This is a genomic window from Agrobacterium vitis, from assembly GCF_037039395.1.
GTDB lineage: Bacteria > Pseudomonadota > Alphaproteobacteria > Rhizobiales > Rhizobiaceae > Allorhizobium > Allorhizobium vitis_E.
This window is the reverse complement of record NZ_CP146241.1, coordinates 230,516-461,201: the sequence shown is the minus strand read 5'-3', so window position 1 is coordinate 461,201 and position 230,686 is coordinate 230,516. Positions and strand designations below refer to the sequence as shown.

Genomic DNA, 230,686 nt, shown 5'->3' with positions numbered 1-230,686 from the left:
GGACGAAGCTGTACGGCGGCGTTCAGGGCTTTGTCTCCTGGACAGTCTGGCTTGCTTTTTTGCAGGTCTTTCACTGCCACATTTCGCTCAGTCTGCTGCGGCCGCTAGGAGTAGTTTCCTTGGCAACGGCGGCGACGTGAGGGCGCAACCGTCGCCATTCATGATGGCTTATGTCTATGGACAAGCGGCGAATGCACTTGATTTTGATGACACGTTGCACGGCCATCCTGGATCACCCATTGTGGGGGCCCTCTTGGCTGCGGGCGCCACTCGGAATTTATCCCTTGATCGTATTCTTCGTGGTATCGCCGCCGGCTATGACGCCCACTGGATTTTGGCAGAAGGTGCCGCACCCTCGAAGGAAAGAGCGTCTGTTGTCCGATCCATCGGTGTCTTCGACACAGTGGCGGCAAGTATTGGAGTTCTCGTTGCGCTTGGCGCAAGCAACGAAGTTATCGAACGGGTGATTGGCGTCGCATTGCCCCACTCTATCCTGCCCTATGTGGCTAAGTGGTATGAGCGACCGGTCCCGGCTATGAAGAACAACATGGGTTGGGTCGCCGCAGGCGCCATATTATCCGCGAACCTTGCTTTAGCAGGCCAGACTGGCGTCACATGTCCCCTGGACGGTGACACGGCCATGTGGCGAATGGCCGGTTCAGACCAATGGTTTATCGACGATCATTTTCATGACTCGCCGGCGGTGCTGCGAACAGGTTTCAAGCCCTATCCTGGATGCTGGCACACACAAGAAATCCTGAAAGCGTTCGCAGAGCTTTTGGAAGAAATCGATGAGGGCGACGAGATTGTTGAGATCATCATCTCTGGCCCCGCTGACGTGGAGAAATTTTGTGATCCATGCATCTCCGGACCCGCAGATATCGCTTTCAGCCTTCCCGCACTCTTTGAGCGAATGGCTTCGCGGCTGGAACCCGGGCCGCTGTGGGATCATCTCGATGAAGGATCGTTCACCGGCGTTTTCCGCTACGAGAGGTCGGACACCCGGAACTTGAGTCTACTGACGCGCAAGGGAAGAGAATTGAAAAGTTCTATCCCGGTCAGCGTGGAATCGGACCTCGCTCCATGGGGACTGAACGATGAAGGGGTTATCGCAAAATTCAGCCGCTTCGCCGATCTTGAACTGCGAGACGATCTGCTTCCGGCACTCTCCTTAAAATCTCCATCGAACCTGGAAAGCATACCTGGCATCACGTATCGATCAATCATGACAGCGGCAAATCGCGTCTTGGAAGCTTAGCTGCACTATTCGCCTTTAGCGGTCCGTAGCAAGCCGCTGTTCTTCCAATCGGCAGTCCTGAGCGCAGTTTATCTCCACAGGCCACAGATCTGCTTCAGCACGCAGTGTGTTGATGAATGTGCCGCCGCCGCCGTCTTTCCGGAAAGCGCTGGTTCTCGTCAACCACCGCCCGCCCGCGCGTGCTTAGGATGTTTTGCCTGCCTAACCGTGCGCCGCTTTTCGTAGCAACTCCAGTGGATCCCTGATCTGCCGCGGCGCGTAGAACTGCACCCGTCGATTAATTCGATTCGGCAATTAATGATTTCGAATTCCAACTTCTCTTCGCGGGAAGGCTTTGTAATCTAACGGAATTCGAGGGGCTGAATTCATCAGTAAAGATAGTTGAGGCAGACACAATTGTCTCTCTGCCCAACCCCTCAACGGGGATTATCAAAATGGAGAATCACGCACAATGCTGAGAATTGGCGTAGACATCGGTGGCACGTTTACGGACTTCTGCGGGTGGCGCGAGGGTGAAACAGAAGTGATAAGCCTCAAAGTCCCTTCAACGCCGCCTGCTTTCGAAAACGGATTCCGGCAAGGCTTCGAGCGCTTATTGGATCGGCTGAAACCCGCGGAGAATGAAGCCGCCTTGGTGATGCATGGCACGACGGTCAGCACCAATGCCGTGATCGAGCGGAAAGGACCGAAGATCGCATTCTTCGTCACCAAGGGCTATCGAGACCTCCTCGAACTGCAGCGCATGGGTGTCCGCAATCCGTTGAACATCTTCGAGAGGCGCACAAAGCCGTTGATCGAACGTGCGATGGTCTTCGAGGTCGATGAGCGGTTGGTCCGCGGCGGAACTGTCCGGCACGAGGTCAATGAAACCGAGGTCGAGGACCTGGCTCGTAAGGCTGTGGAAGCGGGTGCAGTGGGTTTTGCCGTCGCTCTCCTTCATAGTTATGCCAATCCCGAACACGAACGCCGCGTCGCCGCCGCCATCCGCCGCGTGGTAGGTTCCGATGTGGAGGTAAGCGTTTCGAGCGAAATCTGGCCACGCATCGGCGAGTACGAGAGAGCGATTGTCAGCGTCTTGAATGCGTTCGTGCGGAAGCGCATGAACGAATACATCGGCGCAGTCGAGGACTACGTTGCAGGCCGTCTCCCTGGGTCACAACTCTTCGTGACCCGATCGAACGGTGGTGCAATGGCCGCGAGCGAAGCTCGCCATTATCCAGTCCACACCCTGCTGTCGGGTCCGGCCTCCGGCGTCACGGCCGTGCAGTATCTTGGAAAGGCACTTGGGGAAAGAAACATCCTGACCATGGATATGGGAGGGACCAGCACCGACATCTCTCTGCTTCGTGATGGTGAGGCGCTCACCTCCAACTCCGCTGAGGTCGGAGACTTTCCAGTCGTGATGCCAGTCACGGGCATTGAGGCAATTGGTGCTGGAGGAGGATCAATCGCCAAGATCGATGGTGGTGTCCTACGGATCGGACCCACGAGTGCAGGCTCTTATCCCGGCCCTGCGTGCTTCTCGCGTGGTGGTAACGATCCGACACTTACGGACGCCTATATTCTAGCGGGCTATCTGCCTGACGTTCTTCTGGGCGGGGAGATGAAGCTCGACAAAGACGCCGCTCGCAGAGCAATGGCTCCGATTGCCGAGGCGCTGAACACGGATACATTGAGCGCTGCCGATATGTGCGTGGCCGTAGCCAGTTCAAACATGGTAGCGGGCGTACTGCCGTATCTCGCACGGCAAGGGGTTGACCCAGAGGACTTGACACTATTGGTCTACGGAGGAGCGGGTGCAATCCAGGGCCCGCTGCTCGCCGCCGAATTGGGTATAAAGCGGGTATTGGTTCCGAGCACACCATCGGTGTTTTGCGCCTTGGGTGGTCTCGTGTCCGAGCTTAGTCATGACGTCATGGAAACCGTACATGGACAAGATGTCGATGGGTTCGTCATCGCATCCAAATTTCGAGCCCTTCGCGAAAAGGCAGAGGATTGGTTGACGCGGCAGTCGTCGTCCGACCGGCTCATTTCGACCACGTTCGAGTGCTGGGCCGAAATGCGCTATCTCGGCCAATCATTCCAAATCGATGTTCGACTGCCGGATGTTTCGATTAACCAAGCCGACCTCAGTGCAATGGAAGATGTCTTCCATCAGGAACATGAGCGCATCTATAGCCACGCCGACAGGGGAGCGACAGTGGAGTTCGTTGACCTGCGCATGCGGGTTAAGGGCGCCATGTCAATTCCTGAGCCGGTTGCACCAAAGTCTACAATCGCCGGCGACGCCGTGAAGAGTACCCGTCCGATGCGCTTCCAAGGCAGATTGTACGAGGCCGTTAACGTCTACGAGAGAGCACGCCTTGCAACCGATCAGAACGTAATCGGTCCCGCGGTGATCGAACAGGCCGAAGCCACGATCGTTGTGCCTCCTGAATTCACTGCAAGCGTCGGTCCTTTCGGCGCAATTTTCCTGACCCGGAGCTAAGCCATGGACGCCGTTAGAACAGCTATTATGAGCAACCGCTTCAACGCTATCGTTGAGGAGGCTTCTGCTGCGGTATATAGAACCGCGCACACAACATTCGTGAAACTTGTCCAAGACTATCAATGCGCGATCGCGACCGCTGAAGGGGACATGTTTGCTTATCCGGTGCAGTCTGGCGTCAACGTCTTTGTCGGCTCACCGATCCGACCGACACTCGACGCGATCGGTCGCGAGAACCTCAAGCCGGGTGATATCGTCATTACGAACGATCCCTTCGCAACGGACGGGCTCGTCACGCATCTGATGGATATCACGCTTCTCTATCCGATTTTTCACAACGAGAAACTAATTGCCGTCGGCTGGGCCTTCGTCCACGCATCCGACATCGGCGGAGCAGTGCCTGGTAGTATTTCTCCCGCTTTTACTGAGGTTTTCCAGGAGGGGCTTCGGGTACGGCCGGTGAAGCTATACGAAGGGGGCGTGCTCAACACGGTCATCCGATCGATCTATGAGGATAACAGCCGGATCCCGACCGAGCTGTGGGGTGATATTCAGGCCATGATCTCAGGTCTGAAAAGCATGGACCGAAGGATTGGCGAATTGTGCGACCGCTACGGCGTGGAGAGCGTTGAAAAGGGAATGAACGACGTTATCAGTTATGCGGAATCTAAGGCCCACGCGGTGATCGAGACGATCCCTGACGGCATCTACATGTTCTCGGATTACCTTGAGGGCATTTCAGAGGGGCAGCTTGCCTATTTCTCCGCGACAATGACGGTACGTGGCGGTGAGATTGAAGTTGATTTTTCTGGGACTGACCCTCAAATGGCTGCGGCTTATAATCTGGTTACGGGAGCAAGTACGCACCCTTACATCATTCAGTGCCTATACGCATATATTCTGACGGCTGATCCGCTCACCCCGCGGAATTCGGGGATTCTTCGTGCAATCAATGCGCATGCCCCCCGCGGTACTGTGCTTAATGCCGTATACCCGGCGTCCGGTGGTTCACGCGCCGCGTCGGCTACCCGTGCATATGACCTCATCCTTGGCTGCTTGAATCAGGCACTCCCCGACGGTCTGGCCGCAGCCGATTCGGGCAATGCCGGTGTCATCGTTGTTTCGGCTCCGGATCCGCGAACGGGTCGTGACCGGGTGAATGTCGTCAACACGATTCATGGTGGTGGTGGTGCGCGCAAGAAATGCGACGGAGTAGATGGGACAGCAGTACGCTATTCCCAGCGTAGCGTTCCCGTCGAGATTATCGAGGTCGAAACGTCTCTCGTCATGCAAGCCATCAAAATCGTTCCGAACAGCCGCAGGGCCGGCCGTTACGTGGGCGGAGCTGCCATTGAAATGGATATCGAAAATGTTGCACACCGAGCGGTCATGACGGTTCGAAACATGAACCGTTTCGTGTTTGCGCCCTGGGGCTTCAACGGCGGTGAACAGGGAAAGCTCGGGCAGACAATCGTCAATCCCGGGCGGCCTGACGAACGCTCCATTGGGAAAATTTCCGTCCTCGAACTTCGACAGAATGAAGTGGTTCGCATTATCAGCCCATGCGGGGGAGGATTCGGCGATCCGTTTGAGCGCGAAAGTGAGGCGATCGCGCTTGAGATCGAAAACGGCATGTTGTCCGAAGACCGTGCCAGAGATGTGTATGGTGTCGTCTTCGACGTCGATGGGCATATAGACGCCGGTGCCACTGCGAAGAACCGTCGCGCCAAGAGGAAGAGTGCTAGCGCCGGCTTCACTTTTTGCGCCGAGCGTCAGCGGCATGATCACGTTTGGCCGGATCCGGTGAGACGGAAACTTGCTTCGTTGGCGATGTCGTTTGAACAGCGCGTTCGCAGTCAGCTTGTTGGCAACATTCACAACGAGATGCTGTCGCAAGGGGCTACCGTCGATGAGGAAAATCTACGTCGGATCGTCCGGGAGGATGGCGAGCGTCTTTCTGGAAAAGCAGTCGCATCCTGATCATTGCGCCGCATCCCTCGCCTGCCGATCACGATCGGCAAGCGAGGTATTTTCAGATAACTCGGAATTGGCTACCTTGCTCGGTAGGCTAGTCGAGAGGACGTGGAACCGCTTGAGGGATTCAAGGTGGTCGAATGACGCCGGTAAGCCATAAGATCGAAGGTTATGCCCAAGGAGCGATGTTGCAACCCATGAATCAGTCGCTCGGATTGTGGAGCATGAAATGTTTCCTTGCTCTCGCCGAGGAACTTCATTTCGGCCGCGCGGCAAAGCGATTGAATATGACGCAGCCGACCCTGAGCCAGCAAATCCGGAAGCTTGAATCTGGTTTCGGAGTTCAATTGTTTATCCGTTCGACTCGAAGCGTGGAATTAACCCCGTCAGGGGAGACATTCTTACCGCTTGCTCGCGAGGCGCTATTGAAGCTCGACGAAGCGGTCTTGCTCTCGAGATTAGCGGCGGGCGGACTCAATCCGGGCGGCGAGAGCCTCAAGGTCGGCGCTATTGATCCGGCAGCACACCGATTGCTCCCACTTATCCTTAAGCGCTTCCGTAGCCGTTTCCCGGCCACATTTCTCGATGTGAGAATCTACGATTCCGTGGACCTGTTAAAGGCACTAGAGCGTGGAGAAGCGCATGTTGGTATTATGCGCCCGCCCACGAATGTTAACGCCATCCGATATCGCCCTCTTGCGTCTGACCGTTTCGTGGCGGTCATTCCCAGACGATCTCCACTTGCAAATCGAAGCGCACTGCGATTGTCGCATTTCGTAGGTCATGACGTTTTCACATTGAACCGCTTCGAGTTATCAAGCTTCAAGGCGGTCTACGACAAGCTCATAAGCGCAGGTATCAAAACTGATCTTGAATTGAGAGCGTCAAACACTTCGGCCGCACTAGCCTTGGCAACCGCAGGATTGGGAATAACCTTCCTGCCGGAGTGGATTGAAAGTATCGCTGGTAACGATGTCGTGTTACGTAGAGTAGAAGATCTCACCGAAGAAATTTCGATTGGGATAGCTTGGCGCGCTGATAATCCGATCCCGGGTGTGCTTCCGTTCATCGAATACGCAGAACTGACGGCGAAATCTGTGTAGCGCCGTGATTTTGCCATCCGGGGTCTATGATCCGCAAGCCATCGTCTTCAGCGGACAGATTCCGCCTGGAATCGCGGAAATGATGATCACGCGGACACGGCTGTTCGGCAAGCCGCGTTATGGTGTCGGGCGAGCGAGCCCGACCAGCAGCAACTCCTTTCAAGCTGACGTTTTTCTAGGTGATGTCCACGCTATATCCAGCGTCGGCGTACATTCTTCCCGGCGGATAATACGCCCCCTCGCTGACCGCGACTCTTGGTCTTCCCAAAAGGCGATGAATCTGAATCTCTGGTGCAAACCGGAGGTTTGCCATGGGAGCAGCGATTTCATTGCGGGAGGATTTTGACGCGGAAAGTCTTCGGCGTCTTGCCCGCCAGAGCAAGCATGCCGCTCAGGCACGTCGTCTTCTGGCGCTTGCCTTGATCTATGACGGAGGCTCGCGCACGGATGCGGCGCGGCTGGGCAACGTCACCCTTCAGATCGTGCGGGACTGGGTCTTGCGGTTCAATTCGCATGGCCCTGACGGGCTGGTCGATGGCAAGGCCCCCGGGCCCAGGTCACGGCTGAACGATGTTCAGCGGGCGGCGCTGACAAAGGCCATAGAACGGGGGCCGACGCCCTATCTCGATGGCGTCGTGCGCTGGCGTTTATGTGATCTGGCTCAGTGGCTGTGGGAAGAGTTTCGTGTCTCGGTAAGCGAACAGACGCTGAGCCGAGAGGTGCGTGCCATGGGTTACCGCAAGCTGGCTGCCCGACCGAAACATCATGCGCAGGATCCTCAAGCGATTGAGGAGTTTAAAAAAACTTCCCCGCGGCAGTGGCAGAGATCGCAAACGGGGCCGCTCAAGGCAAGGAACTAGAAATTTGGTACCAGGATGAGGCCCGCGTCGGGCAAAAGAACAAGATAACCCGCCGCTGGGCAAAGCGAGGCTCAAGGCCGTCCGCGCCGCATGACCAGCGAACCCGATCGGCCTACATCTTCGGTGCCATCTGCCCCAAGCTCGGCAAGGCGGCGGCGCTGGTCATGCCCTGGTGCGACACCCACGCCATGACGCAGCATCTGGCGGAGATATCCCGTCATGTCGCCGATGACGCGCATGCCATCCTCATCATGGATCAGGCGGGCTGGCACATGTCCAACAACCTCCTCGTGCCCGCAAATATCACAATCCTGCCACTGCCGCCGAAATCACCGGAGCTCAACCCGGTCGAAAACCTCTGGCACTTCATGCGCGAGAACTGGCTGTCGAACCGCATCTTCAAATCCTACGACGATATCGTCGCCCATTGCTGCGATGCCTGGCGCAAGCTCGAAAGCCAGCCCTGGCGCATCATGTCGATCGGACGCAGAGAATGGGCAAATGGGTTCTGATCAATGAGGACGCGTATAAGCTCTCTGTAGATGAGAGATGGTGCGGCTGGTCGGGCTCGAACCGACACTCCTCTCGGAACCGGATTTTGAATCCGGCGCGTCTACCAGTTCCACCACACCCGCACATTTCCCCGCTGATTCTAGCCGTCGCGCTCTGCGCCTATACTCCTAATTTCGTTATTTCTTCCATACGACTTCGCCGAACACTTTTGATCGATATCGATCAAAAGCGGCTCGATCGACATGGATCAAATAAAGGCCTGCCGCAGGCGAAAATTCTAATAATTGATGCAATGCGTTGTAAAAACGTCATAAAACTATCACACGCAATTCACTTGACGAAGATGCCTTTCGCTCGCTATGAGCGATATGCATCACAGACAAAGAGGAGAGGCCATTGCTCAACGCCGCAGAAGACCGCCAAGCAAAAATTGTCGAGCTATTGCGCGAGGAGCTTTTCCTCGACATCCGGTCGCTGACCGAACGCTTTCAAGTCTCGGTCGCGACGGCCCGTAGAGACCTCGGTGAGCTCGAAGAGGCCGGGCTCTTGCGCAGGACGCATGGTGGTGCAGTCAGCATCAATCAGGTGGCGCTGGATCCTAGCAATGCGGTTCGCGCCGTGTCCAATCGGACAGAGAAAGCGGCAATCGCGGCGACAGCCGCCGGCATGATCGCCGACGGCGATGCTGTGCTTCTCGATGCCGGCACGACGGCATTGGAAGTTGCGAAGCTGCTGGTGGGGCGTGCTGACCTTACGCTCATATCGAACGGCGCAGACATTATCGCCGAACTGATCCGCGGCGAGGCAAAGAGCATTTATACAGTCGGAGGCGAATACGCCGACACCAACCGCTCCTTCCGGGGTCCCCTGGCAGAACATTTCATTCGGCAGTTCAACGCTGACAAGCTGATCCTCAACGCCGCTTCGATCGACCTTGATCGCGGGTTGATCTGCACGGGATCGCCTCAAAACGCGAGCGTCGAGCAGGCCATGATCGAGGTGTCGAGGCGCGTCATCGTGGTCGCGGACCACTCGAAGTTCACGAGGTCGAGCCTCTCGGTCGTCGCGAAAATTGAGGACGTAGGCGTGATCGTCACAGACGCCGGCGCCAAGAGCATCATCGATAATGTACCCGAGAAGCTGCGGAAGAAATTCGTCATCGCGAACTAGGGTCCGATGTGTCCGCTACCCATCAACAGCATTCAAACAAGGCAGGGAGAGAGCAATGCTCAGAAGTAATCGCAGAAACTTCATGATCGGCGCGAGTGCAGCGACGGTGCTGGCATCGACGTCTGGCGTCAACCTGGCCTTCGGGCAGGAGCGACGCGAGCTTCGCATCGGGGTGAACGGCCTGCCCGGTTCACTGGAGCCGGTCAACGCGATCAGCAACACCGGGGTCCGTATCGTTGCGCAGATTTTCGATACCCTTATCGCCCGAGACTGGTTCCATAACGGGGCGCCCGGAAACAGCACAGAACTGGTGCCCGCTCTGGCCGAGAGCTGGAAACGTCTGGACGACAGATCGGTCCGCTTCAATCTCCGCGAAAACGTCAAGTTCCACAATGGCGTGGAGATGAGCGCGGACGACGTTGCCTATACATTCTCTTCGCAACGTTTGTGGGGCGACGAGGCGATCAAGACCATTCCAAACGGCCGCAACTTCTCTCCCGACTGGGACGAGCCGGTGGTGGAGGACAAATACACCGTCGTCCTGCGCACCAAGACGCCTTCCTACTTGATCGAAAAAATTGTGGCCTCCTGGGTCGGCCGCATCGTTCCCAAGGATTATTACAAGGGCCTGGGACCGGTCGCGTTCGGCAACAAGCCAGTTGGCACCGGACCCTATAAATTCGTCGAGTTCGTTGCCGGCGACCGCGTGGTTCTCGAAGCCAACGATGGGTATTGGGGTGACAAGCCGACCGCGTCCAAAATCACCTACCAGGTCGTTTCAGAGCCGGCGACACGCGTCGCCGGGTTGATCAGCGGCGAATACGATATTGTCACGACGCTGACACCGGACGACATGGCGCTAATCAACGGCTATTCAGATCTGGAAACCCGCGGCACGTTGATCGAGAACTTCCACATGTTCACGTTCAACATGAACCAGCCCGTCTTCAAGGCCAAGACGCTCCGGCGCGCAATGGCGCTGGCCGTCAACCGACCTGTCATGGTCGAGTCCCTGTGGAAGAATTTGGCCTCGATTCCCAACGGCTTCAACTTCCCGCATTACGGCGCCACCTTCGATCCCAAACGGCGGCCGATGGAATACAATGTCGAGGAGGCCAAGCGCCTCGTGAAGGAAAGCGGCTACGACGGGATGCCGATCACCTATCGCACGATGGGCAACTATTATGCCAACGCCGTCCCTGCACTGATGATGATGATCGAGATGTGGAAGGAGATCGGCGTCAATGTCGTCCCGGAAATCTACGCTCCCGGAACCACGGCGAAGGACGAGAATGTCTGGATTAGGAACTGGTCGAACGGCCTGTCCTTGACCGATGCCCTCAACACCATCGTCTCCGAGTTCGGGCCACAGGGTGGTGTGCAGAAGCGGTGGGGCTGGAAGGCGCCGGCCGAATTCAACGAGTTGGCCGTGAAGGTCTCGCAATTGCCTGACGGGCTGGAGCGGGTCGACGCCTTCAACCGCATGCGCGACATCTTCGAGGACGAGGCGCCGGCTGTCATTCTTTATCAGCCATTCGATGTCTACGGCGCACGCAAGGATGTGCGCTGGAAGCCGGTGAGCTTCGAAACCATGGAACTGCGGGCAAACAACCTCAGCTTCGGCTGAGGGCCACCAGGCAAATGGCGGCGCGTTTGAGTATGCGTCGTCCTTGGGAGGAACAGAAGTTGTCAGATCTTTTGACGGTTCGCGATCTGGTGGTTCAGGTGCCGGGGCGGGCGGCAAGAATCATCGATGGGATCAGTTTTTCGCTAGACGGTGGGCAAACGCTCGGGCTGGTTGGCGAGTCCGGTTGCGGCAAGAGCATGACCTGTTATGCGATCGCCAAGGCATTGCCGCGCGCCGTAGCTCAGACCGGTGGGACAATAGCGCTAGCCAGTGACGGGCGCTCCTCCGGCACCCGAAAAGATCCAACGATCGCGATGATCTTTCAGGATCCCACGAGCAGCCTCAACCCAGTTCACACGATCGGCTATTATCTGGAATCCAGCCTCAGCCGCCATCAGGGGCTGAGGGGCAATGATGCGCGGCTGGAAGCAATGCGGCTGCTTGAGCGTGTGGGCATCGACCAGGCAAAGAGCCGCCTGCGCTCCTATCCCCATCAGTTCTCAGGTGGGATGAACCAGCGCGTGATGATCGCGCATGCTCTTGCTGCCAAGCCCGCGTTGCTCATTGCCGATGAACCGACAACGGCGCTTGATGTCACGACGCAGGCTCAGATCCTACACCTGCTCGAGGAACTGAGATCGGAAACGGGCATGGCCTTGTTGATCGTATCGCACGATCTGGGTGTCATCGCGCGATTGGCTGATCGCGCGGCGGTAATGTACTGTGGCAAGATCGTCGAGACGGCCCCCGTGGTCGAATTGCTGGAGCGTGCAGCGCATCCATACGCCCGCGCTTTAATCGACTGCATGCCGACCATTGATCCCGACGACCTCGAGCCGCCGGTCCCTATCCCCGGATCGGTTCCGCTTCTCGAGAACCTTCCGGCCGGGTGCTACTATCATCCGCGCTGCCCGCGCGTGAGCGACAGGTGCACAGCCAGCTTTCCTGGTCCCGCAAGCGTCGGTCCCCTTCATCAGGCCTGGTGTTATCATCCGGTGAGCGCATGAGTACGCCTCTCCTCCAAGCCCGCAACCTGACCAAAGTCTTCCGGTTGAAATCCGGACTGTTCGCAAAGGCATCCAGTCAGGTGGCGGTGGAATCTGTCGATCTGGATCTCGCCAAACGAGAGCGCATCGGTGTGGTCGGCGAATCCGGTAGTGGCAAGTCGACTTTAGGTCGCCTTATCCTCGGTCTCACGCCTCCGACCGTGGGCGAGGTCCGGTTCGAAGGAGTACCCCATACGGAACGCACGTCACGAGACTGGAAGAAGTTTCGGATGCAGACCTCCCTGGTGCAGCAGAACCCGTTGTCTGCTCTGAACCCTCAAATGTCGATCGGCGAACAAGTGGCGGAGGCTGTCTGGGTACATCATGTGGCCGATCGCACGGGAGCACGCGACCGTGCCGCCGCGATGCTGGAAAGGGTTGGGCTTCCAACCGGAATGATGGGCCGTTTCCCCCATCAGATGTCTGGCGGCCAGCGCCAGCGCGTCGTCATCGCACGCGCCTTGATCCTCGACCCGAAGCTTGTTGTGTTCGACGAGGCCGTGTCGGCCCTGGATGTATCGGTTCAGGCGCAGGTGGTCTCGATCCTGAGATCGCTTTGGCTGGACCTTGCCTATGTCTTCATAACGCACGACCTGCGCATTGTCCGACACCTGGTTGATCGCATCGCCGTCATGTATCTCGGCCGTGTCGTCGAGACCGGCGACATCAAGTCCGTCTACGCGTGGCCTCGTCATCCGTACACGAGAGCATTGCTTGCGTCCGTGCCAACGATGGATCCATGCGTTCGAAACGTGGAACCACCGATCCAGGGCGAACTCGATTTCAGCACGCTCGCGAAAGGATGCTCCTTCCGGTCGCGCTGTCCGTTCGCCATCGAGAGATGTGTTTCCGAAACGCCCGCGCTTCGCCAGGCCGGCGACCAAAAGGTGGCCTGTCACCGGGCTGAGGAACTTCCACGCGAAATCGTCCTGCAGAGGGAGATCGCGCAATGATGAGCTTCATCCTCGCACGAACTGTTCGAGCCCTTGTGGTCCTCTTCCTCACCGTAACCTTCGTCTTCATCGTTCTGCGGTTGAGCGGCGATCCGGCCGAACAGATTCTCTCCGATGTCGCGACGCCGGAGGCACTGGCGGCGTTCCGCATTAACTGGGGGCTGGACAAGTCCATTTTGGAACAGTTTCTCATTTATTGGAGCCACGCGATCCGGGGTGATTTCGGGACGTCCTTTGCCGACGGCCGCGAGGTATTCGCGGTCATTGCCGAGCGCGTCCCCAAAACGTTGCTGGTCACGGTATCGGCCTTCGTGCTGAGCATGCTCATTGGTATTCCCGCGGGAATTCTCGCTGCGGTACGGCGCGAGACGGCTTCCGACAAAGCCGTCATGGCAGGCGCTGTTCTTGGCTATAGCGTTCCCAACTTTCTGCTCGGGCTTGCCTTGATCTTCATATTTGCGGTCTGGCTGCGGGTCTTGCCGAGTTCGGGAAGCTCCACCTTCAAACATGCGATCCTGCCGATCGCGACGTTTGCCCTCTTTAACGCCGCGGGCGTTGCACGATTTACCCGCTCGACGCTGATCGACGTGCTGGGGCAGCCCTATATCGCCGCGGCTCGCGCCGACGGTGTGCCGGAGTGGGACATCATCCTGCGTCACGCGCTTCCGAACGCGGCGATACCGATGGTGACCATGCTGGGCTTCATCGCCGGCGGTTTGCTCGGGGGCGCGGCGCTGATCGAGCCCGTGTTCGGCTGGCCGGGCCTGGGAAGCGGTTTCGTCCGCGCCACGAGTTCCGGCGATCTCAACGTGGTCCAGGCAATGATCATTCTCTTCACCGCCTTCATGGTCACGATCAACCTGATCGTCGATATCCTCTACGCGGTCCTCAATCCGAAGATCAGGCTTCAAAGCAATGAAAGATAACGCTGTCAAATTGCGAAGAGCTCAGCCCTCGGCGCCGAAAGTACCGGTTAGTATCTGCATATGCGCGGCATGGATCGTCGTGGTCGTGTTCATCGGCGTGACGGCACATTGGGTGGCGCCTTATAACTATCTGCAACAGGCTCCTATCTCGCGTTTTGCGCCGCCGGGTACCCTTCCAGGCCACCTGTTCGGGACAGACTATCTCGGACGAGATGTGCTCAGCAACCTGCTGGTCGCGACGCAGACGACGCTAATGATCGCGTTCATTGGATCGCTGATCTGCGCAGTCATCGGTACCAGCCTCGGCTTCCTGGCCGCACACTTTTATGGCTGGATCGATAATCTGATCATGGGTTTCGCCGACGCCATGTCGTCTGTACCCTTCATCATCATTGCGCTCGGGGTGCTGGCATTCTTTGGATCGAGCCCGCTGCTTTTCGTCTTCCTCGTGGGCATCGCGAACTGGGAACGCTATGCGCGGCTCAGTCGTGGGCTCGTGCTGAGCGCCAACCAGGAGGGATACGCGGAGGCGGCTCGCATCGTCGGCGTTCCGTCACTGCGCATCTATCTGCGTCACATTCTGCCGAACATCGCAGGTCCGCTCATCGTCCAGCTGACTGTGAACTTTCCCGAGATCATTCTCCTGGAGAGCGGATTGAGCTTCCTCGGCCTCGGAATCCAGCCGCCGGCCACCAGCCTTGGGCTCATGGTGGCTGATGGTCGGAATTACCTCGCCATAGCTTGGTGGCTCACAGCTCTTCCGGGACTGATGATCGTGCTCACCACCTTATCCATCAGCTTGCTTGGCGACTATCTGCGCGACCGTTTCGACGCCCGCCTGCGCTAGAAAGAGAAAAGATGTTTGACACCCTCCCTTCCAGCTCCGGGCACATTCTCGTTTGTGGCCATCGCGGGCATGTTGTCGACGGTCACGAGAACAGCCGTCCGGCTTTCCGCCGTGCCGCCGAACTTGGCGCATCACTTTGCGAGATCGATCTGCGAATGACGCGAGACGGTCAGCTCGTGGTGTTTCACGATGACATTCTCGACAATGCATCGACAGGCACCGGGATCATCTCTCAACTCGACTATGCCCAGATCGCACAGTTTCGGACCAAAGCCCGTAATGGCATGCCGATCGAGGGCCAACCAATCGAGTTGTTCGAAGACATTCTTGCATATTGCCGAGACCTCGGAATGGGCTTGATCATTGAGATCAAGGACAAGTTCGAGGGCACGGCCTACCTGGAGCAGGTAGTCCGACTGCTGAAGCAAGCCCAAATGTTCGAACGGGTGCTGATCAGTTCGTTCGATTACGTGGCTTTGCGTGACATAAAGCGCTTCGCTCCCGGCATTCGCACGATGGGCATCAACTATCATCGCCTGGTCGAGCCGGCCGCAGCCGCACACTCGGCATTGATGGACATCATGAACACCGATTATCCGCAGTTCGCCGCCGATATTGCCGAGAGTCTTCACGCCGCCAACGTCGCCGTCAGCCATTACGTCCCGCCGCCGGAATTCTTCGTGATCAGGCGCGGCTATGGCGTCGACTATTTCGAAGAGCTTGGCGCCCATCTGCGCGCGGGACTGATCGACATGCTGGTCTGTGACGATGTCGGTTGGAGCGTCGATTTCATTGCGCGTTGTGGCTTGAGCGTATCGCGCCTGTCTTAGAAAAGGAAAAAACATGAATCCACTCAGAGTGACATCCGCGGCGATGCGTCTCGCCGGCCACCGGGGTCATAGCGCAGGCGCACCGGAAAATACGTTCGCTGCGTTCCGGAAGGCCCATGAAATTGCAGGACAAGGTGTCACCTGCGAGACCGATCTTCGGGTCACAAGCGATGGAGAGCTCGTCCTAATCCACGATGAAATCGTGGACCGCACCACCAACGGTCACGGCCTCGTCCGCAACATGACCTACTCCGAGATTGCCGCTCTCGATGCCGGCCGGTGGTTCGGTGAGGAATTTGCCGGAGAGCGTATTCCACGTCTGAAGGAGGCGCTGCAGCTCGCTCGTGAACTGGGGATCATCTACCAGCTGGAACTCAAGACCTACGATCGCGACGACGTTTTCTTCCCGAAGCTGCGGGCGCTCATTGACGAACTGGGCTGCGCAGATCTTCTGCAGTTCTCGTCCTTCGATTTCGTTCAGCTGCGGGCGCTGAAAAAGGCGATACCGGAAGTGCCCACCGTCGGTCTGTCGCATTCCCGCCTGATCGACCCGGTAGCGATTGCGCGCGAGGCGAACCTCGATGCCATCAATCTTGAGATCTATCACTTCCCGAGCGGCGAGGCACGGCAGCTTCATGACGGTGGTATCGCCGCCTTCCTGCATGTACCGCGCCCAGAACGGCTAAAAAGCCTGAAGGAGTATGGCGTCGACATCGAAGCCGATGTGGTTCAATGGATCCGCGAAGGCCAACTGGATCAACTCATCAGTGACGATGTGGCGCAGGTCGCAAGGCTCTGGGACGAAGCCCGTGGCTGACTTGCATATTTCCGAGCCGACCGGGCGAACGGTCGAGGCAGTCATCGAGGAGATTGCGCGTAAAGCTGGTGAACTCGCTCTTACCCACTTCCGGTCTCTGGCCAGTCTGTCGGTCGAGAAGAAGGGACACCTCGACCTCGTGACCAAAGCTGACAGGCAAGTTGAGGAGTTCCTGATTGCCAGTTTGCGTCACGCGTTTCCACACGACGGCGTCTACGGCGAAGAGGGCGGCGAAATCGCGGGCGATTCCGGGCGCATCTGGGTCATCGATCCGATCGATGGAACGTTCAATTTTGTCCGTGGTGGCCAGAACTGGGCGATTTCGATTGGCCTCTACGAGCACCGCCGGCCGGCCTTTGGCGTGATTTATGCTCCTGTGCGTGATCTGATGTTAACCGGCGGGACGGCGATCGAAACACGGTTAAACGGTCAACCGATGAAGGCTCTGCCTGTGCTCGATCTCTCGCAGGCCTCCGCGGGAATTGGTCTGCATCCTTCGATCGCCAGCGAAGATCGCCTTGAGGTCGTACGCTATATTTCCGACGAGTTGCGCATCAGTTTCCGCTGCTGCGGATCATCGACCCTCTCGCTCATCGAAGTCGCGATGGGCGAGACCGACGGCTACGTGGCGCTCGGGGACTCGACCTGGGATGTGATGGCCGGACTGCCAATTCTCGCCAATCTCGGTGTCTCCCATACAATCGACTGGGATCGTACCGAGCTCCAGGCAAAGCTGCGGTTCGCCTGCGGTAGCGAAGAGTTCCTGCAAAAGGTGCGCCCTTTGCTGCAGAAAGTGTCGGTAGCCTGATGCCGAAGGAACTCCGATGACTCGCCGCGCCGAAAGAGAACCTCGTGCCGTTCGTGCGCTCTCGCCGGCGGAGTTGCGACAGCGCACGGTAGACGGCAGGGGTGTCGCGGACATTCGGCTGTTGCAGATGGAAGATGGCCCAGGAAGAGGGCAGCGGCTGCTCGTCGTTCGAAACGCAAGCGGCATTGGATTTGAGGTCGCGCTGGATCGAGGTTTCGATATTGCGAGTGCAACATGGCGCGGAATCAACATCGGGTGGAACAGTGCGAACGGCTTGCCATGGCCGCCGAATTCGATCGATGCGGAAGATGGCGTCGGCTTCTACAGGAACTTCGATGGCTTCATCGTCACTTGCGGCCTTGATCATATAGGCGGTGCGAAACGGAGCGATGCCGGCCACTTTATCCACAAACATCGCAAGGCAGTTTTCAATCCACTGCATGGGAGGATTTCCAGCCAGCGGGCCACGCTTTCGGGTTATGGGATCGACTGGAGCACAGACGTGCCCGTCATCTGGGCAGATGGCATTGTCAGGCAGAGTGCTGTGTTCGGAGAGAACCTGGTCCTGCGCCGTCGCATAGAGGTCGATGTGTTCGGCAACGCCATCCGCCTCAACGATGTTGTCGAAAACCAAGGCTTTCGGCCCACGCCGCATGCGATCCTCTATCACGTGAATTTCGGCTATCCATTCCTCGACGAGTCAACGCAGCTCGCGGGCGATCTGCACCACGACCTCGTCTCAGCGTTCAATAGCGAGGATAAGCGTCCAAGGGCCGACTTCGTGGACTATTTTCAGGACACGCCTGTCGTTTGCGATCTGCCGGAGGCGTCCATCGAATTACGCAACAGAGCCTTGCTTGGAGGAGTGCGCGCCCGGCTCTCGTTTTCCCGCGTGGCTCTGCCGCGTTTCGGCATCTGGAGAGCTTTTCAATCCGGCGTATATGCCCTCGCGCTGGAGCCAATGCGACGATTTGATCTGAATGAGAAGCCGGCAGAGGATGCTGTAACTTTAGGAGCTGGAGAGACCGCCATGTACTGGCTCAGAATAGAACTCAAATCGACCAATTAATCTTCGTTCGATACCGGTTATCACCTCTTGCGCGCACCGGAGTCGCGCGTCTACAAAAAGCGATACCGTTGCTGTAGTCCGGCGCCTAAACACATCCCATTTCCGCGATCCACGCATCTGTCGGACACCTAGTTTAACGACAGCCTCACCGTCCTATGTGCACGCCATAGCCCTCTAACTCCCGATTGATCAACGTGAGGGCTTCCACCGTTAGGGATCTATTGCTTTCTATCTCCTCACACGCCCATCCAGAGGAGATGCAAGATGAACGCGACAGCGAACATGCGAATCGGAAAGACCATCAGACGACGCCAGTTACGTGAGATGGTGCCGTTAGCTGACAGCACTATCTACGAAATGGAACAGCGGGGGGAATTTCCGCGGCGCTTCGCTTTGACTCCACGATGCGTGGTTTGGGATCTGAGTGAGGTTCAGGCATGGCTTGCCGCCCGTCGCTCAAAACCCATTTCCCGTGCGCCCGGCCCCGACGTGACACAACGTCGAGCACGCCCGGTCAAATAGCAGGATCGGGCGCCAGGATCGGCATCGACGGCGGGATAAGCGTTGGCACGTACTTCCTGCCATCGACCCAGGCGTCCAAGATGTCCGACCACTCCTGCATCATATGCCGACGCTGCACCTCATATTCGGCTTTGTTATAGACGCCGCGCGACGAGCGCCCGTCCTCATGCGCCAGGCATTTTTCGATCCAGTCGCTGTTGAAACCGAGTTCGTTCAGCAGAGTCGAACCAGTCCGCCGCAGATCGTGAACCGTAAACGGCTCCAAGGGCAAACCTTCCGCTTTCGCCCGTTCGACAACTGCGTAGGTGACCCGGTTGAAGGTGGCGCGCGACATTGGAGCATCCGCGTCGTACCGCGACGGCAGAAGGTATTTTGAATTTCCTGCGCAGGTTTTCAGGGCGATCATGATGTCGAGCATCTGGCGCGATAGGTAGACGTTGTGCGCTTTTGATCGCTTCATCCGTTCCTTCGGAATCGTCCAAACCGCATTTTCGAAGTCGACTTCGTCCCAAACGGCGTCCTGCAATTCACTCTTCCGGACCATTGTAAGGAGATAGAGCCGCATTCCCAAACGGATCGTGGGAAGCGTTGCGATGTGTTCGAGTTGCTTCAGCATTACCCGAATTTCAGAGGGCGAAAGTGAGCGGTCCTTCGGCACAAAGGTGGCGATCGATGCCGGGCCGACTTCGTCGGCCGGATTGGCAACCTTCTCGCCGTGCAAGATTGCGAAGCCGTAAATCTGCTTCAGGATGTCTCGTACATGGATAGCCGTCGCCGGGGCACCGCGTTCAACGATGCTGCCGCAATGTGCCCTCAGATCGTCTGGCGTGATCTCCGTCAGGAGACGATTGCGCCAGACAGGTAACAGCTCCCGTTCGAAGATAGAACGCCGCATGGCACGCGTACTGTCCGCCATCGGCGCCGCAGTGAGCCACTTCTCCCCGAACTCTCCAAAACTTTTCGCCTCTTTCAAGCGACGCTTGTCGCGCTGCTTCTCGATCGCAGGCGATCGTCCTTCAGCAACGGCGCGCCTCGCGTCAATGCACTTCTCTCTAGCGCGGGCAAGCGAGATACCATCGCGCCCGTACCTGCCCAGATAGACAGTCTCCCGGCGGCCGTTGAGCCTGTAGTCCAAGCGAAATGAGATCGCACCACTGGGCATGACGCGGACGTACATCCCGTCGCGGTCGGCGACTTTGTACATCTTCTCTTTTGGTTTCAATGCCTTGAGGGCGGCGTCCGTCAGCATCCCACTGCCTCCTGAAAAGTACCGTCAGCACAAATCCGGGGCTCAGCGACAGATATTCGCCATTACATTCAATGACTTAATACGAAAAAAGTACCGTCACGAGCCTCATTGTCCCTGACGGTACTTTCAAAAATGCGGCTGAGCAATATACCCGAGGCCCGTCAGACGGGCCGCCAGGCTCAAACTATACACGCCGATAGCTGCCGATTGTTATTGGAAGGATTTATTTTTGTTTTCAGTAACTTATGTCGAACGATAGCGCAATTTCGGCGGCGCTCGGATGGGCCTGAATCATTCCCGTCACATGATGTCTGAACTGATCGGGTGGGACGAGATGACCCCAACTAGACTGGCGATCCTCAAGTCAACGATCCGGGCGCAAACGACTGTCGTCCTCGAATCCTGTTGCTAAACCCCGCCTCTCGCCCGTCGAGACGAAATCGAAGCCTGTCTGTTCGTAGTGCTTTATCAACTAAAGATATTGCAATATTCAGCCACCTCCGCAGTCGAACCGATCGATGACGATCATACTTGCGCTTGTTGGATGCGCATCAAGGCTGTCTGCGTCAGTACTGGCACCAATCGTCGTGGTACCCACGAACGCTGCGAACTGCGGTGCTGGACGCTACGAACCGTAGTAAGGAAAACGGTACGTTCGGAAGTTATTGGGCGGCGCATACGAGCGATAACAGTTCTAGGTGCCTTTGAAACGGGAGTTACCCGATCTTTTAATCCTTAGGTGAAACCGGATGCGTGTCGGAACTATCTAATACTTGGCAGGAATCGCTTCCACCTAGTGGAAGATGTCACAAGGCCCTTTGTCGGTCCGCGCATATTGCGACTGGCGCACTCCTCGCTGTGCGTTGGCCCGTCTAACAGCGTCAGTCGGGCATTATGATGAATGTTCATTCGCAGCGTGATTGAAAAACTGAAGTGTAGCAACTCCAGTCTCCCTAATCCGCTCCGAATGGACACCCTTCTGAAAGCTCACATCTAGGCGACGTTCTTGTCTTGTGTCTTCGTGTCGAAATCGCCAGCATCGTGGCGTTCGTGCAACTGGCTCGACGGTTCGCCGAACACCCGATTGACCATCCGGCCGCGCTGCACTGCAGGACGAGCGCCGATCAGGTCGGTCCAGCGTTGCAGGTTCTTGTATTCCTGGACCTGAAGGAATTCCGCAGCGTCGAAGAGCCAGCCCTTTGCCAGTGCGCCGTACCACGGCCAGACGGCGATGTCAGCAATCGTGTATTCGCTGCCGGCCAGATATTCGTTGTCGGCAAGACGACGATCAATGACGTCCAGTTGACGTTTTGTCTCCATCGCGAAACGGTTGATGGGATATTCCATCTTTGTCGATGCGTAAGCGTAGAAGTGGCCGAAGCCTCCGCCTAGGTAGGGGGCACTGCCCACCTGCCAAAAGAGCCAGGACATGCATTCGGTCCTCACCAGCTGCTCGGTGGGCAGGAAGGCACCAAACTTTTCTGCAAGGTAGAACAGGATCGAACCGGACTCAAACACGCGAACTGGGGTTAACCCGCTGCGATCCATCAGCGCCGGGATCTTGGAATTTGGGTTTATGTCGACGAAGTCGCTGCCAAACTGGTCGCCTTCGGTGATGCGAGTCAGCCAGGCATCGTATTCCGCGCCCGTGTGGCCGAGTGTCAGCAGTTCCTCGAGCATAATGGTCACTTTGACGCCGTTCGGCGTCGCCAGCGAGTAGAGCTGCAGCGGATGCTTGCCTATCGGGAGGGGCTTGTCGTGAGTCGCACCGGCGTTTGGCCGGTTGATATTGGCAAACCGGCCGCCACTTGCCTGGTCCCATGTCCAGACGCTGGCGGGCTTGTATTCGGTGTTGTCAGTCATTTTTCACTCCAGTCAGTTGCGCCCCACCGGTATAATTTGGTCTCAAACCTGCAGACGAACAAGTTATGTTTTTATGACAATCAAGGAGCTTGACCGTTGATGAGTTTGGTTCGCGTGATCTGGTCTCTCGCCGCGCATATCGGAGGCGATCGCGGGCATTGGTCGGCATTTGGACCTTTTACAAGACTCGATGTTGGCGTTCATCCTATCTACCGGCAGACGTCGCCCCGAGCGGTATTTCAGTACGAAACGATAAGAATTCTGCGCAGTATAGGCGGACACTACGATCGACTGACGTGGAAGTCAGTTTGTTGCTCCCAGCACGTCGGTGATGCCTGATCGAAATCATTGGGAAGGCTCGCATTGGAGCCGTCGCCTTTATTGATGACTTGCGTGGCTGATATGATATCCTATCGTAACATCCTGTGAAGAAGCTGACACTTATTCCTGGGTTTGTCGCGTGAATAGCTGATCAACCAACAGCTGCGCATATAGCAGAAAAAGGGACGGTAGCATCCGTGCACGCATTGAGGAGTGCTCTGTCCAGTGCTAGCGCAACGATTAAGCCGTCCCCAGCTCGCTTTCGAGCAAAATAGTATATCTAATGCCAGGGGCGGACGATGAATAAAAACTAAGACGTCTTCCGAAACTGCAGACGCCCCCTAGAACAACGCCGGATTTTCTGCCCAGCCGCAGCAAGCCTCGTAGCAACGACCAATGCGACGAGATTACACATGTTAACAACTGTATCGGGAGGCGAGATAAACGTTGGCGAGCTAACGAACTAACGACACCAGGACGCTCCTGCTAAATTTAAAACAGGAGAAGCTAGTTCCATAGTGATGGCTTACGTGACCGCCGATATCCCTTACGAACCACGCTTCCTTTTGTATCAATCACTTAATAGATCTCAGAGGCTGCCTCAAAAAGAGGTGGGTGATTTCAACAGGTTATGATTCCTTCGGATTTGCGAAGATTCGATGGAGTACACGATGGCCTGGACTGAAATCACCCGTCGGCACTATGCCCGGCGCACGGCACGCTACGCAAGTGACATGACGGATCGGGAATGGGTTTTGGTTGAGCCTTTTCTGCCGATACCCCGCCGCTTGGGCCGTCCCCGCACCACTGATTTGCGCGAGGTCGTCAACGCTCTGCTTTACATCGCCACGACCGGTTGCCAGTGGCGCATGCTGCCAAAGGACTTTCCGCCCTGTTCAACCGTCCAGCGATATTTCTATGAATGGCGGGCACTGGGACTTTGGACACGTATCAACCATCATCTGGTGATGGAGGCTCGCGAGTTGGAGGGCAGAGAGGCAAGCCCGACGGCTGGCGTGATCGATAGCCAGAGCGTGAAAACCACGGAAAGTGGCGGCATACGAGGCTACGATGCGGGCAAGAAGGTCAAAGGGCGCAAGCGCCATATCATCGTCGATACGCTCGGCCTGATGGTCGGCCTCATGGTGCACAGCGCCGACATCCAGGATCGCGACGGTGCTCCCGATCTCCTGAAATCCATTCGCCACAGGTGGCCATGGTTGCTGCATGTCTTCGCCGATGGTGGTTATGCAGGCGACAAGCTGAAGCGGCGACTGAAGAAGATCGGGCGCTGGACTGTCGAGATCATCAAGTGCTCGGACAAAGCGAAAGGCTTTGACGTGCTGCCACGACGCTGGGTCGTCGAGCGGACCTTCGCCTGGCTTGGCAGATGCCGAAGACTGGCAAAAGACGTAGAAAAGTCCATCGCCTCCTCACAGGCATGGATCATGATCGCCCACATTCGCCTGATCACTCGGCGCCTTGCAAGGTATCGATATCATTGAAGGCTTTTCGAGTCCGACTCTCAGACACGGGTCGAGGGTTCGCTTCCCATCAAGCGCAAACCAATCCAATGTCAGATTTCCGTCGATTGCAAATGTCTTCGAGCGAACTCTATCAGGCTGACGATATGGCCAGCCACCGCATCCCGGGTAGATTTCTTATCTCCAAGCTCGATCGCTTCGATTATGACGAGATGTTCGGTCGAATCCGGCCTGAGGCGATCCTTTAGCCGCTCGATTTCGAACAACCGCGTCGTCGCTCGAAGTTCCCGCAGGACCTTTGCCATAACGGCATTGCCGCAATTGTCGATGATCATGTTGTGAAGGTTGTCGTCTGAGAACCAGTGCTGATCGGTATGATAGGCGGTGGCCCCAAGCAGTTCGTGAACTTCTCTCCTGACTGTTATGAGTTGGCGACGGGGGATCGCTTTTATGGACAAGACTGCGGCTTCGGGTTCGATGAGCAGGCGAAGCCTCAAGCTTTGCAAATACTCGCCGATGTCCACATGACGAACTACGTAGTTCCGGCCGTTGCTCTTGCGGACGAGACCTTCGCCTTCAAGGCGTTGAAGGGCTTCCCGCAAGGGAGTTCTCGAGATGCCAAGTATCTCGGCAAGCCGAGCCTCCACGATGACATGGCCCCCCTTCAGCCTGCGATGCCTAATCATGTCGGATATGGCCTTGTAGGCCATGGATGCGAGATTATGCGCGCTTTTGTCTGGGGCGGTCTCCACCCGCCCGCTTGAAACGTCTGTCACAGTCCTGTCAATCTCCAATCCGCTTCCGCCCGATCTCTCGTGCGACGCGCCACTTCCTTCAAGATGGCTCTTGTTGCATATGATAACCGATATCGAAAAGGGACCAACATAATTGCCTCGTGACAATGAACTTGATGAGCAGGTCGATACCAGTCTTGCGGATAATACATACCGCAGCGTGCTGGCGGACATTCTTGCCGCCAGACTTGTCGGCGGATCGGTCGTGCAACAACGCAGACTGGCTGTGCAGCACTCGGTTTCACGGTCGCCAATGCGCCATGCACTGGGGAGACTGGAAGGCGAGGGGCTCCTTGTTCGCGACGAAAAGGGAGTTCTGTCTGTTCGGGTGATCAGCCTCAAAGACTATCTCGACAGCTTGGCGATGCGCGCCCTTCTTGAGCCGCCAGCCGCTGTCCAGGCGGCTCTGCACGGTCGTCGAGATCGCGTTGAATCGCTCTTCGACATGCTCGACGCAATCGAAGCAAATGCCGATCCTGACCCTGAGATCGTATGGCAATTCGATGATGTACTGCACGGTTACATCGCTACTGAGAGCGGAAATCCATTTATGTCCGCCGCCATTGCGGAGATGCGGCGCTACACGACCATTTTCGAAAGGCAGATGGCCGTGGTTCGCGCGAAGCCCGGCGTCCGCGAGCACCGCGCAATACTCGAAGCCCTTTCCAAAGGCGACGGCGATGCAGCCCGGCTGGCGATGATCGATCATCTCGAGGTGGTCAGGCAAGGCGTTCTCTCAAATTACTGAATGATCGAAACATCGCGCTTGCATCACCAAAATTCCTTTGTATAAAAGTGGGATCCCATATGAATGCACGCCTGGGACCCAACGATAACAAAACTCCAGAGGATAAAATGCTCCATTCTCACATCAAGCGCTGCATTCTTGCGGCATCCGTTCTTTCACCAACGCCTGATGGCCTTGACCAGGGATCGCAATGCGCCCCAAAAGCACGTCTGGCGGGCCGAGATCATCCTGCTGAGTGCCGATGGCGTCGGGACTGTCGAGATTATGCGCCAGACCGGCAAATCGAAGACCTGCGTATGGCGCTGGCAAGAGCGCTTCGCCACAGAAGGCGTCGAGGGTCTCCTGCGCGACAAGACGCGGCCGTCGCGTATTGTGCGGCTCGGACCCGATGTCGCCGAGCGTGTGGTGGCCCTGACGCTGGCTGATCCGCCGGGCGAGACGACGCACTGGACGGCCGACATGATGGCGACGGCCGCCGGCATCAGCGCCAGCGCAGTCAGGCGTATCTGGAAAGCGCATGGCCTCGCACCTCATCGGTGGCGGCAGTTCAAATTGTCCAACGACCCGAAATTCGTCGACAAGCTGCGAGACGTTGTCGGCCTCTATGTTGATCCGCCAGCCCACGCCGTCGTGTTGTCGGTCGATGAGAAAAGCCAAATCCAGGCGCTCGACCGCACCCAGCCGGGCCTGCCGATGAAGAAGGGTCGGCTCGGCACCATGACCCACGACTACAAGCGGCACGGCACAACCACGCTGTTTGCCGCCCTCAACGTGCTCGACGGCACCGTCATCGGCCGCAACATGCAGCGTCATCGTCATCAGGAGTTCATCCGCTTCCTCAACGCCATTAACGCCCAGGTGCCGGACGACAAGGCCGTCCACGTCATCCTCGACAACTATGCTGCCCACAAGCATCCCAAGGTGAGAGCCTGGCTCGACCGTCACGAGCGTTTCACCTTCCACTTCACTCCGACTTCAAGCTCATGGCTCAACGCGGTGGAGGGTTTCTTCGCCAGGCTGTCGAAGCGGCGTCTGAAACGCGGCGTTTTCCATTCCGTCGTCGATCTCCAGGCCGCCATCAACCGTTTCCTCGTTGAGCACAACAAAAAGCCAAGGCCCTTCACTTGGACCGCCGATCCCGACAAAATCATCGCCGCCGTTAAACGCGGGCACCAAGCGTTAGATTCCATCCACTAGGTCTACGGCCCGACTACAATTACGCATGACAAGCCTTATTTATTTCTCATGCTAACAGGGTCATTCCTGTATGCCAAAATCACAACCTCTCGGATAACGTGCCCTCGAATGGTGGCCTCGCCAACAAGTTTTCCGAACCCGCCAAGAATCTTCGCGTATTAGGCAGTGTGGACGGATTTGATCAAGATGAAGCCTGCGGCGATTGCGACGATGGAGGAGAAATTTTGTTTGGTCTTCTCGCATCGTAGCGCGACGCGCTTGAAGCGCTTGAGTTTTCCGACTGCTTGCTCGATGCGGGCGCGACCTTTGTAGAGCGCTTTGGGAAAGAACGTCGGCTTTGATTTTGCCGTTGAACGATAAGGAATGACGGGAACCGCGCCCCGTCTTCTTGCGGCCTGCCGGTTAGCCTTGCTGTCATAGCCCTTGTCGCCCATGGCGGCGCGGGGATCTACATCGGGGCCAAGGCCAAGCAGGATTGGAAAGTGCGGAGCGTCACCTTTCTCGCCCCCGGTCAGATCAAAGGCGATGGGATGTCCGTCGAAATCGGTCTTCAGGTGGATTTTGGTCGAGAAGCCGCCTCGCGAGCGGCCAAGCGCTTGGCCATATTGCCCCCTTTTGCTCCCGCTGCCGAAACATGCGCGCGCACCACGGTGCTGTCGAACATCTGAACTAGATCGGCCGACGTGCTCAGGCTGGCAAGGTGCTCGAAGAAAATCTCAAAAACACCCGCCTTGCTCAATCGGGAAAAGCGCTTCCAGACACTGTTCCAATGTCCATAGCGCTCCGGCAGACCGCGCCAGGTGATATTGTTGACGGAGAAATAGTGCAGGGCCTCCAAAAACAGCCGGTCATCTCGACCCTTGTCGCCCCGCCGTGGAAGCGAGACGCGGAAAACCTCAAGTGCGTGCCGCCCAGTCCGCCTCTGTCATCTTCGTCAGCATCGCCGATCTCCTCTGAAACCGGCAACCCATGAATCATTCAAATACTGATTTGGGAATCTGGAGGGTTATTTGAGGTCGCATGGGACAGCGCGGCGGGTTCGGGCGGCCTCATGTAAGCCGGATTGAACTAAGACGCGGGTTGTTCGACGCTGCTATGGGGAATTGAGAAGCGGCCCTATGTCGGCGGAGCCGGAACCATGCCGTCCCGATTGCTCCGAGGGTGTCGCTGATCTTGAGAATGGACATTCGGGAGCGTTTTGCCGGAGACCTTGCAGACCTGTGGGCCAAATGTACCGGGATCTGAAGCGGTTCGATCTTGCGGGGGTCGAGCGATATCGATCGCCGGCACAGCGCTGGACGAGTGGGAATATGCTGTGATGTTTGCGGTTGTCTGACATCATGAAGTATCGCACCAGAAGGATGATGGCCGAGGCGGTGGTACAGGGGCAACGGTGACGCCAGTTCGACGCATGGGGCGCTGACAATCGGGGCATTCGAAGGAATGGGCCTGCTGAGATTTTGTCGAATGGGATCGCTCGCCTGTCGGTGATGGTTGGCCGAGGAGGCTTCTGCAGAGAGCGATACGATCGCGCCGATGACAATTGGCGAGGAAGCCAAAGTGGCGCATGCGGTGGAAGCCATCCGGAAGCACATGAAGGAGAAAGCGCCGGATGAACTCGTGGGGATGAAGCCACATAATCTTCTCACGGTCGCGACCGTCTCCACGATAATCCTTCCATCTGAAGGCGACATGGTCGTCATCGACATGGACGATGCGGCTGTTTGCGATGGCAACACGATGGGTGTAGCGGCCAAGATAGGCAAGTACCGATCGGCAATTGATCCACCTTGTTCTGTCTGGTGAGAGGCCTCCGCCCGGTACGACGCAGTGGACATGGGGATGGTGGGTCATCGCCTGGCCCCAGGTGTGAAGTACGCCGGTGACGCCGATCTCTGCGCCTAGCCACTTGGGGTTAGTTGCGATGGTCTGCAGGGTCTCGGCCGAGATCTGCATCAACAATGCATAGACGACCGCCTTGTTCTGGAAGGCGATGTCAGCGACATCACGTGGTAGCGTGAAGACCACATGGAAATAGGGGACCGGCAAGAGATCGGCGATGCGTGCGTCGACCCAATCCTTGCGAGCGGCTCCCTGACACTTTGGGCAGTGGCGATTACGACATGAGTTATAGGAGATGCGGGTTCTGCCGCACTGATCGCAAGCATCGACATGACCCCCGAGCCTGGGTGTCCGGCAGGCTTCTATTGCTCCCATGACGCGTCGTTCGCTGCGGCCAAGATGACCGGCGTTCTCTCGTCTGTAAGATCCCCCATGCCACCGAAAGATGTCGGCGACTTCGAAGGCGGGACGCAACCGGCTACCCTTCCGGCGGAGTCACCTCCAATCGCAAACGGTCAAGGGGACTGGCGGTCGACCTGATGGTGTCAGTGGACACCTGTGCATAATGCGCAGTGCTGGATAGATGGGCATGGCCAAGCAAGACCTGAATGATCCGGATATCGGTGCCATTCTCCAGAAGGTGCGTTGCAAAGGAATGCCGCAACGTATGGACGGTAACCCGCTTTGAAAGGCCAGTAGCGGCAACTGCTGATCGACAGGCGGCGTTCAAAACTGTCGGTTCGATTGGCCTGTCGGCATCGCGCCCTGGAAAAAGGAACCCGGTGGGTCGCGATAGGCGCCAATAACTGCGTAAAATGCCCAGCAGTTCGTTTGACAGCATCACGTATCGCGCCTTGGCACCTTTGCCATGACGAACATGGATCACCATCCGGGAACTATCGATATCCTCGATCTTCAGACCACAGACCTCGCCGACCCTGAGGCCAGCAGCATAAGCTGTGGTCAGCGCTACCCGCGCCTTCAGACTGGAGACGGCTTCAAGGAATTGCACCACCTCGTCTGCCGATAGAATAACGGGGAGCTTGCGTGGTTCGCGCGCATACGGGATCCGATCGGGGACATCGTCTTGGCCAAGCGTGATGCCATAGAAGAATCGAAGAGCACACACGATCTGAATTAAAGATGCCCATGATATCCCCGTTGAGACAAGGTGAACCTGGAACGTGTGAATGTCCCCAAGATCAAGTCGATCAGGTGATCGGGCGAAATAGCGGCTGAACTTCCGGACTGCACTGATGTAGGATCTTTGGGTCGCCGGGGACAAATTGCGGACTGTCATGTCCTCAATCATTCGGCGGCGAAGAGGGCTTATCTCAGCCATCGGGGCCTCCTGTCTGAAGGGTGGGTTGCAACACAACCATCCTCTCAGTCAGGGCGCTCTCGTCAAAGCCCGCCACGAATCGCCGCGATCAGCGGCTTAGTTCAATCGCAGAAATTAAACATGCGGCAATCCGTCCACACCGCCTAAGTCCGGTTGCCGGGCTGAAGATGCAAGATTACGAACGGCCGATCGACTGGCAAACCTCGTCGCCGTGTTCTGCATTATGAGCTGGCGAGTGCTCTGGTTGACAATGCTTGCGCGCACTGCGCCCGAAACACCGCCAACTGCTGCTCTCACCGAGCAGGAAATTGAAATTCTCGATCAAACGGTCAGCAACGCAGGTAACCGAGGTGTGGGTAATTGCAGGCTTCCTCGGATGCTTACCACGGATGCACGGATGCACGGATGCACGGATGCACGGATGCACGGATGTGACATCCGTATATATCCTGTCAACCAAACAATTCTCAACACCGCGATGTTGAAGAAAAAACAAACAGTCCGCGACATCGACGACATGTGTCGATTTGGAGTTGGATAAGAATTTACGACGCGCACGATATCTATGAAACGTGGGTCCGCACGTTTTAATGCTCGAGAGCTAACTGGACACCTCTAAAAACCTCCCCATTTTCCGCGTTTCATGATTCAATCCGGCCAGTGTGATTTTCTGGGAGCGGATGATGCGTGGGCAACCGGGCTTTTGGGATTTGGATGATCGTTACGAACGGCTGAGTGCCGTCGGCGATCCGCTGGAGAAGCTCAACAGCATCATTCCATGGGCGATATTTGAAAAACCTTTAGCGAAGGCGCTGAAGCGGTCCGACGGATCGAAGGGTGGACGTCCACCATTTCCGTCGGTTCTGATGTTTAAAATCCTGGTGCTGCAAGCGCTTTATAATCTCTCCGACGACCAAGCGGAGTTTGTTATCCAGGACCGGCTGTCGTTTATGCGTTTCCTTGGCCTTTCCCTTTCGCAGAAGGTGCCGGATGCCAAGACGATCTGGCTGTTCCGAGAGAGTTTGGTGCGTGCAGGTGCCATTGATAATCTGTTTGCCCGTTTCGACAAGCATCTCTCACGTTCCGGATATCTGGCCAAAGGCGGGCAGATCGTTGACGCCACGATCATCCAGGCTCCCAAGCAACATAACAGCCAGGACGAGAAAGACGCGATCAAGGCCGGCGAAATCCCTGAGGACTGGAAGGATAAACCCGCCAGGCTGGCCCAGAAGGACCGCGACGCGCGATGGACAGTGAAGTATTCCAAGGCGAAACGGCCAACGGAGACGCCGACGTCGACGACGACTGGCCAGCACGATATTGCCATTCCAATGTTTGGTTACAAAAACCATGCAGGCATCGACCGAGCCCATGGCTTTATCCGGGGATGGACGGTGACGAGTGCGAGCGCCCATGACGGAGCCCAGCTTCGAAACGTAGTGACCAAAGACAATACCGCGTCGACGGTCTGGGCCGATACGGCCTATCGCTCCAAGACCAACGAGGAATGGTTGCAGGACAATGGCCTAAAGTCCGACATCCATCAGAAGAAGCCAAAGGGCAAACCCATGCCGGAGGCGATGTCGCGCGCCAACGGCCGTCGTTCGAAGGTCCGCTCCGCCATCGAACATGTCTTTGCGCGGCAGAAGGACAAGATGAAGCTCTTCGTGCGCACCATCGGAATCAGCGTATGCGGCGTCCACGCCCCATTGATTTTTCAGTTGCAGCGGCTTGATAGTTTTGCCTGGGGGCCGGATGTGAGCTCACCGATGAGTATCTGACGAGCTCATTGTGAGGCCTTGATGCGGGTGGCATAGGCCCAAGGCATCAGGGCATCGATGTCTTTCACGAGGTGGCCGTTTGCGAGGCGGGTGAAGAGGTCGCAAAGATAGGCGTAAGGTTCAACGCCGTTCATTTTGCAAGTGCCGATAAGACTGGCAAACCGAGCCCAATTGCGGCCCCCTTCATCGTGCCCCGCAAAGAGCGCATTGCGGCGGTTCATGGCCGGGCGGCGGATCGCGTTTTCCACCAGGTTGGAGTCGATATCGACATGGCCATCGTCCAGGAACAGCCGGAATCCGTCCTGTCGCGTCAGCATATAGGCCAGGGCTTTTCCGAGGTCAGATTTGCGTGAGACGCGCGCGGCCTGGGCTGCCAGCCAGGTGAAGAACTCCTCCACCAGCGGGAGGGACAGGTCCTGTCGAACTGCCCGGCGATGTTCGGGGTCTGAGCCTCGGATACTGTCTTCGATCTTGTAGAGCGCGGCGATCCGCACCAACGCCTCGTCGACGATGGGCGATCCGCTCTTTGGCGTGGCCTTGATCAGCTTTCTGCGCCCGTGTGCCCAACAGAAAGCCAACTTCAGCGGAGCGCCGCCGATACGATCGGACGTAGCGAGATGAGAGTAACCGCCGTAGGCATCCACTTGGATTGTGCCGTTGAACCCGTCAAGGATCTCAGCGGCATATTCTCCTTTACGCCCGGGCCGATAATGGAACACCACACCTGACGGAGCAGAACCATTCCAGCCGCGGTCGTCACGCAGCACGGCCCAGAGATAGCCGGTCTTTGTCTTGCCTCGCCCAGGATCCAGCACCGGGGCGGTCGTTTCGTCGACATAGAGGCGCGTGCTTTCCCACAGCAGCCGTTTGGCCATGTGGTCGACCACCGGTGCGATTTCGCTACCCGTGCGCCCCATCCAATCGGCCAGCACCGTGCGGTCGATTGGCACGCCGTGTCGCGCCATGACCTCGGCCTGACGGTTGAGGGGCATGTGTTCGGAATGCTTGGAGACGGCAATCTCCGCCAGAAGGGCCTCCGTCGGCCAGCTCCCTTCCAGAAGATGCGCCGGCGCTCTGGCCTGGACGACGCCGGTTCGACCCTTGGGGCATGCGTATTTCGGGCGGATCGTGACGATCACCTCGTAGCGCGCCGGGATCCGGTCGAGCCGTTCCGTCCGGTCCTCGCCGATCCGGACCATGTTGCCGCAACCGCAGGGACAAACGATGCTATCGGGCTCGATCACGCGCTCGACCCGCGGCAGGTGTTCGGGCAGTGCACGGGCCTTGCGCTCCTTGCGAGAAACGGCCTTGTCCGGATCGCCAACCTCTCCAGAATTGCCAGCCTTTTCGGGATCATCTGCGCTGGCTTCGATCTTCTTCTCGACGGCGGCGATCCGCGCCTGTGTTTCGGCAATCGCCGTTTCAAGGTCTTCCAGTGCCAGTTCCATCTGCGCCGGATCGAGCTTTTCCGATTTTGGCCCGAACTTCGTGCGCCTGTAGTCGTGAACCTGCCCCTCAAGCTTCTCGATCAGTTCCTTCAGCTCAGTGATGAACGCGTCCTTTTCGGCAACGACCGCCTGCTCATGCTGGCGTGCCGCACGCTCGACCGACAGTTCGAACTGCATCGCCGCAAAGGCTTTGACTACCTCTGGCGGAAGGTCCGGAAACAGGCTGAGATCAATAGGTTGCGACATGCCGCTTTATAGCAAAGCAGCTCAAAAAATCCAAATAAAACAATAGAAAGACGGCCGAACAATCATCCTGCCGCCGACGGCGCGGTCACCCGTTGCGCCATCACCCGCCGCCAGTCAAGACCTTCGAACAAAGCCTCATATTGACCCCTGGAAAGACGCATCGTCCCATCCTGAACCTTGGGCCAGGCAAAGCTTCCATGTTCAAGAATTTTGTAAGTTAGCACCATTCCTGTGCCATCCCACACCAGGATCTTCAGACGATCCCCGCGCTTCGACCGGAAGATCACCGTCACCCCGGAATGCGGGTCCAGCTTCAACTCGGTCTGCACCATCAAAGCCAGCGCCTGATGCCCACAGCGGAAGTCAACCGGACGGGTTGCGATCAGGATCGGCAGTCGTTGGCCCGCGACGATCATGACGCTCCTCGCACAGCGTGAACCAGAGCGGCGACCCGTTCAACGGGCACATTATTAGGAACCCGCATCACAACGTCTGAGCCAATCTCCAACGTCAAAACCTGCACACTCGGCCCGTCGGAGGCCAGCTTCGGCAGCGGCAAACGATTGACAGGCTCAGGCGGCTCCGCAGCGATTGCCAGAGGAACAAATGACGGCTCGACACCATCGTGCTCCGACGGCGTCGTTGCCGCCGCAAACGGCAGCACCAGAATGCCGTCACGCACTTGACGTCGCCAATCGGAAAGCTGGTTTGCTATAACGCCGTGACGGCGCGCGACATCCACAACACGAACACCAGGCTCAAAGCTTTCCGCCACGATCCGCGCCTTCACATCATCCGGCCAACGCCGGTTACCGCGGCGCGGCTCGACAACTTCGTAGCGACCAACAAATCCATCATCTGCCATGCAAATCTCCAGATAAAACTGGAAACCTTCTCGCATACGCAGCAAGCCTCAAAATACACCCAATCCAATGGGGCGGAGACCGCGCTTACGATAAAACAGAACTGCGAATGTGATGGCGAATTTTATGTTCAAAAAGCCAACGAACAACGCCTCTCTGGTGATAATCCAATAAATCAAATTGACGACCATCAAGAGGGTGCTCGGAAATGTTGGCCCAGCAGTAATCGTGAACAGGCGCAAAAGATCTTCAAGGCTTTGGGATGGATCCCAAACATCAACCGCAGTTCTGATGGTCAAGGGACCAAAATAAGCAATCGCAACAAGGCCGGCGTAGGGATCGACTGGAAAGGCTGATGTGCAAATCAAACTCCCGATGGCAATGACCGCAATTAAAATTGAAAACTTGCCGGCAAAATTCTTTTGGACGGCTTCTTTTGTCTCTGTATGAGCAATCCAGTGCAGACCTTTTGCCACATCCTCATGATCCTGCTTATAGTAACTCGTCTGCGCCCCAAATCGATTTCCGAGTTGGTAAATCTCAAACTCGGCATAGATGAGAGCGTTGCGACGTGACAGACTAACTTGACATTCAACAATCTCTGACTTTTCGAGGCTCGACAGCCTCAACGCCCTTAAACGCTTGGAATAATATAAATCGTACAGATTTTTCCAATTGTGCATTAGGACTTGCCAGAGGATGCAGATAACTGCTTTCCAGGATATATTGCTCACACCTTTGAAAGCTGTCCGTCGGAAACCTGAATCTGCCAGGGCGGAAATGCCGAACAAAATCGTTGGAAGAATACCAAGGAAGCGCTGCAGGATGATGAAGCGCGCAAGCCTTTCATCCGCCCAGGGAAAATCCAATATCGCGATTGCCATGAGCTGATTTTGCAATCTGATCGGTCCCGAACGGAACACAGCAATGACTGCTCCGAGGAAAACGGAAACAGTATCGGGGACGATAACACCGAGTTGCATCACCAGCATCCAAATCCAGAAGATTATTCTCTCCCAGATCCCCATTTGGACGCCTTCACGCCAACGCATTTCCTGTCTTTTTATACAGGAAATATTGGCATTCAGATAAGTCGCAGCGACATTCGGCAGGTAGGGCAGCTTTGTGATGCGATCCAGAACCGTGTCGCGCTCTACCCGGTTCCAGGCAACCAACATGGCGCGTTGCGGGGGCGACATATTGTTCAGAATGGATTTCCACTCATCCATCACCTTCCGGTTTTGTCCCGTTTCCTGCACCTTAAGGTCACTGCTACCAGCTTCAGGATCTACACGGTCAACCAATCTGACCACGGTTTTTTCGGGAGGATACGTCTTGGTGACGATGTCGATTGCATCTTTCAGATTGCTCGGAAATTCATCAGCCCCCCCCTATCACAGAAGCAAGCACGCTTTTCCGGCTTGGCTCATCGCCTGCCAAACTGTAGCCACTGATGACCTCTAGTTCTTGGCCAGGATCAGCTTCTACGGTTATGTATGAATAGCTTCCGCCGCACATCCATGACTTTGTCAGTCTCTGAACCCAGGGCTTATGCAGCAGACTGGCTTGCTTTCCCAGGAGTACTTGATCAGCGAGAGCACTCTCAGAGGCATTCGTCCTGCAAAAAAACTGACTTCAATGCCGAATAGCAGTGATATGAAGCGATTTTTCAATATGAAATTATACTTACATATTTCCGAGGATGTCAGAGAAGAGAAGCGTTGCACAGCTTGTTTAGTTATCAAAAAAATATGACAATGGGCACATATAAAAACAATCGGATCGATCCAGATCTTAATGCGGTGGAGTTTGAAAATAAGGCCAGACCTCTTAAATTCAACGAGTGTCACTTCGTTTGGCCCACAAAACGCGTGCGTGGTTAAAGTCTTCATCGACTTTTGCACGTAACGCCAAACCGCCCAGCAACCGTACCTAATTCCAAATCCATTGGCTCTCTGAAGTCAAAATGGGCGGGCGAAATTGGTGACCGGACGGCGTGACAGATATGAGCTGTATCACTGTAACCGCACCAATCATCACAATCACAAACCCCACATGTTGAAAATTGGAACTGAGCCAAAATTTAGGTGGGGCTCCCCATGATATAAACTCTCCCTGGCAGACTATAAAAGTCAGATGTTATCGCAAAATTTGTCTTTCTCTGTGTGAACTCAAGAAATTAATGAGCCGCTGTTTCTGTCATGTCCGGGACTGGCTACGCGCCAACCACTACGCAAAGCGGCTCAAAGCGCTACGTTTCAAAACACCGTACGAGTCATCCGCCAACTCAACGATAAAAAGCCAGAAATCTTCATTCAAAACCTAAGCTGTGAAATGTTGGGACTAAACACATAGAGGACCCAAACAGTGTAGCCTCTAGCTCAATCTGACAATTGGATTAGACTCATTTTTCAATCCACGTTGATGCAGTTTAATTTTTCTAAATATGCCAATGGCCTAAATGATGTCGAGTGCCAGCTTCATGGTGAGACGTATTATGGAGAATCATATGGGAGATGAATGATTTAAAATTTCAAATATATAACATATATGGAAACAGTAACGTAATATTATTCGACAGAATAACGTTACAAACACTCTCTAAAGAAAGACACAGTTGACATATATTAAATTACGACAGACATTTTTCATTTAAAATTTCAACGGAAATATGGTTATCAACCATTTATTTAGCATAACACACGTAAGAGCGTCGCACGTCATCCGGACCGTTGATTAAGCAGAACGCGGACATGAGCCCCAGGCAATGATCGGATAACTGACTAGGTCATCCAACCGAAACTCCCGGTCCTGGACTTCTTCTTCATCTTCATCTTCATCTTCATCTTCTCCTCCGTCGGTGTAGTTGCCACCTCTCGCAAAGAAGTCGTAAGATACGCCATTGATCTCATCAGCCCCAGAGCGTACAAATATGTTGCTTAGCATGATGGCGAGGAAAAAAGCGTTTTTATGTGGGCCGTCATAGTAATTGACCAGGCCCCCTTGGTCAGTTCCATCTTGCAGCAGGCGGTTCAACCGCCGCGGATCTAACAGCCACGGGGGTATGGCCGTTGCCGCAGCGCCGAAGTTGCTTGAACTAGAGGGTAGAAGGCGGTTCATAGCGCATCTTTGAGCAGTCGCTTGATCAGCATACACGTAAGTCAAAGATTGATCGGTCATTATGTATTCATCGTCAGATTGACCGGGAGTACGTATCGAAGCGTTGAAGTAGCAGACTGATCCTACAGTGGTCCGGAAATCGTTACGGGCCTGCTCCAAGCGAAGTGAGAGTTCCTGAGCATTCAGAATTTGAGTCAGGTCACGAACCGCCCATCTAGGTACCGCCATAGTAAGGTACTAAATGCCTTGAGATAGCACTACGGTTCATGCTCGAATTTATAGAAGCGCTGACGCCCTAGTTAGTTGGCAATTCGTAAAGATAACGGAGCCGTATATCTTTCCTATGGTACTATAGCAATCATCTCCCTATTTTCACGCATCGCCGCCTTAATTGACAATGGCTCAGCGGACTTTAGATTCTTGTGGGACCAGGTGTCATCGATGATTTGTCAATTTTCGGTGACAGAGCCGGTAGTGTGTCGGGTTTTATTGAAAGCGTCAGCACCGCCCGTTGAAAAGGTTTAAATCAAACTTGCCACGATGTGAACAGATTCGGCCGCCCCTAGTAAAGTCAAAAATGTGCAGCGATTACTCCAATCAGCGAAAATCAAGGAGTGATTGGGACTATTCAAAGGAATGACAAACAATTTCAATAATTGCGCACAGGATTATTAATATATATATATATTAATAACGAGAGCTATGTGACTTAAGGCGGTCATTAGTATTACCATTCCTGAAGTGCGATGGCGAATTATATCGGAAAAGATCTGTCGACCTACGATCTGATCAGCGCCACTCAGACCTTCATTGAACTACATGGAGAAGCCGAGATTTTGCCTACTGGCGAAACGATGCGAACGTCTGGTGCCTTGATCTACATGTATGGGGACAGCGACCTTACACGCCGAATCTATGACGGGGCCCTCTATCTCCCTTCGAAGAAGGAGGATACCTTTCTTTCGTTCGAGCCAGAGCAGATTAAACAAAGCAGGTTCGCTTACACCCACTACGTAGCGCTCTTTCCAAGCGAATGCTTTCTCCTGATGAATCAGAATGGCCTCTATGCGAGATGCCATGAGACGGATGTTCTCTACCCCATTGTTGCTTATGGCACTCTCTAAAAAAGTTATCCATTGGATAATCTGCATGAAAAAAGTTTCTTCAAATAAGCGATTGTTACGCCTATAATTAATAAAAGGAACTGAGTGTACGATATATTTGCCTATTTTAAAATACAGTCTTTCTATAGTGTTTTGGATGTCCCAATTATAAATACAATTATAAATTAAATCTCAGTTGGATTACAAATACATGTTTCTCGCTCACAAATTAATACTAAATATCAAATTTTTTAATTAGATCATAAACCAATTCTAATATTATATTTGACGTCGGTCAATATGCCCTTCGTATTTTAATAAACGCCGATTTAGAATCGAAGAATTACATTTTGATATATCCTATCAGTCAAAACTTACTCATTAGCTTTTCGACCAAAAGAGACGGCTGTCGCGTAGAAGACTAACCGGTTCAAACTTGCTGGCGTATAATCCGCATTCAGGAATCTTTGTAGCCACACTGCACTCAATACGGGCTCAGTGGTAACGCTCATTGACGACATGTCCCTATGCGTAGAGCGCTAAAATACAAAATTCTACTGCCGAGCCCCGTTAGAAACGGGGGGATTACCGAATGATTGTTCTGCAGCACGAAAACAGAATATTACACATGCATTGCCGGAACGCAAAATATCTCGGAGCCTCTTCGACCCTCTTGGTGGGTTGGGGTCATGGTGAAAAGGACATAATGTCTGAAATGACGGTCCGCTACGATCTGAATCATAATTTTTCGTGACCACTAATTTAGATTACGAAAATATTGATCTATGCTTAGCTAAGACTCTTTAAAAAATTTTTAATTTGAATATTTCAATGATATTCCCAACCTAACGTTATAATATCAGGTTTCTGGGCCTGTACTACTATATCCCATTTATTAACCCACTTCAATATATTTGTATTATTTATGTTGAACATAAACCGAATTCCAAATTATTGATATGAAAGGAATTAGGTAACCAGAATATTTAATTAAATAGAATTACTGATACAAAATGCCCTCACGGAATAGTTTAAAAAGAAAGTTACATGCTCGTATTGAAATACCATATTACTATGACGAGTAACTTCATTGGGGTACAGTTCCAAAAGCCACGATTGGGTAATCCACGGCTGGGCCAGAGCGGCTCCACTTCACGAATTCACCCTCCACAGGTACGAACAAGTCGCTTTTGTATATTGCCGCGTAGTGCGTGAAGCCATTTCCTCTTGCGAACCCTGCCGGCAGTTGATCGGGATAAGTCTGAGAAAGGCCGACCAGTTCCTCGTTCTTTATCACCAAAGTGCCGTTGTGCTCGTTGAGATCATTCTGGAGCGTTCTCGGGCCGTAGATGAAATATAACGAACCAGATTGGATGATTGTCTCACCCCCCCATAGGAAAGTGGAACCATAAGTCTCCATCACCAGAATAGCCTGCTGCCTGAGCGTATCTTGAATTTTATTTTTCCCATAACCGCGCAGATCTACCCAAATAAACGACATTTGTTCTCGTGCTGAACCCAAGGCGAAATGGGACTTAAATAGCTTCAAAGGTGGTTCGAGTGGGAAGAGGATTTACCGATTTTTCTTAAATTATTAAATTTATTGTCCACCGTCCGATCAAATAAAGCATTTTGCTAGCCTAAATACGTAAGCACTTATACCAGTCGTCGGTAAGACTGACTCTCTTGGGGATTCCCAACGACGGACGAATCTGAATCTCTGGGGCAAACTGGAGGTTTGCGAAGGGTTCAGCGCTTTCATTGCGGTCGGACTTCGACGGGGTCAGGTTGCGGCGGCTAGCTCGTCAAACACGCGATGCCGATCAGGCGCGGCGGCTTCTTTCGCTCGCATCGATCTATGACGGCGGTTCACGCGCCGATGCCGCTCGGCTCGGCAGTGTGACAGTTCAGATCGTGCGCGACTGGGTGGTCCGCTTCAATGCTCGCGGCCCCGACGGATTGATCAACGGCAAGGCTCCGGGAAAGCCTTCTCTCCTGAACGACGAACAGCGATCGGCCTTGGCGAAAGCCATCGAGCGCGGACCGACACCCTATCTGGATGGCGTCGTTCGGTGGCGTCTGTGTGATCTTGCCCAATGGATTTGGGAAGAGTTCCGCATCTCGGTGAGTGAGGAGACCCTGGGTCGCGAAGGGCGGGCCATGGGCTATCGCAAGCTCTCGGCTCGCCCCCCCGGCCCTTCGCCTGGCTCGAGTTTGCACAAAGAATCTCGATGTTTAGCTCGCAAAGCGCACGCCCGAACTGGGTAATGCCCTGGCCACCCTTGGCGTCCTTCTTGGCCACGCGGAACACCGAATGCTTGTCGGAATAAAAGGCAATCGGCGCCCCATGATCCTTCAGATAGAGCTCCAGTGCCTCGAAATAGCTGAACGCACTCTCGGATCGCACAAACCGCAATTGCATCAGCTTGCCCGTCGCATCGTCAATGAACACCAGAAGCGAACAGGGGTCGCCCCGATCCTCGAACCAAGGATGCTCCGATCCATCGATTTGCACCAGTTCGCCATAGGCCTGGCGACGCAAGCGTGGCTGATGAAATGTCCGCCGCTGTTTGCGCGACAGCCAGATGCCAGCACTTGACATCCACTTGCGCAACGTCTCGCGCGACACACGCAATCCATCACGTTCGGCCAGCATCTCGCAAGCCAGGGTCGGACCAAAATCTGCGTAACACTCACGCACAAACGTCACCGCGTAGTCCCGAACACCGGAACTGATCCGGTTGTTCGACGGTCGCCCAATTGCCTTGTGGCGGATCGAAGCCGCACCCGTCGTCTGGATTCTGTCCAGCAGCCGATGCACCTGGCGCGTGCTCAAGCCCAGCACATGCGCCGCCGCCACCAACGTCATCCGCCCATCGACAACCTTCGACAAAACCTCGATCCGCTGAAGATCGCGTTCGCTCATCGCTATCAATCCCATCTGCAATCTCCCACACGTCAATCAGACCCGGGGAGTGTGACATTCCAACTTTGCAGAAACAGGACACTTTAACTTTGCGGCTACAATCACAAACCCCACATGTTGAAAATTGGAACTGAGCCAAAATTTAGGTGGGGCTCCCCCTGATACTAATTTCCTCTGACAGACGCTAAAAGTCAGACGTTATCGCAAATTTGTCTTTCTCCGTGTGAACTTAAGAAATTAAGGAGCCGCTGTTTTTGACTTTTGCGATCCGCTAGCGACTAGAGCTCCTGTAGCGCTTCTATAAATAGGGCAAAAGCCTCCAACAACTTTATCAAATCCTAAAATTTTTCTTTCATCTATCATTTCCCCGATCAAAATGAGTATCCTCATCATCGGCTCTGGCAACGTTGGGAACGCACTTGCCGCTGATCTAAGTTACCGACGCAAATCGGTCTCGATATGGGCTGCCCCCTCCCACCTGGGATATAGTACCCAGATTGCCGAACATGGGTTGAAAGCAATGGGGGAAATCGAGGGCACCTATCGTCCTATCGTGATGAGAGAGCTTGCATATGCAGTTTCAACAGCAAAATACATCATGGTCACCATCCCGTCACTTAACGTTGCTCGTGAAGAACTGATCGAACAACTGAAGGTCCTTGACCTTAAACAGAAGATCCTGATCTGGATCCCCGGAAATGCTGCCAGTTTGAGCCTGGAAAAGCTTGAGACTCTTGCCAGTCTAGAAACAACCACGTCGCCCTACGGATGCAGAATGGTGGATGATGCAATCTACGTGAAGGCCATCAAGAAGCAGTTGGACACCTCGATTTACCGGTCGCAGTTGGCAAGATGGTGCCGTGGATGTATTTCCGCGATGAACTCGCGCGGATGATCGCCCATTTTTTGTGATGATTGCCGCATCTGCGGCATGCATTTCGGCCTTCCGGCCAGCTGCGCGTTATGCGGTCCGTGGTTTTCCAGTCAGCCAGACATAGCGAAGCATGTTGTAGGTGATATTGGCCATGCCGATCTTCACCCTCGCTCGGCTGATTCCGATGGTGCGCACGAAGAGCTTCATCTTGTCCTTCTGCCGCGCAAAGACATGTTCGATGGCGGAGCGGACCTTCGAACGACGGCCGTTGGCGCGCGACATCGCCTCCGGCATGGGTTTGCCCTTTGGCTTCTTCTGATGGATGTCGGACTTTAGGCCATTGTCCTGCAACCATTCCTCGTTGGTCTTGGAGCGATAGGCCGTATCGGCCCAGACCGTCGACGCGGTATTGTCTTTGGTCACTACGTTTCGAAGCTGGGCTCCGTCATGGGCGCTCGCACTCGTCACCGTCCATCCCCGGATAAAGCCATGGGCTCGGTCGATGCCTGCATGGTTTTTGTAACCAAACATTGGAATGGCAATATCGTGCTGGCCAGTCGTCGTCGACGTCGGCGTCTCCGTTGGCCGTTTCGCCTTGGAATACTTCACTGTCCATCGCGCGTCGCGGTCCTTCTGGGCCAGCCTGGCGGGTTTATCCTTCCAGTCCTCAGGGATTTCGCCGGCCTTGATCGCGTCTTTCTCGTCCTGGCTGTTATGTTGCTTGGGAGCCTGGATGATCGTGGCGTCAACGATCTGCCCGCCTTTGGCCAGATATCCGGAACGTGAGAGATGCTTGTCGAAACGGGCAAACAGATTATCAATGGCACCTGCACGCACCAAACTCTCTCGGAACAGCCAGATCGTCTTGGCATCCGGCACCTTCTGCGAAAGGGAAAGGCCAAGGAAACGCATAAACGACAGCCGGTCCTGGATAACAAACTCTGCTTGGTCGTCGGAGAGATTATAAAGCGCTTGCAGCACCAGGATTTTAAACATCAGAACCGACGGAAATGGTGGACGTCCACCCTTCGATCCGTCGGACCGCTTCAGCGCCTTCGCTAAAGGTTTTTCAAATATCGCCCATGGAATGATGCTGTTGAGACTTCTCCAGCGGATCGCCGACGGCACTCAGCCGTTCGTAACGATCATCCAAATCCCAAAAGCCCGGTTGCCCACGCATCATCCGCTCCCAGAAAATCACACTGGCCGGATTGAATCATGAAACGCGGAAAATGGGGAGGTTTTTAGAGGTGTCCAGTTGGAGATCACCTTCACCACTCCCCATCCCGAACCCTCCCTGGCCAAAGAAATAGGTGATCTATTCCCTAATAATCTCGTTTGGCTTGCCAACGGATTGGAAGTGGCCCTCAACTGCACGAACTGTATCTGCCACACTCCCGCAGTGATTTTTAACGCCGCCAAGATAGACACTAAGGAGGACTTCTATTTCTACAAGGAAGGAATGACACCAATTGTCACGGAGGCCATGAAGGCTCTTGACCAAGAGCGCATAGAACTTTTGAAGAAGTTAGGTATCAAACCCCGCACTGTTCTCGATCTTCTCAATGGGTGGTACGGAAAGGATGCCGCAACAATCCATGATTTCGTATCGAAATCCGTTTCCCATAATGCCACCGAGGGAGCACCCAAGAACTTCAAACATCGTTACATCATGGAGGACGGTCGGATGTTGATCCTCTTCAGGGACCTTGGCAAGAAGTTTGGTATCAACGTCAAGAAACTCGAATGGGCTGTTGAGTCACTGAACATACTGGGGGAGATTGACCTTGAGAAAATTGGCATCACCCTGGCGAGTGCTGGCATGGAGGAAATATCGGCCGACGACATTGTTACCAAGTGGGGCAACAGCAAAGCCGAGGAATGAGGAGTCATTTGGTCTATGAAGCCGATTCAATTATGTTTCTTATTATTAGCTACTTTGTGATGTAACCTATGTTTGAGGCGTTGATCTAAATATCCATGCCAATATAATATTAAATAAATTGAATATTTTCTAAATTTTTAGATGTCCCTTTCATTATTTTAATAATATAAATTCATAGATCAATTAAAATATACGTATATATGAACGAACTATAAAGCAAAAAAAATTGTATGATCATGAAATACATTAAGACTTTGGGATATATTCTGATGTAAAAAAACAAAATTATCTGCGCTCATTGCTCTGTATTTGCCGAGCCCGTTAGGGATCGGCAAAGGCGAAAGAGCTGTGAGTGCGGATTTCGCTAAATCGGGACAGCGGTTTCAGCAAGTCGCGGACAAGCGTTTCGCTAAGTCGCGGACAACGGATGCGATCGAATCCCGGTTGCCTTGTTGCTGTTACGCGTGATTGTGTTCGGTTATTTCGTCGCCGGTCAAGAGCGTCGGCGTTTTTCGTTTGCGCATGCTGTCGCCTTCTAGAGTGATGCGGTGGGCGTTGTGAACAATGCGATCCAAAATCGCATCGGCCAAAGTGGCTTCTCCAATCATTTCGTGCCAGGCGGCCACCGGAAGCTGAGCTGTGATCAGGGTCGATTTCCTTCGATATCGCTCCTCGAAGATTTCGAGCAAATCGAGGCGCTGTCGGTCATTCAGGGTATGGGTTCCCCAGTCATCCAACACCAGCAACTGGACACCTCGATTTACCGGTCGCAGTTGGCAAGATGGTGCCGTGGATGTATTTCCGCGATGAACTCGCGCGGATGATCGCCCATTTTTTGTGATGATTGCCGCATCTGCGGCATGCATTTCGGCCTTCCGGCCAGCTGCGCGTTATGCGGTCCGTGGTTTTCCAGTCAGCCAGACATAGCGAAGCATGTTGTAGGTGATATTGGCCATGCCGATCTTCACCCTCGCTCGGCTGATTCCGATGGTGCGCACGAAGAGCTTCATCTTGTCCTTCTGCCGCGCAAAGACATGTTCGATGGCGGAGCGGACCTTCGAACGACGGCCGTTGGCGCGCGACATCGCCTCCGGCATGGGTTTGCCCTTTGGCTTCTTCTGATGGATGTCGGACTTTAGGCCATTGTCCTGCAACCATTCCTCGTTGGTCTTGGAGCGATAGGCCGTATCGGCCCAGACCGTCGACGCGGTATTGTCTTTGGTCACTACGTTTCGAAGCTGGGCTCCGTCATGGGCGCTCGCACTCGTCACCGTCCATCCCCGGATAAAGCCATGGGCTCGGTCGATGCCTGCATGGTTTTTGTAACCAAACATTGGAATGGCAATATCGTGCTGGCCAGTCGTCGTCGACGTCGGCGTCTCCGTTGGCCGTTTCGCCTTGGAATACTTCACTGTCCATCGCGCGTCGCGGTCCTTCTGGGCCAGCCTGGCGGGTTTATCCTTCCAGTCCTCAGGGATTTCGCCGGCCTTGATCGCGTCTTTCTCGTCCTGGCTGTTATGTTGCTTGGGAGCCTGGATGATCGTGGCGTCAACGATCTGCCCGCCTTTGGCCAGATATCCGGAACGTGAGAGATGCTTGTCGAAACGGGCAAACAGATTATCAATGGCACCTGCACGCACCAAACTCTCTCGGAACAGCCAGATCGTCTTGGCATCCGGCACCTTCTGCGAAAGGGAAAGGCCAAGGAAACGCATAAACGACAGCCGGTCCTGGATAACAAACTCCGCTTGGTCGTCGGAGAGATTATAAAGCGCTTGCAGCACCAGGATTTTAAACATCAGAACCGACGGAAATGGTGGACGTCCACCCTTCGATCCGTCGGACCGCTTCAGCGCCTTCGCTAAAGGTTTTTCAAATATCGCCCATGGAATGATGCTGTTGAGCTTCTCCAGCGGATCGCCGACGGCACTCAGCCGTTCGTAACGATCATCCAAATCCCAAAAGCCCGGTTGCCCACGCATCATCCGCTCCCAGAAAATCACACTGGCCGGATTGAATCATGAAACGCGGAAAATGGGGAGGTTTTTAGAGGTGTCCAACTGAACACGTGCCAGCTTGTCGATGAGGCGCGGAAAGCGTCCATCGAGCCTGGCAAGTGCGAGATCCTCGAAGAGCCGCGGCATACGAACGTAGAGGACAGAGTAGTCGAGGCGGGCCGCCTGTCTCGCAAAGGCGCAGGCAATCCAAGTTTTTCCAGTGCCCGTTTGGCCTGTCAGGATCAGGTTCTCGTTTGCCTTCAGCCATGCGCCCTGCGCCAAGGACAAGACATTGCGACGATCAAGGCCGCGGTGAGATCTAAAATCGATGTCTTCGATCGAGGCATTGGCAAATCGAAGCTTTGCTGTGGCGAGCCGATTGGTCAGCCGTCGGTCGGTTCGTAGTGCGATCTCGCGGTCGAGCATCAGGCCAAGCCGTTCGTCAAAGCTAAGATCATTTCCATGAACTTGCTCGATAAGTTCGCGATAGGCGGTTGCCATTCCGGCAGGACCAAGCGCACTCATCTGGTCCAGTGTTGGATGTGTCAGCATTAGATGTCCTTTCATTGGTAGTAGGTTTTGCCGCGGATATTGCCGTGCGGCGGTGCCGGCTTCACGGTCTCGCTTGCGGCAGGAGCCTGATCGAGACCAGATCTGAGAATGTTGGCGACAGACGAATAGGTCAGCGCATTGATGACCAACGCACGCTCACAGGCCAATTCCAGCCGATCGGTTTCGTAACGACGCGCCAGGGAGAGAATGCCCTGAGCGGATCTGTAGCCTTGCTCCGGGTGCGGCCGATCGCTAAGCAGACGCTCGATAAATATCGCAGTATTGGCCCCAACCTTCGCCGCTTCCTTGCGCAACGTGTGAGGCGTCGTGTTTGCATAGCGCTGGTGAGCTTTCGGCATATGCTCATTGACAGTGATATGGCCGGAACGCTGGGAGCTTCGGATGTGGCTGGCGACCCGCTTGTGGTCAAAGAAGATCTCGACCGCTCGATACGTCAGCCTGATATCGACCTTCCTGCCGATCAGACCGTGCGGCACGGAATAGAACGTCTTATCGACGTCGACATGGTAATCGGGATGAACCTTGGCGACCTTCCATTCCGCGTATTCAAACGGCGTTGGCGGCAGTGGCTTGAGCTGGGAGCGCTCGACCTCATCGAACAGGGCTCGCCGGGATTTTCCATACCGACGCATGGTACGGGTGTTAAGGTCCTCGATCAGAGCGCTGATGCGGATATTGAGATCGACAAGGCTGAAGAAACGGTCGTTTCGAAGTCTGGCCAGAACCCACCTCTCGACGATTAAAACCGATCCCTCCGCGGATGGTTTATCCCGAGGACGCCGCGGCCGTGCTGGCAATACGGTCGTATCGTAGTGTTCGGCGAAGGCAGCAAATGTCGCGTTCAACGTCGGTTCGAACCAGAGAGCCTTGGCAATCGCGGATTTGAGGTTGTCGCAGATCGTTGTCTTCGTCACCCCACCGAAGTAACTGAAGGCTCGCTGGTTCGCCTCGATCCAATCCGGCAGCTTCTGACTGAAGCTGGCATAGGAGAACACCAATTGCGATGCACTCAGCACGGCCGCATAAATCTGTGCTGCCCGGATCTCGCCAGAAGACGGATCGATGATCGGGATCGTATGGCCGGCATAGTCGCATTCCATCGCGACACCAGCCACATGACGACTGCGATAGGTGGGTTTGGCGCGGCTCTCATAATCAGCAAATCGGCAGCAGAACCAGGTGTAGCCGTATCCATCCGGATGGACCTCCCGGTATTCCTGCCATAGCAGGTTGAGCGTCACGCCTTTGCGTTTCAACTCGCTGGCCACTTTCGGCCAGTTCGGTTCCTCGCTGTCTCGAGGAGGTCGCCCCATCCGCCGGAATAGTCGCTGCTCCAAGAGCTCGTCATCATCCAGACCGGGTGGAAGTGGCCATGCTGCAAGCCCCGCCTCCCGCGCCCGCAGCAGATACGTTGAGACCGACGTCTTGCTCATCTTCAGCCGCTCAGAAACGGCGCGTATCGACAATTCCTGCTCGAACGTCAGCCGCAGTATCGATCAAATGTCTTTCACATCAGTATGTCTCGCTTGCTTCCGTCTAGGCATTAGATCCTCGCTTAAAACACGAGGACAAATTGCCGGATCGGCGCTCACGAGATTCGATCTAAATCCGCTGTCGCTTCTGTCCACGACTTACTGAATTTGCTGTCCCGAACTTTCTGAATTCGGTGTCCGCGACTTACTGAAATCTTTGTCCGGGATTTTGTGAAACCCGCACTGTGAGCGCAGATAATTTTGTTTTTTACATCAGAATATATCCTGCCATGCCTCACTGCCTTGGCGACACGTTCCATTGCTGCTCAGTAAGCATCCGAGGAAGGCCGCGGGATAGGGCCTCGCGCGCGTATCGGAGCCGGGCTAGTCTGATCGGATTGCGCCGGTTTTTATGAGCCGGCTGCGTCCTTAGAGTCTTCTCTGATTGGGATCGTTGAAGTCAAGCTGCTCCCGATCTAAATTTCGGATCATACCGCCCCGCGGGTCACTCGCTTCTCTTCGCGGTCGGCGCGTGGCCGCCGCATGATGGGGTCAGGAAGGCAAGGTGTCCCAATCTGTTTCACGACCTTGGGGTTTTCGCCCTCAGGTTCGAGACTCTAAACGAGATCACCTTGCCCATCGTCCCCACGGGAACGATCCGATTTGCCTTTCAAGCAGAACTTGCTGTTTGTGCCTTTTCCCTCCGGTTGTTCATCATCAGGCTGCTGCGAGGTCGGCCTGCTTTCCGAAACGGAATGCGGAACCGTCGCACCACATGCGATGCAGGATCACCGCAAGTTTTCGGGCGACTGCGACGCGTGCCCGCGCCATGCCGCGGCGCTTGGCAATGCTCATGCCCCAGGCCCTGAGGCTCGACCATTTTTTCGACCGCACCAGCAGCGAATGAGCTGCTTCATAAAGCGCGGTTCGAGCGATTTCGTCACCACATCGGCTGATCCGACCCTGGATGTCGGTCTCGCCGGATTGATAGCGCGACGGCGTCAGGCCGAGATTGGCACCGACATCGCGCGACCGACGGAACCGGTCTGGGCGATCGATGGTGGCACGGAAGGCCAACGCGGTGATCGGTCCTACGCCGGGCACACTCATCAGCCGACGGCATGTCATCTCACCTTTGGCAACGTCGAGCACCTGTTTCGTCAGTTGGGCGAACTGTTCCAGCATCGTGGCAAGCACGGCCAATAGCGGCTCGACCAGCGCCATCACCAGCGGATCGCTGTTCGCTATCTGGCGCGCCTTTCCTGCAAAGTCTGCACGACTTGGCGTCCCAAGCTTGATGCCGCCCTCCCGCAGAATGGCGCGCACCACATTCTCGATCGAGCGCATCTCGTTCATCACCGTCCGGCGTGCGACCAGAAGCGAGCGCCACAGCCGGCATTGGCGGCTCTTGACATGCACCCGCCGGAACCAACCGGTGCGCATGATCTGTGCCAAGGCGCGTGCATCATTGCGATCGGTCTTGTTGGGCATCGTCTTCATTGCCGCATTGGCCTGGCGCGTCTCGATGCAAATCGCTGCCAATCCCGCGCCCCGCAACCCGTCATGCAGCCAGGCCGTCAGCGAGCACGCTTCAAGGCCAATGCGCTACATTGGCAGACCAATATCCTCAAGTGCTGCGATCAACGCCTGCGGCTCACTCGCCGCCCGCGTCTCCTGCACGATCCGGCCGGTCTCGTCGACGATACAGATCGATGTTTCTTCCAAAGACACGTCCATTCCAGCATAGTACATCATGGCTGCTTCCTTTCGATGCTTGTGGCCGATCAACACGGACCACGTTCTAACATCCTCAAGGGGAGCAGCCACACCCGCGGCGCAGACCCCAATCACCCCATCTGTTCAAGAAAGCGGGTATCGAGCGAGCCTTCTTGTCATGAGCTTGATCATTGCTGTTTGGATGAAGGCTAGGCTTGTGGCCGAGAAACGCTCGAAATCCTTTGCCATTCGGCGGTTTATGCCGAGCCAAGCCAGCTTTCGTTCGACAATCCATCGCTTCGGTAGCACCTGGAAACCGGCCTGGTTTCGTTTGATAATCTCCATCGGTCGCGGGCTGGCCTCTTCTACCGTTGTGCCCTGATAGCCGCCGTCGCCACAGATTTTCTCGATAAAGGGAAAACGGTTGGCGAGCCTGTCGAAAACAAGTGCTGCTCCATCACGATCCTGAATTCCTGCCGAGTGGACCTCGGCTTTCAGAAGCATGCCAAGAGTGTCGACCAGAATGTGCCGCTTGCGGCCCTTGATCTGTAGAGTCGAGGACGGGCGCGGTGGCGAAGCCCCGTTTCCCGTCCCCGCTCATCAAACCGGACGTGCGGATTTCCCGCATCCGGCTTTCCGACTGGCTTCATCGTAAGGCCCACGGCGACGACCGCCCGCGCTCGCGTCGAAGGCTCAGAACGGCCAGTTCCCCGTAGACATGCTCACGGGAAAACCGGTCCGTCCCACGCCCTTGCACTTTGTGTCGTTGTCGGAGGAAGTGCCGCGTCCGATCATAGACATGCTGATCGACGGCCTCGTATGCGGACGCCAGAGCGCCGTAGGAAAAGTAGGCCGACCATCCGCGCAAGACGCGGTTCAATCGTGCCCTGACCTCATCCCATGCACCCTTGTTACCCGGCACCAACAGTTCGCCAACCTTCAGTTTGACCCTCTGCACACTCTTCTTGGACGGGCTTGCTCCCAGATACCAGCGCCCTCCGTTGGGCAGGTGGCGCGGTCCCAGGGTGTACCCAAGGAAGTCAAAGCTTTCGCGCCGGGCATCCTTCACCGAGGTCTTCGCCTCGTTGAGCGTCAGCCCCAGATTCGTCATCACCGCCTTCGTCCACGCCAGCGCCTCATCCGCGCGACCGCGGCTGAGGATGGCCCCGGCGCGCACGACGAGAGACGTCAGCGAGTTCGAAGAACTTTCGGCGCGCATGGACTTACCTCCAACGCTCACGACCACGTCTCTTAAACGCAGCCGCTTGGAGTGGTTTGAGCCCAGCTGCGCTGTCGAGATTGTTACCGCCCCACCTTCCACGTTTGGCCAAATGAACCGCCCTCGTTCCAGCCGCCGGGTAAACAGGCAGGCGCCCAATCCGTCATGCCAGATGATCTTGATCACGTCAGAACGACGACCCCTAAAGCAGAAAAGGTGACCACTCAGCGGGTCATGCTTCAAGATTTCCTGCACTTGAAGGGCCAAAGATGGAAAGCCGCGCCGCATGTCCGTATAGCCAGTCGCCAGCCAAACCTTCACGGTTGTGCCCATCGGAAACGGGTTCATAGTTAAAGTGTCTCCAAGCCGCGGATGATCCGCAACAACGCTTTCACATCGACCGTCTGATCAACGACGACGCGCCGACCGTTTGCGATCACCACCTCCATACGGCTGCTATTCGGCATCCGGCATTCTGTGGGAGCTATCTGCGCAGCATCTTCACCTGGCACGGTGCGTTCCGGAACGACCAGGGCTGGAACAAACCCTTCCGATGAACCATTGCCAAGTCTTCCTTCCCGCGCCGCCTTGCGCCAGCTATTCAACTGAAAGCGGGTGATCCCATGGCGCTGGGCTGTAACCGTCACCTGCCGGGGAGCAGAGAGGCTCTCTGCTACAATCGCAAGCTTGGCTTCGTCACTGAATCGGCGGCGCCGACCGCTGTCCACAATCTCAAGGCGGCTCACCTGTTTACGGTCTCTGATAATGTCCATGGCTACAACACCGGCTATATTGACGTCGATATAGCCAGTGCTCTTCCATATTCCTCACCCGTACAAGACGGCCTTCACCGGCTTGCAATTACCCACATCTCGGTGTCGCTGCTATTTCAGTCCCGAGGCGAACATCAGTCAACCGTCTGAGGCCGCGCCAGACGACTGTATTTCCCGGCGGTGGATCTGATGTTCTTGCAAGGTAACCACCTAAGCGAGCGAGTTTGATGAGATAGAAATTTAGCGATCCCGGCTTCGCCTGCCGGTTACCTGCGTTGCTGACCGTTTGATCGAGAATTTCAATTTCCTGTTCGGTGAGAGCAGCAGTTGGCGGTGTTTCGGGCGCAGTGCGCGCAAGCATTGTCAACCAGAGCACTCGCCAGCTCATAATGCAGAACACGGCGACGAGGTTTGCCAGTCGATCGGCCGTTCGTAATCTTGCATCTTCAGCCCGGCAACCGGACTTCAGGATCTTATGGAAGACCTCAATCTTCCAGCGCATCGCATACCATTTGATTTTTTCGACTGCCTCCTTGCAGCTATTCACCTCAAGATCGGTCAGGAGCTTCCACTCGATGCGCTTGCGGCCGGCCGAGGGCTGGGCTCCACCGCGTGAATGACGGTCAGGTCCAATGCAGGATATCGTTTCTTCTTGCCGATGGGTGGCAACACCCGGATCCGTTTGAATCGGATATCCAGGTGGACTTTAGTGACCTCGTCAGTATCAGCGCGAACTTCGATCAGATGCCGGCCAACAGTTTCAACATCGCGCATTTCAGCCGATATCGTGTGATCTCCGTTGCCAGCCAAACGGTCGACGACGGTGCGGACGACGAAGTGCGTGCCAAGCTCCCTGGTCAGGCAGTAGAGTTCGTAGATATCACTTTCGCGATCGCCGACATGAATGCACCGGTCTGGTTGACCGAGAAGCCCGACGGATTGGCGAAGATTTTCCAGCCAACGGATGCTTTCCTTGCCCTCGATCGGAACACGCGTCGGATTGATCTTGCGTTTCAGCTGGGCCGTGCCCTTGAACTTGTCGCGGCTCCAGAATTTGACGGCCGCCAACCCCAAGGGTAGCCCATCCAAGGTTACAGCAAGGCTCGAATGCATCAATATTCCGCAGACCGTGTGGTGGCGCAGCCGCTCCTGTTTGTCTCGGCCACTGTTGACGCTCTTCGTAAAGCCAACGGCATGCGGATTACGGCGCTGATAGGTGAACTCGGTTGTGTCCTGCAGCACCAGGATCGGACCTTGGGAAGCAGCGTAGCGCTGAGCGGTCGCGGCAAAATGACCGTTGAGGATATCGCCTTCCTCAACATTCGGGTTGGAGAAAATCCGATAAGCGGCTTTCGTGTTGGCCCAGTCCTGGCAGGCGAAAGGAATGGAGCCGCCCATGTGCTCTCCGAGCTGTCGTAAAAGCTCTGTGCAGCGTCGGCCAAGGCGAGCATCCTTGAAACACCCCGCGTCTATTTCCTGCTTGCTCCAATGGCTATCAATATCAGCCATCACATCGTCTCGAACCGACATAAAGCACCACCTTAAAAGAATCAGGTGCTCGACACAGAATCACAAGTGATTGAACTAAGCCGCTGATCGCGGCGATTCGTGGCGGGCTTTGACGAGAGCGCCCTGACTGAGAGGATGGTTGTGTTGCAACCCACCCTTCAGACAGGAGGCCCCGATGGCTGAGATAAGCCCTCTTCGCCGCCGAATGATTGAGGACATGACAGTCCGCAATTTGTCCCCGGCGACCCAAAGATCCTACATCAGTGCAGTCCGGAAGTTCAGCCGCTATTTCGCCCGATCACCTGATCGACTTGATCTTGGGGACATTCACACGTTCCAGGTTCACCTTGTCTCAACGGGGATATCATGGGCATCTTTAATTCAGATCGTGTGTGCTCTTCGATTCTTCTATGGCATCACGCTTGGCCAAGACGATGTCCCCGATCGGATCCCGTATGCGCGCGAACCACGCAAGCTCCCCGTTATTCTATCGGCAGACGAGGTGGTGCAATTCCTTGAGGCCGTCTCCAGTCTGAAGGCGCGGGTAGCGCTGACCACAGCTTATGCTGCTGGCCTCAGGGTCGGCGAGGTCTGTGGTCTGAAGATCGAGGATATCGATAGTTCCCGGATGGTGATCCATGTTCGTCATGGCAAAGGTGCCAAGGCGCGATACGTGATGCTGTCAAACGAACTGCTGGGCATTTTACGCAGTTATTGGCGCCTATCGCGACCCACCGGGTTCCTTTTTCCAGGGCGCGATGCCGACAGGCCAATCGAACCGACAGTTTTGAACGCCGCCTGTCGATCAGCAGTTGCCGCTACTGGCCTTTCAAAGCGGGTTACCGTCCATACGTTGCGGCATTCCTTTGCAACGCACCTTCTGGAGAATGGCACCGATATCCGGATCATTCAGGTCTTGCTTGGCCATGCCCATCTATCCAGCACTGCGCATTATGCACAGGTGTCCACTGACACCATCAGGTCGACCGCCAGTCCCCTTGACCGTTTGCGATTGGAGGTGACTCCGCCGGAAGGGTAGCCGGTTGCGTCCCGCCTTCGAAGTCGCCGACATCTTTCGGTGGCATGGGGGATCTTACAGACGAGAGAACGCCGGTCATCTTGGCCGCAGCGAACGACGCGTCATGGGAGCAATAGAAGCCTGCCGGACACCCAGGCTCGGGGGTCATGTCGATGCTTGCGATCAGTGCGGCAGAACCCGCATCTCCTATAACTCATGTCGTAATCGCCACTGCCCAAAGTGTCAGGGAGCCGCTCGCAAGGATTGGGTCGACGCACGCATCGCCGATCTCTTGCCGGTCCCCTATTTCCATGTGGTCTTCACGCTACCACGTGATGTCGCTGACATCGCCTTCCAGAACAAGGCGGTCGTCTATGCATTGTTGATGCAGATCTCGGCCGAGACCCTGCAGACCATCGCAACTAACCCCAAGTGGCTAGGCGCAGAGATCGGCGTCACCGGCGTACTTCACACCTGGGGCCAGGCGATGACCCACCATCCCCATGTCCACTGCGTCGTACCGGGCGGAGGCCTCTCACCAGACAGAACAAGGTGGATCAATTGCCGATCGGTACTTGCCTATCTTGGCCGCTACACCCATCGTGTTGCCATCGCAAACAGCCGCATCGTCCATGTCGATGACGACCATGTCGCCTTCAGATGGAAGGATTATCGTGGAGACGGTCGCGACCGTGAGAAGATTATGTGGCTTCATCCCCACGAGTTCATCCGGCGCTTTCTCCTTCATGTGCTTCCGGATGGCTTCCACCGCATGCGCCACTTTGGCTTCCTCGCCAATTGTCATCGGCGCGATCGTATCGCTCTCTGCAGAAGCCTCCTCGGCCAACCATCACCGACAGGCGAGCGATCCCATTCGACAAAATCTCAGCAGGCCCATTCCTTCGAATGCCCCGATTGTCAGCGCCCCATGCGTCGAACTGGCGTCACCGTTGCCCCTGTACCACCGCCTCGGCCATCATCCTTCTGGTGCGATACTTCATGATGTCAGACAACCGCAAACATCACAGCATATTCCCACTCGTCCAGCGCTGTGCCGGCGATCGATATCGCTCGACCCCCGCAAGATCGAACCGCTTCAGATCCCGGTACATTTGGCCCACAGGTCTGCAAGGTCTCCGGCAAAACGCTCCCGAATGTCCATTCTCAAGATCAGCGACACCCTCGGAGCAATCGGGACGGCATGGTTCCGGCTCCGCCGACATAGGGCCGCTTCTCAATTCCCCATAGCAGCGTCGAACAACCCGCGTCTTAGTTCAATCCGGCTTACATGAGGCCGCCCGAACCCGCCGCGCTGTCCCATGCGACCTCAAATAACCCTCCAGATTCTTTCGATTCAATATTTCAGCAAAAGCTTTCCGTAAATGAGTCAGCTACTTATGGGTAATTGCAAGCTTCCTCGGATGCGTACGCTGCTCACGCAGACGAGGAACGAGCAGGACGCGACCTACAAGTGGTCATCGCGCGCTACACGTATAACCCTAGGGAATACATAAAGCAAAAAAACGACTTTGACACTTATGCGGCAAGCATAATATTCAAGTTACAAAAGAAATAAGGAGCGGAACAAATGTTTAAAAAAAGACGGATTAAGTTGATAGGCTTATTCACAGCTTCCATGCTCGCAGGGTGTGGTTATACTGGCGTCGCAAATTCTGCCACTTTAAAGGTTGGCATGGCAGCCGCCGATATTGCCACACTTGATCCCACTAGAGCGACAACCACCCAGGACTTGGCAGTGGTTTCTTGGATTTTCAACGGACTTGTTCGATTTTCACCTGGGAGTGCCGACCCAACCAAAATTGAACCCGACCTTGCCGAAAGCTGGACGACCTCGCCGGACGGCTTGGTTTGGACTTTTAAACTTCGCAATGATGTCTCATTTCATGGTGCCTATGGCAAGTTGACAGCGGAGGACGTGGTGTTCTCTCTTCAACGGGCAAAAAGCCCGGACACGTCCTCTTATTCAAGCGACTATGCCGCTTTTAAGACAATTGAAGCCATTGACCCCTTGACGGTCCGCATCACTTTGAGCGAGCCTGTTGCTGGATTCCTCGGGCTCGTTGCCAATTATCACGGCGGAAACATTGTGAGTAAGAAAGCGGTGGATAAGCTTGGGGCAAATTTCAAAACGCAGCCTATTGGTACCGGTCCTTTCATGTTCGAAAAAGCTGTCACCCAACAGGCCGTATATCTAAACGCATTTCCAACATACTTCAGAGGCAAGCCGAAAATCGATGACATCCGGGTCGACCTTATCCCGTCAGACTCAAGTCGTGAGCTGGCCTTCCGATCCGGAGAGCTTGATCTGATCTATGGCAAAAGGGAGCAGCGTTGGGTCGACCAGGCGAAAGGCTGGGAGGGCTCGATTGTCGACATTTTCGCTCCCGGCGAATATCGGACTTTATTTATCAATTCGACGCGCAAACCTTTGAATAACGTCAAGGTACGCCAGGCCATTTCTAAAGCAATCAATGTGGACCAAATCGTTCAGTTCGTCGGTGAAAGTGTAGCTCCCAAAGGCTGTTCTGTGGTTCCCAGCGGCTATCTCGGCGAAGATTGCACCTGGGCTTATAAATACGATCCCGAGGGTGCGAAGGCGCTTCTTGCAGAAACCGGTTACAAGGACGGCCTGACGTTGTCGGCAGTGGTCTCGTCCAGTTCTGCGCAGCAGCCTATCATGGAAGTCATTCAAGCCCAATTGGCAGAAGTCGGGATCGATATGCAGATGCAGGTGGTCGATCACCCGACATATCACGAACAGATCAGAAAGGATTTGAGTGATCTCGTGTTCTACGGTGCGGCACGTTACCCTGTTGCAGACAGCTATCTGAGCCAGTTCTACGAATCCAGCGCCTCTATCGGCAAGCCAACAGCCGTTACGAATTTTTCCCATTGCGATGCAGCCGATGCCGACATCATGGCTGCTCGCAAGGCAACGACGGACGCCGAGCGGAACAAATTCTGGTCGTCTGCCCAGAAGAAGATTCTCGATCAGGTATGCGGTGTTCCTCTGTTCAGCCTGATGCAGGTTTGGGCTCGCAGCAAAGCTCTGGACTATGGGTATGAGCTCACCGGATCCCTGAATCTGGCACCCCCGATTACGGAAAGAACGAGCCTAAATCAATAAAACGTTTTTCGCGCCGGGAGTTTGACAGGAAAACATCTTAACAGGGTTTTCTGATCAGAAACAACGGAAAAAAATGAGAGGCCGTCTGGTTCAATCTGGACGTGACGGGCTCTCGCCTTGACCGAAGGAAAGATAAATTTTTCCGGTCGGCTTTTTCAAGGGATTAGCCTTGGCGTCCGCGCCGCAGCATGAATCTCCTCGATGAAGTCTGCAACGAGACTGCTGTTTCTTGCCCGTGTCGGACGGATGATACCATAGCCGAAATCAATGGTGGGGCGAAAAGGCCGGGTGATGATCCGGTCCGCCACAAACTCAATTGCCAAGGGGTCGGCGACCGTCACGCCCAATCCGGCCGCCACGAGTTCGGCAACGTTCGGAGCTGTGGTCGCCTCGATGACGATCCGGGGCGTGATTGAGTACTGTTCAAACGCTGCATCGACCTTGGTACGCATCGTTCCCGTCGGGGCGAAGGCAATAAACGGTTCATCCTTGAGGTCATCGGGACAAAGCTCCGCCTTTTCAGCGAGCTTATGACCGAGAGGCAGGGCTGCCACGGCAGCAGAGCAATGCATCCGCTCGACTACCATAGAGGGATGTTCCAGGCCGCTGATAACCAGCGCCAAATCAAGACGACGAAGCAAGACCGCTTCTGTCAAAAACCGGGAGCTACGTGCTTCGATGGAAACGAATACATCTGGATGCCATATTTTAAAACTCGAAATGACCCGGGTTATGAACGATCCTGACAATGCGGGCATTGCGCCTATGAGCAAATGTCCATGTTCGTCACGCCGAATGGCCTCGACCGCACGGGCGAGTTGGTGGACACCGCCGAAGATACGCTCGACTTCTTCGTATAAGCGCATGCCCCGTCCAGTCGGCACCAGACGTCCGCTTTTGCGCTCGAACAGCTTGAGGCCCGTATCAGCCTCCAGATCCTGGATCAGCTTACTCGCCGCGGGTTGTGAAATCCGCAGTATAGCGGCGGCAACACTCACAGTTCCCGATTCAATTACAGCCATTAGCGCCTCCAGTTGGCGCAAGCTTGGATTTCGCATTCGTCATAACCCTTATGAATATGGACGGGAAAAGAAGACGTTCAAAGTTTTACCTTTCATCACAAGCATGAGCAATAACCAACGGAGATCAAAGTGAGCGCGGATGTTCTAGTTATCGGTGCCGGTATCGTCGGCGCGGCGCTTGGCTATGGGCTCGCCCAGACAGGACAACGGGTTGTTGTTCTGGACGGGGAGGACAGGGACATGCGTGCGGCCCGCGCTAATTTCGGGCTGGTCTGGGTGCAAGGAAAGGGCGCGAGCGCGCCAGCCTATCATCATCTCGGACGGCAGAGTGCGGATCTCTGGCCCAACTTTTTGAAAGAATTGACCGGAAACGTCGGGATGAAAGTCGACTATTCGCGCCGGGGTGGATTGATATACTGCCTGGGGCAGAATGAATACGAGGAGCGGGACGCCCTCAACAAGCGTATGCACAATCAGACCGTTCAGGCCGATACCAGAATGATAGATCGCGCCGAGCTTGAGCGGATGATGCCCGCCGTCGTTTTCGGTCCCGAGGTGGTGGGTGCGAGCTATTGTGAGGCGGACGGGCACGTCAATCCATTGCAACTTCTTGCCGCCTTACATCGCGGAATCGTTAACCTCGGTGGAACGATCCATTATCGCCGGCGGGCTGAGACAGTTACACCAAAACAGGACGGTTTTATTGTCAAGGCCGGGTCTACAAGCTTTGCAGCGCCGCGCGTTGTCGTGGCCGCAGGCTTAGCAACGCCCTCCCTTACCGATCCGCTTGGGCTCACCATTCCCTTGAGATCCGAACGTGGCCAACTGCTGGTGACCGAACGGCTTGCGCCCCTCCTCCCCTACCCCGGAAGTGGCCTGCGACAAACAGCGGACGGCACCATCATGATCGGTGCAACCAAGGAGGAAACCGATGATCATGGCGTCAGCGTTTCTTCGGCAACAAGACTGGCTCTTCGGGCAACACGGACAATACCCGCTCTCGCATCTGCAAAGATCGTGCGTCAATGGAGCGGTTTTCGGATTATTCCACCCGATGGCTTGCCGATCTACGCTGAATCCAGCGAGCACCCAGGCCTGTTTGCGGCCGTGTGCCATTCCGGTGTGACGTTGGCCGCCGTTCATGCCGCAATCATTGCGCCCGCTATGCTTGCGGGACGACTGTCCGATGACATGTCAGCGTTTTCAAATGGAAGATTCGATGTTCAAAAGTGTGCTTGAGCGCCTGGGAAAACCCAGTGATATGTCCGTGCTGGTGAATGGCCAGGCCGTACCCGCATGGGAAGGAGAGACCGTTGCCAGCCTATTGCTGCGAGTGCCGGGCGCAGGGCGGAACTCACCGGTCAGCGGAGAACCGAGATTACCGTATTGCCAGATGGGCGTGTGCTTCGAGTGCCTGGCAATTGTTGACGGCGTGGCCTCGACGCAAGGGTGTCTGGTACCCGTTAAAGCAGGCATGAAGATCGACAGCCAACACGGACACCGGGGGATTTCCCGATGAGTTACGATGTAGCAATTGTCGGCGCGGGACCTTCAGGCATGGCTGCCGCAGTAACTCTGCGCCAACTCGGAGCATCGGTTGTCGTGATTGACGAACAGCCGTCTCCTGGCGGGCAGATTTTCAGAGGAATCGAGCGTAATCTCAGCAGTCCGGTTTTCCCGGCGCTGGGCAAGGATTATCAAAAAGGTCGAGCCCTCGTGGAAGCATTCCGTGCATCAGGTGCCGATTATTTCGCATCAACACAGGTCTGGCAGATCGAAGACGGTTGGTCGGTGTTCGTAACATCGCAAGGCAAAGCTTCACGTCTTTCAGCCCGGGCTGTGCTTCTGGCAAACGGCGCGCAGGAAAGGCCTGTTCCATTTCCAGGCTGGACCCTGCCTGGCGTGATGACGGTTGGCGCGGCACAGATTCTGCTGAAATCCGGCGGCATGTTACCCCAGGGAAAGCTATGGATCGCCGCGGCTGGACCGTTGCCACTTCTCTACGCTACTCAGGTTCTGAGCCTTCAAGGCCACATTGCTGGTTATCTTGATACGTCGAGATCGCCAAGTCTTTCTGCGTTGGTGCAGCTTCCAAAAGCTTGGCGTGATTTTGGAAGCCTGCTGAAAGGATTGCAGTGGCTTCACAAAATCAGACGCAGCGGAATATTGGTCAAAGGTTTCACGGATCTGGAGGCTGAGGGAAATCAGCGTCTCGAGCATCTTTCCTGGAAAAGACACGGACAATCTCACCGGGTGGAAGCGGATATATTGCTGGTGCACGAAGGTGTCGTTCCCCGCATTCACGAAACTTTGGCACTGGGTTGTGTACACACATGGAACGATGCTCAAGGCTACCTCGCACCAAAGCTGAACCGTTGGGGAGAGACAAGCCGGGAGGGACTTTTTGTAGCGGGTGATGCCTGCGGTATCGGTGGTTGGCTGGTGGCAACTCTGTCTGGTGAAACCGCCGCTTTAGGATTAGCCAGGCGCCTTGAGATTTCGTCCAACACGGAAGAACTGCGTCGACGAACAGGTCTCGATCAAAGGCGCAGACGCGCGCTTGCATTGCGACCCTTTCTTGATGTCGCTTACGCCCCGTCTAGACCACGTCTGGCCGATAATGTGATCGTCTGTCGCTGTGAGGAAGTCACAGCTGGGGCCGTCCGCGCGGCAGCAAGCAACAGCCCGGCCGATCCAGGAGCGATCAAGGCAGCTACGCGATGTGGCATGGGCCCCTGTCAGGGACGTCAGTGTGGATATACGGTGCAGGCACTTGTCGCCGAGGCGCACAACATCCCGATAAAAGACGTCAGCTTCTTCAATATTCGTCCGCCGTTGAAACCGGTCACGCTTGGTGAACTGGCGAGCCTCGAGAGCGGGGAGAATGCCGCATGAAAACGGACGTTCTTTTCATTGGCGCAAGATTGTACGGTCTTCGCGCTGCCTTAGAAGCAGCGATAAGGGGCCTTTTTTTCGGCAAGCTTTCTGAGCGCCATTTCTTCGGCCAGCACGCTTCGGACACCACCATTGCCGATGTCAGCATACCGGGGCGGCAATCAGCCAGTGTTAATATCTCAATACCGACAGCCTCAATTGACGCCGCTGTAACTGTTGTTGCCGAACTCAAGCACTTCAAAGTGATGAGAGTCTGGTCAAGCATGGAAGCAGTGATTTCGGATCACCTTGCCGGCATTGGCTTCTCTCATAAAGTCAAAGGGCCCAATGACGTCTCTGCCGTTTCCGGAGCCACATTCCAACTTGTTTCCTTTGTTGGACACATCCTCGCGGACCTGATGTCCGACAGTCAAACCAATCATAACCTGGACGCCTTCCTTGCAAGCCGCGTCTCAAAAGAAAGGATTGCCGCATGATCGGTTATGGGATCCGAAAACTCCTTCTTGCAATTCCGACATTGATCGCCATGCTGACAATGGTGTTCGTGCTGGTGCGTCTGGTACCGGGTGACGCTGCAGTTGCCATGCTTGGCGATCGGGCAAGTGACGCAGCTCTCCAAGACTTGCGCGCGCAGCTCGGCCTCGATCAGCCGATCGGCGTACAGTATCTACATTTTCTCTCCGATATGATCACAGGAAATTTCGGCCGTTCTATGGTCAGCGGCCGTACTGTGTTTGAAGAAGTCGCTCTGGTTCTGCCTTACACACTGGAACTGGCGGTCGCCGCCATGCTGATCGGTGCGATGTTTGGAATTCCCCTGGGAATCATTGCCGCCGTTCGCCGCAACCGGTGGCCGGACTATGTGAGCCGCTTTTTGTCACTGCTCGGCCTGTCGTTTCCCGGTTTCGTTTCGGCAATACTATTGCTGCTTGCTTTTGCCGTATGGTTGCAGTGGCTGCCCGTTATGAGCCGGGCCTCCTCTGATCCGATCAGCCATCTGCGCAATCTACTGCTGCCAGCTATCAACCTTGGGTTGATTATGACGGCATATATTGCGCGCGTCACCCGTTCATCGATGCTGGATGTCATGGGCGAGGACTACATCCGCACCGCACGCGCCAAAGGTGTCCATCCGCGAACGCTCATCCTGCGGCATGCGCTCGGCAACGCGCTCATCCCGATTGTTACGGTGGTTGGTCTGTATTTCGGCACCCTGATCGGAAACTCGGTGTTGACTGAAATCGTCTTCACACGCCCCGGCCTTGGCAAGCTGATCCTCGGTGCGCTGCAATCTCGCGACTATACGATGCTCCAGGCACTCATGGTGGTCTTTGCTACCTTCGTCATCCTGGTGAACACCATCACCGATCTCATTTACGCCTACGTTGATCCAAGAGTGAGTCTCGCCCAATGACCAAAGCCGCCCTTTCTTCCATCTCGCCGCAGCGACAACCGAATGTGGTTTTTGCGGCTTTCCGTCGCAACAGTTATTCATGGATCGGCATAGGCCTGCTCACGTCGATCATTCTCCTTGCTGTTTTGGCTCCTGCCATCGCGCCATATGATCCGCTGAAGCAGAATATTCTTCACCGCCTCAGCGCACCTTCCGCACAATTCTGGATGGGAACGGACAGCTACGGCCGGGATGTTCTCAGCCGGCTATTGTATGGGGCGAGAATTTCGCTCTCGATCGGCTTTCTGTCGGTGATGATCGCCATGGTCGTCGGTTCGATCATCGGTATATTGGCAGGCTATATTGGCGGTATCTTTGACCAGATCATCATGGGGATTGTCGATGTGATGCTCTCCTTTCCGACCCTGCTGCTGGGTCTGATGGTTGCCGCAATGTTAGGTGCCAGTTTCGAGAATCTCATCATCGCCATTGCGATTACGGAAACAGCGCCTTTTGCCAGAGTAGCCCGTGCGCCAACAATCGCGGTCAAACGCCGCGAATTCGTCGAGGCTGGCAAATCGCTCGGTTTTTCGCCAATTCGCATTATGGGCGTTCATATTCTGCCGAACATCCTTTCCGACATCGTCGTTGTAGCATCGCTTTGGATGGCATCGGCCATTCGAACCGAAGCGTCCCTGGCGTTCATCGGTCTTGGGGTGCGGCCTCCAACCGCGACATGGGGGGGTATGATACGGGAAGGTTTCGAGAATATTCTTAGCGCCTGGTGGCTCGTATTGTTTCCGTCCCTTGCGATACTCCTGACCGTACTCGCATTGAATATTCTGGGGGACGCGTTGCGCGACGCGATCGATCCGAAAACAAGGAGCGCGCAATGACGATGGCTTTTCAAAACACGCCGGAATCTTCACCAGTCACGCCCGTCGTTTCTGTACAAAACCTGACGACCTCATTTAAGGTCAACGACCAGTGGAAGTCGGTTATCCGAAATATCTCATTCGACATTGCACCGCGCGAAACGGTGGCGATTGTTGGAGAATCCGGATCGGGCAAATCTGTGACGTCGCTTTCTATCATGCGTCTTCTGGCTGCTCAATCGAGCCGAATAGAGGGTACGGTGAGATTGGGCGGCAGAGATCTGCTCTCACTACCTGAAGACGAGATGCGACGAGTACGCGGCAATGAGATTTCCATGATATTTCAGGAACCCATGACATCGCTCAATCCGATTATCCCCATCGGCAAACAAATTGGCGAAGCGTTGAGTGTCCATAAGCAGATCTCCAAGGCTGAAAGCAAGGCTGAGGTTATCAGACTACTGGAGAGGGTGCGTATACCGAATGCCACTGGCCGTTATGACGAATATCCTCATCAGTTTTCGGGTGGCATGCGGCAGCGCGTCATGATTGCCATGGCACTTGCGTCCAGGCCTAAGCTGCTGATTGCCGACGAGCCGACGACAGCGCTCGATGTCACCGTTCAAGGACAGATCCTCGATCTCATCAAGACGCTTCAGGAAGAGGAAGGCACCTCAGTTCTCTTCATTACGCATGATATGGGTGTCGTCGCGGAAGTGGCAGACCGAACCCTCGTCATGTTTCGCGGAGACGCGGTGGAAGTCGGGGAGACCGCAGACATATTCCACCGGGGACAACATCCTTACACACGCGCCCTTCTATCAGCAGTACCGCAGCTAGGGTCAATGAACAATCGAGAGTTGCCACTCCGTTTTCCTGTGATCAATCCGGTGAGCGGCGAACAGCAACCTTCTCGCGATGTCGAGGATACAGTTCGCAGAGACAGCAAGCCCATTTTAGAGGTCCAAGACCTCACGATGCGTTTCGATATTCGCCCCGGGCTGTTGGGACGCAAATCTGGAGCTGTCCACGCAGTGGAGAAGGTCTCTTTTGACCTTTTTGAAGGCGAAACTCTCTCACTGGTGGGAGAATCCGGCTGTGGCAAGTCAACCACAGGGCGCTCGATTACAAGGCTTGTTACACCCACAAAAGGCAAGATTTTCGTCGATGGCCATAACGTATTGCAAATGAACAGTAGCTCATTGAGAAAAATGCGCCGCTCGATCCAGATGATTTTTCAGGACCCATACGCCTCTCTCAATCCACGCATGAGCATAGGCTCGGCGATTGTCGAGCCGTATATTCAACATCGTTACGGAACCCATGCGCAGGCACGAGACAAGGCGGCCTCTCTCATGCAAAAGGTGGGGCTTTCTCCCGACATGATGCAACGCTTTCCGCACCAGTTCTCGGGCGGCCAGCGCCAGCGTGTCGCAATTGCCCGCGCCTTGATGCTCGACCCTAAAATCATCGTTGCCGACGAAGCCGTTTCAGCGCTTGACGTATCGATCAAAGCACAGGTCTGCAATCTCTTGCTCGATTTGCAACAGAGCCTCAATCTGGCCTTTCTGTTTATTTGCCACGACATGGCGGTTGTCGAGCGGGTGAGCCATCGTGTGGCTGTGATGTACCTCGGAGAGATTGTAGAGATCGGGCCGCGAAGGGCTGTTTTCGAAAACCCCCAACATCCCTACACGAAGAAGCTTATGTCGGCAGTGCCGATACCGGACCCTTCACGCCGCAGAATGCATCGCGGGATAGTCGCCGACGATCTAAAAAGCCCGGTCCGGCCGATGGGGTATGAGCCTCCAATTCGGGAATATCGCGAGGTTTCCAAAGGTCATCTGATCCGGGTCGAACAATTTGACTAGGGCATTTCCAGGAACAATGGATGCCGGTTTTGCGTAAATGCGTGAAAACAGAGACCACGGTGCTTCACTGTCCTTAAAGAAACGCGACATGCGACCAAAAGGACCAAGGGCTAACTGCCCGCAAATAATGACCTATCATAAAATTTCACCGGACACAGCCAAAGATGGCTAGTCTCCGGGCTTCTGAGGTATCGCAACATGGATGTAGCAATTGCCGGAGCTGGCGCAATCGCGATCGGGTACGCAGCACTCCTTCACCAAAACGGCCACCATGCGAGAATATGGTCTCCATCTGGCCGACGAACTGAAGCACTCAATCAAGACACGCCGATGCAGGTGAGCGGGGCCTTGTCTGCCAAGTTCAATCCAGGGGTCTGCCAGCGCGCAGAAGAACTTACGGAATGTGATGTCGTCGTGCTGGCCCTCCCCGCTTACGGCCACCGATTTGTTCTCGACAGTCTCGTGCCACATCTCACGTCGAGACACACCGTCATTATCAGCGCCCACCTTTCGTTCGCCGGCTTTTATCTCGCCCAAAAATTGGCGCAACGTGAAATCGAAATTCCCATCGTAGTTTGGAACACCACCGTTCTGACCGGCAAGGCTCAGTCTGGGCACGACATCAAAATTGGTGCGATACGCGGCAAGGTTGATATGGCTTTGGTTCATGCAGCGGACGCGCATAAAGCCCATGAGCTTTGCACAGATCTGTTTGGCGACCGGTTCGATGTGAAAGACGATATCGTCACCATAACGCTCAGCAATATAAACCCGGAAAGTCACCTGGGCACGGCACTTTGCAACCTCACACGCATCGAGCTCGGCGAGACCTGGGGACAAAGAGTCACGATGACCCCTGCCGTTAGCAGATTTATCGAAGCATTGGATTGTGAGCGTCTCGCCATAGCAGCTGCTTTTGGGAAAACAGTGCCCTCCATCCTCGATCATTTCAGCAAATCTTTCGGAATAACGGCCACGAGCCTGGCCGCACTATCCCAAATTCTTGTCGCCAAAGGTAACGATCCGGCTGGACCGCGAGACATCAACACGCGATATGTTCTGGAAGACGTGCCCTTTGGTCTCATACCGATTCTCGAGCTTGCAGCACTTGCGAATGTGGATGCACCTCTGCATCGAAGTGGAGTTGAAATCCTGAGTGCCTGCTATGGCCGGAATTTCGCGACAGACAATGATATATTACCTCAGTTACAGCTTTCCACGCTGGTTCAACCGATGACCCTTAAGTGAGCTTCGATACCGACGCATAAGTCTCGATAAATTCGCTTACCGTGATCGCATGCCAGAGGATTTCCAGGAAAAGTGAGTAGCTGTTTTCCGGCAATGCACCAGTCCATCATCCGCGTAACGACACCATGGCAGGTCAGGGAACTGTCTGCCCATCCACACGTCGAATGCATAATGCAGGAAGAGGTTGGCAAGTATCGGGCTAACGACACCGCCTTGTGGCGTGCCGCAGTTTCGCTCGACGGTTGCCCCATCCTCCTTCCGCATTGGTGCTGTCAGCCATCTTTCGATGTAGAGCAGCGCCCAGGCACACGTTATGTGTTTGCGTACAGCCCGTAGCAGAAGGTCGTGGTCGATATTGTCAAACAGTCCTTTGATATCGAATTCCAGGACCCAATCATATTTCCAGCACCGCTTGCGCGTAACGCCGATGGCATCCAGCGCCGACTTTTCGGGCCGATAGCCATAGGAATCTGCCAGAAAGATTGCATCTAGATCCGGCTCAATCATCTGCTTGACCACACTTTGGGCCACGCGATCTGCCACTGTTGGCACCCCGAGGATCCGCTGGCCTCCACTCTTCTTAGGAATGGAAACGGCGCGAACTGGCGGAGGAAAGTAAGTGCCTGAGCTCATCCTGTTCCAGATCTTATAGAGATTCCCCTTCAGATCGGCCTCGAACTGCTCAATCGTTACTCCATCCACACCAGCTGCGCCTCCGTTGGATCGCACCTGCAGATAAGCTTCGTACACCTTCTGCTTACTGATATTGAACGGTTTGCCTTGCGTATCCATCAACGTCCTCCTGTTGCCAGTTGTGTTGATGATACGCCCACCTGATCCGACCTCTTCGCTCCAGCTCCATTACGAGCCTTCATCGCTACTACAGATCGGTCCGTCCCAGTGCTCCGCATCGGTACTCTCGCCTCACGGTTTTCTCCGCTTGTGCTTCTCCCTTTGCATCGGAGCGACTGGTTCCTGCAGTTCCGCGACAATGCCTGCATCCGCTTCACGCCCCCTCAACGCCGGTCGCCGCTTGCCCGGTCACCAGGCATCTGACAAGCTGATCCCAAAGAGACGACACACCTCTGGTTTTGACGACAGGTTCCACGTTACGACGCTTCATCGGAAGGTTCATTTTCATTCGTCTCTCGGATGCGTACCGGCCCAGGGGTTGCCCTGGACTTACCTCCAACGCTCACGACCACGTCTCTTAAACGCAGCCGCTTGGAGTGGTTTGAGCCCAGCTGCGCTGTCGAGATTGTTACCGCCCCACCTTCCACGTTTGGCCAAATGAACCGCCCTCGTTCCAGCCGCCGGGTAAACAGGCAGGCGCCCAATCCGTCATGCCAGATGATCTTGATCACGTCAGAACGACGACCCCTAAAGCAGAAAAGGTGACCACTCAGCGGGTCATGCTTCAAGATTTCCTGCACTTGAAGGGCCAAAGATGGAAAGCCGCGCCGCATGTCCGTATAGCCAGTCGCCAGCCAAACCTTCACGGTTGTGCCCATCGGAAACGGGTTCATAGTTAAAGTGTCTCCAAGCCGCGGATGATCCGCAACAACGCTTTCACATCGACCGTCTGATCAACGACGACGCGCCGACCGTTTGCGATCACCACCTCCATACGGCTGCTATTCGGCATCCGGCATTCTGTGGGAGCTATCTGCGCAGCATCTTCACCTGGACACCTCGATTTACCGGTCGCAGTTGGCAAGATGGTGCCGTGGATGTATTTCCGCGATGAACTCGCGCGGATGATCGCCCATTTTTTGTGATGATTGCCGCATCTGCGGCATGCATTTCGGCCTTCCGGCCAGCTGCGCGTTATGCGGTCCGTGGTTTTCCAGTCAGCCAGACATAGCGAAGCATGTTGTAGGTGATATTGGCCATGCCGATCTTCACCCTCGCTCGGCTGATTCCGATGGTGCGCACGAAGAGCTTCATCTTGTCCTTCTGCCGCGCAAAGACATGTTCGATGGCGGAGCGGACCTTCGAACGACGGCCGTTGGCGCGCGACATCGCCTCCGGCATGGGTTTGCCCTTTGGCTTCTTCTGATGGATGTCGGACTTTAGGCCATTGTCCTGCAACCATTCCTCGTTGGTCTTGGAGCGATAGGCCGTATCGGCCCAGACCGTCGACGCGGTATTGTCTTTGGTCACTACGTTTCGAAGCTGGGCTCCGTCATGGGCGCTCGCACTCGTCACCGTCCATCCCCGGATAAAGCCATGGGCTCGGTCGATGCCTGCATGGTTTTTGTAACCAAACATTGGAATGGCAATATCGTGCTGGCCAGTCGTCGTCGACGTCGGCGTCTCCGTTGGCCGTTTCGCCTTGGAATACTTCACTGTCCATCGCGCGTCGCGGTCCTTCTGGGCCAGCCTGGCGGGTTTATCCTTCCAGTCCTCAGGGATTTCGCCGGCCTTGATCGCGTCTTTCTCGTCCTGGCTGTTATGTTGCTTGGGAGCCTGGATGATCGTGGCGTCAACGATCTGCCCGCCTTTGGCCAGATATCCGGAACGTGAGAGATGCTTGTCGAAACGGGCAAACAGATTATCAATGGCACCTGCACGCACCAAACTCTCTCGGAACAGCCAGATCGTCTTGGCATCCGGCACCTTCTGCGAAAGGGAAAGGCCAAGGAAACGCATAAACGACAGCCGGTCCTGGATAACAAACTCCGCTTGGTCGTCGGAGAGATTATAAAGCGCTTGCAGCACCAGGATTTTAAACATCAGAACCGACGGAAATGGTGGACGTCCACCCTTCGATCCGTCGGACCGCTTCAGCGCCTTCGCTAAAGGTTTTTCAAATATCGCCCATGGAATGATGCTGTTGAGCTTCTCCAGCGGATCGCCGACGGCACTCAGCCGTTCGTAACGATCATCCAAATCCCAAAAGCCCGGTTGCCCACGCATCATCCGCTCCCAGAAAATCACACTGGCCGGATTGAATCATGAAACGCGGAAAATGGGGAGGTTTTTAGAGGTGTCCAACTGAAAGCGGGTGATCCCATGGCGCTGGGCTGTAACCGTCACCTGCCGGGGAGCAGAGAGGCTCTCTGCTACAATCGCAAGCTTGGCTTCGTCACTGAATCGGCGGCGCCGACCGCTGTCCACAATCTCAAGGCGGCTCACCTGTTTACGGTCTCTGATAATGTCCATGGCTACAACACCGGCTATATTGACGTCGATATAGCCAGTGCTCTTCCATATTCCTCACCCGTACAAGACGGCCTTCCTCGGATGCGTACGATTGAGCGGCTGGTGCTGGGCGAACTTCTCAAACAGGATCATCGCCGCGAACAAGCGCCCAACCATCTCATCGAGCGTCACATCCTTACGGTCATCGATCGACGCGATAACGAATTCCTCGTGGGCATCAACGGCCGATGGTCGTCGCCAGCCTTGTGGCCGAGGCCTTAACTCGCCCTGTCGCGCTCTCGCGATCCAGCGGATCGCGGTCGAAATTCCAACGCCGAAACGAGCCGCAGCCTGTCGGGCCGACATGCCCGACGCCGACGCTTTCAATACTCGTATTCGCAGATCATCGCTCAAGGCCTGTCCCATCATCCACCTCTCCGTTGCGGATGTTGAATCAGCTTAGGCCGGCGACGTCACATCACAATCGATTCATTGATCACAGCATGTGCTCTAATTCTTCAAGCCTTACTTATAGCTTATCACTTTCTCGAGACCCGTGGCAGCTTCCAAGAGGTATCGATCTTTCCCACATGCAGCATCAAAGCTTAACCCTACTGGGAGAGCGCCTTTAGGAGCAACCGGGATAGTAATCGACGGAAGCGCCGCGTTACTGGCGAGGTCGGTGTTTCTGATGCACTCAGCAAAGATGTCTGGGTGCGCGGCCTCAGAAACAAGCGGTACCGCTTGGGGGACCGTCGGATAAGCTAGCAGATCAATATCGTCCAAGTCAAAAAGCGCATTAATTTTCCGCCGCAATCGTCCGACATTGGAAATTGCCTCAGCATAATTCGCGGGCGTAATTAGCCCACCACCCAAGTGCGCATGAATTATACCGCGAACGTTCTCGTCGCGAATATCCTCGAAAACCTCAGAAATTTTTTCTTCCCAACCTAGCGAGACTAATGTCCTTGGGAAGTCCAAGAAGAATTCGTAGAGCGGGACCGTAAAGGTGATCGTCCGGCTCAGTTCAAGTATCGAGGTATCGTCTACCTCCACGCATTGATGTTCGACAGACTTTAAGCTATCAATTGCTGCACGGCAAACCGACTTGACGTCGGCGTCGAGCCCGGTCCATAGTGAAGACGGCAGGCCTATTCGCAAAGGCGACTTATCAGGAGCCGTCATCGGTTCGTCCGATGAGAGATGGCTATAGACAAAAAGGGCATCTGCCGCACTTCGAGTCAGCAAACCGGGCGAATCTTTGGTTCTCGATACCGGAATGATGCCGGACGATGACCATCTCCCGCTTGTGGGCCTGAAACCGGTGATGCCGCAAAAAGATGCAGGTATCCTTACCGAACCACCAGTATCGGTACCAACTGCCAACAACACAATTCCTGCAGCCACAGCGGCGGCACCCCCACCACTGCTACCTCCAGCGCAATAGCCAGGCGCTGCCGGGTTTCCTACGGTTCCCCATTGGGCATTTACCGACGTGATACCAAAACTCAGCTCGTGCATGTTGTTCTTGCCGGAGACCACCGCTCCCAAGGCTTTCAGCTGCCTGACAATTTCAGCATCACGCGGAGCGATGCAGGCCGCCATTGCTGACGTCCCGACGGTGACCGGTTGCCCTTCAACACAGATGTTATCTTTGAAAGAGACCGGTATCCCAAAAAGTGGAGCGTCCACACAGGCCGCATCCGGCTTGGTAAAAGATTGCTCAATGCCACGTTCTTGGATGAAACAATTGAGCTGACTGTGTCGCAGCATCGCTGCTAATGTCGATTCTCTGATTTCCAACACCGAAGTTTCCCTGGCGTGTATTTGATGGCAAATCTTCTCGATATTAGACGTTGCAAACATTTAAGTAGCCTTATTTAAAGGAAGATAAATCTACCGGTTCTCAATATCGATAAGCGGAATCCATCTCATCAATAGGGTTCCCCTGTAAGAGTTGGCCGCCACAGCTGCGTATGACAGCACACGCGGCATTCAAGCCCGTTTGTACTGCGCCCTCAACCCAGCCGCCGGTAAAGGAGCATCCACATCCTGCTAGATAAAGGCCCGTGTCTTCTTCCGGTCTTTTTGCGGTAGCAAATTGGAAAAATAGCCGCTGTGAAAAGATGTCTTCCCCAGGATAATTGAGCTTAAAAGCACCTACTGCATAGGGATCCATTAGCCAATCGTGCTGCAGGACGTGACGTTCATAGTCACCTTTCGCCGGAACTAAATGGCGGGCGAAATCACCGCAAACTGTGGCCAGATCATCGACCAGACGCTGGCACCTTTCTTTTTTGTCCAGGATGGAAAGCATTTTGTTTGCATCATCTTCCCATGTGTAGCTTAACAGGACCACGCCCTTACCATCAGGTTTATCTGGCTGATAGTCTAAGCAGTAGACCCCCCTAGCAAGGCCGTCAGACAGGATAGTTGTCGGCAAGCCCTCTTTTAACCAGAACTTGTTTTCCGTAAGCATAAACAGCTTGGAAGATCCGGTAAGGTGGGTCCGTCTGACCGCTCGCAAAACCTCATTGTTAAGAAATGTTTCATCCGTCGTAAGACGATGGGCCAGTTCCATGGTCCGATTGCTTGTGGTGACGATGACGCGGTCAAAGGGCTCGACCTGCCCTCCTGAGCATGTCACAAGTATCTGGCCACCCTGTTTGGAGATACCGCTGACATGACCGTTGCGCACACGCTGCCGCAAACTCAGACCGTGAAATTCCTGTTCAGCAAACCGTTTCACTAAAAGGGAAATCCCTCCAATAATCATGCGCTGGTCGTCCTCGTACCCGTTGATCACCAGACGCAGTATCTCGGTAAAGGCGGCTTGGTACACAGGTAAAAAGCCTCCAGATCCAATCCCCAGAGATCCGAAAAGCTCAAAGTCTTCTGGCCTTTTCCAGGGAACGCGCCCTGGCGGCCGCGGTCCGGTAAAGATGGTGACCAAGGCTGAATAAAAGGAGGCGTCGCGAAACGAATCCAGCCAAGCCTGCCAAGCCTCACGAGCCTCGTCAAAGCGGCGCGACCGAAGCAACTTTGTGATTTTAGCCGGCGCAAGCAGTTGAATACCTTCGTGCACGTAACCGTCGTTTATCAAAGCTTGCCATCCTTGATCAACGCGCCTGAACAAAGGCGGCGGAGGCCCGCCAGCCTGCCATAGGTAACGCTCACCTCGGTAATGTATCTCAGAGGCTGCCTCAAAAAGAGGTGGGTGATTTCAACAGGTTATGATTCCTTCGGATTTGCGAAGATTCGATGGAGTACACGATGGCCTGGACTGAAATCACCCGTCGGCACTATGCCCGGCGCACGGCACGCTACGCAAGTGACATGACGGATCGGGAATGGGTTTTGGTTGAGCCTTTTCTGCCGATACCCCGCCGCTTGGGCCGTCCCCGCACCACTGATTTGCGCGAGGTCGTCAACGCTCTGCTTTACATCGCCACGACCGGTTGCCAGTGGCGCATGCTGCCAAAGGACTTTCCGCCCTGTTCAACCGTCCAGCGTTATTTCTATGAATGGCGTGCACTGGGACTTTGGACACGTATCAACCATCATCTGGTGATGGAGGCTCGCGAGTTGGAGGGCCGAGAGGCAAGCCCGACGGCTGGCGTGATCGATAGCCAGAGCGTGAAAACCACGGAAAGTGGCGGCATACGAGGCTACGATGCGGGCAAGAAGGTCAAAGGGCGCAAGCGCCATATCATCGTCGATACGCTCGGCCTGATGGTCGGCCTCATGGTGCACAGCGCCGACATCCAGGATCGCGACGGTGCTCCCGATCTCCTGAAATCCATTCGCCACAGGTGGCCATGGTTGCTGCATGTCTTCGCCGATGGTGGTTATGCAGGCGACAAGCTGAAGCGGCGACTGAAGAAGATCGGGCGCTGGACGGTCGAGATCATCAAGCGCTCGGACAAAGCGAAAGGCTTTGACGTGCTGCCACGACGCTGGGTCGTCGAGCGGACCTTCGCCTGGCTTGGCAGATGCCGAAGACTGGCAAAAGACGTAGAAAAGTCCATCGCCTCCTCACAGGCATGGATCATGATCGCCCACATTCGCCTGATCACTCGGCGCCTTGCAAGGTATCGATATCATTGAAGGCTTTTCGAGTCCGACTCTTAGGCCGCACGGTAGGCTTTGTAAATGGGTTTGAAATCACAGACGTCGACTCAGTTTGTTTCAAATGAAACACAGCCCTGGCATTCCAACGATGTTTCCAGTCGCCGAGTGTTGTTTGACTGCGCGTGGTGGCTTGTAGGATCGCAATGGTCAGGATATCGCGGTTTGTATCGAAAAGAAACGAAATCGCCAGCATAGACAAAATGGCTGATCATGCATCGCCTGAGCAAGCTACTATGCTACGAGCGGCGAGCACTGCCGTGGCGGGCGCCGCGGAGATTTAAGTGTGTGTTCGTAACGCCTCAAAGGCTGTCGTCTTCGTAAGATCCAGGACATCGGCGATATTTGAAACGCAGTCGACTGTTTCATGCGCATATCCATTATATATTCTTCAGTGGCATTTTTCATTTTAGGTCATCCCGAAAAGCTTCAGCATGAACCGTCGGGTGCTGACAGTGCGTACCGCACGGCTGATGTGCTTCCCTACCCAAATCGCTTATACGCTTTTCGACATTGCGCCAACAGGTAGGCTGCGTCCACCATAAGCAAGGGTCGTGCCGCAGCGCCCCGATTGCTCAGACGGACAAGGGGATGGAAGCTTTCATAGGCGTGTGAGCCGGCAACGTCAGCGATGCACAATTACAAATGCAGCGCGATATTAGTTCAACCGACCAAAATTTATGTTTTCGGGCGATCGTGCTTTTGTGTGAACGGATAGAGGAGAAGGAGATCACAAGTCCCTATGGTTATCGCACCTAGTGGCTGACCCAAGAGACCAAATCCGACATCGCGGTTGCGCGTGGCTTTCCTAGATGCCGTAATGGGCCCCAGTACATTATTGGGACACAGATATACGATAGCGGTTATTGGCGCAGATTGATGACGCCAAGTTCGTGCCACATCCACTCAAAACTGTATGTCGCCATAGGATCTGCCGGATTTGGTTGCCGGGACGACTGGTTCTCGAGATATTTGAGCCATTCGGCGACCTTCTTGCGACCAGCGGCTGATTTTGCGGCCTGTCGCGGCGTCTTGTTGCCGAGCATACCCACTGGTTGATCAAGAGTTTCACGATATTGCCGGTCCATGAACTGGTGAATGACATGCTCGGCGATTTCGGGCGGGATTTCAGACGCAGGGTCTTCTTCTTTATTCGTCGGTCGCTCAGCCATCATCTGTTCGACAGTGCGGATTTCGGTCAGCGGAACGCGGACGAGATCTCCGACAGCCTGCTGGATCAGTATCGTTCCCATTTGAGCGCGTTCGGCCGAGTTGGTCGACAGATGGAGGAATTTTCCCTTTAACTCGATATTTCCCAGCACGCGCGCGCCGTTGTCCATCGTGGCGTCGGAGGACGGTCTAGCTCGCTTGCCGGCACCATGCTTCGGCTTTTGCTCGAGCCAGTTCCAGAATTTTACATCTTCCTGCTCCACGCCGGGAATGTTGCTCACCCGTGCCGCAACATCCTTCTGGGTAACTCCGGAAGCGAGCGGAAACCTGACGTCGTAGAATATGAGCTCCTCACCGTCTGCGTTCTGCATTGAAGGCAGCCCCATAGCGCGCTCAATCGTATCGAACAGCCATGACAGCGTGAACATGGGTGCCGCAGACTGAAGTTCCTCGTCCTTGATGACCGGCAGTTTCTTCGTATTCTTTTTGCCGAACATCTGTCGCAGGCCATCGGACAGCGCATCGGCAGCCTGCGGCGTGAACGGCAGAAGCCCTCCGGCAAAGACATTTTTGCCCATGACGGGTACGATGCGGGCTGCGATCCGGTCCCATTGTTTCAGCGTTTGGGTCGCTGTTCCCTCACTGACCGCGATTGGCTCACCGCCGCGAATGAGGTCTCGCGCGGTGAGCGATTTACCCGGAATGATCTCGCTGACTTCATAAAGGCTCATCACAGAAGTCCTCAGCGCTTTTATGTAAGCCTTTACCTGAGCATTTTCCTTCCAGCCGCGACGTTTGAGATATTCGTCGACGATATTGCCGCCCTCGACCTCGAAGTCTTGGGTCAGGAAATCCTCGAAAGCGCAACCCCAGAGCGTCATAGCCCAGTCGTCACCAATGATCTCGGCAAGGTCCTCGAAGTCCATGTCGCCAGCTTCCAGCACCGGCCCGAAATGGCCAGCAAACACCTCGTCGAAGCATTCGCGCCATTCTTCCCGGGCAAGGAACTTCATCAGACCTTTAAGATCATGGCTAGTCGGCATGGATGGTCTCCATATTCTGGCGATGTTCAGCGACAATGCGCGAAACCGTCGGTTCGCTGATGTCGTAAAGTCTCGCCATTTCGGCGCCGCTTTTGCGGCCTGACAAGACGCTCTCGGCAATTTCCCGGCGTTTCTTCGGGTCAAGCTTCTTACGACGTCCCCCAATTCGTCCTTCGGCACGTGCCTGGGCAAGACCCGATGTGGTCCTCTCCCGGATCATGGCGCGCTCGAACTCGGCGAAAGAGCCCACCATCTGCATCATCATGCGCCCAGCCGGTGTCGTGGTGTCGATCGCCTCCGTCAGGGACCGGAAACCGGCACCTGATGCAGCAATACGATCCATCAGGTGCAGCACATCCTTCAGCGAGCGTGACAGACGATCCAGCTTCCAGACAACAACGGTGTCGCCATCGCGCAGTTGATCGAGCATGCGGTGCAATTCAGGCCGGTCCCATCGCCCGCCGGAAGCTTTCTCTTCGAACACGCGCTTGCAGCCAGCTTCGGACAGGGCACGTCCTTGCGCCTTGTTCGATTGTTCGTCTCCCTTGCTCACCCGGGCGTAGCCGATCAGCATCAAGGTCCTTTCATAAACGGTCGTTTGCGGAACTTCGCCGATCTTGCTGGCAAAACAGGATGAAACTCCTTTCACAATCCTCTTTCAATATTGTCTCGTAAGGCAAGTAATTTTTGAAAGGAATTGGAATGCCACCACGAATTTCCATGACCAAGAAACAGAGGGATGCACTGCTGACATTGCCGGAGACGGAAGCTGAGCTTCTTGCTTCACCATATGCTCACCCCAGATGATCTTGCCGCCGTCAATCAATGCCGAACGCCGGAGACCCGGCTGAGCTATGCGCTCCAACTTTGCTGCCTGCGGTTCCCTGGTCGGTATCTCAGCCGCGGCGAACTGCTGCCAGGCATCATGCTCGATCATATTGCGGAGCAGGTTCAGGCCGACGCTGATGTCATCACGATGTTTGCCCGTCGCGGCGCAACGCGATACGAACAGCTGACCTCGATCAAGCTGCGCCACGGCTTCCGCGATTTGAGCCGCCCATTACGGGACGAGCTTACCGCTTGGGCTCAAGACGAAGCTGTCGGCTTGACCGATGGCCGGGTGCTTCTCGATCGACTGATCGAACGGATGCGGTCCGGAAGGATCATTATTCCAGGTATCAGCGTCGTCGAACGTTTAGCCGCCACGGCGATGCATTCTGCTGATCTCGCAGCGATTGCCGAGATCGGCGCGCTTCTATCTCCATCACAATGCGATCAGATGGACGTGCTTTTATCCGCCAAGGTTCATCGCCAGCAAAGTCGCTTGTCATGGCTGCGTGCGCCGGCTGGAGGTGTAGGTGCACGATCGCTGGCTGAGATTCTCGACAAGCTCGAGCTTGTCCGCAACATTGTCGGTGATGTACCGGCGCGCTTGCCTCTCCACCTCAATCACCGCATGGCTCAAATGGCAAGAGAAGGAGGCCTCTATACGGCGCAAGCGTTCCAGCAGATGAATGCACCACGCCGATATGCGGTCATGATGGCGACCTTGAGCGAGTTGGCTACTACCTTGACCGATGCGGCGTTGTCGATGTTTCAGTCGCTCGTTGGGCGTGCCAATTTACGCGCCAAAAAGCGGCTTGAGGAAACGATAGCAGCATCTGCGGAACAGGGGCGGGTCCGGCTTCTTCGGATAGCCAAAGTACTTGATGCTGTGGTGACTGCTGTGCGATCCGAAGCTGATGTCACTGCTGCCGTCGCTGTGATCGCGCCCCTGGATACTATCGCAGACGATGCGGCTATCATCCGACGAACACTTCGCCCAGGAAGGCCGGACGTTCTCGGCGAACTTGCACCCGAATACCACGTGTTCAAGAAAATCGGTGCCCGGTTCCTGAGCAGTTTTGCGTTTGACGGCGGCCCCGCCGTGCAGCCGCTCCTTGCCGCAATCGCAGTGTTGGGCGGGATTGGTGGTGACCGTCGTAAACCGCTACCTGCCGAGGTTCCGCTCGGCCATCTGGAGCGGCGCTGGTCCCGACATGTCTTTACCGACAATTCCATTGACCGCTCCTATTACGAACTGGCCACCTACTTCATCCTGGCCAATGCGCTTGCGAGCGGCAGCGTGTGGGTCGAGACATCGCGAATTCACCGCCCGCTCGAAAAGCTTCTCGCACCCGCCTCGCCGGCAACTCCGGCGCAACCGGTCGCTCCGGTTCCCACTTTCAATGCCGAAAACTATCTTGCAGACCGTATGGCTGCGCTCGATGCTAATCTTCTGAACACGGAACGTCATCTGTCTGGCAAGGATGCAGCGCTATTCGCCGATGGAAAGCTCCGCTTCCCCAAGGAGCCCAGAGGCGACAACGAGCAGGAACAAACGCGTGCCTTCACGGCGAGGTTATACGCCATGATGCCGCGTGTGCGGATTACCGACCTGCTCGATCAGGTCAACCACTGGACCGACTTCACCGAGCATTTCTCTCATGTCTCCACCGGATTGCCACCTGTGGATCACCGCGCCTTCATGGCCACGTTGATAGCCGAAGCGACCAATCTCGGCCTGTCACGAATGGCTGAAATGTGCGGTACGGTCACCCGGCGGGCGTTGCTGCGTATGCAGACATGGCATATGCGAGAAGACACCTACCGCGCCGCGTTGGCGAGCATGACGGATGCAATTCATGCCGAGCCGCTATCGGTCTGGTTTGGCGAAGGCGCGCGCGCTTCCGCCGATGGTCAGGCCTATTATCTCGGTGGTCCGGGTGAAGCTGGCGGTACAATCAACGGACACTATGGTCGTGATCCAATCGTGAAAATCTACACAACGATCACCGATCGCTATGCGCCGCTTCATCAGAAGGTCATCGCGGGCACCGCTGGTGAAGCCATACATGCATTGGATGGCGTCACGACACGAAAGTGTTGAATCTGTCCGACTTTTGAGAACGTATGGTGATCACGCTGCGAGGATGGATGTTTCGCGCCGTAGCGGCCTGAGATCGAGGCTTTCCGTCGAGGTCCAGATGTAATCGCCAGTGAGACTGATGTGCTGCCACCCGAGCGGGGTGATGTGTTTGACTAGGTCGGGCGGCGTTGCGATACCCTCCCGGTTGAGTTCGGCGAAGGCCGGTTCGAGATAGAGAGTGTTCCAGTAGACGATGGCATTGATCAGCAGGTTCAGCCCGGACGCCCGGTAGAATTGACTCTCGAAGGTCCTGTCTCGCAGTTCTCCGAGACGGTTGAAGAACAGCGCACGGGCCAAGGTGTTCTGGGATTCGCTCTTGTTGAGGCCGGCCGTCGCGTTCCTGCGCATTTCGGGGCTCTGCCACCACTGGGGCAGAAAGATGGACCGATTGATGCGACCGAGATCGCGTAGCGCCAACGCCAGTCCGTTCTGGCGTGGGAATGCGGACAGCTTTGCCAATAGGGTCGAAGGCCGAACCTGCCCAGACCGGATCGTCGTGACCAGCCGCAGGATGTCGTTCCAGTTTGCCTTGATCCGCTCGACGTTGATGGGCTCGCCAACGAGCGATGCAAGGTTTTCGGGAGGCGTGTCGCCTGGGAAGAGATAGAGCTTGCGATCCTTGAGACCGCGCAGGCGGGGTACAATCTGGAAACCAACGAGATGGCAAAGGGCGAAGCTCATATCGCTTACCCCGCCGGTATCGACATAGTGGGTTTCGATGGCGAGATCGCTGCCATGATAGAGCAACCCGTCGAGGACATAGATGGCTTCGCTCGCATTGGCATTCATGGCGATGATGTAGAAAGCGCCGTACTGGTCAGAGGTGAACCGGTAGAACTTGGCGCCGGGGTTGGGACCATAGCGGGCGTTGAGGTCGCCGATCGCCTCGGCGTGTCCGCCCGCCGGAAAATATTGGCCATCGGAGGATGACGTTGTTCCATCGCCCCACAAGCTTGCCAGAGGCAATTGCCTCTGCGCGTTGACGAGAATGGCGTGCGCGGCCGTGTAACCTTCCTCGCGAATATGCCAATCGTGCGCCCAGGCGAGTTGGCGCATCGTAATGCCGGGGGAAACGTCCGCCATTCTCGTGAGACCGAGATTGATGCCGTCCGCCAGGATGGCGGTGAGGAGCGCAAGCTTGTTGTCAGCCGTCCGACCGCTGCGCAAATGGGTAAAGGCGTTCGAAAATTCCGTTCGGGCGTCAACCTCGAGCAAAAGGTCAGTGATGCGGATCGCAGGCAGACGGCTTTCCACCTTTAGCTTCAGCGACTTGGCGATATCCGGAAACATAGCCTTGTGCGGCGTGACGCTAAACCCCGCCCCGGTCAGTTCTACATCGTCGAGCTCGCCGGCTGCGGCCAGACGCGAGAGGTCAGCCAGTCCATCGTTCAGCAGTTGGCACTGTTGGCGAAGATACGTCTCGACATCGGTATCAACGGCGATTGGAAGCGGTCCTTCCTCACGCATCAGCTCGAATGTCGGCGTGGGAATGAGAAAGCTTTCGAAAGACTGGAAGCGTTTGGCTCCTTCCACCTAGACATCGCCCGCATCGAGCCGGCGCTTCAATTCGCTGAACAGGCAAAGCTCATAAGCCCTGCGATCAATCTTTCCATCTTTGAGTATGAGAGGCATCCAGCCCTTCGGCGCAAAGGAGATCGGTGCCTTGTCGGGAATGGTCCTTTTGCCCGTACTATATAGACCCGCGACCACGGATAGCGCCCGCAAGAGGTTCGCCGCCACTGCGTGACCGCGGAACACGAGAGTGGAGAGAAACTGTGGCGCCAGTTTCCTGATCGTCGGATAGCGCTGGAGCATTTCGATTTTACCGTCGATAACATCCGGCGCGATCAGCGTATCGACCGCCTGGACACTGGTTGTAAAAGCTGGCCACTGGATGACCAGATCAAGCGCTTTGGCCATGTCCTCACCCTTCTCTCTGGCCTTGATGATCGCATGGCAGACTTTTGAAACGTCCTTCAACGGCGTCTGCACTTCCCGAACGGATCGGATGACGCGAGCCGCCGCCTGGTTATTGGCTCGCCGCGTCAGCATGCCCATGAGTTTCTTGAACATGTCGATCGCGCAATCGGTGAGATGGCGGGAAAGGTGGAGCACTGTTGCAGCCAGGACAGCATGTCGGCGTTCGGTGTTAAGGTCGCGCAGATGCTGCGCGCTCATTCGCGTCCCCTCTGCAGCAAATTCGTTAAAGACCTTGGCCGGAATTCGATCCATCAACGTCGTCGGCAAGTTCAGAGACCGGAGAAAGCGAATGCGCTCGGCAATTCTGTCGAGGTTGACGGCGGCTGGAGACAATGCCGGCGTTCTCGCCCAGGCAAGAATGGTCACGCTTGTCCCCTCACGCGGATCGAGAAGCTTGTCCAGATCGAGCTTTTGGCCTTCTGAGATCCCGCCGGCCAAGGCCCGATGAGCAATACGAATGCCGCGCCTGATCGCCACATGAATGATGGCTTCGAGCGCTGGCCGCGCTGGCAAGAGAATTCCGCTGCGTCGCAGTTCTTCCACGACCATATCCGCCAATACATCGGCCTGGCGCAGGGTTTGCGCGGCAGGTGTCAACCAGCCTGTGAGTGCCCGCACGTCCGAAGGCACAAACGGACGCATCTGCATTCTGTCGAGAAGCAGGGCTAGATGCTCGCGCCGCGTCTGTGGGCGCTCGAAATAACGACCGATCTCATGGTGATCGACGCCGATCTGCCGCGCCAGAAATCGTAAGACGCCAGCCGGCAGCACCTCGCCATCCGCAAGCGGTCGGCCAGGGTGTCGTAGCGTGGCCAGAACACAGGCGAGGCCCAGTCTGTTCGAGGCCTTGTTCTGTCGCATGATCAGGTCGAGATCCGATCGATCCAGCGTGTAATGTTTGGCGATCTCCCTTTCGTTATCCGGGATGATCGTCGCCTGTTGCCACCATGCCTCGCTCAGTAAGGCTCTTCTCGCCATTCTCTGATCTTCCCGTTTCGCCGCGGAGAGTGCAGCGAAACGGAAAATGCGTGTCCGACAAACGAACGTTTCGCGGCATCCACAGTTTTTGTCCGCAAACCTTGTCATGAAACGGCAAATCGGACAATGTCCGAATTCAACGGAAAAACGGACAAACCACGTCTCATGACCTCTATCGGCTATGCAAGAGTCTCCACCGGCGAGCAGGACACAGCGCTGCAACTCGATGCTTTGCGCAAAGCAGGTTGTGAAAGGCTGTTCGAGGATAAGGCATCCGGCGTCAAGACTGACCGGCCCGGATTGGCTGAGGCGATCCGCTACGTTCGCGACGGCGACACGCTCACAGTCTGGAAGCTCGACCGCCTCGGCCGGTCGATGAAGCACCTCATCGAGATCATCACCGAACTGGAAGCCAAAGGCGTCGGCTTCCGATCCATCACCGAAAACATCGACACCACGACATCCGGCGGTCGCCTGGTCTTCCACCTGTTCGGCGCGCTGGCACAGTTCGAGCGCGATCTGATCCGAGAACGAACACGTGCCGGTCTGCAAGCCGCAGAGGAACGCGGCCGACGCGGTGGCCGACAAGTCGTCGTAACCCCGGACAAACTTGCCAAAGCCCGCCAGCATCTGGCGGCTGGTTTGAACGTCCGGGAAGCTGCGGCCCGCGTGAAAATCGGGAAAACCGCCCTCTACGAAGCTCTCAGGGCCGAAAAAACAACGACCTCTACGGTTAAACCGATTTGAGTTCCGGATATGTTCTCAAAAGTCGGACAGATTCACTACGTTCGTGTCGTGACGCCAGTTTCGACAACGATTTCAAGCTTCTTGCGCTGCTCCTCCATGTAGACGAGCTGGGCCCGCTGGCGCGCGACATCCTTCTGCAAGACTTTGAACTTATCGAAGGTGTCCGTCGATCGGAGAAGCTTGAGCCGTTGCACACGCCGGTCGTCAAGGGACGCCTTTCGTTCCTCCGCAGAGGCGAGCTCGGCTTCCAAATCCTTACGCCGCTTACGCAGCGCCGCATTACGCTCATGCGTGACTTTTTTTTGAACTCAACCAGTTCGCCATATTGCTTCTTCAACTGCGCCGGAAAATGGAGCTGCGCTTCTGTAAAGATCGACTGGACTTCGTCGAGGTCGAACTTGTCCTTGTGGCTCAGCGAACTGTCGATCTGGCCGATATCGTAACGCGCATTGTAGATCTGCTGGTTCAGCTCAGCAATGTCACTTTCTATTGTCTCGACGAGATCACGCATAATCCGGCGTTCTTCATCATCGAAACGGAACGCATCGAGCTGCTCCTCCAGGTCATCAACCTGTTGATGAAGAACACCGAGCTCCGCGACCAGCTTTGGAAGGTCTTCCTCTCTGAACTGAACCTCGGCTTGCTGTTCACCCTGTTTTTCCTGGAGCTTCTGGATCAGTTCATCGAGCTCGTATTTGCGAACGATCGGCGTCTGATTAAAGCCAAATAGGTGGGCGACAAACGGCTTCCAATAGAGATCCCGTCCTGCCTGAAATTTCTGCAGCTGAAGCTCATCGCTCCAATCACCCTGGGCCCGGAGGAAATAGGTGATCGCTTTACGATAGTCATAGGGCTTCAGCGCGCGAAGATCGAGCCATGCGTCAAGGAGCTTGATGGCTTCGTCGATCGGCAGATCCGGATGATCCCAGGCGTCGTCGGCGACATCGTTGAAATCCGCTTTCGGCGTGTCGTGACGCGAGAGAGCGACCCGCGTCGGCGCCGACACGCTCCGCCGGATCGTGGCGTAGCCGCCGCTGTTCAGGGCTATTTCCAGATAAAAGACAAAGTCGGCGAAACGATCACGATGTCGATAGAGGAAACTGTCCTGCGACCAGCCCTTGAGCATCAGGAAATCGATAAGATGAAGAAGGGTCGTCTTACCGAGATTATGCGAATCCTTCTTCCGATCCTTGGGATGTTTGACCTCACCGAGCACGACGTTGAGCCGGCTGGCATCGGCTCCGTGATTGAAGACGATGGGCGAGAGGATGTCCGGAAGGTTCGAATAAAGTTGGCTGATCTGCATGGTCAGTCCGCCTTGTATTCGAGCGTATCGTTCTTGAGGTGGTATTCGGCGCGTCCGAGAAGAAATAGGAGATCCAGCGCTGGCAAGAAGGAGAGTTCGCCGTCGGGGCCGACGCGACGGATGACGACTGAGCGCAATTTCTCGAACTCGCACACGCCACGTTTCTGCAGCTCCCGAAGAATGAGCGCGAAAACGCGCAGCAGCGACGTATCGAGATTGAGGTGCTTCTTAGGCGTCAGCGTGGACGACATCGTCGCACTCCTCCAGTTGCTTGATGCCGATATCGCAATTGAAATACATATAGTGCAGCAGGATGGTGATCAGGCGTCGTTTGCCCTTGAGTGCCTCTCTCTTTTGCTGAATTTGCTCGTACATGAACAGGAAGATATCGTCGAAAGCGCCAAACTGCTCTCGCCTGGCGATAATCTTCTGCTTAAGCTCGTCGGCGGAATCATGGTAGAGGGCGGCAAAGTCCTGGTTACGCGGGTTTTGCAGAAACTGGGCAACGCGGTCGAAATGCGGCATCGATTGCGCGACGATCACCTGCTGATAATAGGCATCTGAGACCCCGTTGAGCTTGTTTTTCAACGGCATCTTGAGTTTCTCGAAGTCGAAGGCGCTTTGAAATGCGCTGTCGCCGTCGTCCTTCGTATACGCGTTAAGCGCGCCAATGACCTCGACCAGGTCGTCCGGTTCGAACCTGAAGGGTGACGAATCGAGTCGATTGGGCAGGGTCTCGCGGATGTCGGCGAAGTCGTCCAATGCGAGATGAAGGCGCTCGACGCCGATGATATGCGCAGACGTGACGCCAAGCACCAGAAGGTCCTTCATGTACTTTTCGTCAGCGCCGCCGGAATACTTCCGATTGGTGAAGACGAGATAGTGGTCGCAGATAGCCTCGCCGTTCAGACGCTTGATCTTGGCGTGTTCCTTGCCGAGCAGGGTCGCGAAATCGGAGTCCGAGCACGATTTGTTGGGGGCGCTGATGTGCTTGGCCTGCAGCACGCAATGGCCAGAGAGCGGCGCGGCCATGCTGGGGAAGGAATTGGCAGTGCCGCAAAATTTGCCGTCGCGCCCTCCATCGCGGCCGGGCGCAAAGGGAGAAACGCCCTCTCCAAGCCACCGGACACAGATACGCACAACGAGTTTTTCAAACTCGTCCTCATTCAGCTCGTGCAGTCTGTAATCGCGTGGCAGCATGGAAGGAGGATTGCAAATAAAGGTTGAAGATAAGTCTAGCGGTTTTGGAGTATCCGACGGAGATGGTCTTTGCAACGCCGAAGGGAACGCGCACTTCGGAACTTCAGCGGCGACAAAAGGACATTATCACCACCGCCCTCGTGGGCGATGGTGGCCAGAACCCTGGTTTGTGAGGACGGCAGCCCATCGCGATCATCCTCGCAGCCCAAGCGCCCGCAGCCAGGCATCGACCTGCCCGAACGCATCCTGCTGCCACTGCTCCTCTGTGCGTCCATCGAGGATCGCGGTCTCAGCGACAAACTTTCTGACGCTCGTTGCGCCATATCCTTCAGGCGTGTCGAACTTGTCCGAGATGAACTGATAGCCTTGGGCGCCGCCCTTCTCCGCCAGCACGCTGCGGCAGGCCTCGGCAAGCGCCTCGATCCCGTCGGGATAGTTGCGGATGCAATAGTAAATGTCATAGGCGTCCTTTTGCTTGTGCCTGCCATTCAGCGCGTAGCCCTTCATTGCCAGCAACGCCGGGATCGAACAGACAGCAACCTCGACACGATTGGTCCCGCCCTCCGGCATGTCCCCGCTGATTGCCACCAATTGATAAAAGCGTAACGCCAGATCGGCTCCGTCGGCTCTCTGAACAGCGAAGTCTTTGAGGATGGGAGGACTGTTCTTCACAATCTCCGCATGGCGAGGCATGAGGAAGTCGACGACGATGTCGATAGGTGCGCCTCCGTCGCCGACCGGGACTTCCCGCACCAGCTGGAAACGCCTCAGTTCTTCGCGCTGTTTGTAGCCGTTCCCCATCAGCGCTTCGACGAGAGTGACGTACTCCCCGTCACCGAGCGCTTCAGCATCGAGACCGAGATCGACGTCGAGTGTTCCAACGTGAGGCATGTCCTCGTTGTCGAGGAGGAGCCATGGCACGGCGCCGCCAATCACGGCGAACTTGCCCTTGAAGCTGCCGAGGATCTGTCCAATCTCAAGGAGGACACCTTTTACGGCCTTCGTGGTACGATCCTCGTAATCTGCGGCGGATTGAGGATCGGGCGGCACTATTTTTTCCATGCGAGGGCTTCCTTTCTCAAATGCTCCGCGGCTTCCCGTCCCCGCTCGCCAGCAGCGGCAAGGTCCAGATAGGTCTGAACGGGGCTTGTGCAGACTGCCGTCGGGGCAGGCTCGACGGCGTCGCCGAACAGGCCTTGTTCTTTCAACACCGTGACGGCGACATTCGAGCCCGATCTGGCAGGCGAGAGCTTGAGGACGTCACGCAAGCGCTCAACGCCCCGTTCATCGGCGTAGAAATATTGCGTTGGCACGCGCCCGTAGGGCACCAACCAGTGAGCGGCCGAGAACGATGCGAAGATTGCGCGCGGGCGACCAAGCTCCGCATTCAGCGCGGTGCGCGCGGCGGTCTCGAATGAGGCGCCATGCAGCGTCGTGTAGAAAGACATGTGCTCCCCTGCGGGTGCATCGTAATCATCGCGCCACGCATCGAGCAAATCGTCGGGCCGGGTGAGGCGCAAGCCGTCGCCGGTGATTTCCGCCCACTCGCGATCCACCAGCTCGCTACGAACGTTGCTGATATGGCCGAGGCTGACGTCCGACGCCGAGGCCAGATCCACGACACGCCATGCCCGACCGGGATCTCGCAGCAACACCCTTAGAACCTGTGCCGATTTCGGCTTGAAGACCGATTTGAGGCTGCGCTGGATCGCTGGCGGCTTCGTATCGACCTGGCGTTCGATAAAAACGCTGTCGAATTCCATCCAGGCGTTGCCAACAAAATCGAGATACCCCACCTCGAATTCCCGGCACAAAGCTTGCGCTTCCGGGGAAAGATACGGCGCAATGAAGACCGGCATGGCAGGTGGATCCAACTCTCCTGCCGCTTTGCGCAATTGCAGAAGTGCCGCGCGGACATGCCGGGGCTGCCCGACCGGTTTGACCTCGCAGGCCAGGAACCGCCGTTCGCCGTCGAGCCGAAGCTCGGAAAGGATATCGAAACTGGATCCGGGTTCGGTAAGCTCGATTTTTTCGACGTTTATGACGGACACCCGGCGCAACAGCGCGCCGATTGCCTCCGCTGCGCGGATTTCCAGGTCTTTCACAGATTTTGGCGCTTTCAACATTCGCTGAAAATGCTATCACTAGTGAAATTAGTCAAGGTTTTTCATTAGAATTAGATTTTTCAACATCCGCTGAAATCGCTATCCACCCTGAAAACTATCCGATTTCCCAATCCTCGAAAGCACCCAGCACAAGCGCCGGCCCCCTAGCCTTGCGATGGTGCTTAGAAAATTCGACCGCGCGATTGATAAAATCCTCGGTCTTCGAACCTGGAGAACGTGCGATGTCATCGATCACGCGGGGCTGCCCGCCAACGATCCGGATTTCATCTGGGTTCCGGTCCTTCGTCTCTATCAGCACCTCGATCAAAACCGTGTACTGCGTACCAGCCAATTGCAGCGTCAAAGGCGCAAGGACCACGTCCTGATCGTCGATGACGGCATCGTCCTCCCATCTAGGAAAGAAGAGGTTTGCGCCTGGAACGGAACCGAGCGCGAGTAGCTGCTGGTGTTTTTCGATCCAGGCGTAGAAGTCCGAGAGCAGGACAGCGGGTTCATTACCGCGCGTGTGCCTCTCGATTGCCGAGACCATCCGACGCAGCATGGGCGCAACCGGTATCCAATTGTGGAACGGACCCTCCTCCCCATCGGCGGCCGGGAGCTCAACGGCTCCGCCGGCGAACTCGATTTTGACCCGTTTCTTCGGACGCGCCAATATGGCGCCGACCTCTACCATCGTCACCGCTTCGCTCAATGGAACGGAGCGCGATCCGTCGTAGTCAAAGACTATGCCTGCCCATTCCTTTTCAAAATCGAGGGTTATCTCGAAGAACGCGTTTGCAAAGCGGGTCGGGGCCTTATTGACTGCCCTCCACGAACGGCGGGACAGCGAACATATCAACCGGAAATTTCGTCCAGGTACCATCTTCCAGATCTTCCAGCTCGATCGAAACCGACATCAGCGAGGGCGCGTTAAACTCCAGAACCGCTTCACGGAAAAAATCGATATCGTTGTCGAGGCGGATCCCGAACCGCCGACGTTCGACGGTGAAGTCCACCACATCGATCTCCCGCCGTTTGCCGAGAAAGAGGCTATGGACCTTTTCCTCGGCGTTCTCGCCAGGAATCAGGAAGTGACCGGTGATCGAACCGTCTTCGAAACCACAGGTCTGCCGCTGTTGGATTTTGTTTTTGAGATAACTGGAGAACGACCCGCCGACCATCGCGTCGAGGGCGTCTGACAAGCCTTCTCCCGCAGCACCCAGTTCGATGGCACGTTCGAGTGGAACCGGGACAGTGACCTTGTGAATTTTTCGGTTGCCGCGGGCCTCCTCTCTCCGGACGCGGTGCAACGTCCGATACATGATCTGCGCATCGACCGGCACAATCAGGTTGCGCCTCGGCAACCGTGCAGCGTTTCCGTACTCAAGAATGACGATTGCCGCCGGCAAATCGGCGTCGACAAGATGCTTGAGCGCGGACAGTTTGATGCGCGGTGTTTCCCCTGGGCGATCGGTGGATTTGACCTGCACGAGGAATTTCGGCAGGTTATTTTGCCCGTCGAGCGGCGTATCCGCCGTGCGTACCGGCTCGCGTTCGAGAAGGAAGTCCCAGCCCAGCCGGTCAACTCGTGATTTCTGTGCCCTGAAACCTTCTGGCTGGCACCAACTGACGAACTGGTCTTCGCCGATCGTCCCGACGTCACGCGCTTCCATTTACCAGGTGCCCTCACAGATGTTGTCTCGGGTGCGGGACAAACACCCCGCGCGCCCGTTGCCGCGCTCGCCACAGTGCCCGAGCCAAGATTCCATTGAAACATTCGTCACATCCACTGAAAATTCTGAATACCAGACAATTTGGGCGGATCGCGGCTCCACTCTCACTCATCCTCGTCGTCGCCTGTCGAAGCCAGGTCTACCACTTGGATGCTCTTACGGCTGAGCAGACCCGCATCTTCAAGCGCTTCGATGTTTGGCAGGTCGCGCAGCGTCTCCATGCCGAATGACGAGAGAAAGTGTGGCGTTGTCACATAGGTATAGGGCGCGCCCGGTGTTGGGCTGCGCGGCCCGGATGCAATGAAGCCGCCGCCGCGTAGCGCCGCGATCACATCGCGGCTGACTTCCTTGCCGAAGATCTTGGACAGTTCACCACGGGTCACCGGTTGGAAATATCCCACCGCCATCAGCACCAGCGCCTCGAACTCCGACAGCGCCGCCGCCCCTCCCCGCGTCGGCGCCGAAGAAGCCCGGATCGTCTCGGCGAACCGCGGACGGGTTCGATGCTGCCAACCACCGGCGACCGACACCAGCTCATAGGGCCGGGAACTGAGTTCCTCGCGCAGATCATCAACGAGCAGATCGATGCTGCAGTCCTTTCCTACCACCCGCGCCAGCGTCTCGCGGCTAACAGGTTCGGCAGAAGCAAAGATCACCGCCTCCACACGCAGCATCCATTCGCGCCAGCGTAGATCTGATGGCAGCTCTTCGAGCTCGCGATCAAACAGACGTTCGTCTGCGGCGTTCGCCTTCCGCCGGTTTGGTTTGGCTGCAGGAGACTCGGCCATCGTCACAACCCAAAGATCCGGAAGAATGACCGGCCGGACAGCTCCCGCACCGCCTCGAAACTTTCGAGACGCTCGAACAGCCGTTTAGCCGCCCAGCGCGACAGACTGCTGCCGGGCACTGAGGCCGGCACGCCGTCTTCGTTCAGCAATCTACGGATGACAGGCTCGGCGCCCTTGGTGCGCAGTTTTGGTGCCACGACTAGCAATCGCGCCGCACGACGATCGATTTCGACGGCGGAGCGCAACGCGGCGTCGACGCCGTCGAACAGCGCCATACAGATTGCTTTCGGATAGGCCGGCTCGCCCGGGCGAACCCGGCCGCGTCCGCCGATGGTACGGAACGAGGGGCCAAACCTTTCGGGCAACAGCAGCGGCACGGATTTCGGCCAGCTCAGCTTATGCGCCAGAACGGCCTCGGCCAGCCCAAGCGCCAGCACCTCGGCATCCGGGCGAACGGCGGAGATCGCCGTAATAACGTCCGCCACCGCGAAGGGTGCTGCTCGCCCGGACTGGATGGCAGAATCGACCAGATCCGGGATCGAGGCAAGACCATCGTCCCACCGAAGGCCAAAATGATCGGCGATCTCTCTGACGAATGAGGTAGCAATTGTCCCGGATTGGCGTGCCATCATTCGTGTGGCCAGAAACAGCTTTCCGGACGGGCCGGGATCGTCGCCGGCGACGGTTAGCAAGACCGCGTCGCGGAGAGCGTTTTCCTCTTCAGTACGGCCTACCATTTTGGCAGCGACGGCGGCCGATTTGAGGGCAAGGCGATCACGCCAGCAGCCGAGCCATGGCGGGTTGGTGCGGAGCAGATCATCAAGCGATTTCAGAGCGATACCGGCAGCAAACGCGGCGTCGGATTCGGTGATGTCGTGTGTGCGCGACAAGGTCCAGGTTGGCAGGTGGGGCGACCACGTCGAGACAGGAGGTGGAGTTGGCGCAAGTGAATCCATACGGATGAAGATACATTGGATGCGCAGTTTATGCCAGATATTTCGACAGAAAGCGCACAGTCTGTCGTTAAATAAAAATGTCCGATAATCTTGCATTATCGGACATGTTGTACATTATAGAGAAATGGCCCAAATCATCGCGCAAAACACCGATATTCCCCGCCAGGAGAGCGGCGCGCCGTCGCTCAGCACGGCGGCTGAGGGTGATGTTTGCGCGCCGCAGGTGTTGGCCGCTGGCACCTCGATGCAAGCCCCTCCCCTCTCCTCCACCGACGAGCAGATGCCAACGCATCTCGCCAGCCTGGCGGACCGCGCCCGCGACTATGTGGCGGCGGCAAGTTCTGCCAATACCCGAAAAGCCTATGCCTCCGATTGGAAACATTTTAGCGCCTGGTGCCGGCGTTTGAATTTGGCCCCCCTCCCCCCGGACCCACAGACCGTTGGCCTCTATATCACCGCCTGTGCCTCAGGCGAGACCGTTGGCACGCCGACACTTGGCACACCGGCACTTGGCACATCGAAACCTGGCGCCAAGGCAAATGCTGTCTCGACCGTTGAGCGTCGCCTCTCCTCATTGTCTTGGAACTACGCGCAACGCGGGCTGATGCTCGATCGCAAGGATCGGCATATCGCCACCGTCATGGCCGGCATTCGCAACAGCCACGCACGCCCACCCGTGCAGAAGGAAGCGGTGCTGGCCGAGGATATTATCGCCATGATCGAGACACTCGATCGAGGAACATTGCGCGGCCTGCGCGATCGGGCCATGCTGCTGATCGGCTATGCCGGTGGCCTGCGGCGGTCCGAGATTGTTGGTCTCGACATCAAGGCTGACCAAACCGAAGACGGGCGCGGCTGGATCGAAATATTCGACAAGGGCATGCTCGTCACCCTGCGCGGCAAGACCGGCTGGCGCGAGGTCGAGATCGGCCGTGGCTCCTCCGACACCACCTGCCCGGTGGTTCCGGTCGAAACCTGGATCACCTTTGCCAGACTTGCCCATGGCCCCCTGTTCCGCCGCGTCACCGGACAAGGCAAGTCCGTTGGCCCGGAACGCTTGAACGATAAGGAAGTGGCAAGGCTGGTGAAGCGGACTGCCATGGCTGCCGGGGTTCGCGGCGATCTCAGCGAGATCGAGCGCGCCTTCAAATTCTCCGGCCATTCGCTTCGCGCCGGTCTCGCCTCCTCCGCGGAAGTCGATGAACGCTATGTGCAGAAGCAACTCGGTCATGCCTCAGCCGAGATGACCCGCAGGTACCAGCGCCGACGGGATCGCTTCAGGGTCAATTTGACAAAAGCGGCGGGGCTGTAGCTCGCCCCTCCCCCGCCCGGCGGACCGACTCAGACTTTGGAACCGGGGCGAGCACGCTCCGCAATAATGCTGGAAAGATCGACTTTCTTGCCGCGTCATCAATAACGGTCTTCAACCTACCGCCGAGGGATTCGACAGAGCCGTGAGAGCGATATGCTGGGGCACGTTTGCAGCGCAGTGCGTTTTATAAAACGCATGGCGCTGTACCATTTTAATCTGCTGCATACTTCCCTAAATCGATTCTGTTTTAAGGAAGTATGCAGCAGATTGCGGTCTGTTCATTGTTTATTGCCGTCCGATTTCGCGCATTTGGCCAATCAAATATCACGCTGCTAACATTCCTGTGGCGCTCCGAGAGGAGCCATACTGATCAGATAGAACCCTATCATGCAAACTGTGAGACCGTACCTTAACGGCGTTTCATCACTGTCGAAAATTACAACGGATTATCTTGCATATCGCGTCGAAATCTACTTTCGCGCCATACCCCAAACTTTTAGCCTTTCATGAAAACCGATCAACGGTTTCAACCGTTGATGACATTAAAACGAGGCGCTACGGCGCACTTTGGACGGCTGTCTGCATGCCTCTTTACTCCAGCGGAAGTGCTCACCATGCGAACGTGGATTCATAGCGACAGAAAAGCAATCTCGAGAAGGTTGTGAGGCAGTCAGCAGAGTGGAGTCATGTCTTCAAGACATGATCCTGCTCATCGTTTGTTCAACCTGTTTCAATATGGCAAAAAACAAACAACTCTATTTCTACCGCCCTGCTTTGCCCGATAAAGGCACCGATCAGCCTGTTGCAAAACCGTTTCGGCGTCGACTCCGTCGTCCGACATTGCCACTCCGATGCTGGCCGATACCTTCAACCCATCGGCTATTTTGGACCAGTCGTAGTCGGCAATTGTCATTTGCAGTTTCTCGGAAGCACTTTCTGCTTGTTTCGGTGTTACGTCCGTCATGAGTATGACGAACTCTTCGCCACCAAAGCGAACCGCAAGATCTGTTTCGCTCACAATCGTTTTGATCAGTGTGCCAATTTGCACTAGGACCCGATCACCAATAATATGAGAAAACGTGTCATTGATTTTCTTGAAGTAGTCCACATCGAGGATCGCCAGCGCATACTTCGTGCTCTGAATATTAATATCAGATATTATCGCCTCCAAATGCCGCCGATTGGAAAGCCCCGTCAACGGGTCCGTATTGGCCGCTTCCGTCAGCACATTGGTTTGCTGCTGAAGGGCCTCTAATGACCGGGCAATTTCCGCAGAACGCTCTGCCTCTGTATCAAGCATGGTTTTGAGTTTTTTCGTTTGATAACGGATCTCCGCCATACGGGCATTTTGCTGGATGCGCTCCGCAGTAAATTGCTGATGTAGCTTGTGATACTTTTTGTAAAAATCCAACGCAGGCTCGAATGCTCCGAGATGCTCATGAGCCTTTGACAGAGCCAAACAGGCATGCATTAAGGTATCAAGATTCACATTTTCCCTGGCAAGCGAGTGGGCCTGTTCAAGTGGAACCAGGGCCTCATCATAGCGTTTTAATGATACGAGCGTGCTTCCAAGTGTAACCAGATAGTGCCCTTCACCCCGGACATAATCGTCTCCCGGAACGTCACGATACCGTTCCAACAACATTTCAGCGGCAGAAAAATCCTCAATCGCGTTAAAATATTCTGCTAAATTCGCGATACATAACCTCTCGGCCCAGGCGTCTTTGCGTGATTGAGCAAGGCTGAGTGCTTGTCTTGTAATGTCTATTGCACTGTTAATCGACGTTTCGAATTTTTGCTCATCCCCATCCTGAGCGAGGTACGCATCCTCTGCATGCGCTCCACCAAGATTAATCAACCACCAACATTCGAATGTAAGATCGAATGCCTCACGGGCGAGCTCTACGGCACGAGCGCAATAGTCAACAGCAAGGGATGGTTGGCACGTCATCCAGAAAATCACACCAATGACATTTATGGCCAAAGACCGGGATCGAAGATTACGGCTCTGGTCGGCAATGTTCAGTGCTTCTGCGGCAAATTCGACGGCCTTCTCTAAATTACCGAGTTCCAGATGCAGCCAAGCACCGACACTCAGAGCTTGCGCCTCTAGCACCGGTTCTTCAAGCTGGCGCCATAGGGAAATTGCTTTTTCCGCGTAGACTAGCCCCGCTTCTGTCTCGCCAAGTTGAAAGCAATACCAGGCACATTGATGAGAACTGCCGCTATAAGACCTTGATCTCCTCGATGTTCTGCTGAAACCAAAACTGAATTTGCTAAAGAAAATGCGCGAATGGAACGACCTGTGCATGCGAGGTCCCAAGCTTCATCCAGCACGGCTGCAGCGTCCAAATCAAAACTATTTTTACGATTGCCAAACTGGTGGTTCAACATCATCGGCTCATCTTGTGCAATGATTAGACGCATACCGAATAAATTTAGCAGAGATCCATTTAAGGGAATCCTAAACCCAATATATTCACAGGGCCCCTCTTCGTGGCTTGCAATAAGCCGTTGCCAACATATGTCAGCGTTGGCTTCCTTTGACGCACAGATCTAACCTGATCGAGGCAAACTCGTTGCCCAAAGTTGAATATTCCTCGTCTAACTTAGGGGCCAGGTGCGCCAATTTTTGATTGATCATTTCCCCTCCCCTCGTCTCTTATTGCATTGTTGATCTCGCCAAAAACGGGCTCTGGTTCTTATATTGCCGATACCAACTTAAACCCCATCTAGCGACATGCAGATTTCGGTTCACGGCCATCATTGAGTTTTAGAACGCCTACATCAGCCAGATATTCGTCGGCAGTGACCGTACAAGGAGAAGCCAGAGGCTACCCTAAGCAGCATTCACAAAGGCAACGGATGCCGGCTCGATTGGATGCCCACAAACGAGAGAACTGGGAAATGCAGCCAAACTTAGCACGCACAGCCGCATCATTATGAATTCTCCTGGCCCTACCCTCAAGGTCCGTCTCTCGAACGCCGCGCACTTACAGCCTCCTTTGCGCTGCAAGGGGTCCAGCACACGCACTTCAATCATAACAAGGATGAACTAATGCCTGTCGAAAACATACATACACTCGTCATCGGCGGTGGCCAGGCTGGCATCGCTATGAGCGAACATCTCAGCAGGAATAATGTGGCGCATCTTGTCCTTGAAAAGGGAAGGGTCGCGGAGAGCTGGCGTTCGATGCGATGGGATTCGCTGGTTACCAACGGTCCAGCCTGGCACGACCGTTTTCCAAACCAGACGTTTCCCGGCAATGCCGATGCGTTTGTTCCCAAAGAAGGTGTTGCTGACTATTTTGAAGCCTATGCGAAAAAGTACAACGCACCAATACGCTGTGGAACCGAGGTGTCTCAAGTCGAGCGTCTGGACGGTCGTCCAGGCTTCCATGTCGAAACGTCTAACAGTGTGTTTGAAGCCCGAAACGTAGTCGTGGCGACCGGTCCGTTCCAGTTGCCAAACATTCCGCCAATCGTTGCGCCGACCGCCGATATCAACCAGATGCATTCCAGCAACTACCGCAATCCTGATCAGCTCGGGGAGGGGGCTGTTCTCGTGATTGGCGCGGGCTCTTCGGGAGTGCAGATTGCCGAGGAACTAATGCGTGCGGGCTGCAAGACCTATCTTTCGGTTGGCCCGCATGATCGTCCTCCGCGCAGCTATCGCGGTCGGGACTGCGCTTGGTGGCTCGGCGTTCTCGGCAAATGGGACGCCAAAATACAAGAATTGCGGTCGAGCAACCATGTTACGGTCGCTGTCAGCGGCGCTCGAGGCGGAGAAACGATCGACTTCCGTCGTCTTGCAGCACAGGGCATAGTGTTGGTTGGCATGACCGAAAGCTTTAAGGACGGCAAATTATCCTTTGCTCAAGATCTTGGTGACAATCTTGAGCGTGGCGACCAGAACTATCTATCACTGCTCGACGAGGCGGATGCTTTCGTTGCATGCAACGGTCTGAACCTTCCTGAAGAGCCGGAAGCGCGCATCCTTGGTCCGAAAGCCGGTTGCATTGTCAATCCTATCCGTGAACTGGATCTTACTAACGCAGGCATCACCACGATCGTCTGGGCCACCGGCTTCAGGTCCGACTATAGCTGGTTGAAGGTGAATGCCTTCGATGAAGCGGGGCGCCCGAAACATCATCGAGGTGTCTCTTGTGAGAGAGGCCTCTACTTCCTCGGTCTTCCCGGACTTTCCGGTCGCGGCTCCAGCTGGACACCTCGATTTACCGGTCGCAGTTGGCAAGATGGTGCCGTGGATGTATTTCCGCGATGAACTCGCGCGGATGATCGCCCATTTTTTGTGATGATTGCCGCATCTGCGGCATGCATTTCGGCCTTCCGGCCAGCTGCGCGTTATGCGGTCCGTGGTTTTCCAGTCAGCCAGACATAGCGAAGCATGTTGTAGGTGATATTGGCCATGCCGATCTTCACCCTCGCTCGGCTGATTCCGATGGTGCGCACGAAGAGCTTCATCTTGTCCTTCTGCCGCGCAAAGACATGTTCGATGGCGGAGCGGACCTTCGAACGACGGCCGTTGGCGCGCGACATCGCCTCCGGCATGGGTTTGCCCTTTGGCTTCTTCTGATGGATGTCGGACTTTAGGCCATTGTCCTGCAACCATTCCTCGTTGGTCTTGGAGCGATAGGCCGTATCGGCCCAGACCGTCGACGCGGTATTGTCTTTGGTCACTACGTTTCGAAGCTGGGCTCCGTCATGGGCGCTCGCACTCGTCACCGTCCATCCCCGGATAAAGCCATGGGCTCGGTCGATGCCTGCATGGTTTTTGTAACCAAACATTGGAATGGCAATATCGTGCTGGCCAGTCGTCGTCGACGTCGGCGTCTCCGTTGGCCGTTTCGCCTTGGAATACTTCACTGTCCATCGCGCGTCGCGGTCCTTCTGGGCCAGCCTGGCGGGTTTATCCTTCCAGTCCTCAGGGATTTCGCCGGCCTTGATCGCGTCTTTCTCGTCCTGGCTGTTATGTTGCTTGGGAGCCTGGATGATCGTGGCGTCAACGATCTGCCCGCCTTTGGCCAGATATCCGGAACGTGAGAGATGCTTGTCGAAACGGGCAAACAGATTATCAATGGCACCTGCACGCACCAAACTCTCTCGGAACAGCCAGATCGTCTTGGCATCCGGCACCTTCTGCGAAAGGGAAAGGCCAAGGAAACGCATAAACGACAGCCGGTCCTGGATAACAAACTCCGCTTGGTCGTCGGAGAGATTATAAAGCGCTTGCAGCACCAGGATTTTAAACATCAGAACCGACGGAAATGGTGGACGTCCACCCTTCGATCCGTCGGACCGCTTCAGCGCCTTCGCTAAAGGTTTTTCAAATATCGCCCATGGAATGATGCTGTTGAGCTTCTCCAGCGGATCGCCGACGGCACTCAGCCGTTCGTAACGATCATCCAAATCCCAAAAGCCCGGTTGCCCACGCATCATCCGCTCCCAGAAAATCACACTGGCCGGATTGAATCATGAAACGCGGAAAATGGGGAGGTTTTTAGAGGTGTCCAGCTTCATCTGGGGTGTCTGGCATGATGCCAGACACTTGGCCGACCACATCACCATTCAGGATAACTACCTGGCTTACAGGCCGCAGGCCTGATGTTAGTAGGATTTGTGACCCGCTCCCGAACTGAGGTGTGGACGTGTCCAGATTGGAGATACCGCCGATAATCTGCGCTCTTTCTCTATTGTCATGAGCAAGACAACGGCCCAATATCCCGTCCACGACCATGATTTTCACGGTAATTCGCATTTTCCGCGTCAGGAATCATCAAAAATCGGGGCTTCGAACCGCATGGAAAAAACGTTGGTCTTTCAATTACTTATGTCGGTGGTCAGCTGACCACCGAATCAGGCCCTCAATTACACACACTTCTATCCCAATCCATCTTCTGGACGGGATTTTCTCAACGCCTTACCCCGCCTTCATACCTACTTGTCCGTTGGACCTCAACAAAGCCATCATCATAGGCCCGAGGGAGAACTCTCCCTGTTTTGATCGACGGGTTAGATCACGCAAATATCCCCCAGCTGAGTTGATAAAATTTGCACGCTCTAAAATACATGCAACAGCGGTAGCTGCATTCTCTTGACCCATAATTTCGCAGGCTTCCTGATAGGCGTCCGGACTTACTCCCAACATAGATCGAACCACCACTGCGGCCGTCATTAAGTCACGCCAACTTTCTATTTTCCCACCCGGACCGTAATCGCTAACCGCAGGGCAGGCCTTCAAAATCATTCCAAGCGGAAACGACTTTATCGGCACACTTTGAGGCGAGCTGTTTTGCTCCCTGGTCGCCTCTTGCTCTTTTTCAGAGCGAGGTTCAAGTTCATTAATGTGTTTGGTATTTGAATTCTGTATGTGCTGCTCAAATTGAGCAGCATTGCCGCTATTTTTTTCTGAATTTAGCTGATTTTCCAATCTTTTAATAATATCGCTCTTCAGGTTGTTCATCTCATCCAAAATCGCAGTAACCTCTGACAGGGATGGGGTCCTGGATATTTTGCCCACGAGCGATACATAGGTGCATTCGATCTCATGCCAGTCGCCTTGCGCGCCCTCCTCGATCGCCGCCGTGATCAGCTTGCGAACGTCTCGACGGCAAATGGTCAGGCTTTCCTTGGCTTTCCTAAATGCAGCGCGATCAGCCATCACTTGTTGCGCCATCATCGCAAGCTCTTCTGAGCGTGCGAGAAGCGGTGACAAATCGAAGCCAAATGCCTGCTCGATCTGACCGGCGTTATCCTTGCGCGCGTAGCGTTTTCCATTGGCGCTATCTTTGCGAACGATCAGGCCTGCATCTACAAGCACAGCGATATGCCGGCGTAAAGTCGCCCCAGCCAGCCCGTGCGCCCGAAGAGCAAGTTGAGCATTCGAGGGGAAAACAACGAGCTGCGAATCCTGCCGCAGTTCATTCTCCGGATAAAAGCTCAATAAGGCATCGAGAACCGCAAGGCTGTTGGATTGTATCCCAAGCATTTCCATTGCCGCTGAGGTATCCCTGAATATTTTCCACTTATCCGCATGTTTGCCCGGCTTAATGTCGCTTGTGGCGACTTGCCGACGGACCAGCGCAAGCGTCATACCCCGCCGCCCAAAGGGCGTCGTTACATTTCCAGTCTCCATCATCTTTCACCTTTCAGCAGGCAAAAGAAAATCACTCACCAAAATGGCGCAAAAACTCTTGACGAGGATTCGAGGAAATGCGATTCTGTTCTTGCTAGAGAGACAGAAGGGCTTCCACGACGGCGACGTTGGGGGAGCTCTTTTCTTTTGCGGACTACTCTCCTTGTTTCTTCTGGGTCTGTGCTCGGTGCGCCTGATAAAGCGCAGGCAAGTGATCCATTACGAAGGCTGCGAAATCCGGCGTCGCCTTCCTGTCTATCGTGATTTCCAATTTGGATTTGCTTTGCGAAACCTGAGCCAATCTATCCCCATCAGGGGTCGACATAATTTCCGGAAGCCCTCGAGAGACCCGTCGAGGCTTAAGGCTGGCCAACACCGCCTTGAACCGCTCCGCAGATGGCAGCGCTTGCACCTCGTTCGATAGCGCGTATTTTGAGACGTCAGAAGGCGAGGGGGCCTTTTCGATAAACTCCGTGAGTTGCTGCCAGCTCGGTCGGCCGACCCCCGGCGCGGGGCCGATTGCATCGATCAACTCCGGGGGGAGGGTGTCGACCAGCAGAAGCATCTTCGACAGGTTACTCTTGTCGATCGACATTGCGGCAATAACGATCTCGCGTGAAAATTGCTTATTCAAGCGATGTGCAAAACGCGCTTTCTCGATAAAGGTGAGGTCCTGGCGCTCGTTATTCTCCTGGCCCTGTGCAATGACCAATTGTTCGTCCGTCAACTCGCGAACAACCGCTTTGACCGGAAGACCTAATTCTGAAACGGCCTGGAGCCGGCGATGTCCGAAGCCAACCTGATATCTCCCCGGCATATCCGGGTGAGGGCGTACGAGGATCGGGACCTGCTGGCCCTGGTCGCGAATCGATTCGAGAAGTCCGTCAATGTCACCGGGCATACGGTCCTGCACGAAGGATGGCTCTACGGTCGAGACATCCAATTCGACAACAGCTTGGCCTTCAGCAAGACGCCGCTCTATCTCTTCGGCGCGGCTTAAGCGATCATTCTGCTCACGCAGTGCGTTTCCAATATTCGCAGTCAGCTTTGTTGCCGGGTCGCGTTCTTTTCTGGTGACTCCGAGAAGCGGCATTGACCGCGTTTTCCCTGCCCGATTGTCAGACGGCTTAACGTCTTGGGCGTCCGTCGAGACGCCAAGGATATGCTTCCGGCTCATGTGGTTCTACCCCATGCTTTTTTGATCAGAGATTCAATCTCATCGTTGACAGCGTTCATAGCCTCCAAGGCACGGTCATAGGTTGATCGCGTGAACTGACCGCGTTCCACTTCAAAAAGGGTCTGGTTTGTAAGGCCCGCGTCTGAGACAGCCGTCGTTTTGAGCATTGGAAAATTAAGGACGTTTTCCCCGAAAATAGACCTGAGATAGCCAACCATCTGGTTTTGCGGCCCATCACTCGGTTCGAAACGGGTGATAAGGTAGCGCATCCAATTGAACTTGAACTCCGCACCAGCGCTCTCAATTTCTCTCAGCAAATTCGACGTCATTGCCAGAAACTGGTTCATTGACATCACATCGAGCATCTGGGGGTGAACCGTAACAAGGATGGATGTTGCAGCCGTCAACGCTGACAGCGTGAGGTAACCGAGTTGCGGAGGGCAATCGATGACGACGACATCATAATTATCAGCAATGTCTTCAATCGCTTGACTGATGCGACCATAGAAGAGCGTGTCACCTTCCTTGCGCTTCATCAAGGCGCGGGGGGTGTCATGCTCAAATTCCATAAGTTCGAGATTGCCGGGAATGAGATGAAGGTCAGGAATATACGTTCCTCGAACGACCTGTTCGATCGGCACTTGCTCATCATCATATCTGATGGCGCCATAGAGGGTCTCGTTTGGACCGACGTCCGTCTCCGGTTGGCTGCCAAAGAGCGCAGACAGGCTTGCCTGAGGATCAAGATCGATAGCAAGGACCCGGTAACCACGCATTGCGAGATATTGAGCCAAATGCGCGGCGGTGGTCGTTTTGCCCGAGCCACCCTTGAAATTCATGACAGAAATGACTTGAAGCTGCTCGCCGTCTCGACGATGCGGAAGGTAGCGACGGTTTCCGCGACCGATCTGGTCCATGTGCTTGCGGATCACGTGGATATCTTCAATCGAGAAAATGCGCCGGCCCCCAGGGCTCATGCTGACATTCAACTCTGGCATTTCTGAAGCAATCTGCCTTAGATAAGACTCCCCAACGCCAAGCAACTTAGACGCTTCAGACGGCCCGAAGGTCCGAATCCCCTTTTCGGAGGTCGGGGGAAAACTTTCAAATGATGTGCTTGCAGTTGGCTGGAAAGCGCGTCGGCGTGACGCTCCATCAAGGCAGTCAACCCCTCAATCACGGCCTCAGTTTTCGGGGCGGTCTTCGCCATTTCAAAACCCATTTTTTGCTATCGGCGCTAATTTTCGCGAAACCAGTAAAATTTCGCCATTAATCAATAGCGCCGATTCGGATTTTCGAGCAAGGAGTTTTAGGTTAGCAAAAGGTTAACGCGGCCTCGCCACATTGCGCATTTCTGCCGATTTCACAATTCTTATCTGACATTTAGCCAGATTTGCGGTACCCGCGCCAGCTTGAACAAAATGCAGATCTGCTGATCCAGACAGCTGTTTTGCACAGCACTGGTAACGATCAGTTTCACGACAACCCCATCAACTCGGTAGAATCAGTCTCTGAAGATCCGCAGAAATTCGGGCGACTTACAAAATTATTTTTCTCCCATAGAGCCCTGAATAAAACTTCAGTTCTCGATCGTAACTTAGACTTTTCCGGGCAAGAAGGTAGGGGAGCGGAGGGGAGGGGAGGGGAGGGGAGGGGAGGGGAGTGACAAGATTTTTCAGCCTTATGCGAAGGCATTTTCCTCATCAGTTCACCATTCAAAATCGCCGGGACTAATCTGACATGAGATCTCATATCATCATGCGTAGCCCTTTACAGCATAGCAAATGGCAGGCTCACGGATCTGATCACCACCCATTGAGGGCATAAGTCACGATGTCCGCGACGCTGTATCGGGCCAGCTACCATGGGGGTGGTGGCTTCGCCCAATCGCGTTCCTAGCCGATCTCCGCCTGCGTTAACCTGAAAATGGAACACGCAGGCCTTTACATAGTTATTTCGGGATGAACCAGATCGTCACCGAAATCGATAGAAACGCTACCGAGGCCAAAATCACGTCCGGGCTGGTCTATGGTCCTGGTTTGGAAACCGGGATCACTCGGAAAATGGGTGCCAGGGGCTTCCTCTATTACCGCCCAGACGGGCGGCGGATTACCCAGGCTGATGAGATCGCTCGCCTGAACTCTCTGGCAATACCGCCGGCCTATACAGACGTCGTCATCTCGACAAATCCGTTCTCACACCTGCAGGCAATCGGCACGGATGCCAAGGGTCGTCGGCAATACCGCTATCATAGAGATTGGCACGCCGAGCGAGGCAAGGCCAAGTTCGAACGGCTGGCCGATTTCGCGTCCCGACTTCCTGACCTACGTGAGCGGGTCGACATCGACCTTCGCTCGCGCGGCCTCAACATCGACAAGGCGCTGGCAACTGTCGTATGGATGCTCGATAACCTCTATATCAGGATAGGAAACGCCGCCTATGCAGAGGCGAACAAGTCGTTTGGCCTCACGACGTTGCGCAGTCGTCACGTGAGGGTCGAAGGCGGCAGCGTCAAGTTTCGGTTCAAAGGTAAATCCGGCAAGGAATGGAACCTTGCCCATAGCGACCGCCGGATCGCCAATGTCGTGCGAAAACTACAGGAACTTCCAGGACAACATCTCTTTCAATACGTTTGCGATCAAGGCGGGTGCAGACCCATCTCGTCGCATGATGTGAATGCCTATATCCGAGAGATGACAGGTGATGATTTCAGTTCACGCCAGTTCAGAACGTGGGGCGCAACGTGCATGGCGGTGGATGCACTTGCATCTGTCGAGCCCGCCACGACGAAGCGCGAACTGGCCCGTCAACTCAATGATGCGATCGACGCAGTCGCCGCGAAGCTGGTCAATACCCGGTCTGTCTGTCGGTCTTCCTACATCCATCCCGCCGTGTTCGAAGGCTTCCAAGCTGGTACGCTTCGTGATGTCCTTAAGTTGCAAACCACGAGTGAACGCCTTCTTCAATGGATGGATGAAGACGAGATCCAGGTGCTAAAATGGCTGAAGACACAAACACTATCCAAGGGCTAGCCTAACGCTGCTTACGTCAGATCGGTTGTGCATCGTGACCGATCACTCCAAATCATCGAAGATGATCTCCAAATCGAAGATGGAGGATTTCATTAACCAAGCTCGGATAACAATCGTTAACCGTCCCGTAGATGTATACGGGCGTCCGCTAACGTTGGCCGATCGAGATGAAACCATTGCTGCCAGCATTCCGTCACCGATTATGTGTGTTCACAGCACTGGCATCCACAGTGTTGCCCGCGCATTCATTTGCGCAATCGACATGGTCTGGAAACGCTGACAACGAATTTAGCAATGCATCGAACTGGATCCCTTCAGCGCCCGGGGCAGGCGATGATGCGCATGTCGATACAGGCTCTCCACAAGTCACCAATGACGTGACGATCAACCAGCTTGACGTTGATGGAGGACACGTCACCATCACCGACACAGGTGCATTGACCGCCACGAACGGCACAACAATCACTTCAGGCAGCGTTAGCGTCAATGCAGGCGGGGTGTTGAACTCCAATGTCAGCCTTGATGGTGGTAGCCTCTCCATCGATGGCGACCTCAATGGCCACTTGACGCTCAACAATGGCAATGTCACCGTGAACGGTACGCTCGACGGTGCCATGGTGGAGACAGGGACCGCGCTGTCCAACAATGGCGCTGTTGATGAGGTCAATATCTCCACAGGCGGGACCTTCGTCAATAATAGCGGCGCAACCGCGGGCGCGGTTACCAATGCCGGGACGGCATCCAACGCCGGAACGATCGAGAGCCTGACCAATACCGCTGGAAATTTTACCAATAATGACGGCGGAACGATTTTGGGAAAGACGACGGTTTCGGGTGGAACCGTCACCAACAATTTCGTCGTTACCGAAGCCGATGTCGCCGCAGCGGCGACATTCATCAACAACACCGGTGCAACAGCCGGCGTGGTCAGGAATTCAGGCACCGTCGTCAATGCGGGCACCATTGCCTCGCTACAGAACGATGCCGGTACATTCACCAATAATGTCGGCGGGATGGTTACGGGGGATAGCACTATTACCGGTGGCAGCGTTACGAACAACGCCACGCTTCACAACGTCGATGTTGCAGCAGGTGCAACATTCACCAATGCCAGCGGCGCCATCGCCGGCGTCGTCGTCAATGCGGGCAATTCGTCGAATGCCGGGACAATCGAGAGCCTGACCAATACGGCTGGAAGTTTTACCAACAATGCCGGCGGCACGATTACCGGTAAGTCGACAATCGCAGGCGGAACCGTCACCAACAACTTCGTCATTACCGATGCGGACGTTGCTGCCGCCGCAATATTCGTCAACAACTCGGGAGCCACCGCTGGCACTATAAGAAACTCTGGCACGGTTACCAATGCGGGAACCGTCGCCGCGCTTCAAAACGATGGCGGCACTTTCACGAACAATTCTGGCGGTACCGTTACCGGTACAACGACGATCAGCGGAGGTCGTGTCGTCAACAATGCCACATTGGCTGACGTCTCTAATGAGGCGGCGGGCGAATTCATCAACAACAATGGCGCTGTGGCAGGCACGGTTACCAATTCTGGCAGTGCCTCGAACGACGGAACAATCGCCGCGCTCGTCAACACTGACGGCATCTTTTCCAATACCGGTACAATTGATGGAACAGCGACGATTTCGGGCGGTTCGCTCATCAACGATGGAACCGTAGCCGGAGCAGTCGTCATCGATGAGGGCGGACTTCTTTCAGGCAGTGGGAGCATTGGCGAGCTTTTCGTCAACGCAGGCGGTGTACTTTCACCCGGGCGAGACGTGGGAACGCTCACCGTCGACGGAGATGTGACCTTTCGCACAGGGTCAATCTACCAGGTCGACATCGATGCCAATGGTGCCTCCGACCGGGTGGATGCGACAGGCGCAGTCTCCATCCAGGGGGGAACACTTGAAATTAGAGCGGCGGGCGGCAATTACGGGCTGACAACCACCTACACCATCCTGACTGCAAGCCGCATCACTGGCACCTTCGACAGCGTTTCAAGTGATTTCGCTTTCCTGACGCCAACGTTGACCTATGGTCTCACCACGATAGACATGCAGTTCGACCGCAATAGTGTAGCATTCGCAGATGTCGCGGATACCGCAAACAGTCGGGCAACCGCTGTTGCTGTTGAAGCATTAGGGACAGGAAACTCGATTTACGATGCGGTCTTGTCACTGAACTCCTCCACTGCGAACAGCGCCTTCTCGCAATTGAGCGGTGAGGTTCATGCCTCGCTCAAAAGCGCGCTGCTGTGGGAGAGCCGCTTTGCACGCGATGCAGTGCTTGACGAAATGGCCCTGGATCTTGATCAGCGCAAGGATGATGTGACGGTTTGGACCAACAGCTATCTGTCGTCCAACCGTTGGTCAGGGAATGGAAATGCAGCCGGCATCGATACCCGCACCGCAGGCGTAGTCATGGGAGTGGATGCGTCGATCGCTGATCCGTGGCGTCTCGGCGGCCTGGTGGGTTACAGTCATGACTCGTTCGAGCAGGGGAAAACAGAGTCTTACCACGCCGGGCTCTACGCTACGAGTGATCTTGGCCCCTTGAACATCATTGGCGGCGCCATCTTTTCCCACAACGACGCATCAACCCTGCGCGATATCTCCTTTGGCACGATTGCCAGCCAACTCACCGCTGACTATGCCAGTGTCACCAGCCAGGTTTTCGCAGATCTTTCTTGGACGCATGAACTGGATGCGATCAAGCTCCAACCCTTCGCCAATCTCGCCTATGTCAATCTCAAGACTGACGCCTTCCGCGAAAATGGCGGCGATGGGGGTCTGGTGGCAGCAAAAAGTAGTGACGAGATCGCAACCTCCACGATCGGCCTGCGCTGGTCTTGGAGGTGGCCGGAAGACAATTTCCCGGTTGCGGTCTCCGGCATGCTGGGCTGGCGGCATATTGAAGGCGACGTGGCGCCGTATTCCAACCTTGCATTTGCTGGCGGCACACCATTTGTCGTCGAAGGCGTGGAAATGCCAAGGGATGCCGTGCTGGCAAAGTTCGGGGTTTCCGCCAGGCTTTCGAAGTCGGCTCGCCTGACATTCAGCTATTCCAGCGAGTTTGGCAAAGGTCTGCGGTCCAGCGCAGCGCAGGTCAATCTGGCTGGTAGTTTTTAAACGCCGTATTACGACGAAACCTTTGGCGCGTTGCAACGGGAGTTGTTGGTTTTCGCGCCGACTTAATCACGTTTGTCGTTACACAATGACTCAAGGCCAGCGTTGAATTTATCAAATATTTCAAATCGCTACCGGAGGCAGACCGGACCAAGGCCAGTGGAAATGCAGCCCATATCAGCGGCTGAGATCAAACGGGAGTATGGGTTGAGGGTTCATCCTAATGTCGGTTGATGATATCAGCCCCGACGCAGATCGATCCGACTGGTAACGATCGGTTTCCCTGTGACCGGGTCGGTATCAACGGTCGTCAGGCGCATGCCGGAGGCTCCAACTTTTTCGATTGTCATCTGTGCACGACGATCGCCATTGACCTCTCTCGCCCAGTTGATTGCAAGGTTGATGGCATCTCCACCGCGTTTGCCGTTCAGGCCCGCGACGCCCGTCCCCGCACCCACGTAAGAGCCGCTATAGGTCGCGCCGTTGATCTTCAAATCGGCACTGATGGCACGAGAAAACACAACGAGGCTCGTACAGCGGCCATTCAACGCCAGTGATTGAGCCGTCGTGTTCGATTTGAATCTGCAGGTGACATTGATCGTGGGTGCATTCGTGCGCACCTTGACTGTTCCTTTGCCGCTCCAGCTTCCCGCCAGCGTTTTCAAGAAAGCGGATTCGTCGGCGTAAGCACCGCCCGCTGGTATCATCCATGTCATCGCCACGGTAATCGCGCTCGCAAGAACCTTGTTCATAATCGTGTCTTTCAGACAGGGAACTCCATTACCTGGACGTTCTGCAGATTGAGGTGAGGATTGTTACGTCACCACAACCCGCTAACAAGGCAAGAAGTTCCCAGTGTTGAAGTTCGAGTTGGAGCCAGCATGACAGAATGTGCGGTTATGGCGATCCAGCTGGATTAAACTGCGCCCCTGATTTATGCTGTTTCGCATGGATTCGCGCACGCCCACCACAGAGCCATCCTCGAGCTGGTCGTCCCGTCTGCCAGGCTGGGCTTCCTTGCGCGGTCGCGACATTCTTGAAGCCGACGCGGCGTTTTCTGCCGGTATCGCTCTGAAATCGCTCGACGATCTGGTGCGGGCCGATCCGCCCTGGCTTGGCTGCTGGCGTGATCGCCTCGCCCTGAAATCGGCTGCCGTCGCTGCCAGAATCGGTGGCCGCGGCGAGGACGAACACGCGTTGCGTGACGCGCTTTTGCTGACGGCACATGGTGACGATCCGGGGCCAGCCGGCAAATTGTTTTTGGCCACACGAATGCTGTCGCCTCGGGCCGGGACAATCACCACGCCATTTATACAGGAGCTTGCCGCGCTGTTGGACCTTCGCTGGGATAACGGGCTAGCCTCCATTCCAGACCTGGTGGATTCTGCGATCCAATCAGGTCGAGCGGCACCCTTCGTGGCGGTGGACCTGATAGCAGAGATTTGCGCAATCCGTCCGGACGCAGAGGTACTGGCTCTGGGACTGGCCGATGTTGTGATAGCTCAAAAGCTGAAGTGGCCGAAACCCGTGCCGATGCTGCTGCCCGAGCGTTTTGGTCCGTCCTTCCGGACGATCGGTGGGCGGGGGCGCGTTCGTCCGGGCGAGCTGGCTTATCCAAAGGCGATCTGCCTGGCACTGGTCGATGGGGTTGACGCAGCACTCCGTTGCGCCGTCGACATCGATCGACGTGCGGCGCGGCTGCTGGCTGTCACGCCGAAGGTTCGCACCAAAGGCGCCGAGCCAGTGATCCGCAGATTGCTGAACGAAGATGCCGTGCTGGCCTCGGCGCCTGGCAGTGGCCTCTCCCGCTGGGCGGCCAACCGGCTGTTCGAACGGCTGGAAAGCTTTGAAGCGGTGCGCGAACTCTCCGGTCGCAGCTCTTTCCGGGTGTTTGGACTGTGACGATGGCCAGATCCCCTACCGCCAAACAATCCCGCAAGGAAAGGGCGAGTGCCGCAGCCGAACGGCTGTTTGATCGTGAACTGGAGGATTTGCCGCCGGAACTGCGCTGGCGCGAATGGATGCTGCGCGTAGAGGCGGTGATCTTTGCCTCGGCTGATCCGGTCAGCCGCGAGACGCTGGCGCGCGTGGTGGGAAAAGAGTGCAGCATCGATCTGCTGATCGACGATCTCATCGAGGAGCTTCGGCCTCGCCCCTACGAACTGGTATGGGTGGCCGGCGGCTGGCAACACCGAACTCGGGCGCGGTTCGCAGAGACAATACGCACCTCAACCGCTCCGACGCGCGGCGCAACAGCGACGTTGTCGGAGTTTGAGGCGATGGTGTTGATGGCGGTGGGATATTTCCAGCCAGTTACCCGGGCAGAGCTGAGCAAGATCTTCGGCAAGGAGGTCAGCCGCGATACCATTGCAGCGCTCCGGGGTGCCGGTTTCATAGCCTCAGGGCCTCGCAGTCCGACCCCTGGTGCGCCCTATACCTATGTAACCACCAAACACTTCCTGTCCGCTTTCGATATGGAGACGCTGCGTGACCTGCCAGACATCGAAGCGCTTGAAGATGCTGGACTGCTCAGCCGAAAGGGCGAGCTTCAGATGATGGATGGAGCGCATGGGGAAGACGGCGAGATGGAAGACGGTTAAAGGGACGACCTGGAAAGCAGGTATTGTCGGAATAGGATCTATTTGCCTCTGGAAGCAACCGGGCACTTGGACTGATTGTGCAGGAGCACCCGCTATGAATGGTGAACAATCGACTTAAAAGGGTTCATCCATCATGATCTTGATGTCATGAATGCCGATCCGACCCCTTGCAATTCCCGTTATCCCAGAGTGTTTATGAACAGCCATGACGAAGAGCGTTCTGCGGATATTATGACTGATGGATAACGATCAACGGACCTAACCGTGTAGCGGCCAAGCCAAGCGCCTTTTTGACGAAGGCAAGCGCGTCTTTGGTATCTGCAATCTTGATTGTACCGCTGACCCGGCGACGTGCCAAAGCCGAACTCGCAATGACGATCCGGCCTCGGAAATGCCGGTTCATTTCCTCAACGACGTAGGAAAGAGGCGCGTTGTCCACGGCGATTTGTCCGCGCCTCCATGCGAGAGCGACGAGGCCGTCGACCGGTGCCACGGCGGTCGTTTTCCGGTCGTAATCGTAGGTCGCCTGCTCGCCTTCGTTCACCCGCAGAGAGGCCGCTTGCGCGCCATCGCGCTCAAGCTGCACTGCATTCTCCGTCACCGTCACCTCGGTATCTTCTTTGCCGTAGCGAACATCGAACGCCGTGCCGAGTGCAATCACCTTTGTCGAGCCAGCCACCACCGTGAAAGGTCGTTCGGGCGCATGAGCGACCTGAAAGAAGGCTTGGCCCCGCAGGAGCCGGATGACGCGGTGACCCTCGGTAAAATCCACGGCAATCGCCGAGGAAGCATTGAGCTGGACGATGGAGCCATCCTCCAGTGTACGAACGGGGGTTTCGTCCGTACCGGCAATCATGTCTGCTTGAATGCGCAGTGGCCCATCAAGTGCAAAGAAGGCGCCGGTTGCAAGCGCTGCCACCAACAGGGTTGCGATGATCGGCTTGGCCATATTGCGGGGGCGCATGTCGATATTGACCAGAGCAGGATCGGACTGAATCGCGCGACCGGCATCGCCCATCAGAAACTCGGCTGCCCTGTAGGTCCGACAGTTTTCTGGATCGTGCTTAAGCCATGCCTCGAAGCGAGACCGGTCGTCCGGCGATTGGTTTGGGTCACCGTTGCGCAAAAGCCAGTCGGCCGCCTCGCGGTTTCGTCTTTTCCGACTGTCACTCGATTCCTTGACCGGCATAGCTTACTCCAGACGCATCCTGCGACCTCTACAGTGTCATACGCCATATATGGCGCACAAAAACGGGCTGTAGCGCTCTATATCTGCTGCATAATTTCCGCCTTAAATCGATTCCGACCTAAGGCAGTATACAGTAGACGTTTGACATCCCCGGTTTAGGACACTGACAACTGTCCAAATACAAGGATGTGACCGTTCTGCGTTCATGATACCGGATTTTTTGGGGATCTAGAGTTTGTCAGGGAAAAGTGGTCTCCGGTTTTCCCGAAAAGACAAACGAAAACAAAAGAAACGAGTGTCTGTCTGGTTCACTTTGAACCTGACTGACTCTAGAGAATACGGTCAAGGCAATGGGCGAACGCACGGCGCAGGTGCCGGTCGACCATGTTCCTTGAGATGTTGAGCCTGGTGCTGATCTGGTCTGGCGTCAGATGATGGAGGCGATGGAGAATGAAGACGACACGTCGCCTCTCCGGCAGTTCCGCAATCGCTTCGCGAAGGGCAGCAAGCCGCGCTTCTATTTCCAGAGCGTGGTCCGGCGCGTGCCCGGCGCTTGCCGCCGCGAGGGCCTCCCGCTCCGATCCTGAGAACAACCGGGCTTCCTTCGTATCCCGGCGTTGGCGGTCAATGCCGAGATTGATGGCAGCGCGGCACAGAAAGGCCTTGATCGACCGCTTGTTCAGGAGAACCTCCGGTTTGGCGGCGAGCTTCACATAGAGATCGTGCACGACGTCGCGGGCCGTTGAGCTTGGGTGTCCCCGTCGGCGCACCGCATTGGTGATATCAGCATAGTGTGCTTCCATGGCTCGATTGAGCAACTCGCTGCTGTCAACGGTGTCCCAGACAAGGGACGAGGAGGAAGATCTCGACATCTGCACATGGTTCCCAGCGGACGGTAGGTCAGGATAGACGCGGCTGAACCGTCATGGGGAATGGCTAGACAATCCCGAAAAGACGTGCAAGTGCAATGCTTTAGAAATATGAGGCTTCATTCTGTTGCGGCAGAATAAAAGAAGACTATAAAACTCATCTTTGTGTCTGATTTTCTTGCCTGAATCCCGCTTATCGACTTCGCCTGCTGGTGGCAAAGCAAGCCGGGTCTTATCGAAAATAGCAAGAAGTGTGATATTTTGGTGACATTCCTTGCGGTCTCAGAGACGGCTGCTTCAGAGCGGAATGCACAAAGGGGTTCCGGCAACGGGATCACGGATCACCATGCTCTTGACCTTGAAGACATCGGCGATCGTCTCCGCACTGATGACCTCATCAGGCGTTCCGGTGGCCCTGATCCGACCATCCTTCAAGAGGGCAATGTGTTCGGCGTAGCGTGCGGCCTGATTGATGTCGTGCAGCACAGCCACCACCGTCTTGCCGCGCTTTGCGACCAGCATGGTAATCAGCTTCATCAGTTCAATCTGATGTTCAAGGTCGAGATAGGTTGTTGGCTCGTCGAGAAAGATAGTCTCGCCCTGTTGGGCCAGCGTCATGGCAATCCAGGCGCGCTGCCGCTGGCCGCCGGACAGCGTATCCAGCATGCGGCTTGCAAGATCGGTCGTGCCCGTCAGCATGAGGGCCTCGTCGCACGCCTGCTGATCCTCAAGGGACCAGCGACTGAAAAGCGACTGATGCGGATAGCGACCCTGACGGACAAGATCGGCAACCGTCAGCCCCTCCGGCGCGACAGGCCCCTGCAACAACACCCCCACTTTTCGCGCCACCTCGCGGGTGGAAAGTTGCGACAAATCAAAGCCATCAAGGATAATGCTGCCGGCCGATGGTTTCATCAGCGCTGCGAATGCGCGCAGGATTGTCGATTTGCCGCTGCCATTGGGGCCAAGCAGGGCTGTAAAGCGCTGTTGCGGAATTGCAAGATCGAGATTTTCGACGATGCGGCGATGGCCATAGGCAATATCGACGCCCTTGCTGGTGATTCTGGCAGCATCAGTGGCCATGGCGACGTCTCCAGAGAATATAGCCAAAGAAGGGAGCGCCGACGAGCCCGGTCACGATACCAGCCGGGATCTGCGCCGGAGGCAGGATAACACGACCGATGAGATCGGCGGCGACGACGAGGCAGGCACCGACGAGGGCAGCGACCGGGAGCATTCGGGCATGGGAGACCCCTGCCAGCCGGCGCGCGATATGTGGCGCGACAAGGCCGACAAAGCCGATGAGACCGGACACGGCAATCGCGGCACCGGAGAGTACAGTCACCAAGAGGATCATCAGGCCCCGTATGCGATCGACGGGCTGGCCGAGGCTCCTGGCACTATTGTCACCGAAGCGGATGAGATCGAGACTCCCGCGCGGCGAGACAGGTGAGTGAGATCGGCACGACGAGCCAGAGAGCAAGAAGCCGGACCTTGACCATGTTCGCGTCGTAGACGCTGCCCGCTAGCCATACCAGCGCCCGCTGAACGTCGCCAATGTCACCGAAGGCTGACAGGAAGGTGGTACCGGCGGTGGCGAGGGAGGAAAGCCCGATGCCGATCAGGATGATGCGCATCGAAGAGGTGCCGCTGCGCCAGGCGAGCGCAAAGACTGCGAGCGCCATGGCACTGGCGCCCAGGAAGCCCGCCACTTGCAGAAGCGCGACAGGCGGATCACTGACCAAGACGATGACCGCCATGGCCGCTGCGGCCGCACCGCTGTTGATGCCCAGAACGCCCGGTTCGGCAAGCGGATTGCGCATGATGGCAAGGCTGATTGTGCCAGCGATCGCGAGTGCTACGCCGACGAGGAGCGCCAGGAGAACGCGCGGAAGACGGAGATCCCAAACAATCATTTCGCTCTGCAACTGGGCACGGCCCGTGCCCATCAGCACGTCGTAGAGTTCACGCCACCCCAAGGAAACGTCCCCAAAAGCGAGACTTGCCGCCACGAGAAATGTGAGCAAAAGTATCAGGGCGAGGAGAAGCCGGGTCATGCTCCGTCCCTCAGCCGCGTGCGAGCGAGATAGAGGAAAAACGGCGCGCCGATCAGCGCAATGGTGACACCGACCGGAAAGCTCTGGCTTCCAAACACCAATCGTCCGGCCGTATCTGCCACGATCACCAGCAGCGCCCCGCCGAGCGCCGAAAAAGGAATGATCCAGCGATAGTCGACGCCGATACACATTCTCACAACATGGGGCACGACCAGCCCGACGAAGCCGATCGGTCCGGCAAGGGCGACGGCGCCGCCCGCAAGCAGAATGACCACGGCGACCGACACGCCGCGCCAGACGATTTGGTTCTGACCGAGCGAGCGCGACGTATCCGCGCCAAGGCTGATTGTCGTCAGATGACGGCCAAAGGGCAGGGCGGCGATCAGCCCGGCAATGATATAGGGCGCAACGGTTTTGACCTGTTCGATGTTTCGTCCCGTGACCGAGCCTGCGGTCCAGAGACGCACGGCATCAAGAGTGCTCTGGTCGAAGATCAACACGACTGTGGTTACAGAGGTCAGGAAGGTGGCAACGATGGCCCCCGCCAGCACGAGCCTGAGGGGGGACTGGCCGACCATTCCGAGCGAGCCCAGCGCATAGACAATGGTCGCCGCGATGGCTGCGCCGAGAAAAGCAAACCAAACGTAGATATCACCGATGCCGGAGCCGAAAAGGGCCATGACGGATACGACTGCGAAAGCTGCGCCTGCGTTGATACCCAGCAGGTCCGGTGAGGCAAGTGGATTGTTTGTCACCGCCTGCATGATGGCACCGGAGACAGCAAGTGCGCTGCCTGCAAGCAGCGCCGCAAGGGCACGTGGCAGGCGAATGGTCATGACGATCAGGTGATCCCGTGACATATCAGATGCGAAGAGTGCCGAAATGACCTTGGCGGGCGGCATCATCGCTGCTCCGAGCGAGATGGCGATTATGGTGGCAAGCATGAGCAGACAGAGCAATGCGGCAAGCGCAAGCATCCGTCCTGCATCGGTTTCGGCAATAAACCCGGCCGTGCGGTCGGTCATGGGACCGCCAGAATGAAGCGTTCCACATCGTCGAGAATGCGGTTCGCCGAACTGATGCCGTAGAAGCTCTGCCAGGGGCCGCGATCGACCCGATGGGCGCGACCTTCACGAACAGCGGGCAGCAATTGCCAGAGGGGATTTTCCGTTACCTGCTTTTCCAACGCGTCATCCGGCCCGCTTTCGAAACCGCTGGCGGAAACGTAGAGCAGCACGTCGCCATCAAGATTGGCCAGCTCTTCCCAGTCTGGCCGCTTCACAATCGTGCCGTCGGTCACGGTCTCATAGGCCGTGCGCTTCACGCCCGCCTCATGCAGTACCGCAAAGGGGGCGTAGGCGTTTGGTCCGTCGACAAACACGACAAACCGATCAGGGGCCAAACGGACGGTAGAGACCGTGAGCTTCTTGTCTTTCATACGGTCACGAATGGCCGCGACACGGTCATTATAGGCCGTCAAAGCACTCCTCGCCACACCTTCACGACCGGTCACTTCGGAAAGCCGCTGGAGATAGACCTTCCAGTCCATGTGCTTGAACAGCACCGTTGGTGCAATCTTGGCCGCCTGTTCGTAGATGCCTGAATGAACCTCCGCCGAACCGATGATGAGATCCGGCTTCAAAGCTGCGACACGCTCCAGGCTTGGTTCCTTGGGATTGCCGAGGTCGACCATTTTTTCGGCCCTGACCACATCGAGCACTTCGCTTTCCGTGATCGCCATATAGGGGGTGGCGATGACAGGTGCCTTGAGTTCGATCAGCATTCCAAGCGTGATCAGCGGGTCAAGCGTGACGATCCGTTTTGGTTCAGCCGGAATGCAAAGTGGCGGATTGTAGACGTTCTCGGTCAGTAATGTCCCCTGGCAGGCGGCCTGCGCCAGCGAACCGGTCAAAAGAAAAGCGAGGAGAAGCAAACAGAAACGCAAGAGGGCCACCATTTTGTCGCCGGAAATCGAAATTGGCTGCGGGGGTGGTGCCCCCGCAGCCCGAGATGATCAGAACTTGGCCCGGAGGTTCAATCCGAATGACCGGCGCTTACCAGCCTGGCCGTAGGGCAGCGAGTAATCCGGATCAATCAGCGTGAAGTATTTTTCATCCGTCAAGTTCTCCGAAAACAGCGTCACTTCCCAGTTGTTCTTCTTGAAGCCCACCTGTGCGTTGACGATGAAGCGCGCATCGATCTTGTACATGCCATTCGTACCGAAGCGCGAATTATAGCTCGTTGTGTACTTCGCATCGGCACCGACAAAAACACCATTTTGGAACTCATAACGGCCACCAAAGCCCAGGCTCCATTCCGGTGCTTCAGGAAAGGACTTGCCGTCCTGCGGTTCGCTGAGTGCCGCATGGTTGAAGTCAATGAACTTGGTGTTCAGGTAACCGATTGATGCAAAGGTGGTGAACTGGTCCGTGACCTGCATGGACGGTTCGATTTCGAAACCCCAGGACCGCGATGTGGCGGCGTTCGAAATGATGCGATAACCGGGGATAGAAGGATCAGGCCTGATCTCGACCTGCTGATCCGAATACTTGGTGTAGAACAGATTGGCATTCAACGTCAGGCGGTCGTCCAGCAGCGTTCCCTTGTACGAGAGTTCGACGTTCTTCGAGTATTCCGGATCATAGGTGCCGAGTTCGCCCGTCACGCGGTCGAGATAGGACCCACCAGAGCGGAAGCCTTCCGTATAGGTGAGGCCCACCTTCTGGTTGCTGCCGAACTCCTTGGATATGCCGACTTTAGGCACGAAATTATATTCGGTAAGGGACGTCGGGTCACCAGTCAGGACAGGGGAGTCATCGATCAGACCGGAATAATTCTGCTGGTGGTCCTTGTCTCTCAGGTAATCCAGGCGTCCGCCCAGCGTCGCAAACCAGGTCGGTGCAAACTCGTAGGTCGCTTCACCGAAGATGGCCAGGTTCGCGGTTGTGCGGTGCTGCGTGTCATTCTGCTGGTAATAATCGAACGCAACGATATCCGTGGCACCATCCCACTTTTCGTAGCTGCCATAGATGCCGGTCACCCATTTCCAGCGATCGCCTTCGTAGTTCAGGCGGAATTCCTGGGTGACGATGGAGTTGTCATCTTCGCCGGTGATACCGTTGACGACGTTTTCGGTGCCATAATCAATGGAGCGCCGGTTATTGATGCCATATTGATAGCCGGTCTGCGATGTGAAGCGCAGGGTTTCAGAAATGTCGTGGGTGACCTCAAGTCCGAGATTATGCGCCTCGGTCCAGCGATATTCGGTGTAGGTGACGGGTGCGTTATTGAAATCACCCCGCCCCGAATAGAGCCCGACGAGTGCGTCGTTCGGCCGGTCTTTCGAGTAGGAATAAGTGAGCACTGCGCGGGTGTCCGGCAGCTCTGACGGCGTCAATAGCAGCTTGGCGCGCGCAATGCCGCTGATATCGGTGATCAGATCGTCGTAATTGTCATATGACTTGAAATCGGAGTAGCTGGGCTGGGCCTTCGAACGTTCATAGGACCCGGACAGCCGCAGCGCGACCTGATCCTCTACGATAGGCGTGTTGACCGTGATGGCGGTACCCACGAGATGATCGGTACCAACGGTCGTGGAAACCTCGACTTCCTTCTCGAAGGTCGGGTCCTTCGACTTGATGTAGACAGCTCCGGTCATGGCGGCGCGGCCGGAGAGCGTCGATTGCGGGCCGCGATAGACCTCAACCTGCTCAACGTCCCAGAGATTGCGCGCACCGAAGCGGGCATTGTAGCGCGTCTGAAGGATGCCATCGATATAGATGGAGCCTGCCGGCCCACCGGAAGATACGAGACCCTCGGAACTCATGCCACGGATCACGAAACCGGCATTGACCGTGGCGCTGTCCATCGTGTTCGCCATGCGGCGAAACGTTTCCTGTGTGGTGCGGATCTGGCTGTTCGCCAAGCTTTCGGCATTGAGAATAGCAACACTGCTTGTCGTGCCACCAAGGGTGGTCGCATTGCGGGCACCGTAGATCACGATTGGCTCGAGCAGGGTTCCTTCCTGCTCCGGGCTTCCTGAGGCAGAAGTCGTGCTCTGCAAGGTAACCCGGTTTTCGCCAGCAAAGCGAGCATCGACGCCGGTCCCGGCGAGCACGGCCTTCAAGGCCTGCTCGGGTGTCAGCGTCCCATTCACGCCGCGGGTCGATTTGTTTTGGGCAACCGACGCGTCGAACAGAATCTGGAGGCCCGTCTGGGCAGCAAGGCTGTTGAGCGCCGGAGTAAGCGGACCGGCCGGTACGGAAATCGCGTGCTGCGACATTTGAGCCTGCGCCTCTCGCACCATTGCCGGCAAGGCAGGTGCCAGCATAGCAAGCGTCGATCCTGCAAAAAGAACGGCTCTGAGGCTCGCCCGGGCCTCGCCTTTAGCGGAAAAAGTCTTCGTCATAGAACCCCCAAACTCTCCGGTATTCAAGGCTTTGCAGCCCACCGTAAGGAGCAACTCCACATTGTGCTCGGGAGGTAGACGATTGATTTTCCCGGTTTGGGACTCCGATCGATAAAAAAATGTCGAGATTTTTAGAGTTTGTCAGGGAACAATCGATCACCGGTTTCCCAAGAAGACAAACGACGACAAAAAAATCGAAAGACTGTCTGATTCAGTTGGTCCCTGACTGACTCTCGTCAGCGACACCTAAATATTGACGCATGGCAAGGCGCAACTCTTCGTCCCGCTCTGCAGGTGCCTTCAGGACGCAGGTCGGACAGTATTCTCCGTCCTTCACGAGATAAAATCGACAGCAGCCGCCGCGTTGACGGAAAGTGTATGAAAATTCCTGCTGGTTCTTGTCGAGCACGCTCAGATCGAAATAGTGGAGCTGACGGTTGGCAAGCGGCGAACCGGGCACTTTGAGGATCTGCATCGCAGACGCCTTGGCCGCCTCAACTCTGGCAAAACGGCGGCCGGAATCGAGAAAGCGACCGGCAATCGCATCACTGGCGAGCCGCCAGAGCGCCGGGCGGGAGAGGCGCGTGCGCGCGTGGACCGCCTCGACGACCGGGCGAAAATGCCCCTCGATTTCGGCCCGGAGCCGTTCTTCGTCAGCGGCGTCGCCCAGTTGGCCATGCCAGAAAATCTCTTCGAGGAAACGGACATGGGCGCGTCGCACCCGCTGCGTCTTCCCGTCATGTTGCTCTTCCACCGTGTAGAATGAGAGCGCGACGCGAGACGGCGAAAGGTCCGGGATGAGGCCAAAACCGGTGAAGATCGGCACAATAGCGGCGGCCAGAATGTAGCCGTAGTCGGTCATCAACAGCGCCCCAGCCGTCTTGATGTCGGTGCCCTCGTTCAGCGATTGTTCGAAGGCGAGAAATTCATCAAGCGCCGCCTCATCGAAAAAGAATGCCTCGGTCGTCGTCCATCCTGCGCCAGCCGGACCGATATCCGCACGGACATCCGGCATATAGGCGGCCTGCGCGTCGAGCGCGCGCTGGACCAGTGTCTCCTGCGACCTTGGTATTTCCATCGCGGACGTCATCGCTTAAACCTCACGCCTTAGGCGATTTTCGCCAGTTCCGAACCCCAGTTCCGAGCCAGAGAGTTTCCAGTCGTGCTGGCAGCGTGTCAAGCACCGAACGCTCCAGCATATGCGTCCCCGTGACCTGATGCAGGCTCGTGCCGCCGGTCACGAAATCACACCAGGCTGCGGCTGCCTGCTGGTTTACAAAGGCGTCGGCATCGGAGAGAAAAATATGGGCGGGACAATCGAGCGTGCCGCGCGTCGCATCATGTGTATAGGTCTCGCAGATCCGGAAATCATTGCGCAGCACCGGTTCGAAAAGCTCCATTGCCTCGGGATTGTTCAGGATTTCAGCATCTGTTCCGCCGAGATCGATGAGCGCCTGGCGAAAGGCGTCAGCTTCCATGGTGTGGAACGGGTCTCGCTCATAGACCATGCGGTCCGGTGCATTGCAACCGAGTGCGAAGAAAACCTCCGGCATCCGCAAACCTGCCCCCATGAATCGGCGGGCGATTTCATAGCCGAGGAGGGCACCCATCGAATAGCCGAAGATCGCATACCGCCCGCCGATATAAGGCTCGAGTTCAACGGCAAGCTGATCGGCAAGCGCGTCGATCGATCGCGGTGCCTGTTCGGTATAGCGCGCTTCGCGGCCCGGCAGCGCGACCGCATGCACCGTCATCGTGCTCGGTGCGGTTCGTGTCCAGTTGCGGAAAAGCCCGGCCCCGGTGCCTGCTGGCGGGAGGCAAAGAAGCACGGGGCGTGATGGCGTTATAGTCATATGTCAATCTCGATATAGTCTGTGGTCTGGGGGACTTGCGGGCGAAGGCTGTCAATATAGGTCGCAAGGTCGGCAAGGACGGGGTGCTCAAACAGGACGCGCATTGGCACCGGAACGCAAAACGCGCCGCGAAGTCGGCTGGCGACACGCACGGCAAGGAGCGAATGGCCGCCAAGCTCAAAGAAGTTAGCCTGCCCATCAAGGGGACCACATTTGAGCACCTCCGTCCAGATTTGCGCCAGTGTGATTTCAGTTGCGGAAGGCGTTGCGGATGTCGGGATGCCCGATACTGCCTGTTTCAGTGGCATCAAATGGGTGCCGCCCCCAGAACCGCCCTCAGAGAGACCAGCCGCCGCCATCACTGAAGGCAGTTCATCCAGAATTGCGCACACATCTGTGGTGGATGAGCGGATCATGATGGAGGTAATATCAACCAGTCGTTCAAGCAGAGCCGCTGCGGTCTCCGATGCGAGCATGTCGCGGCTGAAACCGGCCATCAGCGTCAGGCCCGTCGGGTGCGGTGTTGCCCAGAGCGTGAGCGGAAAATGGGTTCGCTCGTCAAAGTCGATGCCTTCTGTTTTGAGCAGTGCAGGCGCATCACCTCGCTTCGCCTGCACCGGGAAATTCTCAACAACGAGCAGCGTGTCGAAAAGCGAAACGCCCGGACCTTGGATAGCGGCGAGGGGTACATGGTCGTGCTCACCCGTTTCGGCATGGGCTTTCTGAATGGCTGCAAGCCAGTCAGAGACGGGTTGCCTTTCCTCAAGGCGGACACGCACGGGCAGCGTATTGATGAAGAGGCCGATCATCGTCGTCGCGCCCTCCAGTGTCGCCGGACGCCCCGCCGTCGTCGTGCCGAAGATGAGATCACGGCTGCCGGTCTGGCGTGCAATCAGCAAGCTCAACGCGCCTTGCAGCATCGTATTGAGTGTAATCCCATGGGCGGCACCATAGGCCAGCATGGTCTCATGCAGCGGCTTTGGGACTTCTCGGCAGAGCCGCTCGAACTGGCCTGTCGCTTCCCCTGCCAGAAGCCGGGTCGCGCCCGCAAAACCCTGAAGCCGATCCTTCCAGAAGCGAAGCGAAACGGCCCGCTCGCGTTTTTTAAGCCAACCGATGTAATCGCCGTAAGGGCGCGCGGGCGGAAGGGCTGGCTCGGCCTTGCCTGTTGCGCGCCGATAGAGCGAGAGCACCTCATCGAGCAATTGACGGATCGACCAGCCGTCGAGGATGATATGATGGTAGCAGACGACCATGATCGACTGGTCTTGTGCGGTTCGAATCCATTGGACCCGGATGAGAGGCGGACGGCGCAGGTCAAACGGCTCGGCCCTGTTGGCGGAAAACAGCGCTTGTAGCTGGTCACGCTCGCTTGCGGGATCGCTGCCGGTCCAGTCGAGCATATTGAATGTCACCGGAAGGCTGCGGAAGGCGATCTGGAACGGCTCGTCGCGCTCCTCCCAGAAGAACCCTGAACGCAAAATCGGATGGCGGTCGATTGCGCCTTGCCACGCCGCCCTCAGAGCGTCCGCATCGACGGTGCCGGTGATGCGCAGCGCCGTTTGCGGCATGTAGAGGCCGTCGCCGGGGGAAGACACCGAATGAAAAAGGATGCCCTCCTGCATCGGGGCAAGCGGATAGATGTCGGCGATATTGTTGCGCTCAAGGCGCTGGCTCGCATTCTGCATGGTGTCCTCAGAGATTGCGCAGGATGGCTTCGAGGTCATCCTGGTCAAGTGTCATGTGCTTGAAGTCCGCAGGCGTATAGCCGGCTTCGGTTGATGTCAGGCAGAAATCGACAAGGCTTTCGAGATGGTTTTGCAGCCCCGCTGCAAGCGTCTCCATCGTCTGCCGATCATGGATTTGCCGGGAATAGGCGAGGCGGATGCGCAAATGCCCGCCGCTGACAATTGCATTGATGTCGAGCAGCACCCCGCGCGCATTGCGCGCGCCACGTGGATCGCCCGATGGCTCGGCTGCGCGTGACAGCAAGGCATCGGTGGAAAACAGCGTATCCGTCTGGCCAAGATAGTTGAACCGGATCTCGGCGATATCCTCCAGCCGGGGCAATGCCACGCCCTTCAGATATTTCAGGACGCCATAGCCGATGCCGTCGTTTGCAACACGGCGGAGGCTTTCCTTGACCGAGAGCAACGTGGTTCGGGTGTCGCGCCCGGTGACATTGAAGAGAACGGGATAAAGACCCGTAAACCAGCCGACGGTGCGGCTCAGATCGACGCCTTCGAACAGGTCTGCCCGGCCATGACTTTCAAGGATCAGCCGGAGCCTGTCGTGTCCGGTCCAGTCGCGGATTGCATTATAAAGTGCCGCAAGCATGACTTCTTCGGCATCGATTGGATAGCAGGACGGCACGTCCCGGAGAAGGCGTCCGGTGAGGTCAGGATCGATTGTCAGATCAATGATCTCAGTGTCGCCAGCGCAATTGCTGCCCGAACGGTCCGTCGGGATCGCTGCGGTCTTGGCCTCGGTAATCGTGCGCCAATGGTCCTTTTCACCATCGAACACCGCGCTGTCTTTCAGCCTGCGCACCCAGCTATCAATGCCTGTCGTTCGGGGCGGCAAGTTCATCTCAAGACCGGCTTCACCCGCTGCGAGGCATGATTGAAGGTCATCGAGCAGGATGCGCCATGAGACGCCGTCGATCACGAGATGATGCGCTGCGATCAGCAGCCGTTGCTCACACCCGTCGATGGTGACAAGCGTGGCACCCCAAACGGGGCCTTCGGCGAGATCGAAGCGGCGTTGCAGCGCATTTGCTTCGCTCAAAAGCACGGCATCGGCCTCGGTTGCCATACAACGGGTGGAACGCAGCGGCGGTGCCCCTTCGGCTTCCGTCACGACCTGACGCCATTGTCCGTTTTGCTTGCAAAAACGACCGCGCAGCGCATCATGGGTCTGGTGGAGAAGGTCCAAGGCGTTTTGGAGCGTCTTTTCATTGATCACCCTGCCGGGTTTCAGCACCAATGCCTGATTCCAATGGGCCATATCAGGGTAATTCTGCTCAAAAAACCAGTGCTGTGCCGGGCCAAGCGGAATGTCTCCGCGCATCGGTCCGGTCTCGGGTAATTCTGTCGCCAGATCGGAGACGGATGCGGCAAGGGCTGCAAGCGTTGAATATTGGAAGATGTCGCGTGGCTTAATGGCAATGCCAACGCGGCGCGCGGCAGCCACGACCTGAATAGCGAGGATTGAATCTCCGCCGAGCGCAAAGAAGTTGTCGTTGCGTCCGATTGCCTCGCGTCCGAGAAGTTTCGCCCAGATCGCGGCGATCTTCTCTTCATAGCCATCATGTGGTGTCTGGTCTTCTGTGACCGTCGTGGTTTCATCCGATGGGTCGGGTAGAGACTTGCGGTCGAGCTTGCCGTTTGGCAGGCGCGGGAGCTTGTCCAGCATTGCAAAAAACGTCGGCACCAGATGGCGTGGGAGTTCTCGGCTCAGATGGGCAGAGAGCGCCGCCTTACCGACAGGTGCTACCACCTCGATCCATGCGGCGAGGCGGGCATAGCCGGTATCGTCACGCCAGGCATCGACGGCAGCACCTGTCACGCCGGGATAGCGCATCAGCACGGCCTCGACCTCGCCCGGCTCGATCCGAAAACCGCTGATCTTCATCTGACGGTCTGCACGGCCGAGATAGTCGAGATTGCCGTCGGCCAGTCGACGAACGCGGTCGCCGGTCTTGTAGAGCACAGGGGCTTGGCCAGCCCTGTCAAACGGATTCGGCAGGAAGCGCTCCGCCGTCAGGTCGGGGCGATTGTGATAGCCCCGCGCGATACCCTCGCCCGCAAGATAAAGCTCGCCCGGCATGCCGATTGGCACTTCGTTGAGCGCAGCGTCAAGGACATAGGCGGTGGTGTTGGTGATGGGCTTGCCGATATGGATGGGCAGTCCCTCGTTTTCGATCCGGCATCCCGTGGAATAGGTCGTGTCCTCGGAGGGACCATAGAGATTGTAAAGCGCATCGACCTGTCCAGTGTCCAGAATCGCGCGTGCAAGGCTCGGTGGCAGCGGTTCACCTGCAAGGCAGACCGTCTTTGCCTTAGCGGGCAACGGGCCGAACCGCATGAGTTCGGTCATCGGGGTCGGCACTGTGTTGATGAAAGTGATCTCGTGGGCGAATTCTGCGTCCGGCAGTTCGAAAAGATCATCGACGATGAAGATCCGCCCACCGGCGGCAAGCGTCACGAAAATTTCGAAGATGGACAGGTCGAAGCAGACGGATGTTGACGCCAGCATTCCGGCAAAGCTCTCCGCCGGGAACGTGTCGAGCGCCCAGTGTGTGAAGGCAACCGCATTGCGATGTTCGATTGCAACCCCCTTCGGCAGGCCCGTCGAGCCGGAGGTGTAGATAAGATAGGCGAGGTCGCTGCCTTCGGTCGTATGGGGGAGAGGGGTCCCGGAGACGGCCTGCGTTCCGTTCCAGATGGTGGTCGGATCGAGCGTTTGGATGTCGGCGAAGTCATCGCGCTCCTCCTGCGTCAAAAGCAGGGAAAGGCTTGCATCATTTGCGACAAAGGCAATTCGTTCCTTCGGATATTTCGGATCGAGCGGCACATAGGCAGCGCCCGTCTTCAAGACGGCAAGCATGGAAGCAATGAGATTAACGGTACGCTCAAGGCAAATACCGACGGCGCTGCCGCGTCCGATGCCAAGGGAGACTAGACGCCGGGCGAGCGCCTCCGCTTGCTGGTCAAGCTCAGTATAGGTCATGCTCCGGTGCCGATCAGTGACGGCAATGGCATCTGGTGTGCGCTCCGTTGAGCGCGCAAAGAAACCGTGCAGACTCGCTGGCACCGCGTCATAGGTCTTCGCCGTCGCGTTCCAAGCGGCAATCTGCTGACGCTGCCGCTCTGGCAGTCCGTCTATTTCGACCTGTGCTCGCTCAGGGGTCGATAGAAGAGCCTCGACCAAGGCCGTGAAAGCCTCAGCCATGTGGTGGATCGTCTCCTTGCGGAAGAGATCGCTGCGATAGATCAAGGTGCCGGAAAACTGGTCGCCGCGATGGCGCAGATCCAGCGTCAGATCGACCTTCGACGTTTCCTGCGCGAGCATCACCGGGCTAACGGTCAGCCCATCAGGGCATGGGCTATGCGGCTCGTCGGCTTGCCAGGTGACCATCACTTGGAACACAGGGTTGTGGCTCCAGCTTCGCTCGACCGAGAGGGCATCGACCACGCATTCAAACGGCGCCTCCTGATGGCGGAAGGCATCCAGAACGAGCAAACGTGTGGCCGCGACCTGCTGTGAAAAGCTTGTTGCAGCATCATGCGTCAGTTTCAGCGCCAGCGTGTTGACAAACAGCCCGATAACATCCTCCAGCGCGCGGTTTGGCCGCTCGGATACCGGGGTTCCGATGACGACATCGGAAGCGCCGGAATAACGCGACAGCAGGGTCGAAAAGGCGGAGAGAAGCACCATGAAGGGTGTGGCGTCCCGCTCATGGGCAAAATTGACCAGACGGGCCGTAAGCGCATGATCGAGATGGAAGGGAATGCTGCCGCCCTTGAACTCTTGGCGCGCACCGCGCGGAAAATCCGTCGGCAGCTCCAGAAGTGGGGGGGCATGTTCCAGCAGGCGGCGCCAATAGTCGATCTGCTCGCCCAGCGGCTGCTTTCGCTGCCAAGCGGCAAAATCACCATAGGTCAGGGTAAGCGGTGGAAGGTCTGCCACTTTGCCCTGTCTGCCTGCATCATAGAACCGCGTCAGATCCCGCAGCATCAGCTGAAGCGATTGCGCATCCGAGACAATGTGGTGGAGTGCTACGAAAACAACATGCTCGTCAGTGGAGAGACGGAAAATCCGGGCGCGGAAGAGCGGACCCGTCGCCATGTCGAACGGCTGCCTGCATGCAGCAGCAAGCGCCTCCGGCAAGGCGGCTTCGTCCGCATCCACAATTGCGATGTCTGGAATGTCGGTCGCACCGATCTCGACAGCAGGTTGTCCATCGCGATTGACGATCCGCGTGCGCAATGCCGGATGGCGTGCGGCAAGGGCTGTGAAAGCGTGTTGCAGCACTTCCAGATCAAGCGCGCCATGAAAGCGGATTGCAGCGGGAACAGTGTAGGCGGCGCTGTCCGGCTCCAGCTCGGCCAATGTCCAAAGCCGTTGCTGGGCAAAGGACAGAGGTATCGCCGCACTATTCGGGAGGGCATCGATGGCGCTTAAAGGTGCCGCCATCGGTGTCTCGTCACGCTCAAGGGCGGCGGCGAAATCCTTGAGGCGGGGGAATTCAAACAGTTTTCGCAACACGGCATTTGTCGGAAGCGATGACGACAGCCGGGCAATCATGCGCATGGCCAGCAGCGAGTGACCGCCAAGCCGGAAGAAATTGTCATCCCGGCTGATCGAATCGATGGCCAGCACATCGGCCCATGCATCTGCTGCCCGCTGTTCCGTTTCGGTCTCTGGCGGGCTGGACCAGGTTGCGACTGTTGCGGCCAGCGATGGCAGTGCTGCGCGATCAATCTTGCCGTTCGGCTGCTGTGGCAGGCGCGGCAGGAAGCACCAGAGCGTCGGCACCATATGCACGGGGAGGACGTCGGACAACGCCCGGCGCAGCTCGGTTTCGTCAAGTCTCACGCCGTCTTGGGGTTCGATAAAGGCGGCAAGCTGCCGATCCGTGCCTTGCGTGACAGCCACAACCGCCTTTTCGACGCCGGCAATCTGTTCGAGATTGTGCTCGATCTCGCCTGTTTCGATGCGCAAGCCGCGCACTTTGACCTGATGGTCAAGCCGCCCGCAAAATTCCAGATTGCCATCTGCCCGGCGGCGGATGCGATCCCCGGTTCGGTAAAGACGAGAGCCGGGCTCACTCGAGAACGGGTTGGCAATGAACCGCTCAGCTGTTTGCTCAGGTCGGCCAAAATAGCCGCGCGCAAGGCCCGTGCCGCCGAGATAAAGCTCGCCGGAAAGGCCGGGCGGGCGAAGGCGGCCAGTGCGGTCGAGAATATAGGCTTGCGTGTTTGGCAATGGCTTGCCGATCGGCACGACGCCGCCCTGATAATGATCACCCTGCAACGGGACTTCCGTTGAAAAGCAGGTATCCTCGGAAGGGCCGTAGAGATTGAGGATACGCAGGTTCGGATAATCGCGTTTCAGGATGGCGACAAGCGCTGCTGGCAATGGCTCGCCGCAGAAGGTTGCAGTCTGCACGCTGTTTGGCAATCTGTGTTCTTGCAACAGTTCTTGCAGAAGGCTTGGGACCGTGTTGATGAAAGTCACATCAACCTTGGCGGCAAGCTGCGGCAGCGCCAGAAAATGATCTGCGACAACGAGCGTGCCGCCGAGGACGAGGGGCGCATAGAGTTCGAAAATCGACAGGTCGAAGCTGATCGAGGTTGGCACCAGCATGCGCGCCACCTCTTCGCGGGTGAACCGCTCCCGCGCCCAATACATGAAGGCGACGACGGAGCGATGCTCAATCGCGACACCCTTGGGTCTGCCCGTCGAGCCGGACGTATAGATGATGTAGGCGAGATGGTTCGGTGAAACTGTGGGCCGCGCCTCCAGCCGGATGTCCGGCAATGTCGTGACGTCAACGAGCGTCTGGGCTTGCGTGGCGAAGGCTGGGCGATGATCGACAAGCAGGATGGTAATCCCGCTGTCCTCGGCAATGAAGGCGAGGCGGCTTGGCGGATAATCGGCATCGAGCGGCACATAGGCCGCACCTGCGCGCATGATGCCAAGGATACCCGCGATCATCCGGGGCGAGCGGCGCATGCAAATGCCGACCCGGTCGCCGGGTTTCACACCAGCGGCCACCAGACTTGAGGCAATGCGCGAAGACTGCGCTTCGAGGTCGCGGTAGGACCACGTCAGATCGCCATCGGTCACCGCGTCCGCATCCGGCGTTTCCTCGACCTGTTTCAGGAAGAGATCATGCAGGCATTCCTCAGCCGGATAATCCCGCACTGGACCGGAACCGGAAGCGATGATGACCGCTTCTTCCTCAGGTTTCAGCAGAGAAAGTGTGGAGAGCCGCCGCGAGGGTTCGCGCACCACAAGCTCCAGCAGGCGCTCAAAACGGACAAGCATAGAGGCGATGGTGCTCTCGTCGAAAATCTGGCTCGAATATTCGATCTTGCCCTTGATGTCCGGCTGGTCGTCTTCGAGGTTGAAGCGCAAGTCATATTTTGTTGCCACTTCGCGCAGCGGATAGGGTTCAATCGTCAGTCCATGCAGGCCCGGCGGCGGAGCAATGCTGTGCTGAATGTCGAATTTCACGTTGAAGAGCGGGTTCAGGTCCGAGAGCGAGCGCTCTGGATTGATTGCTTCGACGAGGCGCTCGAACGGAATATCCTGATGGGCAAGGCCACGGCGCACAGCATCGGCAACCTTCTGGAGCAGAGCCGTAAAGGCCGGATCGCCGGACAGGTCGTTGCGAAAGACAAGCGTGTTGACGAGCGGCCCCATCATTGTTTGCGTCTCGGGCCGGTCGCGGTTGGCAACCTCGCTGCCAAGGATGATATGGTCGCTGTCGGTATAAAGATGCAAAAGCACGTTGAAGGCGGCAAGCAGCAATGTAAACAGACTGACATTCTGCTCAGCAGCGAGCGCCCGCAACTTGAGTGACAATGCCCGGTCGATCAGAACGGGAAGATGTGCGCCGCTAAAGCTTGCCGCTAGGCTGTGCGGCCGGTCCAATGGCAATTCCAGCACGGGCAGTTCGCCCGCAAGGCTTTCCGTCCAGTAGGCGAGCTGGTTGGCAAGGGCGGGACCGTCCAGCAAGTCGCGTTGCCAGAGCGTCCAGTCGGCAAACTGCACCGGAAGGGGCGCAAGCGCTGCTGCTGTTCCCGTCGCTTCGGCATGGTAGAGCGTTGAGAGATCGCGGGCAAAGACGCCCATCGACCAGCGGTCGCTGATGATATGATGCATGCCGAGCGCCAGCACATGCTCGTGCCCTTGCTCGTGCTCTTGCTCGTGACTGTGCACCGCAACCAGCGTCGCGCGGATCGGCGGGCGGGTGAGATCATAGGGCGTCTCGACAAATGCTTTGAGATGAAGACGGGCCTCCTTTTCCGGCTCTGGATACTGCCGGCAGTCGTGATAGCCGATATCAGCCGCGCCGGATGCCCCGACGATTTGCTGCGGCTGGCCATCCTCGCCCATCGTAAACCGTGTCCGCAGGGGTTCGTGCCGAGCAATGAGGGCAGCATAGGCGCGCGCGAGAGCTGCGCGGTCGAGCGGGCCTTTCAGCCGCAGCGCGAGGTTCATGTTGTAGGCAACGGTGCCGGGTTCCAGTTGCTGCATGAACCAGAGGCGTTTTTGCGCCGATGACAGCGGAACCGCAGCCTCACGATCCGCCCGCGGCTGGATGCCGGAGGGGGCGGGAACAGTGATGCCCTGTGCTTTCAGCTTCTGCTCCAGCAGCGCCCGCCGCTCCGGCGAAAGCCCGGCGATCTTCGCGAAAAGTTCGTTCATCGTGCATTTCCTCCGGCGAGAAGCCTGCTCACATCGGCGTCGGACAGGGTGTCAACCTCATCGAGAAGATCGGCGAGGGCAGAAAGGTCGGTCTTCTCCGACATGCGCTCCAAAATCGATTTGGCGATGGCGGCAGCGGTCGGATTGTCAAAAAGCAGCTCGCGCATGGCGATATCGACGGGGAAGGCCTCCCGGAGTTTGGCAACGGCGCGGATGGCGAGCAGGGAATGGCCGCCGAGTTCATAAAAGCCGTCATCGGCCCCGATGGGCGATAGGCCGAGGATCTCTTCGAAAATGCCGACGATCCTCCCCTCGGTGTCATTGCCCGGCTTGCGGTAGGCGACACTGAGGGCGGGGCGTCCACGCCCGCCATCGGCTGGTTCTTGCGCGTCGATGTCGGAAGCGACCGGGGGAATGGCTCCGCCCGAAAGCATGGTCTGTCCGGTTGCGCCGTTTTCAATCAGGCATCGCGTCAGATCCCATGCGGCTTCCGTCGATATCGCGAAGGCGTTCGCACGGCCCGTTGCCTGCAAGGTCGTGCCGGGATTTGCCTCGATCAGTGGATAGCCAATCGCGAACCATGGCGTGGTGCCATTCTTATTCTCTTCGGCGACAATCCGGTCGATGGCTTGGTGCGTGGCAGCGTAGGCGCCAAGTCCGAGCCCGCCAACGAGGGTTGAGAGCGAGGACTGAACGCAGCAAAAGCCGACTTTCCGTTTCGCCACAGCTTCGCTGAGCGCACGAACCGGGCGCAGTTTGCTCGCGATATTATAGGCCCAATGGGCCCCCGCCAGCTCACCAATCAGCGCGGCGGATTGATGGTTTGACTGCGGCAGGCTGAGAAAGATGCCGTCGATCCGGCCCAGCTCTGCGAAAACATCGTCGAGAGCGCCTTTCAAGGCGGCGGCATCGCCGCAATCAAGCTGCCGTTTGAGCTGAACCGGATACTCAAAAGCCGGTGCCGTAGTATCTTGAAGCAGAGCGACGGTTGCGCCGAGCCCAGACAGGGCATCAACCCAGGTCTTGCCAACGCCATCAACGATATCGCCGATCACCACATAGACACCGTTCCGCTTGAAATCGGGGCCGCCTTGCGGCGCGTCAAACCGTTCCGTTTCCGGCAGCCAGCGATGCGCGCCGCGCAAGGCGAGCACATCGTCTTTCTCCGACAGGGCTTCGCGGATGCGCCTCGCGATATCAACAGGCCGTGCAGCATCGATGTCGATATGACGGCAATGGAGCGATGGATATTCTTGGGCGATCACCTGAAGAGTGCCCGCAGTCAGAGCCTGCGGAATATCGAGGTCTTCCAGACCCGTGACATCGGCTGCCGACCGGGTCAGAAGCGTGAGAGTGACGGCGCGATCAAACTTCGCCAGTTCCCGCGCCAGCGCCAGAAGGGCTTGCGCAGCAGTTTCCGGCGCTTCGTTCGAGCAAGGTGTGAGCGGCCAGCCGAAGACGATATGGTCGGGGCTTGCCCCTCGCTCGGCAAGGGTCTCGAAAAGGCTGGCGTAGTCTTCGCTCATCGTGGGGCGGAGGCTGAAGCAGCGGAAGTCTGGTTCGCTGAGGCCGGTGCCGATCATTGCGCGATAGGGTTCAGCACCGCTCCGCTCAAGCTCGGCAGTGAGGGCGGAGCCAAGCTGACCATCGTCAAAAACAAGCACGCGGCCCTTCAACCGATTAGGGCTGTGGTTCAATTGTGCACGCCGCCAATTGGTGCGGTAGAGGCCGGGGCCTTCAACATTCGCGGCCGTCCTCTTGGGCGTGGCAGGCTCGCTATCCGCATCGACCCAGTAACGCTCGCTTTGGAACGGATAGGTCGGAAGCCGTACGCGCCGCCGACCAGCCACTTCGGCTGAATCCAGAATGCCGTTCAATTGCCAGAACTGACCGACAGCAGACAAAACCTGTCCCGATTCATCCTTGCCTTCCGCGAGTGTTGCCAGGATTCGGGTCCTCTCAACGCCTGCCGCAGCGCTCAACGTGCCGAGTGCGCGGCCGGGGCCGATTTCTATGAAAACAGGTGCTGCAAGGGATTGCAGCGTGCGCGTACCGTCCTCGAAGCGGACGGGCTGCAACAGGTGACGCGCCCAATAGTCCGGGTCGGTCGCATCCTGTGCCGTCATCCATGTTCCCGTGACATTGGAAATCAAAGGAATTTGCGGCACTGAGAGGCGAACACCTGCAACGACATCGCGGAACTGTGCCGCCGCTTCCGACATCATCGGCGAATGGAAGGCGTGGGAGATTTTCAGCAGGCGTGCGGCAATGCCCTTGTCTTTCAGGCGCCCCTGAAGGCTTGCGATTGCCTCCACCGGGCCAGAGAGAACGCTGAGACCGGGCGCATTGGCCGCAGCCAGCGTAATGACCCCGTCAAGCCACGGCGTGATCGGCTCATCCGCATGCATCACCGCGAGCATGGCACCGGGTACTTGCGCCTGCATCAACCGCCCGCGCGCAACGACGAGCTGGAGCGCTGTTTCGAGGTCAAAGATACCAGCAAGGCAGGCGGCGACATATTCGCCAATGCTGTGGCCATGCAGGGCCGCTGGTTTGACACCGTGGCTCATCAAGGCTTGCGCAAGCGCATATTCAACAGCAAACAGCGCCGGTTGGGCAAATGCTGTGCGGTCAAGGTCATCCGCGTTCGAAAACAGGCAGGCTTTGAAGTTGATCCCCATCAGCCGATCCAATTCGGATGCGCAGGCGTCAAAGGGGGCACGAAAGGCTGGCATGTCGGCGTAAAGCGCCTTGCCCATCGCCGTATACGGACTGCCCTGACCGGGAAACAGGAAAACGGCTTGCGCTGTCTCGCCTGCGGCTGTGCCTGTTTGGGCAGGGTTGCGTAGGTTCCTGGCAGCCTCTTTGGCATCGCGTGCTACGACGAAGCGGCGCTTGGCAAAATCGCGGCGGCCATGGCGCAGCGTGTGCGCGACATCTGCCAATACCGGGGCATCTGCATACTCCGAGCCTACGGCAAGGCGTGCCGCGAGGGCCTCGCTGCTGGCTGCAAGTTGCTCCTCGGTTCGTGCCGACAGAAGCAACAGTTCCGGGCCGCTGCCTGCCTTTGAGGCCGGGCTGGGTGGTGCCTCTTCCAGCACGACATGGGCATTGGTCCCTCCAATGCCGAAGGAACTCACGCCCGCGCGGCGCGTGCCGATCTGATTGTCCCAGTCGCGCAGACGTTGATTGACGAAGAAGGGGCTGGCTGCGAAATCAATTTGCGGATTCGAGTTCTCATAGTGGAGGCTTGCGGGAATCCGCCGATTTTTCAGGGCCAGCACCGCCTTGATGAAACCTGCAATACCGGCGGCGGTGTCGAGATGGCCAATATTGGTTTTGACGGAGCCGAGCGCGCAGAAGCCCTGACGCTGCGTATCGCGACGAAACGCCTTGGTCAGTGCTGCAACCTCTATCGGGTCGCCGAGTCTGGTGCCCGTTCCATGGGCCTCGATATAGCCAATGGTGTCAGCGCGCACGCCTGCCATGGCCTGCGCATCGGCGATCACTGCCGCCTGACTATCGACCTGCGGCGCGGTGAAGCTTGCCTTCAACGCACCGTCATTGTTGATCGCAGAGCCAAGGATGACGGCGTCTATCGTATCGCCATCGGCCAGTGCATCTTCAAGCCGTTTCAGAACGACGATGCCGACCCCGCTGCCGGGGACCGTGCCACTAGAGGCGGCATCGAAGGCGCGGCAATGGCCATCGGCAGACAGGATTCCGCCTTCGCGAGCGCGGTAGCCGGAGGATTGCGACAGTGCAATGCCGCCAGCCAGCGCCATGTCGCAATCGCCGGACAGCAGGCTCTGGGCGGCCATGTGGACAGCAACGAGCGAGGAAGAGCAGGCGGTTTGCACGGTAATGGCCGGGCCTCGCAGGTTCAGCTTGAAGGCTGTACGGGTGGCCAGAAAGTCCTTGTCATTGCCGACGAATAGCTCATAGGGGCTGACGGTCTCGCGGATGCGGCTGTTGTCATGCAGGTTGAAGAGATAGGTATTGATGCCCGCTGCGGCGAAGACGCCAATCGGTCCTTGGTAGCGATCACCCACATAACCGGCGGTTTCCAGTGCCTGCCAGGCGCATTCGAGGAAAATACGCTGCTGCGGATCGAGAATTTCAGCTTCGGCCGGGCTGTAGCCGAAAAATCCCGCATCGAAGCGATCCGCACCCGCCAGCGGTGTGCTAGCGGCCACAAAATCGGCAAGTGCTGTCGTCTCCGCAGAGACGCCGCGTTCCTTGAGTGTTTCCGGCGAGAGGCGCTCAATCGATTCCACACCATCGACCAGGTTCTGCCAGAAGCGTTCAACATCCGGCGCTCCGGGAAAGCGGCCAGCCATGCCGATGACGGCAATATGATGCCTGATGTCATCGGAAAGAGGGGCTGCGGACAGGTCATTCATAACAAGGTTCCTTGATCTGTTCTCGTGGAGCGCTCAAGAATGTGGGAGGGCTCAGGAATGAAACGGGCAACCTTTGCCCTTAGGATCGATGAGGCCGAGCCGTCCGCGCTCAAAGCGGCGCAGGGTATCGACAGCATTGCGGTCCTCGAAGCGCAGGCTTCCGCTGTCGACGAAGCGTGAGCAGACGCCGGTATGGCTTTCAGCGAGATATTTATAGGCCGCAATAAACTTGGAATGGGCGACGGCGAGTTCATCCGGCAGCGTTTCAAAGATCGGGCGGAGATCCCGCCAGATGCTGATGAGGACGGCATGGTCCCAGGACATCAGGCCGCTGAAGTCATCCGATTCCACATTCGGCTGCGTCATGGAGGCACGCACTGTCGTCTCGTAGACGTCTTTCGGAAAACTCGCGGCAAGTTCCATGGACGCAGCCGACGAGACGAGCAGTGTCGAAGCGGTATTGAGTTCCTGTTCGGCAGACGCCAGCACGCCGCGCTCCACCGACAGCTGGAACCGGCGCAGCGAAACGATGAGCCCCTGAACGTTCAGGAAGAATGCCCAGTGAAACTCCCGCCAGATCGCATAGGGAGAGGGAGGGCTGACGGCGATCATCGAAGCGGCTCCAGACCGAAGGTCCGGGCGAGCAAATGCGCGTGGCTTTCAAAGCCTTCCATCTGGTGGCGGACGTGGACCACGGAAAGTTCCGGGCTGCGGGCAAAGAGCTGCGTGACGGCGCGCACCGTCTGGACGAGGCTCCGCACCATGGCGACGGCGGGCTCTTCCTCCGACTGACGGTTGACGCGGAAATAGCGATCATAGTCCGTTACCTGAAAGGCCGTGAGCGGCAGCCCCGCCGTTTCGATTTTTGGCCTTTCGCCTGCCGCCTTGCCCAGCTCGGCCAGCAGCGCGTCCAGCCGTTCGGTGATCTCCAGATGGTCAAGCTCAATCGCCTCAAGCAGACCGGAGAGGACGCCATGCATGCGGCGTTTCTCGATCTCGCTGAGCGGGGTTTCAGCGGGCAGCCAATCAGGAAGTGGCAGGTCGAGCCAGCCATCATCGGCAGGTGCCTCCATCTGACCGGATGCCTTGACCTCTTTCAGGGTGATCTGGCCGCGAACCGGACTTTCGACAGGACGGCTTTCCTCGCTCACGATATCCGGGTCGAGGGCGCGTTTATACTGGCTCAAGGCTGCGCCTCCTTATCGGTTAACGGACGTGTCGCCGTCCATCTGGCGACGAAGCGAAAGCGGGCGCATATCGGTCCAGACCGCAGCGATATGGTCGAGGCAGGCCTGTTTTGCCCCCTCGAACCCGCCATCGCGCCAGCCAAGGGGGATAGCCTTGTAGGTCGGCCAGATCGAGTATCGCTCCTCGTCGCTGATGACGACGCGGTATGGAAAATCAATGGTTTGGTCCTGGTTGCTCATGGCGTTGTTCCGTCGGATAGGGGGATGAGGCCGAAACCTGCAAGCGATTGCAGGCCGTTCAGGAAGGCATCATGGATGGCTGTGATGTCGCCATCCGAATGGGCAGTGGAAAGGAAGCCGCCCTTGTCACCGCTGCGCAGATGAATGCCAGCGGTGAGCAGTTCAAGCGACAGCAATCCCAGTGCAAGCGGCGGAATGCGGCTGCGGTTGACCGCAATCGAGAAGAAGGAGCCGAACTGCGTGAAGACAACGGGAAGCCGCGCTGCCGCAAGCGATGCATTGAGGCGCTCCACAAGGCTGTACGTGCGTGCGTTGAGGCCATCCTGCAAAGACCGGCCCTGCTGGAGCAGGTAAGTCGCGGCTGCGCGCGCTGCCGCAAGCGCCAGAGGATGACGACAATAGGTTCCGGCGAAAAAGGTCGGCTGGGCTGGGGGCACGGACTCATCCCCGAAAGACCAGGGGCCACCGTCGATATGGTTCATCAACCGGTTGCTGCCCGCAATCAACGCCAGCGGCAAACCGCCACCGGCAATCTTGCCATAGGTCGCCAGATCCGCCTCAACTTCGAAATGGTCCTGCGCGCCGCCGGGTGCGACGCGAAAGCCGCTGATCATCTCGTCGAAGATGAGAACCGCGCCAGTCCGCTGCGTGATGTCGCGCAGCGCATGCAGAAAGGCGCGGGGCTGGACGTCGATATTGCGGCTTTGCACCGGCTCGACCAGCACGGCGGCAAAGGTTTCACCATCCCGCTCCAAGACTTCCAGTGCGCGAGGGTCGTTATAGGGGAGCAAAACGACATCCTCGGCAGTCGCGGGCGAAATGCCGGGAAAGGCGGGAACGGTGCGCTCGTCATCCGGGGCGGCAATGCGGTTGAGAACCTGATCGGAATGGCCGTGATACGAGCCGATGAACATCGCAATTTTGCGCCGCCCGGTGGCCGCGCGCGCCAGCCGCAGCGCGGTCATCACGGCTTCGGTCCCGGTATTGGTAAAGGTTACTCTTTCCTTGCCCGTCAGTTTGCAAAAGAGTGCTGCGGTCTCGCCTGCCAGATCAGATTGCGGCCCAAGCGCAAAGCCCTTGGCAAGCTGTGCCTCAATCGCGTTGCGGATGAAGGGCGGATTGTGGCCAAAGAGGTTGATGCCCATCCCCATCAGCACATCGATATAGCGATTGCCGTCGATATCGTAGAGTGCCGTACCTTCCGCCCGGTCTACCACGATGGGGTAGAGCGCCTCCTTGGCCATCAGCGAGAAGGGGACGCCGATTGCCGATTTATCAGAGAGCACGCGCCGGTTTTGCGCGCTCAAAGCCTTCGATTTTCCCGTTTTCCTGTTGAAGGCGGCTATGATGGCTGCTGCCGCTTGGGCGGGCGTTGGGTTGCTCGTCAACGCATTCATAGGGCGGTCTCCTTTGCAGTCTCTGCCTGCATTTCGGCAGCGGGCGCTTTCCGGCAGAAGAAATAGGCGGCATGGCTATCATCGACCGGCCCGCCTTGCGTGCTGCGCAGTTCGGTGGAAAAGCCAGATTCATGGAGCGCGCGCGAAACCGCGCCGAGATCGTGACCCCAGATTCGGTTGACGACCGAGTGATGTTCCCATTGGGGCCGCAAGCGGCTGAAGCGGGAGAGGAGCGCGAGCCGGATACGCCGGGACCGCGCCAACCAGCCAACCAGCCGATCCAGCACGGAAACCGGATGCGCATCGGGACGGCGGTAGATATCCACGGTGAAGGCACCCCGGTTTGCTGCCGAGTCATATTGTGGTGTAATCAGCCACGCGAAGTCGGTGTTGATCTCGCCCTCCGTTGGATGGCCGCGCCAATAGCGCGACATCTGGGCCGGATGGTTGACGTCGAAGACGAAGATGCCGCCCGGCTTCAATGCGCGGCTGACGCTCGAAAACACAAAGACCAGATCAGTGACGCTTTGCATGTGATTGAGCGAGGCGCTGGTGCAGAGCACGGCGTCAAAGGGCGTGACGAACGCGAAATTGCAGGCGTCACCCTCCGTGAAGGCCACCGACGGGGCGTTTTCGCGGGCATAGCGCAGCATGTCGGCGGAGCCGTCGAGGCCAGTCACCTTAAAGCCGCGCTCAGCAAGAGCCGCCGCGAGCTGGCCGGTGCCGCAGCACAGATCCAGAATAGCACCACCAGTTGGCACATGGGGCAGCACCACACGCTCAATCGGACCGATCTTGTATGCGCCGTAGCGGGGGCCAAGTGTGCGGTTGTAAAGCCACGCCCAGTGATCGTATTTGCTTGCTTGTTCAAGCATATCTCTGCTCATTTTCTTTGGAAGGGTTGAGCGCGCCATTGAGAATGAAAGCGCGCAGATAGGAGCGAAAAAGGCGAAGATCGAGCGCTGGCTCGACAATCGATGCGAGCGCCAGCGCGCGATGCGTTTCACTGCGCTCAACGGTGCGGATTGTGCCCTGCGATGAACTGGCTGGCTTTTGTTCGAAAAGGCCCATCAACGGGTAAAGCGGATGATCGGTCTCTTCCCGCGCAATGCGATCCAGCTCGGCACGCCATTCCAGCCGGGGAATGCGTCGCAGATGGAGCCCTTCGGCGGCTGCCGCTTCGAACAGCAGCGCAGAGGAGACTGGCGAGGAATGAACCAGATGGAAGGTCTGGCCGACGGATGACGGCCTGTCCGCAAGGGCAATGATCGCTTGGGCGACAGTGTCCACCGGTAGCATTTCCAGCGGGGTGTCACCCTCCGGCGCAAGCCCTGAGCGCAGATAGCCCTGCATGAGTCTGCACAGGATGTCAGCTTTGTTGAAGGTGCCGGTGCGGCTATCGCCGGAAATCGCGCCGGGACGGTAGATCGTCACCGGGAGGCCACGCTCCCTTGCGGCTTCCACAAGATGCTCCGCAACCCACTTGGTCTGGTTATATCCGCCCGCAGGCAAGGGAAAGTCCCGGATCGCAGCACTTTCGGCAATGACCTCGCCAGCACCTCGCCGTGTCAGGGCGCTGAGCGAGGAGACAAGATGCAGGGGTCGTCCCCGGCCTGCCGCCGCCAGTCGGATCGCCTCGACCGTGCCGCCGACATTGCCCGCGCGAAGCCGTTCATAGGGATGGAGATGGTGAACCTCCGCACCATTGTGGATGATGGCGTCTACACTTTCGACAAGTGCAGTGTACGTAGCATCGGAAAGCCCGAACCTATGTTGTGAGAGATCGCCCAGCAGCGGTCTGATGCGTTCTGCAAGGTCATCCCGCCAGAGACCGTAGGATTGAAGCGATTGGCGCAGGCGATCCGCCCCGGTCATGCCCCGGACGAGGCAGGAGACTGTGCGAGACGTGTCCTTGAGCAGTTCACTGAGCAGATACGCGCCCAGAAAGCCTGTCGCTCCGGTGAGAAACACATGGCTTACAGGATGAGTAGACACGATCCGCGCCGGAAAGCGGAGGGCCGCATCAAGCTCGGTATCGGCCCGGCACATCTCCTCTTCCGTCATGAGGCTCTGGTTTCGGTTGCTTATCCTTGCCGCCAGTGCTTCGACCGTCGGGGCCTCGAAGAGATCGATAATGGCGATGTCGAGGCCGAACGCCGATTTGGCAAGCGCCGATAGCCGCGTGGCCAGCAGCGAGTGACCGCCGATCGCGAAGAAATCATCCGTGGCCGAGACAGGCGCGCACCCGAGGATCTGCGCAAAGATTGCCGCGATTGCTTTTTCCGTTTCCCCTTCCGGCGACCGACCAGCCTCTTGCGCCAGATCCGGAAGCGGAAGTGCTCTGGTGTCGATCTTTCCATTGACGGTGAGTGGCAAGCGATCAAGCCAGACAAAGGCGTCCGGCACGAGGTAGCGAGGCAGCCGTGCGGCGAGGAATGCCTTCATTTCCATGACGCTGATGGCGGTTGCATCCTTGGCAACGCCGTAGGCAATGACGCGTTTTTCACCATCGATCTCGTGGATTGCCACTGCCGCAGCTGCGGTGGCGGGATGCGCCAGCACCATGGCCTCGATTTCACCCGGCTCGATGCGATAGCCGCGGATTTTCACCTGATCGTCAAGGCGGCCAAGCACCCGGATGCGACCGTCCGCCATTTGGCAGGCACGGTCGCCTGTTCGATAGAGCACGCCGCCTGTTGGCGAAAATGGATCGGGCACGAAGCGCTCGGCGGTCAATGCCGGGCGACCGTGATAGCCTCGGGCGATGCCGAGCCCGCCGATATGCAATTCGCCCGGTTGACTGATCGGAACCGGCTCTAGGTTGGCGTCGAGCACATAGAGTTGCTTGTTGGCAGCGGGCAGCAAGGTCGCCTCGATAAGATGACCGTTGCCGCAGGGCACCATGCTCGCATTAACCGTGGTTTCCGTCGGGCCATAGGCGTTGATGAACAGCCGTCCCGTCCCCCAACGCTCGATCAATTCGGGCGTTGGCGCTTCGCCGCCGGTCAGCACCATGCGCAGTGCTGGATAATCGCCCGCTGGCAGCGCGATAAGCGCGGAGGGAGTCATCGTCACATGCGTCACGGCTTGCGTTTTCATGTGTTCGGCAAGCGCCGGTCCGGGCAGAAGGTCGCTGGCAGGCAGCAGCAGCAATGACGCGCCCGCGCCGAGCGCCATCACGAGTTCTGGAATCGAGGCGTCGAAGGAGAAGGAGAAAAACTGGAGCACACAATCGCCCGGCTTCACCCCGCCGATGCGGATCTTGTCTTGCGTCAGGTTGACGAGGCCCCTGTGCTCGACAAGCACGCCTTTTGGCCGCCCGGTCGATCCCGAGGTGTAGATGATATAGGCAAGGTGATCGGGCCGATTGACGAGATCAAGATTGCCCGTCGCCGCATCCCGTGGCCAATCGGTGTCGAGATCAATGCGGGTCACTGTCTCCGGCAATGTCCGGCGGCTCTCGGTGAGAACCAAACGGGCTTGCGAGTCTGAGAGCATCATGGCGAGGCGTTCCGGCGGGTAGGCCGGATCAAGCGGCAGATAGGCAGCACCAGACTTGAGCACGCCGAGCCATGCGGCAATCATATCGAAACCGCGCTCAAGCGCGATGGCAACAATGGTCTCTGGACCCGCACCGAGACCGCGCAAGTGGTGTGCGATCTGGTTGGCGCGTCGGTTCAGGTCGTCATAGGTCAGAGTGTGTCGCTTGCCGTCGATGACATGAACAAGCGCAATCGCGTCTGGTGTGCGGGCCGCATGAGCCTCGAAGACCGCGTGGAAAAAGGCCTTCTCATCAAAGGGTGTTGCCGTTGCATTCCAGCCGACGATCTGGCGCTGACGCTCCTCGGTTCCCAGCAAGGGAAGAGCAGCGAGGGCCATCTCCGGCTCAATGGCAATCGCCTCTATCAGCACACCGAAATGGGCGGCAAGAGACGCGATTGTCTCGGGGCGGAAAATGGCTGTGTCATATTCGAAAGTGCCATGGATCGTGCTTCCGGCATCGATCAGGTTGAGGCTGAGATCGAGCTTCGCAACACCGTCGCGCCGTGGCAGGCGGGTCAACGTGAGGCCCGAAAGTCCGACCCTTTGCGAAGGCTGAGTATCAAGCTGAAATTTCAGCTGGAAAAGCGGATGGACGCTCGGATCGCGCTCCGGCTTCAATGCTTCCACCAATTGCTCAAAAGGCAGGTCTTGATGGTCAAGCACCGACCATAGGGTCGCCTGGGTCTGGCGCAGCGTCTCGCGGAAGCTCGCTGCGGGATGAAGCTGTGTGCGGACCGGCAGCGGATTGACGAAGAGGCCGATCAATCCCTCCGTCTCCCTGTGACGACGGTTGGCGACGGGGGTGCCGATCACCAGATCTCTTTGCCCGGTATAGCGATAGACGAGGGTGTTGAAGGCCGTGAAGAGCGTGGCGAAGAGGGTGGCACCTTCTGCTTTCGCAAGCGCTTTTAGCCTGGCCGTGGTGCCAGCATCGAAGGCGATGGAATGCAAGGCTCCGGCATTGGCCTGAACAGGTGGCCGTGTGAAATCCCCCGGCAATTGCGTGGCGGGAAGCGGAGCTTCGAGATGATCGGTCCAGAACGCTAAAGACCGCTCAAGCGCCGGGCCTGCAAGATAATCGCGCTGCCATGCAGCGAAATCGCCGTACTGGATGGGAAGCGTGGGCAGATCAAGATCAACGCCCGACATCTTGGCGTGGTAGATCGCCGAGAGATCGCCAAGCAGCACATCCATCGACCAACCGTCTCCGGCAATGTGATGCAGTGTCAGCAGGAGAAGAGTTCGCTCGGGGCCAAGGCGGATCGCCGTGAGCCGGAGTGGTGGCTCGCAGGCGAGATCGAACGGACGCCGCACTTCCTCTTGCCGTATCCGGTCGAGTTCCGGTTCATCCGGCATGTCGCTCTGCCAGTCGATCAGTTGCAGCGGAATATCATTGTCGGAAATGATGCGTTGAGAGGGCAGGCCATCCCGCATCGCGATGCGGGTCCGCAGGATCGCATGGCGCTCTGCGACCGCCTGGAGCGCTGCCTTCAATGCGGAAAGATCGATCCTGCCACGTGCCTCGACAGCGAGCGATATATGGTGCAGGCCTGCATCCGGCATCATCTGTTCGACAAACCACAGGCGCTGCTGGGCAAAGGAAAGCGGCGGCGTGTCCGCATGACGGGCCGGGATCGTCTCGCTATTTGCCGCGTCATGATTCGCCGCCCCATCCTTAACGTTCAGAGAAAGCTTCGCAATGATCTCCGTCTTGTGGGCGCGGATCGCGTCGGTGATATCCTGCGTCAGCACACTCTCGGAGCCGGACAGCCGCAGCCGCCCATCGACGCTTGTGATGCGGATGCCTTTTTCCGACAGACGCGACAGCAGCGCTTCCACCGTTTCAAAAGCAGTCATTGCCATGCCTCCGCCAGAGCGCACCGGGCGTCGTGCGCGCGCAGCTGAAGGGTGGAAACGGCCGTCTTGGAGATGCCTTTGCCGGAGGCTATTTTGAAAGTCATTACAACCTCAGATTGGATTGTGAATTTCGATTATGAAGGCGTTGAACTGCTGTTTATATTGTTGACTAAGACATTCAAGAATTATATGCAAGTGCCAATTCGATGGCGAAGACAGATTGCCATCAACGAAATTTCAAGCGGCTGAGCGACCTTTTGTGAAAGCAAAACGGGCATGGGTCGGCGATAGGCGGATCTTCCGCAGCGCTCTTCAGCAAGGAGTGGATGGCAGTGCACGATACGTCCTGGACGCAACGAGCCTCGGAAAATTCGGCGGAATTTACATCAATAATTCATATACTTGAGCATCGTTCTCGAGATATGGCGGATGATATTGCCATGCGTTTCTTTCATGATGACGCGGTCGCTGCGGCGCAGGCAAGGCCGGATTCCTGGACCTGGCGCATGTTGCGCGATCGGGCGCGGCTTGTTGGTCGCGAGATTGCGCAGACAGGGCTTGTCATCCCCGGCGCGCGCATTCTTGTGGTCTATCCGCCAGGCCTTGCCTTCGTCGCCGCCTTCCTTGGATGCCTTTATGCAGGCACCGTCCCTGTCCCCGTTCCGGCTCCACGGCGTGCTGATGGAATCAATCGCTGGCTGCATATCGCGCGGGATGCTGGGATATCCGGAATTCTCTGCGCCGAGGAACTTCTGGACGCCCTTCGCCCTTTGCAACGGGCAGTCGGTCATGGCTTTGCGCTCGCCCCAAAAGCAGCCGATCCGGCAAACCCGGTTGTATTTGAAGATGACGGCGCGCCATTCCATGCGCTGGAGGCAAAGCATGTCGCTTTCCTGCAATATACATCGGGTTCGACGAGCGATCCGAAGGGCGTGATGGTCACGCACGGCAACCTGATGGCCAATCTGCGGCAGATCAGCACTGCCTTCGAATACGGTCCATCCGACATATCCGCCTGCTGGCTGCCGCACTATCACGATATGGGGCTGATCGACGGCATCCTGTCACCGGTGTTCAACGGCTTTCCTGTGGCGCTGATGGCGCCTGCCTCCTTCCTGCGTCGGCCCCTGCGCTTTCTGGAACTGGCAAGCCATGTACGCGCCACCGTTATTGGCGGCCCGAATTTTTCCTACGAGCATTGCGTCGATAAATATTCGCCAGAGGTTGCCGCCGGACTTGATCTCTCCGAAATCCGCATCGCCTATAATGGGGCGGAACCGATCCGCCCGAAGACGCTGGAGCGCTTCACAGCCGCCTTTGCGGCCCATGGTTTCCGTGGCAAGGCCTTTTATTGTTGCTACGGGCAGGCAGAAGCCACGCTGTTCCAGACGGGCAACAGTCCCGACGATCCACCGTTGATCCTGTCCGTCAGCCGCAAGGCGCTTGTCGAAACCGGGGCTGCGGTCGAAGCGGATGATGGCGACGAGCATGATAAACTCGCTCTTGCCGCCTGCGGCCGCCCTGCGGAGGGGCTTGACCTTGCGCTTGTCGATCCCGAGGCGGGCCTGCGTGTGGATGATGGAACGGTCGGCGAAATCTGGATCCGGGGGCCGAACGTCACGCCCGGCTATTGGGGCCGCACCAAGCTGAACGCAGAGACTTTTGATCAGGTGCTGGATGGATCGCGCGGCTGGCGCCGGACTGGCGATCTGGGCTTTCGCCGCAATGGGCAGCTCTATATCACTGGTCGGCTGAAAGATTTGGTGATCATCCGTGGCCAGAACCATCACCCGGAAGATATTGAGCAATCCGTTTTCTCCAGCCATCCGGCGCTTGCACAAGGCCGGGCAGGGGTCTTTGCCATCGAGGTCGATGGCGAGGAGCAATTGGGCGTGGTCTGTGAGCTGACCCGCGAGGGCCTGCGCGATCTTGATGGTGATGATGTCATCCGCGCCGTGCGCGGTGCCGTCTCGCGCAATCACCATGTCAGGGCCGCCGTCATCGCGCTGTTGCGGCCAAGCAGTCTGCCACGCACGCCGAGTGGAAAAGTCCGCCGCTTCGCTTGCCGACAGGGGATCGTGACGGGTGATCTGCGCATCGTTGCCCGCTGGGATACAAAGCCGGAGAGCGTGCTCAATGCCCCGGCAATTGTCGAGCAACGAAGCTGGCGCGACCAGCTTCAGCAATCGCCCAAAGCGCTTCGCAAGGAAGCGCTCCGGCATCTGCTGCGGCAGGAAGTGGCCATGCTTGCCCGGCTGGGCGAAGGGGACTTGCCCGGAAATTCCGCTGGCTTTTTCGATCTTGGTCTCGACTCTGTGGCGCTCGTCAATATCGGCGCGACGGTTGAGCGGGAACTCGGCGTGCCGGTCCGCCCAACACTGATTTTCGAACATCCCACCATCCTGGCCCTTTCGGACCATCTCTATGGTCTCATCGAAGACGATCAATCGGAGATAGCGCCTCTTCAGGACGCAAAGCCCCGGAGTGATGGGCCTGTGGCTCAGAACCCGCCCGCGTTTGCATCTGGGTCTGCCTCTGTCGCCAGCTCTGCAATCACCTCGGAACTTGCTGCCCTGAAGGCATTGCTTCGTTGAGCACAGCATCCGCAATTTGAACGAGAGAAACCCTATGACTGACGTTGAAAACCTGACCCCCGACAGCATAGACCAGAATGAGATCCTCTCGATTCTGAAGGATGCGCGTGCGCGTCTGGAGGCGGCGCAAAGGGAGAAGGACGAGCGCGTGGCAATCGTCGGCATGGCCGGGCGCTTTCCCGGAGCCGATGATCTCGACGCGTTCTGGGGCCTTTTGAAGCAAGGTCAAAGCGGCCTTCGCCCCATCACGGATCACGAACTGCAAGAGGCTGGCGTCGATCCCAAGATGGCGGCCCGGTCGGATTATGTCCGGGTCTGGGGTGGCTTCGATGATCCAACGGCTTTCGATGCCGGTTTCTTCGGCTATTCGCCGCGCGATGCGGAATTGCTGGATCCCCAACATCGTGTCTTCCTCGAATGCGCAGCGGGCGCACTCGACCATGCGGGCTATAACAGCGCGACGTATGGTGGTCGTATCGGCGTATATGCCGGTGGTGCACTGAACTATCATTTCAGCCAGATACAGGCCAATCCGGCGCTCCGGGAGGCAACAGATCCGATCCATGCGGGCCTTGGCAATGTGCTTGGCATGATTGCTTCGCGTGTCGCTTATCACCTTGATCTCACCGGGCCAACGGTTGGCGTACAGGCGACCTGCGCCACGGCGCTCGTGGCGCTTCATCTCGCGGCGCGCGGCCTTTTGGCACGCGAGGCGGATATGGCGCTGGCGGGTGCCGTCGCCATTGGGCAGCCGCGCCCGGAAGGCTATCTTTACAAGAGCGAAGGCATCGCCTCCCCGGATGGCCTATGCCGTCCATTTGACGCCAATGCCAAGGGCACCGTGTTCACCAATGGCGTCGGCGTCCTCGTTCTCAAACGGCTGAGCGACGCGATTGCTGACGGCGATACAATTCATGCTGTTCTCAGCGGGTCGGCCATCGGCAATGACGGTTCCGCCAAGGTCGGGTTAACAGCGCCCAGCGTTGCCGGGCAAACGGCGGTGCTTCAGGCAGCCCTTGCCGACGCCCGCCTTGAAGCCTCTGAGGTGGACTATGTCGAAGCGCATGGAACCGCAACGGCCCTCGGCGATCCCATCGAAATCCGCGCCCTGTCCAGTGTGTATGGCGATGCGCTGCAACAGCAGGGCCGCCGCTGCGGTCTTGGTTCTGTGAAGGGCAATCTCGGACATATGGATGTGGCCGCCGGAATGGGAGGATTGATCAAGACCATTCTTGCGCTGAAGCACCAGATTTTGCCCGCCAGCATCAATTTTACCAGCCCGAACCCGGCCCTTGATCTGGCGGCAAGCCCTTTCGACATTGTTGCGGAGCAGCGGGCATGGCCCGTGACGTTGCTGCGCAAGCGTCGCGCTGCCATAAGCGCCTTTGGCATGGGCGGGATGAATGCGCATGTGATCATTGAGGAGCCTCCGGTTCGGGACCGCGAAGTGGACACCACCGGGCCTTATCTTTTGCCACTCTCGGCCAAGACGCCGGAAGCGCTGGCGGCGATGCGAAGTGCTGTGGCCGATCATCTTGGCGCCGATGATGGCGCACAGCTTGCCGATATTGCCTACACCCTCCGGCAGGGCCGCCGAAAGATGGAGCATCGCTTTGTCGCCCTTGCAAGGGAGCGAGACGACGCTGCGCATATCATCCGCAACGGTGAAGGCCCCCATTGTGTCGCGGGTGAGCCGCTGGCTGGCGATGCAAGTTTGATCCTGCTGTTTCCCGGACAGGGTGCACAATATCCGGGAATGGCGCGGGCGCTGTACGAGACGGATGCAACATTCCGCACCGCCTTCGATGCCTGCCTGCGCTTCATGCCGACCGAACTTGACCTCGCGGCCATTATCTTTGGCGATGGCACAACGACAGAGCAACTTTCCCGCACAGAGATAACGCAGCCAGCACTTTTCGCCGTCGAATACGCGCTGGCGCAGATGTGGCTTGCCAGAGGCATCAAGCCACGGGCCATGGTCGGTCACAGTCTCGGTAAATATGTTGCTGCCTGCCTTGCCGGGGTGTTCTCGCTGGAAGACGCGGTGAAGCTGGTTGTCGCCCGCGGGCGGCTGATGCAGGCCTGCCCGCCCGGCGCCATGCTCTCTGTCATGCTCTCGGAACAGGAGGCGCGCGCTTCGCTTTCGCCAGACGTGGAACTTGCCGCCGTCAACGGTCCGCGCAGTACGGTTCTGGCGGGCACGGCAGAGGCGATTGCTGAACTCGCGGACCGGTTTGATCGCAGCGGTATCGGCAGGCATGAGCTTAAAACCTCCCACGCCTTTCACAGCTTCATGATGGAGCCTGCGCTTGAAGCGTTTGCGCAGGTGCTCGCCACGGTGACGCTCAACCCGCCGCAGATTGACATTGTCTCGAACCTGACGGGCAATTGGCTGACAGCACAGGAGGCAACCGACCCGGCCTATTGGGTGGCCCATCTGCGCCAAACAGTTCTGTTTGGCCCCTGCCTTGCGCGGGTGCTTGAACTGCCAGCCCCGTTTCTTCTCGAAGTTGGACCCGGTTCGACACTGACCCGGCTTGCTCGCCAACAAGGAAAAGCGCTGCTTCGCGTTGCCACCTCGCTGCCCGATGCGAAGGCACCGCAGGACGCCTGCGACCACGCGCTGCTGGCATTGGCGGAGCTTTGGGTCGCTGGCATCGATGTCGAACTTGTTGCCGAAATAGATGCAGGCCCGCGTCGCCGCGTGCCACTTCCAACCTACCCTTTCCAGCGCAATTCCTACGCGATTGCGCGGATTGCACCAACCGAATCCATGCCCGACGAAGCGGCCCGGCGCACGTCGATAGAGGACTGGTTCAACCAACCGGTTTGGCAACGCGCCCCCTTTGAGCCTCTCACGACGAGCGGTCATGAGCATTGGCTGATCTTTGGTGGCGACGAGACTGTCGCCGCGATCGGTCCGGTTTCGGATCAGATCAAGGTCACACGGGTACGGTCTGGGATAGCCTATGAGAATGCCGGGGGGACGTATCACATCGATTCCGCTGAGCCGCAGCACTACAGCGCAGTTCTTGCCGATCTTGCCGCCAACGGTGCGACACCAACCCAGATCGTCAATGGCTTCTCCCTTGATGCCAATGCGGCCCCGGACACAGCTTTCACCAGCACATTTGCGCTTGCGAAAGCCCTGATCGCCAGTGAGAGCCGCCCGCCGCTTCTGACTGTTCTGGCGTGCGGCCTGCATGGTGTGACTGGCGCGGAGGTTGTTGATGCGCAGGCGGCAAAGGTGCTCGGCATGCTCCGCGTCTTGCCGCAGGAAATTCCGGGCATTTCTTGCCGAAGCATCGATTTACCATCGGCAGAAGGTGCCATTGTTCCCGGCCTCGCTGAGGCGCTATCACGCCCTTGGCGTGATGATAGAATCGTGATGGCGCTACGCAATGGCTATTGCTGGGTCGAGAGCCATGTGCCGACGTGCCTGCCGGAGCCAGCCGATGTTCCGGCTCTCACGGCGGGGGCCACTTACCTGATCGCAGGCGATCTCCTCGACGGTCTCGCTCTCGTTTATGCCCGGGCGCTTGTTCAAACACTGGGCGCGAAGGTCGTCCTTGTCGGACCCGCTGGGCTTCCGAATGCTGCGGATTGGGAACACTGGCTTGCCTCGCACGGGCCGAAGCATCCGATGAGCGTGTTGATCCGGGCTTTGCGCGGCATTGGCACTCCGGGCGAGGATTATATGCTGTTCAGCGGTGATCTCGCTGAGCCCGCTTGGCTTGCTGCATGCCTCAACGCGCTTGGCGCGCCATTTGGCCCGATCCGTGGGGTTTTCCAGACAGCGGGCATGGGCGAGGTTTATCACTGCCCGCTCACGGAGGCCACGGCAGAACGCAATGCTGCACTGTTCGCAACCAAAGTTGATGGCCTGAACGCTCTGTCAGCGGCGCTTGCCGATCACACCCCCGATTTCGTCCTCGTTCAGTCCTCCCTCTCAACGCTGGTCGGCGGCGCGGGTCTTGCTGCCTATGCGGGGGCCAACAGCTTTCTTGATGCCTTCGTTGATACACAGCGGGGCGCACAGCGTCCGGTCTGGCAGGCAATCGCGTGGGATACATGCCTTCCTTTCGGCACCACGCGAGAAGAGGCAACAGGCTTTCTTGCAGACGCTATTGACGCCGACGAGGTTTGGCGGGCAACCCGGGCGGTTCTCGCCCATCCACAGGTTTCCCGGCTCGCCGTGACGCCGGTTGATCTGCGGCATCGCATGGCCGCAGCACGGCAGGAACCAAGGGCCGGTGTGGCGGATCAGAAGGAAAACACTGGGCGCGAGCGTGTGCAGGCAGCGTTCATCGCCCCGCGCGATCCCATCGAGACCGATGTGGCTGATGTCATGGGCGATCTCCTTGGCATTTCACGTGTCGGAATCGATGATAATTTCTTCGAGCTTGGTGGGCATTCACTGCTTGCCGTTCAGGTCGTAACGCGGTTGCGCAAGCAATTCTCAATCGAACTGCCCATGCGCGCCCTGCTGTTTGATGCACCGACCGTAGGCGGCATCGCGGCCGTCATCCGTGAGCGCCTCGAGGCAGCACGGAAAGAACAGGCAGAGCTTGCCGCCCTCTTGGACGACATTGAGGCAGGGGCGCTCCGCAAGGAAGCCTGACTGTCACCTGCCTTCCATCAGCAATATGCAAAGGAACAACGACGATGAAATTCAGCCTCTTCTATTTCGATGGCGACGGCTCTGCTACGAACGGTGACAGCTATCGGCTGCTGATGGACAGCGCACGGTTTGCCGATGACAATGGCCTGAGCGCGCTCTGGGTGCCGGAGCGCCATTTCCATGCTTTCGGTGGCCTCTATCCCAATCCGTCGATGATCCATGCCGCACTGGCAATGGTGACGAAGCGGGTGCAATTGCGCTCCGGCAGCATTGTTTTGCCGCTCCATCATCCCGTGCGCGTGGCGGAAGAAATTGCCGTTGTGGACAATCTCTCGCAAGGCCGTGTGGGTGTGGCGATAGCATCCGGCTGGACGCGCAACGAATTTGTGCTGTCGCGCGAACCGCACGGCAGCCGCCGCAGCCTGATGTGGCGGAGCTACGATCAGGTTACCAAGCTGCTTGCTGGCGAGACGCTGACCTTTGAAGATGCAGAAGGCAATGCCGTCGAGGCAAAGACACTGCCGCGCCCGGTGCAGCCGCGCGTGCCCTTCTGGGTGGCGTGCCAGTCCATGGAGACCTTTGTGGAAGCGGGCCGTCGCGGCATCAATGTGCTGACGGCATTGCTTGGTGAGACATTGGAAAGCCTGACGCCCAAGATCGCCGCCTATCGCCGATCGCTGGAAAAGAACGGCTTTGATCCGGCTGCGGGCACCGTCACCATTATGGTGCACACCTATCTCGGCGGCGATGTCGAGACCGTGAAAGCCAATGTAAAAGGCCCCTTCAGCGATTATCTCAGAACCCATTATCATCTGCTTGAGGGGCTGGCCCGCAGCATGGGTCTCGATATCGCGCTCGAGAATTTCAGCCGGGACGATCTCGACAGCCTGATCGAGTTCGGGGTTGAGGGCTTCATCAAGGGCTGCTCTCTCATCGGCACGCCGGAAAGCACCGCAGAGACCGTGGAGGCGCTGGCTGCGGCGGGCATCGATGAAATCGCCTGCCTGATCGACTTCGTGCAGGATTACGATCTCGTCATGGGTGGTCTGCCGCATCTGGCGCGGCTTGCGCGCCAGCATGCGCCGAAGTTGACCATCGCCGAAGCCGTATAGGGAGACTGCCCGTGAACTCTGTCGATCCGATTGTGGCGCTGCGCGCCCGCGTTGCGGCGCTCAGTCTTGCGGAACGCGAGGCCTTCCGCCGCCAGCTCGAAGCCCGTGGGATCGCCTGGGAACGGGTGGCCCCGGAAGAGACGCCACAAGAGACGTCAAGGGTGTCAACGCGCACCGGGCGCCTGCCGTTGACACCCGGCCAGAAACATTTCTGGCTCCAGCAGAGCCTCTATCCCGAGAGTTCTGCTTATCACGTCGCCTATCGCTGGCGGCTTGAGGGGCCGCTTGATCGCGCAGCACTGGAGCGCAGCCTTGCAACGATTGTCTCCCGGCATGCACCGCTCAGAACAGCCTTTCCCGTGGACGCAGGTGAGCCTTGGCAGGAGGTTGATCCGAACCACGCTTTTGCCATGGGCTTTACCGATCTGGAAGCGACAGGCGAGGATGGTGAGGCGCTGGCGCTGGCTGTTGCGACTGAACCTTTCGATCTTTCAAAGGCACCGCTGATCCGGGCGCATCTCTTGCGGCAACACGAAGGCGACCATCTGCTGGCGATCACCCTCCATCACATCGTCGCGGATGGCTGGTCACGCGGCGTGCTGATGCGCGAGCTGACGGCCTGCTACCGCGCCTATCGTATGGGTGCCGCGCCCGCGCTTTCGCACATCACGCGCGATTTTGGTGATCTGGTTCTTGATCAACACGCATGGCTTCAGAGCCCGGATTGCGGACGCGCCCGCGACTACTGGAAGCAAACCCTCGCCGATCTCAAGCCGCTGGAATTGCCAAGCGACCGATCCCGCAGCAGCAGCGTTGACATGACGGCGGCCACCGTGACACGGGTCATTCCCGTCTCGATGTCCTCGCAGGTCGCCTCGCTCGCCAGCCAGCTTGGAACGACGCCTTTTGTGGTGATGGCTGCGGCCTTCTCGCTGCTGCTTCATCGCTACAGTGGCGAGCGGGACCTGTCGGTTTGCGTGCCCGTCGCCGGACGCGACGATCCGGATGCCGCAGGGCTGATTGGTCTGTTTACCAACACGCTGGTGCTGCGCGCGCAACTCGATCCGCGCATGACGTTTTCGCAGTGGGTCGGGGCGGTTCAGGAGCGCTTCTCGGATGCGCTCGACCATCAGGCATTTCCCTTTCCGCTGATTGCTGAGGCACTTGGCATGAGCCGCGACCAACGGCAGAACCCGCTCTCGCAGGTTATGTTTCAGTTGCAGTCGCAAGACTACCGCGCGCAGAATGCCGAGCAGATCGATTTCGGCATCGACGGTCTCAAGGTTCGCCAACAGCCAGCACGGCTGGGTGAAACAAAGGTCGATCTCAGCTGGTATGTGATGGAGCGGGAATCCGGCTATCTGCTCAACATCGAATATCGCGTGGCGATCTTCGATGCCTGGCGGATCGAGCGCATGGCCGCCCATTTCGAGGTTTTGCTCGGCTCTATCCTGCAATCTCCCAATGCTCTGCTGCCAAGGCTTGCCTATCTATCAAAGGAAGAGCAGGCCGCCGTCGTTGCACTTGGAACGCCAACCGCGCGGCCCGTGCCTGACATCACCATGCACGATGCGATCGCGCATGTCGCGCTGCGCCAACCCGATGCGATTGCACTTCAAAGCAAGGGCCGCAGTTGGACCTATGGCGAACTACAGACAGATGTGGACGCGCTTGCCGAAACGCTTGTCAGCCTTTCGGTTCATCCCGGCGATAGGGTCGCCGTTTCGCTGCCGGGCCGGGGGCAATCCGTCATTGCTTTCCTCGCCATTCTGAAAGCGGGTGCGGTCTATGTTCCGCTCGATCCCGATCATCCGGCGGATCGGGTTGCCTATGTGCTTGAGGATTCCGGTGTCAGTCTCGTATTGACGGACAGGGCAGATCTCTATCCGGCCCATCGCTCCCTTGATCCGACGCGCCCAATGCCGATGAGCGAGACCCCTGCCGCGCTACCCCCCTCTGATCCTGCGCGCATCGCCTATCTTCTCTACACCAGCGGCAGTACGGGCCGACCGAATGGCGTGCCGATTGCCCATGCCAGCCTGCTCAATCATCTGCGCTCCATGGCCGTCTCGCCGGGGCTTGCGCCCGGTGATCGGCTTTTGGCAATCACCACGCCCACCTTCGATATTTCCATTCTGGAAATGCTTCTGCCGCTCAGCGTCGGCGCGACCACCGTGCTCTACGGCCAAGACCTGCTGCTTGCGCCACAGCGGCTTGCCGATGTGCTTGTGACCGATCGTATCTCGCATTTGCAGGCAACGCCCGCCTATTGGCGCATGTTGATCGACAGTGGCTGGGAGGGATTGCCGCATCTAATCGCCCTTTGCGGCGGCGAGGCGCTGGATGCGCCACTTGCCCGCAAGCTGATCGACCGCACGAAAGAGCTGTGGAACGTCTATGGGCCAACGGAGGCGACAATCTGGGCAAGCGCGCTCAGGGTTACTCACGCCCACGCGGAAAGCGGCAAGGTGCCGGTTGGTGGCCTCCTCGACAATACCCACCTCCACGTTCTCGACGCCTATATGCAGCCCCTGCCGCGCGGCATTGGCGGCGAACTCTATATCGGCGGGCCGTGCCTCAGCCCCGGTTACTGGAACCGTCCGGCTCTCACAGCCGCCCGTTTCGTGCCAAACCCGTTCTACAATGAGAACAGCCCTGCGCTTAGGCTCTATCGCACAGGTGATGCGGTTGTTCGTCTGGCAAATAGTGAGATCGAATTTATCGGCCGCACGGATTTTCAGGTCAAGCTGCGCGGCTACCGCATCGAGATCGGTGAGATCGAAGACAAGCTGCTGCGCGAAAGCGTCGTTGAGCAGGCCATCGTCACGCTCGACGCGGAAAACGAGCGGCTGATTGCCTATGTGCTCGTTCGCGATTGGCCGACGACGAACGATGGTGAGATTGAGCGCAAGCTACGCCAGTCGCTGTCTGCGCAATTGCCGCGCTACATGGTGCCAACGGCCTTCGTGCTGATGGATGAATTTCCTCTCAACCCGAACGGTAAGGTGGATCGCAAACAGCTTCCGATCCCCCAACTTTCCACAACGCGTACGGAGACGGTTCCAGCCCGCAATGCCATTGAGGCGACGCTGCTGGAGATATGGAAGGCCGTGCTGCGGCGCGAGGATTTTGGCATCGAGGATAATTTCTTCGATCTCGGCGGTGACTCCATTATCGGCGTCCAGATCGTCGCGAAGGCACAGGCCAAGGGGCTGAAGCTCGAACCGACCCAGATTTTCGAGTTGCAGACAATCGCGGCACAGGCCGCAGTTGCCGTTACCGAAAGCGCGGTCCATACGATTGAGGTTCAGGCAATTGAGGTTGCCGAAAGCGGGCCCAGCTTTGAGATGACGCCAGTGCAGGCGGGCATGCTGTTCCACAGTCTGATGGCCCCAGCCTCAGGCACCTATATAGAGCAATGCTGGTGCGTGCTGGAAGGTCCGCTGAATGCCGATGCCTTCAAATCGGCGTGGGGGAGGGTGATCGCCCGCCACGAGGTTCTGCGCGGTGCCTGCCGCTGGTTGGATGTCGAGCGGCCAGTCATGGTCATTGCCGAGGATGTTGTGCCCGAATGGCGCGAAGCGGATTGGTCGGGCGAAGACGCGGCAGGGCAGGAGACAGCCTTTGCGGCATGGCTGGAGGCGGATCGCCGCCGTGGCTTTACGCTGGATGCGGCACCTCTTTTGCGGTTTGCGCTCATTCGGCTCGGTCCCGGCCGCCATCGCTTCGTCTGGAGTTTCCACCACCTGTTGATGGACGGCTGGTGCGGCTCGCTGCTTGTCGGCGAAATGTTGAAGGCTTATGCAGGCGAAAGCCTGCCAGCGCCTCCCCCGTCTTATCGGCAATACGTCGCGTGGCGCGACAGGCAGGATATCACTGCTGCGCAGGCCTTTTGGTCGCAGGCTCTCGCCGATCTGCCGCAAGGCGGCCTGTTCGGGGAGACAAAAACGGGCGAGGCAGCACAAGAGGCTATTGTCGAGATCCGGCGCAGCCTTGATGCCAGCCTCGCAACGCGGCTTGCCGCCATGGCGCGGCGGGAGCGGCTGACGCTGGCGACCGTGTTACAGGGTGCATGGGCGCTGCTTCTGTCACGGTATGGGGCCGAAGACGATGTGATCTTCGGAACGGTTTTGTCGGGCCGTCCGCCGGACCTGCCAGATGCAGACCGAATGATTGGCCTGTTCCTGAACACGGTGCCGTTCCGCGCCCGGACACGACCGGATGAGACGGTGGCCGAATGGCTCCAAGGCCTTCAGGCTGCGCATCGCCAGCGGGAAAAGCACGGGCATGCAGCGCTTGCCGATATCCAGCGCTGGGCAGGCAAGACCGCCGATCAACCACTTTTTGACACGTTGCTTATCATCGAGAACCTGCCGCTTTCGATGCAGGCGGCCTTCGCAGAAGGAACGCACACGCTTACCCTCAGCGATCCCGGCAGCTATGAGCGTACGCATTACCCGCTGTCGCTCCGGCTCTTTCCCGGTGCCGAGATAGAGATTGCGCTTGCCGCGGACCCGTCACGTCTGTCGTCCACCGGAGCTGATCGTCTGCTGCGGCATTACGAGACTTTGCTCTCATCCATCGCTGATGATCCGCAAGCCTGCCTTGGCACAATCGAGATGCTTAACCCCGAGGAGCGAGAAATCCTGCTCCAGACTGGCCGAGGTTCGCAGACGCAGCCAAGTGTGGCGGTCCACGACCAGATCATCGCGCGGGCGCAAGAAGAACCTGGCAAAGCCGCCGTCGTTCAGGTGGGTGAGGGCCGCGACAGCGCCATGTCCTATGGCGATCTCGTCGGTTATGCGGACGCTCTTGCCCTTCGCCTTTACCAGCAAGGCATTGGCCGGGGTGCGGTCGTTGCGGTCTATCTGCGGCGTGGAAGCGCGCTCCTGCCCTCACTGCTGGCCGTCATGCGGTCGGGTGCTGCCTATCTGCCTGTTGATCCCGACTATCCGGCAGAGCGCATTGCCTACATGCTGGCCGATTCCGGTGCCGCGCTGGTCCTGACGGATCTTGGGGACAGTGAGCGGGCGGTGATGCCGCAAGATGTTCCGGTGATGGACCCGACCCAGATATTCGGTTGTGCGTCGGCATCCTTCGAACCTGCTGCGGTTCAGGCCGATGATCTCGCCTACATCCTTTATACCAGCGGCAGCACCGGCCAGCCCAAGGGCGTGGCAATCACCCATGGTGCGCTTGCCAATTTCATCGAGTCCATGGCCGAAAGGCCGGGGATCGACGCGAGCGACCGCCTGCTGGCGCTGACCACGATTGGCTTCGACATTGCGGGGCTGGAATTGTTCGCCCCCCTTTCGCAAGGCGCAACAGTGCTGCTTACTGAGAGCGCTATTGCCCGCGACGGTCGGCGTCTTGCCGCGCTCGTGGATCGTGTCCGTCCGAGTGTCATGCAGGCAACGCCCGCCGGGTGGCGCATGTTGATCGAGGCGGGGTGGCCCAGTGAAAAGGGGCTTCGCATGCTGTGCGGCGGCGAGGCGCTGGACAGCCGTCTTGCGGCCGAGTTGCTGGATCGGGGCGATTGCCTGTGGAATCTTTACGGTCCAACCGAGACAACCATCTGGTCTGCGGCCGCTGAGGTGCGGCGTGAAGACCTCAACGGCCACAGTGTCACGGTTGCTGGCCCCATTCAGAATACCCAGCTTTATGTTCTCGACCGGCGCGGGGAACCCGTGCCACCCGGCACGCCGGGTGAGTTGCACATCGGCGGTGCGGGATTGAGTCCGGGCTACTGGGGCAAGCCCTGCCTGACAGCAGACAGGTTCATCCCCAACCCTTTCCGGCGTGGTCCGCAGGACGGCTACCATCTGTACCGCACTGGCGACCTCGTGCGTTTGGCGGAGAATGGCGCGCTCGATTTTCTCGGACGGATCGACAATCAGGTGAAGCTGCGCGGCTACCGAATCGAACTCGGCGAGGTCGAGGCAAGGCTTGCGGCCCATCCTCGCGTTGCCGAAGCGGCAGTGCTTGTCGAAGATGGCGGTGCTGGCAAGCAGCTTATCGCCTATCTGCGCTGGCGAGAGCCATTTGCCGAGGAGGCGAGCGCGGAGCTTGGACCACATATGGCCGACAGCCTGCCGCTCTACATGCTACCATCGGCCTATGTCGCGCTTGATGCCTTCCCGCTCACGCCAAACGGCAAGGTTGACCGCCGCGCACTTCCTGCCTGCCGGCCAAAATCAGCGCCGCAGCAAACGCGCCTGCCGATCTCCGGCGAACCCGCCGCAACGCTCGCCGCGATCTGGCGAGAGGCGCTTAAACTCGACCACGTCAATCCGGGTGACAATTTCTTCGAATGCGGCGGCCATTCGCTGCTTGTTGTCTCTTTGCAGGGTGTGATCGGCAAGCGTTTTGGAATATCGATTGATATTACCGCCTTTTTCCGGTTCCCGACGTTGGAAACAATGGCCGCCCATATCGCCCAACTGCAAGCCGGTCGGGAGGGCGAGTGGTCGGGAGGTGATCGGACCCTGTTGCGCCAGGCCGGTCGCGATCGCCTTGCGGGTCGTCGCGGCTTGCGGGCCGAACGCACGGTTGCCTGACGCATGGAGACAGTAGAAATCCTTGGCGATGTGGACAGGCCGCATCGCCCGCCATCCGCGCGAACGACAAAGTCGCTTTTTCGCCTTAGCCTGCCGATGTTCGTGCATTCGCTGCTGACCTTTCTGGTCATGCTGTCGGAAATGCTGATCGTGAGTGCCTATTCCGCTGACGCAGCAGCAGCGGTGGCGATTGCGCGGCAGGTGCTTCAGGTCGTCTTCGAGATTTCAAGCATGGTCGGGATCGGCGCGGTCATCCTGATATCGCACAGTCTCGGGCGCGGTGACGAGGAGGGTGCGCGGCAGATCGCAGCACTGGCGGTTTCGACCAATACGCTCCTTGGCCTTCTGGCAGGCGGTCTGCTGTTTCTTGGTGGACCGGTGGTCCTGCGGATTCTCGATGTCCCGGCCTCGATCGTTCACGAGACCAGCCTTTATCTTGTCCTCGCCGCCGCTGCCATGGCCTTCAATGCGCTTGCCACGGCCGCGCTCTCCTGCCTGAGGGCCTTCGGCAGCAGCCGGGTGATCGTGATGATCGGCTTCTTTCTCTCGGTGATTTACATTGGGGCGACTTATGTCCTTGTGCTTGGTGCCGGACCAATCCCCCCTCTCGGGGTGGCAGGCGCGGCCTATGCAACACTCGGCTCAAGGATTGCAATGGCACTGATGTTCGGCCTTGCCGTCTATTGGACGCTCGGTCTTCGTTTCGTGGCGGGGCCGATCAGGGCGCGGCTCTCGCTCGTGCGGCGGATGCTCGTCCTCGCTTTTCCGAGTGTTTCGGACTATATCGGCTACGGTTTCTACCAGCTTATACTCCTTGGTTTCGTTGCGGGGTTCGGTGTCTCAAGTGTCTTGAGCCGTACCTATGTCATGCTTGCCATGACGTTCCTCATCCTTGTCGTCATGGCTGTGAGCCAGGGAAACGAAGTGCTGGTCGGCTATCGCTGGGGCGAAGGCCGACGACAGGATGCCTATCGCCAGGCGTTGCGCTCCAGCCTTGCTGCAACCGTGGTCACTATGACAATCGCGCTTCTGTTCTGGCTGTTTTCCAATCAGTATCTCGGATTGTTCGGACAGACTGGTGACGTTCTGGAACTTTCAACGCACCTGCTGCTGCTGACGGTCCTCATCCAGCCCGGCTTTGCCTTCAATACAGTGTTGCTGCATTCGCTCAGAGCAGTCGCCGATGTCAGGGTCCCGGTGCTCGTCAGTATCGGCTTGACCTGGGGCCTTGGCCTGCCGCTGGCCTGGCTGTTTTGCGTGGAAGCTGGCTACGGGGTGGAAGGTGTCTGGTACGCGCTGATCGTCGAAGAGACACTGAAGGCTGGTTTCATGCTTTCGCGCTGGCACGCGCGCGGATGGATGCGCAATGCCATCACCTGACCTTGTTTGGCAAGACGAGGTTCAACGTCATCATCACGGACGATATCCACTTGATCTGGCAACATTTGCCCATGGTCACCATCAGCCAAATATGCGACTATGGCTGAACGAGTAACTCCCTTGATAGTGTCATCCATGCGCCTGAAGCGGCAATCCGAAATTGCGATCGGTATATTGACAGCCTGCGCAAAAAGTCCATCGACGAAATACCCTGCTCAGCATCTGGCGCAAGAGGTCGGCGCGACGAGGGATCATGCCTATCAAGTCGTCGCTCTCCTGGTCCGCAACGGGTTTCTCCACAGCGATCGCGGGCCGGGCGGTGGCCTTCGCCTTGCACGCGATCCCAAGGATATCAAGCTCGCCGAGGTGCTGCGTATCACCCAGCCGGAACTGGACAGCAACGCGGAAGAACCGGAGCCCGGGACGCTCGCCGGGCAACCCTTGCTTGATGGCATCGTTGCCGCTGCGTCATCCTTCCTCGTCCAGCTGCTCGACCGTTTCACTGTCGCGGACCTCGTGGCCCCGCCCGATCGCTCCGCTCTCGCTTGCCTCGAATGCAGCCTCGTGACCTCCCGACCGGTTCGCGAGCGTCTGATGCAACTGCCTGAGCCCGAACTGTCCCCCTTGGACGACAGTCTGGAAACCGATGCCTGATCTGTCCTGACGCTGCGTGCGGTAACGGACGGATGTCCGTGAAAAGCACGACACTGCATGGATTCAAGATACTATAGGCCGTTCACGCCGCGTGGCATGTTCCGGATGACCGATCCCCGATGAAATCGGCGAGAGTGAACTGGTCAGCGATCCCTAGGAAATTCACTGACGCGGCTTCAACGGCGAGAGTGAACACATTCTGGTCCGTATGGCCGCGGTGTTTATCACATCGGAGAAGATCGGTCTGGGTGAGGCGCAGGATAGCGCCGAGCGTGACGCCGGCTGGATCGATAGTGAGCATCACGCGGCCGTCTGGTTCGCGTTGCAGCAGCTCATGCCGGAGCAACAGCAAGATGCTCTTGACGATCTCTCCTGTGGGACCATTGCGTAATTCGGTCAGTTCCCAAAAGGCGATTTTACGGTCGGGTCTACAGGCGCAGGCAGTGAGTATCGCAAGTACGGTCATGGTTTCGCGTGTGAAATGCATCATCCCTCTCTCCCCAACACATTGCTTAAGCGACACGCGTCTTGTGAAAACGCACAAGGGACGCTGTAACACCCTATATATCCTGCATAATTTCTCCTTGAGCCGACGCCGGGTTGAGAAATCATGCTATAGATCAAAGATGCGCCCCAAGAGGCACCACGTCCGGTTGCTGAAGGATAGACGTGTAACCGGTTCGGTTTGGGACCGTAGGGTAAGAATTTTTTCGCCCGCACGGGAGCTTTGTCATTTAAGACACGGCTTCGGTGCTTGTGAGAGACCTGTGACAATACCGGTAAATACAATCTAAAGATGCATACGGATGCAATCAGCTTTGAAGCTGATCCTATCATCATTCAGTCGGAGACGATCCGAAACCATCCGTTTTCACAGCCTGCTTCACTCTGCTGGCATCACCCTTTATGACAAGATTCGTCAGTTCATCGAGGCGAGGCTGTTTTGGAACGCGGGAAAGATCCTCGATCATTTTGTCGACACTGCCTTTCTGAAGCAGATGGGCAACATCCGCCTCCTCCGCCGCCTTATCGTACAGCACCAGCACGGTTTTCGTCACAGCTCTGGGATCGCTGGTATCGCAAAGGAATGGGATGACCGTTTCATGGTGATGCATTGGCAGCGTCAAGATGTGCGCGCCGATCAATCTTCCGGCCTCTACACAGTCGCAGTGATTGTCGGCGCCGACGATACAGAAGGCCGTGAGATTGGATGGTGGGTCTGCTGTTATCACGTGGGTTGATTGGCGCAGGTTTTCCGCCAGTTCTGGTGTCGTCTGCGCTCGCTCCATCAGCTTTTGGTAGGACACATATGGTATGTCATTTGGATTATCCGAGAGCATGACAACCGGGCTGAAGGCGAGGACATGAACAGGCTTTTCGATCCTGCGTGCGAGAAGCGTGCCGTAATATAGCGCGCCATGTCCCCCTTTGCTTCCGCCAATCGCGATGACCAGATCGTAAGGCGCGCTGACATTTTCTATGAAATTCGCCAGGAGATCTGGCGTGGTGGTAAAATAGGTATCGTCCTTGTCCGCGATGCTCAGGACATCAGCCGGAAAATCGACAGACTTGAAATGATGCTTGGTCGAATGGGAGAACAGCACCACGAGAACGGCGGCGTTCCGCTTGCGCATCTCGATATCGTAACATCCAAGTGACATTTCTGGCAGCTTTCAGTGTGTGCAGCAGGCGATCGATGCAATTTTTTGCCAATGTTCGTATAAAACCGCTCAGATCTTCGCAAGGGGAGACGTCGGTCACGCTCCCCAATACCCCATGCAAAAACCGTCAGATTTGGTCAGCCGCGGCACCACAATTTGTGGCTCTGTTATTTGGCAAGTGATCCGGCCAAGGGGCGCCTGGCGCTCACGTCATATCCAGCGGGTGAGAACTTCATCATCCATAAACGCCTGAAGCAATATATCATCGACACCGGCAAATTGGACCTACGCGATACCAGGCATTTGGCACCGTCTGTTATAATTGATGGTTTGGTTGAATCGCTGATTTCGGTCGAAATCATGCGCCAGGCTTAGGCCAAATTCGGCAATCGGCCAGACAGTAAAAGTGTCCCGGCGTCCCTAACCAGCGCTCCTTGCCAACCTTTTTGTTCCAGCGCTTCTGCCTGTTTGACCGGTGTTTCAAGATTGCAGATCGGCGTGGTGGGCGCGGGCAACATCCGGGTGCGATCGCAGGCGGCTTTTCAGGTGGTTCTGGCCGACTTCCCGGAAGATCGGGTTTAGCGGATCAACCGTGATGCCACGTTCTTTCCGATGCAGTTCCTCTGGAAGTTTAATCACCGGAATTGTCGCATCGTAGCGCGAGCCAAGGAAGAAGGCGACGGAGAAGCGCTCGACGCCGGCTGGCGGGGCAACCACATCATGCACATCAGCGCGGACAAACCCATTGGTGGCCAGCTCCAGCAATTCCCCGGTGTTGACCACGAAGGTGCCGGGCACTGGCGGTGCATCCAGCCAGATACCGTCCTCGGCCTGCACTCGCAGCCCTTCGACCTTGTCTTGCAACAAAACGGTGACGAAACCTCCGTCCTTGTGCGCACCAACGCCCTGATCTGTCTCCGCCACATCCCGTCCGGGATAGCGGATAATTTTCAAAAGCTGCGATGGTTGCGGCTCATAGATCTGGGCAAACACATCTTCCGGCTGACCAAGCGCCACCGCAATCGCCTTCAAAACATCGATACCAACGCGGGTGACTTCGGCTTGATAGGTCAGCAGCAGGGGTTTCAGTTCCGGAATAGCCTCCGGCCATTGGTTGGGCCCGAGCAAACGTTTCCACGCAGGCGTTTCCGGGCCAATCTCGACAGATGTGCCTTCCGTATTAATGTCCAGTTGCTCGCGCCAATCCTGCTGACCCCGGGTACGCTCATAGCCAGCGCGGTTATAGCCGCGAAAATGCGGGGATTTTACCATTTCGATCTTCAGCTTTTCCTCAAGCGGCAGCGCGAAGAAACGTTTGGCGGTCTCCACAACGTCCGTAATCAATTTCGGATCGACGCCATGGCCGGTGAGATAGAAAAAGCCGTGATCAAACAGAATTCGGCGCAGGTCTGCGATGAAAGCGGCGCGCTCCTGCACTCCCGCATGGAAACGTGCAATGTCCACAAAGGGCAGGGTTACTATTTTTTCCTGAAATGTCATGGGATTATCTCCATTCAAGCAGCTGGTATTGGCTCGCCTAGCGAGAGCATCAAGCGGTTTGCCCAGTTGAAGAAGGCGGCCCCATGCACGACATCATAGATCTCGTCATCGGAAAGACCGACGGCGCGAAGCCGTTCCACATGGGTTACCGCAAACACGGGCGGGGTTGCTGTTAATGCAACAGAGGCGCTGACAATGGCATTCCAGCGCGCATCGAGATCAGCCCCCACGCCCTCATCCAGCAGCTTTTGCACATCATCCTTGCGCGGCGAGTGATGCGATGCAAAGCGGGAATGGACCGAGGCGCAAAAGATGCAGCCGTTATAGCGCGAAGTGGCGGTGGCGCTCAGTTCGCGCTCTGCGCGGGGCAGGCCATCGGCGGTGTTGTAGAAAATATCCTTATCGGTCTTGGTGCGGGCTTCCAGAATATCGGGATCGCGGACCAGAAGAGAGAAATAGGGTGATTTCGCCCTCGCCTTATCCACCAGCGCTTCATAATGGCGGTCTGTCAGCTCGGCCTCGGTTAAAGGCTCAAGCCATGGTGTCCAGCCGATCTGGTCTTGCGTGAAGACATTGGGGGCGTTGTCCACCTGGGGTTCGATAATCGTGTCGGTCATGATGGATCGTCCTTATGCTGCGTTCAAGACTTTCAGACCAGCGACAACGCGGATCTGAAAGGCGAGGAAGGAAATCAGCTGCGACAGCGTGACAATGCCCGTGGTGCTCCAGCCTGCCTTGAGCAGGGCATCAAGCGCCTGCGGCTTGGCATCACGCAGGTGAAAAATCAGAAGATGGGCGTGTTCTAGTGCCGCTGCCAAGCGCGCACCAAGGATGGTTTTTTCACTGTCGGCGACCGCAAAATCAGGCCCCTCGCTGTTCTCAGAGGAGAGCGGACCAGCGGGATAATGGCCGTAAGGACCAATGGCCGTTCCCTTGGAGGCAGCAGCGTGAACAGCGCTCAAAAGCGTCGGATTTTCCGCAAGCTTTTCAGCGTAAAATGCGGCAATCTCTGGCTGGCCGTGCAAGGCAGCCACAAAAACTGCAACGGCAAAGCGCTCTTCGAGTGAAACATGGCTGTCATCGCTGGGTGCAAACAGGGCTTGCCAGCTGGCTTGCGCCCCTTCCTTGGTCACAGGGCGGCGGGCGCGTAAAGCCTCGCCCTTGGAGCCGGGAATAATGCCGCTGAGAGTGTCAATAATATCTGTCATCAGACTTTACTTTCCTGATAAAATTCAATGGATTATTCTGCGGCGGCCAACGCTTGGGACCGTGCTCGGCTCCAGCCCAGTTTGGGTGCCACCTCGGCGGCAATCAGCTCAATAGAGCGCAGAATATCGACATGTGGCGGGTCGATGGAGTGAACCTGAAAGACAAGCTCGGTGGACCGCGCCAAGGCCGTATCAGCCTTCAGTGAGGCAATCACATCGTCTGGTGTGCCCACATGGCTATCCAGCGCCTTGATCAGATCCTCCACGCTGGTGCCTTCAATGCGATGACCTGCTGCGGCAAAACGGGCGGCAACTTTGGTGAGGCCCTCTTCGGCCAGCTTCAGGGCGCGCTTGCGGTCTTCCGCCACAAACAGGCTGCGTGAGCCAAGAACGCGCGGTGCGCGGCCTTCGGGCAATGCGTTCAGATAGGCATCGATGATCGGGTTTTGCAATTCATCAAGCCGCGCGTTGGGCCTGTCTGCCGGGCGCGGCTGGGTGCGCGACAGCATTAAACCATCCCCCGTTTCACCAGCAAGCTTTGCGCCAATGGGCGAGAAGGTCGCAAGCCAGACGCGATCCAGCAGATGCGGGGCATTGGGATAAAGCCTGTTGCCAGCACCCAAATCCTTACCCGCCCAAGCCTTGCGAACGATGTCGAGATATTGGCCATAGACCTCGCCGCGCTTGTCGGCAGCAATGCCAAAGGCCTCAAAGGATTCACGGGTGCCGCCAGTTCCAAAGCCCACTTCCAGACGACCACCGGACAAAAGATCAGTCACGGCGGTGTCTTCTGCCACCCGTAGCGGATTTTCCATCGGCAGCGTGATGACTCCAGTGCCAAGCCGAATGGTGGATGTGCGGGCCGCAACATGGGCGAGAAAAACGGCGGGCGATGGCAGGCCGCCCTCTTCAGCATGGAAGTGATGCTGGGCAATCCACGCACTGTCAAAGCCATTGGCTTCGGCGTGCTGGATTTGCTCTTCCGCCAGACGATAGCGCCCGGCTGCATCGGTATCATCCAGCAAGCGTGTGAAAAAGCCGAGCCGTTTTGGCTGTGTTGTCTGCGTCATGATGGTGATCCTGCTGTCAGTGAATCTTGATGCTTCTTCGGAAAAGCCCGACCGGGAATGGCTTCGATCAATTCGCGGGTGTAGGCGGTCTGCGGATGGGTGAAGACCTCTTCAACCGGGCCGTAATCGACCTGTTTGCCATTGTGCAAAACCGAAACCGTGTCGGCGATCTGGCGCACCACGGCCAGATCGTGGGAGACGAAAATATAGGTGAGGCCAAAATCGCGCTGCAAACTGCCAAGCAGGGCGAGGATTTGTGCCTGCACCGTCACATCCAGCGCCGAGACGGCCTCATCCAGCACAACCACTTCTGGCTCCAACACCAGAGCGCGGGCAATGGCCACCCGCTGCCGCTGTCCGCCTGAGAGCGCATGGGGTTTGCGGCTGAGAACGGAAAGCGGCAGGCCAACACGCTCAATCATGGCTTCAACACGGGCTGCACGCTCGTGCTTAGGGAGCGGCTCAAAATTCAGCAGCGGTTCTTCAACAATGGAGAAAATCGTCTGCTTGGGGTCGAGAGAACTCCACGGGTTTTGGTAGACAAGCTGCACCTTGCGCCGGAACGCACGCAGGCTTTCATGGTTCAGGTTGCCAAGGTCAAAATCACCCACTTTGAGGCTGCCGGATGTGGCAGTTTGAAACCCGGCAATGCCCCGGATTGTGGTGGTTTTGCCGGAGCCGGATTCACCAACGATGGCATGGGTGGTGCCTTGCGGGACGGTGAAGGAAAGGCCATCAACAGCCCGGAAACGCTCACCCGTTGGCAGTTTGAATTCCTGCACCAGATGATCAACGCTGACACTGATGGGCCGATCCGGCGCAATGGCAGGCCGCACAACCGGGGCTGCCAGCGACGGTGCATCGGATAGAAGCCTTGCCGTATAGGCGCTTTTTGGGGCGGCCAGCACCTCTGCGGTCTTACCCTGTTCCTGAATGCGGCCGGACTGGAGGACCACCAGCCGATCTGAGCGATCGGCAGCAACGCCCAGATCATGGGTCACCAGCAGCACGGCGGTGCCATAGGCTTTGCGCAGATCGTCAATCAAATCCAGAATGCGACGCTGAACGGTGACATCCAGTGCCGAGGTTGGCTCATCGGCAATAATCAGTGCAGGTTTCAGCGCAATGGCGATGGCAATCAGCACCCGCTGTTTCATGCCGCCAGAGAGTTCGTGCGGATATTGTTTGGCCCGAAGCTCCGGCTGGGAAAGGCCCACCTGCGTCAACAGCTCCACCACGCGCCGATCAGCATCCCGGCGGGAAAGCTTGCCGTGGATTTCCAGAATTTCGCGCACCTGCGCGCCAACTGTGAGCACCGGATTGAGCGAATTGGAGGGGTCTTGCGGAATAAGGCTGAGAACGGGGCCGCGAATGCCGCGCAAGCGCTTTTCACTCCAGCGGCAAATCTCCTCGCCATTCAAACGGATGGAGCCGCTATCAATCTGCCCATTGCCAGAGAGCAGTCCAATGATGGCCTGTGCCGTGGATGTCTTGCCAGATCCGCTTTCGCCCACCAGTGCCACAACCTCGCCAGCACCGACGGAAAACGACACATCATGCACCACGCGGGTGCGGGCCTCTCCATCACCATAGGAAATATTCAGGTCTCGTATATCGAGAACAGCGGAGGTCTGGCTCATCGGCTGGTGCTCCCCAAGGATTGGCTGATGCGGTTCGCAGACAGCACCACGGCGACGACAATCAGGCCGGGAGCCGTGGTCAGCCACCAGGCGGTGGCGAGGTAATTGCGCCCTTCAGAAATCAGCAGGCCCCATTCCGGTGTTGGCGGCGGTGCGCCATAGCCGAGAAAGCCCAGCGTGGACATTTGCAGAATGGCCCAGCCAAATTGCACGGCGGCATAGGCAATCACTGAGGTCAGCGAATTGGGCAATATGTGCCGCCACAGCACGCTTAAAAATGTGCCGCCGCTGCCATAGGCGGCTTCAACAAAATCCGCCCGCCGCACTCGCACCACTTCGGCGCGGGTCAATCGGGCAAAACCGGCAATGGCGGTAACGCCCACAGCAATGGCGGCATTGATGGTGCCAAAGCCAAGCAGAATGATGATGCTGAGCGATAAAAGCAGGGTTGGAATAGACAGCAGCACATCAACAAAGCGCATGATGACCATATCCCAGCGCCCGCCAATGGCTCCGGCAAAAAGGCCAAGCAGAGTGCCCGCCACCAGCCCCACGCCAACGGCTGCAAGCGCACCCGACAGCGAGTGAACGGAACCATAGACAATCCGCGCATAAAGATCACGTCCAAGGGAATCCGTGCCGAGAAGATGGGCCGCAGACGGCACTTTCAACTGCTCGCCGGAAATGCCTTCCAGCGGGTTATAGCTTGTAAACAGCCATGGCAGAGCGGCCCAGAGCAGCACAGTTACCATGACCACCCACGCCAAAACCAATCCGGGGCGCAGCCGTTTCAAACGGGTGAGGTATGCCCGGCGCGTGACATCATGCGGTTTCACGGCTTGGGTTTGAAGCGAGAGAATTTCGACGCTGCTCATGCTGTGGCTCCGTTCCGGCTTCTCAGGCGTGGATCGAGAAGGGGATAGGCAAGATCGACCAGAAGATTGATGATGACAAAGGCGGTGGCGGAGATCACCACAATGGCCTGAAGTACGGCGATATCCTGCGTGCTGACGGCTTTTTCGGTCAATTCGCCAAGGCCGTTGAGGCCAAATACGGTTTCGGTCACCACGGCTCCGGCCAGAAGCTCGCCAAACAGCACACCGGCAATGGTCAGCACCGGCAAAGCCGCATTGATGGCCACATGCCGCCACAGCACGCGGGCGGGCGTGGCACCCTTGGCAATCACCACAGAGATGAAAGGCCTTGTGCGGATTTCATCAATATTGCGGATCAGGATTTGCGCAAGCGGTGCGGCAATGGGAACAGACAAGGTGATCACCGGCAGCACCAAACTTTCCCAAGGTCCGGGATTGATCACCGAGACCAGCTTGAGCCGAAACGAGAAAATCTGGATCAGCATAATGCCCAGCCAGAACACTGGAACCGAGATCAACAGCGAAGGCACCGCCTGCACCAGATTGCGCAGAAACGAAAACGGCGCGAGCGATGATAGGACCGCGACAAAGACCGCAAGGGCGACGGCAGCACCAAAGGCGAGAGCAGCCAGCGTCAGCGTGGCAGGTAGATTGGTGGCCAGCTGTGCCGACACCGGCACGCCCGCGTGCAACGAATAGCCAAAATCACCCTGTAAGAAATTCGACAATGTGTGGAAATACTGAACGAACACCGAGGAATCCACGGCGTAGGCCGCCCGTATTTCCTTAATCTGATCAGGACTTAGCCCATAATCCGGGCTGAGAAACTTGATCAGTACCGCGTCCCCAGGCATGGCCTGCAACAGAATAAACGACAGGGTAAAGGCCGCCCAGAGCACCAGAACCGCCTGTCCTATCCGGCTTGCAACATATCGCGTCATCATCGATCTCCGCAGATTTCAAAACCGGGTAGCAGCGGTTGCCGCCACCCGGTTGCTGACCATTATTTATCCAGCCAGACGCTGTAGAAGCTTGGGCGGGCAACGGCATCAAAACCCAGCCCCTTGACATAGGGTGCGCCCGCAAAGGCCTGCGGCTCTTCAAAAATCGGGATGACATAGGCCTGATCCAGCACATAAGCTTGCGCATCGGCCACGGCCTTCAAGCGCTTTTGTGGATCGGGTTGCGAGCTGATCTCTTCTAGAATGGCATTGAGCTTGTCATCGGCAAAGCCTTGCACCTTGTCGCTGGCACCACCCTTCTGGCGCAGCACATCGCGGTTTTTTGGATAATATTGGCTCTTGATCACATCGGGATCAGCGCGCCCCACCATGGCAGGAGCCACTGGGGTTTTTTGCGGATCAAGATCATCCAAAGCGGCACTTCCCGCATCCCCGGCCAGTACGTTGAGCTTCACACCCACTTTTTGCCATTGCTGGGCAATCAGTTGCAAGGCGGCGCGGTTTTGCGGTTGGGGCAGGGATTCATAGGCCGTCAGTACCAGCTTGGCCCCGTCCTTGGCACGAATGCCATCGGCACCCGGTTTGTACCCGGCCTCATCTAGCAGAGCCTTGGCCTTATCAACATCAAAGCCCAGTTTGTCGGATTGATCGACATAACCAATGGCAGTTGAGGCGATGATCGAGGTGGCGCGTGGATAGTTCTTGGAAAACAGGGTTTTGATGATTTCATCGCGGTTGGTGGCCAAAGACAGCGCCTTGCGCACCCGCACATCAGCCACCAGAGGATTGTCTGGCCTGAACACCACCGAATTGTTCACGCCACGGGTGCCGGGCGCATAGATCTTGAAATTCTGCGTTTCGACCTGCGCCTCATCATAGGCTTGAATCTGGCGGATCAGATCCGCCTGACCAGCCAGAAGCGCGCCGATGCGCACGCCATCTTCACGGGTGATGATATATTTGATGCCATCAAGATAGGCGCGGCCCTGATGCTCAAGCTTTTTCGGACCCCAATTGTAATCGGCCCGCACTTTCAAATCGAGCGTTTTACCAAGTGTCTCGGCGCTGACCACGAAGGGGCCGGAACCAATGATTTTGGTGGCGTCGCCCAATTGCTCAAATGGCAGTGAGAGCGTTTTCAACGATACCAGACCGGAGCCGATGACCGATGTTCCCTGAAGAAAGCCCAGTGAGGGCTTTTTGAATACGAACTTCACCGTCAGCGAATCAATCACTTCGCTATGGTCGTAATTGTTGACCACTTCCGACACTGGCTGTTTCAAGCTTTTGTCGCCAAGCCCGAAGCGATCGAAGTTTTTAGCCACCGCATTGGCATCCACGGGGGAGCCATCGGAGAACGTTACGCCGGGACGAATCTTGAAGGTATATTCCGTGTTATCGGCATTGACTGTCCAGCTTTCTGCAATCCACGGCTCGATCTCCAGCGTCTTGGGGTTTTGATAGGTCAGCTTATCGGTGATCTGGTTGAGAATGCCGCTGTTGGGGTAAAAGCCGCCTGCTGGTGGGTAGAGATTGGTATGGGCCTGTTGCTCAAGATAGACCAAGGTTCCGCCCTTGACCGGTGTGTCGGAAGCATGGCTAACAGCCAAGAGGCTGACAGAAGCGGCCAGCGCAAGGCTGAGGCCAAGAAAAGTGCGGCGAAGCGTCATCATCAATGTCCCTGGGTGGTGAGTGAATGAACCCGTGGAGCAAGGGTAGACCTTTGCGTGTTGCAATCAATATTGTCTATTGATTTACTATTCTAATTTTCAATGCCCCTCTGGACAATTCATTTATCAGTCCGGCAAGTTGGAAAAAATTTGCGACATGGGTCGACTTATGAGGTCAAAATCCATCGACCAATCGTCTTATCGGATTGATTACTGGTGATTTCTTTCCTGCCATCCAAAAACCGTCGAGATATCCAGCAGGCCAATGGAGAACTTGCTCTCCTACCGAAAGTCCAGCGGTGCGGTGAGAGCGTTTGACTTGCCCACCGGGTCATCGTGATGAAGCCTCGGCCTGGGAGAATTTCCGAGGAAATCCGCATGGATTTACCGATGGGTCGGGAACATGGCACGGATTGTCTCGTTCCCTACCAACAAAGATTAAAGAGTGCTTTGAGCCACTCCATGGCATTCGCTTGAAAATGAGAAAAATATTTGCAATTGCTTATTTTCCGCGCAGTTTTATGCTCGGATTTTCGGCTCGATTTCTGCGATTGTCAGATATCGCCAATAAGGACGCATCACCGATATGAAACTGCTCAAATCTCTTGTCACCCTAGCATTGTTGCAGGCTGCTTTGCTCTTGCCCGCCCATGCTGGAGAAAGTCTCGCGACGATCAAGTCCGCTGGCGTTTTCAAGATTGGCACCGAGGGTACGTATGCGCCCTTCACCTATCACAACGAGGGCGGCAAGCTGGTTGGCTTTGACGTGGAGATCGGCGAAGCGATCGCTGCCAAGCTCGGCGTTAAAGCCCAATTCATTGAGGGAAAATGGGACGGACTGATCGCCGGTCTCGATGCAAAACGATATGACGCAGTGATCAATCAAGTTGGCATTACGGATGCCCGCAAGCAGAAATATGACTTCTCAGAACCCTATATTGCATCGAAGGCGGTTCTGATCGTCCGCAACGATGACAGCAGCATTAAGGATTTTTCTGATCTGAAGGGCAAGAAATCAGCACAGTCCCTGACCAGTAATTTCGGAAAACTGGCCGAGAAATCCGGGGCGGAACTGGTCGGAACAGATGGATTTGATCAGTCTATTCAACTGGTGCTGACACGCCGTGCCGATGCCACGATCAATGACAGCCTGTCTTTCCTCGACTTCAAGAAGCACAAGCCGGACGCGCCGGTAAAGGTCGTTGCCCAGCAGAGCGATGCGGATTATTCCGGTGTGATCATTCGCAAGCAGGAGCCCGAGCTGCTGGCTGCCATCAACAAGGCCCTGGCCGATATCAAGCTCGATGGCACTTATCAGAAAATTTCTGAGAAGTATTTCGGTCAAGACGTTTCCAAATAACGTCTTGAAGAAAGCTGGATATCGTTCAAACCGCCCTATATTGATGTGAAAAGCGCCCGGCGAGATTGTCTGCCGGGCGCCTCTCTTTTTAAGGAAGATGTCTTGCCGCACTGGCTTCAATTGATGATGGATTCGCTTGTCCCTCTTTTGTGGGCAGGGTTGGTGTTTACCATTCCGCTGACGATACTTTCCTTCATGTTCGGCTTGACGCTCGGCCTTGTAACGGCCATTGCCCGGCTGTTTGGTGCGGCACCTGTGGCGGCAATCGCCCGCTTTTATGTGTGGGTCATTCGCGGCACCCCTCTGGTCGTCCAGCTTTTTGTGATTTTCTATGGTTTGCCCAGCCTCGGTATTTTGCTGGATGCCTTTCCGGCAGCGCTGATCGGCTTTACGCTGAACATCGGAGCCTATAGTTCCGAAATCATTCGCGCTGTCATCTCATCCGTGCCGAAAGGGCAATGGGAAGCGGCCTATTCGATTGGTATGAGTTGGCGCCAAGCCATGCTGCGCACGATCCTGCCGCAGGCAACCCGCGTCGCTGTGCCGCCACTGTCCAATACATTCATTTCGCTGGTGAAGGACACATCGCTCGCCGCAGCCATCACCGTACCGGAGCTGTTTCAGGCTGCCCAACGCATTGTCGCCACCACCTATGAGCCATTGATCCTTTATATCGAAGCGGCGCTGATTTATCTCGCCCTCAGCTCTGTTCTGTCAACAATCCAAGTACGGCTGGAGCGTCGCTTTGCCCGGTATGGCGGCATGATGGAGGCCAATGCATGATCGAACTGTCCAATATCGAAAAGCGTTTCGGTGATGCCGTCATCCTGAAAGATATCAATCTGCGTATTCCAGAAGGCAATGTTACCGCGCTGGTCGGCCCGTCTGGCGGCGGAAAAAGCACATTGTTGCGCTGTATCAACCTGCTGGAAATCCCCACAATCGGCACCATCAAAATCGGCAGGGAAAGTCTGACATTCGAACCCAGCCAAAAAACCGGCTGGCAAGCCATTCAGAAAATTCGCCGGCAAACCGGCATGGTCTTTCAGAATTTTCAACTGTTCCCGCACCAGACAGCCATCGAAAATGTCATGGAAGGTTTGGTGACAGTGCTGAAATGGCCGAAAGAAAAAGCGCGCCAGCGCGCTATCGAGTTGCTCGAAAAAGTGGACATGGCTCATAAGGCGGATGTTTGGCCCGCGACCCTGTCCGGCGGTCAGCAGCAGCGCATTGCCATTGCGAGAGCATTGGCCCCATCGCCGCGCGTATTGCTATGCGACGAACCAACGTCGGCCCTCGATCCGGAACTTGCCGCTGAGGTCGTGGATGTCTTGAGCAGGCTGGCCGGAGAGGGGACCACGATGGTCATCGCCACCCATGATCTCCGCCTTGCCTCAAAGATAGCCAATGATGTTGTTTTTCTTGAAGCCGGTCGCGTTGTTGAAACCGGCAGCGCCAAAAATATCTTCACGGTCCCGCAGCAGGACCGCACAAAGCGTTTCATCTCGACAATCAATGTCGCAAATAGTTACGACATATAGTTTTTTATGCGCGCCGCTTGATGTCCTTGTCTGTGGCATCCAATGGCTGGGTGACCGACTGGTTGCGCAACTGGACAGACGATAACAATCACAATGCCGCAAGAGGGTTCGCGCACCCCATGCCGATTGCTTTCCGCTTGCGGCAGAAAGATTTTCTCCTGCATAGCCGCAGATGAGAACAAGACGCCTCCTAATATCTACTAAATCTATTAGATTTAAATACTAATGGAAATTAGGGGGTGTCATGACATTCAAAGTTAAAACTCTGCTTGCAGCAGCACTGATTGCACTGTCAGGCAATGCATATGCCGAAACCATCAAGGTAGGTGTTGTTCCCGGCGTTTACGCTGATTCCATTGAGGCGCTGGTGCCGGAAGCAAAGGCAGCCGGGCTGGATGTGCAGGTGGTGGAGTTCAGTGATTGGACCACCCCGAACATTGCGCTTCAAGCAGGCGATATTGATGTCAATTATTTCCAGCATAAGCCATTTCTGGACAATGCAGTGTCGCAGCGCGGCTATGATATTGTGCCTGCCGGCATTGGCACACTTGCGAACATCGGCATCTACTCTCTGAAATACAAGGATTTTGCCAGCGTGCCGGATGGCGCAACCGTCGCCATTGCCAATGACCCGGTCAATCAGGGCCGTGGTCTGCTGCTGTTGCAAAAAGGTGGGCTGATCAAGCTGAAGGATGGTGTCGGCTTCAAGGGTTCGATCGACGATATTATCGACAACCCAAAACACGTGACGTTCAAGGAAGTGGAAGGTCCTCAACTGGCCCGTATTACCGGGGATGTCGATCTGGCCCTTGGCTATCCCCACTTTATTGTCGCTGCAAAGGCGTTCGATCCCAGTTCCGGTCTGATCTATTCCGGCGTGGATGATAAACAATTCGCCATTGTCTTTGCCGCACGCAAGGACAAGGCCGATAGTCCAGCCTTGAAAAAGCTGGTGGACATCTATCAGCGCTCCGATGCCGTGAAAGCTGCAATCGATAAGGCGTTCGGTAACGATCGCAAGCTCTACACCCTGGCATGGCAGCCGTGAGCACCGTGCTGTTTGATCAGTCCGATGCGAGCAGGGCGGAGCACAACAGCGCCGCCGCTATCGCATCACGGGCTTCCACCGGGCCTCAAGAAAGTCCAGTGCTGCAAAGCGCTGGCTCGGTGGTATTCGAAAACCTTTCCAAAATTTACACCTCATCGGCTGGGCCTGTTCATGCGTTGAAGGATATTTCCGTCACCGTGCCTTCGGGCAGTATTTTCGGTATTATCGGGCGCAGTGGTGCAGGCAAATCCAGCCTGTTGCGCACCATCAATCGGTTGGAGCGGCCAACGGACGGGCGCGTTTTGGTTGATGGTGACGATATTGCCGGTTTCACTGATGATCAGTTAGTCGGCCTTCGCCGCCGCGTTGGTATGATCTTTCAGCATTTCAATCTGCTGTCAGCCAAAACCGTGTGGGGCAATGTTGCACTCGCGCTTCTGGTGGCGGGCGTGGAGCGCAACGAGATCAACCAGCGTGTGGCGGATGTGCTGAAGCTGGTGGGTCTCGAAGGCAAGGAAACCACCTATCCATCCCGCCTGTCCGGCGGGCAGAAGCAACGCGTCGGCATTGCCCGCGCTCTGGTCAGCAAGCCGGAGATTTTGCTGTGCGATGAAGCAACATCGGCGCTCGACCCGGAAACCACCCTCTCCATCCTCAGGCTTTTGCAGGATATCAACCAGCGCCTCAAGCTTACCATCGTCTTGATCACCCATGAAATGAGCGTGATCCGCGAAATCTGCGATCAGGTGCTGGTGCTGGAACAGGGTGAGATAGCCGAACAGGGTCCCGTCTGGCAGATTTTTGGCAAGCCCAGCCACCCGTCCACCAAGGCCTTGCTGGAGCCGCTTCAACGCGGTCTGCTGGTCGATCTCGCATCGCGTCTTGAGGTTGGTGGTGATGGTCGGGCTGTGGTTGAATTATCCTATACCGGCGAGGGCGGGCTGGAGCCAGATCTGGGGTCGATCAGTGCCGTATTTGGTCCGGGCAGCCGTCTCATTCAAAGCAATCTGGATCGTATTCAAGGTCACGTGCAGGGGCAGGTGTTGATCACTGCCGCCAACCCACCCGATATCTCATCCCCATCGGTTCAGGCTTTGGCGCATTCTGTAAGGATATTGGGCTATGTCACCGCTGATGTATGAACGCTTGGGCCGTGCCTTCATCGACACGATCACCATGGTGGGGATCTCGGCGCTGTTTGCCCTTGTTATTGGCATTCCGCTTGCGGTTTTCCTCGTGTTGTCCTCGCCCGGAGGGTTGATTAAGGCACCGCGCGCTAACCGGATACTGGGTGCGCTGATCAACGGCTTTCGCGCCACACCTTTCATCGTCCTGATGGTAGCACTGTTGCCTTTTACCCGTCTGGTCACGGGCACCACCATTGGCGTATGGGCCGCCATTGTGCCGCTATCGATCAGCGCCACTCCCTTCTTTGCCCGCATTGCCGAGGTCAGTTTGCGAGAGGTTGATCATGGATTGATTGAAGCCGCGCAGGCCATCGGGTGTCGCCGCTGGCATATTATTCGCCATGTGCTGTTGCCCGAATCCCTGCCAGGTCTGGTGGGCGGTTTTACCATCACCATTGTGACGATGATCGGGGCTTCGGCCATGGCCGGGGCCGTCGGCGCTGGCGGGCTTGGCGATATGGCCATCCGCTATGGATATCAACGGTTTGATACGACAGTGATGATTGCCGTGATCATCGTTCTGATTGCTACGGTCTGCCTTGTCCAGTTTACTGGAGACTTCATCGTCCGTCGCTTGCGGGCGCGGTAACATCGGCTCCCATCGAATATTATTATATTTCTGAGAAACTGCCCGAAAAAGAGTTGAGTGAAATCATCCAGTTGCGCTTCTGTTTGTTTGCTTATGACGAACGGAGACCCCAATGGGCTGGACCGATATCACCCGCCGACAATATGCCCGACGCGCAATAGGGTATGCCACCGATCTGGGGGTCCGAGCTCTATTCCCTTTGGGTCCATGTGAACTGCATCCGGCCCTCATCTTTTCCATAACTAAGAAAGTGATCCAAACCAGTCCTGATTAAGTTTTCCGAAACAGCCTGACTGACATCTGGGTTAGCCAGAAGGTAAGCATTTTCGTCAAAATTTTCAGCATTTGCCTTTATGCGCCGAGTAAATGAGGGCCTATATTTTTCCAGAATCTCCCTACATCCAAATACATTCTCAACCATTTCATAGACAACGTAGTCGTATGAAGAATTTTCCTTGCAAAATTCAATAAATTCATCATCCTCTTCTAAATTAAAATCAATATATTGCTCTGATTTATTTTCAAATATATCATTTTCATTATATTCATCTAAAATAAAATCGAAACTATCATAAAGTTCTTTTATATTTTTTTCTGTGCATATAAATTTATAAGACGATACTTTCTCCCTGATATCGTCAATCGACATTTTATCAAAATTACTACCCAATATAAATTTTGCCTGAATATTGCAAAGATCCTCCTCGTTTTTTAAAATAATTTCAAAAAGATTGTATTTATTGCTCAAACCTCTTCCCATAATTGAAAAATCAAGAATCCGCTCCTTTTTGTTATGAAGCTTATAGTAGTCAGGGCGCTTAAAGCGCTCGATGCTGTAATTTAAATGAGAAAGCAGTCGGCGAGTGGGATTTCTCACAGCAGAATAAAATTCTACACGTCTGCCTATATTATGAATGATAGGCTCAATTTCATCCCTCCTAAAATGCCCGCTGATCCAGTCGCTTTCAAGGGATAGCTGCCGAATTGTATCAGGAGAACTCAAATAATTATGTAGCCACCAATGACCTCTGGGCGAGCAATATTCAAGAAACCTATTCACACTACTTCCGGCCGCCTTCATAATATGAATAAATGCGATTAAAGGAATCTCGCCATCGTGAGGAATTTTCGTCATAATTCTCTTCTCCTTCTTCACTTGGCCAATTAACATTATCTCAAAATTTACTTTATATTTCTTCGGTCAACTCTAGCTCTTGACATCGGACAACTCGGTACACTTTTTAAATGCAGGAATTTTATTCTAAGTCATTATTCACCGGAAAATCAAATATATATATTCGAATTATTCAATATAAAAAGCTTGAATGTCCTGTCATATCAAACAGAGCAGCGGTGGGCGCGACGGACTCTCTGTCCCTGCCACATTGGCCCGCCCCATTGTGGGGATGTGGGCGATAGTGATCCATGCCTCGGCTGAAGCGAGGGACTTCCCCCAATCCTTCGCCAATCGTCGGCACCTGCCAAGCCATGCGAGGCCGACCATCAGTCCAAGCGTGTCGACAGCGATATGACGCTTGTGCCGCTTAATCTTCTTTCCCGCGTCATAGCTTCGAATGCTGCCACTTTCCCTGGTGTTGACGCCCTGGCCATCAATTACGTCCGCAGACGGAGAGGCTTCCCGGCCTTCCAATTCACGCGCTTCCATCACAAGATGATGGTTGATCTGACCCCATAACCCTGTTGCTCGCCATTCATAGAAATAGGGTGCACAGTTGTAAAAGGCGGGAAATTTCTGGGCATCATCCGCCACTGGCAGCCCGTCGTGGCGATGTAAAGCAACGCATTCACGGCCCCGCCAAGATCGATGCTGCGCGGCTTGCCCAATCGCTTCGTTCAAGGCAGGCAAAGCGAGATTAACTCCCATTACCGGTCCCCCAGATCGGTGGCATACCCTATTGCGCGTCGGTGATATTGTCGGCGGGTGAAATCAGTCCAGCCCATTGGGGTCTCCGTTCGTCATAAGCAAACGAACAGAAGCGCAACTGGATGATTTCAACCCTTTTTTGGGCAGCTTCTGAGGCAAGCTCTAGCGAGGGGCCGGTATACCTTGCGCATTGACCACTGAACGACCACGAATGCGTGCTGCTGTCCGGTAACTACGGGGCGTTAATCCGGTCTCGAGCCTGAAGTAGCGGTTGAAATTCGAAAGGTTGTTGAACCCCGCTTCAAAACAGATGTCGGTGATTGGCGTTTCTGTTTCTGCCAGCAGCGCTCGTGCACGCCATACACGGACGGACCGGCTATAAATCGAGAAATTCATTCCGGTCATCCGGCGGAACGCTCGCGAGAAGGCTGAAGGCTCAAGACCGACAAGTTCGGCGACTTCATGCATCTGCTTGCTAGGGTTTGATTGCATGATTTGGATCGCTTTGTCGATGCGCCGGTGACGCCGGTCGGAAAGCTGATTGTAGTACAGGATGAACTGCTCGCTCGCGAGAAGTCGCTTTTGTTGCGCAGCTTCGATGTCAGATAAAATGTCCAGGACGAGGCCAAGCCCCCCTTCGCCAGCGTGAGCAGACAGGTTCATGATCTTGCGCCCGATGCTCGCGGCCTCTGGCCCCATGATCTCGATACCCCGCTGGGCCATGCCTTTGAGGCGGTGGAGCAGGTTGAACTCAGGACAGGCAGTGCGTGCGCTGATCAATGCGTCTGCGTCGAACTGAAGGACAAGATCGCGTCCAGGCAGATTGGGCGCACCAGGCGTGATCCAGTTATGAGGGAGATTTGTCCCTGTCAGCGTCAAATGTCCTGCTTTGAACGGCCCGATATAGTCCCCGACATAGGCAAAGCCCTGCGCCTCGGGAATGTAGTGAATTTCCCACTCGGGGTGGTAATTCCAAATGCAGATCGGATTTGGGTAGTCGTCCCGACGGATCAGGTAAGACCTGTCGATCGGCAGAACGATCTGCTCTCGTGTGGCGGCGAATGTGTCGGTGCTTCCCTGCGGAAAATCTGATGTTTTTATCATGAGTCATCCCGCCTTCAGGATCAGTTTTGTCAAAATAATATCAGTTGTGTGTAAATGGCAAGCTAGTTCAAGCGGTAAACTTGCTGAAGATAGTGGTGTAAGCGGCAAGGGAGTTGCCGTTCGAGGAGGAAATCATGAAAAATAACACACTCCGCGCCAGCTGCGCGGTGATCGCGATGCTTGTGGCATCCAGTGCGTTCGCCGCTGCGAAATGTAGCGAAGACCTTCGCATTCTGGCGCAACCCCGCGACGGGCTGACTTTGCTCGAAAGTCACGTGGATGAGTTCGAGAAGCTCTCGGGCGCCGGCTTTGAAATCAGCTATCTCAACGAAAACGATCGCAGGGCGAAATCTCAGGCAGATGCGTCCACAGTTGGCAGCTTCAATGTCTACTATGTTGATGAAGCCAATCTGGCTTTATTCGCATCTTCGGGCTGGATCGTGCCGCTGGAAGGATATTATCCGGCCGAATATAATTACGACGATTTCGATGCGGGCATGCGGGCTGCAGCCACCTATCAGGGAAAGCAGTGGTTTGCGCCAATTCAGGGCGGTGGCGACCTTATGGTCTACCGCACCGATCTTCTAAAAAAGGCGGGCATCGCACCTCCGAAAACCTGGGATGAGTATCTGGCCGCTGTCAAGAAGCTGCATGATCCCGCAAACGGCGTGTACGGCACTGCCCTTCGTGGGCAGCGGGGATCGGGTGCCAATGTCTGGCGCTGGATGCCCCTGTTCAAGGCCAATGGTGGTGAGTGGTACAAAGACGGCAAACCTGCGTTTAACTCGGAGGCTGCCGTAAAGGCGACCCAGGCTTATCTCGACCTGTTCAAATATTCCGCACCAGGCACGCAAACAGGATCGTGGGATGAATCGACCGGTGCCTTCCGGGCTGGCAAGGTCGCCATTATCATCGAATCTGCACCGCTTGGCGGCATGTCCGTCGACAAAGCGCAGAGCCAGGTCTCCGACAAGGTTGCGTTCTCCGTTCCGCCCACACCGCTTCCAGGCGCCGGATATGCCCACGGCTTTGCCATTGCCGCCAAGGCCAATAAGAGCGAAGCGGACAAGGCCTGCGCAGGCCTCTTCGTCGCTTGGGCAACCTCCAAGGAGCAGGAGGCCCGCCGCCTGGCCGCAGGCCAGCCCGGAGAACTGACCCGCACCAGCACCTATCAGAGCCCGCTATATGCCAAGACGTTCGGCCAGAATCTGGCCGATGCGATGGCAGCGACCGGCAGTCATACGCAGGTTACCTTCTGGCAGGATCCGCGCTGGCAGGAACTCGGCAATCAGTGGGGCATCATGCTGGAAGAGTTGATCACCGGCAGCCGCACGGACATCAAGGGCTCACTTACCGAGCTTGAGACGTTCGCAAACAAGCTTTGAAGCCGGCATCGGTCAAAGGGGCGCTTATGGCGCCCCCCACCTGTTTCACAAGGATTTACAATGCGACGCGGACGCTCGTTACCATATGTTTTTCTTGGCCCGACGCTTGGTATATTGATTATTCTGGCCTTGGTCCCGACGATTTATGCCGTGAATATTTCGCTGCAAAATCGAACGCTATCGCAGCCAGTGGCGGATTATGTCTGGCTCGCCAATTATGCTGCACTCATTTCAGATCCTCGCTTTCTGAATGCGCTCTGGGTATCTTTCAAATGGGAAATCCTCAGTGTTACAGCGACGATGCTCACCGGACTCGTGCTCGGCATTGCAATGTTCGAATCCGTCGGCTCGAGACTTCGAAACGTTCTTTGCGTCCTGTTCATTATCCCCGTTCTGCTTCCGCGCGTTTGCGCCGCTTTCGTCTGGAAGTTCTCTTTCCATCCGCTGTATGGAACCTTGACCTGGCCAGTCCGCGAATTGACAGGCAGCACACCCGATATTTTGTCGTCACCAACTGGGGCATTGCTGGCCGTCGCCTTCGTTGATGTCTGGCAATGGGGCCTGTTTTTCGCCGTCATCGTTTTGAAGCTGCTGGAATCGCTGCCGCCACAGCCCCTCGAAGCGGCGCGTATAGACCGGGCGACGCGGTGGGAAATACATCGTTACGTCACCCTCCCGATGCTCAAAGCCCCGCTGATCAGCCTTCTCCTGGTCAAGGCGATTGAAAGCCTGCGCTCCTTCGATCTGATCTACGTCATGACCCGGGGAGGCCCCGGCATTTCGACCGAGACACTGGATATGTATGCCTATTCCCAGGGCTTCATCGAGTCCGGCAAGATCTCCTACGCGTCTTCCATGGCGGTCATCATGATGGTTGTCACGGTCGTTACCTTCACCTTCTCCTGGAAGAGGCTGAACCGATGAAGCTCTCAACCCTATTCCTCCGGCTCACGCTCGCATTTGCAGCAGCGCTTGTGGTTCTGCCCTTGCTCTGGACGCTGCTGAATGCCTTCAAGACAAATGCTGACCTTCTCGTCAGCACGCCGAAACTCATCTTCCAGCCTGTTTGGGATAATATGAGCTATGTCCTCAACCGGCGTTCGGTGGCGCGGGCGCTGACGAATTCGCTGATTATCTGTACGAGTGCCGTCGCTCTCGGCGCTGTTCTGGGCGTACCCGCGGCCTATGTCATTGCGCGATTCAAGAACCGTCTGACGGCGGAGGCGCAGTTCTTTGTTCTCTCCCTGCGCTTTCTTCCCCCTGTCGCAATCGCAATCCCAATGCTGGTCATTTGGCTCGGCCTCGATCTCTACGACACCCGGCTGTCGCTGATTGTCACGTATCTGATCGTGACCGCCTCGATCACAATCTGGCTTTCTGTTCCGGCTTTCGAACGTGTCAGCCTGCATGTCGAGGAGGCTGCCCGTGTTGATGGATTGGGGCCCTATGCGACGTTCTTTCGTATTGCGCTACCGATTGCGCGGTTCCAGATTTTTGGCGCCATTGCCTTCTCTTTCGTTCTCGTCTGGAACGAGTTTTTGCTGGCGATGATGCTGACAACGTCCAGCGCAAAAACCCTGCCAATTGTCGCATCGGAAATGTCCCAGCTCGGCATGAACGTGCCGTGGGGAATTCTCAACGCAGCCGTCGTCTTGCTCTCGCTACCCCCGCTGATCCTTCTCGGCGTGATGGCCGGGGGTCTCAACGCTGCATTCTCAAAGAAAACTGATCAAGGTTGAACATCATGAAAGCACTTGTCCTGGAACGCGTTGGTGAATTGGCACTACGCGACATCGATCTGCCTCAAGACATTGGGCCAGATGATGTGCGTATTCAGCTGCATACGGTTGGCGTTTGCGGCAGCGACGTGCACTACTATACTCATGGTCGCATCGGTGACTTTGTCCTCAAGGAGCCAATGGTGCTAGGCCATGAAGCTGCTGGCACAATTGTCGAGGTCGGCCAGAATGTGACGCATCTTAAACCGGGCGACCGGGTCTGCATGGAACCGGGCATCCCGGACCCGCTGTCACGCGCCTCCCGTCTGGGCATCTACAATGTCGATCCCGCCGTCAGCTTCTGGGCGACACCTCCTGTCCATGGCATTCTTTGCCCGCAGACCATCCATCCAGCGGCTTTCACCTATAAACTGCCTGATAATGTCTCCTTTGCAGAAGGCGCAATGGTTGAGCCGTTCGCGGTCGGCATGCAGGCGGCAGCGCGGGCCCGCATCACGCCAGGCGATACGGCCGTCGTCACGGGCTGTGGCACGATCGGTATCATGGTTGCGCTTGCGGCTCTTGCTGGCGGTTGTTCTCGGGTGCTGATCTCTGATCTCTCTGAGACGAAACTGAAGCTTGCCGAAACCTATGACGGCATTACCGGGGTCAACCTGCGCCAAACCGACATTGTCGGCGCGGTCGAGTCCGCAACGGATGGCTGGGGTGCCGACATCGTTTTCGAATGCTCCGGCGCACCCGCCGCCGTGCGGGATCTGTTCAAGATCGTTCGGCCTGGTGGAACCGTCGTGCTTGTCGGTCTGCCGCCTGAGCCTGTTGCATTCGATATCGCTGCTGCTTGCTCGCGCGAATGCCGTATCGAAACAGTCTTTCGCTATGCCAACGTTTTTGATCGCGCCTTGGCACTCATTGCAGCCGGCAAGGTCGATCTTATGCCCTTGGTTTCGAAGACCTACAGCTTCGACAATTCGATCGCTGCTTTTGAGCGGGCTGCCGAGGGCCATCCAGAAGACGTCAAACTGCAAATTGTTTTGGAACAGGTCCGATGAACCCAGGTTCACCGCACCTGTTCCAAGCTTTTGTTTTTACGTGTTTCCGGACGGAAAACCGGTTCCCACTTTTCCTGGAAACACTCTAGCCGAGGAGAATGATTGATGGCGACCGTCGAATGCCGCTCCATCCGTAAAATATACGGCGCGCTTGAAGTGATGCGCGATTTTAGTCTTGAGGTGAAGGACCACGAATTCGTTGTTTTTCTGGGGCCGTCGGGCTGCGGGAAATCAACAATGCTGCGAATGATCGCCGGCCTTGAGGAAATTTCTGGCGGTGACCTGCTTATCGGCGGCGCCCGCATGAATGATCGGGACCCTGGTGATCGCGGCATCGCCATGGTCTTTCAGAACTATGCGCTCTATCCCCACATGACCGTTCGGGAGAATATCGTCTTTGGCCTGGAACGCGCCGGGGTGGCAACGACGGCCATCAACGAACGGCTGGCTCCCGTGGTGGATGCACTCGGTCTCGGTGTCTATCTATCGCGCAAGCCAACAGAACTTTCGGGCGGCCAGCAGCAGCGCGTCGCCATAGCTCGCGCGATGATAAAGACCCCGGAAGTCTTCCTGTTCGATGAACCTCTCTCGAACCTCGACGCCAAGCTGCGAGGCAGTCTGCGCGTCGAAATCGCCCGGCTGCATCGCGACCTGCGCACGACCAGCATCTACGTGACACACGATCAGCTCGAGGCCATGACCTTGGCTGATCGCATCGTTCTCATGAAGGAAGGGCGGATAGAGCAGATGGGCACACCGGAGGAAATCTACCAGACACCGGCAACCCTGTTCGCCGCCGGTTTCATCGGTACGCCAAACATGAATTTTCTCAAACTGCACGCTGATGACGGCGTGCTCGCCGATTCCTCGATAAAGCTTGTAACTCCGTTTGCCGTGAAACCAGGGCCTGTCACTGTCGGCATACGCCCAGGTGCTATTCGGTTGAACCAAGAGGGTGGCGCGGTGCGTGGCACCGTCGAGCGCAATGAGTTTCACGGCGAAACCAGATTGATCACGATACGCACCGCCAATAATGAGATCAATGTGGCCGCGGCGGCATCAACGCGCGTTCAAGAAGGTCAGTCGATTGGAATTGACGTCCAAGCCAGTGATCTTCATCTATTTGATCCGACAACCGAAAAACGCTTGGCCTAGCCGCCGCAATATGGGCTCTCCCACGGTATTCACCAATGGGGCACAGCTCCCCCTCCGGCCCCAAGCATGAAGGCGACGTCGCCCCATAGACGTCGCCTTCATTTCCCGAGACCTTAATTTCCTGATTTTTCCAAGCCAGTCGTGGTGGATCGCCGCGTCATGTGGTCTGGCTTTTACAAACTCCCCAATGACGGGGGTGCGGATAACTCGCTCGGTTCTGCGTGACAACCAACAGAATGTTCATTCGGAGCGTTCCTGGAAAACTAATAGGAAGATTCATTAAAAATGACTCTTCGTATTCCTTTTGAAAATATCTCAAGCATCTGATGCATTTGAGATATTTTCAATGTCTTCAAGTCGAGGATGCGTGAGCATGTCAGAGACTTGGTATAGGGTGTGGTAACGCCAGTCTCCTAAATCCGCTCGGAATGACAACCTCTTCAAAGCTCACATCGAGAGCGCTCTCTGGGTAATCTGTGTACTTGGGCAGGGCGCTCTGGCCGTCTTTGCGTACCGTGGTGTGCTGCGATGACAAAGACGATGCTTGACATCGGCAAGGTATCCAATTTGTATACGGAAACTTTCACGATGGCAGGGTTTGATCACATGTACGACTTTAGCGACAGGATAGTGGTGGTAACCGGTGGCGCCGGAGGCATTGGTGAATCGACGGCATATGCTTTTGCGCGCTCCGGTGCAAAAGTCATCATCATGGATCGGTCCGAAGAGGCTCTGGCCAAGGCCATGGCGCGGCTTTCCGAGGCGGGTGACGTCAGTAGCGTCGCAGTCGATGTCGCCGATCGTGACGCAGTCGAAGCGGCCTTCAACGAGATTGCAAAGATCGGTGGAACTGACATCCTCATAACCAGCGCGGCGATCGTCAAGACCGGTCTTATCCTCGATTTCGACCCGCAGGATTGGGAGCGCATTCTGTCCGTCAATCTCACCGGCACCTTTAATTGCTGCCAGTTTGCTGGAAGGCAGATGGTGGCGAAACGGGCAGGGCGCATCATAACCGTCAGTTCGGTGAACGGCCAGATCGCTAATACCGGGCGCGGTGCGTATTCCTGTAGCAAGGGCGCCGTTGACATGCTGACACGTCTTCTTGCCGCGGAACTCGGGGACAAGGGCGTGACCGCGAATGCGGTGGCGCCAACCCCGGTCGATACGCCGATGATCCTGCAAGTCCACGGACCGAAGGACCGGGCCATCTGGGATGCACAAATTCCCGCCAAGCGGTATGCCAAGCCCGAGGAAGTCGCAGCCGCGATCCAGTTCCTCGCCTCGCCGGAGGCCGCCTATATCAACGGCCATATCCTCAATATTGACGGAGGCTTCATGGCCTCTGGGGTTCTGATCCGCTAATCATATGATTGCATAGATTGCGCTTGGGCGGTCGGATACAATGTTGTCCTGCCAGTCGCTTGCCTTGTAAAATTCTTTGTAATACCACATTTGCGATAAGGCATTGCTTTGTCAGTCTATTTGAAAGCGGAAACATGAGCGAAAGAGATGCGTGGAAAGTAGCGCGGGAGCTGCGCGAGGCCATATTGCGGCTGGAACTGCGCCCTGGGCGAAGCCTCGACGAAGCAGCACTTGCCGAATCTCTTTCCGTGTCGCGCACGCCGGTTCGCGAGGCGATCATCCAGCTCATCGCCGACGGGCTGGTGGTCCGCGAGGGCCGCTCAGCGAAGGTCGCGCCACTCGATTTCGACGATCTCCCCAAGCTCTATGATGCGCTGCTTGTCGCCAGCCGTGTCATCCATCGGCTTGCCGCGCAGAACCGCACGGATGAAGACCTCAAGAAAATCGCCGAGCAGATGGACCTTTTCAAGAAGGAAGTCGCTTCGGGCGAGGGGGTCGGTCGGTCGGAAACCAATTTCGCCTTCCACATGGCCATCGCAAAAGCCGCCGACAACCGGCACTTCGCCGCCTTCTACGAACATACGCTGATCGGCTCGATCCGCATCGCGCGCGCCTGTTTTGCCGACAATGCCAACGATGACGAAAACGATATCCGCAAGCATCTGGACGAGACGGTGCGCCAACACGACCTCATCTATGATGCGATCGTGGCGCGCGATGCGGAAAAGGCGGATGAATATGCGACGCTTCACCACAATCTGACGAAGCAGCGCATCAAGCGTATTCTTTTTGCAAGTTCGCCGGTGCTTGGCGACGAACTAAATCTCGCCGGCGAATGGAACCTGCCCTGACAACCATTCGATGAAGGCTGAGGCTGCCCGTGTCATGCGGCGCTGCTGGTTGGGAACCACATGCAGGGCAACGGGAAGAATCTCGCCTGCACCGAATGGTGCAACGAGACGCCCGGATGCCAGGTAGGCCGTGGTGTAGGAAGACATCGCGGCAGTAATTCCACCGCCGCTTGCGCAGATTTCCAGTGCCGTTGCGGCATTGTCGACTCTGAAGGGCGCCTGTTGCGGGGCAAGTTCAAGTTTTTCCTTCTGCGCCCAGAGATCCAGAAGCTGCATGCGTCCTTGAACGTGGATGAGCCGCGACGAATTTGCCCAGTCGGCGGTCGGTTTCTTCGTCGCGCGTTCTGCCGTGCGGGGATCGCAAAGCAGTGTCAGATACTCGCTGCCCAGACGGATGGACCCGGCGGGCGGGTTCTCCACGCTCAGTGCCAATATGCTCAGGTCCGCGAGTTCCACGTTGGGATCCGTCCAGATCGTGCTGTTGAGGCGAACCTCCAGATGTGGTTGGGCGACGGAAAATCCATGGAGATTGCGGGCAAGCCACAGCGCCACAAAACTCAGCGGCGCAGAAACGGTTAAACTGGTATGCGTACGGGCACCCAGAAGGCCCTGGGTTGCCATTTCCGCTCTATCCAGCGCTTCCGTGACGCCCGGCAGATAAGCGGCGCCGACCTCGGTCAGTTCCAGCCCGTTGCTGCGCCGGTGGAAAAGCGGACGCGCGAAAAAGCGCTCCAATGCGCGCACGCGCTGGCTGATGGCAGCCTGGGTGCAGTTCAGTTCCTCCGCAGCGCGGGTGAAGCTCAGGTGTCTCGCTGCGGCCTCAAAGGCCTGAAGGTAATCGAGATGGGGGAGATTGCGCATGGATGATCCCATTTGAGTTTCCTCTGCATTACGAAAACGGGGTCACTGGGTAAAGAACGATTTCTTGTATCTCGCTGATCAGAGGCCATTCTGTCTGGCATCAAAGCCACATCAAGGCGCAGGAAAACAATGCCTTTCTCCCTGTTGAAATATGGTCTCCGCTCCCGGCACATTCCGTATGGCGATATTCCGAAAACACCGGATCTGAAACGCGCCTATGATGTGGTCATCATCGGCGGTGGTGGGCACGGCCTGGCCGCGGCCTATTACCTTTCCAATGTTCACGGCATCACCAATGTCGCCGTTCTGGAAAAAGGCTATCTCGCTGGCGGCAATACGGCGCGCAATACGACGACCATCCGCTCGAACTACATGACGCCGGAATCGGTCCGATTCTACAAGGAAGGCGTTGAACTCTACGAGACCTTGTCGGAGGATCTCGGCTTCAACATCATGTTCTCGCAGCGCGGTCAGTTGACGCTCGCCCATTCCGAAGCGACGCTGCGCAGCTTTTATCTGCGCGCCGAGATAGGCAAGTATATGGGTGTGAAAATCGAGGTGGTCGATGTCCAGACCGTGCGCGAACTGTGCCCACATCTCAATCTCGATATCGGCGGCCAGCACGAAGTCCTCGGTGGCCTATGGCATGCCGATGGAGGGACGGCCCGTCACGATGCTGTCGCTTGGGGGTATGCAAAACATGCGGCTGCCCGCGGCGTGGAAATCCATCAGCGCACGGAGGTTCTAAGCTTCGGAAAGACCGGAGATCGCGTTACGGAAATCCAAACCAACCGCGGCACAATTGCTGCAGGTCAGGTTTTGCAGGCTGTAGGTGGCCTCAATGGTCAAGTCGCGGAACTGGCGGGCATCAAGCTGCCTATCCGCTGCTTCCCGCTGCAGGCCATGGTAACTCAGCCCCTGAAGCCTTTCCTGAATACGCTGGTCTCTTCCGCGAACCTGCACACCTATCTGGTCCAGTCCTCGCGCGGCGAAATCGTCATCGGCGGCGGCTCGGACCCCTATCAGCTTGCCTCCACCCGCTCGACGCTCGACCAGAAGGAGCGACTTGCCGAAGGCGCGCTGCACCTCTTTCCGTTCCTGCACAAGGTTAAACTTCTGCGCCAGTGGGCCGGCATCACCGACATGACGCCCGATTACAGCCCGATCATGGGTGCATCACCGCTTACGAACTACTGGCTCGATTGCGGATGGGGCACCTGGGGCTTCAAGGCGACACCGGTTGCCGGCAAGCGGATGGCGGAAACCATCGCCACCGGTCGCGTGCCGGATATCCTGGCGCCTTTCGACATGCGCCGTTTCGACAACTTTGCTCTTTTGAACGAAATGGGCGCGACAGCCGCCAGCCATTGATGAGGCCCTCATGAAACTCCTGACCTGCCCGGTGAACGGGCCTCGCAATATCACCGAATTTCAGTATCTCGGCCCCGTTCGCGCCGCCGACGCGGAAAATCCTCACCAACTGATCGAGTCGCTTTTCTATGTGGAGAATCCGCTTGGCGTGCTCAAGGAATGGTGGCGGCATACGCCGTCCAACACGATCCTGATTGCGGAGCGCCACACCGTCTCCGACCAGATCATCGCGACCTACCTTCCCAATCGAAAGCCTGCCTGACATGACCGAACGGCTTCCATCCCCTTGGGGTTCGCGTATCGATCGCACCTGCAAGATCGGCTTCAGCTTCGATGGCCAGGCCGTCGAAGGGTTTGCCGGCGACTGCATTGCATCCGCCATGGCGGGCGCCGACCGCTGGATCCTCTCCCGCTCGTTCAAGTATCACCGCCCGCGCGGTATCCTGACCATGGCAGGCCAGGACGCAAACACGCTCGTCCAACTGCCTGACGAACCGAACGTCCGCGCCGATTTGCGTCCGATTTCCGACACTCTGGCTGTGACAGCCCAGAATGTCAGCGGCACCGCCGAAAACGATCGCAATTCGATCCTCGACAAGTTCGGCCGGTTCATGCCGGTCGGATTCTATTATCGCGCGTTTTTCGGTCCGGGAAAGAACAGCTGGCTGAAGTTCTGGGAGCCGATTATCCGCAAGTCCGCGGGTCTCGGCAAGGTCGATATCAAGGCTGAGCATGGCCATTATATCCGTGAAAACCTGCATGTGGATGTTCTGGTCGTCGGTGCCGGTCCTGCCGGTCTGTCGGCAGCAATCAAGGCGGGCGAAGCGGGCGCGCAGGTGCTTGTCGTCGATCTCAACCCGGAAACCGGTGGAGCGCTGACCTACGCTCGTTTCGATGTCGAGATGGGGGAAGCCAACACCGTCTTGCAGATGCTTCGCAAGCAGGCCGCCGCCCTGCCGAATATCCAGGTCATGATGGGCGCGACTTGTAACGGCTGGTTTGCCGACAACTTCATTCCCGTGCTCCAGGAAAACCGGCTTTACCGGGTCCGCGCCAAGCAGGTCGTCGTTGCATCCGGCTCGCATGAACAGCCGCTCGTATTCCGCAACAACGATCTGCCCGGCGTCATTCTGTCGTCGGCAGCACAGCGTCTTCTGCGCCATTATGGCGTTCGCCCGGGCAAGCAGGCGGTGGTTTTCGCTGGCAATCGCGATGGTTATCTGACTGCGCTCGATCTCGTCGAAGCGGGTGTCAAGGTTGCTGCCGTGCTGACGCCGGCCGGTGGCGCTGTCTTTGAAGCGCTGGCGCAGTTGCTCTCCCAGAAAGGTGTGCCGGTCATCCGCAATGCAAACGTCATCACGGCGATCGGCATCAGGGGTAACCGCCACATTCGCGCCGTCACCTATAGCACGCAGCAACATGGCGAAAAGACGCTCGCCTGCGACCATATGGTCGTGGCGACCGGTTATACGCCCTGTTATCAGCTGCCGCTCAATGCCGGTGCCAAGCTCGGTTACGACGATGCGAGCCGTCAGTTCACCCTGAGCAACCTGCCGCAGGATTTTCATCTGGCAGGCTCCGTTGCCGGAGTGTTTTCGCTGAAATCTGTGCTGCGCAGCGGTGAGATCGCTGGCGCTGCGGCTGCAAAGGCGCTCGGCCATGAGGCTACCGTGCCAGATGCGATCGAGGATCTCGAAGCCGCCCAGATGAATTATGCGCAGGAGCTTTGCGCGCATCCGAAGGGCCGGGATTTTGTGGATTTCGATGAGGACCTGCAGGTCAAGGACATCAAGAACGCGGTCGCCGACGGTTATAGCGAACTTGAGCTGGTCAAGCGTTATTCCACGGTCGGCATGGGCCCGTCGCAGGGACGGCATTCCGCTTTGGCAACGGCGCGTATTGTGGCAGGCTCGACGGCCCGCAGCGTCGCCCAGGTCGGCATCACCACCTCCCGCCCGCCCTTCGGCCCGGAAAAGCTTGGCCTTCTCGCAGGCCCGAACCATGTTCTCTACCGTCATACGGCGATCCATGACGAACATGTTGCCGGCGGAGCAAAGCTTACTCCCGTCGGTGCGTGGTGGCGCCCGTTCCACTACGGCGGCAAGGGCGATGCCAGCCGCGCAATCGTCGATGAGGTTGCGCTCGTGCGCACCAAGGTCGGCATGCTGGACGTGTCGACGCTTGGCAAGCTTGCGATCCGTGGGCCTGATGCGGCTGCGTTCCTGGACCGTATCTACACCATGGCGCATGCAAAGCAGCCAATCGGACGTGTGCGTTACTGCCTGATGCTGAACGACATGGGCTCGGTGATCGACGACGGAGTGGCCTTCCGTCTCTCGGAAAACGAGTTTTACGTGACGGCAACGACCGGGGCGGTCGCACGGGTCTTTACCGAAATGATGTTCCTCAACACCAAGTGGGGCATGCAGGTCGATATTCAGAATATCACCGCAGCCTTTGCCGCGATCAACGTCACCGGGCCTTCGGCCCGGCAAGTTCTTGAAGCGCTCGGCGGCGATATCGATCTGTCACCTGGAGGTTTCCCTTATCTGAACGGCCGCGTTGGGGTCATCGGCGGATGCCCGGTACGCATCATGCGTATCGGCTTTACCGGTGAACTCAGCTACGAACTGCATGTGCCACAGTCCTACGGCGCGGCCCTGTGGCGCAAACTGCTGGAAGTCGGCGCTCCCCACGGCCTGCGCCCCTATGGTCTCGAAGCCTCGCGCATCCTGCGCCTGGAAAAGGGCCATATCATCATTGGCCAGGATACGGACGCGCTCTCGACGCCGGAAGAACTGTCGATGGAATGGGCAATTTCCAAGACCAAGGCGCGTTATGTCGGCAAGACCGGGGTCGAAGCCCGCGCCAAGCTGGAAACCAAGCGCAAGCTCTGCGGTTTTGAAATCTCGGGCGAGGCCGGCAAGCATCTCGCGGAATCCAATCTCGTCTTCCGCGATGGCCGTCCCGCAGGCTTCGTCACCTCGGCCTGCTACTCGCCGACGCTCGCAAAGTGGGTGGGTCTCGCCTATGTGGATCCGCGTGACATCCCGCCGGGATCGAGCCTGAATATCAGAAGCTTTGCTGGCAAGGACATCCAGGCCAAGGCGGTAAAGGTGCCATTCTACGACCCTGAAAGCAAACGGCAGGAGATGTGACATGACCACGAGCGGACAGACCAATACTGTCGTCAATTCTTCGCGGGTCGACCTGTCGCTTCGCAGCGATCTTCTGGGAAGCCGCGTCTCCCGCCGTGCAAACGTGCCCGGTGCTCAGGAGAATGTGGTTGTCGAATGCACCCCGACCGAACGTTTCGGTCTTCGCGGACCCGGAACCATCGACTGGGTTGCGGCTCAGGGGCTGACCATACCGCCCGCGGTCAACACATCGGCAATTTCGCCTTGCGGTACGACTGTGATGCGGCTCGGCCAGCAGGAGGTTCTGCTGACCGCCCCTGTTGGGGACGGAGGACAGAGACTGCGCGAATTGCGTCAGGCCTGGGACGAAAGCACGCTGCCGGCGAAGGGATATGACGCCTATCGCGACGAAAGCTGGGCATGGTTCGTGGTCTCCGGCCCCGACGCTCCGGCCCTGATGCGGCGCATCTCCATGGCCGATCTCGGCCCGAAAAGTCTGGAAGCGAATGAGATTGCCCAGACCCGTGCGCTCCATATGGATGTCGTAGTGGCCCGTCTGAATCGCTTCGGCGCGGTTTCCTACGACATTTTCCTCGACATCGCCTCGGCGAAATTCGCTCTGGATGTGCTGACCGAGACAGCCGAGGAGCTTGCCGTTGGTTTTCAAGTCTCGGCGTTGCGCATGGCGGGCTGACAACGGCATTTGTCGATCGGTAACGCCAATAGGGGTTGGCACGGGGGCGGGCCGCAAGACCCGCATGCGATTCAATGAGGGCAAATGAAGGACTGAATGCGGATGGTTGCTACGAAAATCGACGGAAAAGCCTTTGCCAAAACTGTGCGCCGAGACGTGGCCCTACATGTCGCGACACTTAAGTCCGATTACGGTATCACTCCCGGTCTTGCCGTGGTTCTCGTCGGCTCAGACCCGGCTTCAGAAGTCTATGTTCGCAACAAGGGAACGCAGACGCGTGAGGCAGGCATGGCGAGCTTCGAGCACAAGCTGGATGAGGCTACGTCCGAACGGGACCTGCTCGATCTGATCGCAAGGCTAAATGACGATCCGTCCGTCCACGGAATTCTCGTCCAGTTGCCGCTGCCAAAACACATAGACAGCAACAAGATCTTAAACGCCATCGATCCGGCAAAGGATGTCGACGGGTTCCACATTTCCAATGTCGGACTTTTGGGAACGGGGCAGAAGGCGATGGTGCCGTGCACGCCGCTCGGCTGTCTGATGCTGCTTCGCCATCAGTACGGCAAGCTCGAGGGAATGAACGCAGTCGTGCTTGGCCGCTCCAATATCGTCGGCAAGCCGATGGCACAACTTCTCCTGCGCGACAATTGCACTGTGACCATTGCCCATAGCCGCAGTCGTGATCTCGAAAGCACTGTTCGCGCAGCCGATATAGTCGTCGTTGCCATCGGCCGGCCGGAAATCGTCACGGGCGATTGGATCAAGCCGAGCGCGACCGTCATTGATGTCGGCATCAACCGCATCGAACGCGACGGGAAAAGGACACTCGTCGGCGACGTCGATTTCGGCAGCGCCTCGCAGGTAGCCGGTGCCATCACGCCAGTACCCGGCGGCGTCGGGCCGATGACAATCGCCTGCCTTCTGGTCAATACACTGACGGCATGCTGTCGCGCCAAGGGTCTTCCCGAACCGTCAGTCCTCACTGCCTGACCCAGACATGGCTCAGCCGTATCCGGCTGGTGCCCGCCCATCCCCCAGGAGTTCCGATGAACCAGTTTTTCTTGACAGTCACCTGCCCTTCGAAACGGGGCATCGTTGCGGCAATCACGACCTATCTGGCGCAGAGCGGATGCAACATTACCGACAGTTCGCAGTTTGACGACAGCGAGACCGGCAATTTCTTCATGCGGATCAGTTTCCGCTCGGAAACCGGAGCGGATGTCGCGACATTGCACGAGGGATTTGTCGAACCCGCAAAACTATTCGGCATGACCTATGCCTTCCATGACGAGACCGAAAAGATGAAGGTAGTGATCATGGTGTCTCGTTTCGGCCATTGCCTCAACGATCTGCTCTATCGCTGGCGGATCGGCGCGCTGCCGATCGATATCGTCGCGGTGATCTCCAACCATATAGAATACCAGAAGGTCGTGGTGAACCACGACATTCCTTTTCACTACGTCAATGTCACCAAGGCCAACAAGGGGGAAGCCGAGGCTCGCCAACTGGCAATCATCAATGAGACGGATGCCGATCTGGTCGTGCTGGCACGCTACATGCAGGTTCTGTCGGACGAGATGTGCCGCAAGATGTCGGGCCGCATCATCAACATCCACCACTCTTTCCTGCCAAGCTTCAAGGGCGCCAACCCGTATAAGCAGGCCTATGAGCGCGGTGTGAAACTGATCGGCGCGACTTCGCACTATGTCACGGCTGATCTCGATGAAGGCCCGATCATCGAGCAGGACACGATCCGCGTCACCCACGCGCAGAGCCCTGACGACTACGTTTCGCTCGGGCGCGATGTCGAAAGCCAGGTGCTGGCAAGAGCAATCCATGCCCATATCCACCGCCGCGTTTTCCTCAACGGCAATCGCACGATCGTATTCCCAGCATCGCCGGGCTCCTTCGCTTCGGAGCGCATGGGCTGAAAATCGAGATGAACGAAACCCGGCCAATCATCTCGCAAGAGGCGTTTGGCCGGGTTTTCTGGGGGCGGAGATTTTAGACGGAGGCGATCAGCTGGATTTCGACCGGCGCATTGCCGGGCAAGGACGCCACACCGATGGCGGCGCGGCAACCGATTGCGGCTTCGCCGAGGCGATCCTTGAGGAATTGCGAGGCATAATCGGCAAGCTTCGAATGTGCCATGAAGCCAGGCACGGTGGCGATATAAACCGTGAGGCTCACGATTGCCGCAAGCTTTTCACCTGCGACCAGCTGCGCTTCGGCTGCCGCAAGTGCGTTGCTGCAGGACAGGATCACCGCTTCGGCATGGGTTGCCGGATCGGCATTGGCTTCTATGATCCCCTGGAATTGCAATATGCCGTTTTGGCGCGGCGTCATTCCAGCCGTGAAGATCATGTGTCCGCAGCGAACCGCAGGAACGTAAAGCCCCTGCGGAATCGGCAGACCATCTGTTGTGCTCCGGTCCTGTGTCATGCACGATAACGGTCGGCAAGCGTGACGAGGCGTTCCGCTGCAGCAATGGCCGCCGCGTGGTTCTGCGAAAAATTCAGGCGGACGCTTGCGTCGCAATAGGGGCTGAATTCCGTACCGGGCGTCACGATGACGCTGGCCTGCAGGCGCAGGATGCGGACGAAATCCTTGCCGCTGACGGAAAGCCTGGGCAGTTGCGGGAAGATGTAGCTGCCGGCTTCCGTCGTGCGAACCTTGATGCCTTCGCCGGAGCGGAAGACCTTAAGAAGGTCGTCACGGATGGCCTCGTGCTCACGCACGCGCTGGTCCATCCATCCGGCCGGCTCATTGAACCATGTGCGGAAAACGGCCTGGCTGTAACCGCCGGCGCGCAAGGAAACGATTGCCTGAAGCTTTTCCATCCGCGTGATGATCGCCTTCGAACCGAAAGCTACTCCGAGGCGGTAACCGCTCAACGATTCAGTTTTGGACGGACCCATGATGGTGATGACATTTTCCGCGTCGATAGCTTCCGCGCGCAGATGCGAATAATCGACGCCGGAATAGAGTAGTCGCGCGTAAAGCTGGTCGACGATAACGGTCGCGCCATAGCGGCCTGCCAACGCGGCGATCGCCTTGATCTCTTCGCGGGAATAAACGACGCCTGTCGGGTTGTTCGGGTTGGAGAACAGGAAAACCTTGGCGCCCGCCTTGAAAGCGTCTTCCAGCTGGCCGACATCCAGACCGGCACGGCCTTCGACATTCAGATAATCCATCTGGATGGGCAGCATCTGGCCGTCGCAGAATTCCACCAGCTTGCGGTTGGCGAAATAGTCAGGCTGGACGATGGCAACCTTGTCGCCATTCGCGACAGTAGAGGCGACGGCGAGGAAAAGCGCGCCCTGCGTGCCCGGAGTAAGGATCATGCCATCGGCGGCATCGACCGGAGCGCCGGTGAAGCCTGCAATAGCGGGTGCGAGCTGCTCACGAATGGAGATATCGCCGCGATATTCCGTATAGGCCTGCTTGCCGCCTGCTTCGACACCAGCACTGAATACTTCGAACGAACCCGGCGTCGGCGTGAAGGCATCGACATCGCCGTGAGAGAAATCGACCTGGCGCCCGTCGATTTTTTCCCCGCGCAGAAGCGACTGGATATCACCTACCTGCTGGCGGACTTCCTGGCCCGGCGCGGCATCGGTGCCCATGCGCTCGAACTTGGCATATATAGTCATTGAAACTCCTTTCGCGGCACAAAGCCACACAACTCAACGCTACCTGAATTTTAAAGCAATAAAATACGCTTGCTAGTTTCTTCAAAAGATAGAAAATCTATCTTATGGATACAAAATTCCTCGAAAGCTTCCTCATCGTCGCCGAATGCGGGTCCTTTGCTGAGACGGCGCGGCGTCTTAACATGACATCCGCAGCTGTCGCTCAGCGCATAAGGGCGCTGGAAGCGGAACTCGGGCAGGATCTGGTTTCACGGGTCGGGCGGACCGTTCGGCCTACTGCCGCCGGGCTTGCCGTGCAGCGCCATGGGCCGGCGCTGGTGCGGGCCGCTCGGGATCTGCGGGCGATCGCGGCAGGAGATTTGCCCAGCGGCCAGTTGCGCCTGGGTGCGACGGCCACGGCCATGACCGGTCTCATTCCGCAGATCACGGCAAGCCTCAGCGAGCGGTTCCGACAAATTGACTATTTTCTCCTGCCAGGTTCGTCGGTGAACCTTTACCATGCGGTGCTGTCGGGAGAACTGGATGCCGCCCTCATCATCGAGCCGCAATTTCCCATTCCCAAAGCCTTCGGCTGGTCCACGATCCGGCGCGAACCGCTGCTCCTTCTTACCCCTGAAGGAATGGAGGTCGATGATCCTCATCGGACATTGACCGAAAAGTCCTTCATTCGTTACGACCGCAATCAATGGGGAGGACAGATCGTCGACCGATACCTACGCCGTCACTCCATCAATGTGCGGGAATGGGCCGAGCTGGATGCATTGGATGCCATCGCGGCGCTGGTCGATCGCGGGTTGGGAGTGGCCCTCGTTCCGGATTGGGCCCCGCCGTGGCCGCAAGGGCTGCGGCTGCAGAAATATAGCATGAAAAATGGCGAGCTTCGCAACATGGGGGTCCTATGGGCCAATTCCGGCCCGAGGATTGCTGCCATTCGCGCTTTTGTCGAAGCTTGCGAAGAAGTTGCGACGATTTGAGAGCCCGGCTTTGCGAGGATTTCATCCAGTTCGATCGCTGCGATTCTTTTCCAAGCAATTGGAATTTTTGGGTAATTTTTTGCCCTCTACGCCCTCGATAGGCGCGGATTTCAGCCTCGATAAATCTCCTTTTTGAAAAAGATTCGCGAACAAATCCCATTGACAGGACGTTCGGTATACGTAAAGTATTCTGAAAGAAGGCTTCTAATGTCCAGGCCTTTTCGTGACCGCTTCACCGAAATCAGGCGGTTGAGTTGTAGAAAACGACAGCATTCCGACCATAGGACCGGCGTCAGAGACTGACGACGGAACGCAAATTAACCAGCGCCGCCTCGGGTTGCGCTGTGAATGCGAAGGCGCGTCCAGTCGGGGCGGTCTTGCAATAGAAAAGGGCTCAGAGGTGCTCAATTCGCGGCTGGTGAAAATCACCCCGCCGCAAGCAGTGAATACATCCAACGATAGAGAAAAAAGGGGAACACAATGACTCGTCGTCGCATGAATTTGCCTATGATCAACCGTCGTAATTTTCTCGCCAAAGCCGGTCTTGCTGTGGGTGGTGCGTTAGCGTCACCTTACGTCAGCACAAGTTATGCCGCGACGAAGGAACTCGTTCTCGTGACCTGGGGCGGAAACTATCGCCAAGGCATGGAAGACGGCCTCGTGAAGCCGTTCATGAAGGAAACCGGCATCAACGTGACGGTTCTCGACACGCCCGACATGGCCAAGGTTAAGGCTCAGGTCATGACCGGCAATGTTCAGTGGGACGTGTTCGATGCGCCCGGCTCGATGGGTGCCAGTGGGGCTGCGAACGGATACTGGGAAAAGCTGCCGTCCGGCTTGTTCGACGAATCCGACCTAACGCTGCCCTCCAAGGACATGCTCGTCCCTTTCTTCACGTTCGCTGGTGGCATCGCCTTCGATCCGGGTCGTTTTCCGGACGGCAAGCACCCGAAGACATTTGCCGACTATTTCAATGCCGAGGCATTTCCGGGTCGCCGCACGTTGAGAACCCGTGCAATGGAAACGCTCGAAATCGCGCTTCTCGGCGATGGCGTTGCTCCGACCGATCTTTACCCGCTTGATATCGACAGAGCCTTCAAGGTGCTGGAAAAGATCAAGCCGCATATCGCCAAATGGGTGGAAGCCACGCCGCAGACAGTCACGCTTCTGCAGACCAAAGAAGTGGATTTCAGCTTCACCTATGCCAACCGTATCCAGGCGAGCAACCGCGATCAGGGCGTCAAGCTCGGTTTCTCCTTCGACCAAAACCTCAACGGCGTCGAATATCTCGCCGTTCTCAAGGGCGCACCGAACAAGGAAAACGCCTTCAAATTCCTATCCTTCGCCATGAAGCCGGAATATCAGGCTTCATGCATGGAAGCGAAGGGCGGCGCCCCGATCAGCCGTAAGGCCTATTCGCTGCTGAAGCCGGAATCGCTTGAATGGCTGCCCAAGCTCGACGCCAAGAATAACGCCTATATCAATGACGAATGGTGGTCGACGAAGCTCGAGGCGACGGAACGCCGCTTCAAGGAATGGCTACTTGGTTAACTCCAGTCACGATTGCAAATCGCTGGTTTAAGCCTAGAGGACATTTCAGTGACCGTTATCGCATCAAAAGGTGCCGGCCCTTTCATAGCCCCGGCAGCGATCCTTTCGCTGCTGGTGGCCCTGGTTCCGGTCATCTTCATTTTCTACAACAGCACGGCCGGTGGAACCTCCACGGAAGCCTTTTCCAGCATTCTCGGCAGCAACCTGTTCCGGCGCGCGATGCGGACGACCATGGAGGTATCCCTCCTCGCCAGTCTCCTCAGCGTCGTATTGGGTTATGTCGTCGCGCTGCATCTGGCGCGTCAGTCGGCGCGACGGCGTGCCGCACTGATGGTCCTGGTGCTTTTGCCCTTCTGGACCAGCATTCTCGTCAAGAGCTATGCCTTCACGATCATTCTGGGCCGGGAAGGCATCGTCAACAACTTCCTGTCCTGGGTGACCGGCGCGCAGATCGTGCTTCCATTGATCTTCAACCGTGTCGGCGTCATGGTCGGCATGACCAATTACCTGACGCCGCTCGTGGTCTTTCCCGTGCTTGCCAGCCTGCTGGCGATCGATCCGGCGCTCTACCGGGCAGCCGAGATTATGGGTGCCAAACCCGCCCGCATCTTTCTGACGGTGACACTTCCCCTTAGTTTTCCGGGCGTTCTTGCCGGTGCGCTCAGCGCAGCCGTGATGTCGCTGGGGTTCTTCATCGTGCCTGCCCTCATGGGTGGCAAACAGGATATCATGCTTGCCAATCTGGTCGACTTCTATACCCGCGAGGTTCTGGACTGGAATATCGCATCTGCGGTGGGTGTGATCCTGTTTGCTCTTGTCGCCATATTCGCGGTGCCGGCAATGCTTGTGCGCAGCAAACAGCAGGGAGCGGGCACATGAGTGGTGATATCAGGGACGGTCGCAAGGCCGCTTATCGGTGGATCGGCACAGCTCTGGCCATGTGTGTCTACGTGTTCCTGCTTGCGCCGAGCGTCATCGTCATTCCGGTCTCATTCGGTTCGCAATACGAACTCAGCTTTCCACCGAAGCAATATTCGCTCGATCTCTATCGTATCTTCTTTTCGAGCGATGCCTGGATGCAGCCGCTGTTCCTCAGTGTGCGGGTTGCATTGATGACGACGGTTATCTCGACGGTGATCGCCGTACCGGCCGCCTATGCGGTCGTGCGCTTCAACTTCGTCGGAAAGAAATTGCTGATCGGCCTCATCATGAGCCCGCTGGTCATTCCTTCAGTGGTGTTTGCGCTCGGCGTCTACCTCTATTTCTCCTATCTCAGGCTGACGGGAACCACCGCAGGCCTCGTCGTTGCCCATACGATGTTCGTACTTCCTTATGCGCTGGTCATTATCAGCGCCGGCATCCAGAAGCTCGATGCGAACCTTGAATTCGGTGCGATGCTGATGGGGGCGGGACGTTTCCGGATGATGATGACGGTCGTGCTGCCGCAGCTTTATCCGTCGATCGGGGCAGGGGCGCTGTTCGCCTTCCTCATCTCCTTCGATGAGGTCGTCATTTCCTGGTTCCTGGCCGGTCCCACGACGACCACCCTATCGGTGAAGATGTTCAGCGCGATTCAGTGGGAAATCTCGCCGGTGATTGCCGCCGTGTCGACAATTCTCACGGCCATCTCGCTCGTCGTGTGTCTCGCCAATGTCATGCTTCAAAAGAAGGCCGAGATTCCGGCCTGAGGCGATCGATCGCCGAACACAACGATCCGCGCCAGAGCTGACGCCCGATCCGCGCCAAGGAAGAAATTATGACTGCTACCGAACAGAACATGATTGAACTGCAAGGGGTTTCGAAGGAATTCGGTACGTTCCTCGCGCTTCACCCCACCACGCTCCAGGTCAAGAAGGGTGAGTTTCTTACCCTGCTCGGCCCTTCCGGTTCCGGCAAGAGCACGCTTCTCAACCTGATTTCCGGTGCCTTTGCATCGACTTCGGGAAAGATCCTCCTCAATGGCGTGGACATCACCAACGCGCCGCCGCGCAAGCGCGGCATCGGCATGGTGTTCCAGAACTACGCCCTGATGCCGCATATGACCGCCTTCGAAAACGTCGCCTATCCGCTCAAGGTGCGCGGCGCCTCCAAGGCAGAGATCAAGGATAAGGTCGCGGATGCATTGAAGCGCGTCGGCCTTGCCGGCTTCGAACATCGCAAGCCGAAACAGCTTTCCGGTGGCCAGCAGCAGCGCGTCGGCATTGCCCGCTGTATCGTCTATTCGCCGTCGATCATCATGATGGACGAGCCGCTCGGCGCACTCGACAAGAACCTGCGCGAGCAGATGCAGGACGAGATCAAGACCCTGCATCGTGAGATCGGCACCACATTCATCTACGTGACGCATGACCAGGAAGAAGCCCTGAACATGTCCGATCGCATTTGTCTTATGAACCATGGCGGTATCGTGCAGCTCGGCACGCCGGACGATCTCTATTTTCGCCCGGTCAACAGGTTCACGGCCCAGTTCATCGGCGAGTCCAACTTGCTGACCGGCACGGTGGAGGCCGGTGGTCGCCTGAAACTTTCCAGCGGCTACACGCTGGCCCTGCCGTCGAATACCAAGCGTGCCGTCGGTCAGTCCTGTCAGGTCATGTTGCGGCCCGAACGGGTCAGGACCGCAATTGCGGGCGAGGCGCTTGCAACGGTAACCACACAGACCACGTCGGGGCGCGTGGTCGGCGTTTCCTTCATCGGCAGCATGACGACGCTTAGCGTCGAGCTGCCGGACTGCACGGTTCTCAAATTGAAGCTCACATCGCTGCCGCTTCAGAGCCGATACAAGGTCGGCGACGTCATCGAACTGCGGTGGGACGCTGAGGATCTCGTTGTCCTGGAGGACGAAACCTAGGAACTGTCAGGTCCAGATTGAACCAGACAGCCCCTAGACTCTCTTGTTTTCGTTTGTTTTTTCGGGAAAGCCGGGTTCCGTTTTTCCCTGACAAACTCTCATCCGGGTCCAGCCGCAAACGCAGACCCGCATATCGCTCTCTTAATGAGAGCCGGACTTTTGGAGACAGATCATGGATATCAAGAATCTTTCCGGCATCGTCACGGCGACGCCAACGCCAATCAAGGACGGAAACGTCGACGTCGCTTCGGTCAAGGAGCTTGCCCGCTATCTGGTCGCGAATGGCGCAACGGGTCTGGCACCGATCGGCGGCACCGGGGAATATATCTCGCTCAGCGAACGGCAGAAGATCGATATGGTCCGCGCGACCGTCGAGGCCGTCGACGGCGCCATTCCGACGATTGCCGGCCTGATCGCTCCGGGCCTCGGCGAAGTCTTCGATTCCGGCAAGCTCATTCTCGATGCCGGAGCCGATGGCCTTCTGGTCACCACGCCTTTTTATGTCCGTCCGACGCAGCAGGGCGTCATCGACTATTTCAAGGCGATATCCGATACGCTTGACACCGATCTCGTCCTCTATGAATTCCCCTACCGCACCGGGGTTTCCCTGACGGCGGAAACGGTTCAGGCGCTTGCCGAAACGACCCGCATCGTGGCGATGAAGGCCTGCAATTCGGATGCCGGCCTGCAGATGCGCGTTCTCGAAGCTGCTGGCGACAAGATAGACATCCTGTCCGGCGACGAGGATGTCTATCCGCTGCATCTGGCCGCTGGCGCCAAGGGCGGCCTGTTTGCGTCGTCCTGCATTATCCCGAAAGTGTGGAACAAGATTACCGAACTGGGACAGGCCAGTAAAACGGCTGAAGCTCTGGCGCTGCACGCAAAGATCCGGCCGTTTCTCAAGCTGATCTTTTCCGAGCATAACCCGATTCCGCTCAAAGCGGCCCTTCGTATTCTCGGAAGGCCTTGCGGCGAGGCTATTCTGCCGCTTTTGAGCACCAGCGCCGAGACCGAGGAGCAGCTGGTCAAGATGCTCCCGCAAATGCAGGCCCTCGAAGCGTCGTTCTGATGGAGCCCCGTGGCGGCGGATCGCTGCCGTCACGCCCAAATCAACAATTGATATGATGCGTGCGCGGCAGGTTTGCCGACTGGAAGTGGAAAATGGACATCGATAAGCAGATCGTCGCCGAAATCGGGCAACGGATTGGCGTAAAGAACATCAGGACTGGAGCCGACGCTGAGGGTTTTCTGGAGGATTTCTGGGGCCGGGCGCGGGGCAAGGCATTGTGTGTCGCTCTGCCCGGCAACACACAGGAAGTCTCCGATGTTGTTTCCATCTGCTCCAGGAACAAGATCGCGGTCTTCCCGCAGGGCGGCAATACCAGCACTTGCCTCGGCGCCGTGCCGGATGCTTCAGGCCGTTCCATCGTGATTTCGCTTGCGCGGATGAACCGCATTCTGTCGGTCGATCCGCTCGATGCTTCCATCACTGCCGAAGCTGGCTGTATTCTCGCCGACATTCAGGAGGCCGCAGCCACGGTCGACAAATTCTTCCCGCTCAGCCTCGGAGCGGAGGGAAGCTGCCAGATCGGCGGCAATGTCGCGACCAATGCTGGCGGCACCAGCGTGCTGCGTTACGGCAATACCCGCGATCTCGTGCTCGGCATGGAAGTCGTGCTGCCCGATGGCCGGATCTGGAACGGCATGCGCACGCTCCGCAAGAACAATACGGGTTACGACCTGAAGCACCTCTTTATTGGGGCGGAAGGTTCGCTCGGCATCATCACCAAGGTTGCCTTGAAGGTTTTTCCGAGCCTCGGCCATCTGACCTCGGCACTGATCTCCTTTGAGGATATCGCTGATATCACCGCCTTTACCGAGCCGCTGCGGTCCGCTTTCGATACCTCGATTATCGCCATGGAGCTGATTTCCGGCAGCGAGGTTCGCATCGTCAAGGCGATGATACCAGATATAAGCGTTCCCTACGATCCGAATGTCGGCTGGTTCCTGCTGGTGGACCTAATCTCTGATGGCCGGGGCGACATCGCCGACCGTCTCCAGGAGGTCCTGGGCGAAGCGATGGAGGGCGGACAGATCACCGATGTGCTGATCTCCGCTAACGAGGCGCAACGCGCCGCCATCTGGAAGCTTCGGCATTCGGTCACAGAGTCCCATAAGAAATATGGCATGGGCATGTCGCATGATGTCGCCGTGCCAATCGGGGATATCCCACGTTTCATCCAGATCGCCAAAGCAAAGATCGACGAGGCCTTCCCGCAGGCCGATATCGCGATCGTCGGCCATGTCGGCGACGGCAATCTGCATTACAACGTCATTTTCGAACAATCCCGCTGGGACGCCATCCCCGACCAGAACCAGATGCGCAAGAACATCTACAAGGCGGTCTACGACATTGCGGCAAGTATGAACGGCACGTTCAGCGCCGAGCACGGGATCGGCGCCTTGCATGTGGCGGAAATGAAAACCTACAAGTCCGAAATCGAGCTTGAAATGATGAAGGGGATCAAGGCGTTGATTGATCCTCACAGCATAATGAACCCCGGTCGGGTACTTCCGGACTGATGTTGCCAATGGAAAGAGAAGGCGAAGGATAAGGCGACCCGATTTAGCCTGCGGCACATATTCCGCAAGCGATCCGATCGATCAACAGAACTGTTTTCCCGCATCTTCGCCTGTCGCAAGCGAAGCGGTTTCCGGCTGGCCGCAATCAGGCGCAAAGCCAGCATTCCAGAATATGAAAACCCGAAATTTCTTCACTTCCAGCCCAGGCAATCGATTGACAAATCTTTCAGTATACAAATAGGATACCCAAACAAGAAAAGGGGAATGTCATGAAACGAACCCATGCAATCGCCGCCTCATTGATCTTGAGTGCCGCGCTTTCGGGAGCAGTTCACGCCCAAGACGCGCCAAAAAATCTCAAGGTCGGCACATCGCTTACCCAGATGCCCTGGGGCTTCTATGACGAGAACCAGAAGCCGACCGGCGTCGATGTCGCGCTCTGCGGTGCCATCGCCAAGCAGCTGGGATTGACGCCCGAATTCATCAGCCTTGATTTTAAGGGTCTCATTCCGGCCCTGCAGGCCGACCGTTTCGATATGGTCTGCGCTGCCATGTACATTACGCCGGAGCGCGAGCAAGTGATCACCATGGTCCCTTACATCCAGGCGAGCCAGACAGTCGTCACCAAGAAGACGGCGACTATCGAAGGACTCGAAGGGCTTTGCGGCCATTCGGTCAGTGTCCTGCAGGGATCGGGTTCGTTGAAAGTGCTTCAGGAAGCCAGTTCCAAGTGCGACGCAGCCGGCAAACCGGCTGTAACGATCCAGGCTTTCGACACGCAGCCCGTCGCTATTCGCGCGCTGGAAAACGACAGCGTCGAGGGCTTCATCGCGACGGACTCGCTCATTTCCTACTACATGGCCAAGAACGACAGCCTGAAGAAGGTTGCGACCGGCATCAGTCCCACAAAGCTCGGCATCGGTTTCCAGCCGGGCAACAAGGCTTTGGCGAAACTCGTTGCCGATGCCCTGACCGCCATGAAGGCGGACGGTTCCTACGACGCGATCCTGAAGCAATGGGGCATTGAGAGCGCCGCTCTCAAATAGGCCGGTATCGACTGATTGGCCGACGGCCGCTGGTCGCCGGTCCATACGTTTCCAGCAACAAGGTTAGGCTTATGAAAAGCGAACTCAAGGGTATTATCAGCGCGGTTCTGACACCGTTTACCAAGGACGGTGCAGCGATCGACGAGGCCGCCTATGGCCGGTTGATCCGGTCGCAGCGCGACGCCGGCATTCATGCCGTGGTCGCTAGCGGTTCGACGGGCGAACATCCCGCTTTGTCGGTTGCCGAACGCAAGCGTGTTTACGAAATCGCGGTCGAAGCGGCTGGCGACAAGATGGGCGTCGTTGCACATGTCGGTTCCAACAATGTTCGCGATGCGCTGGAGCTTGCCCAGCACGCCCGTAATCTCGATGTCGATCAGATGCTGGTCGTCACGCCTTATTTTGACAGTCTGAAATTTGCCGATGTGCAGCGGTTCCTCGACAAGATCGTCAAGATCGCCGGTGGCCCGATCATCTATTACGATACGCCCTCCATCACCCGTCTCGATATTACGGAAGACCAGATGGTGATATTGAAGCGCGATGGTCTCGTGTCCCATATCAAGGATAGCCCGCAGAGCTTCACCCGCACCATCCGCATGCTCTCCAATCCGGATGCCCCAACCGTACTGGCCGGTTCCGACCCGGCACTTCTCGCCGTGCTTGCCCATGGCGCAACGGGCACGATCATCGGCGCCTCCACCTTCGTCCCGGAACTCTGCGTCGAACTCTACGACCGCATTTCCGTCGACAGAGATTGGAACGCTGCATTGAAGGTCTGGGACAGGTTGTGGCCTATCCTCAATTTCATGCTGCTCAACGGTTACGTCGCGCTTGCCAAGGCCGGTTCGGAAATCCGGGGCCTGCCGCTCGGCGACCCGCGCGAACCTCTGTCTGCTTCGCCCGCCGAGCTGCGCGAGCGCTTCAAGGCGGTGCTTGAGGCTTCTGGTGTCACGTCTCTCCCGCTGGCCGCATAAGGAGAAAGACAATGCCCGTTTGGGATTGGTCCGTATTCTTCCATAATCTGGTGCATCCGACCATCCTGACGGGATTGTGGACGACGATCTGGTTGACCCTGCTGACGCTGGTTCTGGCTATCGTGCTTGGAACCGTCGTTGCGCTGATCGGCCGGATCGATAGTTTTCTCACACGCGGCTTCTACCAGGCCTATGTCGCTTTCTTTCGGGCAACGCCGCTCCTGGTGCAGCTGGTATTCCTTTATAGCGCCCTGCCACAGATGGGCATCCGGCTGTCGGTCGTGGAAGCGGCAATCATCGGCCTGATGCTGTCGGAAAGCCCTTATGTGGCGGAGATCGTGCGTTCGTCACTTTCGGCGGTGCCCGTTGCCCAATGGGAAGCTTCCAAGGCGATTGGCATGCGGCCGCTGACGATTATGCGATGGATCATCTTCCCGCAGGCACTGCGCATCGCGGTTCCGCCGCTCGGAAACGAATTCGTCAGGCAGTTGAAGAACACGTCCCTGGTCTCGGTAATTTCGATGACCGAACTCTTCCGGGCGACCGACAACCTTACCCAGGCGAACTTCCGCGTGCTCGAAGCTCTTTCCGTCGCAACGATCTATTACCTCGGCGCGACGGCTATCTGGACACTGCTTCAGAACGCATTCGAAAAGCGCAATTCCAGATGGTTTGCCGATGCAGGCGCACCGAAAGCCGAAGAATTTACGCCAGCGGCGGCGGTATGATCATGACCACATCAGTCAATAAATCCGGCTCATTCCTGCAGCTTCGCGACGTGGTCAAAAATTACGGTCACTACGTTGCTCTGAAGAGTGTTTCCGTCTTGGTCGAAAAAGGCCAGGCGACCGCCCTGATCGGCCCCAGCGGATCGGGAAAGAGCACGCTTCTTCGCTGCATCAATACGCTGGAGACCATATCTTCAGGCACGATCATGGTCGGTGAAGAGGAGATTGGCGCAAATACGACGGCGGCGGGGCGCAAGAAGCTCGGTGAAAATGTCCTTGCCCGCCAGCGCGAAGACATCGGCATGGTGTTTCAGAGCTTTAATCTCTTTCCGCACATGACGGCGCTCGACAATGTGACGTCCGGGCCGCGACTGGTGCGCGGACAGGATGCGGCAAGTGCCCGCAGACGAGGTCTGGAACTGCTCGCCCGCGTCGGTCTCGCCGACAAGGCGGGGAGCTTCCCACGCCAGCTTTCGGGTGGGCAGCAGCAGCGCGTTGCAATTGCACGGGCTCTCGCGATGGAGCCGAAGATCATGCTCTTTGACGAGCCGACATCGGCGCTCGACCCCGAAACAGTGCAGGACGTTCTGAACGTCATTCGAGACGTGCGGGATTCGGGCATGACGATGTTGATCGCTACCCACGAAATGGATTTTGCCCGCCATGCATCAGACTGGACCATCTTCATGGAAGCTGGCCAGATTGTTGAGCAGGGACCATCGAGCAAGGTTCTATTCGAGCCGGAAACGGACCGTTGCAGGCGGTTTCTGGCAGGGCTGACAGGAGCCGTCGCGCCAACACACTGAATACCTGAAGGGGGCGTTGGAACGATTGGAAACGGCTCTGCCGGATGAAAATTGCCAATTTCCCTTTCTTTCATTTGCTATTGGGTATTCATTATGGATACTGAAATCGAAGTAGCCTTATCGGGGCTTTCAAGGATCGGAAGCGAGAACAGCATGGCTGACTGGGTCATCGGTGTGGACGTCGGTGGGACGTTCACGGATTTTTCTGCACGTGATCTCAAGACAGGTGCGGCCCATATTCACAAACGTCCATCGACGCCGGATGATCCTTCACGGGCCATTCTGGAGGGTCTGAAGGAACTGCAACAAAAGACGGGTATTCCGGGCGAGGATATCGTGCGTTTCGCGCATGGAACCACGGTTGCCACCAATGCCCTCCTACAGCGCCGTGGCGCTGCCATTCGCCTGATCACCACCAAGGGTTTTCGCGATCTGGTCGAGATCGGGCGCCAGGTTCGTCCCCTGATCTACGACCTTCAGGAAGATGCGCCAGCGCCGCTCGTCATGCGCAGTAATCGCCTCGAAGTAACCGAGCGCATCGGCTCGCGGGGCGAGATCGTCGTCGATCTTACCGATAAAGAAATCGCAAGGCTGATCGCCGAGCTGAAGGCTGCGCCGCAGGTCGAAAGCATCGCCGTCTGCCTGCTCTTCTCCTTTCTCAACCCGATCCACGAACAGCGCATTGCCGCCGCCGTCCGCGCTGCGCTGCCGGATGTCTATGTCTCGATTTCGAGCGAAGTTCAGCCAGAATTTCGCGAGTTCGAACGGTTTTCCACGACCCTGATCAATGCCTTCCTGCAGCCGGAAGTCGGCCGCTACATGGAGCGGCTGAAGGGCGCGATCAGTGAAGTCGCACCGAATGCCAAGTTCGGCATCTTCCAGTCGAGTGGCGGTCTGATGTCGGTGGACAGGGCGCTGGAATTTCCGGTGCGCACGGCGTTGTCCGGCCCGGCCGCCGGTGCGGTGGGCGCGGCGGCGGCCGGTGGAAAATCGTCGATCGGCAATATCATCACGCTCGACATCGGCGGCACAAGCACCGACGTCTGCCTGATCCGCGACGGTGAAACCGAAATCGCTCATGTCCGCGACATTGCCGGCTTCCGCATTCGCCTTCCCATGGTGGACATCCACACCGTTGGCGCTGGTGGCGGCTCGATTGCCCATATCGGTCCTGACGGCCTGATGAAGGTAGGCCCGGAAAGCGCCGGTGCCGTACCGGGACCCGCCTGCTATTGCAAGGGTGGCACCAAGCCGACCGTATCGGACGCCAATGTCGTGCTCGGCCGTCTTCCGGCCTCGCTTGCCGGCGGTCTGATGATCGATCGGGAAAAGGCCGTCGCGGCGATCAACACGATTGCCGAACCGCTCGGCATTCCGGTGATCAAGGCGGCGCTCGGAATTTGCGGCATCGTTTCCTCCAATATGACGCGGGCCATCCGTGCCGTCTCCACCCAGAAGGGGCATGATCCGCGCGACTTTGCGTTGATGCCCTTCGGCGGTGCCGGCGGCCTGCACGCCACCGACGTGGCGAAATCGCTGGGCATCAAGCGCATCATCGTGCCGGCGACGCCGGGCATTCTCTGCGCCGAAGGCCTGATCGAAGCGGATCTCCAGGAAAACTTCGTCTTCACCTGTCGCACGCCGCTTGATGGTTCGCTGGCACCGATCGAAAAGGCTGTCGAGCAACTGGACGAACAGGCCAAGACATGGCTCGCAATCGAGGCGCGGGGTACTGAGGGCGCTTATCGCCTGCTGACCCTCGATATGCGCTATGTCGGCCAGAACTACGAACTGCCGGTCACGCTCGGTCAGCCAGGCGACGAGCCGCAGTTGCCAGATATCGAGGTGCTGAAAGAAGCATTCTTCGAAGTGCACCAGCGCAGCTACGGGCATGTCGACCGGGAAGCGCCGATCGAGATTATGAACGTGCGCATGAAGGCGGTTGCCCGCCTCAGCCAGATCACGCCGCTTTCCGAAAAGCCGGTCGGCCCCGCCAAGGCGTCCGAATATCGTGACGTCTGGTTTGACGAACATGCGCCGGTTTCCACTCCGATCTACCCCCGCAGCACGCTGGAAGCTGGCGTGCGCCTGCAGGGGCCTGCAATCATCACGCAATTCGACACGACGACTGTCGTGCCACCATGGGCGACGCTGACAGTCGACCCGGCGCTCAGCCTCATTCTGGAGATCGACGATGCTCAATAAGATCGGCCTTGACCCCATCGCGCTCGAAATTAGCTGGAACGGCCTGAAGTCGATTACCGACGAATGCTTCCTGACGATCATGCGCAGCGCATTCTCGACCAATATCAAGGAACGCCACGACCATTCCACCGCGATCGCCGATGCCCAGGGCCGGCTTGTCGTTCAGGCAGAACAAGCGCTGCCGATCCATCTGGCGTCGATGGCCGGTCTGATGACGCATATTATCGACCAGTATGGCGATACAATCGCCCCCGGCGACGTGTTTATCGGCAATGATCCGCATGTTGCCGGTGGCACGCATTTGCCCGATATCAACCTTGCCATGCCGGTATTCGGCGAAGGACGCCTTGTCGGTTTCGTCGCCAATATCGTCCATCACGCGGATGTCGGCGGCGCTGCGGTCGGCTCCATGTCCGGCGGTCTCGACGAGATCTACAAGGAAGGTCTGCGTATCCCGATCGTGCGTCTGTTCAGCAAGGGCGTGCTGCAGGACGATATGATGCGCATCCTGCTCCTCAACATGCGCCTTCCCGAAGAGCGCAAGGGCGACCTTAATGCCCAGATCGCGGCTGCTCGCCTTGGCGAGCGTCGTTTGCAGGAGTTCATTTCGCGTCATAGTGCCTCCTATATGGAAGCGGTGTTCCAAGACATCATCCGCCGCACCAATCTGCGGATGCGCGCCGCCATCGCCAAGCTTCCTGATGGCGAATACACGTTCACCGACGTCATGGATGACGATGGGGCAGGCACCGAGGACATCAGGATCAATCTCCTCATTCGCAAGTCGGGTGAAAAGATCATCTTCGATTTCGAAGGCACAGACCAACAGGTTCCCGGCAACTTCAACCTGACGTTCAACGCGACCCAATCGGCCGTCTGCTTTTCGCTGAAGGCGTTGCTTGATCCCGAAGTGCCGAACAACCAAGGTATTTTCGATGCAATCGAAATCCGTGCGCCGCTCGGCTCGTTCATGAATTGTGTCGCGCCGGCATCGGTGGCGTTGCGCGCCAATACCTGCCAGCGCGTCGTCGATATCGTCATCGGCGCACTGGCCGAAGCTTTGCCCGACCAGGCGATAGGGGCCGCCAACGGCGCCAATACCAGCGCCGTCTTCGCCGGCGTCGATCCGCGCAGCGGCAAGCAATATATCTATCTTGAGACGCTTGGCGGCGGCATGGGCGCCCGTGCGACGAAGGATGGCAAGGACGGCGTTCAGGTGAACATCACCAACACGTCCAATCTTCCAGTCGAGGCGATCGAGATCGAATATCCGCTGCGTGTCGAGGAATATGCGCTGGTCGAGGATTCTGGCGGCGCAGGACGCTTCCGCGGTGGCCTCGGCATTCGCCGGACGATCCGCCCGGTTGATCATGACTGCGAGTTCAATGGCGTAGGTGAGCGTTTCCGCAACCGGCCCTGGGGCATTTTTGGCGGAACGGCCGGCCTGCCCGGACGCTTCGTGAAGCTGGACGGCGAGGGCGGCGAAGAAAGCCTGCCCTCCAAGGCAAACCGCATTCGCCTGACGCCTGCCATGGCGGTAGTCATCGAGACACCCGGCGCTGGCGGTTATGGTTTGCCGAGCGAACGTAGCAAGGAACTCTTGCGCGAAGACCACGACAGCGGCAAGTTCTCTGCGGCGTTCCTTGCTGAAAACTACAAGAAGTAAGGGCACGATAAGGAAAGCGGCATCGTGTGCAAGCTGCTAAATGCCAGCTGAAGACGCCAGGTCGTTGCCAAGTACATGGACGTGGGTCGCCTATCGGCCCGCGAGCGGATGGCTCGCTGCACCGTCGCACGGCTCATGAGAATGATGGGCTTCAGGGCATCATTCGCGGCAAGCGGTCCGAACGACGATCAGCGACAAGGGCGCTCCATGCCCGCTCGATCACATCAACCTCCAAATTTTGAAGACCATCGGAAACGTTCCGTCAGCAGAGGATGAACAACGCCACGACACCATGCAGCGCGTGCAATTCATGGCGGCGCAACTTAAACCAAATGGTCTCCATTTTATCTCAGTGAAGCAGAGCCTTACGGGACCGGTCATAGGGGTTAGCCTCCGGCGCTGCTTCACATCCCTTGTGGCTTTACGACAGATGATGCGGTTTGGTCATGCCATAGACGGGCGTGTCGATACCGACCTGACGAGCTTTCAGCTGCAGTGACAGATATTGCGAATAGTGCCGTGACTGGTGCAGATTGCCGCCATGGAACCACAATGCGTCCTGTTGCGTCGGCTTCCACATATTGCGCTGTTCGCCCTCCCAGGGACCGGGGTCCTTGGTTGTATCGGAGCCGAGCCCCCAGCATTTGCCGACCTTGTCAGCGACGTCGCGCGAGATGAGATCGGCTGCCCAACCATTCATCGAGCCATAGCCGGTGGCATAGACCACAAGATCCGCTGGCAACTCCGTGCCATCCTTCAACACAACGGCATTTTCGGTCAGATGCGACACGTCCACGCCTGACTTCAGCTTGATCGAGCCGTCAATCACCAGATCACAGGCGCCGACATCGATGTAATAGCCCGATCCGCGTCGCAGATATTTCATGAACAGGCCAGACTCGTCATCGCCGAAATCAAGCATGAAACCGGCCTCTTCCAGTGCCTTATAAAAATCCGCGTCCTGTTCACGAATCCTGTTGTAAATCGGGATCTGGAACTCATGCATGATCCGGTAGGGCAGGGACGCAAAAATCAGGTCAGCCTTACGCGTGGTCATGCCGCCCTGAACCGCCCTTTCCGAATAGAGATCGCCGAGACCGATCTCCATCAGTGAACCGGATTTGACGATATGGGTGGATGATCGTTGCAGCATGGTGACATCGGCACCGGCTTCCCAGAGTGCTGCGCAGATATCATGGGCGGAATTGTTGGAACCGATCACCACCACGTGTCTGCCGGCATAGGCGTCCGGCCCCGGATGCTGCGATGAATGCTGCTGTTCGCCCTTGAACACATCCTGACCGGGGAATTTTGGCACATTCGCCTTGCCAGACATGCCCGTCGCCAGCACCAGCTGCTTTGGCTTGAGCACGACCTCCGTACCGGCGCGGTCGACAATGACGGTCCATTCGCCCGTCGCTTCATCGAATTGCGCCGACTTGCAGGTCGTGGACCCCCAGTAGTTCAACTCCATGACCTTGGTGTACATTTCCAGCCAGTCGCCCACCTTGTCCTTCGGGGTGAAGACGGGCCAGTTTTCCGGGAAGGGAATGTAGGGCAGGTGATCGTACCAGACGGGGTCGTGCAGGCAGAGCGACTTGTAGCGCTTGCGCCAGCTGTCGCCCGGGCGCTCGTTCTTTTCTATGATGATTGTCGGCACACCCAGCTGGCGAAGCCGTGCACCTAGTGCAATGCCTCCCTGGCCGCCACCAATGATGACGACATAGGGTTGCACCGAATAGCCTAGCTCCGCGGCCTCGGTCTCGCGCTTTTCTTTCCAGGTCATGCGGTTGCGGTCATGGCCATGCTCGGCGCCCATCGGGCGGCGGATGCCTTTCGGCTCTTCATGGCCCTTCAATTCGGTCATGGTGGTCAAGAAGGTCCAGATCAGCCCGTCTTTCAGGCGAATATGTCCGTAGCCGCGCGCGACGTCCGTCTCGAACTCAAACCAGCCGTCAGTGATCCCACCAGCATCAGCGGCGGGCTCTCTCGAATCCTGCACGAAATTCGACGGTTTGACGGCGGCAAGCTGGCTCTTCAGCATCTCTCGGATCTGCTCGTGGCCCTCGAGTGTCTTAAGGTTCCAGGTGAATGTCACCAGATCGCGCCAATAGCAATCGGTCTGAAACAAGTTGACGGCGGCATCGATGTCGCCGCTTTCAAGCGCCTTGCCGAGCTTCGACAAAGCCGTGTCTATCTTGGTGGCTGGACTGATATCAAGCATGGTCTTCTCCTCCATGAGTGCTTGTGTCTCGGGTCATGAAGCGTCCCTCCAGACGCCCTTCGAAGCGGTATGGGTTCCGCCTGCCGGTCTCCTCTTCCGGGACAGGCGGTGCCCGAGACGCCTATTTTGAAAGATCGATCAGGATCTTGAGTTGGGCTCCAGCCGGGTCGAGCAGGACATCGAAACCTTTTTTGACAGCAGTGTCGAGTGTCACACGCTTGGTGACGATCTTCATTGCTGGCAGCAGACCGGAAGCAATCAGCCTGATGACGCGTGGCCAATAGTGTGTCGGGTAGGCCCAGGATCCTTTGATTTCCAGATCTTTGAATGTCACCTGGAACCAGTCGATCGGATTTTCATGCGGATGCAGCCCGGTCTGGACCACGACGCCCTGTTTGCGCACGGCGTCGACGCAGGCCTTCAGCGCATGTTCGTTGCCCACGCACTCGATGGCGACATCGCAGCCGACATTGCCTTCCGTTTGCAAGCGGACGGCATCGCCGACATTGTCGCGCTGCGGGTTGATCGTGATGACATCGGGCAAAACCTCTTTCGCAAGCTTGAGCCTGGAGTCATTGAGATCAGACACGAAAAGCTGAGTGGCGCCTGCCGCGCGCGCGGCGAGCAGCGTCAGCATGCCGATGGGACCGGCGCCAGTCACCAGCACGCTATTGCCAGCCGTTACGCCACCGCGATCGCAGGCATAGACGGCAACCGCCGTCGGCTCGACCAGGGCAGCCTCTTCATCAGACATCTCGTCTGGGATTTTCTGAACATTGTAGTCGTTGACGAGTGCTGCTTCGGCCATGCCGCCGCCATCCCAGCTCAAGCCCACCAGCGCCAACTGCGTGCTTAAGTGGAAAAGCCCGCGATCGGCGAAATAGTCGCCGGACCGCGGCATGACGAGCGGCTGGATAGAGACGCGGTCGCCAACGGCGACAGACGTCACGCCCGCGCCAATCGCCTCGACGACGCCGCCGAATTCATGGCCGAGCACCTGCGGGCCATGTGCACCGGTGAAGGGGTGCGGCTCGGTCGGGATGAAGATCGGGCCGTAGCTGTATTCGTGAAGATCGGTGCCGCAAATCCCGACGAAGCGATTACGGACCAGAACCTGGCCCGGTCCCGGCCGCTTCGGCTCGGCAATGTCGTCCAGTCGCAAATCCTTGGCTGCATGGAATCGGAGCGCGCGCATGTTTCCTCCCTTGGCTGCTGTCGATGCCAAGAGAAGAGCAATGCCCGTGCCAATAGCTCCTGGCAGGAGAATGACTGGAATTGCTCGGTTTTCGAGGCAGGACGGGTTTAGCTATGCCACAGCTGTGGCGCGACAGGTGTGGCGCAGGCCACAGTCCGGATGTTCAATGCGGCCTGTCTATGCCGAACCTGCGCATACGGCGATGCATGGTGGTACGATCAATACCGAGGCGACGCGCTGCCTCGGAAATATTGCCATGGCAAGCGGCGAGCACAGCGCGAAGTTCGGCTTCAGGGCTGTCATCGCCAGGCAGCTGCCCACTGCCGGCCAATTGTTCTGGAAGGTCCGTTACCTCAATCAGTCCATCGTCGCACAGCGCTGCGGCAAAGGCGATCGTATTGTCCAGCTCGCGGATATTGCCTGGCCAGCGATGATTGAGGATCAAAAGGCGGGCAGTGTCTGAAAGCCTGAGCGATCGGTCGGCTGGAGCATGTTTTTCGAGCAACTTGTCGAGGAGCCACGGCAGGTCGCCGCGCTCGCAAAGCCGTGGAAGGAAGAGTACGGCCGCATTCAGCCTGTAATAGAGGTCCTGCCGGAAGGCGCCGGTTGAGACCATGTCGGCCAAAGACCGATGCGAGGCAGACACGACACGAAACTCCACCTTGCGCGCCACCGAGCCACCGACCGGCAAGACTTCGCCCTCGGCCAGAACCCTGAGCAACCTGCTTTGGGCGACGTATGGCATGTCGCCGATTTCGTCGAGGAACAGGGTTCCGCCCACAGCTTCCTCGACCAACCCCTTTCGTCCCTTGGCAAGGGCGCCGGTGAAGGCGCCTGGCGTATAGCCGAACAACTCGCTTTCGATCAGCTGTTCAGGAATCGCTGCGCAATTGACCGCAACGAAGCGGCCTGGCAATCCGCTCACCTCGTGGATAATGCGGGCCAGATATTCCTTGCCGGTTCCGGTCTCACCTTGAAGCAGGATCGGCAGTGCGCTCGGTGCGAGCTTGGCGATTTTGCGGCGAAGGTTGTCCATGATTTCGACACTGCCGCCGAGCAGGTTCATGGCTGGCGATGACCGAGAAGCTCGAACGAGCGGCACCCCTGCCACACGCTGTTGCGGCTCGATCGCATGGGCAAACAGGACCGACCCATCGCGGACGGCAATCCGCCGGTCTTGCGGCAGGCTGGCGCGTGTCAGCGAAGCGAGCTCGTCCAAGCCAGCCTCGAAAAAATCCGCGACCGGCTGGCCAAGCACAAGCTCGGGCTGTCGCCAGTCGATCCCACGCGAGGTAGCAAGAAGCCGCGCGCCGCCATGCGTCATGCCGGTGATGCGTCCGGCGCCATCGACGGAAATCGCCGCTTCCGGATCAACATCGAGAAATTCCGGCGCGCCGGCAAAGCGCAGCACCAGGTCGTGCCGACTGTTCGCCATGAGATTGGCGAGCTCAATGCGCCGCACGGTTGAGGAAACAAGATGACGCGCCATGTTCTGGCTCGTCTTCAAGATGGGTGAACTCAGGAGCGAAATATCGAGGACCGCTGCCAAAGTGCCTTGCGTGTCATAGATCGGTGCGGCGGTGCAGGAGAGTGGTGTATGGGTGATGTCAAAATGGTCGGTCTGATGGATCGTCAGAGCCTCGCCGGTGGCCAGGCAGGCACCAACGGCGCAAGTGCCAGCGCGGGGCTCAGACCATTCCGAGCCGAGATAGAGTCCGGCCTTTCGCAGGTTGTTGTTGAAGGAGGGGTCGCCGAGAAATTCGACGGTCACGCCCTGCCGGTCCGAGAGGAGAAGAACATAATTCTGCTCGGCAACCTGCCGGTAGAGCCGCTCGAGCCCAGAGCGGGCGATATGCACGAGATCTTCCGCCTGCTGGCGATGTTCGCGCAGGCGTGTTTGCGAGACGATAACCGCCTCGCGCGCTTGCGCCGGATCGAGCTGATAGGTCTCCAGGCATCGCCGCCAGGATTCCACCACAATAGCGTCGCGGCCCGTATTGCTACCTTGCCCGACGCGCTCGATTTCCTTGACGTGATCGGCAAAACCCATGAAATCACCGGCTCTTGAAAAGCCGCCTCCCGTGATCTTTAAGGAGATCATAGCCCCAATTGCCAGAAGCGCCTAATGCTTCGAGCCATCTTGTCGGCCACGCGTAGCAATTGTCGGACAGGCGTCTTTCGCTAAGATTTCGCTTATCGCAGCCTTCAAGCCGTTGATGTCAAGGGTGGGGTTCCGGGAACGCACTGCTTGATACCGCCTTGTAACGGACCGGGCTCCGGTTCGGTGATCTGAGTAATGGGGCCACCAGACGGTGACAGCGGCGAACTGAGTGACCACTTGCCAGTCCTTTGCCGGTTGTTCGATAGCCCGCCGTCAAGCTCTGAGCGGATGGTGTTCAATCTCTACACGCTGACCGTGGCGCGCGAGCAGGGATGTAGCAGCATCCCGGTCAACAGCTCTCGAAAACAGGTAGCCCTGCCCAAGCTTGCATCCGAACGACAAGAGCTGATTACGCTGTACATCAGTTTCGATGCCTTCGGCCACGACCCGCAGGCCCAGCTTATTGGCAATGCCGAGCAAACCCTCGACAATGGCGACGGCACCGTCACCCGGAACCAGCCTCTCGACGAAGGATTTGTCGATCTTGATGATATCGACCGGGACCGTTAGAAGATGAGTAAGCGAGGCAAACCCTGTTCCGAAGTCGTCAAGCGCGACACGCATTCCGCGGCTGCGGAGCGATTTGATTTCGTCGGCAACGACGTGATCGCGCTGGCCGAGATAAACTGACTCCGTCACCTCGAGGATGACGTGCTTCAACGGCACGCCAGCGTCAGCAAACACTGTACAAATCCGTTCCTGCAGATGGCCGGCATGAAAGTCCGCAGCTGTAAGATTGATACCGACGTGCTGGAGAGGCAGTCCGCTGTCGAGCCAGCCACGCATGTCTCTGGCGACACGCAAGAGCATGCGCTGCGTAAGCTCGGTAGCAACATGGGCGTCTTTGGTTGCCTCATGAAAGTTGGCGGCAGCAACGACGTCCCCGGAGGGGGTCGTCATACGGCACAGCGCCTCAAACCCCACCACCTCGTCGGAATCTAGCCTGCAGATTGACTGGTAGTAGGGATTTATCCGCTGTTCGGAGAGCGCAAGACTGACTTCTTGGCTAGCCCGGAAGCGTCTCGTTAAGGCCGTGCCGAGCCCCGGGCTATGTTCGATGAACTGACCCCGACTGCGCTCTTTTGCGTGGTATAGCGCGACATCGGCGCACTGGCGAATCTGATCGGGGGTGTCTCCTGGGCCTGCAAGGCATCCACCCAGCGTGGCTCCGGGAATAATGACGTGGCCGTTGCAATGGGCGTGCGCCTTTATGACCGCGAGGATCCTTGCCGCGAGCGTTGACAATGAAGATTCCGAGTTCTTTTCAACAACGATTGCAAATTCGTCGCCACCGATCCTGAACGCCCGACCGATGCCTGCCACCAAGGCTATTCTTGTTGCGACGACCTGGATGAGTTCGTCACCCGTGTCATGTCCGAAGGTGTCGTTGATAACCTTCAAATTATCCAGATCGGCAAGAAGAACGCCCCAGCCGCCCTCCTTGTACTCAACTAGCTCGGACAGAACCTGATTGAACTTTGCCCGGTTAGGCAACCCGGTCAGTGCATCGATATACGTCAAGCGGTGGCGCTCACGGACCCGCTCCTCTCGCTCAATCGCAATGGCGCAAAGGTGGGTACATGCATCGACGATGCGCCGTTCAAGGTCGCTTGGCCCTCTGGATTTTCGGAAGTAAAATGCAAATGTCGCGACGACGCGGTCGCCACTGCAAATCGGCGTCGACCAGCAAGCCTTGAAGCCGAGCGGCAGAGCCAGATCCTTGAAGTTTGCCCAACGAGGGTCGTTCTCGATATCCGTGACGCAAACAGCTTCTGCTTGGAATGCGGCGGCACCACAGGATCCCACCAGCGGACCGATTGCCAAATTATCGAGCGCCGCAGAATAGGAATGCGGAAGTGACGGGCCGGCAAGGGGGTGAAGGTATTCTCCCTCAACCGATAAAACGGAACACACGATACCCGGGATCAGCGCTTCCACCTCAAGGCATAGTCGCTCGAGCGTTGTTTGCAAAGCTTCGCCGCGGGCGATCATTTCCAGAATTACGGTCTGCAGTTCCAAGATCATGGCGAATGAACTCTTTTCGTTGGTCGGGACTTTACCACTGCAACCTTCTTTTCGAGTTGCGTATTTGCATAAATCTTTATGAAGCTAAGCATTGCCTTAGTGCTTTGTCATGCGTCTCAAACCTCCATGAGGTCTCAGCTGTTGATTTTCGCCCTGCAATGAGCCGTATTTCCATTTTTTACTGATCCTGCCTGCCTTCAGTCGTGATTTGAAACGTTTGACCAATTAAATGTTAGCCTCGGTCATTGCGTAACGACAAACGTGATTAATTTGGGGCGGAAATCAACTGATAAAGCTTCCCTTGGCGCGGCGGGCGCGTGCAGTCCTGCGCAGATCGCTGACGCGCAGGAGGCCGAGGGAGACCAGCATAGCGACGATTCCGTCAATCAGGAAGGCGAGGAGATAGACATGCCAAAGCTGCACGACGCCGCGCAGCGTCGGCGCACCGGTCGCCGAGATACGGCAATTACGATGCCGGAGCGACCGGAAGGGCTTGGCAAGCCTGCCGGTTATCGGCCTTGAGGGTCGTTGCCGCCATGCAAGCGGCCGAAGTGCCGCGCGGAAAATAGACCGATCAGGAGAGCGCCCAATCCCACCGCCGAGGCGTCGGCGGCATTGGCCAACGAAAATTCACCGACCTTCGAAATTAGAAGATAGGCGATGACGAGATTGGCAAAGCCCCAGAGCATGTTGACGGTCGAGGAAGATAGGCCTTCGCCGGGCGGGCTTGCAAAAGGCGTCTGAAACGGCCGACCCATGGCGCCGCTCGTTAGATGCGGCACGGCATTCATGAGAAAGACACCACCGAAGAAATAGGGGATGAGGTGGAGCCAGGACATATCAGACAGTCCTCGATGCGAGGAGGTTGATGATATCCTTGGTCGTAGCTGTTTCGCCGAGCCGCGGAAAGACGTTCCTGATACTGTAGTCATGCGCTTCGGCGCGGGTGTCAGTCATCGCATCGACGGCGAGGGTGACATTGAAGCCGAGCTCATAGGCCTGACGGGCGGTCGCTTCGACGCCTGTTCCGGTGGCAACTCCGATGACGACGACTTGGGTTACACCAAGAGCTTTCAGGCGCGCATCGAGATCGGTCGTCGCAAATGCGCCCCAGGTGTGCTTTGTAACGACGATATCCTCGGCGTGTTGATCGAGTTCGGGAATGAACTCGATGAAATCGGCTGGGAAAGTGCCGCCGTGGCGCCATCCCTGCTCCGTGCGGCCGGGCGCAACATTGTCGACATTGACCAGCACGACTGGCAGATGCTGCGCGCGGAAGGCTTCGATGAGCATCACCGCATTGTCGATCACGGGCTTGATGGGATGGGCGACGGACAAGCCGACAATGCCCTTCTGGAGGTCGACGACGACGAGTGCGGTCTGTGGATCAAGGATGGTCATGGCCATGAGAGTGTCTTTGCCGTTCGTTGAATGTTCGGAGTGCGCAAAGCCGGCGTCAGTCGTCCGCAAGGCGCTGAAGAAGTTTGACTGCGGAGATGAGATGCTCTTGCTCCTCGCCGGAGAGGCGGGCGTCGATCGTCCGGGAAAGCCAGTCCTGCCGCGCGGCGCGTCCTTCCGCGATCCATGTGCGGCAGGCTTTGCTGATCGAAAGGATGGTCTGTCGACCATCATTGGGATCGGCGGCCCCCTCAATCAGTCCCAACGCCTGAAGGGCCACTACCACTGACCCCATCGACTGTGAACGCATACCCTCGGCTCTGGCAAGGGTGGACGTGGTCATGGGGCCGTCCCTTTCGAGACGCAGAAGCACCGATGTCTGCGTCGGCGTCAGCTCGCTGATATCCGCCTGATCACGCAGGCGGCGCTTGAGCTTGCTCAAGACACTGCGGATCTCCTGCGCGAGGTCGGGTGCGGGCGATAAATTGGCCATAATACATAATGGCATATATGAAGATAAACTGCAAAGGTAAACTTCATATATTTGGCGAATGCGGGCGGTGATCGGTGCTATGGGAATTTTACCTTGTTTGGACGGCTTGCCGGCATGACGACGTTAAAGAGGTAGAGCGAGCCGATTTAGCTGTTCGGATTGATACCGCCAGGAGCAACATCGCCGCACAAATGTCGTTGCCGATCCAGTGGCGATGTCATCCGAATGGCTATTTGAAGCCGTGTTCGCGGGATCGCTTTGCAATGTCAGCGGCGGTGTTCCAGATAATGCCAAGTTTGCTGCGCAGTTCCAGACTGTCAGCCAGATCGGGGTGTCTTCTCAGGTAACGTCTATGACGATCTTGCCAAATGGCCCCTTGTCCAGGTGGTCGAGAGCTGCGGGAAGATCGGCGAGCGGATAACGCGAATCGACAACCGGCGTCATTCCCGTTTGGTCGATGGCACGGACGAGCCGTTCCAGGGCCTTTCGGCTGCCTGTTCCGATCCCATGAATCGTGATGTCCTTGAGCATCAGGGGCATTGCCGGTGCCTGGATGTCCCAGCCGTCGAGCGCACCGATCTGGCAGATATGACCACCGACCGCCGTGACCTGGACAGATTGTCCGAGATGTTTGCCGCCAATGACCTCCAGAACGACATCCGCGCCGCGCTCGCAGGTGAGCTGGTAGACGGTTTCCACCCAGTTGCTCCCCGCATCGACGAAATGATCCGCGCCGAGCGCCTTGGCGCGCGCCTCGTATTCAGGCTTGCCGCAGACAATGACCTTGGCACCATTGGCCTTGGCGATCTGCAATCCGAACAGGGCGACGCCACCCGTGCTGGGAACGAGAACAGTATCGCCCGCCCGCACTCCGGCCCGTTCGACAAGCGCAAACCAGGCTGTGAGACCAGCGACCGGAAATGTGCATGCCTGCCATGGCTCGAGCGTTCCCGGCGACGAGACGAACCAGTCCTCCGGCATGGCGAGATACTCGGCGAGCACGCCCGGGTAAAAGCCACCCAGCGTCTGATAGGCGGGCGTGCGCGCGGTGCCGGCACGCAAACCGTCGATCCAGTCCGGTGTCGCCGTGGAGATGACTTTTGTGCCCAAGCCGAAACGAGTTGCGCCCTCGCCAAGAGCCACCACCTCTCCGGCCATGTCGGAACCGGGGGTAAACGGGAATGCGAGAGGCAGTCCGCGACCGGTCTCGATAACCATCTTGTCGCGGTAGTTTAACGCGACCGCATCGACCCTGACCAGAATCTCCCGCGGGCCGGGTCGGGGGATTTCGACCTCATTGAGCTTTAGGTGCTGCCGGCCGATTGCATCAATTTCCCAGTGCTTCATCGTTGCCACTCTTCGCTCCATTCCGAAAGACGGGCGGCTTCCGGCCCCATGCCCGACATTTCCGCTGTCATCAGGCTTATTATGCAGGATGGGAATATGCTCGGATATGGTATCAGTTCGGCATGAAGTATTGCGTTTGGAGACTATAATGGACGGGAGTGAATTCGCTCAGTTGAAAGCCTTTGTGACGGTGTGCGACGAGCGGGCATTTGGGCGAGCTGCCAAACGGCTGGCGATGTCGCCGTCGGCGCTGAGCCGTACCGTCCGGTCTCTCGAGAGCCGCCTCGGCATACGCCTTCTCAACCGTACAACCCGTAGTGTCGGGCTTACGGAGGCGGGCAGCGCACTTTACGACCGCATCAAGCCGATGATGATCAGCATGGATGAGGCTGTGCTGGCGGTCGGGGCGTATCAGCAAACGCCAAAAGGTGTGGTGCGCATCAATTTGCCGAGCGTCGCAGCGCGGATCGCGATCCTGCCGAGACTGAGGCAGTTCCGATCCGCCTATCCAGGCGTCCGCCTGGACCTCGTGATCGACAACGACATCACGGATGTGGTCGCGCAAGGCTTTGATGCCGGTGTCCGCATCGGCGGCCAAATTGGTCGCGACATGATCGCGGTCCGCATTACCCACGATCTGAAAATGGCGGTTGTCGGGTCTCCCTCATATTTCGCCGATCGGCGACTGCCTGAGGTTCCGGCCGATCTGAACGACCACATCTGCCTTACCTACAAATGGAAAAGCACGGGAGCCTTATATCTATGGCAGTTCGCAGACGCCGGGGGTACAATCAGTGTCGATGTCGATAACGTGCTGACCGTCAATGACACGGATCTGCTGCTTGCGGCGGCGTGCGAAGGGGTCGGGCTCGCCTACCTGATCGAAGATCTCGTCGCACCCTTTCTGGAGAAGGGAGACCTTATCCGCGTCCTCGAACCTTGGTGTAAACCTTTCCCTGGCTTCTACCTTTACTATTCGGAGCGGACGCATATGCCTGCGTCGCTAAGAGCATTTATCGACTTCATGAAGGTAACAAATCACTGACCCGATAAGTACAACTGCCGGAACAAAGGCCTATGTCATGCTGTTCAGCCGCGGCCTCCAACAGGAAGTTACCGGCACCAAAGTTCGGATTCAGGTTGTTCTTCCTGCCGCCGTTGCAACGGAGATCTATGATGGCTCCATCTTGCAACTGGATCAGATACCCTGAGAACTGGTCATGTCGGCCGACAACACGGTCGACGCCGCATTGGCGGGACTGGACGCCGACGAACGTGCCTGCCAGACCGGCACGCCAGCCGGTCGTTACGGGATATTAAAGGCGAAACAAGAGACGATGGTCAGATCGCCGAAATCGTGGCACGTTAACATCCTTCGCGACTATCAGCCTTGCAGATCTTCGACCAGACGGATCGGCAGCCAAGCTTTGCGCGATGCCCTGTTCATCGGTTGTATTTTCGGGAAAACCCGATTCCACTTTTCCCTGACAAACGCTATAGCGGTTTTCCGCCCACCGATTGGGATGACGCAGGCTGAGACCACCATCATTTTCCAGCTAAAAACGCCTCCACAGCGGCAAATATTTGCCAGCGGCACTTTTCCATAAAGGCTGAATGCGTCCCGTCGCCGATTTCGACCCATCTGCGATAGCGCGCGTTCACCAGAAGCGAGAAAAACGTTCTGGCCATTTCCAGAGGAAGATCGCGGTCGAGATCGGCGTGCACAATCAGCACAGGCACCTTTATATCGCCTGGGTTATAAATTGGCTGTCCTGCGGCCCAGTATTCACGACTGTCCTGAACCGTACCGTTCGGCGCACGAAGCATCTGGGGAGACTGGTGTTTTCCCCATGGGTCCGTGGCAAAGGTGGCGTCTGCCCAAAGGTCAAACCAATCGTCTGGCAATACCAAATGGCGCTTGGCAGGCGGAACACCATTGAGCCAACGTTCTTTTGCATCCGCTCTGGATACGAGCCGGTAGGCCCCAAGAGCTCCGCCTGTGTCTGACATACTTGGCGTATCCCTGACCCATTGCGGTGCGAGTAGAACAAGCTTGTTGACCAGGCTGTTATGGCGAGACGTGAAAAAGCTCATGACTGTCGTGCCCCAAGACCATCCGATGAGATTAATGGCCGGGATATCATCAAGCTTAAGGATGAACTTGACGACCAATTCCATGTCGGCAACAGCCGACTTCGTACGATTGACCGGCGGGATTTCGAAAGCAGGACGATCCATCTCAGGAGGTCGCGACGAAAGCCCATAGCCCCGTTGATCAACCAGATAAACATTGTAACCAGATCGAGCAAGACGCTCCATCCACGACTCCCCTCCCAGAGGAAGGTCGAAGGACGTGGAGGCCGGATAGGTCGATCCATGCACGAACAGGACGGTGTTTGCTGCGGACAAATCCTTCAGGTCGGCGCGCCGCTTATTTCGGACATATAGAGATATGCCGTCATCCCCCGTTGGTACGTGGAACTCATGCATTACAATATTCTGCTCACCATTGTGGTTCTGGGTCATAACAGTTCCTTTCTTTCAGACAAACGTCCAGTCGTAGGCGTCTCCGATACGGGAGACCTTTCCTGCTGAAGAATTTGAAAAGTGAGCCGTGAAGATAGTTGCCTTGTTCTCAGCAGAACGATCGAGCAGCCATCGACGGGAACGCCGTGCATCTTCACCATGCTCACAAAATCGGCTATTCCACTCGGGCCTGACGACTTGAAGCCGCTGATGCATGATGTCGCCGCTGAAGAACGCTTCCTCTTGTCTGTCCGCTAGCCGAATGGCGACATGGCCCACGCTATGCCCAGGCGTATGATGAAACGTAAGATGGTCGGTAATCTGCGCATCTTCATTCACGATCATAGCCTGATCGTGAGCGATCACAGGAAGCACACTATCCTCGAACACGCCGGCGTTGAAGCCTTCGCGACCGGCCGGCCCCGACCAATGTTCATACTCTTTTTTTGAGAATACATATTTCGCGTTGGGAAAGGTCGGCACCCATCGGCCATCGATGAGGCGCGTGTTCCAACCTGTGTGATCTGCATGAAGATGGGTGCAGAGCACAAAATCAACGTCCTCAGGACGAATTCCGGCCTCGGAAAGGCTTTGCAAAAATGGAAGATCGAGCTGGTGAAACCTTGGGAGTGAAGGCCGATGCTTATTGTTGCCCGCGCAGGAGTCGATGAGGATTGTATGATGTCCAGTTCTAACCACCCAGGTATGGATGCTCGCAATAAATAGTTTTGAGGTTTCGTCGAAAGAGCCGGGTATCATGAGAGAGCGATAAGCCTCAAGGATACCATCTTCCCAGTCCGGATAGAGGAACTCTGGTGCGAAGCCAGGCCCGCATTGTTCCACGACCTTCCTCACCGAAACGCTACCGATAAGATGGGTTCTGCACATGTGTATCGATTCCCAAAAACGCTGGTTAAACGCCGCTGTGGCGCACGTTTACAAAACGCCTGATTTTGTGATAATTGAAATCGATTGATTATATTATTGGTATAACACAAATGGATATCAAAGGGCGTGACCTGGGATTGCTGAGCTCGCTCTCAGTTCTCCTTGAGGAGGGAAATGTCACACGCGCTGCTGTCAGGCTTGGATTAAGCCAGCCTGCGCTGTCCGCCCAGCTCGCGCGACTGCGCGACCTGTTCGGCGACGAACTGTTGATGCCGTCACCCACCGGCAAGGGGATGTTGCTCACAGCCCGAGGGCTTGCTCTTCAGGAACCCCTGGCGATGGCTTTGCAATCGATTGATAGTGCCGTTCGAATCCCTTCGACTTTTGATCCGTTGAAGGCAGAGCGCGTTTTTTCGATTGCGACAAACGACAACGCGGGCTCAATTTTAGGTGTGAGGCTCGTTCAGGAGGTCTGTCGTCCCGAGTTTCAGGGGTTAAGCCTGTCTTTTCGGAGCGCCGATCCGTCTGCACTTCCCGAATGGCTAGAAGCCGGCCAGTTGGATGTTGCGCTTGTTTCTCGGGGAGCTGTGCCGAAAGGCTATCTTCACGCACCTTTGATTGATGAAGAGTTTCGGATGGCACAACGGAGAGGACACCCGCGGGGAACCAGCTCGCCGACCATCGAAGAGTTCAGTCAGCTAAAGCACGTTGTCGTATCCACGAGTGGCGGATTCAAAGGATTCGTAGATGACGTTCTTGTGGCGAAGGGGTTCGAGCGAGTAGCCTGCGTTTCGGTGCAGTATTACGGACTTGTACCGGCTATACTTGAGGCCACCGACCTCGTGTGTACGCTTCCAGCAAGGTTTCTCTCGAAGTTTAGTGACAAACTCGACAGCTTTCCGGTGCCTGTCGAAATCCCACAGTTCACCCTCTACGCAACATGGCATCCGCGATTTAATTCAGATCCTGGCCTTGTCTGGCTTTTAGACCGCCTGCAAGTGTGCGCTGAATTGAAGGATGAGCGGTGAGACCGCTATCATAGTACGAATAATGGCCCCTGCATCAGCGATCGCGCACAGTATCTGAAGTGACGGGGAGGGAATTGGCCGCCGTTGCGACATCGGCCCCAGCCGAGCTTCCAGACTCGGCTGAGAAACATCCCGCCGAAGAAGCCAGTATAGTGAAGAATATATAATATATTTACACCCGTGTATTGATTTTCGTGTAAATTTTATCACGCTTTTCATTATGTAATGAGTTAGGACTTGTGCTGAATTGAACAATCGTTTCAAGTCACGACCGATGGCAGACAGGATCTGGACCAAGTGGAAATACGGCTCATTTCAAAGCAAAAATCCCTACTAGGTTTCATGTTTCCGCCAGAATTCCTTGGAAGAAACGAGGGATAGGATAAGGGTTAGCCGTTTACGAACCCAATAGGAATATGCAATGAAAATCTTTGAAATGCGCATCTACACCCTGAAATCCGCCGAGGCCGCTACTGCCTACCGGGGAATCTGGATCAAGCATATCGAAAGTCTGAAAGCGACCGGGGTTACCACACACGGCGTGTTCACCGTGGCGGACGACCCGAAGAAAGTTGTCGCGCTCGTGAATTACCCTGACGGTGCGGATCCGAAAGAGGTAACAGATCGCTATATGGCCAGCGATCTGTTCAAGGAGGATATGACGGGTTTCGATCTGGCTTGGTTCTCCTCGGTGGAGGCGATACCGCTCACCCCCGAAGCATTCTCACCTCTCCAGTAACAGCCCTCCCCACACCGGAACTGGTGCGTGGATCAAATTTCAACGGTTAGCAGCTATGCGGCCGAGAATGTTGTGCGGATCGGCTTTCCTCGAATGTTTCCCTGCGGACACATCGACTTCATAAGCCTGGCGACAGTGCAGCGGGGGACATCGAAGCCTTCCCGCTGCAGATTATCGTGCAGCGTCCTTCCAATTTCCGCCGAGTAGATCGTCCATAACTCCATATTTTGCCGTGCCCAGGAAATTAGGCCAGCGAGAGCTGGAATTTTTGGGTCTGATGTGCGCCCCGAATTTTGCCGCCTAAAATGGTGGTCATCGAAGCGATAGACGGAATTTCTCCGCTTACATTTTATGCGGCATTCGCGGTCGATTAAAAAATAGCCTTATGGTTGCTTGACAAAAAGCGCGCGCTTATGTGAGCTTTGTAAAGCGTTTTACTAAACCGCTTTACAGGGTGAATATGGTCAAGAAACGGGTCACAGGATTGAAGGATGTCGCCGCCGCCGCTGGCGTGTCACTGACCACCGTGTCGCGCATGCTGAATGGCTCGCTTGATCTTCCCGGCGAGACACGCAAGCGAATTGAAGACGCCATTGTCGCGCTCAACTATCAGCCAAATCCGCATGCAAGACGTCTCAGCCGTGGTCGCTCGGACACCATTGGTCTTGTGGTGCCGGATATTGCCAATCCGTTCTTTGCAACTTTGGTGGCCGCCGTTGAAGAGGAAGCGGATCTGCGCGGTTTGGCGCTGTCACTCTATGCCACGCTAAACCGTCCGGGCCGCGAAATGGCATACCTTAGTCTGCTGGAGCGCAACCATGTGGATGGCCTGATCTTTATCACCAATCACCCTGACCAGGGTGAACTGGCGGCGATCATTAACCGCACCGGAAAAGTGGTTGTGGTCGATGAAGACGTGCCGGATGCGACGGTGCCAAAGCTGTTTTGTGACAACCAGCAAGGCGGAGAACTGGCCGGGCAGCATCTGGCCGGTTTTGGCCATAGCCATGTTCTCTACATCGGCGGCCCGGATGTGATGATTAGCACGGAACGCCGTTTTATCGGCTTTGAAGCTACCATGCGCGCCAAGCACGGTGAGAATGCAGTGATTGAGCGCTATTGCGGCGATTATACCGCCGAGTTTGGCAGACAGGCAGCGCGGCGTTTTCTGGAGGGCCGCCGCGAGGCGACCGCGATTTTTGCCAGCTCCGACGAAATCGCCATCGGCGTCATTGAAGTGCTCAGAGCGCAAGGGATTTCCATTCCTGAGCAGATTTCGGTCATCGGCTTCGATGATGTTGGACCTTTGCATCTTTTTGCCCCGCCGCTGACGGCCATCCGTCAGCCGGTGCGGGGAATGGGAAGCCGCGCCCTGTCGCTGCTTCTCGATACGGATTGGCAACAGCCTGCGAAAGCATCGGAGGAATTGCTGCCAGTGGAAATCGTCGTGCGGAACTCCGTTGCACCGCCTGCGAAATAAGAAAAAGCAATGGGCAAACCTAACCAGAGGATGGAATGATGACCCGGACTTTTACACGTAGAACCATCAATGCAGCTTTGGCTGTTACGGCGCTCACCGGCCTGTGCCTGACGGCAGGAATTGCCAATGCCGCGCAAAAGACCTTTGCGCTGGTGCAGATCAATCAACAGGCACTGTTTTTCAACCAGATCAATCAGGGTGCTCAGAAGGCCGCTGATGCCGCTGGCGCAAAACTGGTGATTTTCAACGCCAACAATGACCCTGCTGCCCAAAACAGCGCCATCGAGACCTATATTCAGCAGAAGGTAGACGGCATTGCCGTTGTGGCCATCGACGTCAACGGCATTATGCCAGCGGTCAAACAGGCCGCCGATGCTGGCATTTCGGTGGTCGCCATCGACAGCATTTTGCCTGCTGGCCCCCAGAAGGCACAGATCGGCGTCGATAACGCCAAAGCGGGTGCCGATATTGGCAAATTCTTCGTCGATTACGTCAAGAAGGACATGGGTGGCAAAGCCAAGCTGGGCGTTGTCGGCGCGTTGAACTCCTTCATCCAGAATATCCGCCAGAAGGGCTTTGAAGACACCATCAAGGGCGTCTCCGGCATCACCTCCGCAGGCGTGGTTGATGGCCAGAACGTCCAGGACAATGCGCTGGCAGCGGCTGAAAACCTGATCACCGGCAACCCGGACATGACCGCAATCTATGCCACGGGCGAGCCAGCGCTGCTGGGTGCCGTTGCCGCTGTGCAAAGCCAAAGCAAGCAGGACAGTATCAAAGTGTTTGGCTGGGATCTGACCGCGCAGGCCATTGCCGGTATTGACGCCGGTTATGTCGCCGCCGTGATCCAGCAGGACCCTGCTGCCATGGGCGAAGCAGCTGTAAAAGCGCTGAAGACCATTTCGGACGGCGGTGAAGTTGAAAAGACCATTGCCGTGCCTGTGACCATCGTCACCAAGGCCAATGTTGAGCCTTACCGGGCAGTGTTCAAATGATTTCCGGTGGACAGCTCCCAACCGCTGTCCCTGGAGCCGGGGGAGTTGATCTCCCCCGGCAACCCGGAGAGGGCGGTGCGCGTGAACCCCGAATTTCGCTTCGTGGTATCCGCAAAACTTTTGGCTCGCATCAGGCGCTGCGGGGTGTTGATCTCGATCTTTTTCCCGGCGAATGCTTAGGGCTGGTCGGCGACAATGCGGCCGGTAAATCAACGCTCACCAAAGTGATCTCCGGCACCTATATCCCGGATGATGGTACCATCACGCTGGATGGCGAGGCGGTGCGGTTTTCCGGCCCGGCTGATGCCCGCTCCCGCAATATCGAAATGGTGTTTCAGGATTTGAGCCTGTGCGACCATATTGACGTGGTTGGCAATCTGTTTCTGGGCCGGGAATTGAGCAAGGGTCCGTTTCTGGATCGCGCCCGCATGCTGGTGGAAGCCCGCAAAATGCTGGATGCGCTGGAAATTCGCATTCCGCGCCTCACCGCCAAGGTCGAGAAATTGTCGGGTGGTCAGCGGCAGGCAATTGCCATTGCCAGAGCTGCATCCTTCAATCCCAAAGTGCTGATTATGGATGAGCCAACCTCGGCGCTGGCCGTGGCCGAAGTGGAAGCAGTTCTGGCGCTGATCAACCGCGTCAAAGCCAGAGGCGTTTCCGTGGTGCTGATCACCCATCGCCTGCAAGACCTGTTTCGTGTCTGCGACCGCATCGCGGTGATGTATGAAGGCACGAAAGTGGCAGAGCGGCAGATAGGCAGCACCAACCTTGAAGATCTGGTGAAATTGATCGTCGGAGGGGAAAGACATTGACCGCCTATACTGAACGCGCCAAAGGCTCGCCCTTCGCAGACTTTATCACCGAGAATGCGCAGGTTCTGTCGATTGCGATTTTCTTCTTTGCCTGCATGGTGTTCTTCTCCGTCACAACCGATACGTTTCTAACGCTCGGCAATATTCTCAATGTGGTGCGACAAGCTGCTCCCATTCTGATTGTTGCCGTTGCCATGACACTGGTGATTGTTACCGGCGGTATTGATCTTTCCGTTGGCTCGCTGGTGGCGCTGATCAATGCAACGGTGGCCATTGTGCTGGCAACCGGCCTGTCATGGCCCTTGGCCGTGCTGTTGATGCTGGTTCTGGGCGGTGTGATTGGCTTGATACAGGGCTGGTTTATTGCCTATCAGGGCATTCCGGCCTTTATCGTCACGCTGGCTGGCCTGTCGATCCTGCGCGGCGTGGCACTTTACATCACTCAAGGCTATTCCATTCCGATCAATGAGGTGCCGGGATTCTTCACGCTGGGTCGTGGCGAATTCTTAAGTCTTCCGGTTCCCGCCCTGATTGCCATTACCGTGACCGTCTTTGGATTTGTGCTGGTGTCGTCGACCAAATACGGGCGGCAAGTGGTGGCGGTCGGCTCCAATCTGGAAGCGGCACGTCGGGTGGGTATGCCCGCGAAATGGATTGTCGCTTCTGTCTATCTGGTGTCCGGGATGGCTTGCGCCCTTGCCGGTCTGTTAATTGCAGCACGCCTTGGTTCCGGCTCCTCCAATGCCGCCGTCGGTTTTGAATTGCAGGTGATTGCGT

The 230,686-nt window shown here is 57.0% G+C and carries 175 protein-coding genes, 1 tRNA gene and 17 pseudogenes (2 of these 193 cut by a window edge); 94 read left to right on the top strand and 99 right to left on the bottom strand.

Annotated elements, in window-relative coordinates:
- From V6582_RS02090 to V6582_RS02070, 5 genes are all read left to right on the top strand, one after another.
- Positions 1-1,258 carry the 3' portion of an MmgE/PrpD family protein gene (locus V6582_RS02090; RefSeq protein WP_156634257.1) on the top strand. It extends 68 nt beyond the left edge of the window, so only the last 1,258 of its 1,326 coding nucleotides appear in the window; its start codon lies beyond the left edge, outside the window; its stop codon occupies positions 1,256-1,258.
- A 451-nt stretch (positions 1,259-1,709) separates the two neighbouring features.
- A complete protein-coding gene (locus tag V6582_RS02085) occupies positions 1,710-3,746 on the top strand; it encodes a hydantoinase/oxoprolinase family protein (RefSeq protein WP_156634259.1) in 2,037 nt (678 codons plus the stop codon).
- A 3-nt stretch (positions 3,747-3,749) separates the two neighbouring features.
- Positions 3,750-5,726, top strand: a complete 1,977-nt coding sequence (locus V6582_RS02080; RefSeq protein WP_156634261.1) for a hydantoinase B/oxoprolinase family protein — start codon at positions 3,750-3,752, stop codon at positions 5,724-5,726.
- A 134-nt stretch (positions 5,727-5,860) separates the two neighbouring features.
- Positions 5,861-6,823, top strand: a complete 963-nt coding sequence (locus tag V6582_RS02075) for a LysR family transcriptional regulator (RefSeq protein ID WP_234889836.1) — start codon at positions 5,861-5,863, stop codon at positions 6,821-6,823.
- A gap of 311 nt (positions 6,824-7,134) precedes the next feature.
- Positions 7,135-8,195 (top strand): IS630 family transposase gene (locus tag V6582_RS02070; RefSeq protein WP_156634263.1). Its coding sequence is split into 2 segments (ribosomal slippage): positions 7,135-7,627 and positions 7,627-8,195, totalling 1,062 coding nucleotides; the frame shifts between segments, so codons are not numbered across the junction.
- A gap of 38 nt (positions 8,196-8,233) precedes the next feature.
- Here V6582_RS02070 and V6582_RS02065 read toward each other — a convergent pair.
- Positions 8,234-8,318: transfer RNA gene (locus V6582_RS02065), tRNA-Leu, on the bottom strand.
- Between the two features lie 274 nt (positions 8,319-8,592).
- On the opposite strand from V6582_RS02065, the gene V6582_RS02060 reads away from it, so the two are divergent.
- The 11 genes from V6582_RS02060 (at position 8,593) to V6582_RS02010 (ending at position 18,811) form a co-directional block, all read left to right on the top strand.
- Complete coding sequence (locus V6582_RS02060; RefSeq protein WP_156634265.1) at positions 8,593-9,366, top strand: DeoR/GlpR family DNA-binding transcription regulator; 774 nt, start codon at positions 8,593-8,595, stop codon at positions 9,364-9,366.
- A 55-nt stretch (positions 9,367-9,421) separates the two neighbouring features.
- Positions 9,422-10,993: an ABC transporter substrate-binding protein gene (locus V6582_RS02055; RefSeq protein ID WP_156634267.1), complete on the top strand. Its 1,572-nt coding sequence runs from the start codon at positions 9,422-9,424 to the stop codon at positions 10,991-10,993.
- A gap of 59 nt (positions 10,994-11,052) precedes the next feature.
- The gene (locus V6582_RS02050) at positions 11,053-12,000 is read left to right on the top strand and encodes an ABC transporter ATP-binding protein (RefSeq protein ID WP_234889837.1); all 948 of its coding nucleotides are present in this window, start codon (positions 11,053-11,055) and stop codon (positions 11,998-12,000) included.
- The gene (locus V6582_RS02045; RefSeq protein ID WP_156634270.1) at positions 11,997-12,992 is read left to right on the top strand and encodes an ABC transporter ATP-binding protein; all 996 of its coding nucleotides are present in this window, start codon (positions 11,997-11,999) and stop codon (positions 12,990-12,992) included. Before V6582_RS02050 ends, V6582_RS02045 begins: the two co-directional genes overlap by 4 nt.
- The gene (locus tag V6582_RS02040) at positions 12,989-13,918 is read left to right on the top strand and encodes an ABC transporter permease (RefSeq protein ID WP_046602122.1); all 930 of its coding nucleotides are present in this window, start codon (positions 12,989-12,991) and stop codon (positions 13,916-13,918) included. The genes V6582_RS02045 and V6582_RS02040 overlap by 4 nt, the downstream gene beginning before the upstream one ends.
- Positions 13,908-14,765 carry an ABC transporter permease gene (locus V6582_RS02035; protein WP_156634272.1) on the top strand — a complete coding sequence of 286 codons (858 nt, stop codon included), beginning with the start codon at positions 13,908-13,910 and terminating at the stop codon, positions 14,763-14,765. Before V6582_RS02040 ends, V6582_RS02035 begins: the two co-directional genes overlap by 11 nt.
- 11 nt (positions 14,766-14,776) lie before the next feature.
- Complete coding sequence (locus V6582_RS02030; RefSeq protein WP_156634274.1) at positions 14,777-15,595, top strand: glycerophosphodiester phosphodiesterase; 819 nt, start codon at positions 14,777-14,779, stop codon at positions 15,593-15,595.
- 13 nt (positions 15,596-15,608) lie between these two features.
- Positions 15,609-16,412: a glycerophosphodiester phosphodiesterase gene (locus V6582_RS02025; RefSeq protein ID WP_156634276.1), complete on the top strand. Its 804-nt coding sequence runs from the start codon at positions 15,609-15,611 to the stop codon at positions 16,410-16,412.
- Positions 16,405-17,220, top strand: coding sequence for an inositol monophosphatase family protein (locus V6582_RS02020; RefSeq protein WP_420360226.1), 816 nt, complete (start codon positions 16,405-16,407; stop codon positions 17,218-17,220). The genes V6582_RS02025 and V6582_RS02020 overlap by 8 nt, the downstream gene beginning before the upstream one ends.
- Positions 17,221-17,236: 16 nt before the next feature.
- On the top strand, positions 17,237-18,289 hold the full coding sequence (locus V6582_RS02015) for an aldose 1-epimerase family protein (protein WP_156634278.1): 1,053 nt from the start codon (positions 17,237-17,239) through the stop codon (positions 18,287-18,289).
- Between the two features lie 264 nt (positions 18,290-18,553).
- Complete coding sequence (locus tag V6582_RS02010) at positions 18,554-18,811, top strand: helix-turn-helix transcriptional regulator (RefSeq protein ID WP_156634281.1); 258 nt, start codon at positions 18,554-18,556, stop codon at positions 18,809-18,811.
- Here V6582_RS02010 and V6582_RS02005 read toward each other — a convergent pair.
- The gene (locus tag V6582_RS02005; RefSeq protein ID WP_156634283.1) at positions 18,804-20,060 is read right to left on the bottom strand and encodes a tyrosine-type recombinase/integrase; all 1,257 of its coding nucleotides are present in this window, start codon (positions 20,058-20,060) and stop codon (positions 18,804-18,806) included. The two genes, V6582_RS02010 and V6582_RS02005, sit on opposite strands and share 8 nt — an antisense overlap.
- 993 nt (positions 20,061-21,053) lie before the next feature.
- The gene (yghU, locus tag V6582_RS02000; RefSeq protein WP_156634285.1) at positions 21,054-21,923 is read right to left on the bottom strand and encodes a glutathione-dependent disulfide-bond oxidoreductase; all 870 of its coding nucleotides are present in this window, start codon (positions 21,921-21,923) and stop codon (positions 21,054-21,056) included.
- A 992-nt stretch (positions 21,924-22,915) separates the two neighbouring features.
- Between yghU and V6582_RS01995 the strand changes: the two genes are divergently transcribed.
- The gene (locus tag V6582_RS01995; RefSeq protein WP_349508853.1) at positions 22,916-23,749 is read left to right on the top strand and encodes an IS5 family transposase; all 834 of its coding nucleotides are present in this window, start codon (positions 22,916-22,918) and stop codon (positions 23,747-23,749) included.
- 71 nt (positions 23,750-23,820) lie between these two features.
- Here V6582_RS01995 and V6582_RS01990 read toward each other — a convergent pair whose 3' ends face one another.
- Positions 23,821-24,438 carry a GntR family transcriptional regulator gene (locus V6582_RS01990; RefSeq protein ID WP_156634928.1) on the bottom strand — a complete coding sequence of 206 codons (618 nt, stop codon included), beginning with the start codon at positions 24,436-24,438 and terminating at the stop codon, positions 23,821-23,823.
- A gap of 178 nt (positions 24,439-24,616) precedes the next feature.
- Between V6582_RS01990 and V6582_RS01985 the strand changes: the two genes are divergently transcribed.
- Positions 24,617-25,270 carry a GntR family transcriptional regulator gene (locus tag V6582_RS01985; RefSeq protein WP_156634925.1) on the top strand — a complete coding sequence of 218 codons (654 nt, stop codon included), beginning with the start codon at positions 24,617-24,619 and terminating at the stop codon, positions 25,268-25,270.
- A 168-nt stretch (positions 25,271-25,438) separates the two neighbouring features.
- Positions 25,439-26,467 (top strand): IS630 family transposase, encoded by a 1,029-nt coding sequence (locus tag V6582_RS01980; protein WP_156634926.1) that lies wholly within the window; start codon positions 25,439-25,441, stop codon positions 26,465-26,467.
- 158 nt (positions 26,468-26,625) lie between these two features.
- On the opposite strand, the pseudogene V6582_RS01975 reads toward V6582_RS01980, so the two are convergent.
- From V6582_RS01975 to V6582_RS01960, 4 genes and pseudogenes are all read right to left on the bottom strand, one after another.
- Positions 26,626-27,045 (bottom strand): annotated as a pseudogene (locus V6582_RS01975) (transposase); the annotation flags it as partial.
- Positions 27,018-27,305, bottom strand: a complete 288-nt coding sequence (locus V6582_RS01970; RefSeq protein ID WP_234889923.1) for a transposase — start codon at positions 27,303-27,305, stop codon at positions 27,018-27,020. The gene V6582_RS01970 and the pseudogene V6582_RS01975, both read right to left, overlap by 28 nt.
- 500 nt (positions 27,306-27,805) lie before the next feature.
- The gene (locus V6582_RS01965; protein WP_156634944.1) at positions 27,806-28,783 is read right to left on the bottom strand and encodes an IS91 family transposase; all 978 of its coding nucleotides are present in this window, start codon (positions 28,781-28,783) and stop codon (positions 27,806-27,808) included.
- Positions 28,784-28,787: 4 nt separating this feature from the next.
- Positions 28,788-29,651 carry a tyrosine-type recombinase/integrase gene (locus tag V6582_RS01960; protein WP_349508852.1) on the bottom strand — a complete coding sequence of 288 codons (864 nt, stop codon included), beginning with the start codon at positions 29,649-29,651 and terminating at the stop codon, positions 28,788-28,790.
- A 683-nt stretch (positions 29,652-30,334) separates the two neighbouring features.
- Here V6582_RS01960 and V6582_RS01955 point away from each other — a divergent pair.
- Positions 30,335-31,432, top strand: a complete 1,098-nt coding sequence (locus V6582_RS01955) for an IS5 family transposase (protein WP_432706303.1) — start codon at positions 30,335-30,337, stop codon at positions 31,430-31,432.
- Positions 31,433-31,437: 5 nt separating this feature from the next.
- Here V6582_RS01955 and tnpC read toward each other — a convergent pair whose 3' ends face one another.
- From tnpC to V6582_RS01930, 5 genes are all read right to left on the bottom strand, one after another.
- On the bottom strand, positions 31,438-33,126 hold the full coding sequence (gene tnpC, locus V6582_RS01950; protein ID WP_060718544.1) for an IS66 family transposase: 1,689 nt from the start codon (positions 33,124-33,126) through the stop codon (positions 31,438-31,440).
- Between the two features lie 62 nt (positions 33,127-33,188).
- Positions 33,189-33,542 (bottom strand): IS66 family insertion sequence element accessory protein TnpB, encoded by a 354-nt coding sequence (tnpB, locus tag V6582_RS01945; protein WP_010975401.1) that lies wholly within the window; start codon positions 33,540-33,542, stop codon positions 33,189-33,191.
- Positions 33,539-33,991, bottom strand: coding sequence for an IS66-like element accessory protein TnpA (gene tnpA / locus V6582_RS01940; protein WP_060718545.1), 453 nt, complete (start codon positions 33,989-33,991; stop codon positions 33,539-33,541). Before tnpA (V6582_RS01940) ends, tnpB (V6582_RS01945) begins: the two co-directional genes overlap by 4 nt.
- A gap of 48 nt (positions 33,992-34,039) precedes the next feature.
- Positions 34,040-35,302 (bottom strand): C protein, encoded by a 1,263-nt coding sequence (locus V6582_RS01935; protein WP_156634896.1) that lies wholly within the window; start codon positions 35,300-35,302, stop codon positions 34,040-34,042.
- A 1,423-nt stretch (positions 35,303-36,725) separates the two neighbouring features.
- Complete coding sequence (locus V6582_RS01930) at positions 36,726-37,337, bottom strand: RolB family protein (protein ID WP_156634895.1); 612 nt, start codon at positions 37,335-37,337, stop codon at positions 36,726-36,728.
- A gap of 518 nt (positions 37,338-37,855) precedes the next feature.
- Between V6582_RS01930 and V6582_RS01925 the strand changes: the two genes are divergently transcribed.
- Positions 37,856-38,233 (top strand): hypothetical protein, encoded by a 378-nt coding sequence (locus V6582_RS01925; RefSeq protein ID WP_156634894.1) that lies wholly within the window; start codon positions 37,856-37,858, stop codon positions 38,231-38,233.
- A gap of 1,066 nt (positions 38,234-39,299) precedes the next feature.
- Here V6582_RS01925 and V6582_RS01920 read toward each other — a convergent pair.
- Complete coding sequence (locus tag V6582_RS01920; RefSeq protein ID WP_156634893.1) at positions 39,300-39,713, bottom strand: hypothetical protein; 414 nt, start codon at positions 39,711-39,713, stop codon at positions 39,300-39,302.
- A gap of 398 nt (positions 39,714-40,111) precedes the next feature.
- On the opposite strand from V6582_RS01920, the gene V6582_RS27500 reads away from it, so the two are divergent.
- Entirely contained in the window at positions 40,112-40,480 is a 369-nt protein-coding gene (locus V6582_RS27500) for a helix-turn-helix domain-containing protein (RefSeq protein WP_420360238.1), read from the top strand.
- On the opposite strand, the pseudogene V6582_RS01915 reads toward V6582_RS27500, so the two are convergent.
- Positions 40,404-41,153 (bottom strand): annotated as a pseudogene (locus tag V6582_RS01915) (ISNCY family transposase); the annotation flags it as partial. The gene V6582_RS27500 and the pseudogene V6582_RS01915 sit on opposite strands and share 77 nt — an antisense overlap.
- A gap of 361 nt (positions 41,154-41,514) precedes the next feature.
- Here V6582_RS01915 and V6582_RS01910 point away from each other — a divergent pair.
- On the top strand, positions 41,515-42,033 hold the full coding sequence (locus V6582_RS01910; protein WP_156634892.1) for a hypothetical protein: 519 nt from the start codon (positions 41,515-41,517) through the stop codon (positions 42,031-42,033).
- A gap of 66 nt (positions 42,034-42,099) precedes the next feature.
- Here the strand turns inward: V6582_RS01910 and V6582_RS01905 are convergent.
- Positions 42,100-43,192, bottom strand: a pseudogene (locus tag V6582_RS01905) (IS5 family transposase).
- Between the two features lie 78 nt (positions 43,193-43,270).
- On the opposite strand from V6582_RS01905, the gene V6582_RS01900 reads away from it, so the two are divergent.
- Positions 43,271-43,897, top strand: coding sequence for an NAD/NADP octopine/nopaline dehydrogenase family protein (locus tag V6582_RS01900; RefSeq protein WP_156634946.1), 627 nt, complete (start codon positions 43,271-43,273; stop codon positions 43,895-43,897).
- A gap of 458 nt (positions 43,898-44,355) precedes the next feature.
- On the opposite strand, the pseudogene V6582_RS01895 reads toward V6582_RS01900, so the two are convergent.
- The 10 genes and pseudogenes from V6582_RS01895 to V6582_RS01850 all read right to left on the bottom strand — a co-directional run.
- Positions 44,356-44,643 (bottom strand): annotated as a pseudogene (locus V6582_RS01895) (ATP-binding protein); the annotation flags it as partial.
- Positions 44,644-44,787: 144 nt separating this feature from the next.
- On the bottom strand, positions 44,788-45,879 hold the full coding sequence (locus tag V6582_RS01890; RefSeq protein WP_349508847.1) for an IS5 family transposase: 1,092 nt from the start codon (positions 45,877-45,879) through the stop codon (positions 44,788-44,790).
- Positions 45,880-45,954: 75 nt separating this feature from the next.
- Positions 45,955-46,446 (bottom strand): annotated as a pseudogene (locus V6582_RS01885) (ATP-binding protein); the annotation flags it as partial.
- Between the two features lie 11 nt (positions 46,447-46,457).
- Positions 46,458-47,960, bottom strand: a complete 1,503-nt coding sequence (gene istA / locus V6582_RS01880) for an IS21 family transposase (protein WP_337739420.1) — start codon at positions 47,958-47,960, stop codon at positions 46,458-46,460.
- Positions 47,961-48,656: 696 nt separating this feature from the next.
- Positions 48,657-49,694: pseudogene (locus V6582_RS01875) on the bottom strand (IS110 family transposase).
- A 105-nt stretch (positions 49,695-49,799) separates the two neighbouring features.
- The gene (locus tag V6582_RS01870) at positions 49,800-50,201 is read right to left on the bottom strand and encodes a transposase (protein WP_257625639.1); all 402 of its coding nucleotides are present in this window, start codon (positions 50,199-50,201) and stop codon (positions 49,800-49,802) included.
- Between the two features lie 100 nt (positions 50,202-50,301).
- A complete protein-coding gene (gene tnpB, locus V6582_RS01865) occupies positions 50,302-51,222 on the bottom strand; it encodes an IS66 family insertion sequence element accessory protein TnpB (RefSeq protein WP_234889910.1) in 921 nt (306 codons plus the stop codon).
- Positions 51,223-51,224: 2 nt separating this feature from the next.
- A complete protein-coding gene (gene tnpA / locus V6582_RS01860; protein WP_156634899.1) occupies positions 51,225-51,647 on the bottom strand; it encodes an IS66-like element accessory protein TnpA in 423 nt (140 codons plus the stop codon).
- Positions 51,648-51,735: 88 nt separating this feature from the next.
- Positions 51,736-52,194, bottom strand: a complete 459-nt coding sequence (locus V6582_RS01855) for a hypothetical protein (protein ID WP_337739419.1) — start codon at positions 52,192-52,194, stop codon at positions 51,736-51,738.
- A gap of 11 nt (positions 52,195-52,205) precedes the next feature.
- Positions 52,206-53,156, bottom strand: a complete 951-nt coding sequence (locus V6582_RS01850) for an IS4/Tn5 family transposase DNA-binding protein (protein WP_234889909.1) — start codon at positions 53,154-53,156, stop codon at positions 52,206-52,208.
- 175 nt (positions 53,157-53,331) lie between these two features.
- Between V6582_RS01850 and V6582_RS01845 the strand changes: the two genes are divergently transcribed.
- From V6582_RS01845 to V6582_RS01835, 3 genes are all read left to right on the top strand, one after another.
- On the top strand, positions 53,332-54,195 hold the full coding sequence (locus V6582_RS01845) for a tyrosine-type recombinase/integrase (RefSeq protein ID WP_349508852.1): 864 nt from the start codon (positions 53,332-53,334) through the stop codon (positions 54,193-54,195).
- A 4-nt stretch (positions 54,196-54,199) separates the two neighbouring features.
- Positions 54,200-55,177, top strand: a complete 978-nt coding sequence (locus tag V6582_RS01840; protein WP_156634944.1) for an IS91 family transposase — start codon at positions 54,200-54,202, stop codon at positions 55,175-55,177.
- 585 nt (positions 55,178-55,762) lie between these two features.
- Positions 55,763-57,322: an ABC transporter substrate-binding protein gene (locus tag V6582_RS01835; protein ID WP_156634866.1), complete on the top strand. Its 1,560-nt coding sequence runs from the start codon at positions 55,763-55,765 to the stop codon at positions 57,320-57,322.
- A 155-nt stretch (positions 57,323-57,477) separates the two neighbouring features.
- Here the strand turns inward: V6582_RS01835 and V6582_RS01830 are convergent, their stop codons facing one another.
- A complete protein-coding gene (locus tag V6582_RS01830; RefSeq protein WP_156634865.1) occupies positions 57,478-58,380 on the bottom strand; it encodes a LysR substrate-binding domain-containing protein in 903 nt (300 codons plus the stop codon).
- Between the two features lie 93 nt (positions 58,381-58,473).
- On the opposite strand from V6582_RS01830, the gene V6582_RS01825 reads away from it, so the two are divergent.
- From V6582_RS01825 to V6582_RS01790, 8 genes are all read left to right on the top strand, one after another.
- Positions 58,474-59,583 carry an NAD(P)/FAD-dependent oxidoreductase gene (locus V6582_RS01825; protein WP_337739417.1) on the top strand — a complete coding sequence of 370 codons (1,110 nt, stop codon included), beginning with the start codon at positions 58,474-58,476 and terminating at the stop codon, positions 59,581-59,583.
- Positions 59,486-59,863 carry a (2Fe-2S)-binding protein gene (locus V6582_RS01820; protein ID WP_349508851.1) on the top strand — a complete coding sequence of 126 codons (378 nt, stop codon included), beginning with the start codon at positions 59,486-59,488 and terminating at the stop codon, positions 59,861-59,863. The genes V6582_RS01825 and V6582_RS01820 overlap by 98 nt, the downstream gene beginning before the upstream one ends.
- The gene (locus tag V6582_RS01815; RefSeq protein ID WP_156634863.1) at positions 59,860-61,239 is read left to right on the top strand and encodes an FAD-dependent oxidoreductase; all 1,380 of its coding nucleotides are present in this window, start codon (positions 59,860-59,862) and stop codon (positions 61,237-61,239) included. The genes V6582_RS01820 and V6582_RS01815 overlap by 4 nt, the downstream gene beginning before the upstream one ends.
- The gene (locus V6582_RS01810; RefSeq protein WP_156634862.1) at positions 61,236-61,715 is read left to right on the top strand and encodes a hypothetical protein; all 480 of its coding nucleotides are present in this window, start codon (positions 61,236-61,238) and stop codon (positions 61,713-61,715) included. The genes V6582_RS01815 and V6582_RS01810 overlap by 4 nt, the downstream gene beginning before the upstream one ends.
- Positions 61,712-62,653 (top strand): ABC transporter permease, encoded by a 942-nt coding sequence (locus tag V6582_RS01805; RefSeq protein ID WP_156634861.1) that lies wholly within the window; start codon positions 61,712-61,714, stop codon positions 62,651-62,653. Before V6582_RS01810 ends, V6582_RS01805 begins: the two co-directional genes overlap by 4 nt.
- Positions 62,650-63,528: an ABC transporter permease gene (locus V6582_RS01800; protein ID WP_156634860.1), complete on the top strand. Its 879-nt coding sequence runs from the start codon at positions 62,650-62,652 to the stop codon at positions 63,526-63,528. Before V6582_RS01805 ends, V6582_RS01800 begins: the two co-directional genes overlap by 4 nt.
- Positions 63,525-65,378: an ABC transporter ATP-binding protein gene (locus tag V6582_RS01795; protein WP_156634859.1), complete on the top strand. Its 1,854-nt coding sequence runs from the start codon at positions 63,525-63,527 to the stop codon at positions 65,376-65,378. Before V6582_RS01800 ends, V6582_RS01795 begins: the two co-directional genes overlap by 4 nt.
- A 198-nt stretch (positions 65,379-65,576) precedes the next feature.
- The gene (locus tag V6582_RS01790) at positions 65,577-66,626 is read left to right on the top strand and encodes an NAD/NADP octopine/nopaline dehydrogenase family protein (RefSeq protein ID WP_156634858.1); all 1,050 of its coding nucleotides are present in this window, start codon (positions 65,577-65,579) and stop codon (positions 66,624-66,626) included.
- A gap of 87 nt (positions 66,627-66,713) precedes the next feature.
- On the opposite strand, the pseudogene ltrA reads toward V6582_RS01790, so the two are convergent.
- The 8 genes and pseudogenes from ltrA to V6582_RS01750 all read right to left on the bottom strand — a co-directional run.
- A pseudogene (gene ltrA, locus V6582_RS01785) lies at positions 66,714-67,418 on the bottom strand (group II intron reverse transcriptase/maturase); the annotation flags it as partial.
- A gap of 317 nt (positions 67,419-67,735) precedes the next feature.
- Positions 67,736-68,137: an IS66 family insertion sequence element accessory protein TnpB gene (gene tnpB, locus V6582_RS01780; RefSeq protein ID WP_349508866.1), complete on the bottom strand. Its 402-nt coding sequence runs from the start codon at positions 68,135-68,137 to the stop codon at positions 67,736-67,738.
- Between the two features lie 17 nt (positions 68,138-68,154).
- Positions 68,155-68,262 (bottom strand): annotated as a pseudogene (locus tag V6582_RS01775) (IS66-like element accessory protein TnpA); the annotation flags it as partial.
- 191 nt (positions 68,263-68,453) lie between these two features.
- Entirely contained in the window at positions 68,454-69,545 is a 1,092-nt protein-coding gene (locus tag V6582_RS01770; RefSeq protein WP_349508847.1) for an IS5 family transposase, read from the bottom strand.
- 72 nt (positions 69,546-69,617) lie between these two features.
- Positions 69,618-69,791 (bottom strand): annotated as a pseudogene (locus V6582_RS01765) (transposase); the annotation flags it as partial.
- A gap of 141 nt (positions 69,792-69,932) precedes the next feature.
- Positions 69,933-70,196: pseudogene (locus V6582_RS01760) on the bottom strand (helix-turn-helix domain-containing protein); the annotation flags it as partial.
- A 99-nt stretch (positions 70,197-70,295) separates the two neighbouring features.
- On the bottom strand, positions 70,296-71,636 hold the full coding sequence (locus V6582_RS01755; protein WP_156634936.1) for an amidase family protein: 1,341 nt from the start codon (positions 71,634-71,636) through the stop codon (positions 70,296-70,298).
- A gap of 40 nt (positions 71,637-71,676) precedes the next feature.
- Positions 71,677-72,966 (bottom strand): annotated as a pseudogene (locus V6582_RS01750) (NAD(P)/FAD-dependent oxidoreductase); the annotation flags it as partial.
- Between the two features lie 77 nt (positions 72,967-73,043).
- On the opposite strand from V6582_RS01750, the gene V6582_RS01745 reads away from it, so the two are divergent.
- The gene (locus V6582_RS01745; protein ID WP_156634951.1) at positions 73,044-73,877 is read left to right on the top strand and encodes an IS5 family transposase; all 834 of its coding nucleotides are present in this window, start codon (positions 73,044-73,046) and stop codon (positions 73,875-73,877) included.
- Positions 73,878-74,761: 884 nt separating this feature from the next.
- Here the strand turns inward: V6582_RS01745 and V6582_RS01740 are convergent.
- The gene (locus V6582_RS01740) at positions 74,762-76,111 is read right to left on the bottom strand and encodes a hypothetical protein (RefSeq protein ID WP_156634710.1); all 1,350 of its coding nucleotides are present in this window, start codon (positions 76,109-76,111) and stop codon (positions 74,762-74,764) included.
- Positions 76,101-76,685, bottom strand: a complete 585-nt coding sequence (locus tag V6582_RS01735) for a recombinase family protein (protein ID WP_156634709.1) — start codon at positions 76,683-76,685, stop codon at positions 76,101-76,103. Before V6582_RS01735 ends, V6582_RS01740 begins: the two co-directional genes overlap by 11 nt.
- 216 nt (positions 76,686-76,901) lie before the next feature.
- Here V6582_RS01735 and V6582_RS01730 point away from each other — a divergent pair, with 216 nt between their 5' ends.
- Positions 76,902-79,040 carry a Tn3 family transposase gene (locus tag V6582_RS01730; RefSeq protein ID WP_349508849.1) on the top strand — a complete coding sequence of 713 codons (2,139 nt, stop codon included), beginning with the start codon at positions 76,902-76,904 and terminating at the stop codon, positions 79,038-79,040.
- Positions 79,041-79,070: 30 nt separating this feature from the next.
- On the opposite strand, the pseudogene V6582_RS01725 reads toward V6582_RS01730, so the two are convergent.
- Positions 79,071-82,037 (bottom strand): annotated as a pseudogene (locus V6582_RS01725) (Tn3 family transposase).
- A 165-nt stretch (positions 82,038-82,202) separates the two neighbouring features.
- Here V6582_RS01725 and V6582_RS01720 point away from each other — a divergent pair.
- Complete coding sequence (locus V6582_RS01720; protein ID WP_156634705.1) at positions 82,203-82,784, top strand: recombinase family protein; 582 nt, start codon at positions 82,203-82,205, stop codon at positions 82,782-82,784.
- Here the strand turns inward: V6582_RS01720 and V6582_RS01715 are convergent.
- From V6582_RS01715 to V6582_RS01675, 9 genes are all read right to left on the bottom strand, one after another.
- The gene (locus tag V6582_RS01715; RefSeq protein WP_156634704.1) at positions 82,771-84,090 is read right to left on the bottom strand and encodes a hypothetical protein; all 1,320 of its coding nucleotides are present in this window, start codon (positions 84,088-84,090) and stop codon (positions 82,771-82,773) included. The genes V6582_RS01720 and V6582_RS01715 overlap by 14 nt on opposite strands.
- Positions 84,091-84,092: 2 nt before the next feature.
- A complete protein-coding gene (locus tag V6582_RS01710; protein WP_104680555.1) occupies positions 84,093-84,341 on the bottom strand; it encodes an ABC-three component system middle component 8 in 249 nt (82 codons plus the stop codon).
- Positions 84,319-85,290, bottom strand: coding sequence for an ABC-three component system protein (locus tag V6582_RS01705; RefSeq protein ID WP_156634703.1), 972 nt, complete (start codon positions 85,288-85,290; stop codon positions 84,319-84,321). Before V6582_RS01705 ends, V6582_RS01710 begins: the two co-directional genes overlap by 23 nt.
- A 192-nt stretch (positions 85,291-85,482) precedes the next feature.
- Complete coding sequence (locus tag V6582_RS01700) at positions 85,483-86,352, bottom strand: nucleotidyl transferase AbiEii/AbiGii toxin family protein (protein WP_156634702.1); 870 nt, start codon at positions 86,350-86,352, stop codon at positions 85,483-85,485.
- Positions 86,340-87,416 carry a type IV toxin-antitoxin system AbiEi family antitoxin gene (locus V6582_RS01695; RefSeq protein WP_156634701.1) on the bottom strand — a complete coding sequence of 359 codons (1,077 nt, stop codon included), beginning with the start codon at positions 87,414-87,416 and terminating at the stop codon, positions 86,340-86,342. Before V6582_RS01695 ends, V6582_RS01700 begins: the two co-directional genes overlap by 13 nt.
- A gap of 94 nt (positions 87,417-87,510) precedes the next feature.
- Positions 87,511-88,107, bottom strand: a complete 597-nt coding sequence (locus V6582_RS01690) for a hypothetical protein (RefSeq protein WP_349508848.1) — start codon at positions 88,105-88,107, stop codon at positions 87,511-87,513.
- Between the two features lie 103 nt (positions 88,108-88,210).
- Positions 88,211-89,068, bottom strand: coding sequence for a hypothetical protein (locus V6582_RS01685; RefSeq protein WP_156634699.1), 858 nt, complete (start codon positions 89,066-89,068; stop codon positions 88,211-88,213).
- 164 nt (positions 89,069-89,232) lie between these two features.
- On the bottom strand, positions 89,233-89,916 hold the full coding sequence (gene scpB, locus V6582_RS01680; protein ID WP_156634698.1) for an SMC-Scp complex subunit ScpB: 684 nt from the start codon (positions 89,914-89,916) through the stop codon (positions 89,233-89,235).
- A 2-nt stretch (positions 89,917-89,918) separates the two neighbouring features.
- Positions 89,919-90,872: a DUF1403 family protein gene (locus V6582_RS01675; protein ID WP_156634697.1), complete on the bottom strand. Its 954-nt coding sequence runs from the start codon at positions 90,870-90,872 to the stop codon at positions 89,919-89,921.
- A gap of 124 nt (positions 90,873-90,996) precedes the next feature.
- Here V6582_RS01675 and V6582_RS01670 point away from each other — a divergent pair, with 124 nt between their 5' ends.
- Positions 90,997-92,184, top strand: a complete 1,188-nt coding sequence (locus V6582_RS01670; RefSeq protein WP_156634696.1) for a site-specific integrase — start codon at positions 90,997-90,999, stop codon at positions 92,182-92,184.
- 730 nt (positions 92,185-92,914) lie between these two features.
- On the opposite strand, the gene V6582_RS01665 is transcribed toward V6582_RS01670, so the two are convergent.
- Both V6582_RS01665 and V6582_RS01660 read right to left on the bottom strand, forming a co-directional pair.
- Positions 92,915-94,300 carry a diguanylate cyclase gene (locus V6582_RS01665; RefSeq protein ID WP_197434514.1) on the bottom strand — a complete coding sequence of 462 codons (1,386 nt, stop codon included), beginning with the start codon at positions 94,298-94,300 and terminating at the stop codon, positions 92,915-92,917.
- Between the two features lie 47 nt (positions 94,301-94,347).
- Positions 94,348-94,581 (bottom strand): hypothetical protein, encoded by a 234-nt coding sequence (locus tag V6582_RS01660; protein WP_197434513.1) that lies wholly within the window; start codon positions 94,579-94,581, stop codon positions 94,348-94,350.
- A gap of 661 nt (positions 94,582-95,242) precedes the next feature.
- Here V6582_RS01660 and V6582_RS01655 point away from each other — a divergent pair.
- Positions 95,243-96,469 (top strand): flavin-containing monooxygenase, encoded by a 1,227-nt coding sequence (locus V6582_RS01655; protein WP_156634694.1) that lies wholly within the window; start codon positions 95,243-95,245, stop codon positions 96,467-96,469.
- A gap of 80 nt (positions 96,470-96,549) precedes the next feature.
- Here the strand turns inward: V6582_RS01655 and V6582_RS01650 are convergent, their stop codons facing one another.
- Positions 96,550-97,641, bottom strand: a complete 1,092-nt coding sequence (locus V6582_RS01650; RefSeq protein WP_349508847.1) for an IS5 family transposase — start codon at positions 97,639-97,641, stop codon at positions 96,550-96,552.
- Positions 97,642-97,714: 73 nt separating this feature from the next.
- Here V6582_RS01650 and V6582_RS01645 point away from each other — a divergent pair.
- Positions 97,715-97,810, top strand: a pseudogene (locus V6582_RS01645) (hypothetical protein); the annotation flags it as partial.
- Positions 97,811-98,125: 315 nt separating this feature from the next.
- Here the strand turns inward: V6582_RS01645 and repC are convergent.
- From repC to repA, 3 genes and pseudogenes are all read right to left on the bottom strand, one after another.
- Positions 98,126-99,340 (bottom strand): plasmid replication protein RepC, encoded by a 1,215-nt coding sequence (gene repC, locus V6582_RS01640; RefSeq protein ID WP_156634922.1) that lies wholly within the window; start codon positions 99,338-99,340, stop codon positions 98,126-98,128.
- 154 nt (positions 99,341-99,494) lie between these two features.
- Complete coding sequence (repB, locus tag V6582_RS01635; protein WP_156634923.1) at positions 99,495-100,517, bottom strand: plasmid partitioning protein RepB; 1,023 nt, start codon at positions 100,515-100,517, stop codon at positions 99,495-99,497.
- Positions 100,514-101,727, bottom strand: a pseudogene (gene repA, locus V6582_RS01630) (plasmid partitioning protein RepA). The gene repB and the pseudogene repA overlap by 4 nt, the downstream one beginning before the upstream one ends.
- A 751-nt stretch (positions 101,728-102,478) precedes the next feature.
- Between repA and V6582_RS01625 the strand changes: the two are divergent.
- Together V6582_RS01625 and V6582_RS01620 are read left to right on the top strand one after the other, a co-directional pair.
- On the top strand, positions 102,479-103,549 hold the full coding sequence (locus V6582_RS01625; protein ID WP_156634620.1) for a DNA topoisomerase IB: 1,071 nt from the start codon (positions 102,479-102,481) through the stop codon (positions 103,547-103,549).
- A gap of 230 nt (positions 103,550-103,779) precedes the next feature.
- Positions 103,780-106,689, top strand: coding sequence for an autotransporter outer membrane beta-barrel domain-containing protein (locus V6582_RS01620; protein WP_337739396.1), 2,910 nt, complete (start codon positions 103,780-103,782; stop codon positions 106,687-106,689).
- A gap of 236 nt (positions 106,690-106,925) precedes the next feature.
- On the opposite strand, the gene V6582_RS01615 is transcribed toward V6582_RS01620, so the two are convergent.
- Positions 106,926-107,438 (bottom strand): hypothetical protein, encoded by a 513-nt coding sequence (locus V6582_RS01615; protein WP_156634618.1) that lies wholly within the window; start codon positions 107,436-107,438, stop codon positions 106,926-106,928.
- Between the two features lie 196 nt (positions 107,439-107,634).
- On the opposite strand from V6582_RS01615, the gene V6582_RS01610 reads away from it, so the two are divergent.
- Positions 107,635-108,588, top strand: coding sequence for a DUF1403 family protein (locus V6582_RS01610; protein ID WP_156634617.1), 954 nt, complete (start codon positions 107,635-107,637; stop codon positions 108,586-108,588).
- 2 nt (positions 108,589-108,590) lie between these two features.
- A complete protein-coding gene (scpB, locus tag V6582_RS01605) occupies positions 108,591-109,286 on the top strand; it encodes an SMC-Scp complex subunit ScpB (RefSeq protein ID WP_156634616.1) in 696 nt (231 codons plus the stop codon).
- Between the two features lie 229 nt (positions 109,287-109,515).
- Here scpB (V6582_RS01605) and V6582_RS01600 read toward each other — a convergent pair whose 3' ends face one another.
- The 19 genes from V6582_RS01600 to V6582_RS01510 form a co-directional block, all read right to left on the bottom strand.
- On the bottom strand, positions 109,516-110,475 hold the full coding sequence (locus V6582_RS01600) for a FecR family protein (protein ID WP_156634615.1): 960 nt from the start codon (positions 110,473-110,475) through the stop codon (positions 109,516-109,518).
- 329 nt (positions 110,476-110,804) lie between these two features.
- The gene (locus V6582_RS01595) at positions 110,805-111,347 is read right to left on the bottom strand and encodes an RNA polymerase sigma factor (RefSeq protein WP_156634614.1); all 543 of its coding nucleotides are present in this window, start codon (positions 111,345-111,347) and stop codon (positions 110,805-110,807) included.
- A gap of 294 nt (positions 111,348-111,641) precedes the next feature.
- Positions 111,642-112,427 (bottom strand): ABC transporter ATP-binding protein, encoded by a 786-nt coding sequence (locus tag V6582_RS01590; protein ID WP_156634613.1) that lies wholly within the window; start codon positions 112,425-112,427, stop codon positions 111,642-111,644.
- Positions 112,417-112,827: a FecCD family ABC transporter permease gene (locus tag V6582_RS01585; RefSeq protein WP_349508846.1), complete on the bottom strand. Its 411-nt coding sequence runs from the start codon at positions 112,825-112,827 to the stop codon at positions 112,417-112,419. The genes V6582_RS01590 and V6582_RS01585 overlap by 11 nt, the downstream gene beginning before the upstream one ends.
- Complete coding sequence (locus tag V6582_RS01580; RefSeq protein ID WP_349508845.1) at positions 112,751-113,401, bottom strand: FecCD family ABC transporter permease; 651 nt, start codon at positions 113,399-113,401, stop codon at positions 112,751-112,753. The genes V6582_RS01585 and V6582_RS01580 overlap by 77 nt, the downstream gene beginning before the upstream one ends.
- Complete coding sequence (locus tag V6582_RS01575; RefSeq protein WP_156634611.1) at positions 113,398-114,426, bottom strand: FecCD family ABC transporter permease; 1,029 nt, start codon at positions 114,424-114,426, stop codon at positions 113,398-113,400. Before V6582_RS01575 ends, V6582_RS01580 begins: the two co-directional genes overlap by 4 nt.
- Positions 114,423-115,355: an iron-siderophore ABC transporter substrate-binding protein gene (locus V6582_RS01570; RefSeq protein ID WP_337739395.1), complete on the bottom strand. Its 933-nt coding sequence runs from the start codon at positions 115,353-115,355 to the stop codon at positions 114,423-114,425. Before V6582_RS01570 ends, V6582_RS01575 begins: the two co-directional genes overlap by 4 nt.
- 60 nt (positions 115,356-115,415) lie before the next feature.
- Complete coding sequence (locus V6582_RS01565) at positions 115,416-117,809, bottom strand: TonB-dependent receptor domain-containing protein (RefSeq protein ID WP_234889871.1); 2,394 nt, start codon at positions 117,807-117,809, stop codon at positions 115,416-115,418.
- Between the two features lie 211 nt (positions 117,810-118,020).
- A complete protein-coding gene (locus tag V6582_RS01560) occupies positions 118,021-118,887 on the bottom strand; it encodes a (2Fe-2S)-binding protein (protein WP_234889870.1) in 867 nt (288 codons plus the stop codon).
- A gap of 22 nt (positions 118,888-118,909) precedes the next feature.
- Positions 118,910-119,662 carry a thioesterase II family protein gene (locus V6582_RS01555; protein WP_156634608.1) on the bottom strand — a complete coding sequence of 251 codons (753 nt, stop codon included), beginning with the start codon at positions 119,660-119,662 and terminating at the stop codon, positions 118,910-118,912.
- Positions 119,659-121,350: a condensation domain-containing protein gene (locus V6582_RS01550; RefSeq protein WP_156634607.1), complete on the bottom strand. Its 1,692-nt coding sequence runs from the start codon at positions 121,348-121,350 to the stop codon at positions 119,659-119,661. The genes V6582_RS01555 and V6582_RS01550 overlap by 4 nt, the downstream gene beginning before the upstream one ends.
- 7 nt (positions 121,351-121,357) lie before the next feature.
- Complete coding sequence (locus tag V6582_RS01545; protein ID WP_349508844.1) at positions 121,358-129,103, bottom strand: amino acid adenylation domain-containing protein; 7,746 nt, start codon at positions 129,101-129,103, stop codon at positions 121,358-121,360.
- Positions 129,100-133,506, bottom strand: a complete 4,407-nt coding sequence (locus tag V6582_RS01540) for a type I polyketide synthase (protein WP_156632133.1) — start codon at positions 133,504-133,506, stop codon at positions 129,100-129,102. The genes V6582_RS01545 and V6582_RS01540 overlap by 4 nt, the downstream gene beginning before the upstream one ends.
- Positions 133,507-133,557: 51 nt before the next feature.
- Positions 133,558-134,118 (bottom strand): siderophore biosynthesis protein, encoded by a 561-nt coding sequence (locus V6582_RS01535; protein ID WP_156632132.1) that lies wholly within the window; start codon positions 134,116-134,118, stop codon positions 133,558-133,560.
- Positions 134,115-134,693: a hypothetical protein gene (locus tag V6582_RS01530; RefSeq protein WP_156632131.1), complete on the bottom strand. Its 579-nt coding sequence runs from the start codon at positions 134,691-134,693 to the stop codon at positions 134,115-134,117. The genes V6582_RS01535 and V6582_RS01530 overlap by 4 nt, the downstream gene beginning before the upstream one ends.
- A 12-nt stretch (positions 134,694-134,705) precedes the next feature.
- Positions 134,706-134,933, bottom strand: a complete 228-nt coding sequence (locus tag V6582_RS01525; RefSeq protein ID WP_156632130.1) for an MbtH family protein — start codon at positions 134,931-134,933, stop codon at positions 134,706-134,708.
- Positions 134,930-136,330, bottom strand: coding sequence for an aspartate aminotransferase family protein (locus tag V6582_RS01520; protein WP_156632129.1), 1,401 nt, complete (start codon positions 136,328-136,330; stop codon positions 134,930-134,932). Before V6582_RS01520 ends, V6582_RS01525 begins: the two co-directional genes overlap by 4 nt.
- The gene (locus V6582_RS01515; RefSeq protein WP_234889695.1) at positions 136,327-137,205 is read right to left on the bottom strand and encodes a class I SAM-dependent DNA methyltransferase; all 879 of its coding nucleotides are present in this window, start codon (positions 137,203-137,205) and stop codon (positions 136,327-136,329) included. The genes V6582_RS01520 and V6582_RS01515 overlap by 4 nt, the downstream gene beginning before the upstream one ends.
- Positions 137,198-141,730, bottom strand: a complete 4,533-nt coding sequence (locus tag V6582_RS01510) for a non-ribosomal peptide synthetase (protein WP_156632127.1) — start codon at positions 141,728-141,730, stop codon at positions 137,198-137,200. The genes V6582_RS01515 and V6582_RS01510 overlap by 8 nt, the downstream gene beginning before the upstream one ends.
- A gap of 440 nt (positions 141,731-142,170) precedes the next feature.
- Here V6582_RS01510 and V6582_RS01505 point away from each other — a divergent pair, with 440 nt between their 5' ends.
- From V6582_RS01505 to V6582_RS01480, 6 genes are all read left to right on the top strand, one after another.
- Positions 142,171-144,324, top strand: a complete 2,154-nt coding sequence (locus V6582_RS01505) for an AMP-binding protein (protein WP_234889694.1) — start codon at positions 142,171-142,173, stop codon at positions 144,322-144,324.
- Between the two features lie 34 nt (positions 144,325-144,358).
- Positions 144,359-148,945, top strand: a complete 4,587-nt coding sequence (locus V6582_RS01500) for a type I polyketide synthase (RefSeq protein WP_156632125.1) — start codon at positions 144,359-144,361, stop codon at positions 148,943-148,945.
- A gap of 44 nt (positions 148,946-148,989) precedes the next feature.
- The gene (locus tag V6582_RS01495; RefSeq protein WP_156632124.1) at positions 148,990-150,057 is read left to right on the top strand and encodes an LLM class flavin-dependent oxidoreductase; all 1,068 of its coding nucleotides are present in this window, start codon (positions 148,990-148,992) and stop codon (positions 150,055-150,057) included.
- Positions 150,058-150,068: 11 nt separating this feature from the next.
- Positions 150,069-156,614, top strand: coding sequence for an amino acid adenylation domain-containing protein (locus tag V6582_RS01490; protein WP_337739272.1), 6,546 nt, complete (start codon positions 150,069-150,071; stop codon positions 156,612-156,614).
- A gap of 3 nt (positions 156,615-156,617) precedes the next feature.
- Positions 156,618-157,994 carry an MATE family efflux transporter gene (locus V6582_RS01485; protein ID WP_156632122.1) on the top strand — a complete coding sequence of 459 codons (1,377 nt, stop codon included), beginning with the start codon at positions 156,618-156,620 and terminating at the stop codon, positions 157,992-157,994.
- 126 nt (positions 157,995-158,120) lie between these two features.
- Complete coding sequence (locus tag V6582_RS01480; RefSeq protein ID WP_337739274.1) at positions 158,121-158,648, top strand: RrF2 family transcriptional regulator; 528 nt, start codon at positions 158,121-158,123, stop codon at positions 158,646-158,648.
- An 82-nt stretch (positions 158,649-158,730) separates the two neighbouring features.
- On the opposite strand, the gene V6582_RS01475 is transcribed toward V6582_RS01480, so the two are convergent.
- Together V6582_RS01475 and V6582_RS01470 are read right to left on the bottom strand one after the other, a co-directional pair.
- Positions 158,731-159,138 carry a hypothetical protein gene (locus V6582_RS01475; protein WP_156632121.1) on the bottom strand — a complete coding sequence of 136 codons (408 nt, stop codon included), beginning with the start codon at positions 159,136-159,138 and terminating at the stop codon, positions 158,731-158,733.
- A 346-nt stretch (positions 159,139-159,484) separates the two neighbouring features.
- On the bottom strand, positions 159,485-160,282 hold the full coding sequence (locus V6582_RS01470; protein ID WP_234889692.1) for a hypothetical protein: 798 nt from the start codon (positions 160,280-160,282) through the stop codon (positions 159,485-159,487).
- Positions 160,283-160,480: 198 nt separating this feature from the next.
- Here V6582_RS01470 and V6582_RS01465 point away from each other — a divergent pair, with 198 nt between their 5' ends.
- Entirely contained in the window at positions 160,481-160,684 is a 204-nt protein-coding gene (locus tag V6582_RS01465) for a hypothetical protein (protein ID WP_156632119.1), read from the top strand.
- A gap of 105 nt (positions 160,685-160,789) precedes the next feature.
- On the opposite strand, the gene V6582_RS01460 is transcribed toward V6582_RS01465, so the two are convergent.
- The 8 genes from V6582_RS01460 to V6582_RS01425 form a co-directional block, all read right to left on the bottom strand.
- Complete coding sequence (locus V6582_RS01460; protein ID WP_156632118.1) at positions 160,790-161,809, bottom strand: isopenicillin N synthase family dioxygenase; 1,020 nt, start codon at positions 161,807-161,809, stop codon at positions 160,790-160,792.
- A 14-nt stretch (positions 161,810-161,823) separates the two neighbouring features.
- Positions 161,824-162,426: an alkylhydroperoxidase domain protein gene (locus V6582_RS01455; RefSeq protein ID WP_156632117.1), complete on the bottom strand. Its 603-nt coding sequence runs from the start codon at positions 162,424-162,426 to the stop codon at positions 161,824-161,826.
- A 12-nt stretch (positions 162,427-162,438) separates the two neighbouring features.
- Positions 162,439-163,017: a CMD domain protein gene (locus V6582_RS01450; protein WP_156632116.1), complete on the bottom strand. Its 579-nt coding sequence runs from the start codon at positions 163,015-163,017 to the stop codon at positions 162,439-162,441.
- Positions 163,018-163,049: 32 nt separating this feature from the next.
- The gene (locus V6582_RS01445) at positions 163,050-164,087 is read right to left on the bottom strand and encodes a putative FMN-dependent luciferase-like monooxygenase (protein WP_156632115.1); all 1,038 of its coding nucleotides are present in this window, start codon (positions 164,085-164,087) and stop codon (positions 163,050-163,052) included.
- Positions 164,084-165,727, bottom strand: coding sequence for a dipeptide ABC transporter ATP-binding protein (locus V6582_RS01440; protein ID WP_156632114.1), 1,644 nt, complete (start codon positions 165,725-165,727; stop codon positions 164,084-164,086). Before V6582_RS01440 ends, V6582_RS01445 begins: the two co-directional genes overlap by 4 nt.
- Positions 165,724-166,602, bottom strand: coding sequence for an ABC transporter permease (locus tag V6582_RS01435; RefSeq protein WP_156632113.1), 879 nt, complete (start codon positions 166,600-166,602; stop codon positions 165,724-165,726). The genes V6582_RS01440 and V6582_RS01435 overlap by 4 nt, the downstream gene beginning before the upstream one ends.
- Positions 166,599-167,543 (bottom strand): ABC transporter permease, encoded by a 945-nt coding sequence (locus V6582_RS01430; protein WP_156632112.1) that lies wholly within the window; start codon positions 167,541-167,543, stop codon positions 166,599-166,601. The genes V6582_RS01435 and V6582_RS01430 overlap by 4 nt, the downstream gene beginning before the upstream one ends.
- A gap of 62 nt (positions 167,544-167,605) precedes the next feature.
- Positions 167,606-169,234: a TIGR04028 family ABC transporter substrate-binding protein gene (locus V6582_RS01425; protein WP_156632111.1), complete on the bottom strand. Its 1,629-nt coding sequence runs from the start codon at positions 169,232-169,234 to the stop codon at positions 167,606-167,608.
- A gap of 586 nt (positions 169,235-169,820) precedes the next feature.
- Between V6582_RS01425 and V6582_RS01420 the strand changes: the two genes are divergently transcribed.
- The 8 genes and pseudogenes from V6582_RS01420 to V6582_RS27495 all read left to right on the top strand — a co-directional run.
- On the top strand, positions 169,821-170,594 hold the full coding sequence (locus tag V6582_RS01420) for an amino acid ABC transporter substrate-binding protein (protein ID WP_156632110.1): 774 nt from the start codon (positions 169,821-169,823) through the stop codon (positions 170,592-170,594).
- A gap of 102 nt (positions 170,595-170,696) precedes the next feature.
- Positions 170,697-171,377 (top strand): amino acid ABC transporter permease, encoded by a 681-nt coding sequence (locus V6582_RS01415; RefSeq protein WP_156632109.1) that lies wholly within the window; start codon positions 170,697-170,699, stop codon positions 171,375-171,377.
- Positions 171,374-172,135, top strand: coding sequence for an amino acid ABC transporter ATP-binding protein (locus V6582_RS01410; RefSeq protein ID WP_156632108.1), 762 nt, complete (start codon positions 171,374-171,376; stop codon positions 172,133-172,135). The genes V6582_RS01415 and V6582_RS01410 overlap by 4 nt, the downstream gene beginning before the upstream one ends.
- Positions 172,136-172,145: 10 nt before the next feature.
- Positions 172,146-172,220, top strand: a pseudogene (locus tag V6582_RS01405) (ABC transporter permease); the annotation flags it as partial.
- 159 nt (positions 172,221-172,379) lie between these two features.
- Positions 172,380-173,183 carry a MetQ/NlpA family ABC transporter substrate-binding protein gene (locus V6582_RS01400; RefSeq protein ID WP_156632107.1) on the top strand — a complete coding sequence of 268 codons (804 nt, stop codon included), beginning with the start codon at positions 172,380-172,382 and terminating at the stop codon, positions 173,181-173,183.
- Positions 173,171-174,325, top strand: coding sequence for a methionine ABC transporter ATP-binding protein (locus V6582_RS01395; protein ID WP_156632106.1), 1,155 nt, complete (start codon positions 173,171-173,173; stop codon positions 174,323-174,325). The genes V6582_RS01400 and V6582_RS01395 overlap by 13 nt, the downstream gene beginning before the upstream one ends.
- Positions 174,306-174,959: a methionine ABC transporter permease gene (locus V6582_RS01390; RefSeq protein WP_156632105.1), complete on the top strand. Its 654-nt coding sequence runs from the start codon at positions 174,306-174,308 to the stop codon at positions 174,957-174,959. Before V6582_RS01395 ends, V6582_RS01390 begins: the two co-directional genes overlap by 20 nt.
- A gap of 112 nt (positions 174,960-175,071) precedes the next feature.
- Positions 175,072-175,170 (top strand): annotated as a pseudogene (locus tag V6582_RS27495) (IS5/IS1182 family transposase); the annotation flags it as partial.
- On the opposite strand, the gene V6582_RS01385 reads toward V6582_RS27495, so the two are convergent.
- The 3 genes and pseudogenes from V6582_RS01385 to V6582_RS01375 all read right to left on the bottom strand — a co-directional run bounded on the left by V6582_RS01385 (position 175,150) and on the right by V6582_RS01375 (position 177,948).
- A complete protein-coding gene (locus tag V6582_RS01385; protein ID WP_156632104.1) occupies positions 175,150-176,094 on the bottom strand; it encodes a hypothetical protein in 945 nt (314 codons plus the stop codon). The pseudogene V6582_RS27495 and the gene V6582_RS01385 overlap by 21 nt on opposite strands.
- Before the next feature lie 198 nt (positions 176,095-176,292).
- Positions 176,293-176,921, bottom strand: a pseudogene (locus V6582_RS01380) (IS5 family transposase).
- A gap of 85 nt (positions 176,922-177,006) precedes the next feature.
- Positions 177,007-177,948, bottom strand: a complete 942-nt coding sequence (locus V6582_RS01375) for an AraC family transcriptional regulator (protein ID WP_156632103.1) — start codon at positions 177,946-177,948, stop codon at positions 177,007-177,009.
- A 134-nt stretch (positions 177,949-178,082) separates the two neighbouring features.
- Between V6582_RS01375 and V6582_RS01370 the strand changes: the two genes are divergently transcribed.
- The 7 genes from V6582_RS01370 (at position 178,083) to V6582_RS01340 (ending at position 185,492) form a co-directional block, all read left to right on the top strand.
- Complete coding sequence (locus V6582_RS01370) at positions 178,083-179,333, top strand: ABC transporter substrate-binding protein (RefSeq protein WP_156632102.1); 1,251 nt, start codon at positions 178,083-178,085, stop codon at positions 179,331-179,333.
- Positions 179,334-179,393: 60 nt separating this feature from the next.
- Positions 179,394-180,257 carry a carbohydrate ABC transporter permease gene (locus V6582_RS01365; protein WP_156632101.1) on the top strand — a complete coding sequence of 288 codons (864 nt, stop codon included), beginning with the start codon at positions 179,394-179,396 and terminating at the stop codon, positions 180,255-180,257.
- Positions 180,254-181,072: a carbohydrate ABC transporter permease gene (locus tag V6582_RS01360; protein WP_156632100.1), complete on the top strand. Its 819-nt coding sequence runs from the start codon at positions 180,254-180,256 to the stop codon at positions 181,070-181,072. Before V6582_RS01365 ends, V6582_RS01360 begins: the two co-directional genes overlap by 4 nt.
- Before the next feature lie 5 nt (positions 181,073-181,077).
- Positions 181,078-182,121 (top strand): NAD(P)-dependent alcohol dehydrogenase, encoded by a 1,044-nt coding sequence (locus V6582_RS01355; RefSeq protein WP_156632099.1) that lies wholly within the window; start codon positions 181,078-181,080, stop codon positions 182,119-182,121.
- 105 nt (positions 182,122-182,226) lie between these two features.
- Positions 182,227-183,276, top strand: a complete 1,050-nt coding sequence (locus V6582_RS01350; protein ID WP_156632098.1) for an ABC transporter ATP-binding protein — start codon at positions 182,227-182,229, stop codon at positions 183,274-183,276.
- Positions 183,277-183,882: 606 nt separating this feature from the next.
- The gene (locus V6582_RS01345; protein WP_197434394.1) at positions 183,883-184,641 is read left to right on the top strand and encodes an SDR family NAD(P)-dependent oxidoreductase; all 759 of its coding nucleotides are present in this window, start codon (positions 183,883-183,885) and stop codon (positions 184,639-184,641) included.
- 134 nt (positions 184,642-184,775) lie between these two features.
- A complete protein-coding gene (locus tag V6582_RS01340) occupies positions 184,776-185,492 on the top strand; it encodes a GntR family transcriptional regulator (protein ID WP_156632096.1) in 717 nt (238 codons plus the stop codon).
- On the opposite strand, the gene V6582_RS01335 is transcribed toward V6582_RS01340, so the two are convergent.
- Positions 185,460-186,365 (bottom strand): LysR family transcriptional regulator, encoded by a 906-nt coding sequence (locus V6582_RS01335; protein ID WP_156632095.1) that lies wholly within the window; start codon positions 186,363-186,365, stop codon positions 185,460-185,462. The two genes, V6582_RS01340 and V6582_RS01335, sit on opposite strands and share 33 nt — an antisense overlap.
- Before the next feature lie 117 nt (positions 186,366-186,482).
- Here V6582_RS01335 and V6582_RS01330 point away from each other — a divergent pair, with 117 nt between their 5' ends.
- From V6582_RS01330 to purU, 6 genes are all read left to right on the top strand, one after another.
- Positions 186,483-187,724: an FAD-dependent oxidoreductase gene (locus V6582_RS01330; RefSeq protein ID WP_156632094.1), complete on the top strand. Its 1,242-nt coding sequence runs from the start codon at positions 186,483-186,485 to the stop codon at positions 187,722-187,724.
- A 10-nt stretch (positions 187,725-187,734) separates the two neighbouring features.
- Positions 187,735-187,986 (top strand): sarcosine oxidase subunit delta, encoded by a 252-nt coding sequence (locus V6582_RS01325; protein ID WP_156632093.1) that lies wholly within the window; start codon positions 187,735-187,737, stop codon positions 187,984-187,986.
- Position 187,987: 1 nt separating this feature from the next.
- Positions 187,988-190,882: a 2Fe-2S iron-sulfur cluster-binding protein gene (locus V6582_RS01320; RefSeq protein ID WP_156632092.1), complete on the top strand. Its 2,895-nt coding sequence runs from the start codon at positions 187,988-187,990 to the stop codon at positions 190,880-190,882.
- A gap of 1 nt (position 190,883) precedes the next feature.
- Entirely contained in the window at positions 190,884-191,555 is a 672-nt protein-coding gene (locus V6582_RS01315) for a hypothetical protein (protein ID WP_156632091.1), read from the top strand.
- A 102-nt stretch (positions 191,556-191,657) separates the two neighbouring features.
- Entirely contained in the window at positions 191,658-192,548 is an 891-nt protein-coding gene (folD, locus tag V6582_RS01310) for a bifunctional methylenetetrahydrofolate dehydrogenase/methenyltetrahydrofolate cyclohydrolase FolD (RefSeq protein WP_156632090.1), read from the top strand.
- A gap of 56 nt (positions 192,549-192,604) precedes the next feature.
- Positions 192,605-193,489, top strand: a complete 885-nt coding sequence (gene purU, locus V6582_RS01305) for a formyltetrahydrofolate deformylase (RefSeq protein ID WP_156632089.1) — start codon at positions 192,605-192,607, stop codon at positions 193,487-193,489.
- Positions 193,490-193,562: 73 nt separating this feature from the next.
- On the opposite strand, the gene V6582_RS01300 is transcribed toward purU, so the two are convergent.
- Positions 193,563-194,000, bottom strand: a complete 438-nt coding sequence (locus V6582_RS01300) for a RidA family protein (RefSeq protein ID WP_156632088.1) — start codon at positions 193,998-194,000, stop codon at positions 193,563-193,565.
- Positions 193,997-195,211, bottom strand: coding sequence for a pyridoxal phosphate-dependent aminotransferase (locus tag V6582_RS01295; RefSeq protein WP_156632087.1), 1,215 nt, complete (start codon positions 195,209-195,211; stop codon positions 193,997-193,999). Before V6582_RS01295 ends, V6582_RS01300 begins: the two co-directional genes overlap by 4 nt.
- 104 nt (positions 195,212-195,315) lie before the next feature.
- Here V6582_RS01295 and V6582_RS01290 point away from each other — a divergent pair, with 104 nt between their 5' ends.
- The 13 genes from V6582_RS01290 (at position 195,316) to V6582_RS01230 (ending at position 210,598) form a co-directional block, all read left to right on the top strand.
- Positions 195,316-196,185: a LysR family transcriptional regulator gene (locus V6582_RS01290; RefSeq protein WP_156632086.1), complete on the top strand. Its 870-nt coding sequence runs from the start codon at positions 195,316-195,318 to the stop codon at positions 196,183-196,185.
- 480 nt (positions 196,186-196,665) lie between these two features.
- The gene (locus V6582_RS01285; RefSeq protein ID WP_156632085.1) at positions 196,666-197,736 is read left to right on the top strand and encodes an ABC transporter substrate-binding protein; all 1,071 of its coding nucleotides are present in this window, start codon (positions 196,666-196,668) and stop codon (positions 197,734-197,736) included.
- Positions 197,737-197,784: 48 nt separating this feature from the next.
- On the top strand, positions 197,785-198,615 hold the full coding sequence (locus V6582_RS01280; RefSeq protein WP_197434393.1) for an ABC transporter permease subunit: 831 nt from the start codon (positions 197,785-197,787) through the stop codon (positions 198,613-198,615).
- Complete coding sequence (locus V6582_RS01275) at positions 198,612-199,424, top strand: ABC transporter permease (protein ID WP_234889691.1); 813 nt, start codon at positions 198,612-198,614, stop codon at positions 199,422-199,424. The genes V6582_RS01280 and V6582_RS01275 overlap by 4 nt, the downstream gene beginning before the upstream one ends.
- A gap of 68 nt (positions 199,425-199,492) precedes the next feature.
- Positions 199,493-200,587, top strand: a complete 1,095-nt coding sequence (locus tag V6582_RS01270) for an ABC transporter ATP-binding protein (RefSeq protein WP_156632083.1) — start codon at positions 199,493-199,495, stop codon at positions 200,585-200,587.
- Positions 200,588-200,759: 172 nt separating this feature from the next.
- Positions 200,760-201,656, top strand: a complete 897-nt coding sequence (locus V6582_RS01265; RefSeq protein ID WP_156632082.1) for a dihydrodipicolinate synthase family protein — start codon at positions 200,760-200,762, stop codon at positions 201,654-201,656.
- A gap of 92 nt (positions 201,657-201,748) precedes the next feature.
- Complete coding sequence (locus tag V6582_RS01260) at positions 201,749-203,170, top strand: FAD-binding oxidoreductase (protein WP_156632081.1); 1,422 nt, start codon at positions 201,749-201,751, stop codon at positions 203,168-203,170.
- Positions 203,171-203,439: 269 nt separating this feature from the next.
- Positions 203,440-204,216 carry an ABC transporter substrate-binding protein gene (locus tag V6582_RS01255; RefSeq protein WP_156632080.1) on the top strand — a complete coding sequence of 259 codons (777 nt, stop codon included), beginning with the start codon at positions 203,440-203,442 and terminating at the stop codon, positions 204,214-204,216.
- Between the two features lie 71 nt (positions 204,217-204,287).
- Positions 204,288-205,193, top strand: a complete 906-nt coding sequence (locus V6582_RS01250; RefSeq protein WP_156632079.1) for a dihydrodipicolinate synthase family protein — start codon at positions 204,288-204,290, stop codon at positions 205,191-205,193.
- A gap of 11 nt (positions 205,194-205,204) precedes the next feature.
- A complete protein-coding gene (locus V6582_RS01245) occupies positions 205,205-205,921 on the top strand; it encodes an amino acid ABC transporter permease (protein ID WP_156632078.1) in 717 nt (238 codons plus the stop codon).
- Between the two features lie 2 nt (positions 205,922-205,923).
- A complete protein-coding gene (locus V6582_RS01240; RefSeq protein ID WP_156632077.1) occupies positions 205,924-206,727 on the top strand; it encodes an amino acid ABC transporter ATP-binding protein in 804 nt (267 codons plus the stop codon).
- A 153-nt stretch (positions 206,728-206,880) separates the two neighbouring features.
- Entirely contained in the window at positions 206,881-208,932 is a 2,052-nt protein-coding gene (locus tag V6582_RS01235; protein WP_156632076.1) for a hydantoinase/oxoprolinase family protein, read from the top strand.
- Positions 208,922-210,598: a hydantoinase B/oxoprolinase family protein gene (locus tag V6582_RS01230; protein ID WP_156632075.1), complete on the top strand. Its 1,677-nt coding sequence runs from the start codon at positions 208,922-208,924 to the stop codon at positions 210,596-210,598. The genes V6582_RS01235 and V6582_RS01230 overlap by 11 nt, the downstream gene beginning before the upstream one ends.
- 421 nt (positions 210,599-211,019) lie before the next feature.
- On the opposite strand, the gene V6582_RS01225 is transcribed toward V6582_RS01230, so the two are convergent.
- The 8 genes from V6582_RS01225 to V6582_RS01190 all read right to left on the bottom strand — a co-directional run bounded on the left by V6582_RS01225 (position 211,020) and on the right by V6582_RS01190 (position 221,441).
- Positions 211,020-212,822: an NAD(P)/FAD-dependent oxidoreductase gene (locus tag V6582_RS01225; RefSeq protein WP_156632074.1), complete on the bottom strand. Its 1,803-nt coding sequence runs from the start codon at positions 212,820-212,822 to the stop codon at positions 211,020-211,022.
- Positions 212,823-212,943: 121 nt separating this feature from the next.
- Positions 212,944-214,017, bottom strand: a complete 1,074-nt coding sequence (locus V6582_RS01220; protein WP_156632073.1) for a 2,3-butanediol dehydrogenase — start codon at positions 214,015-214,017, stop codon at positions 212,944-212,946.
- Positions 214,018-214,180: 163 nt separating this feature from the next.
- Positions 214,181-216,067, bottom strand: a complete 1,887-nt coding sequence (locus tag V6582_RS01215) for a sigma-54-dependent Fis family transcriptional regulator (RefSeq protein ID WP_156632142.1) — start codon at positions 216,065-216,067, stop codon at positions 214,181-214,183.
- Positions 216,068-216,391: 324 nt separating this feature from the next.
- On the bottom strand, positions 216,392-218,203 hold the full coding sequence (locus V6582_RS01210) for a sensor domain-containing phosphodiesterase (protein ID WP_156632072.1): 1,812 nt from the start codon (positions 218,201-218,203) through the stop codon (positions 216,392-216,394).
- 509 nt (positions 218,204-218,712) lie between these two features.
- Positions 218,713-219,042, bottom strand: coding sequence for a hypothetical protein (locus tag V6582_RS01205; protein WP_156632071.1), 330 nt, complete (start codon positions 219,040-219,042; stop codon positions 218,713-218,715).
- 1 nt (position 219,043) lies between these two features.
- A complete protein-coding gene (locus V6582_RS01200) occupies positions 219,044-219,610 on the bottom strand; it encodes an isochorismatase family protein (protein ID WP_156632070.1) in 567 nt (188 codons plus the stop codon).
- A gap of 49 nt (positions 219,611-219,659) precedes the next feature.
- The gene (locus V6582_RS01195) at positions 219,660-220,109 is read right to left on the bottom strand and encodes a MarR family winged helix-turn-helix transcriptional regulator (RefSeq protein ID WP_156632069.1); all 450 of its coding nucleotides are present in this window, start codon (positions 220,107-220,109) and stop codon (positions 219,660-219,662) included.
- A 324-nt stretch (positions 220,110-220,433) separates the two neighbouring features.
- Positions 220,434-221,441 (bottom strand): zinc-dependent alcohol dehydrogenase family protein, encoded by a 1,008-nt coding sequence (locus V6582_RS01190; RefSeq protein WP_156632141.1) that lies wholly within the window; start codon positions 221,439-221,441, stop codon positions 220,434-220,436.
- A gap of 148 nt (positions 221,442-221,589) precedes the next feature.
- On the opposite strand from V6582_RS01190, the gene V6582_RS01185 reads away from it, so the two are divergent.
- On the top strand, positions 221,590-222,486 hold the full coding sequence (locus V6582_RS01185) for a LysR family transcriptional regulator (protein ID WP_156632068.1): 897 nt from the start codon (positions 221,590-221,592) through the stop codon (positions 222,484-222,486).
- A gap of 175 nt (positions 222,487-222,661) precedes the next feature.
- A complete protein-coding gene (locus tag V6582_RS01180; protein ID WP_156632067.1) occupies positions 222,662-223,048 on the top strand; it encodes a hypothetical protein in 387 nt (128 codons plus the stop codon).
- On the opposite strand, the gene V6582_RS01175 is transcribed toward V6582_RS01180, so the two are convergent.
- Together V6582_RS01175 and V6582_RS01170 are read right to left on the bottom strand one after the other, a co-directional pair.
- Positions 222,987-223,967, bottom strand: a complete 981-nt coding sequence (locus tag V6582_RS01175) for an alpha/beta hydrolase (RefSeq protein ID WP_234889690.1) — start codon at positions 223,965-223,967, stop codon at positions 222,987-222,989. The genes V6582_RS01180 and V6582_RS01175 overlap by 62 nt on opposite strands.
- Positions 223,968-223,982: 15 nt before the next feature.
- Positions 223,983-224,855 (bottom strand): MBL fold metallo-hydrolase, encoded by an 873-nt coding sequence (locus tag V6582_RS01170; protein ID WP_156632066.1) that lies wholly within the window; start codon positions 224,853-224,855, stop codon positions 223,983-223,985.
- A gap of 74 nt (positions 224,856-224,929) precedes the next feature.
- Between V6582_RS01170 and V6582_RS01165 the strand changes: the two genes are divergently transcribed.
- The 6 genes from V6582_RS01165 to V6582_RS01140 form a co-directional block, all read left to right on the top strand.
- Positions 224,930-225,883 (top strand): LysR family transcriptional regulator, encoded by a 954-nt coding sequence (locus tag V6582_RS01165; RefSeq protein WP_234889689.1) that lies wholly within the window; start codon positions 224,930-224,932, stop codon positions 225,881-225,883.
- A 421-nt stretch (positions 225,884-226,304) separates the two neighbouring features.
- A complete protein-coding gene (locus tag V6582_RS01160) occupies positions 226,305-226,622 on the top strand; it encodes an NIPSNAP family protein (RefSeq protein ID WP_156632065.1) in 318 nt (105 codons plus the stop codon).
- Between the two features lie 460 nt (positions 226,623-227,082).
- A complete protein-coding gene (locus V6582_RS01155; protein ID WP_156632063.1) occupies positions 227,083-228,102 on the top strand; it encodes a LacI family DNA-binding transcriptional regulator in 1,020 nt (339 codons plus the stop codon).
- A gap of 38 nt (positions 228,103-228,140) precedes the next feature.
- Positions 228,141-229,097 (top strand): substrate-binding domain-containing protein, encoded by a 957-nt coding sequence (locus V6582_RS01150; RefSeq protein ID WP_156632062.1) that lies wholly within the window; start codon positions 228,141-228,143, stop codon positions 229,095-229,097.
- The gene (locus V6582_RS01145) at positions 229,094-229,909 is read left to right on the top strand and encodes an ATP-binding cassette domain-containing protein (RefSeq protein ID WP_156632061.1); all 816 of its coding nucleotides are present in this window, start codon (positions 229,094-229,096) and stop codon (positions 229,907-229,909) included. Before V6582_RS01150 ends, V6582_RS01145 begins: the two co-directional genes overlap by 4 nt.
- Positions 229,906-230,686, top strand: the 5' portion of a protein-coding gene (locus V6582_RS01140) for an ABC transporter permease (RefSeq protein WP_156632060.1). The gene runs 224 nt beyond the window's last position; 781 of the gene's 1,005 nt are visible here — the first part of the coding sequence; its start codon is at positions 229,906-229,908; the stop codon falls past the right edge of the window. Before V6582_RS01145 ends, V6582_RS01140 begins: the two co-directional genes overlap by 4 nt.

Coding starts and splice junctions, on each gene's coding strand:
- V6582_RS01470 (WP_234889692.1), bottom strand. CDS start 160,282: ATGCGCAAGCGGAACGCCGCCGTTCTCGTGGTGCTGTTCTCCCATTCG.
- V6582_RS01175 (WP_234889690.1), bottom strand. CDS start 223,967: ATGACCCAGAACCACAATGGTGAGCAGAATATTGTAATGCATGAGTTC.
- V6582_RS01355 (WP_156632099.1), top strand. CDS start 181,078: ATGAAAGCACTTGTCCTGGAACGCGTTGGTGAATTGGCACTACGCGAC.
- V6582_RS01375 (WP_156632103.1), bottom strand. CDS start 177,948: ATGATAAAAACATCAGATTTTCCGCAGGGAAGCACCGACACATTCGCC.
- V6582_RS01190 (WP_156632141.1), bottom strand. CDS start 221,441: ATGAAGCACTGGGAAATTGATGCAATCGGCCGGCAGCACCTAAAGCTC.
- V6582_RS01810 (WP_156634862.1), top strand. CDS start 61,236: ATGAAAACGGACGTTCTTTTCATTGGCGCAAGATTGTACGGTCTTCGC.
- V6582_RS01390 (WP_156632105.1), top strand. CDS start 174,306: ATGTCACCGCTGATGTATGAACGCTTGGGCCGTGCCTTCATCGACACG.
- V6582_RS01510 (WP_156632127.1), bottom strand. CDS start 141,730: ATGACTGCTTTTGAAACGGTGGAAGCGCTGCTGTCGCGTCTGTCGGAA.
- V6582_RS01400 (WP_156632107.1), top strand. CDS start 172,380: ATGACATTCAAAGTTAAAACTCTGCTTGCAGCAGCACTGATTGCACTG.
- V6582_RS01370 (WP_156632102.1), top strand. CDS start 178,083: ATGAAAAATAACACACTCCGCGCCAGCTGCGCGGTGATCGCGATGCTT.
- V6582_RS01205 (WP_156632071.1), bottom strand. CDS start 219,042: ATGTCCTGGCTCCACCTCATCCCCTATTTCTTCGGTGGTGTCTTTCTC.
- V6582_RS01815 (WP_156634863.1), top strand. CDS start 59,860: ATGAGTTACGATGTAGCAATTGTCGGCGCGGGACCTTCAGGCATGGCT.
- V6582_RS01475 (WP_156632121.1), bottom strand. CDS start 159,138: ATGATGCATTTCACACGCGAAACCATGACCGTACTTGCGATACTCACT.
- V6582_RS02045 (WP_156634270.1), top strand. CDS start 11,997: ATGAGTACGCCTCTCCTCCAAGCCCGCAACCTGACCAAAGTCTTCCGG.
- V6582_RS01735 (WP_156634709.1), bottom strand. CDS start 76,685: ATGCTGATCGGCTACGCCCGGGTGAGCAAGGGAGACGAACAATCGAAC.
- V6582_RS01240 (WP_156632077.1), top strand. CDS start 205,924: ATGACCACATCAGTCAATAAATCCGGCTCATTCCTGCAGCTTCGCGAC.
- V6582_RS01930 (WP_156634895.1), bottom strand. CDS start 37,337: ATGGCGGTACCTAGATGGGCGGTTCGTGACCTGACTCAAATTCTGAAT.
- V6582_RS01260 (WP_156632081.1), top strand. CDS start 201,749: ATGGACATCGATAAGCAGATCGTCGCCGAAATCGGGCAACGGATTGGC.
- V6582_RS01420 (WP_156632110.1), top strand. CDS start 169,821: ATGAAACTGCTCAAATCTCTTGTCACCCTAGCATTGTTGCAGGCTGCT.
- V6582_RS01580 (WP_349508845.1), bottom strand. CDS start 113,401: ATGACCCGGCTTCTCCTCGCCCTGATACTTTTGCTCACATTTCTCGTG.
- V6582_RS01275 (WP_234889691.1), top strand. CDS start 198,612: ATGAGTGGTGATATCAGGGACGGTCGCAAGGCCGCTTATCGGTGGATC.
- V6582_RS01590 (WP_156634613.1), bottom strand. CDS start 112,427: ATGGCCACTGATGCTGCCAGAATCACCAGCAAGGGCGTCGATATTGCC.
- V6582_RS01650 (WP_349508847.1), bottom strand. CDS start 97,641: ATGCGTGGGCAACCGGGCTTTTGGGATTTGGATGATCGTTACGAACGG.
- V6582_RS01820 (WP_349508851.1), top strand. CDS start 59,486: ATGCCGCAATCATTGCGCCCGCTATGCTTGCGGGACGACTGTCCGATG.
- V6582_RS01515 (WP_234889695.1), bottom strand. CDS start 137,205: ATGCTTGAACAAGCAAGCAAATACGATCACTGGGCGTGGCTTTACAAC.
- folD (WP_156632090.1), top strand. CDS start 191,658: ATGGTTGCTACGAAAATCGACGGAAAAGCCTTTGCCAAAACTGTGCGC.
- scpB (WP_156634698.1), bottom strand. CDS start 89,916: ATGGCCGAGTCTCCTGCAGCCAAACCAAACCGGCGGAAGGCGAACGCC.
- V6582_RS02030 (WP_156634274.1), top strand. CDS start 14,777: ATGTTTGACACCCTCCCTTCCAGCTCCGGGCACATTCTCGTTTGTGGC.
- V6582_RS02025 (WP_156634276.1), top strand. CDS start 15,609: ATGAATCCACTCAGAGTGACATCCGCGGCGATGCGTCTCGCCGGCCAC.
- V6582_RS01300 (WP_156632088.1), bottom strand. CDS start 194,000: ATGACACAGGACCGGAGCACAACAGATGGTCTGCCGATTCCGCAGGGG.
- V6582_RS01150 (WP_156632062.1), top strand. CDS start 228,141: ATGACCCGGACTTTTACACGTAGAACCATCAATGCAGCTTTGGCTGTT.
- V6582_RS01360 (WP_156632100.1), top strand. CDS start 180,254: ATGAAGCTCTCAACCCTATTCCTCCGGCTCACGCTCGCATTTGCAGCA.
- V6582_RS02005 (WP_156634283.1), bottom strand. CDS start 20,060: ATGCTGACGGACGCCGCCCTCAAGGCATTGAAACCAAAAGAGAAGATG.
- V6582_RS01505 (WP_234889694.1), top strand. CDS start 142,171: ATGCGTTTCTTTCATGATGACGCGGTCGCTGCGGCGCAGGCAAGGCCG.
- scpB (WP_156634616.1), top strand. CDS start 108,591: ATGGCCAGATCCCCTACCGCCAAACAATCCCGCAAGGAAAGGGCGAGT.
- V6582_RS01160 (WP_156632065.1), top strand. CDS start 226,305: ATGAAAATCTTTGAAATGCGCATCTACACCCTGAAATCCGCCGAGGCC.
- V6582_RS01715 (WP_156634704.1), bottom strand. CDS start 84,090: ATGCAGATCAGCCAACTTTATTCGAACCTTCCGGACATCCTCTCGCCC.
- V6582_RS01730 (WP_349508849.1), top strand. CDS start 76,902: ATGCTCACCCCAGATGATCTTGCCGCCGTCAATCAATGCCGAACGCCG.
- V6582_RS01770 (WP_349508847.1), bottom strand. CDS start 69,545: ATGCGTGGGCAACCGGGCTTTTGGGATTTGGATGATCGTTACGAACGG.
- V6582_RS01215 (WP_156632142.1), bottom strand. CDS start 216,067: ATGGGTTTTGCCGATCACGTCAAGGAAATCGAGCGCGTCGGGCAAGGT.
- V6582_RS01345 (WP_197434394.1), top strand. CDS start 183,883: ATGTACGACTTTAGCGACAGGATAGTGGTGGTAACCGGTGGCGCCGGA.
- V6582_RS01705 (WP_156634703.1), bottom strand. CDS start 85,290: ATGCTGCCACGCGATTACAGACTGCACGAGCTGAATGAGGACGAGTTT.
- V6582_RS01660 (WP_197434513.1), bottom strand. CDS start 94,581: ATGATGTTGAACCACCAGTTTGGCAATCGTAAAAATAGTTTTGATTTG.
- V6582_RS01295 (WP_156632087.1), bottom strand. CDS start 195,211: ATGACTATATATGCCAAGTTCGAGCGCATGGGCACCGATGCCGCGCCG.
- V6582_RS01285 (WP_156632085.1), top strand. CDS start 196,666: ATGACTCGTCGTCGCATGAATTTGCCTATGATCAACCGTCGTAATTTT.
- V6582_RS01720 (WP_156634705.1), top strand. CDS start 82,203: ATGACCTCTATCGGCTATGCAAGAGTCTCCACCGGCGAGCAGGACACA.
- V6582_RS01610 (WP_156634617.1), top strand. CDS start 107,635: ATGGATTCGCGCACGCCCACCACAGAGCCATCCTCGAGCTGGTCGTCC.
- V6582_RS01520 (WP_156632129.1), bottom strand. CDS start 136,330: ATGAATGCGTTGACGAGCAACCCAACGCCCGCCCAAGCGGCAGCAGCC.
- V6582_RS01550 (WP_156634607.1), bottom strand. CDS start 121,350: ATGCAGAATGCGAGCCAGCGCCTTGAGCGCAACAATATCGCCGACATC.
- V6582_RS01805 (WP_156634861.1), top strand. CDS start 61,712: ATGATCGGTTATGGGATCCGAAAACTCCTTCTTGCAATTCCGACATTG.
- tnpC (WP_060718544.1), bottom strand. CDS start 33,126: ATGTCGCAACCTATTGATCTCAGCCTGTTTCCGGACCTTCCGCCAGAG.
- V6582_RS01745 (WP_156634951.1), top strand. CDS start 73,044: ATGGCCTGGACTGAAATCACCCGTCGGCACTATGCCCGGCGCACGGCA.
- tnpA (WP_060718545.1), bottom strand. CDS start 33,991: ATGGCAGATGATGGATTTGTTGGTCGCTACGAAGTTGTCGAGCCGCGC.
- V6582_RS01170 (WP_156632066.1), bottom strand. CDS start 224,855: ATGTGCAGAACCCATCTTATCGGTAGCGTTTCGGTGAGGAAGGTCGTG.
- V6582_RS01235 (WP_156632076.1), top strand. CDS start 206,881: ATGGCTGACTGGGTCATCGGTGTGGACGTCGGTGGGACGTTCACGGAT.
- purU (WP_156632089.1), top strand. CDS start 192,605: ATGAACCAGTTTTTCTTGACAGTCACCTGCCCTTCGAAACGGGGCATC.
- V6582_RS01835 (WP_156634866.1), top strand. CDS start 55,763: ATGTTTAAAAAAAGACGGATTAAGTTGATAGGCTTATTCACAGCTTCC.
- tnpA (WP_156634899.1), bottom strand. CDS start 51,647: ATGGACATTATCAGAGACCGTAAACAGGTGAGCCGCCTTGAGATTGTG.
- V6582_RS01445 (WP_156632115.1), bottom strand. CDS start 164,087: ATGACGCAGACAACACAGCCAAAACGGCTCGGCTTTTTCACACGCTTG.
- V6582_RS01625 (WP_156634620.1), top strand. CDS start 102,479: ATGAACCAGATCGTCACCGAAATCGATAGAAACGCTACCGAGGCCAAA.
- V6582_RS01180 (WP_156632067.1), top strand. CDS start 222,662: ATGTCGGCCGACAACACGGTCGACGCCGCATTGGCGGGACTGGACGCC.
- V6582_RS01395 (WP_156632106.1), top strand. CDS start 173,171: ATGGCAGCCGTGAGCACCGTGCTGTTTGATCAGTCCGATGCGAGCAGG.
- V6582_RS01200 (WP_156632070.1), bottom strand. CDS start 219,610: ATGGCCATGACCATCCTTGATCCACAGACCGCACTCGTCGTCGTCGAC.
- V6582_RS02055 (WP_156634267.1), top strand. CDS start 9,422: ATGCTCAGAAGTAATCGCAGAAACTTCATGATCGGCGCGAGTGCAGCG.
- V6582_RS02085 (WP_156634259.1), top strand. CDS start 1,710: ATGCTGAGAATTGGCGTAGACATCGGTGGCACGTTTACGGACTTCTGC.
- V6582_RS01185 (WP_156632068.1), top strand. CDS start 221,590: ATGGACGGGAGTGAATTCGCTCAGTTGAAAGCCTTTGTGACGGTGTGC.
- V6582_RS01145 (WP_156632061.1), top strand. CDS start 229,094: ATGATTTCCGGTGGACAGCTCCCAACCGCTGTCCCTGGAGCCGGGGGA.
- V6582_RS01410 (WP_156632108.1), top strand. CDS start 171,374: ATGATCGAACTGTCCAATATCGAAAAGCGTTTCGGTGATGCCGTCATC.
- V6582_RS01340 (WP_156632096.1), top strand. CDS start 184,776: ATGAGCGAAAGAGATGCGTGGAAAGTAGCGCGGGAGCTGCGCGAGGCC.
- V6582_RS01925 (WP_156634894.1), top strand. CDS start 37,856: ATGGCGAATTATATCGGAAAAGATCTGTCGACCTACGATCTGATCAGC.
- yghU (WP_156634285.1), bottom strand. CDS start 21,923: ATGACTGACAACACCGAATACAAGCCCGCCAGCGTCTGGACATGGGAC.
- V6582_RS02040 (WP_046602122.1), top strand. CDS start 12,989: ATGATGAGCTTCATCCTCGCACGAACTGTTCGAGCCCTTGTGGTCCTC.
- V6582_RS01795 (WP_156634859.1), top strand. CDS start 63,525: ATGACGATGGCTTTTCAAAACACGCCGGAATCTTCACCAGTCACGCCC.
- V6582_RS01425 (WP_156632111.1), bottom strand. CDS start 169,234: ATGACGCTTCGCCGCACTTTTCTTGGCCTCAGCCTTGCGCTGGCCGCT.
- V6582_RS02015 (WP_156634278.1), top strand. CDS start 17,237: ATGACTCGCCGCGCCGAAAGAGAACCTCGTGCCGTTCGTGCGCTCTCG.
- V6582_RS01695 (WP_156634701.1), bottom strand. CDS start 87,416: ATGTTGAAAGCGCCAAAATCTGTGAAAGACCTGGAAATCCGCGCAGCG.
- tnpB (WP_349508866.1), bottom strand. CDS start 68,137: ATGGGCACAACCGTGAAGGTTTGGCTGGCGACTGGCTATACGGACATG.
- V6582_RS01845 (WP_349508852.1), top strand. CDS start 53,332: ATGGCTGAGATAAGCCCTCTTCGCCGCCGAATGATTGAGGACATGACA.
- V6582_RS01910 (WP_156634892.1), top strand. CDS start 41,515: ATGAGTATCCTCATCATCGGCTCTGGCAACGTTGGGAACGCACTTGCC.
- V6582_RS01335 (WP_156632095.1), bottom strand. CDS start 186,365: ATGGGATCATCCATGCGCAATCTCCCCCATCTCGATTACCTTCAGGCC.
- tnpB (WP_010975401.1), bottom strand. CDS start 33,542: ATGATCGTCGCGGGCCAACGACTGCCGATCCTGATCGCAACCCGTCCG.
- V6582_RS01955 (WP_432706303.1), top strand. CDS start 30,335: ATGCGTGGGCAACCGGGCTTTTGGGATTTGGATGATCGTTACGAACGG.
- V6582_RS01500 (WP_156632125.1), top strand. CDS start 144,359: ATGACTGACGTTGAAAACCTGACCCCCGACAGCATAGACCAGAATGAG.
- V6582_RS01890 (WP_349508847.1), bottom strand. CDS start 45,879: ATGCGTGGGCAACCGGGCTTTTGGGATTTGGATGATCGTTACGAACGG.
- V6582_RS01320 (WP_156632092.1), top strand. CDS start 187,988: ATGACCGAACGGCTTCCATCCCCTTGGGGTTCGCGTATCGATCGCACC.
- V6582_RS02035 (WP_156634272.1), top strand. CDS start 13,908: ATGAAAGATAACGCTGTCAAATTGCGAAGAGCTCAGCCCTCGGCGCCG.
- V6582_RS02010 (WP_156634281.1), top strand. CDS start 18,554: ATGAACGCGACAGCGAACATGCGAATCGGAAAGACCATCAGACGACGC.
- V6582_RS01255 (WP_156632080.1), top strand. CDS start 203,440: ATGAAACGAACCCATGCAATCGCCGCCTCATTGATCTTGAGTGCCGCG.
- V6582_RS01230 (WP_156632075.1), top strand. CDS start 208,922: ATGCTCAATAAGATCGGCCTTGACCCCATCGCGCTCGAAATTAGCTGG.
- V6582_RS01685 (WP_156634699.1), bottom strand. CDS start 89,068: ATGGAAGCGCGTGACGTCGGGACGATCGGCGAAGACCAGTTCGTCAGT.
- V6582_RS01615 (WP_156634618.1), bottom strand. CDS start 107,438: ATGAACAAGGTTCTTGCGAGCGCGATTACCGTGGCGATGACATGGATG.
- V6582_RS01920 (WP_156634893.1), bottom strand. CDS start 39,713: ATGTCGTTTATTTGGGTAGATCTGCGCGGTTATGGGAAAAATAAAATT.
- V6582_RS01195 (WP_156632069.1), bottom strand. CDS start 220,109: ATGCCATTATGTATTATGGCCAATTTATCGCCCGCACCCGACCTCGCG.
- V6582_RS01675 (WP_156634697.1), bottom strand. CDS start 90,872: ATGGATTCACTTGCGCCAACTCCACCTCCTGTCTCGACGTGGTCGCCC.
- V6582_RS01210 (WP_156632072.1), bottom strand. CDS start 218,203: ATGATCTTGGAACTGCAGACCGTAATTCTGGAAATGATCGCCCGCGGC.
- V6582_RS01980 (WP_156634926.1), top strand. CDS start 25,439: ATGGCCTTGACCAGGGATCGCAATGCGCCCCAAAAGCACGTCTGGCGG.
- V6582_RS02080 (WP_156634261.1), top strand. CDS start 3,750: ATGGACGCCGTTAGAACAGCTATTATGAGCAACCGCTTCAACGCTATC.
- V6582_RS01450 (WP_156632116.1), bottom strand. CDS start 163,017: ATGACAGATATTATTGACACTCTCAGCGGCATTATTCCCGGCTCCAAG.
- V6582_RS01960 (WP_349508852.1), bottom strand. CDS start 29,651: ATGGCTGAGATAAGCCCTCTTCGCCGCCGAATGATTGAGGACATGACA.
- tnpB (WP_234889910.1), bottom strand. CDS start 51,222: ATGAACCCGTTTCCGATGGGCACAACCGTGAAGGTTTGGCTGGCGACT.
- V6582_RS01435 (WP_156632113.1), bottom strand. CDS start 166,602: ATGAGCAGCGTCGAAATTCTCTCGCTTCAAACCCAAGCCGTGAAACCG.
- V6582_RS01225 (WP_156632074.1), bottom strand. CDS start 212,822: ATGCTTGATATCAGTCCAGCCACCAAGATAGACACGGCTTTGTCGAAG.
- V6582_RS01385 (WP_156632104.1), bottom strand. CDS start 176,094: ATGACGAAAATTCCTCACGATGGCGAGATTCCTTTAATCGCATTTATT.
- repB (WP_156634923.1), bottom strand. CDS start 100,517: ATGAGCCGGAAGCATATCCTTGGCGTCTCGACGGACGCCCAAGACGTT.
- V6582_RS01565 (WP_234889871.1), bottom strand. CDS start 117,809: ATGACGAAGACTTTTTCCGCTAAAGGCGAGGCCCGGGCGAGCCTCAGA.
- V6582_RS01440 (WP_156632114.1), bottom strand. CDS start 165,727: ATGAGCCAGACCTCCGCTGTTCTCGATATACGAGACCTGAATATTTCC.
- V6582_RS01495 (WP_156632124.1), top strand. CDS start 148,990: ATGAAATTCAGCCTCTTCTATTTCGATGGCGACGGCTCTGCTACGAAC.
- V6582_RS01800 (WP_156634860.1), top strand. CDS start 62,650: ATGACCAAAGCCGCCCTTTCTTCCATCTCGCCGCAGCGACAACCGAAT.
- V6582_RS01540 (WP_156632133.1), bottom strand. CDS start 133,506: ATGAATGACCTGTCCGCAGCCCCTCTTTCCGATGACATCAGGCATCAT.
- V6582_RS01575 (WP_156634611.1), bottom strand. CDS start 114,426: ATGACCGACCGCACGGCCGGGTTTATTGCCGAAACCGATGCAGGACGG.
- V6582_RS01365 (WP_156632101.1), top strand. CDS start 179,394: ATGCGACGCGGACGCTCGTTACCATATGTTTTTCTTGGCCCGACGCTT.
- V6582_RS01265 (WP_156632082.1), top strand. CDS start 200,760: ATGGATATCAAGAATCTTTCCGGCATCGTCACGGCGACGCCAACGCCA.
- V6582_RS01710 (WP_104680555.1), bottom strand. CDS start 84,341: ATGTCGTCCACGCTGACGCCTAAGAAGCACCTCAATCTCGATACGTCG.
- V6582_RS01560 (WP_234889870.1), bottom strand. CDS start 118,887: ATGGAAATACCAAGGTCGCAGGAGACACTGGTCCAGCGCGCGCTCGAC.
- V6582_RS01525 (WP_156632130.1), bottom strand. CDS start 134,933: ATGAGCAACCAGGACCAAACCATTGATTTTCCATACCGCGTCGTCATC.
- V6582_RS01990 (WP_156634928.1), bottom strand. CDS start 24,438: ATGGCCTACAAGGCCATATCCGACATGATTAGGCATCGCAGGCTGAAG.
- V6582_RS01545 (WP_349508844.1), bottom strand. CDS start 129,103: ATGAACGAACTTTTCGCGAAGATCGCCGGGCTTTCGCCGGAGCGGCGG.
- V6582_RS01290 (WP_156632086.1), top strand. CDS start 195,316: ATGGATACAAAATTCCTCGAAAGCTTCCTCATCGTCGCCGAATGCGGG.
- V6582_RS01460 (WP_156632118.1), bottom strand. CDS start 161,809: ATGACATTTCAGGAAAAAATAGTAACCCTGCCCTTTGTGGACATTGCA.
- V6582_RS01155 (WP_156632063.1), top strand. CDS start 227,083: ATGGTCAAGAAACGGGTCACAGGATTGAAGGATGTCGCCGCCGCCGCT.
- V6582_RS01670 (WP_156634696.1), top strand. CDS start 90,997: ATGGCCCAAATCATCGCGCAAAACACCGATATTCCCCGCCAGGAGAGC.
- V6582_RS01250 (WP_156632079.1), top strand. CDS start 204,288: ATGAAAAGCGAACTCAAGGGTATTATCAGCGCGGTTCTGACACCGTTT.
- V6582_RS01595 (WP_156634614.1), bottom strand. CDS start 111,347: ATGTCGAGATCTTCCTCCTCGTCCCTTGTCTGGGACACCGTTGACAGC.
- V6582_RS01350 (WP_156632098.1), top strand. CDS start 182,227: ATGGCGACCGTCGAATGCCGCTCCATCCGTAAAATATACGGCGCGCTT.
- V6582_RS01755 (WP_156634936.1), bottom strand. CDS start 71,636: ATGTTTGCAACGTCTAATATCGAGAAGATTTGCCATCAAATACACGCC.
- V6582_RS01740 (WP_156634710.1), bottom strand. CDS start 76,111: ATGCCGACTAGCCATGATCTTAAAGGTCTGATGAAGTTCCTTGCCCGG.
- V6582_RS02075 (WP_234889836.1), top strand. CDS start 5,861: ATGACGCCGGTAAGCCATAAGATCGAAGGTTATGCCCAAGGAGCGATG.
- V6582_RS01485 (WP_156632122.1), top strand. CDS start 156,618: ATGGAGACAGTAGAAATCCTTGGCGATGTGGACAGGCCGCATCGCCCG.
- V6582_RS01790 (WP_156634858.1), top strand. CDS start 65,577: ATGGATGTAGCAATTGCCGGAGCTGGCGCAATCGCGATCGGGTACGCA.
- V6582_RS01830 (WP_156634865.1), bottom strand. CDS start 58,380: ATGCGAAATCCAAGCTTGCGCCAACTGGAGGCGCTAATGGCTGTAATT.
- V6582_RS01850 (WP_234889909.1), bottom strand. CDS start 53,156: ATGGCTGATATTGATAGCCATTGGAGCAAGCAGGAAATAGACGCGGGG.
- V6582_RS01245 (WP_156632078.1), top strand. CDS start 205,205: ATGCCCGTTTGGGATTGGTCCGTATTCTTCCATAATCTGGTGCATCCG.
- V6582_RS01995 (WP_349508853.1), top strand. CDS start 22,916: ATGGCCTGGACTGAAATCACCCGTCGGCACTATGCCCGGCGCACGGCA.
- V6582_RS01430 (WP_156632112.1), bottom strand. CDS start 167,543: ATGACGCGATATGTTGCAAGCCGGATAGGACAGGCGGTTCTGGTGCTC.
- V6582_RS01555 (WP_156634608.1), bottom strand. CDS start 119,662: ATGACTATAACGCCATCACGCCCCGTGCTTCTTTGCCTCCCGCCAGCA.
- V6582_RS01315 (WP_156632091.1), top strand. CDS start 190,884: ATGACCACGAGCGGACAGACCAATACTGTCGTCAATTCTTCGCGGGTC.
- V6582_RS01325 (WP_156632093.1), top strand. CDS start 187,735: ATGAAACTCCTGACCTGCCCGGTGAACGGGCCTCGCAATATCACCGAA.
- V6582_RS01535 (WP_156632132.1), bottom strand. CDS start 134,118: ATGATCGCCGTCAGCCCTCCCTCTCCCTATGCGATCTGGCGGGAGTTT.
- V6582_RS01600 (WP_156634615.1), bottom strand. CDS start 110,475: ATGCCGGTCAAGGAATCGAGTGACAGTCGGAAAAGACGAAACCGCGAG.
- V6582_RS01270 (WP_156632083.1), top strand. CDS start 199,493: ATGACTGCTACCGAACAGAACATGATTGAACTGCAAGGGGTTTCGAAG.
- V6582_RS01455 (WP_156632117.1), bottom strand. CDS start 162,426: ATGACCGACACGATTATCGAACCCCAGGTGGACAACGCCCCCAATGTC.
- repC (WP_156634922.1), bottom strand. CDS start 99,340: ATGGAGACTGGAAATGTAACGACGCCCTTTGGGCGGCGGGGTATGACG.
- V6582_RS01655 (WP_156634694.1), top strand. CDS start 95,243: ATGCCTGTCGAAAACATACATACACTCGTCATCGGCGGTGGCCAGGCT.
- V6582_RS01330 (WP_156632094.1), top strand. CDS start 186,483: ATGCCTTTCTCCCTGTTGAAATATGGTCTCCGCTCCCGGCACATTCCG.
- V6582_RS01220 (WP_156632073.1), bottom strand. CDS start 214,017: ATGCGCGCGCTCCGATTCCATGCAGCCAAGGATTTGCGACTGGACGAC.
- V6582_RS01700 (WP_156634702.1), bottom strand. CDS start 86,352: ATGGAAAAAATAGTGCCGCCCGATCCTCAATCCGCCGCAGATTACGAG.